The organism is Streptomyces sp. NPDC097640, assembly GCF_040302705.1.
Classification (GTDB): domain Bacteria; phylum Actinomycetota; class Actinomycetes; order Streptomycetales; family Streptomycetaceae; genus Streptomyces.
In genome coordinates this window covers 476,636-705,635 of record NZ_JBEOSB010000001.1, presented here as the reverse complement: position 1 = coordinate 705,635, position 229,000 = coordinate 476,636, and the positions used below count along the sequence as shown (strand labels likewise).

General features: G+C 71.3%; 166 protein-coding genes and 5 pseudogenes (1 of these 171 only partly in view). 77 read left to right on the top strand and 94 right to left on the bottom strand.

Features of this window, described 5'->3' with window-relative positions:
- Positions 1-524: pseudogene (locus ABTY62_RS02360) on the bottom strand (alpha/beta hydrolase); the annotation flags it as partial.
- A gap of 413 nt (positions 525-937) precedes the next feature.
- Between ABTY62_RS02360 and ABTY62_RS02355 the strand changes: the two are divergent.
- Genes ABTY62_RS02355 through fxsT form a run of 3 tightly spaced genes read left to right on the top strand, consistent with a single transcriptional unit; the run spans position 938 to position 8,134 of the window.
- Positions 938-2,473 carry a VMAP-C domain-containing protein gene (locus ABTY62_RS02355; RefSeq protein WP_352127463.1) on the top strand — a complete coding sequence of 512 codons (1,536 nt, stop codon included), beginning with the start codon at positions 938-940 and terminating at the stop codon, positions 2,471-2,473.
- Positions 2,470-3,615 carry an AAA family ATPase gene (locus tag ABTY62_RS02350; RefSeq protein ID WP_352127445.1) on the top strand — a complete coding sequence of 382 codons (1,146 nt, stop codon included), beginning with the start codon at positions 2,470-2,472 and terminating at the stop codon, positions 3,613-3,615. The genes ABTY62_RS02355 and ABTY62_RS02350 overlap by 4 nt, the downstream gene beginning before the upstream one ends.
- Entirely contained in the window at positions 3,608-8,134 is a 4,527-nt protein-coding gene (gene fxsT / locus ABTY62_RS02345; protein WP_352127444.1) for an FxSxx-COOH system tetratricopeptide repeat protein, read from the top strand. The genes ABTY62_RS02350 and fxsT overlap by 8 nt, the downstream gene beginning before the upstream one ends.
- A gap of 29 nt (positions 8,135-8,163) precedes the next feature.
- Here fxsT and ABTY62_RS02340 read toward each other — a convergent pair whose 3' ends face one another.
- The 6 genes from ABTY62_RS02340 to ABTY62_RS02315 form a co-directional block, all read right to left on the bottom strand.
- Positions 8,164-9,843, bottom strand: coding sequence for an HEXXH motif domain-containing protein (locus ABTY62_RS02340; protein ID WP_352127443.1), 1,680 nt, complete (start codon positions 9,841-9,843; stop codon positions 8,164-8,166).
- A gap of 578 nt (positions 9,844-10,421) precedes the next feature.
- Positions 10,422-10,796, bottom strand: coding sequence for an effector-associated domain 2-containing protein (locus ABTY62_RS02335; RefSeq protein ID WP_352127442.1), 375 nt, complete (start codon positions 10,794-10,796; stop codon positions 10,422-10,424).
- Positions 10,797-10,840: 44 nt separating this feature from the next.
- A complete protein-coding gene (locus ABTY62_RS02330; protein ID WP_352127441.1) occupies positions 10,841-12,427 on the bottom strand; it encodes a PH domain-containing protein in 1,587 nt (528 codons plus the stop codon).
- 122 nt (positions 12,428-12,549) lie between these two features.
- The gene (locus ABTY62_RS02325) at positions 12,550-13,680 is read right to left on the bottom strand and encodes an MFS transporter (RefSeq protein ID WP_352127462.1); all 1,131 of its coding nucleotides are present in this window, start codon (positions 13,678-13,680) and stop codon (positions 12,550-12,552) included.
- Positions 13,681-13,733: 53 nt separating this feature from the next.
- Positions 13,734-14,309 (bottom strand): Chromate resistance protein ChrB, encoded by a 576-nt coding sequence (locus tag ABTY62_RS02320; protein ID WP_352127440.1) that lies wholly within the window; start codon positions 14,307-14,309, stop codon positions 13,734-13,736.
- 63 nt (positions 14,310-14,372) lie between these two features.
- A complete protein-coding gene (locus tag ABTY62_RS02315; protein WP_352127439.1) occupies positions 14,373-15,953 on the bottom strand; it encodes an amidase in 1,581 nt (526 codons plus the stop codon).
- Positions 15,954-16,114: 161 nt separating this feature from the next.
- Between ABTY62_RS02315 and ABTY62_RS02310 the strand changes: the two genes are divergently transcribed.
- Entirely contained in the window at positions 16,115-17,833 is a 1,719-nt protein-coding gene (locus ABTY62_RS02310) for a cellulase family glycosylhydrolase (protein ID WP_352127438.1), read from the top strand.
- Between the two features lie 30 nt (positions 17,834-17,863).
- Here the strand turns inward: ABTY62_RS02310 and ABTY62_RS02305 are convergent, their stop codons facing one another.
- The 8 genes from ABTY62_RS02305 to ABTY62_RS02270 all read right to left on the bottom strand — a co-directional run bounded on the left by ABTY62_RS02305 (position 17,864) and on the right by ABTY62_RS02270 (position 28,279).
- A complete protein-coding gene (locus ABTY62_RS02305; protein ID WP_352127437.1) occupies positions 17,864-20,086 on the bottom strand; it encodes a peptidylprolyl isomerase in 2,223 nt (740 codons plus the stop codon).
- The gene (locus tag ABTY62_RS02300) at positions 20,083-21,183 is read right to left on the bottom strand and encodes a nucleotidyltransferase family protein (protein ID WP_352127436.1); all 1,101 of its coding nucleotides are present in this window, start codon (positions 21,181-21,183) and stop codon (positions 20,083-20,085) included. Before ABTY62_RS02300 ends, ABTY62_RS02305 begins: the two co-directional genes overlap by 4 nt.
- Positions 21,184-21,217: 34 nt before the next feature.
- A complete protein-coding gene (locus ABTY62_RS02295) occupies positions 21,218-23,134 on the bottom strand; it encodes a RiPP maturation radical SAM C-methyltransferase (RefSeq protein WP_352127435.1) in 1,917 nt (638 codons plus the stop codon).
- A 29-nt stretch (positions 23,135-23,163) separates the two neighbouring features.
- Positions 23,164-23,988: an ABC transporter permease gene (locus tag ABTY62_RS02290; protein WP_352127434.1), complete on the bottom strand. Its 825-nt coding sequence runs from the start codon at positions 23,986-23,988 to the stop codon at positions 23,164-23,166.
- The gene (locus ABTY62_RS02285) at positions 23,975-24,742 is read right to left on the bottom strand and encodes an ABC transporter permease (protein WP_352127433.1); all 768 of its coding nucleotides are present in this window, start codon (positions 24,740-24,742) and stop codon (positions 23,975-23,977) included. The genes ABTY62_RS02290 and ABTY62_RS02285 overlap by 14 nt, the downstream gene beginning before the upstream one ends.
- A complete protein-coding gene (locus ABTY62_RS02280; protein ID WP_352127432.1) occupies positions 24,739-25,719 on the bottom strand; it encodes an ABC transporter ATP-binding protein in 981 nt (326 codons plus the stop codon). The genes ABTY62_RS02285 and ABTY62_RS02280 overlap by 4 nt, the downstream gene beginning before the upstream one ends.
- Positions 25,716-27,836 (bottom strand): putative PEP-binding protein, encoded by a 2,121-nt coding sequence (locus ABTY62_RS02275; protein ID WP_352127431.1) that lies wholly within the window; start codon positions 27,834-27,836, stop codon positions 25,716-25,718. The genes ABTY62_RS02280 and ABTY62_RS02275 overlap by 4 nt, the downstream gene beginning before the upstream one ends.
- A gap of 302 nt (positions 27,837-28,138) precedes the next feature.
- Entirely contained in the window at positions 28,139-28,279 is a 141-nt protein-coding gene (locus ABTY62_RS02270) for a hypothetical protein (RefSeq protein WP_311722214.1), read from the bottom strand.
- A gap of 117 nt (positions 28,280-28,396) precedes the next feature.
- Here ABTY62_RS02270 and ABTY62_RS02265 point away from each other — a divergent pair, with 117 nt between their 5' ends.
- Together ABTY62_RS02265 and ABTY62_RS02260 are read left to right on the top strand one after the other, a co-directional pair.
- Positions 28,397-29,017, top strand: coding sequence for an MBL fold metallo-hydrolase (locus ABTY62_RS02265; RefSeq protein ID WP_352127430.1), 621 nt, complete (start codon positions 28,397-28,399; stop codon positions 29,015-29,017).
- A 146-nt stretch (positions 29,018-29,163) separates the two neighbouring features.
- The gene (locus tag ABTY62_RS02260) at positions 29,164-30,360 is read left to right on the top strand and encodes a cytochrome P450 (RefSeq protein WP_352127429.1); all 1,197 of its coding nucleotides are present in this window, start codon (positions 29,164-29,166) and stop codon (positions 30,358-30,360) included.
- A 39-nt stretch (positions 30,361-30,399) separates the two neighbouring features.
- Here the strand turns inward: ABTY62_RS02260 and ABTY62_RS02255 are convergent, their stop codons facing one another.
- Together ABTY62_RS02255 and ABTY62_RS02250 are read right to left on the bottom strand one after the other, a co-directional pair.
- Positions 30,400-36,249, bottom strand: a complete 5,850-nt coding sequence (locus ABTY62_RS02255) for a type I polyketide synthase (protein WP_352127427.1) — start codon at positions 36,247-36,249, stop codon at positions 30,400-30,402.
- Complete coding sequence (locus ABTY62_RS02250; RefSeq protein ID WP_352127426.1) at positions 36,242-43,123, bottom strand: type I polyketide synthase; 6,882 nt, start codon at positions 43,121-43,123, stop codon at positions 36,242-36,244. Before ABTY62_RS02250 ends, ABTY62_RS02255 begins: the two co-directional genes overlap by 8 nt.
- A gap of 341 nt (positions 43,124-43,464) precedes the next feature.
- Between ABTY62_RS02250 and ABTY62_RS02245 the strand changes: the two genes are divergently transcribed.
- From ABTY62_RS02245 to ABTY62_RS02220, 6 genes and pseudogenes are all read left to right on the top strand, one after another.
- Positions 43,465-45,165: an AMP-binding protein gene (locus ABTY62_RS02245; RefSeq protein WP_352127425.1), complete on the top strand. Its 1,701-nt coding sequence runs from the start codon at positions 43,465-43,467 to the stop codon at positions 45,163-45,165.
- A complete protein-coding gene (locus tag ABTY62_RS02240) occupies positions 45,162-46,028 on the top strand; it encodes a ferritin-like domain-containing protein (protein ID WP_352127424.1) in 867 nt (288 codons plus the stop codon). The genes ABTY62_RS02245 and ABTY62_RS02240 overlap by 4 nt, the downstream gene beginning before the upstream one ends.
- Complete coding sequence (locus ABTY62_RS02235) at positions 46,025-46,555, top strand: PaaI family thioesterase (protein ID WP_311722205.1); 531 nt, start codon at positions 46,025-46,027, stop codon at positions 46,553-46,555. The genes ABTY62_RS02240 and ABTY62_RS02235 overlap by 4 nt, the downstream gene beginning before the upstream one ends.
- Entirely contained in the window at positions 46,552-46,827 is a 276-nt protein-coding gene (locus ABTY62_RS02230) for an acyl carrier protein (RefSeq protein WP_311722204.1), read from the top strand. Before ABTY62_RS02235 ends, ABTY62_RS02230 begins: the two co-directional genes overlap by 4 nt.
- A complete protein-coding gene (locus ABTY62_RS02225; protein ID WP_352127423.1) occupies positions 46,824-47,705 on the top strand; it encodes an SAM-dependent methyltransferase in 882 nt (293 codons plus the stop codon). The genes ABTY62_RS02230 and ABTY62_RS02225 overlap by 4 nt, the downstream gene beginning before the upstream one ends.
- Positions 47,702-48,334, top strand: a pseudogene (locus ABTY62_RS02220) (acyl-ACP desaturase); the annotation flags it as partial. The gene ABTY62_RS02225 and the pseudogene ABTY62_RS02220, both read left to right, overlap by 4 nt.
- A 71-nt stretch (positions 48,335-48,405) precedes the next feature.
- On the opposite strand, the gene ABTY62_RS02215 reads toward ABTY62_RS02220, so the two are convergent.
- Positions 48,406-49,530, bottom strand: a complete 1,125-nt coding sequence (locus ABTY62_RS02215; RefSeq protein ID WP_352127422.1) for a Bug family tripartite tricarboxylate transporter substrate binding protein — start codon at positions 49,528-49,530, stop codon at positions 48,406-48,408.
- Positions 49,531-49,628: 98 nt separating this feature from the next.
- On the opposite strand from ABTY62_RS02215, the gene ABTY62_RS02210 reads away from it, so the two are divergent.
- Positions 49,629-51,290 carry a sensor histidine kinase gene (locus ABTY62_RS02210; protein WP_352127421.1) on the top strand — a complete coding sequence of 554 codons (1,662 nt, stop codon included), beginning with the start codon at positions 49,629-49,631 and terminating at the stop codon, positions 51,288-51,290.
- The gene (locus ABTY62_RS02205; protein ID WP_352127420.1) at positions 51,287-51,979 is read left to right on the top strand and encodes a response regulator; all 693 of its coding nucleotides are present in this window, start codon (positions 51,287-51,289) and stop codon (positions 51,977-51,979) included. Before ABTY62_RS02210 ends, ABTY62_RS02205 begins: the two co-directional genes overlap by 4 nt.
- A gap of 150 nt (positions 51,980-52,129) precedes the next feature.
- Here the strand turns inward: ABTY62_RS02205 and ABTY62_RS02200 are convergent, their stop codons facing one another.
- The 6 genes from ABTY62_RS02200 to ABTY62_RS02175 form a co-directional block, all read right to left on the bottom strand.
- Positions 52,130-52,918: a sugar phosphate isomerase/epimerase family protein gene (locus tag ABTY62_RS02200; protein WP_352127419.1), complete on the bottom strand. Its 789-nt coding sequence runs from the start codon at positions 52,916-52,918 to the stop codon at positions 52,130-52,132.
- A gap of 3 nt (positions 52,919-52,921) precedes the next feature.
- Positions 52,922-53,782, bottom strand: coding sequence for a carbohydrate ABC transporter permease (locus ABTY62_RS02195; protein ID WP_311722198.1), 861 nt, complete (start codon positions 53,780-53,782; stop codon positions 52,922-52,924).
- Positions 53,772-54,707 carry a carbohydrate ABC transporter permease gene (locus tag ABTY62_RS02190; RefSeq protein ID WP_352127418.1) on the bottom strand — a complete coding sequence of 312 codons (936 nt, stop codon included), beginning with the start codon at positions 54,705-54,707 and terminating at the stop codon, positions 53,772-53,774. The genes ABTY62_RS02195 and ABTY62_RS02190 overlap by 11 nt, the downstream gene beginning before the upstream one ends.
- Before the next feature lie 8 nt (positions 54,708-54,715).
- Positions 54,716-56,038, bottom strand: coding sequence for an ABC transporter substrate-binding protein (locus ABTY62_RS02185; protein ID WP_352127417.1), 1,323 nt, complete (start codon positions 56,036-56,038; stop codon positions 54,716-54,718).
- 65 nt (positions 56,039-56,103) lie between these two features.
- Positions 56,104-57,234 carry a mandelate racemase/muconate lactonizing enzyme family protein gene (locus ABTY62_RS02180; protein ID WP_352127416.1) on the bottom strand — a complete coding sequence of 377 codons (1,131 nt, stop codon included), beginning with the start codon at positions 57,232-57,234 and terminating at the stop codon, positions 56,104-56,106.
- Positions 57,235-57,285: 51 nt separating this feature from the next.
- Complete coding sequence (locus ABTY62_RS02175; protein WP_352127415.1) at positions 57,286-58,272, bottom strand: hydroxyacid dehydrogenase; 987 nt, start codon at positions 58,270-58,272, stop codon at positions 57,286-57,288.
- A gap of 105 nt (positions 58,273-58,377) precedes the next feature.
- Here ABTY62_RS02175 and ABTY62_RS02170 point away from each other — a divergent pair, with 105 nt between their 5' ends.
- On the top strand, positions 58,378-59,271 hold the full coding sequence (locus ABTY62_RS02170; RefSeq protein WP_352127414.1) for a LysR family transcriptional regulator: 894 nt from the start codon (positions 58,378-58,380) through the stop codon (positions 59,269-59,271).
- A gap of 2 nt (positions 59,272-59,273) precedes the next feature.
- Here ABTY62_RS02170 and ABTY62_RS02165 read toward each other — a convergent pair whose 3' ends face one another.
- The 6 genes from ABTY62_RS02165 to ABTY62_RS02140 all read right to left on the bottom strand — a co-directional run bounded on the left by ABTY62_RS02165 (position 59,274) and on the right by ABTY62_RS02140 (position 67,345).
- Complete coding sequence (locus ABTY62_RS02165) at positions 59,274-59,873, bottom strand: hypothetical protein (RefSeq protein WP_352127413.1); 600 nt, start codon at positions 59,871-59,873, stop codon at positions 59,274-59,276.
- Positions 59,874-59,915: 42 nt separating this feature from the next.
- Entirely contained in the window at positions 59,916-62,081 is a 2,166-nt protein-coding gene (locus ABTY62_RS02160; RefSeq protein ID WP_352127412.1) for a glycoside hydrolase family 127 protein, read from the bottom strand.
- A gap of 70 nt (positions 62,082-62,151) precedes the next feature.
- The gene (locus tag ABTY62_RS02155; RefSeq protein WP_352127411.1) at positions 62,152-64,143 is read right to left on the bottom strand and encodes a glycoside hydrolase family 127 protein; all 1,992 of its coding nucleotides are present in this window, start codon (positions 64,141-64,143) and stop codon (positions 62,152-62,154) included.
- A gap of 33 nt (positions 64,144-64,176) precedes the next feature.
- The gene (locus tag ABTY62_RS02150; protein WP_352127461.1) at positions 64,177-64,998 is read right to left on the bottom strand and encodes a carbohydrate ABC transporter permease; all 822 of its coding nucleotides are present in this window, start codon (positions 64,996-64,998) and stop codon (positions 64,177-64,179) included.
- A gap of 28 nt (positions 64,999-65,026) precedes the next feature.
- Positions 65,027-66,001 (bottom strand): carbohydrate ABC transporter permease, encoded by a 975-nt coding sequence (locus ABTY62_RS02145; RefSeq protein ID WP_352127410.1) that lies wholly within the window; start codon positions 65,999-66,001, stop codon positions 65,027-65,029.
- Positions 66,002-66,031: 30 nt separating this feature from the next.
- Positions 66,032-67,345 (bottom strand): ABC transporter substrate-binding protein, encoded by a 1,314-nt coding sequence (locus ABTY62_RS02140; RefSeq protein ID WP_352127409.1) that lies wholly within the window; start codon positions 67,343-67,345, stop codon positions 66,032-66,034.
- Between the two features lie 289 nt (positions 67,346-67,634).
- Between ABTY62_RS02140 and ABTY62_RS02135 the strand changes: the two genes are divergently transcribed.
- The 3 genes from ABTY62_RS02135 (at position 67,635) to ABTY62_RS02125 (ending at position 72,884) form a co-directional block, all read left to right on the top strand.
- Entirely contained in the window at positions 67,635-68,663 is a 1,029-nt protein-coding gene (locus tag ABTY62_RS02135; protein WP_352127408.1) for a LacI family DNA-binding transcriptional regulator, read from the top strand.
- A gap of 274 nt (positions 68,664-68,937) precedes the next feature.
- Positions 68,938-71,787, top strand: coding sequence for a discoidin domain-containing protein (locus ABTY62_RS02130; protein ID WP_352127407.1), 2,850 nt, complete (start codon positions 68,938-68,940; stop codon positions 71,785-71,787).
- Positions 71,784-72,884 (top strand): glycoside hydrolase family 43 protein, encoded by a 1,101-nt coding sequence (locus ABTY62_RS02125; protein ID WP_352127406.1) that lies wholly within the window; start codon positions 71,784-71,786, stop codon positions 72,882-72,884. The genes ABTY62_RS02130 and ABTY62_RS02125 overlap by 4 nt, the downstream gene beginning before the upstream one ends.
- Before the next feature lie 66 nt (positions 72,885-72,950).
- Here ABTY62_RS02125 and ABTY62_RS02120 read toward each other — a convergent pair whose 3' ends face one another.
- Positions 72,951-74,177 carry a cytochrome P450 family protein gene (locus ABTY62_RS02120; RefSeq protein ID WP_352127405.1) on the bottom strand — a complete coding sequence of 409 codons (1,227 nt, stop codon included), beginning with the start codon at positions 74,175-74,177 and terminating at the stop codon, positions 72,951-72,953.
- A gap of 284 nt (positions 74,178-74,461) precedes the next feature.
- On the opposite strand from ABTY62_RS02120, the gene ABTY62_RS02115 reads away from it, so the two are divergent.
- The 7 genes from ABTY62_RS02115 to ABTY62_RS02085 all read left to right on the top strand — a co-directional run bounded on the left by ABTY62_RS02115 (position 74,462) and on the right by ABTY62_RS02085 (position 82,243).
- Entirely contained in the window at positions 74,462-75,643 is a 1,182-nt protein-coding gene (locus ABTY62_RS02115) for an ROK family transcriptional regulator (RefSeq protein WP_352127404.1), read from the top strand.
- Positions 75,644-75,754: 111 nt separating this feature from the next.
- Positions 75,755-77,311, top strand: a complete 1,557-nt coding sequence (locus ABTY62_RS02110) for a sugar ABC transporter ATP-binding protein (protein ID WP_352127403.1) — start codon at positions 75,755-75,757, stop codon at positions 77,309-77,311.
- Positions 77,308-78,327, top strand: a complete 1,020-nt coding sequence (locus ABTY62_RS02105; RefSeq protein WP_352127402.1) for an ABC transporter permease — start codon at positions 77,308-77,310, stop codon at positions 78,325-78,327. The genes ABTY62_RS02110 and ABTY62_RS02105 overlap by 4 nt, the downstream gene beginning before the upstream one ends.
- A gap of 17 nt (positions 78,328-78,344) precedes the next feature.
- On the top strand, positions 78,345-79,394 hold the full coding sequence (locus ABTY62_RS02100; protein ID WP_352127401.1) for a substrate-binding domain-containing protein: 1,050 nt from the start codon (positions 78,345-78,347) through the stop codon (positions 79,392-79,394).
- A 98-nt stretch (positions 79,395-79,492) separates the two neighbouring features.
- Positions 79,493-80,695 carry a Gfo/Idh/MocA family protein gene (locus tag ABTY62_RS02095; protein ID WP_352127400.1) on the top strand — a complete coding sequence of 401 codons (1,203 nt, stop codon included), beginning with the start codon at positions 79,493-79,495 and terminating at the stop codon, positions 80,693-80,695.
- 12 nt (positions 80,696-80,707) lie between these two features.
- Positions 80,708-81,706, top strand: a complete 999-nt coding sequence (locus tag ABTY62_RS02090) for a sugar phosphate isomerase/epimerase family protein (RefSeq protein WP_352127399.1) — start codon at positions 80,708-80,710, stop codon at positions 81,704-81,706.
- A 129-nt stretch (positions 81,707-81,835) separates the two neighbouring features.
- A complete protein-coding gene (locus ABTY62_RS02085; RefSeq protein WP_352127398.1) occupies positions 81,836-82,243 on the top strand; it encodes a RidA family protein in 408 nt (135 codons plus the stop codon).
- A 17-nt stretch (positions 82,244-82,260) separates the two neighbouring features.
- On the opposite strand, the gene ABTY62_RS02080 is transcribed toward ABTY62_RS02085, so the two are convergent.
- The gene (locus tag ABTY62_RS02080; protein ID WP_352127397.1) at positions 82,261-82,641 is read right to left on the bottom strand and encodes a winged helix-turn-helix transcriptional regulator; all 381 of its coding nucleotides are present in this window, start codon (positions 82,639-82,641) and stop codon (positions 82,261-82,263) included.
- Positions 82,642-82,852: 211 nt separating this feature from the next.
- On the opposite strand from ABTY62_RS02080, the gene ABTY62_RS02075 reads away from it, so the two are divergent.
- Positions 82,853-84,898 (top strand): alpha-glucuronidase, encoded by a 2,046-nt coding sequence (locus ABTY62_RS02075; protein WP_352127396.1) that lies wholly within the window; start codon positions 82,853-82,855, stop codon positions 84,896-84,898.
- On the opposite strand, the gene ABTY62_RS02070 is transcribed toward ABTY62_RS02075, so the two are convergent.
- The 9 genes from ABTY62_RS02070 to ABTY62_RS02030 form a co-directional block, all read right to left on the bottom strand.
- On the bottom strand, positions 84,895-85,926 hold the full coding sequence (locus tag ABTY62_RS02070) for a bile acid:sodium symporter family protein (protein WP_352127395.1): 1,032 nt from the start codon (positions 85,924-85,926) through the stop codon (positions 84,895-84,897). The two genes, ABTY62_RS02075 and ABTY62_RS02070, sit on opposite strands and share 4 nt — an antisense overlap.
- Before the next feature lies 1 nt (position 85,927).
- Positions 85,928-86,356: a hypothetical protein gene (locus ABTY62_RS02065; protein WP_352127394.1), complete on the bottom strand. Its 429-nt coding sequence runs from the start codon at positions 86,354-86,356 to the stop codon at positions 85,928-85,930.
- A gap of 16 nt (positions 86,357-86,372) precedes the next feature.
- Positions 86,373-87,236 carry an isocitrate lyase/PEP mutase family protein gene (locus ABTY62_RS02060; RefSeq protein WP_352127393.1) on the bottom strand — a complete coding sequence of 288 codons (864 nt, stop codon included), beginning with the start codon at positions 87,234-87,236 and terminating at the stop codon, positions 86,373-86,375.
- 376 nt (positions 87,237-87,612) lie between these two features.
- Positions 87,613-91,407, bottom strand: coding sequence for a CHAT domain-containing protein (locus ABTY62_RS02055; protein ID WP_352127392.1), 3,795 nt, complete (start codon positions 91,405-91,407; stop codon positions 87,613-87,615).
- A 38-nt stretch (positions 91,408-91,445) separates the two neighbouring features.
- Entirely contained in the window at positions 91,446-92,198 is a 753-nt protein-coding gene (locus ABTY62_RS02050; RefSeq protein ID WP_352127460.1) for an amino acid ABC transporter ATP-binding protein, read from the bottom strand.
- Positions 92,199-92,212: 14 nt separating this feature from the next.
- Positions 92,213-93,217 (bottom strand): amino acid ABC transporter permease, encoded by a 1,005-nt coding sequence (locus ABTY62_RS02045; RefSeq protein ID WP_352127391.1) that lies wholly within the window; start codon positions 93,215-93,217, stop codon positions 92,213-92,215.
- Between the two features lie 39 nt (positions 93,218-93,256).
- Positions 93,257-94,195 (bottom strand): ABC transporter substrate-binding protein, encoded by a 939-nt coding sequence (locus tag ABTY62_RS02040; protein ID WP_352127390.1) that lies wholly within the window; start codon positions 94,193-94,195, stop codon positions 93,257-93,259.
- Between the two features lies 1 nt (position 94,196).
- On the bottom strand, positions 94,197-95,015 hold the full coding sequence (locus ABTY62_RS02035) for a nitrilase-related carbon-nitrogen hydrolase (RefSeq protein ID WP_352127389.1): 819 nt from the start codon (positions 95,013-95,015) through the stop codon (positions 94,197-94,199).
- Between the two features lie 62 nt (positions 95,016-95,077).
- Complete coding sequence (locus tag ABTY62_RS02030) at positions 95,078-96,052, bottom strand: substrate-binding domain-containing protein (RefSeq protein ID WP_352127388.1); 975 nt, start codon at positions 96,050-96,052, stop codon at positions 95,078-95,080.
- A gap of 187 nt (positions 96,053-96,239) precedes the next feature.
- Here ABTY62_RS02030 and ABTY62_RS02025 point away from each other — a divergent pair, with 187 nt between their 5' ends.
- Positions 96,240-97,649, top strand: a complete 1,410-nt coding sequence (locus tag ABTY62_RS02025) for an aminotransferase class I/II-fold pyridoxal phosphate-dependent enzyme (RefSeq protein ID WP_352127387.1) — start codon at positions 96,240-96,242, stop codon at positions 97,647-97,649.
- 29 nt (positions 97,650-97,678) lie between these two features.
- Here ABTY62_RS02025 and ABTY62_RS02020 read toward each other — a convergent pair whose 3' ends face one another.
- Positions 97,679-98,419, bottom strand: a complete 741-nt coding sequence (locus ABTY62_RS02020) for a polysaccharide deacetylase family protein (protein WP_352127386.1) — start codon at positions 98,417-98,419, stop codon at positions 97,679-97,681.
- Between the two features lie 511 nt (positions 98,420-98,930).
- Here ABTY62_RS02020 and ABTY62_RS02015 point away from each other — a divergent pair.
- From ABTY62_RS02015 to ABTY62_RS02005, 3 genes are all read left to right on the top strand, one after another.
- Positions 98,931-99,572 (top strand): DJ-1/PfpI family protein, encoded by a 642-nt coding sequence (locus ABTY62_RS02015; protein ID WP_502997388.1) that lies wholly within the window; start codon positions 98,931-98,933, stop codon positions 99,570-99,572.
- 160 nt (positions 99,573-99,732) lie between these two features.
- The gene (locus ABTY62_RS02010) at positions 99,733-100,914 is read left to right on the top strand and encodes an ATP-grasp domain-containing protein (protein WP_352127384.1); all 1,182 of its coding nucleotides are present in this window, start codon (positions 99,733-99,735) and stop codon (positions 100,912-100,914) included.
- A 46-nt stretch (positions 100,915-100,960) separates the two neighbouring features.
- Positions 100,961-102,742: a carbamoyltransferase family protein gene (locus tag ABTY62_RS02005; protein ID WP_352127383.1), complete on the top strand. Its 1,782-nt coding sequence runs from the start codon at positions 100,961-100,963 to the stop codon at positions 102,740-102,742.
- Between the two features lie 59 nt (positions 102,743-102,801).
- On the opposite strand, the gene ABTY62_RS02000 is transcribed toward ABTY62_RS02005, so the two are convergent.
- The 5 genes from ABTY62_RS02000 to ABTY62_RS01980 form a co-directional block, all read right to left on the bottom strand.
- Positions 102,802-103,242: a cupin domain-containing protein gene (locus ABTY62_RS02000; protein ID WP_352127382.1), complete on the bottom strand. Its 441-nt coding sequence runs from the start codon at positions 103,240-103,242 to the stop codon at positions 102,802-102,804.
- A 16-nt stretch (positions 103,243-103,258) separates the two neighbouring features.
- Positions 103,259-105,223, bottom strand: coding sequence for an aminotransferase class I/II-fold pyridoxal phosphate-dependent enzyme (locus ABTY62_RS01995; protein WP_352127381.1), 1,965 nt, complete (start codon positions 105,221-105,223; stop codon positions 103,259-103,261).
- Positions 105,224-105,245: 22 nt separating this feature from the next.
- Positions 105,246-106,202: an NAD-dependent epimerase/dehydratase family protein gene (locus ABTY62_RS01990; protein WP_352127380.1), complete on the bottom strand. Its 957-nt coding sequence runs from the start codon at positions 106,200-106,202 to the stop codon at positions 105,246-105,248.
- A 44-nt stretch (positions 106,203-106,246) separates the two neighbouring features.
- Positions 106,247-108,997 (bottom strand): alpha/beta fold hydrolase, encoded by a 2,751-nt coding sequence (locus ABTY62_RS01985; RefSeq protein ID WP_352127379.1) that lies wholly within the window; start codon positions 108,995-108,997, stop codon positions 106,247-106,249.
- Between the two features lie 699 nt (positions 108,998-109,696).
- Positions 109,697-111,547, bottom strand: a complete 1,851-nt coding sequence (locus tag ABTY62_RS01980) for a helix-turn-helix domain-containing protein (protein WP_352127378.1) — start codon at positions 111,545-111,547, stop codon at positions 109,697-109,699.
- A gap of 139 nt (positions 111,548-111,686) precedes the next feature.
- On the opposite strand from ABTY62_RS01980, the gene ABTY62_RS01975 reads away from it, so the two are divergent.
- On the top strand, positions 111,687-112,880 hold the full coding sequence (locus ABTY62_RS01975) for an FAD binding domain-containing protein (RefSeq protein WP_352127377.1): 1,194 nt from the start codon (positions 111,687-111,689) through the stop codon (positions 112,878-112,880).
- 14 nt (positions 112,881-112,894) lie between these two features.
- On the opposite strand, the gene ABTY62_RS01970 is transcribed toward ABTY62_RS01975, so the two are convergent.
- Both ABTY62_RS01970 and ABTY62_RS01965 read right to left on the bottom strand, forming a co-directional pair.
- On the bottom strand, positions 112,895-114,091 hold the full coding sequence (locus ABTY62_RS01970) for an FAD binding domain-containing protein (RefSeq protein WP_352127376.1): 1,197 nt from the start codon (positions 114,089-114,091) through the stop codon (positions 112,895-112,897).
- On the bottom strand, positions 114,079-114,756 hold the full coding sequence (locus tag ABTY62_RS01965; RefSeq protein WP_352127375.1) for a DsbA family oxidoreductase: 678 nt from the start codon (positions 114,754-114,756) through the stop codon (positions 114,079-114,081). The genes ABTY62_RS01970 and ABTY62_RS01965 overlap by 13 nt, the downstream gene beginning before the upstream one ends.
- 84 nt (positions 114,757-114,840) lie before the next feature.
- Here ABTY62_RS01965 and ABTY62_RS01960 point away from each other — a divergent pair, with 84 nt between their 5' ends.
- From ABTY62_RS01960 to ABTY62_RS01950, 3 genes are all read left to right on the top strand, one after another.
- On the top strand, positions 114,841-115,401 hold the full coding sequence (locus ABTY62_RS01960) for a TetR/AcrR family transcriptional regulator (protein ID WP_352127374.1): 561 nt from the start codon (positions 114,841-114,843) through the stop codon (positions 115,399-115,401).
- Between the two features lie 159 nt (positions 115,402-115,560).
- Positions 115,561-115,758: a Rossmann-fold NAD(P)-binding domain-containing protein gene (locus tag ABTY62_RS01955; RefSeq protein ID WP_352127373.1), complete on the top strand. Its 198-nt coding sequence runs from the start codon at positions 115,561-115,563 to the stop codon at positions 115,756-115,758.
- Positions 115,759-115,873: 115 nt separating this feature from the next.
- Complete coding sequence (locus ABTY62_RS01950; RefSeq protein ID WP_352127372.1) at positions 115,874-116,065, top strand: enolase C-terminal domain-like protein; 192 nt, start codon at positions 115,874-115,876, stop codon at positions 116,063-116,065.
- 422 nt (positions 116,066-116,487) lie between these two features.
- Here ABTY62_RS01950 and ABTY62_RS01945 read toward each other — a convergent pair whose 3' ends face one another.
- Positions 116,488-119,730, bottom strand: a complete 3,243-nt coding sequence (locus tag ABTY62_RS01945; protein WP_352127371.1) for an alpha-L-rhamnosidase — start codon at positions 119,728-119,730, stop codon at positions 116,488-116,490.
- 284 nt (positions 119,731-120,014) lie between these two features.
- Between ABTY62_RS01945 and ABTY62_RS01940 the strand changes: the two are divergent.
- Positions 120,015-120,518, top strand: a pseudogene (locus ABTY62_RS01940) (oxidoreductase); the annotation flags it as partial.
- 141 nt (positions 120,519-120,659) lie between these two features.
- Here ABTY62_RS01940 and ABTY62_RS01935 read toward each other — a convergent pair.
- The 5 genes from ABTY62_RS01935 to ABTY62_RS01915 all read right to left on the bottom strand — a co-directional run bounded on the left by ABTY62_RS01935 (position 120,660) and on the right by ABTY62_RS01915 (position 129,888).
- Entirely contained in the window at positions 120,660-122,318 is a 1,659-nt protein-coding gene (locus ABTY62_RS01935) for a virginiamycin B lyase family protein (RefSeq protein ID WP_352127370.1), read from the bottom strand.
- Positions 122,315-124,144 (bottom strand): flavin-containing monooxygenase, encoded by a 1,830-nt coding sequence (locus ABTY62_RS01930; RefSeq protein ID WP_352127369.1) that lies wholly within the window; start codon positions 124,142-124,144, stop codon positions 122,315-122,317. The genes ABTY62_RS01935 and ABTY62_RS01930 overlap by 4 nt, the downstream gene beginning before the upstream one ends.
- 73 nt (positions 124,145-124,217) lie before the next feature.
- Entirely contained in the window at positions 124,218-125,225 is a 1,008-nt protein-coding gene (locus ABTY62_RS01925; protein ID WP_352127368.1) for an aldo/keto reductase, read from the bottom strand.
- Entirely contained in the window at positions 125,222-126,784 is a 1,563-nt protein-coding gene (locus ABTY62_RS01920) for an alpha-L-fucosidase (RefSeq protein ID WP_352127367.1), read from the bottom strand. Before ABTY62_RS01920 ends, ABTY62_RS01925 begins: the two co-directional genes overlap by 4 nt.
- Positions 126,781-129,888: a glycoside hydrolase family 2 TIM barrel-domain containing protein gene (locus ABTY62_RS01915; RefSeq protein ID WP_352127365.1), complete on the bottom strand. Its 3,108-nt coding sequence runs from the start codon at positions 129,886-129,888 to the stop codon at positions 126,781-126,783. The genes ABTY62_RS01920 and ABTY62_RS01915 overlap by 4 nt, the downstream gene beginning before the upstream one ends.
- 287 nt (positions 129,889-130,175) lie before the next feature.
- Here ABTY62_RS01915 and ABTY62_RS01910 point away from each other — a divergent pair, with 287 nt between their 5' ends.
- The 4 genes from ABTY62_RS01910 to ABTY62_RS01895 are packed head-to-tail and all read left to right on the top strand — an operon-like array spanning position 130,176 to position 136,314.
- Entirely contained in the window at positions 130,176-131,897 is a 1,722-nt protein-coding gene (locus ABTY62_RS01910; protein ID WP_352127363.1) for a glycoside hydrolase family protein, read from the top strand.
- A complete protein-coding gene (locus ABTY62_RS01905) occupies positions 131,891-133,354 on the top strand; it encodes a glycoside hydrolase family 28 protein (protein WP_352127362.1) in 1,464 nt (487 codons plus the stop codon). The genes ABTY62_RS01910 and ABTY62_RS01905 overlap by 7 nt, the downstream gene beginning before the upstream one ends.
- Positions 133,347-134,651, top strand: a complete 1,305-nt coding sequence (locus tag ABTY62_RS01900; RefSeq protein ID WP_352127361.1) for a glycoside hydrolase family 28 protein — start codon at positions 133,347-133,349, stop codon at positions 134,649-134,651. The genes ABTY62_RS01905 and ABTY62_RS01900 overlap by 8 nt, the downstream gene beginning before the upstream one ends.
- Positions 134,638-136,314: an acyltransferase gene (locus tag ABTY62_RS01895; protein WP_352127360.1), complete on the top strand. Its 1,677-nt coding sequence runs from the start codon at positions 134,638-134,640 to the stop codon at positions 136,312-136,314. Before ABTY62_RS01900 ends, ABTY62_RS01895 begins: the two co-directional genes overlap by 14 nt.
- 31 nt (positions 136,315-136,345) lie before the next feature.
- On the opposite strand, the gene ABTY62_RS01890 is transcribed toward ABTY62_RS01895, so the two are convergent.
- Positions 136,346-138,439 carry a hypothetical protein gene (locus ABTY62_RS01890; RefSeq protein ID WP_352127359.1) on the bottom strand — a complete coding sequence of 698 codons (2,094 nt, stop codon included), beginning with the start codon at positions 138,437-138,439 and terminating at the stop codon, positions 136,346-136,348.
- Between the two features lie 98 nt (positions 138,440-138,537).
- Between ABTY62_RS01890 and ABTY62_RS01885 the strand changes: the two genes are divergently transcribed.
- Positions 138,538-140,022 (top strand): ABC transporter substrate-binding protein, encoded by a 1,485-nt coding sequence (locus tag ABTY62_RS01885; protein WP_352127358.1) that lies wholly within the window; start codon positions 138,538-138,540, stop codon positions 140,020-140,022.
- 10 nt (positions 140,023-140,032) lie between these two features.
- Here ABTY62_RS01885 and ABTY62_RS01880 read toward each other — a convergent pair whose 3' ends face one another.
- Genes ABTY62_RS01880 through ABTY62_RS01845 form a run of 8 tightly spaced genes read right to left on the bottom strand, consistent with a single transcriptional unit; the run spans position 140,033 to position 149,672 of the window.
- The gene (locus ABTY62_RS01880) at positions 140,033-140,992 is read right to left on the bottom strand and encodes a DUF5605 domain-containing protein (RefSeq protein WP_352127357.1); all 960 of its coding nucleotides are present in this window, start codon (positions 140,990-140,992) and stop codon (positions 140,033-140,035) included.
- The gene (locus ABTY62_RS01875; RefSeq protein WP_352127356.1) at positions 140,989-142,389 is read right to left on the bottom strand and encodes a DUF5060 domain-containing protein; all 1,401 of its coding nucleotides are present in this window, start codon (positions 142,387-142,389) and stop codon (positions 140,989-140,991) included. Before ABTY62_RS01875 ends, ABTY62_RS01880 begins: the two co-directional genes overlap by 4 nt.
- Complete coding sequence (locus tag ABTY62_RS01870) at positions 142,386-143,462, bottom strand: sialidase family protein (RefSeq protein ID WP_352127355.1); 1,077 nt, start codon at positions 143,460-143,462, stop codon at positions 142,386-142,388. Before ABTY62_RS01870 ends, ABTY62_RS01875 begins: the two co-directional genes overlap by 4 nt.
- On the bottom strand, positions 143,459-144,490 hold the full coding sequence (locus ABTY62_RS01865) for an ABC transporter ATP-binding protein (RefSeq protein ID WP_352127354.1): 1,032 nt from the start codon (positions 144,488-144,490) through the stop codon (positions 143,459-143,461). The genes ABTY62_RS01870 and ABTY62_RS01865 overlap by 4 nt, the downstream gene beginning before the upstream one ends.
- Complete coding sequence (locus ABTY62_RS01860; protein ID WP_352127353.1) at positions 144,487-145,494, bottom strand: ABC transporter ATP-binding protein; 1,008 nt, start codon at positions 145,492-145,494, stop codon at positions 144,487-144,489. The genes ABTY62_RS01865 and ABTY62_RS01860 overlap by 4 nt, the downstream gene beginning before the upstream one ends.
- A gap of 8 nt (positions 145,495-145,502) precedes the next feature.
- On the bottom strand, positions 145,503-146,636 hold the full coding sequence (locus tag ABTY62_RS01855; RefSeq protein ID WP_352127352.1) for an ABC transporter permease: 1,134 nt from the start codon (positions 146,634-146,636) through the stop codon (positions 145,503-145,505).
- A gap of 6 nt (positions 146,637-146,642) precedes the next feature.
- Positions 146,643-147,650: an ABC transporter permease gene (locus tag ABTY62_RS01850; protein WP_352127351.1), complete on the bottom strand. Its 1,008-nt coding sequence runs from the start codon at positions 147,648-147,650 to the stop codon at positions 146,643-146,645.
- A gap of 12 nt (positions 147,651-147,662) precedes the next feature.
- The gene (locus tag ABTY62_RS01845) at positions 147,663-149,672 is read right to left on the bottom strand and encodes an ABC transporter substrate-binding protein (RefSeq protein ID WP_352127350.1); all 2,010 of its coding nucleotides are present in this window, start codon (positions 149,670-149,672) and stop codon (positions 147,663-147,665) included.
- Between the two features lie 302 nt (positions 149,673-149,974).
- On the opposite strand from ABTY62_RS01845, the gene ABTY62_RS01840 reads away from it, so the two are divergent.
- The gene (locus ABTY62_RS01840) at positions 149,975-150,703 is read left to right on the top strand and encodes a GntR family transcriptional regulator (RefSeq protein ID WP_311722116.1); all 729 of its coding nucleotides are present in this window, start codon (positions 149,975-149,977) and stop codon (positions 150,701-150,703) included.
- A gap of 69 nt (positions 150,704-150,772) precedes the next feature.
- Positions 150,773-152,710, top strand: a complete 1,938-nt coding sequence (locus ABTY62_RS01835; protein WP_352127349.1) for a glycoside hydrolase family 127 protein — start codon at positions 150,773-150,775, stop codon at positions 152,708-152,710.
- A gap of 1 nt (position 152,711) precedes the next feature.
- Here the strand turns inward: ABTY62_RS01835 and ABTY62_RS01830 are convergent, their stop codons facing one another.
- The 8 genes from ABTY62_RS01830 to ABTY62_RS01795 form a co-directional block, all read right to left on the bottom strand.
- Positions 152,712-154,997 (bottom strand): Ig-like domain-containing protein, encoded by a 2,286-nt coding sequence (locus tag ABTY62_RS01830; protein ID WP_352127348.1) that lies wholly within the window; start codon positions 154,995-154,997, stop codon positions 152,712-152,714.
- The gene (locus ABTY62_RS01825) at positions 154,994-156,214 is read right to left on the bottom strand and encodes a carbohydrate ABC transporter substrate-binding protein (protein ID WP_352127347.1); all 1,221 of its coding nucleotides are present in this window, start codon (positions 156,212-156,214) and stop codon (positions 154,994-154,996) included. Before ABTY62_RS01825 ends, ABTY62_RS01830 begins: the two co-directional genes overlap by 4 nt.
- Positions 156,215-156,306: 92 nt before the next feature.
- Positions 156,307-158,181 (bottom strand): right-handed parallel beta-helix repeat-containing protein, encoded by a 1,875-nt coding sequence (locus ABTY62_RS01820; RefSeq protein ID WP_352127346.1) that lies wholly within the window; start codon positions 158,179-158,181, stop codon positions 156,307-156,309.
- Between the two features lie 27 nt (positions 158,182-158,208).
- A complete protein-coding gene (locus ABTY62_RS01815) occupies positions 158,209-158,973 on the bottom strand; it encodes an RraA family protein (RefSeq protein ID WP_352127345.1) in 765 nt (254 codons plus the stop codon).
- A 22-nt stretch (positions 158,974-158,995) separates the two neighbouring features.
- Positions 158,996-160,933, bottom strand: coding sequence for a DUF8034 domain-containing protein (locus tag ABTY62_RS01810; RefSeq protein WP_352127344.1), 1,938 nt, complete (start codon positions 160,931-160,933; stop codon positions 158,996-158,998).
- Positions 160,934-160,936: 3 nt separating this feature from the next.
- Complete coding sequence (locus ABTY62_RS01805) at positions 160,937-161,803, bottom strand: carbohydrate ABC transporter permease (RefSeq protein ID WP_352127343.1); 867 nt, start codon at positions 161,801-161,803, stop codon at positions 160,937-160,939.
- Complete coding sequence (locus tag ABTY62_RS01800) at positions 161,800-162,765, bottom strand: carbohydrate ABC transporter permease (RefSeq protein WP_352127342.1); 966 nt, start codon at positions 162,763-162,765, stop codon at positions 161,800-161,802. The genes ABTY62_RS01805 and ABTY62_RS01800 overlap by 4 nt, the downstream gene beginning before the upstream one ends.
- A gap of 90 nt (positions 162,766-162,855) precedes the next feature.
- Positions 162,856-164,127 carry an ABC transporter substrate-binding protein gene (locus tag ABTY62_RS01795; protein ID WP_352127341.1) on the bottom strand — a complete coding sequence of 424 codons (1,272 nt, stop codon included), beginning with the start codon at positions 164,125-164,127 and terminating at the stop codon, positions 162,856-162,858.
- 161 nt (positions 164,128-164,288) lie between these two features.
- Between ABTY62_RS01795 and ABTY62_RS01790 the strand changes: the two genes are divergently transcribed.
- Entirely contained in the window at positions 164,289-165,506 is a 1,218-nt protein-coding gene (locus ABTY62_RS01790) for a GntR family transcriptional regulator (protein WP_352127340.1), read from the top strand.
- 24 nt (positions 165,507-165,530) lie between these two features.
- On the opposite strand, the gene ABTY62_RS01785 is transcribed toward ABTY62_RS01790, so the two are convergent.
- From ABTY62_RS01785 to ABTY62_RS01765, 5 genes are all read right to left on the bottom strand, one after another.
- Positions 165,531-166,772 carry a hypothetical protein gene (locus tag ABTY62_RS01785; RefSeq protein ID WP_352127339.1) on the bottom strand — a complete coding sequence of 414 codons (1,242 nt, stop codon included), beginning with the start codon at positions 166,770-166,772 and terminating at the stop codon, positions 165,531-165,533.
- Positions 166,773-166,781: 9 nt separating this feature from the next.
- A complete protein-coding gene (locus ABTY62_RS01780) occupies positions 166,782-168,281 on the bottom strand; it encodes a pectinesterase family protein (RefSeq protein ID WP_352127338.1) in 1,500 nt (499 codons plus the stop codon).
- Positions 168,282-168,396: 115 nt separating this feature from the next.
- Positions 168,397-169,755, bottom strand: coding sequence for a Gfo/Idh/MocA family protein (locus tag ABTY62_RS01775; RefSeq protein WP_352127337.1), 1,359 nt, complete (start codon positions 169,753-169,755; stop codon positions 168,397-168,399).
- A complete protein-coding gene (locus ABTY62_RS01770; RefSeq protein ID WP_352127336.1) occupies positions 169,752-171,278 on the bottom strand; it encodes a glycoside hydrolase family 28 protein in 1,527 nt (508 codons plus the stop codon). The genes ABTY62_RS01775 and ABTY62_RS01770 overlap by 4 nt, the downstream gene beginning before the upstream one ends.
- A gap of 27 nt (positions 171,279-171,305) precedes the next feature.
- Complete coding sequence (locus ABTY62_RS01765) at positions 171,306-173,765, bottom strand: glycoside hydrolase family 95 protein (protein WP_352127335.1); 2,460 nt, start codon at positions 173,763-173,765, stop codon at positions 171,306-171,308.
- Positions 173,766-173,970: 205 nt separating this feature from the next.
- On the opposite strand from ABTY62_RS01765, the gene ABTY62_RS01760 reads away from it, so the two are divergent.
- Positions 173,971-174,654 carry a signal protein gene (locus ABTY62_RS01760; RefSeq protein ID WP_352127334.1) on the top strand — a complete coding sequence of 228 codons (684 nt, stop codon included), beginning with the start codon at positions 173,971-173,973 and terminating at the stop codon, positions 174,652-174,654.
- 1 nt (position 174,655) lies between these two features.
- Here ABTY62_RS01760 and ABTY62_RS01755 read toward each other — a convergent pair whose 3' ends face one another.
- Positions 174,656-175,249 (bottom strand): TetR/AcrR family transcriptional regulator, encoded by a 594-nt coding sequence (locus tag ABTY62_RS01755; protein ID WP_352127333.1) that lies wholly within the window; start codon positions 175,247-175,249, stop codon positions 174,656-174,658.
- Between the two features lie 182 nt (positions 175,250-175,431).
- Between ABTY62_RS01755 and ABTY62_RS01750 the strand changes: the two genes are divergently transcribed.
- Both ABTY62_RS01750 and ABTY62_RS01745 read left to right on the top strand, forming a co-directional pair.
- The gene (locus ABTY62_RS01750; protein WP_352127332.1) at positions 175,432-176,451 is read left to right on the top strand and encodes an aldo/keto reductase; all 1,020 of its coding nucleotides are present in this window, start codon (positions 175,432-175,434) and stop codon (positions 176,449-176,451) included.
- A gap of 29 nt (positions 176,452-176,480) precedes the next feature.
- Entirely contained in the window at positions 176,481-177,203 is a 723-nt protein-coding gene (locus ABTY62_RS01745; protein ID WP_352127330.1) for an LLM class flavin-dependent oxidoreductase, read from the top strand.
- 30 nt (positions 177,204-177,233) lie between these two features.
- Here the strand turns inward: ABTY62_RS01745 and ABTY62_RS01740 are convergent, their stop codons facing one another.
- Entirely contained in the window at positions 177,234-178,745 is a 1,512-nt protein-coding gene (locus ABTY62_RS01740) for a glycoside hydrolase family 3 protein (RefSeq protein ID WP_352127329.1), read from the bottom strand.
- 285 nt (positions 178,746-179,030) lie between these two features.
- On the opposite strand from ABTY62_RS01740, the gene ABTY62_RS01735 reads away from it, so the two are divergent.
- Genes ABTY62_RS01735 through ABTY62_RS01715 form a run of 5 tightly spaced genes read left to right on the top strand, consistent with a single transcriptional unit; the run spans position 179,031 to position 184,354 of the window.
- Complete coding sequence (locus ABTY62_RS01735; protein ID WP_352127328.1) at positions 179,031-180,095, top strand: phytanoyl-CoA dioxygenase family protein; 1,065 nt, start codon at positions 179,031-179,033, stop codon at positions 180,093-180,095.
- Positions 180,077-181,402, top strand: a complete 1,326-nt coding sequence (locus ABTY62_RS01730) for a DUF6271 family protein (protein ID WP_352127327.1) — start codon at positions 180,077-180,079, stop codon at positions 181,400-181,402. The genes ABTY62_RS01735 and ABTY62_RS01730 overlap by 19 nt, the downstream gene beginning before the upstream one ends.
- Positions 181,399-182,613 (top strand): type III PLP-dependent enzyme, encoded by a 1,215-nt coding sequence (locus ABTY62_RS01725; protein WP_352127325.1) that lies wholly within the window; start codon positions 181,399-181,401, stop codon positions 182,611-182,613. The genes ABTY62_RS01730 and ABTY62_RS01725 overlap by 4 nt, the downstream gene beginning before the upstream one ends.
- Complete coding sequence (locus ABTY62_RS01720) at positions 182,610-183,185, top strand: GNAT family N-acetyltransferase (protein ID WP_352127324.1); 576 nt, start codon at positions 182,610-182,612, stop codon at positions 183,183-183,185. Before ABTY62_RS01725 ends, ABTY62_RS01720 begins: the two co-directional genes overlap by 4 nt.
- 5 nt (positions 183,186-183,190) lie before the next feature.
- Positions 183,191-184,354 (top strand): MFS transporter, encoded by a 1,164-nt coding sequence (locus ABTY62_RS01715; protein ID WP_352127459.1) that lies wholly within the window; start codon positions 183,191-183,193, stop codon positions 184,352-184,354.
- A 27-nt stretch (positions 184,355-184,381) separates the two neighbouring features.
- On the opposite strand, the gene ABTY62_RS01710 is transcribed toward ABTY62_RS01715, so the two are convergent.
- Both ABTY62_RS01710 and ABTY62_RS01705 read right to left on the bottom strand, forming a co-directional pair.
- Positions 184,382-185,806 carry a glycoside hydrolase family 28 protein gene (locus ABTY62_RS01710; RefSeq protein WP_352127323.1) on the bottom strand — a complete coding sequence of 475 codons (1,425 nt, stop codon included), beginning with the start codon at positions 185,804-185,806 and terminating at the stop codon, positions 184,382-184,384.
- Positions 185,807-185,859: 53 nt separating this feature from the next.
- The gene (locus ABTY62_RS01705) at positions 185,860-188,841 is read right to left on the bottom strand and encodes an alpha-L-fucosidase (protein WP_352127322.1); all 2,982 of its coding nucleotides are present in this window, start codon (positions 188,839-188,841) and stop codon (positions 185,860-185,862) included.
- A 206-nt stretch (positions 188,842-189,047) separates the two neighbouring features.
- Between ABTY62_RS01705 and ABTY62_RS01700 the strand changes: the two genes are divergently transcribed.
- From ABTY62_RS01700 to dctA, 8 genes are all read left to right on the top strand, one after another.
- Complete coding sequence (locus ABTY62_RS01700; protein WP_352127321.1) at positions 189,048-190,052, top strand: LacI family DNA-binding transcriptional regulator; 1,005 nt, start codon at positions 189,048-189,050, stop codon at positions 190,050-190,052.
- A gap of 127 nt (positions 190,053-190,179) precedes the next feature.
- A complete protein-coding gene (locus ABTY62_RS01695) occupies positions 190,180-191,436 on the top strand; it encodes a cytochrome P450 (RefSeq protein WP_352127320.1) in 1,257 nt (418 codons plus the stop codon).
- A gap of 48 nt (positions 191,437-191,484) precedes the next feature.
- Complete coding sequence (locus tag ABTY62_RS01690; protein ID WP_352127319.1) at positions 191,485-192,210, top strand: GntR family transcriptional regulator; 726 nt, start codon at positions 191,485-191,487, stop codon at positions 192,208-192,210.
- Positions 192,211-192,374: 164 nt separating this feature from the next.
- Positions 192,375-193,445, top strand: coding sequence for an Ldh family oxidoreductase (locus tag ABTY62_RS01685; RefSeq protein WP_352127318.1), 1,071 nt, complete (start codon positions 192,375-192,377; stop codon positions 193,443-193,445).
- Positions 193,442-193,744, top strand: coding sequence for a putative quinol monooxygenase (locus ABTY62_RS01680; RefSeq protein WP_352127317.1), 303 nt, complete (start codon positions 193,442-193,444; stop codon positions 193,742-193,744). The genes ABTY62_RS01685 and ABTY62_RS01680 overlap by 4 nt, the downstream gene beginning before the upstream one ends.
- A gap of 14 nt (positions 193,745-193,758) precedes the next feature.
- The gene (locus ABTY62_RS01675; protein ID WP_352127316.1) at positions 193,759-194,196 is read left to right on the top strand and encodes a cupin domain-containing protein; all 438 of its coding nucleotides are present in this window, start codon (positions 193,759-193,761) and stop codon (positions 194,194-194,196) included.
- On the top strand, positions 194,193-195,578 hold the full coding sequence (locus ABTY62_RS01670; protein WP_352127315.1) for an aldehyde dehydrogenase family protein: 1,386 nt from the start codon (positions 194,193-194,195) through the stop codon (positions 195,576-195,578). Before ABTY62_RS01675 ends, ABTY62_RS01670 begins: the two co-directional genes overlap by 4 nt.
- A gap of 192 nt (positions 195,579-195,770) precedes the next feature.
- The gene (gene dctA / locus ABTY62_RS01665) at positions 195,771-197,096 is read left to right on the top strand and encodes a C4-dicarboxylate transporter DctA (RefSeq protein WP_352127314.1); all 1,326 of its coding nucleotides are present in this window, start codon (positions 195,771-195,773) and stop codon (positions 197,094-197,096) included.
- Positions 197,097-197,232: 136 nt separating this feature from the next.
- Here the strand turns inward: dctA and ABTY62_RS01660 are convergent, their stop codons facing one another.
- Positions 197,233-197,760, bottom strand: coding sequence for a hypothetical protein (locus ABTY62_RS01660; RefSeq protein WP_352127313.1), 528 nt, complete (start codon positions 197,758-197,760; stop codon positions 197,233-197,235).
- Between the two features lie 298 nt (positions 197,761-198,058).
- Here ABTY62_RS01660 and ABTY62_RS01655 point away from each other — a divergent pair, with 298 nt between their 5' ends.
- From ABTY62_RS01655 to ABTY62_RS01645, 3 genes are read left to right on the top strand one after another with little or no spacing between them, the layout of a single operon-like run.
- The gene (locus tag ABTY62_RS01655) at positions 198,059-199,435 is read left to right on the top strand and encodes a C45 family autoproteolytic acyltransferase/hydrolase (RefSeq protein ID WP_352127312.1); all 1,377 of its coding nucleotides are present in this window, start codon (positions 198,059-198,061) and stop codon (positions 199,433-199,435) included.
- Positions 199,436-199,474: 39 nt separating this feature from the next.
- Positions 199,475-200,464, top strand: coding sequence for a histidine decarboxylase, pyruvoyl type (locus ABTY62_RS01650; protein ID WP_352127311.1), 990 nt, complete (start codon positions 199,475-199,477; stop codon positions 200,462-200,464).
- The gene (locus tag ABTY62_RS01645) at positions 200,461-202,101 is read left to right on the top strand and encodes a hypothetical protein (protein ID WP_352127310.1); all 1,641 of its coding nucleotides are present in this window, start codon (positions 200,461-200,463) and stop codon (positions 202,099-202,101) included. The genes ABTY62_RS01650 and ABTY62_RS01645 overlap by 4 nt, the downstream gene beginning before the upstream one ends.
- Here ABTY62_RS01645 and ABTY62_RS01640 read toward each other — a convergent pair whose 3' ends face one another.
- Positions 202,102-202,695, bottom strand: coding sequence for a TetR/AcrR family transcriptional regulator (locus ABTY62_RS01640; protein WP_352127309.1), 594 nt, complete (start codon positions 202,693-202,695; stop codon positions 202,102-202,104).
- 104 nt (positions 202,696-202,799) lie between these two features.
- Here ABTY62_RS01640 and ABTY62_RS01635 point away from each other — a divergent pair, with 104 nt between their 5' ends.
- Complete coding sequence (locus tag ABTY62_RS01635; RefSeq protein ID WP_352127308.1) at positions 202,800-203,240, top strand: tautomerase family protein; 441 nt, start codon at positions 202,800-202,802, stop codon at positions 203,238-203,240.
- On the top strand, positions 203,233-204,243 hold the full coding sequence (locus ABTY62_RS01630; RefSeq protein WP_352127307.1) for a zinc-dependent alcohol dehydrogenase: 1,011 nt from the start codon (positions 203,233-203,235) through the stop codon (positions 204,241-204,243). The genes ABTY62_RS01635 and ABTY62_RS01630 overlap by 8 nt, the downstream gene beginning before the upstream one ends.
- 96 nt (positions 204,244-204,339) lie before the next feature.
- Here ABTY62_RS01630 and ABTY62_RS01625 read toward each other — a convergent pair whose 3' ends face one another.
- Positions 204,340-205,041 (bottom strand): hypothetical protein, encoded by a 702-nt coding sequence (locus ABTY62_RS01625; protein WP_352127306.1) that lies wholly within the window; start codon positions 205,039-205,041, stop codon positions 204,340-204,342.
- A 115-nt stretch (positions 205,042-205,156) separates the two neighbouring features.
- Positions 205,157-205,666, bottom strand: coding sequence for a ribonuclease E activity regulator RraA (gene rraA, locus ABTY62_RS01620; RefSeq protein WP_352127305.1), 510 nt, complete (start codon positions 205,664-205,666; stop codon positions 205,157-205,159).
- A 153-nt stretch (positions 205,667-205,819) separates the two neighbouring features.
- On the opposite strand from rraA, the gene ABTY62_RS01615 reads away from it, so the two are divergent.
- Positions 205,820-206,710, top strand: a complete 891-nt coding sequence (locus ABTY62_RS01615) for a GntR family transcriptional regulator (RefSeq protein WP_352127304.1) — start codon at positions 205,820-205,822, stop codon at positions 206,708-206,710.
- Positions 206,711-206,818: 108 nt separating this feature from the next.
- Positions 206,819-209,464 (top strand): aconitate hydratase AcnA, encoded by a 2,646-nt coding sequence (gene acnA, locus ABTY62_RS01610; RefSeq protein ID WP_352127303.1) that lies wholly within the window; start codon positions 206,819-206,821, stop codon positions 209,462-209,464.
- Between the two features lie 32 nt (positions 209,465-209,496).
- Here the strand turns inward: acnA and ABTY62_RS01605 are convergent, their stop codons facing one another.
- On the bottom strand, positions 209,497-210,264 hold the full coding sequence (locus tag ABTY62_RS01605; protein ID WP_352127302.1) for a FadR/GntR family transcriptional regulator: 768 nt from the start codon (positions 210,262-210,264) through the stop codon (positions 209,497-209,499).
- A 260-nt stretch (positions 210,265-210,524) separates the two neighbouring features.
- Between ABTY62_RS01605 and ABTY62_RS01600 the strand changes: the two genes are divergently transcribed.
- From ABTY62_RS01600 to ABTY62_RS01590, 3 genes are all read left to right on the top strand, one after another.
- Positions 210,525-211,697, top strand: coding sequence for an ABC transporter substrate-binding protein (locus tag ABTY62_RS01600; RefSeq protein ID WP_352127301.1), 1,173 nt, complete (start codon positions 210,525-210,527; stop codon positions 211,695-211,697).
- A gap of 96 nt (positions 211,698-211,793) precedes the next feature.
- On the top strand, positions 211,794-213,569 hold the full coding sequence (locus tag ABTY62_RS01595) for an ABC transporter permease (protein ID WP_352127300.1): 1,776 nt from the start codon (positions 211,794-211,796) through the stop codon (positions 213,567-213,569).
- Positions 213,562-214,656, top strand: coding sequence for an ABC transporter ATP-binding protein (locus ABTY62_RS01590; protein WP_352127299.1), 1,095 nt, complete (start codon positions 213,562-213,564; stop codon positions 214,654-214,656). The genes ABTY62_RS01595 and ABTY62_RS01590 overlap by 8 nt, the downstream gene beginning before the upstream one ends.
- A gap of 76 nt (positions 214,657-214,732) precedes the next feature.
- On the opposite strand, the gene ABTY62_RS01585 is transcribed toward ABTY62_RS01590, so the two are convergent.
- Positions 214,733-215,077, bottom strand: coding sequence for a substrate-binding domain-containing protein (locus ABTY62_RS01585; protein ID WP_502997382.1), 345 nt, complete (start codon positions 215,075-215,077; stop codon positions 214,733-214,735).
- On the opposite strand from ABTY62_RS01585, the pseudogene ABTY62_RS01580 reads away from it, so the two are divergent.
- Together ABTY62_RS01580 and ABTY62_RS01575 are read left to right on the top strand one after the other, a co-directional pair.
- A pseudogene (locus tag ABTY62_RS01580) lies at positions 215,034-215,175 on the top strand (Gfo/Idh/MocA family oxidoreductase); the annotation flags it as partial. The gene ABTY62_RS01585 and the pseudogene ABTY62_RS01580 overlap by 44 nt on opposite strands.
- 97 nt (positions 215,176-215,272) lie before the next feature.
- A pseudogene (locus ABTY62_RS01575) lies at positions 215,273-215,632 on the top strand (TIM barrel protein); the annotation flags it as partial.
- 83 nt (positions 215,633-215,715) lie between these two features.
- On the opposite strand, the gene ABTY62_RS01570 reads toward ABTY62_RS01575, so the two are convergent.
- From ABTY62_RS01570 to ABTY62_RS01560, 3 genes are all read right to left on the bottom strand, one after another.
- A complete protein-coding gene (locus ABTY62_RS01570) occupies positions 215,716-217,074 on the bottom strand; it encodes an alkaline phosphatase (RefSeq protein WP_352127298.1) in 1,359 nt (452 codons plus the stop codon).
- Positions 217,075-217,226: 152 nt separating this feature from the next.
- Entirely contained in the window at positions 217,227-218,741 is a 1,515-nt protein-coding gene (locus ABTY62_RS01565) for a sodium:solute symporter family protein (protein ID WP_352127297.1), read from the bottom strand.
- A complete protein-coding gene (locus ABTY62_RS01560; RefSeq protein ID WP_352127296.1) occupies positions 218,738-218,938 on the bottom strand; it encodes a DUF3311 domain-containing protein in 201 nt (66 codons plus the stop codon). The genes ABTY62_RS01565 and ABTY62_RS01560 overlap by 4 nt, the downstream gene beginning before the upstream one ends.
- 238 nt (positions 218,939-219,176) lie before the next feature.
- Between ABTY62_RS01560 and ABTY62_RS01555 the strand changes: the two genes are divergently transcribed.
- From ABTY62_RS01555 to ABTY62_RS01545, 3 genes are all read left to right on the top strand, one after another.
- The gene (locus ABTY62_RS01555; protein ID WP_352127295.1) at positions 219,177-219,965 is read left to right on the top strand and encodes a TIM barrel protein; all 789 of its coding nucleotides are present in this window, start codon (positions 219,177-219,179) and stop codon (positions 219,963-219,965) included.
- Between the two features lie 42 nt (positions 219,966-220,007).
- On the top strand, positions 220,008-220,175 hold the full coding sequence (locus tag ABTY62_RS01550) for a hypothetical protein (protein ID WP_352127294.1): 168 nt from the start codon (positions 220,008-220,010) through the stop codon (positions 220,173-220,175).
- A gap of 164 nt (positions 220,176-220,339) precedes the next feature.
- Positions 220,340-222,505 carry a protein kinase domain-containing protein gene (locus tag ABTY62_RS01545; protein ID WP_352127293.1) on the top strand — a complete coding sequence of 722 codons (2,166 nt, stop codon included), beginning with the start codon at positions 220,340-220,342 and terminating at the stop codon, positions 222,503-222,505.
- Between the two features lie 11 nt (positions 222,506-222,516).
- On the opposite strand, the gene ABTY62_RS01540 is transcribed toward ABTY62_RS01545, so the two are convergent.
- The 3 genes from ABTY62_RS01540 to ABTY62_RS01530 all read right to left on the bottom strand — a co-directional run bounded on the left by ABTY62_RS01540 (position 222,517) and on the right by ABTY62_RS01530 (position 225,512).
- Complete coding sequence (locus ABTY62_RS01540) at positions 222,517-223,260, bottom strand: class I SAM-dependent DNA methyltransferase (RefSeq protein WP_352127292.1); 744 nt, start codon at positions 223,258-223,260, stop codon at positions 222,517-222,519.
- On the bottom strand, positions 223,232-224,110 hold the full coding sequence (locus ABTY62_RS01535; protein ID WP_352127291.1) for an MHYT domain-containing protein: 879 nt from the start codon (positions 224,108-224,110) through the stop codon (positions 223,232-223,234). The genes ABTY62_RS01540 and ABTY62_RS01535 overlap by 29 nt, the downstream gene beginning before the upstream one ends.
- Positions 224,111-224,306: 196 nt before the next feature.
- A complete protein-coding gene (locus ABTY62_RS01530) occupies positions 224,307-225,512 on the bottom strand; it encodes an erythromycin esterase family protein (protein WP_352127290.1) in 1,206 nt (401 codons plus the stop codon).
- Positions 225,513-225,582: 70 nt separating this feature from the next.
- On the opposite strand from ABTY62_RS01530, the gene ABTY62_RS01525 reads away from it, so the two are divergent.
- The 3 genes from ABTY62_RS01525 (at position 225,583) to ABTY62_RS01515 (ending at position 228,111) form a co-directional block, all read left to right on the top strand.
- Positions 225,583-226,317 (top strand): TioE family transcriptional regulator, encoded by a 735-nt coding sequence (locus ABTY62_RS01525; RefSeq protein ID WP_352127289.1) that lies wholly within the window; start codon positions 225,583-225,585, stop codon positions 226,315-226,317.
- Between the two features lie 160 nt (positions 226,318-226,477).
- Positions 226,478-227,431 carry a TIGR01777 family oxidoreductase gene (locus ABTY62_RS01520; protein WP_352127288.1) on the top strand — a complete coding sequence of 318 codons (954 nt, stop codon included), beginning with the start codon at positions 226,478-226,480 and terminating at the stop codon, positions 227,429-227,431.
- Positions 227,432-227,511: 80 nt separating this feature from the next.
- Complete coding sequence (locus ABTY62_RS01515) at positions 227,512-228,111, top strand: TOPRIM nucleotidyl transferase/hydrolase domain-containing protein (protein WP_352127287.1); 600 nt, start codon at positions 227,512-227,514, stop codon at positions 228,109-228,111.
- Between the two features lie 135 nt (positions 228,112-228,246).
- Here ABTY62_RS01515 and ABTY62_RS01510 read toward each other — a convergent pair whose 3' ends face one another.
- Positions 228,247-229,000: the final stretch of an MMPL family transporter gene (locus ABTY62_RS01510; protein ID WP_352127286.1), read on the bottom strand. The gene runs 1,601 nt beyond the window's last position; 754 of the gene's 2,355 nt are visible here — the last part of the coding sequence; the start codon falls outside the window, past its right edge; the stop codon is at positions 228,247-228,249.

Below are 229,000 nucleotides of genomic sequence, written 5' to 3'. Positions count from 1 at the left end.
TCCGCCACCGTGATCAGCTTGCCCAGCGCCTTCGCGTACTTGCCGTCCGCCTCGGTCGCGTCCTTCAGCGCGTCACCGATCCGGTCGGCGAACGCCCTGACCTGGTTCGCCGGCGTCGTGAGGCGGTACGGCGTCACGCCCTCCCTGATCTGGTGGTACTCCTGGCCCGGCAGCAGCACCACCGGGGGCGTGTAGTCCACCGTCCCGTCCGCCGTGACGGTCATCCCCGCGTCCCGGGCGTCCTGCACGGCGTTGTCCAGCTTCTTCTTCGCCGCCCGCAACTCCGCCGCCAGCCCGTTCAGGGCCGTGAGCACCAGCGCGCACTCCACCTGCATGTAGTGGAAGTTCTCGCTCAGCCGCTCCAGCCGGCCCAGCGCCGTACCGACCCCCTGGCCCTTCAGAGCCCCGCGAAGCTTCGCATTGATCTCATTGTCCAGCCGGTCCTTGGACGCGCTCGCATTGCTGCTGACCTTGTGCCAGCCGTCCGCCGCCTCCTCGAACTGAGCCGGGTCAAGCGCCCTCAACTGCGCGAAAGTAACCATGACGCCCGTCACCAACTCCCCGTTGAGCCGCCCCGCGAGGAAAGCGGCTTCATACGCCAGGCCGACCCTGAGTCCCCACCCGCTGCGCCATGTTCTGCACGGCTGATCAAGGAAGGAAGGTAACAGAGCGAGGTGTCGAACCGCCGTGGCCCACTTCGAGCGCTTGACCGACGCACCGCGCACATGAACGAGGCCCGCCGGTTCCGGACGCCGTGTGATTCCTGTGTGAATCGCCTCCGACAAGCGGATCGTGCCTCTACGCTAATCGTTCGCGACGATGGGTATGCCGAATAGGCGCGATACCAGGGGGCCGCGCTTGTCGGGTGCGAGGGGGGACGCACGTGTCGGAGCGATTTCCGGAAAGCCGGGCCCGGCGCCGGGTACTGGGGGAGATGGTGAATGTCTTGGGAGCCTCAGCGGCGCTGGCCGACGCCCGGGGGCGGCACCAATGGCGGCGAGAGCTGTCCGAGGCGTTCGACGGACTGGAGCTGGAGCCGTATCCAACCCCCCATCAGGAGTTCTTCGAGGCGGTGCGCGCCTGCGGCGACCTTCCGGGAGGCCTGGAGGCGCTCTTGGAGACCACCGGATTTGTGGCCCCGGCGCTCACCCACCGGCTGCGGCCCCTGCTCGACGAGTGGAACGCGGCCGATCTGTACCGGGGGCGCGACTGGTCGGCGCTGCGGCAGGCGCTCGACGTCGGCATCCCCGAGCTGCACACGATCGTCGCCGAGGTATGCGGGGACCGGTTTCGTCTCCCCGCCCACTGCACCACCGCCTGGCACACCTTCCTCCATCTGGCCTGCCGCAACACCCGGCCCGGAGGCCTGCCGCCCAGTATGGAGCTGCTGGAGCGGCTCGCCCTCTGCGCCGACCTGGCCTCCTCGGTGGGCGAGTTGTACGCCTGGAATGATCACTTCGCCCATGAATGGGGCGTCACGGACGGCGACGACGGGCTGATCGCGACGCGCGCGGGCCTGGCCGGCGGCCGAACCGGCGATGTCCTGCCCCGGATCGGCCGAAGCGCGGTCGACGGGCCCGATGCCGAGCCGGAGCGCCCGGTGATCAAGCTGTTCGTCAAGGTGGCGCCTGATCTGACCCCGGTGGACGCCAAGGGTAGAAGACAGGGGCGCAGAGAGGCGCGTTACCGGCTGGCGGCCCGGGTGCGCTACGCCGAGTCCTCCTGGCTGCACCAGGAGCCGGAGGGCGATCCCCGCGAGCTGGTGACGCGCAGCAGGGTCCCCGTCGCCGTCGCAGAGCTGCTGACCCGGATGGCGGAGCTGTGGCAGTCGCGCTCCGAGGAAGTGGTGTTGGAGTTCTTTCTACCCACCGAGCTGCTGAACGAGCCCGTGGAGTGGTGGAATCGGAACCCACAACTAGGCTATGCGAACCCGATCTTGAGCAAGTACCACGAGATATTCATCCACAGTTTGGAGCGAGTGCAGCGACGCGAGCTCCATCATGCCTGGCGCATGCGCTGGGCCCGGTGGAAGAGCCGGCCCGGCCAGGCGGACGTCCACTGGTGCGACGCCGAGGGGCGCTCGTCCGACGAACACCTGGCTCTGCTGGACGCGCAGATCGGGCGACGGGACGAGGTGGTGGCGATGGTGCTCAGCGAGCCGCCGAGGCCCAGGAGCGGTGTGGGGCTGCGCGAGCTGCGGCTGGGGCTCGACCTCGGCGTTCCCGTGCTGATCCACCACCGTGAGGACAGCGCGTCGGAGACCTTCCGCAGCGTCGTCCGTGAAGGACTGGCCGAGGACGGTCTGTCAAAGCTTCCCGAGCGTACGAGACAGTGGAAGAGCGACTGCGCCGCAGGCGGAATCGGTTCGCGGGAAGACCCGGTCAGGGATCTCAGCGTGATCTGGGACAACCCCGAACTGCTCCTCGACGGTGGGCCGTGTGCTCCCGCCACCTTCGTAGGGGGGATCGATTGAACACGCCCGAGAGCAGCAGCGGAGGGGCGGAGGTTCCGGCCGCGACGAGCGCACTCCCGTACCAGGGGACGGGCGCGGTGCCGCCCGATGTCCCGTACGAGGAACGCCAGTGGCCGGAGGGGCCGCGCTGGCGGACCTTCGCCGGCGGCCCCTGTCTGCCGCAGCCGCCCGAAGACGACGAGGCCGACCGGCGACTGGGCCCGGACGGCGGGGTGCGCAGCCCCTCGGCGGAGGAGGTCCGCCTGGTCAACGCCTCGATCCTGCTGCGGCGTCCGCTGCTCGTCACCGGCCGGCCCGGTGTCGGCAAGTCCACCCTGGCCTATCGCATCGCCCGTGAGCTGAGGCTGGGCCGGGTGCTCCAGTGGCCGGTCACCTCCCGGACGACCCTGGCCTCGGGGCTGTTCGAATACGATGTGATCGGGCGCGCCCAGGCCGGCCAGGCCTGGTACGCGGCACGGCAGCACAGCCGTCCGGCGGACGGCTCCGACGAGGGCTCCACGGCCTCATGCGGCGAGGACCGGGTGGACATCGGCGAGTTCATCCAGCTCGGCCCGCTCGGCACCGCGCTGCTCCCCCATCGATTACCGCGGGTCCTGCTCATCGACGAGCTCGACAAGGGCGACGCCGACCTCCCGAACGACCTGCTCACGCTCTTCGAGGACGGCTGGTACACCGTGCCACCACTCGTGCGGGTGAAGCGCCAGTCCCCCGAAGTGACCGTCCACACCGCGGATCCGGGCAGAACCGCACCCATCGTGGACGGTATTGTCACAGCGCGGTCATTCCCCATCGTCATCATGACCTCCAACGGGGAGCGCGAGTTCCCGGAGGCGTTTATGCGCCGCTGTCTCCGATTCGATATACCGGACCCTGGCCCGGAGGCACTGGGCGAGCTGGTCGCCGCTCACTTCGCCGACCAGTTGGGGGAGATGCACGACAGGCTGGTCCGGGACTTCATGACGCGCAGCGAGCAGGTGCACGGCCTGGCGGCCGACCAGTTGCTGAACGCCGCCCATCTGGCGACCTCCGGCGCGTATACGCCAGCCGAGGGTGACGATGCCGAGTGGCAGGCCCTCCTCGGCGCGATCTGGCATCCCCTGAGTACGGACGTACGCGCCGACGGGGCGGAACCGAGTGCCTGAACGTCCGTCGGTTCCCGAGGGATCCGGGGCGGATGGCACGGCCGAGGGCCCTGCCACCTCCCCGGACCACGGACGTCTGCACGTCGGCGGGTTGCGGTGGTGGGAGGTGGCGGACGCGCTGTGGCTGGCCCGCCACCACCCGGAGCTGGCCGGGCCGCGGCAACCCGATGTCTCCCCGGAATCCGCCGAGTCACCGCCCGGGGCGTCACTGTCCGAGGAGCCGCTGTCCGGGGAGTCACCGACCGGCGGGTTACCCGCCCCCGGGGAGCCACGGCCCGCCGCGCCGCAACCGCAGCCCGAGGTCCCGGAGCCTGACGCCGCGCCGTCGGCCCCGGCGGGTACGGCGTCGCCGACGGCCGACGGCGGCGAAGCACAGGAACACCCGTTACCGGACCGCCTCCCACCTCCCGGGCCTCCGCGAACCCCCGCGGTCCGGACCCATGACCACGCCGCCCCGCGTCGGCCCTCGCCCCGGGCCAGGGCGGCGGACGACCTCCACACGGCCCGGGTGGGAGACGCGTTACGCCCCCTCCGCGGGCGGATCCGTTCGACGCGCCACCAGGAGCTGGACGAGGAGGCGACCGCCGAGCGGCTGGCCGAGGCCCCCGGACTGCCCCCGGCGATGGGCCCGGGCAGCGAGCGCCGCTGGGACGCGGTGCTGGTGGTGGACGCGGGCCCGCATATGACGCTCTGGGCCGCACTGGCCCGGCGCTTCATGGCGGCGCTCCGCCATCACGGCGGCTTCCGCGATCTGCGGCTGCGCTTCCTGGACACCCACTCCGACCACCCCGGCGGGGTCTCTCTGCGGGGCCCGAACCGCCGGTCGAGACCCCAGCCGCCGAGAAGTCTGGCCGATCCCACCGGGCGCCGGATCGTGCTCGTCCTCACCGACGGCCTCGGCCCCGCCTGGCGCGCGGGTGCCGTGCAGGAGGCGCTGGCCGTATGGGGCCGGCATCAGCCCGTGGCCGTACTCCAGACGCTGCCGCAGCGGTTGTGGCACCGCACGGCCCTCGACCCGCGGCGGGTCCGGCTGCGCGCCTCCGGCCCCTGGGCCGGGAGCGCCCGGGTGGACTGGGAGTTCACCGAGCCCTCCATCGCGGGATCCGCCGCGGAGGCGAGCGGCCGTCGGCGCCCGGTCCCCGTGCCCGTCCTGGAGGTCGCCGACGAGTGGATCGCCCCCTGGGCCCGCTTCATCGCCGGTGACGGGCCGCGCTGGACCGAGGTGGCGGCCCTCCTCGTGCCCCCGTGCCGGCCCGATCCCCCCGCCCCATGGCCGGAGCGCCCCAGGACCGCCGGTGGCGCCGCGGAGCGCGTCGCGCGCTTCCGGGTGTGGGCCTCGCCGGAGGCGTTCTCCCTCGCCACCCGGCTGGCCGCGGTCCCGCTCGACCTTCCCGTCATGTACGCCGTTCAGCGCCGCACCCTGCCCCGAACGGGCCCGGCCCATCTGGCTGAATTCTTTATGAGCGATCTCGTCGAGCCCATGCCGGCGAGCGGCGGGAACTCCTTTCTCTTCGGCCGTGGAGTGCGCGAGGAACTGCTCGCCTCCAGCACCCGGCAGGCGACGGAAATGGCGTCCAGGATCGCCGCGGAGGTCCTGGCGCCGCACAGCGGCGCGGCCCGTGAGCTGCTCATCCACCTCAGCGGCGGAGAGGTTCCGAGAGAGCCCGAGGTCACCGGGGAGAACCTGCGCTTCCGGGAAATCGAGCACACCGTCCTGGAGGCCCTGTCCGGGCCCCATTTGCGCCGCGCCCGGCGCATTCAGCGAGTCATCCGCACCGGCCGCGCGTCATCGGATCAGAAGATTGACCCAACGGCGCGCGAAGAGAGCAACCCCGCCGCACACAACGAAAGCCCTGCCACAGTGAATATTCCAGGAATGCCCGAGACGCCCGTCCCCTCGCAGCAGGGAGGTGTGGGCGGCGAAGGCGCACTTCGAGGAGGTACGATTTTGACCGCGGTTTCCCAGGGGGCGACGACGCCGGAATCGGGCGCGCCGCTCGATCGAGGCTCTTCCGGGCCGTCGACGCGGCCCGCCATTTGGGGAAACATGCCGCCGCGGAACCTTGTCTTCACCGGGCGCGAGGAATTGCTCGAGCGCTTGGAACGTGATCTCGGTGATGGCCCGACCGCGGTGCTTCCGCACGCGCTGCACGGCATGGGCGGTGTCGGCAAGTCCCAACTGGCCCTGGAATATGTATATCGACACGCCTCACGGTACGACGTCGTCTGGTGGATTCCGGCCGAGCGGCCCACCCAGATCGCCCAGGCACTGGTGGAACTCGCCCAGCGGCTGCGCCTGCCGGTGACCAGCGAGGCCATCACCGCGGTGCCCGCGGTCCTTGAGGCGCTGCGTACCGGAAACCCCTATGGCAACTGGCTGCTGGTGTTCGACAACGCGGAAAGTCCCGAATCAGTGCAGGAATTCTTCCCGAGCAGCCCGGAGGGCGGCCCCTCCGGATCCATTCTGGTCACCTCCCGCAATCCGCAGTGGAACACGCTGGCCCATCCACTGGAGGTGGATGTGTTCGAACGCTCCGAGAGCATTCAGCTCCTCCAGCGCCGCAACCCCGACCTCCCCCAGGAGGAGGCGGACCAGCTCGCGGAGGTGCTCGGCGATCTGCCGCTGGCGGTCGAGCAGGCGTCGGCCTGGCGGGCCGAGACCGGTATGCCGGCGGCTGAGTATCTGCGGCTGTTCGAGGAGAAGCGGGCCGAGCTGATGTCGGTGTCGCCACCGACCCAGTACGAGCAGACAGTGGCCACCGCCTGGAACGTCTCGCTGGACCATCTGGCGAGCAAGAACCCGGCTGCTCTTCAACTTCTCCAGATCTGCGCCTACTTCGCCTCCGAGCCGGTGGCCCGGTCGCTGTTCTCCGGCGCCGCCGTCGAGCCCATCGCGCCGGACCTGGACCGGGCGCTGACCGACCCGCTGCGGCTGGGCCGCGCCATCCGGGAGATCAACCGCTACTCCCTGGCCAAGATCGACCACCGCAACAACTCCATCCAGATGCACCGTCTGGTGCAGGCCGTGCTGATCGCCCGGATGACCGAGGAGCAGCGCGAGCGCATGCGGCAGGGCGCGCATATGCTGCTGGCCGCCAACGCCCCCCGCGATCCCCGCGACCCCGAGCACTGGGGGCGGTTCGCCGACCTCTATCCGCATGTGGTGGTCTCGAAGGCCGTCGAGTCGGACTCCCGCAACGCGCGGCAGATGATCATCAATCTCGCGCAGTACCTCTACTTCTGGGGCGACCACGAGGCCGCGCGCGACTTCGGCCAGCAGGCGTACGACGTCTGGAAGGACAAGTACGGGGAGGGCGACCAGCACACCCTGCTGCTCTGCCGGGATCTGTGGTTCGTGCTGTGGCGGATGGGCCGCTACCAGGAGGCCGCGGCACTGAGCGAGCGCATGCGGTCAGAGGTGCGGGGTCTCGGTCCCGACTCGGAGGAGGAACTGCTCTCCATCCTCGGTCAGGTGGCCGCCGACCGCCGAGCCCGGGGCGACTTCCGGGGATCGTTGGAGATCGCCGAGGAGGTGTACGAGCGGGCTGTGCGGGCGTACGGCGACGAGGACCCGCTGACGCTGATCCACTCCCACAACCTGGCCGTCGCCCTGCGGACTTCCGGCCAATTCCTACGCGCCCGGGAGGTCGACCAGGAGACCTATCGGCGCACCATGCTGCTCTACGGGGAGGAGGCCTACGACAGCCTGCTCTCGGAGATGGGGCTGGCGCTCGACCGTCGGGAGGCGGGCGAATACGCCCTGTCGGCACGGATGTTCGAGGAACTGGTCGACAAGTTCCGCAGGGTCTTCGGCGAGATGAACCCGAACACCCTGCGCACCGTGGGGCGACTGGCGGTGTCCCGGCGCAAGGCGGGAGACCACCCCGGAGCACTCGAGCTCAGCAGGCCCGTTCGCAAGGCCCTCACCGAACGATACGGCGTGCGGAGTCCGGATTCCCTGATCGCCTCCCTCAACCTCTCCGTCGATCTGCGACAGGCCGGTGTCCTCGACGAGGCCATGCGGCTGGGGCAGTCGACCAGGGAACGGTACGAAGAGGTCTTCGGAGAGGACCACCCGGACACCGCGGCGGCCGATGTGGACCTGGCCATCACGCTGCGGCTGCTCAATGAGGTCGATACCGCTCGTGCCCTCAACGAATCGGCGCTCAGGCGGGCCCGCGAGGCCCTTGGCGACACCCACCCCTATGTGTTGATCGCCTCCGCCAACCTTGCCAGTGACGTGTTCGCGCAGGGCGACGCCGTCGCTGCCGCCGAACTCGACCGCGCCAACCTCGAAGTGATCAAGAGCACCCTGGGCGCGACGCACCCGACGGCGCTGGTCGTGATGGGCAACCTGGCCTGTGACCTCAGAGCGCTGCGCCAGACCGACGAGGCCGAGACCCTACATGCCACGGCGGTCAAGGAGCTCCAGGCCAAACTCGGCGAAGGCCACCCCGCCTGTGTCGACGCGGCGGCTTGGCGGCGTGCCAACTGCGATGCCGACCCCATGCCGCTCTGATCGCGCGGGCGGCAAGCCGGGCGTCGGTCTCAGGCCGGCGCCCCAGCCGTACGCCCGACCCATGCGGCGACCGCGACGGGATCCGCGGGCTCTCCTGTAGCCTCCCCGATCGCCCGGTGCACCGCTCGGACCAGTTCCGGACACCGGAGCAGCGCCCGGCCGGCCGCCCGGTGCTCACCGGACACCCCTAGGGCGAGGCGAAGGCCCGCCCAGGCGCCGGCGGTGGAGGGGAAGACCGCCCCACCGCCGGGCGCCGGGCCCGGTCCGGCGGTGATCTCCTGTGCGTACAGCTCCCACGCCGCCGTGACCTGACCGGAGACGAGGAGAAGGTCGGCGGGCCTGGCGCCCTCGACCGTCGAGGCGAGGCGTTCGGGAGTTGCTCGGAGCTTCGCCAGCGCCGGTTTCATCAGCCGCATCCGCGCGAGGACGGCCCGGGCGTCCAGGTTTCTGGCAGTGGGGTCCGGCACCAGGCGGGGTGCCGGGCAGCCGTGCCGCGAAAGCGGACGGCCGGTGCGTCCGGCCGTGATCCAGTCGTGGGCCATCTCCGCCACCAGCGAGGGATCCGGTGCGAGATGGTGCAACCGCCAGCTCACGGCGTGGTCGTCGGCCGCCCGCTCAGCCGCAGTGAGAAGCGACGTGGGGACGGAGGCATCGGTCCAGTCCGATGCGGTTTCGGTCAGCTGCCCCAGCAGTCGGCGGCCGAGCCGGGTCAGCTCCGGGTCCTCACCCAGTGGGGGCAACACCCGCAGCAGCTGGTTCCTGCGCAGGGCGAACTCGAAATGGGCCAGCGTCGCTTCGTCCGGCGGCGCAGCACCACTGAGCACATACCCGCGCCAGAACCGGGCCACGGCGGTGAACGCGTAGACCCCGTGCAGCATCCCGCTCAGTGGCCGCGGATCGTCCCGCCAGGGCGCGTACAGCCGCGCCTGGTTCTCCTGTGTGTGCAGGGAGTACATGTGCATCAGGGCGCTGAGTTTGCTGTGCTGGACCTCATGGGTGAGGATCGCCGCGAATTGAGGCACGGCGGCGGGCTCCGATCCCGTCGGTGCGGAGGCGGCCAGACCGCCCATGCCGTCCCGCATGGTGGCGCTGTGCCAGCGGAAGGGCGTCGACGGGGGCAGCGGTTCGATGGAGCGGAGGCAGGCGGCGACATCCTCGGCCGCCTGCGGATCGGCGCGCCGCAACAGCGGCCAGGCGCGTCCGAGCAGTTCGGCCCAGCGGTCGGCCTGCTCGCCCGAGGATGGTGGGAGCCGACCGGCGGGGGCCGCGGACAGGATGCGATACGGACCGAGGTCGTTGAGCTGGAGGTCCTTCGGTCCTTCGGGAAGTTCGAGTACGAGCCTGGTCGGTGGCTGCCATCCGGGGGTGTCCGCCCGGCTGGGAAGCGGCACATGGAGCGTTTCGCCGCCGTGGCCGAGGGTGAGCGCGTCACCGTCGAACTCCGCCCGCACAGCCCCCGGGCCTGCCGTGCCGGGCAGGGTGGCAAGTCCCAGCGAGGGCAGCCAGACGGTCCCCGCGCGCGAGGGGAGGCGGAGGGAGAAGGGCAGGCCGGTCCGAATGCCGCAGGCCGCGGCGATGAGGTGCAGCTGCCCGGTGTCCAGCCACAGAGGCGGATCGGCGTCCGGCGGGGCCGGGGCCTCATGTAATCGGCGCAGCGTGTGCTGAAGCCAGACGCCGGTTTCCGGCAGCAGCAGGAGGTCGTCGGTCACCGCGCGGCTCTGTCGCTCTGACGCGCTGAGCAGTTCCCATGCCTGTTCGAGGGGTGCGAGGGGACCGACGGCATCGGGACGATCGGCCGCCCTGGTCATGAGCAATCCCAGGAGAAGGAGCCGATGGCTGCGTTCCGCGTCCCAGAGATGGGCGATGACCGCCGCCCCGCCGCCGCCGGCGGCCAGGGCGTCGAAGTGGCGCGGGGGAAGCCCGTGCCGTGGAGCGCGCGCCGAGCCCGGAGGGCGGTGCCGCCCGAAGGGACGTTCGCCGCCGCTGCCGACAGGCGTCACATGGTCCAACTGGTTTTGGTGTCTGCGGCGAGACTGGCCGGGCCACCGGAGAGCTGCCGTGCCATCCGCTGTTCGATCCGGTCCCACTCAAGGCCGCATCTCGTGCGCAAGTTCTCAAGACTGACGCCTGTCAGATCGAGCAGTTCCGACTCGATAACCGTCCCAGGCCGATCCATCCCGCGATGACCTCCCCGATTCCGGGCCCTGACCTCTCCCGTTCACCCATCATGTCCCAGCGCCGGACCGACGGGTAGCCCGTGTCTCGGACACCTTTCGGCCGGTCGCCTTCAACCGGTCGCCGCTCCCCCACCGCCGAACCCGGGCATCTCGGCCAGCGCCGCGGCCAGCTCTCGCAGCGCGTACGACCCGGAGTCCACCATCTCGACGGCCTGCCACAGCAGGGTGAGACCGCCGGGAAAGGCCAGGCAGGTCTCCACCACGCCCACCAAGTCCACCCGGGTGATCGGCGATCGGGGCAGACTGCCGTGGATCTCGGGCGGAAGCAGTGCCAGGACCTGGCCGCGTGCGGCCGGATCGGCCATCACGGGGACCGCCTCCAGCGCCAGGACCAGCCGTCTGCGCCGGTCGAGGCCGGGCCGGGCGCCGGGCCTCGTGGGCGGCTGCGGGTCCTGCCCCTGGCCGTGTTCTCGCTCCTCCGGCACCCGTTCGCCTCCTCCGATGCCCGGGAGCGGACTCTACCGCGCCCTCACCGCGGGGCGGGCGCGGCGTGCGCGGGACTCAGCTCGCGGAGGATGCGGGACAGGTCGGCCGGGGCGGCCGCGAGGCGGACCGGCCGGCCGGCGTCGTCGAGTTCGGCGATGTGCCAGCTTCGGGGGACGGTGTCGCCGTCGCTGCCCCGGGCGCGCCGTACGTCCTTGACGGTGAGCCGCTCGACGGGTATCGGTCGCGCCGCGAACCGGCCCGGACCGGGGTGGGGGGTCACCGCGGGCGCACCGCCTCCGATGACGATGTGGGTGCCGAAGCGGTGCGGGTTGTAGTCGGTGTGGTCCAGGAAGCGGGCGGCCAGGAACACCTCACCGTCTGTTTCGGCGGACGCCTCGGGGACACCCGCCGCCCCGGATGCCCTGGCCGCTCCGGCCGTCCCGGGCGTACGGATCCGGGTGGCGCGCCAGGCCCAGGTGAGCAGGGCCAGTGTGACCAGCGAGCCCACGGCCGCCCAGGTGATCGCCGAGGGTGAGGCGAGCGGGGTCGTCGGGTGGAGGTAGCAGAGCGGCAGCAGCCACAGGGCGGTGCCGACGAGCGCGCACACGAACGGCAGGGCGGACGGGAGGACCTCGTCGTCGGGCAGCCGTCGTCCGCGCAGGCGCAGCAGTATCCGGGCTCCCGGCCAGCCCGCGGCGAGGGCGAGCACGGCCGCCACGACGGCCAGGGACCCGGGGCCGGGTACGTGCTCGCGCCACACATGGCCCGCCCCGGCGACCTCCCTCACCTGGTGGCGCCAGATGGTCAGTTCGACGCTGTCGCCGGGCTGGAACTCCCCGGCGGCCTCGCGGGAGACCTCGAGCCGCTCCAGCGGCCGGCCGTCCGCGAAGTACAGCCGGCTGGGGCCCTTGCCCTCGTCGACCTCGGTCCGCGCGATCACCGCCGACCGGGTGGCCAGGCACTCTCCCCCGCGCTCCGCGGCGGGCGTCTCGGCGGTGCACGGGGTGGCCGACTTCCACGCCCGCTCGTCCGACGCGGCGTTCGGCACGAACCACGCGGCCACCCCCGCACCCGCGAGCAGCAGCGCGCACAGGGCCAGCGATCCGGCCCAGCCGCGCCCCGCGGTGCGGTACGAGACGACGGGGAGGTGGCTCGACTCCGGGGCGCCGTAGCGGCGGTGCAGCGCGCGGAGCGTCTCCAGTTCCGCGTCGAAGGCCGGGTCGTGGGAGGACCAGCTGTGCGGCAGGGGCAGGAGCCGCTTGTGCCCGTTCCGCAGCACCAGGATGATCCGTCGGCTGTCCTGGGCCCGGGGAGTGTTCGCGTACTTCAGGCGTACGCGCAGGTCGGCGATGTCGGGCCAGGCCACGCTCCGGCGGCGCAGCAGCGTCCGGGAGTGCACGCCCCGCGCGTCGGCGCTCACCTCGGCGGTGACCGTGCGAAGCGACACGATGCCCACCAGCGTCAGCAGCAGGCCGAGGCCCGCCCACACGTCCAGGAGCCCGTCCAGGAGCCCGCCCCGGTACGCCACGCGCGCCACGGCCAGGCTCGCCCCGGCCGCCCCGAGCCCGACGAAGAACCACAGGGGGCGCTTCCAGAGGGGACGGCAGGTCACTTCCCACACATCGGTCATAACCGGAATCCTGACATCTACCGGGCCGTAAGCGCTTGTTCATGGTTCGGCAGCTTCCCGGTCGGCAACGCTGCCGACTTCCAGAAAGGGTGAAGCCGGGTTCGCCCCGGTGCCCGGCGGGGTCACCCGGGCGGTCGGCGGACGGCCAGGAGGAGCGAGACGAGGGCGACCACCAGCGCGAGCGCCGCATAGCCCCAGCCGAGTGCGGCGGCGGAGGCGACGCCGGCGACCAGCAAGGGGCCTCCCGCGTCGCCGAGTTCGCGGCCGAGTTCGGCCGCGCCCATCGTCTGCCCCATCCGCTCCTGTGGCGTCACGGCGGCGAGGGCGGCGAAGCCGAGTGGGGTGATCAGGCCGGTGCCGGCGCCGATGAGGACGGCGGCCGTCAGCATCCCCGCCACACCGGGCAGCAGGGCGGCGGTCAGGCCGCACGCGGTCAGGGCGAGCCCGGCGGCCATCCCGGCGCGGGCGGTCAGCCGTCCGTCGTCCAGCGCCCGCCCGGCCCAGGGCTGGACGAGGGCCGCGCACGCCGCCAGGGCCGAGACGGCGGCGCCGGTGGCGGGCAGGGGCAGGCCGTCGGCGGCGCCCGACAGGGGCAGGAATCCGACGCCGACGGACAGTGCGGCGGTGGCCGCCGCCAGCGCGGCGACGGGGCGCAGGAAGGTGCCGTCGGACAGGCGGCGGGCCAGGCCCAGAAGGGTCTGGCGGCTCTTGGGCAGGGGCGGCACGGCGGGCACCGTGAGCGCGGACCACACCGCGACCGCGGCGGCCAGCACCATCAGGACGGCGAACAGCAGGGTCAGGCCGCCCGCCCAGACCAGGGTGCCGCCGAGCAGGGGGCCGGCGGTGTAGCCGATGCTCTTGAAGAAGCCGTACGAGCCGAACGCGCGGCCGTGCCCGGCCCGGGGGTTCAGCCGGGCGACCAGCGCGGAGGCGGCCGGGGAGAACGCGGAGGCCGCGGCCCCCTGGCCCAGCCGGGCGGCCCACAGCCACCCGGGGTCCCGTACCGCGACGAACACGGCGGAGGAGGCGGCGAACGCGATCAGGCCGCCGAGGAGGACCGGGCGGGCGCCGACGCGGTCGGCGACGGTGCCGAACACCGGCTTGAGGACGACCTCCGCTCCGTCGTACAGGGCGAGCAGCAGCCCCAGGTAGAGCACCGACCGCTCCAGGCCCTTGTCACCGGCGCCGAGGTTGGCGGCGATGCCGTGGGCGCCGAAGGCCGTGGTGAACCCCGCCGCGTACAACGGCCACATCCGCCGCTGGTCCGCCGCGGGTATCGCGGCGGGTTCGGCGGCCCGCCGCCCGCTCACGGCACCTCCTCGTCGCCGCCGGTGGAGAAGGCGTACAGGTGGGCGAAGACGCGTTCGCTGTAGTCCTCGAACCGGCGGGCGCACTCGGCGAGCTGCCGTTCGGCCTCTCCGGCGCCCGGGGCGCCGAACACGTCACGGGCCTTCAGGTCACAGTGCCAGCGGCGCAGCCGCTCCAGCGAGTGCTCCTCCTCTTCCAGCTCGGCGAGGGTGAACTTGGCCTTGCCGATCTCCTTGTCCAGCTCCGCGGTGTACTTGCCGCAGTCGGCGGTGAACTCGGCCCAGTCCTCCTCGCGGGCCGCGGTGAACATCGCCTCGAACCGCTGGGCGTCCCTCGGTTCGCGCCCGGCGGCGCGCAGCGTCACGGTCTCGCCCTGGGCGCGCTGGGCCAGCTCCACCGCCCGGCGCACGCCGTCGGCGAACACCGGCACGTCCGGCACCGCCCAGACGCCCTGGCCCAGCGACAGCGCGCCGACCTTGCGCAGCTCCCGCCACACCGCCACCCGGTGCCGCGAGGGCTGCGCCGGCAGCCGCACGATCAGCACCGTCCACTGCATTGCCGCTTCGTCACTCACCTCACGAAAGTAACACGCGTTACACTTGCCGCGGTCACCTCCGGCTCCACCGGCGCGATGTCCTCAGGCGTCGGGCCCCACCGAGGGCAGATAGCGCGGTGGCCGCCAGGCGTGAAGTCGCCGCTCCACCGCGGCCCCCAGCGACAGGAGCGCCGCGTCCTCGTGGTCACCGGCCATCAGGAGCAGACCCACGGGCAGCTGGTCCACGGATCCGGCGGGCACCGACAGCGACGGGTATCCGGCCACGGCCGCGGGGGTCGAGGACGGGATGACGTCGTTGTCGCCGCGCGCGCAGTCGGTCGTCCAGGCGGGCGGGTTCGTCGGCGAGGCGATGGCGTCCAGCCGGTGGGCGGCCATGGTCTCGTCGATGGAACGCCGGGAGAGGTCCCGCAGCTCGGCACGGGTGGCCCGGTATTCCGGGTCGGTGACGGGAGGTGCGGCGAGGGCCTGCTCGAACAGCTCCTGGCCGGCGAAGCAGGTCCGCTCGGCCGGGTGGGCGCGGTTGAACTCGATCAGCTCGGCGAGGTCGCGCGGCCCGTCGCGGGTGGCGAGGTAGGCGTCGATGTCCCGGTGGAACTCGGTCAGCAGCGCCGGGAACTCGAGTTCGGCGAGCCGCTGCTGGTAGGGCGGCGTCACCTCGACGACCTCGGCCCCCGCGGCCCGCAGTCGCTCCGCGGTCCGGGTCATCACGGCGTCCACCTCCGGCCCGAGCGAGGGCAGCCGCCACAGGCCGATCCGTTTGCCGCGCAGACCCGAAAGACCCACAGCATCGCCCGGGGGCGAGGTGTCGCCGCCGCTGAGCACCGCAAGGGTGAGCGCGGCGTCGGTCACATTGCGCGCCATGGGCCCCGCGGTGTCCTGCTCGGCGGAGATCGGGACCACTCCGGCTCGGCTGACCAGGCCGAGGCTGGGCTTGTGGCCGACCACCCCGTTCATTCCGGCCGGGCACACGATGGAGCCGTCCGTCTCGGTGCCGATCGCCACCTGCGCCAGCGACGCGGCGAGCGCGGCGGCCGAGCCGGAGGAGGAGCCGCACGGATTCCGGTCCAGTACATAGGGGTTGTTGGTCTGCCCGCCGACCCCCGACCACCCCGATGTCGGCTTGGCCGCACGGAAGTTCGCCCACTCGGACAGGTTGGTCTTGCCGAGGATCACCGCCCCCGCGGCCCGCAACCGGGTCACCAGGGCGGCGTCGGTGCCCGGCGGGCCGCCGGCCAGCGCCAGGGACCCGGCCGTCGTGGGCATGTCGCGGGTGTTCACGTTGTCCTTGAGTAGGACGGGGATGCCGTCGAGCGGGCCGCGGGTGTCGCCGTCCCGATGCCGTGCGTCGCTGGCGGCCGCCTGGCGCAGGGCCGTCGGGTCGGTGCGCAGCACCGCGTTGATCTTGGGGTCGATGGTCTCGATGCGCCGCAGGTAGGCGGTGGTGAGCGCCGACGAGGTCAGCGAACCGCCCGCCATGCGCGCCTGGAGTTCCGGGATCGTCACCGTGTCGAGGTCGACTCCCGGCGCCCCCTGCGACGAGGCCGCCGACGGCCGGATCCCGACGCCGGATTCGGCGGCTTCCGCACGCGGACCCGGCGCACCCGCGCTCAGGGAGCCCACGACCAGGGCGGCGAGCAGGGTGGCAGTGCTCCGCTTCCTCATGCTCCTCATGACGATCAGCCGACTACAGGCCGACCACCCGGCACAAGGGCCTTTCCCGCCGCCCCGGTCGCGTCCTTACGCGAACAACGTTCGATCGTTAGCATCGGCACCGTCGCCGCTACGGGAGCGCTCCCATCAGAGATGACCGAGAAGGGGCCACTGTGAAGAGCCGTGCACGGAGATTCCTGACCGCTCTGGCGCTCTTTCTCGGTCTGGCGGTCGTACCGCCTCCGGCCCTCGCGGCCGACACCGGCACGGCCGAGGCCGGGAAACCCGCCGGCCCGGCCTCCGCGCGGTCCGCGGTCGCGGCCATGCAGCCCGGCTGGAACCTGGGCAACACCCTCGACTCCACCGGCGCCGACGAGACGTCGTGGGGAAACCCGAGGGTCACCCGGGAGCTGCTGAGGAGCGTGCGGGCGCAGGGCTTCAAGAGCATCCGGATCCCGGTGACGTGGAGCCGGCACCAGGGAGCGGCTCCGTCGTACACGGTCGACCCGGCGTATCTGGCCCGGGTCAAGGAGGTCGTGGACTGGGCGCTGGACGAGGACCTCTACGTCCTGATCAACGTCCATCACGACTCATGGCAGTGGGTCATGAACCTGCCGACCCAGCACGACGCCGTACTGGCCCGCTACACCGCGACCTGGACCCAGATCGCCGAGACCTTCCGTGACGCGCCCGGCAAGCTGCTCTTCGAGAGCGTCAACGAGCCTTATTTCGAGGGCAGTTCGGGCGACGCACAGAACGCCGAGCTGATGCGTGAACTCAACAGCACCTTCCACAACCTCGTACGCGCCTCCGGCGGCCGCAACGCGACCCGGCTGCTGGTCCTGCCGACCCTGCGCTCATCGCCGGACCAGGCCAGGGTGGACGAGCTGGTCGACACCTTCACCGCCCTGGACGACCCCAACCTGGTGGCGACGATCCACTACTACGGCTTCTGGCCGTTCAGCGTGAACATCGCCGGCTACACCCGCTTCGACGCGACCACGCAGAAGGACCTCACCGATACCCTCGACCGCCTCTACAACACCTTCGTGGCCCATGGCATCCCCGTGATCATCGGCGAGTACGGGCTGCTGGGCTTCGACCGGAGCACCGGCACCATCGAGCAGGGCGAGAAGCTGAAGTTCTTCGAGTACCTCGGCAACTACGCGCGCCTGCGGCAGCTGACCACCATGCTGTGGGACAACGGGCAGCACTTCCACCGCTCCGAGCTGCGGTGGAACGACCCGGGCCTGTACCGGCAGCTCCGGTCGAGCTGGACCGTCTCCTCGGCCACCGCGGCCACCGACCAGGTCTTCGTCCGCAAGGGCCAGGCGCCCGCGGACGCGAGGGTCGCGCTGAACCTCAACGGCAACGGGCTCACCTCGATCGTCCACGGCTCCAAGGCCCTCGTCAGGGGCCGGGACTACTCCGTGGACGGCGATGAGCTCACGCTCCCGGCCGCCACGCTGGCCCGGCTCACCGCGTCCCAGGAGTACGGCGTCAACGCCGTACTGTCCCTCCGGTTCTCCCGAGGGGTGCCTTGGGACCTGAACGTCATCACCTACGAGGCTCCCACGCTGACGGGCGCCACCGGCACCACGGGTTCCCTGGTGATCCCGACCGCCTTCCGCGGTGATCAACTGGCCACCATGGAGGCGGTCTACGCCGACGGCACCAACGCGGGCCCGCAGGACTGGACGTCGTACAAGGAGTTCGGCTACACGTTCGCACCGGACTACACGGCGGGGAAGATCACCCTCCAGTCGGTCTTCTTCGACGCGGTCAGGGACGGCTCCACGGTGACGCTGACGTTCCACTTCTGGAGCGGCACCACGGTGAAGTACCGGCTGACCAGGTCCGGTACCGCCGTCACGGGAGAGCCGATCGCATGAGCACCGCCGTAAGGCCCGACCGCTGGCTCCTCAGTCGGCCGAGATCGTGACCCGGTCGAGCCTGACCGCCGTGCGCGACGAGGCGATGTCGCCGACCACGCTCCGGGACGGGACGTCCGCCACCTCGCCGAAGATCGTGTAGTGCCCGTTCAGATGCGGTGCCGGAGCGAGGGTGATGAAGAACTGCGAACCGGTGCTGTCCCGGCCGAGATTCGCCATGGCCAGCTGGAACGGCCGCTCGAATCCCCGATCCGGAAGGACTTCGTCGGGTATCCGGTATCCGGCGCTGCCATGGCCGGTGCCCAGCCGGTCGCCGCCCTGGATGACGAATCCGGGCACGCGGCGGTGGAAGACGGTGCCGTCATAGAAACCGCCGGTGCCCGCGGCTCCGGTCAAGGGGTCGGTCCAGGGGCGGCTGCCGGTGGCCAGGCCCACGAAGTTGTCCGCTGTGTACGGGGCTTCGTCGGGCCGCAGGTCGAGGTGGATGTCGCCGTGCCCGGTGTGCAGGACGGCGGTGATGGACCGGTAGATCTTCAGGGGGGACGAGAAGGGGCGGCGCGCCACCATGCGGCGGACCCGCACCGGGGAGTCGCGCAGCGGGTCCCGCAGCGGGTCGAACGCGTCCCGCTCGCCGCGGTCTCCGCATCCGACGGTGCCGGGGGCGCTCCCGGGCAGCCCGGTGCCGCCCCACCCCGATCTCCCCGATCGCTCCGTTCGGGCCCCGGGCGGCGGGGTCGGGCTCGGCCCGAGCCACATCGGATGGTGTTCCGCCGAGTCGCGGAGCCGTCCGTGCCACAGCTCGCGGACCTCCGCCGAGGCATGGGTGAGCAGCGTGCCGAGATCGGTCGCCGCCTGGGCGTCCAACAGCTCGCGCATGGTCGCCGTGTCCTGGTATTTGTCGAAGAGCGAGCCGTTGTTGTGTTCGAGGGTGAAGCACTGGTCGACGAAGACCCGGTCCGGCAGTTCGTGGAGGACGTACCGGCGCACCATGGCGGCGACGGGGGCCCAGGCCTCTCCGCCGAACTCGACGCCCGGACCGGCGAACGCCTCGGTGGCGAGCTGGAGCGCCCGTGCGTGGCCCAGCTCACGGCGCAGACGCTGCCAGGTGACACGGCTGTCCCCCTGGTTGATCTCCGCGATGAAGTCCGCCAGCTCGCGCGGGTAGTGCCCGGTCCTGGCCCGTTCGTAGTGTCCGAGCTCGTTGCCGATCACGTTGTCCAGGTGGCCCGCCAGCTCGGCGCACAGGTGGGGCAGCCACTGGAACAGCCGTGCCCGGGCCGTGCGGTCGCCCGCCGCCGTCAGCCATTCGAGCAGATAGAAGTCGGCGGCGAGGGAGGACGGGTCGACATGGTCGACGAACCAGCGCGGGCTGTGGGCGGAGAGGTCAGCGGCCATCCGGGTCAGGGCCGTGTCGCGGTCGATGTCGCCGTCGAGATACCGGGGCCAGTGCCGTTCGGCCACCGCGTACAGCCGCGGATAGCGCCACTTGGTGCCCAGGACGTCGGCGCAGGGACGGTGCCCGGAGTCCACCGCGCGCACCAGATGCCCGGCCGTCATCTCGACGAGGATCTTGGTGAGGACGACCCGCAGCCGGCGCCGGTACGGAGCGCCGCCGGGCAGGCGCCGTACGAGCTCGGTGGACAGATGGCCCTCGGGAATGGCCCCGGACTTCAGCTGGGCCCAGCCCAGCATGGTCAGGACGGCGTCCGCGAGCGTGGCGCCCCGGAACCGGCGGCAGTCGGCGTAGACGCCGGTGGCCCTGCCCTCGGCGATCAGAAAGCCCGTGGCGGGCGGGGCGGGGGCGAGCGGCACGAGGTGGAGGTCCAGCGTCCGCCCGGTGTCGACGGTGCCCAGCGCGGCGCGGAGCGGGGCGAGATAGCGCTCGGGTGCGAGGAGGTCGGTCACCTCCGCGACCCCCTGTTTGCGGACGTCCTCGAACAGCGGGAGCGCGTCGGCGAGCGTCGGCGCGGCGGCGGTCAGCGCGGTGGTGATGAGCTCGGCGCCGGGACGGAGGGCGTCGTCGTCGACGAGCGTGGGCAGATCCTGTGGCCTGCGTGCGGCGGCCAGGAACGCGGGCAGGCCGGAGCCGACCGTCCGCGCCCAGGACCGCAGCCCGTCGCGGAACAGATCGGTCTCGGGGGTGACCGGCCTGGGCAGGAAGTTGAGTTCCCAGGAGCCGGTGCGTCCGATCAGCTCGCGCTGGAGCGCCAGGGCGAGATCGAGGGTGGTGCTGCGCTGCTGACGGAACCTCACGCGCGACCCCGCTCTCCCCGTGGTCCGCCCGATTCGGTGAGCAGGCCCGCGTCCCGTAATTCGGTGATGATGCTCCGGCACCGCTGCTCGGTCAGCCCGGCGAACGCGGGCGACTCCTTCGACAGCTCCAGCACGGCCTCGGTGACGGCCCGCTCGGCACGCCCATGGCACAGGCCCCAGACCAGCGCCGTGTGGGGCGGCAGGCGGAAGTGCCGGCCGCCGGGCCGGACCAGCGTCACCATGTCGTCGTAGGCGCGCGGGAAGAACCCCGGGGCTCTGCGCAGCGGGCCGCTCCCCTCCAGCCAGGCCGGCCAGCGGGAGACGTCGACGTCCTGCCAGCCCAGGGTGGCGGTGGCGATCAGACAGGTCTGGGCGAACGACATCATCGCGGTCAGCCCGGCCTGTGGGTCGGCGGCCAGCGGGTCCTCCCGCAGCAGCCGTTGGAACTCGGCGAAGGGGAACCCCTCGGGGCCGCCGCGGGCGAGCTGCCGCCACACCCATTTCTCGCCGAAGTACAGCTCCCCGCACGCCGCGGCCAGCGCCTTGCCGGCACACACCAGTGCGCGCCGGCCGACGAGCGCGGCCGGGTCCAGGTCGACCGGGCTGTCCGACGCGCGCAGCCCCAGGCAGTCCTCGGCCGCGAAGAACGCGGCGAGGATCCAGTTGTTCATGACCCGGCGGGAGAGCCGGAGGGGCTGCTCGGCGAGCCGCTGCCGCAGCGCGGCCAGCGTGCCGGAGTCGGTCACGATGTCGCCTGTCCACAGCCGGACGGCCAGCGCGACCTCGCGCTCCGACAGCGTCTCTCCCGTGTGGTCCGAGCGCAGTCCCGTGCCGAGGACCCGGTCGACCAGCGACTCCAGGGTGTCCGGCGAGAGATGCTGTACGTCGACGCGGACGGTGTCGGCGAACATCTGCCGCCGTTCCTCGTGCGCCGAGGAGCTGACCAGATAGATGTCGATGTCGCTGGTGGCGCTGCCGAGCCCGACCACCGAACTGCCCGCGACGAACGCCGCGTCCGCGTTCACCGTGGCGGCCAGGCGGGCAGCGACGCTTCTGCCCAGACGGACCCGGTCCCGGGCCGATGCGGCCTGTGTCATGCGCTCACCCCTCCTTGACGCGTGGCCACGACGCCTACCAGCCGGGGTTTTCCGGCAGCGCGAGCCCGAGGTATCTGCCGTCGTCCGACACCATCACCCCGGCCCGGCAGCACTGTTCGAGGAAGGCCCTCACCTCGTCCTCGGACACGGGCACCTTCTTCGCCACCAGTTCCCGGGCGATGGCCGCCGCTCCGCGGGGCGCGTCGCCGCAGGACTCGTAGGCCTCGGCCTTCCAGCCCGCCAGGACGGCCCGCCTGGGCTGGTCGGTCCGGCGGTCGATCAGCGTCAGCTTCCCGGGCAGCCGCTGGTAGACGAGGCTGGGCTTCGCCTCGGAGAACCGCCTCTGCCATTGCGAGACGGCGGCGCCCAGCTCCGCCACGACTTCCTTGGAGCAGGTGCCGGACACCTCGTAGTCGAAGAAGTACGCGATCTTCTCATGGTCCAGGGAGGCCGGATAGACATGGCCGTAGCTGGCCCGGGGCCGGATGTCGGTCATGGGGAAGGACGGGTCCGTGAAGTAGGGGCTGAAGCGCTCCAGCCAGATCCTTCCGCAGCCCCCCGGTGGCTGGAGATGGTGCAGCAGCGGGAGCAGGCGCAGCTGCTCCGCGTAGTCCTCCCCGGTCTCCCCCGGGAATCCCGCCAGGATGTTCCAGGAGACGTCGATCCCGTAGTACATGGCCCATTTCAGCAGCCGGATATTGATCAGCTTGCTTGCGCCCTTGCGCATCAGGCGCAGCACATGGGTGCTCAGGCTCTCGATTCCGGGCTGGATGCGGAGGATCCCGGCATGTCTCAGGGTGGCGAGCTGCTCCCGGGTGAGATTGGCCTTCACCTCGAAGAAGAGGTTCACGTCCCAGTGCTCTTCCGCGAGTTGTGCGCAGAGCGTCGAGAAGTACCCCATGTCGAGGATGTTGTCCACGGTGTCGACGTGCACCACCGGGTAGTCCCGCAGCAGCGCGGCGAGTTCGGTGAACGCGCGGGAGCCGGACTTGGACCGGTACGCCATGCCGAGCGCGTTGAGGCCGCAGAAGGTGCAGTGGTGTTTCTGGCCCCACCAGCAGCCCCGGGAGAACTCCACCGGCAGCCGTACGGGGGCCCGGCCCAGCAGCCGGGCGCGGTCGAACCGCTCCAGCCAGGCGAAGTAGTCCCGGTAGTCCGGGACGGGAAGCTCGTCGAGTGCCTGTGGGCGCCGGGCGTCGGCGGTCGGGGGCCGGCCGGTGGCGCCGTGCCGCAGCACGCCGGGGAGCGGGGTGTCGACGCCGTCGGCGATGTTGTTCAGCAACGCGGGGAACGCGAGGTCGCCCTCGCCGGCCACGACGTAGTCGAGCCAGGGCAGCTTCCTCGCGTACTCGGCCCCCATCTCGCCGTCGAAGTTCGCACCCCCGTAGACCAGTGTCACGCCCGGGTGGCATTCCTTGATCTTCCTGCCCAGTGCGAGGGACGCCGTGTTCTGCATGAACGTGGAGGTGAAGCCGATGACGTCGTACTCCCCCCAGACCGGCCTGGCCGCGCACTCGGCGATCCAGTCGGGCAGCGTCTCACGGCGTGTCCGGGCGAGGTCCTCGAGGCCCTTTCCGGTCAGCTCGTCCCAGATGGACTTCACTTCCGGATACTCGCCGAAGTACGCGTCGTCGGCGGTGACCTCGCCGAAGGCGGCGTAGGAGAAGAGCCACTCGCCCATCAGGTGCAGCCGCTCGGAGGCGATGTTGGCGATCGCGTCGTAGGCCCCGGCCCCGAAGAGCGAGGCGAACTCGATGTTGAGGTAGTGGCTGTCGCACTCGTGCCCGGCGCTCCGGGTGATGGACTGGAGCAGTCCGCACTGGATGGAGGGCGCGTGGATGCGCGCCCAGGGCATGTTCACCAGGGCGACGCGCAGCCGTCTGGCGGGCGGTGTGCGGTCCTGTGGTTCCTGTGCCGTACGCACGGCCAGGGGCAGGTGGATGATGCTCATCGGTTTCCCCTCGGGTGTGGGCACATCGGTCACTCGAAGTCGTCGTGGCCGAGCCTGCTCGCGCGCCGGGCCTGGACGAGGATCGACAGCGCGGCGAGGGCGGTGAAACCGAGGCCGGCGGCGGCCTCGAGACCGAGGTCGCCGAGCCAGGGCCGCCCGGCCATCCCCGCGCGGACGGCGTCCAGGCCGTGCCGGCCGGGCAGCACTTGGCCGATCGCGTCCACCCAGGCCACCCGGCCGGTCGGGACGATCGCGCCGCTGCACAGCATGACCAGGTACGACAGGACGTTCGGCGCCACCACGTCGGCCCGTTTGCCGACCGTCATCGTCGCCCCGGCGAGCCCCAGCACGCTGAGGGTGAGCGCGATGAGCGCGTACACCCACGCCCAGGGCAGCAGCCGGAGGGCGAAGTCCGTCATCCCGAGGAGGGGGGCCGCGATCGCGGCCTGGACGAGGAGCAGGACCCAGCCCATGACGGGATAGGGAAGCGCCCGGGCGATCTGGGTGACCGTGGGGGACAGCGCGCCGGTCCGGACCCGGGCGAAGGTGGCGTACTGCTTGTCCAGGACGGGGACGGCGACGACACCGTTGACGTTGGTGCCGCTCAGCACCAGCACCAGCGAGCCGGCGAACGCGTACTCCCGGTGTCCGGGACCGGCGAGGACCTCCGCGAGCGTGGTGAAGAACAGGATCTGGAGGACCCCGCGCGGCAGGGTGGCGCCGAGCAGACCGGCGGGCGTCTCGAGCGCGCGGTACTCCAGCCAGCCCATGCGGGCCGCTTCGGCCGCCCGCCAGGCCAGGGGGGCGCGGGCCGGGGCGGCGCCATGCGCCCGGGCGGCGTCATGCGAGGTCAAGCGTGCCCCCCTTCCGGGACACCTCGACGGATCTGCGGTAGGCGAACCCCGCGGCGGAGAAGTAGCCGAGCGTCAGCAGCGTCGCGATGCCCAGCGGGGCGGCCGTGACATCGCCGGTGGCCGCGCCGACCATGCAGTCCTTGATCCAGTGCAGGCTGATCACCTCGGGCACCCAGCGCAGCCACTCCGGCAGCGCGTCCGCGGGGATGAGCAGCCCGCCGAGGACGAAGACCGGGTACATCAGCGCGTGGGACCACACCAGCCCGTTGCGGGTCACCAGGAAGAGACATGACACCAGCGCCCCGAGGGCGGTGCCGGAACACACCAGCACCACCAGCGACACCGCGATCCACCCGGGGTGCGCCACGCTCAGCGGCAGCCCCAGCGCCGCCGCGGTGACACCGGTGGAGACGAGAATCGCCGCGACGCTGGTGACGGTGGCGCCCAGGCTCTTTCCCAGCAGCACCAGATACGGGGACCACACTCCCGAGACACAGCGGGCGAGCGTGCCGTAGGTGCGCTCGCGGCGCAGGACGCCTCCGCTCATCCACACCGTGGAGCCCCACAGGGCGGTCAGCGCCACGGCCACCACGAGCTCCGTCGCCCCGTCCCGGTCCGGGCGGCCGGTCTCCACCGCGGTCACCAGGAACACGGCGGGAAGCATGCCGGAGTTGACCAGCAGCAGCGGATTGCGGCGCATGGCCCGCTGCTCCATGCGGGCCGCGGTCAGGAACATCCACAGGGCGCCGCTCACCGCACCCCACCGACCCGGCTGCCGTTCGCCAGGCGCGCGGCCACATGCGAGTAGACGTCCTCGAGCCGCACCGGATCGATGCGCACGTCCAGGACGCTGACATGGGCCAGGGCCTTCTCCAGGAGGCCGAACGAGCCGACGCTCCAGTCGCGGACGTGCAGCCGGAGGGTCCATGCCCCCTCGGTGACGTCGACGCCGCCGACGGCGATGTCGGGTGACGACAGGGCGCCGCCGTCGGGCGGGCTGCCGGTGCCCCGCACCGTCACCGTGGCGGTGTAACCCGCCTGCCGGGCGAACTCGTCGACCGGCAGGTCGGCCGCGAGGGTGCCGCCCGAGAGGATGATCACCCGGCTGGCGAGGCGCTCGATGTCGAGCAGATAGTGGCTGGTGAGCAGGACCGACACCCCGGTGTCGCGCAGCGCGGCGACGGTGCCGCGCAGCCGTTCGGCCTCCACGGGGTCGAGGCCCACGGTCGGCTCGTCGAGCAGCAGCACCCGCGGCTCGGCGATCATGCCGATGGCGATGTGGAGCCGCTGGCGCATGCCCTTGGAGTAGGTCTCCACCGCGCGGTCGGCCGCGTCGACCAGGCCGACCTGTTCCAGGGCGGCGTCCAGCTTCGCGCTCAGGCCGCGCCGGCCCACCCCGGCGAGCATGGCGAAGAACCGCAGGTTGTCGCGGCCGCCCAGCTTGGCGTACAGGCCGCGGTCGCCGCCCAGCACCACGCCCGTCATACGGCGCACCTCGCGCAGATCGCGGGTGACGTCATGGCCGAAGATCCGGGCGCTGCCGGTCGTGGGCAGCAGCAGGGTGGCCAGGATCTTGGTGAGGGTGGTCTTGCCCGCGCCGTTGCTGCCCAGCAGGCCCACGATCTCGCCGACCCCGACCTGGAAACCGACGTCCCGCAGCGCCACGATCTCGTGTCCGCGGTCGGTGAAGGTGCGGCCCAGGTGTTCCACGACGATCGCCGGTTCGCTCAACGGGCCGCCTCCCTCGTGTGGACGTCCGTGGCCCCTTCGGCCACGGCGGCCCGCGCGGCGGCGAGCCTGGCCAGGGGGATGCGTGGCGGTGCGCAGGAGACATGGTCGAAGCCCGCCTCGGCGAAGAAGCGCACGGCCGCCGCGTCGGCGGCCTGCTCGCCGCAGGCGCCGAGCGTGATGTCGGGGCGTACCGCGCGTGCCTCGTCCGCGACCCGCCGGGCCAGGGCCCCGACCACCTCGAGGTCCAGCCGGGCGAAGGGCGATTCGGCGAGGAGCCCGAGGTCCTGGTAGGCGGGCAGCAGATGCCGTTCGGCGTCGTCGCGGGAGAGCCCCCAGACCAGCGCGGTCAGATCGTTGGTGCCCAGGGACAGGGAGTCCGCGCGGCGGGCGATGGACCGGGCCAGCAGCGCGGCCCGCGGGGTTTCGATCATGGCGCCGAGCGAGATGCCCGCCTCCTTGCGCGAGGTGCCCAGACGGTGGCAGACGTCGTCGAGCAGGCCCCGGACGAAGTCCAGCTCCGCCGGTGTGCTCACCATGGGGACCAGGAGCTCGGGCCGGGGGTCGCCACCCGCCCGGCGCACCGCGAGGGCCGCCTCCGCCAGCGCCTGGATCTGTACGGTCGTCAGCATCGGGAGCAGGACGCCCAGCCGCACGCCGCGCACCCCCAGCATGGGGTTGTGCTCGTGCAGGCGGCGCGTGATGTCGAGCCGGTCCCGGTCGGCGGGGGCGCCGGTCGCCGCCGAGGTCAGGGCGAGTTCGGTCAGATCGGGGAGGAACTCGTGGCGCGGGGGGTCGAGCAGCCGGATGGTGACGGGAAGCCCGTCCATCGCGCCGAGCACATCCGTGATCTCCGCCCGCAGGAGGGCGCGCATCGCGGCGAGGTCCTCCGCCATCTCGGGGCCGGGCCGGGCCATCAGGACCCGCTGGAGCGTCTGATGGCGCTCGCCGAGGAACATGTGCTCCAGCCGGCACAGCCCCACCCCGGTCGCGCCGAGCGCCCGCCCGGCGGCAGCGTCCGCGCCCGAGTCGGCGTTCACCCGCACCGAGATGCCGGGCAGCCCGGACAGCGCCTCGTCCAGCCAGCCGGGCAGCGGCGTGTCGGCCTGCCGTCCGGCGGTCCCCTGCTTCCGGCCGCCGAGATGGATCGTCCCGGCACCGCCGTCCACCGTCACCAGGTCGCCGGCGCGGACGGCGTCGCCGCCCGTGGTGCGCAGGCTCGTGCCGTCCCCGTCCAGCACGCCGTCGACGAGGGCGGCGACGGCCGGCCGGCCGAGTCCGCGCGCCACGACCGCCGCGTGTGAGGTCTGTCCGCCCCGCTCGGTCACGATGGCCGTCGCGGCGAGCAGGCCCGGCAGGTCCTCCGGCCTGGACTCGGCGAGGACGAGCACCGGCCGCTCGCCGTTCGCCTGCGCGGCGACGGCCTCGGCCGCGCCGAAGACGACGGTGCCGGTGGCGATGCCGGGGGACACGCCGAGGCCGCGCGCGGCGACGGGCAGGCCGAGGGACCGGGCCGGTGCGGAGCGCGCCTGCTCGATGTCCGCGGGCTCCACCAGCGACACCGCCCGCGCGGGGGTCAGCCGGCCCTGTCGGTACCGCGTGGCCACGGCGCGCAGGCGAGCGGCGCCGTGCAGGGGGGCCGGGGTGATTCCGACGAGGTGCGCGTGGCCGTGTTCGACGGCGAATTCCACCCTGGCCGGCCAGTCGAGTTCGGCTTCGGCGGCGCGGACGGCCTCGCGTAACCGAGGGCCCCAGGGCTGTGTGTCGATCATTCCGGCGAGATCCGTGCCGCCCGCCGTCAGCAGCTGGGCCCCGGATCCGCCCGCGAGATAGGTGCCGGTCACGCCGGGGCGGCCGGTCGACGGATCGCAGGAATAGGCGAGTCCGCTGCCTCCGTCGGGGCCGCACCACAACAGCTGCCGCCCGAGCATGAACTGATCCGGTCCCGTCCCGTCCCTGGTCAGCGCGCGGACCAGGGTGGTCACCTGCTCGACGGGGTCGTCGGGAAGCGCGGCGCCGGGATCCACGGCGGCGAGGGCGGCGGTCAGTTCGGCCCGGCGGGCCGCGGCGAATTCATCACCGGCGAGCCCTGCCAGCCACCGTTGGCCGGCAGGGCCCATTCCGAGAAATGACAGGCGACTTCCCTTCGGGCAGGGAAGCCATGCTGTCAGGAAAACGGGGTCATCCGCGCTCCCGAGGCGGTGATCGGGATCGAGCGCGCCGATCGCCTCATGGATGGTGTCGTCAGCCGCATCGACCGGCAGCCGCAATGCTGAATCAGCGGGGAGGCAGCCCGGCAGATGATCATTGACCACGCGCTGTATCCCCATCTCCCAAGGGCGAGGTTCGGCACCGATGCCGGTGGTGAACCTTTATTGACAACATGCCCCGAATAGGCGAGGGGCGGGTTGACGAGTGGACGTTACCGCTTTACGAACTCGGGGCGGACGCCGAGCAGGTACACGCGGTCATCCAGGTCATCGGCCTCCTCCGGGGAGATCGGGGAGAACTCCAGCTCAGCCAGGTCGGCCAGCTCTTCGACGTTCGAGTTTGATATGTCCATGATCTGACGCTAGCAGGGCCCGCACCTTGCGACAAGGTGAACTGCCAACGTCCGCAGGGGAGTTGACAAGTGCGCCTTTCCGGTCATTCCTTCCGGAGGGAATTCAGGTTTCCGGTTATGCTCACGCGGGTGCGAATGACGCGGATCACCAAGTACACCCATTCCTGCGTCCGGTTGGAACACGACGGCGGCGGCACGCTGGTCATCGACCCCGGCATCTGGAGCGAGCCCGAGGCCCTCGTGGGCGCGGACGCGGTCCTGGTGACCCACGAACACGACGACCACATGGACCTGTTGCGGCTGAAAGGGCTGGGAATCCCGGTCTACGCGCCCAAGGCGGCACGGATCCCGGGCCTGGACTTCACCGGTGTCGTCGCCGGTGAGGAATTCACCGCGGCGGGTTTCCGGGTGACCGCCCACGGCGGGCGGCACGCGCGTATCTACGGCGAACTCCCGGACTGCGCCAATCTCGGCTACCTCGTCGAGGACAGCCTCTATCACCCCGGGGACTCGCTGCACCTTCCCGGCCGGCCGGTGGAGACACTGCTGGTCCCTCTTCAGGGGTCATGGCTGAAGACGGACGAGGCGATCGAGTTTGTCCGCCGGGTCGGGCCGGAGCGGGCGTACGGCATCCACGACGGGCAGATCAACGAGCGGGGGCTCGGCAGCCTCAACGGCTGGCTCACCGATCAGTGCGAGGGCCGCTACCGCTGGCTCCCGCCGGGCTCGTCCGCCTGACGGCCGAGCCGCCACCCCTATGGCACTTTCCCTAGTCCGGGTTCCGTCTCCTGGCCGCTCCTCTCCGCATCGTGTTATGTCTCATGGAGAATGCGGAAACTCCGCGGGGACGGGCAGTCGGCCACGGACACAGGGGTGGGACGGGAATGACGGCACTTTTCGATCCACGAGATCCTTCGGTGCGCACGGACCCGTATCCCCTCTATCGAAAGCTGCGTGAGTCGGATCCCGTCCATCAATCGGACTTCGGTTATTGGATCCTTTCGCGCTACGCCGATGTGGATGCCGTACTGCTGGCGCCGGGCGCTTCGAGCGAGTTCTACCGGGACCCGACCTGGGCCAACCGCCGCGGCGGTCCGGACAGCCCCCTCGTGCGGAGCGTGCGGAAGTGGATGCTCATGCTCGACGGGCCCGCCCATCGACGGATCCGCGGCGTGATCGGCAAGGTTTTCACCCGGGCCGCCGTGGAGCGGCTGCGGCCGCGCATAGCCGCCGAGACCGACCGGTTGCTCGACGCCGTGGGCGAAGGCGACACCGACCTCATCCAGAGCCTGGCCCTGCCCCTTCCGGTGACCGTGACCTGCGAGCTTCTCGGCCTGCCCACGAGCGATCGGGACCAGTGCCGCCGCTGGACGGAACAGATAAGCCGGGTGATCGACCCCTCGATAACCGCCGCGGACGCGGTCGATATGAACGCGGCGGAGGTGGAGTTCCGCGAATATGTCGCCGGCCATCTCGCAGCGCGCAGATCGACTCCGCGAGACGACATCCTGTCCCTCCTCCTGCACGCCGAGACCGACGGCGGCCGGCTGACGGAGGAGGAGATCATCGCCAATGTTCAGTTCTTGTTCGTCGCGGGCCATGAGACAACGGTCAATCTGATCGGAAACGGCCTTCTGGCGCTGCTCCGCCACCCCGACCAGTTGCGCATCGCGCGCGACAACCCGGAGAAAATCGCCGGCGCCATGGATGAGATCAGTCGATACGACCCTCCCGTGCAGATCGTCTCCCGGCTTCTCACCGAAAACCTCCCCCTCCAGGACATCACCCTCCCCGAGGGGGCCAAGGTGATGCTGCTCTTCGGGGCGGCCGGCCGGGACCCGGAACGCTATCCCGACCCCGACCGCCTCGACTTGAACCGCACCGGAGTGAAAACGCTGGCTTTCAGCGGTGGGCCGCATTACTGCGTCGGCGCCGCGCTGGGAAAGCTGGAGACCTCCATGGTGCTGACGGAACTGGTGCGGCGGTATTCCACGATCGAGCTCACCGGCGACGATCTGGTCTGGCGACCGAACGTCAGCTTCCGCGGCCTGGAGGAGCTGCCGCTCAGGCTGGTGCGCTGACGACGCGAACGGCCCGGGTGGCCGCCTCCGCCCCCGGCCTCAGCCGTACGTGGCCCGCAGCCAGTCGCGCATCAGAGCCGCCGTGTGCGGGGCGTGCTCCTCCAGCATGGTGAAGTGGTTGCCGCGGGTGGTGACGGTGGTATGGTCGAACGGCCAGACGGGGGCCCAGTCGTCGGGCCAGCCCTCCAGCGGCGCCCCCGCGCGCACGAACAGCACCGGGGCCGGAAGCTCGGTGAACGGCCAGTCGAATGTCTCGTAGTGCAGCATGGCGGTGACCCAGCTGTCGTCGCCGGGCATCGCGGATTCCGGGTCGTCCGCCCGCTGCTGGAGTTCCCCCCGCAGGCCGGGGGCCAGGACGGCGAGCCGTTCGTCCTCGCCCGGGGCGTAGCTGTCCAGCAGGACGACACCGGCGGGCGGGGCGCCCTGGTCGTACAGGTACCGGGCGAGCATATGGGCGATCAGGCCGCCGGAGGACAGGCCGGCGAGCACAAAGGGCCGCTCCCCCAGCTCCGCGCGCAGACCGGCGGCGTGTGTCCGCAGCAGCAGTTCCGAGGTCCGCGGGAGCGCCTCGCCACGGTGGAAACCCGGTTGCCGCAGTGCCCAGACGTCCCGCTCGCCCTGGAACGGCCTCGCCAGGCGCGCGTACTGCACGGGGTCCGAGGTGCCGATGGCCGAGGTGACACACACCAGGGCCGGTCCCTCCGGGCCGCTGGCCAGCCGGGTCGGTCGCGGGATCCGCGGCAGCTCGTCCAGCGAGGAGAAGTAGGTGCGCGTCGTCGCCCATTCGGTGGCCCTGGCCCGGGCGATCAGCTCGTCGACGGTCTCGCCGCGCTCCTCCGGGGCCGGTTGGTCGGCGGGCCGGGCCAGCACCTCCAGCAGATGCCGGACCAGCGCCGGCGGTGTCGGGTGGTCGAAGGTGACGGTCGCCCGCAGCCGTACGCCGAGCGCCTGGCCGAGGTGGTTGCGGATGCGGACGGCGGCCAGCGAGTCCACGCCCATCTCCAGGAACCCGGCCTGCGGGCTGAGCTCGTGCGTGCCGTCGTGCCCGAGGACCAGCGCGACCGTGTCCAGCACCAGGTCGAGCAGCGCCCGCTCGCGCTCCGGCCCGCTCAGCGGTTCGAGCCGTCGGCGCAGGCTTCCCCCCGGCGTCTCCGGCCGGTCCACCAGCTCCCGCAGCAGGGGCCCGGCCTGGGCTCGCGGATCGAGCCGGGCGGGCACCAGCACCGGGTCGGCGAGGGCGGCCGCGGCGTCGAACAGCGCCAACGCCTCCTCGGTGGACAGCGAGTCGGCCGCCGGGTCGAGATGGCGGGTCATGTCGCTGCGCTCCCGCCACAGGCCCCAGGCGAGCGAGACCGCGGGCAGCCCCCGCGCCCGCCGGTGGTGCGCCAGCGCGTCCAGCACGGCATTGGCGGCGGCGTAGTTCGACTGGCCCGCGCTGCCCGCGGTGGCGGCGGCCGACGAGAACAGCACGAACGACGTCAGGGGCAGATCCCGGGTCAGCTCGTGCAGGGCGAGCGCGGCCTCTGCCTTGGGCCGCAGCACGGCGTCGAGGCGTTCGCGTGTCATGGCCGTCACCACGCCGTCGTCCAGCACCCCGGCCGCGTGGACCACGACCGTCGGCCGGTGTGTGCCGAGCAGCTCGGCCAGCGCTGTGCGGTCCGTGACATCGCAGGCGGCCACGGTGGCGGTGGCGCCCAGGGCGGCGAGTTCGTCCCGCAGCCCTGACGCATGGCCACGGCGGCCGGTCAGGACCAGCCGCCGCACCCCGTGCGCGGCGGCCAGGTGACGGGCCAGCAGGCGGCCGAGCGTGCCGGTGCCACCGGTGATCAGGACGGTGTCCTCGGGCCCGGCGAACCGCCCCGGGCCACGGGGGGCGGCCCGCACCAGGCGGCGCGCCAGCACCCGTCCGCCCCGCAGGGCGACTTCCGGTTCCTCCGCGGCCAGGGCGGCGGTGACCGTGTGCGGGGTGATCTCGTCGGCGTCCAGCAGGACGAACCGGCCGGGCTCCTCGGTCTGCGCCGACCGGACCAGGCCGATGACGGCCGCGCCGGCCAGGTCGGGGACGTCGTCGCCGGCCCTGGCCGCCGCCGCGCCCGAGGTGAGGAACACCAGCCGGGAGGCGGCGAACTCCGGGCGCGCGCTCCACCACTGGACCAGGCTCAGCGCACGGTGCGCGGACTCCCGGACCGGGCCGCGGGAGCCCGCGACGAGCACCGCGCCCGGCGCCGGCAGCCCCGCGGCGACCGCCTCCGCCAGCGCCGGAAGATCGTCGAAGTTCGGGAAATGGTTGGTGTCCAGGCCGACGGCCGCGATGGACTCCGATGCCAGGCCGCTCGCCGGGCGCACCTCGACCCACCGGTTCCGGAACAGCGCGTCGCGCGGGGCGGCGCTCCGTACGGCCGCCGGGCGCAGCGCCAGCGAGTCCACCGACAGCACCGGCGCGCCCTCGCCGTCGGTCGCGGTCAGCCGCACCCCGTTCTCGGCGGACCCGGACAGCCGCACCCGCAGCGTCGAGGGCCGGGCCGTGTGCGCGGTCACCCCGGTCCACGCGAACGGGAGCAGCGGGCCGTCTGCGGCTCCGTCATTAGTAGAGGCGCCGAATCCGAGAGCGTGCAGGGCGGAGTCGAGCAGCGCCGGATGGACCACGAAGCCGCGGGTGTCCACCGGGCAGGCCACCTCGCAGTACACCGCGTCGCCGCGCCGCCACACGGTACGCAGCCCTTGGAACGCGGGGCCGTAGCGCAGCCCGTGGCCGGCCAGCGCGGGGTAGAGCCCAGTGTGCGGGACCTCCTCGGCGCCGGGGGGTGGCCACTTCTCCGGGCCCTCGGGCTCGGCGGGCGCCGGGCTCAGCACGCCGTCGCCGTGCCGCACCCAGCCCGCGCCGTCCACTTTGGCGTGGAGGCGCAGCGCGCGGCGCCCGGTGCCGTCCGGCGCGCCGACCCGCAGCTGCACGGTCGCGGCGCCCTCGTCCGGCAGGGCCAGGGGCACCTCCAGGGTGAGTTCCTCGACGGTGGCGCAGCCCGCCACGGCGCCCGCGTGCAGCGCGCATTCGAGCCAGGCGGTGCCGGGCAGGATCACCTCGTCCAGCACCCGGTGGTCGGCCAGCCATGGAGCCGACGCCACCGACAGGCGTCCGGTCAGCACCAGTTCGTCGCTGTCGGCCAGCTCGATCGCGGTGTCCAGGAAGGGGTGTTCACCGCTTCCGGACTCGCCCGGTGTCAGCCAGAACCGCTTGCGTTCGAAGGGGTAGGTGGGCAGTTCGGTGAACGCGGGTGTGTCCGGCCCCGCCCATGCCGTCCACTCCGGGCACAGCCCGCGGACGTGGAGTTCGGCGAGCGAGGCGAGCAGCGCCGCGCGGCCGCTCTCCCGGCGGCGCAGCGACCCGACGGCCACGGCCTTGTCGCCGACGGCCGCCGCGATCGCCGGGACCAGCACGGGGTGTGCGCCGACTTCCACGAAGAACGAGTGTTCCGGTGCCGCGAGTCCGGCGAGGGCCTCGTCGAACCGCACCGGAAGGCGCAGATTCCGGTACCAGTACCCGGCGTCGAGCTCCGTTCCGGCGAGCGCGGTGCCGGTCACCGAGGAGTGGAAGGGGATGTCCGTGGTTGTTGGCGATATCGGCGCCAGCTCGGTGAGGACGCGGTCGCGGACGAGCTCCACCTGGGGCGAATGGGACGCGTAGTCCACCGGTAGCTTCCGCACCCGTACGCCGGACTCGGCCAGGTCCGCCAGCAGCGCGTCGAGGGCGTCGGTGTCCCCGGCGACCACCGCCGATCCGGGCCCGTTGACCGTGGCGATGGACAGCCTCCCGTCCAGCCGGGGCCGCAGTTCGTCCGCCGACAGCTCCACCGCGGCCATGCCGCCGCGGCCGGACAGCCCCGTCAGCGCCTTCGCGCGCCGGGCCACCACCAGCGCGGCGTCCTGGAGGGACAGCGCGCCGGCCACATGGGCCGCGGCGATCTCCCCCTGGCTGTGCCCCACCACGGCGTCGGGCTCGATGCCGCAGGAGCGCCAGAGGGCGGCGAGTGCGACCATGACCGCGAACAGCGCCGGCTGCACCACGTCCACGCGCTCCAGGGAGGGCGCGTGCGGCCGCTGCCGCAACACGTCCGTCAGGTCCCAGTCCACGTGCGGCGCCAGCGCCCGGGCGCAGCGGTGGATGTGTTCCCGGAACACCGGCGACGTCTCCAGCAGGTCGCCGGCCATGCCCGCCCACTGACCGCCCTGGCCGGGAAAGACGAACACCACCTTGCCCGTCAGATCGGCGGTGCCGGTGACCAGGCCGGGCGCGGCGGCACCGCGGCCGAGCGCGGTCAGGGCGGCCCGGGGGTCCGTGTCGAGCACCACGGCGCGGCGCTCGAACGTGCTGCGGGAGGTGACCAGCGCGTGTGCGACGCCTGCCGGGTCCCTGCCGTCCAGGTGCGACAGCAGCTGTCCCGCCCTGGCGCGCAGCGCGGCATCGGTGCGGGCCGAGAGCACCCACGGCAGCGGCTCCGCCCCGGCGACGGCCGGGGTTTCGCCGGGCATGGGCGCTTCGGCGGGCGGCGCCTCCTCCAGGATCACATGGGCGTTGGTGCCGCTGATGCCGAACGCGGACACCCCCGCGCGCCGGGGGCGGCCCGGGCTCGACGGCCACCGGCGGCTCTCGGTGAGCAGCTCCACCGCGTCGGCGTCCCAGTCCACGTGGGACGACGGGCGGTCCACGTGCAGGGTCTTCGGGAGGGTCCGGTGGCGCAGCGCCAGTACGGTCTTCAGCACTCCGGCGATCCCGGCGGCGGCCTGGGTGTGCCCGATGTTCGTCTTCACCGATCCGAGTGCCAGCGGGGCTGCCCGGTCGCCGCCGTACGCCGCCTGCAACGCCGCCGCCTCGATGGGGTCGCCGAGCCGGGTCCCGGTGCCATGTGCCTCGACGGCGTCCACGTCCCGGCCGCACAGCCCGGCGTCGGCCAGCGCGTCGCGGATGACCCGCTGCTGGGCGCGCCCGTTCGGCGCGGTCAGCCCGTTGGAGGCGCCGTCGGAGTTGATCGCGGTGCCGCGGATCACGGCCAGCACCGGGTGGCCGTGGGCGAGGGCGTCGGTCAGCCGCTCCACGAGCACGACCCCGGCGCCCTCGCCCCAGCCCACGCCGTCGGCCGCCTCGGCGAACGCCTTGCAGCGGCCGTCCGCGGCGAGCGCGCCCTGGCGCTGGAAGGCGGTGAACAGTCCGGGGGTGGACAGCACGACGACGCCCCCGGCCAGCGCCAGATCGCACTCCCCCGAGCGCAGCGACCGGACGGCCAGATGCAACGCCACCAGCGAGGACGAGCAGGCGGTGTCGATCGAGGCCGCCGGGCCCTCCAGCCCGAGCAGATAGGCGACGCGCCCGGACAGCACACTGGCCGCGGTGCCGGTCGCCAGGTGGTCGGTGTGCTCGTTGTGGTTGCTGATCCTCCCCAGCAGGCCGCGGTAGTCCTGGTCGCTGGTGCCGGTGAACACCCCGGTCCGGGAGGTGCGCAGGGACAGCGGGTCGATGCCGGCCCGTTCCACGGCCTCCCATGAGATTTCCAGCATCAGCCGCTGCTGCGGGTCCATCGACAGGGCCTCGCGGGGGCCGATGCCGAAGAAGCCCGCGTCGAACCAGCCGGGGTCGGACAGGAACGCCCCCGCGCCGGTGAACTCGTCCGCCCAGCCGCGGTCGGTGGGGAAGGGCGTGACGGCGTCCCGCCCCTGGTGGACCAGCCGCCACAGGCCTTCCGGGTCGCTCACTCCGCCGGGGAACCGGCAGCCCGCCCCCACGACGGCGATCGGCTCGCGGGCGCCGGCCTCGGCCACGCGCAGGCGTTCCCGGGTGTCCCGCAGCGCGGTGGTGAGGCGCTGCACGGTGTCGAGCAGCCTGCGGTCGTCAGCCATCGAGGCGGTCCTCCCCGGCCCGGGAGAGCTCCTCTTCGGCGCGGCTCAGGACGGCCTCGAGGTCCGCCGTCCCGGGCTCCGCCTCCGGTACGGGCTCAGGTGGCGCGGCCGGGGCGAGTTGCGCGGCGAGGTGGCCGGCCAGCGCCGAGGGGGTGGGGTGGTCGAACAGCGTGTTGGCGGGCATCCGCAGGCCGGTCCGGGCGCTGAGCTGGTTGCGCAGCTCGACGATGCCCAGTGAGCTGAGCCCTTGCTCATGGAAGGGCTTTCCGGGCTGGATCTGCGCGGCCGACTCGTGCCCGAGTACCTGCGCGGTGTCCTGGCACACCAGGTCGCGCAGCACCCGGACCCGCTCGGCCCGCGACATCCCGGCGAGCCGGCCGACGAGCGAGGAGACCTCCGTCGGCGGATCGACGGCCTCGCTCCGCCGGGCCTCGGGCAGATCCGCGAGGAGGGCGCTGTCGCGGGTGGTGGCGAACGTCGTGAGGAACCGCGCCCAGTCGATGTCCGCGATCACCAGTCCGGACTCGTCGTCCGCGAAGGCCCGGGCCAGTACGGCGACGGCCAGGTCCGGGTCGAGCACCGTCATGCCGTTGCGGCGCAGCCGGGTGCCCACGATCCGCGCGTCCGCCCCGTCCACCGCCATGCCTCCGGCCCCCCATGGCCCCCAGGCCACCGAGGTGGCCACGAGTCCGTCGGCGCGGCGTTGTTCGGCGAGCGCGTCGAGGTAGGTGTTGGCCGCCGCGTAGTTGGCCTGGCCGGCGTTGCCGACCGCGCCGGTGGCGGAGGAGAACAGCACGAACGCCCTCAGCTCCCCCGCGAGTTCGTGGAGGTTGCGGGCGCCCGCGGCCTTGGCGTGCAGGACGCGTGCGAGCCGCCGCGGATCGAGGGCGTCGATGACGCCGTCGTCGAGCACCCCGGCCGCGTGAACGACCGCGGTCAGCGGGCGGTCCCCGGGGATCCCCGCGAGCAGGGCCGCCACCGCCTCCCGGTCGCCCACGTCGCAGGCGGCGGTGTCGACCTCGGCGCCGAGCGCGGTCAGTTCGGCGACCAGCTCGGGGTCGTCGGCGTGCCGGCCGGTCAGGAGCAGCCGTTGGACGCCCTCGGCGGCCAGCCATCTGGCGACGTGTCCGCCGAGCGCCCCGAACGCCCCGGTGACGAGGGTGGTTCCGCGCAGCGGCCAGCCGCGCCGGGGCCCGGTGCGCAGCGGCGCGCGCAGCAGGCGCCGTACGAACACTCCGGAGGCGCGGACGGCGGCCTGGTCGTCCGTGGCGGAGAGGACCCCGGCCAGCCGTTCGGCCGCCGGTGCGTCCACGGTGGGGGGCAGATCGACCAGCCCGCCCCACCGCCCGGGGTGCTCCAGGGCCGCGACCCGGCCGAGTCCCCACACCATGGCCTGCGCCGGGCTGCCGAGCCGGTCGCCGTGGCCGGTGGACACCGCTCCCCGGGTCGCACACCACAAGGGCACGTCGAGGGCGGTGTCCCCCATGGCCTGGATGAGCGCCGTGGTCAGCGCGAGCCCCGCGGGTACTCCGGCCGTTTCCGGATGAGTCCGCTCGTCCAGGGCCAGCAGGGACAGCACCCCGTCGGGCGGTGCGCCGCCCGTCACGGACGCCAGGCGCTCGGCGAGTTCCGCGCGGTCCGCGCCGATGGCGACGGGGAGTGTCCGGGTGCCGAGCGCGTCACGGAGCGGTTCCGGTACGGGGAGGGCCTCGGAATGGACGATCAGCCAGTCGCGCCGGGTGGCGGCCCGGTCCGCGGTGGGCCGCCAGCCGATCCGGTACCGCAGCCGGTCCATCGCGGCTTCCCGGTCGTGGTCGCGGCGCCAGCGCGCCATCGCGGGCAGCAGTTCGCCGAGTTTCCGGTCGGTGCCGGTGCCCAGCAGCTCGCTCAGCGCCCGGGTGTCCTCGCTCTCCACGGCCCGCCAGAACGCCGAGTCCGTCCGCTGGGAGCGGTCTTCCGCCGCCTCCGGCAGCAGCCAGTACCGCTTGCGCTGGAAGGCGTACGTGGGCAGGTCCACGCGGCGTGCCCCGCTTCCGGCGTACCACGCCGACCAGTCGGGCCCGTGGCCGCGGACCTGAAGCGCCGCGACGGCGCCGAGCACATCGTCGTGGCGCAGCGCGGGGATCACCGCCGCCTCGGTGGTTTCGCCGAGGCAGTCGGCGGCCATCTCGGTGAGTGTCGTGTCCGGTCCCAGCTCCAGGAAGGTGGTGGCGCCCTCGTCCCGCAGGGTCCGCATCCCGTCCCGGAACCGGACCGTGCCACGCACATGGCGGACCCAGTACTCGGGGGAACACAGGTCACCGGGCTCGGCGAGCCGCCCGGTCAGATCGGACACGACGGGGATCTCGGGCGGGTGGTACGTCAGCCCCTCGGCGACGGTGCGGAACGCGTCGAGCATGGGATCCATCAGGGCCGAGTGAAACGCGTGGCCGACCCTCAGGCGCGTGGTCCTGCGCCCCTGGGCGCGGAACCGCTCCGCCACCGCGACGACCGCCTCCTCGACACCGGAGACCACCACCGACCGGTGCCCGTTCACCGCCGCCAGCGATACGCCCGGGGGCAGCTCGGCGACCTCGTCCGGCGCGGCCGCCACCGCGTACATCGCGCCTTCCTCGGGCAGCGCCTGCATGAGCGCGCCGCGCGCCGCGACCAGCGTGCACGCGTCCTGGAGGGACAGCACCCCGGCCAGATGGGCGGCGGTCAGCCCGCCGAGGGAGTGGCCCAGCAGCAGGTCCGGCCGGATGCCCCAGCTCTCGAACAGCCGGAACAGCGCCACTTCGAAGGCGAACAGCCCGGGCTGCGCGAACTCGGTGCGATCGAGGGGGCCTTGGTCGGTCCCGAACAGCGTCTCCTTCACGGGCGGCTCCAGCGCGGCGCACACCTCGTCGAAGGCCTCGGCGAAGGCCGGGTGGGCGAAGTACGGCCCGCGTCCCATGCCCACGCGCTGGCTGCCCTGACCGGTCAGCAGGAACGCCAGGCCGCCCTCGGCCATCGCGCCGACCGTGAGGCCAGGGTCGGGTCTTCCGGCCGCCAGGGCGGTCAGCGAGCGCCGCAGCCCGTCCCGGTCACCGCCGGTGAGCACGGCCCGGTGGGTCAGCGCCGAGCGCGTCCGGGTCAGCGAGAAGCCGATGTCGAGTTCGTCGAGGTCGGGACGGGCGTCCCAGTGCGCGGCGAGCTGTCCGGCCTGGGCGCGCAGTGCGGCCGGTGAGCCGCCGGAGACGGTCCACAGCGGCCGGACGGTCCGCGCGGGCTCCGCCGGGGCCGGTGGCTCGGCGGGCGGCTGCTGGAGGATGACATGGGCGTTGGTCCCGCCGATACCGAACGACGACACGCCCGCCCGCCGGAGCGGGCCCTGGTCGGGCCATGGCGTGTCCTCGGTCACCAGCCGCAGCCCCGCGGCCCAGTCCACGTGCGGGCTGGGCCGGTCGACGTTGAGGGTCGCCGGGACCAGCCCGTGGCGCATGGCCAGCACCATCTTCATCACCCCCGCGGCACCGGCCGCGGCCTGGGTGTGGCCCAGGTTGGACTTCGACGAGCCCACCAGCAGCGGGCGGTCCGGCGGCCGGTGCGCCCCGTACGCCTCCAGGAGGGCTCCGGCCTCGATGGGGTCGCCGAGCATCGTCCCGGTGCCGTGTGCCTCCACGACGTCCACGTCGGACGGTCTCAGCCGGGCATCGGCGAGAGCGGAGACCAACAGCCGGTGCTGGGCCGCGCCGTTGGGTGCGGTGAACCCGTTGCTGGCGCCGTCGGAGTTGACCGCCGACCCCACGACCAGGGCCAGCACCGGATGGCCGTTGCGGCGGGCGTCGGAGTACCGCTCCAGGACGAACATCCCGCCGCCCTCGGACCATGCGGTGCCGTCGGCACCCTCGGCGAACGGCTTGGCCCGGGCGTCCGGCGCGAGCCCGCCCCGGCGGCTGAACTCGACGAACACCATGGGCGACGAGAGCACGGTGACCGCGCCCGTCAGCGCCAGCGAGCACTCGCCGCGGCGCAGCGCGGCGGCGGCGAGGTGCAGCCCCACCAGCGACGAGGAACACGCCGTGTCGATCGCGAGATTGGGCCCGCCCAGGCCGAGGGTGAACGAGATCCGGCCGGAGGCCGTGCTGGCGCCGGTGCCGATCGCCAGATGCGGTCGCATATGGAGGTCCGGGTGCCCGGCGCCGGTGCCGTACTGGCCGTGGGACAGCCCGGCGTAGACCCCGGTGTCGCTGCCGCGGAGGGCGACCGGGTCGATGCCGGCCCGTTCGATCGCCTCCCAGGACAGTTCGAGCAGCAACCGCTGCTGCGGGTCCATCTCGAGAGCCTCGTGTCCGCCGATGCCGAAGAACGCGGGGTCGAACTCGGCGGCGTCGTGGAGGAATCCGCCCTCGCGCACATAGCTGGTGCCCGGGCGGTTCCGCTCCGGGTCGTACAGCGCGGCCAGGTCCCAGCCGCGGTCCTCGGGCATCGGCGACATGACGTTCCGGCCGGAGACGAGCAACCGCCACAGGTCCTCCGGCGATCGGACCCCCGCGGGAAAGCGGCAGCTCATCCCGACGATGGCGATCGGCTCGTCCGGGCCGGTCCGGCGGGGGCGGGCGGCCACCGGGCGGGGCACGCGGTGCTCCAGGTGTGCGGCCAGCCGGTTCGGGGTGGGGTGGTCGAACAGCGCGGCTGTGGCGATCTTGAGCCCGGTCCGCTTCCGCAGCCGGTTCACCAGCTCCACGGCGGCCAGGGAGTCCAGCCCGAGCTCGAAGAACGACCGGTCCGGACCGTAGCCGCCCCCGGTCATCGCCTCGGTCTCGATCCGGATCGACCGCCGCAGATCCGTGGACCGGGGCACGGCGCGGGCGGGCTGTGCCACCTCGGTCGGCAGATGGGTGCGGCGGCCGCCCCAGCCGCCGAAGACGGCGGGCCAGTCCACCGGGACGCCGTGGGCGTGCAACCCGCCCAGCGTGCCGAGCACGGCACGGAGATCGGACCCGCCGCCGTGCAGGGCCGCGGTGATGTGCGCGTGTCCGGCGGCGGGCTCGGGCAGGGTCTCCTCGACCAGCGCGGCCAGCACGCCGTTCGCGCTCATGTCCACATAGGTGTTCACTCCGGCCGCGTCGAGGCCGGTCACGCACTGGAGGAAATGCCCGGTGCCGCGCACCTGCGCACCCCAGTATTCGGGCAGGCAGACGACCGTGGGGTCGGTTCCGAGCGCGTGGTGCACCGGGACGATCGGAATGCGCGGCGGCCGTGTGACGAGGCCGCGGGCGAATTGCTCGAAGTCTCCTGCCATCGCGGCCATATGCGGTGAGTGGAATGCCCGGTCGACCGGCAGCTGTTTCACCTTGCGCCCCCGCTCCGACCACAGCGCGGCGATCCGCAGCACGGTTTCGCGGTCCCCGGAGATGACGACGGAGTTCGGGGCGTTCACCGCGGAGATGCCGGCCAGGTGTTCGTGTCCGGCCAGCGATTCCAGGGCCTCGGCCTCGGTGACGCGCATCGCGACCATCGCGCCGCCGACGGGTGTCCTCTCCCGGAACAGCCGGATCCGCTCGGCGAGCAGCGCGCACACGTCGGGCAGGGAGAACACCCCGGCCGCCGTCGCGGCGGCCAGCTCCCCGACCGAGTGCCCGGCCACGAAGTCGGGGCGTACGCCCCAGTGCTCGAACTGCCGGAACAGCGCGACCTGAAGGGCGAACAGCGCGTCCTGGGTGTACAGCGCCTCGTCGGCCGGAGCGACCTCGGTGGCCCTGCCCGTGTCGAGCAGCAGATCGCGGACCGACCAGGTGGCGACCGCGTCCAGGTGTGCGCAGACCTGGTCGAGCGCGTCCGCGAACACGTCGAACAGCGGGTACAGCTCGCGCCCCATGCCAGGGCGCTGGCCGCCCTCGCCGGGGAAGAGGAAGGCCACCTTGCGACCGGCGTCGGCCCGCACCGCGCCGCCCCGGCCCGCGGCCAGCTCGCCGAGCCCGTCGGCGAGTTCCGCGCGGTCGGCGGCGAGGAGCACCGCGCGATACGGCAGATGCGGGCGGCCCACCGCCAGGGTGTGCGCGGTGTCGAGCAGGTCCGGGCCCCCGGGCTCGGCCAGATGGGCGCGCAGGCTCTCCGCCTTGCCGTACAGCGTCTCCTCGCTGTCCGCCGACAGCAGCACGGGCAACGCCGGGACGGCCGCCTCCACCGGCGGCGCCGGGCGCGCGGGCGGTGCGGAGAGCACCAACGCGCAGGCCGTTCCCGCGCCGTCCGAGGAGCTGAGGACCGCGGTCAGCCGACCGTCGAGGTCCGGGGCGCCGGGGACCGGCACCTGTCCCCGGCCCAGCAGCACGGGCAGCTCCAGCAGCGCCGCCACCGCGTCCCCGGCCTCGCCACCCGGGCCGCCGTCGTCGAACAGGCCGTCCGGTGCGGACTCGGCCGCGTGGTAGCCGCCCCGCCACCAGAAGTGGATTCCATCGCCCGCCACCTCGGCGCGCGCACAGGCCTGCCGTACGACGTCACCGCGGCCCAGCGCGCTGCCGTCGATCACACAGTGGACGGGGTCGCCTTCGGCCACCGCGGCCGGAGCCGGCTTCAGCACCAGGAATCCGCTGCTTCCCTCGGGCGACACGACGCCGGCGAGCGCCAGCGCGGACTCGCCCGTGCGGATGCTCTGGCAGGCCAGGTGGACCACCCCGGCGGGCAGGGTGTCCAGCGTCAGCGCGGGCCCGGTCACGCCCAGTTCGGCGGCGATCGGGTCGGCCTGCGCCATGGCGAACACACCGGCCGCCGCCTTGCGGAGCCGCTCCGGGACGAGGCCCGCGTTGTCCAGCGCCCGCAGCGCCGCTTCGGTCGGCGGCACCCCTGAGGGGCAGTTGGACAAGCCGATCACCGCGACCGGCGCCGGGCGAGCGGTACTGCCGGGCTGCATGGGACCACCTGTCCTGTTCACCGTCTCGTCGTCGGGCGGAATCGTGCCGAACACGGGCCGTTGACGTATCGCTTGAGGGAATGCCACCGAATACGCGGGTAATCCCGGGAAGAGGCGACGGGATCGGCAGCGTAACTATTCCCGGCAAGCGATTCCAGGCTCCGCCTCCGGGTGGAGCGGGTGTTTAGCAGATCTCCTAGTCCTCCCCGGCGCCGGCGCAAGTCCCCGCACATCCATGCCATGCTGAGAATCTCCAGAACTGTAATTGCCAGGCCCGGCCCGTCGGGAATGCAGAAATCTGGTCTTCGACCCGCGATAGGGGAATCAGCTTGCAGCGATCCATGCGACCTGCCTTGCTGGACGGACAGACGCTGGGAGAGAGCCTGGCGCTGTTGGCGAAGGCAGCACCGGACTCCCGCGCGAGATTTCCCACCGCGGGCGACGACATCACCGCGGCGGACCTCCAGATCGCCTCCGCCGCGGCCGCGCACGCGTTTCTGCGCGCCGGGGTGCGGCCCGGTGACATCGTGGGCGTGCTGGTGCCCACCGCCGCCCGGTTCTTCACCACGGTCTTCGGGCTCTGGCGGGCCGGGGCGGCGATCAGTGTGCTGCCGGTCCAGGCCGGATTCGGTGATCCGCGGGACACCGCGCGGCGCATCGCGCGCATCGCGGGTGTGGCGGGCCTGCGCCACCTCGTCCTCGACCCCGACCACTACGATCTCGGGCGCGAACTCGCCACGACGGCCCCCGAGGTGGCCCTGGTGCCCCCGCCGTCGCCCGGCGGTACCGGCGACCCGCTCGCCCTGCCCACCGTCGACCCCGAGGCGCTGGCCATCGTCCAGTTCACCTCCGGGAGCACCAGTCTGCCCAAGGGCGTGATGCTGCCCCACCGCACGACCATGGCCGGCCTGCGCGCCTGTGTGGTCTCCGGCGGCTTCAGCCCGGACGACGTGTTCGTCCAGTGGGTGCCGACCTTCCACGACATGGGGCTCATCGGCCTCCAGGCCCACTGGCTGAACGGCGCCGACGTCCACGCGTTCTCGCCGACCACGTTTCTCCGGCGGCCGGGCACGGTGCTCGAACACTTCGCCGCACACCGCGGAACGGTGATCACCGGCCCCAACTTCTCCTACGACTATCTGCTCGACCATGTGCCGGCGGAGCGGCTCGCCGCGCTCGACCTGTCCAGCTGGCGGCTGGCGTTCAACGGCGCGGAGCCCGTCAGCCCGGCCACCGTGCGGCGGTTCACCGAGGCGCTGGCGCCCAGCGGTGTCGGCCCGTCGGTGATGTACCCGGTGTACGGCATGGCCGAGGCCACCCTGTCGATCAGCTATCCGGCCCCCGGGGACACCGCCCGGATCCGTGCGGTGGACCGCGACGAGCTGGCCAGGACCGGTGCCGTGCGCCCCGTCGCCGAGGCCGCGCCCGGGGCCAAACCGGTCGTCTCGGTGGGCCGCGCGGTACACGGCGTCGAGTTGCGGATCGCCGGCGACGACGGGGCGGTGGCGGCCGACGGCACGCTCGGCGAGATCCAGATCGCCGGGGAGCCGGTGACCACCGGCTACTTCCGTGACCCCGAGGCGACCCGCGCGGTGTTCGCGGACGGCTGGCTGCGCACCGGCGACCTGGGCTTCCTGCTCGACGGCGAGCTGTACGTCACCGGGCGGCGCAAGGAGATGGTCGTGGTGCACGGGCAGAACTTCTTCCCCGACGACGTCGAGAACGTCGCCCGCACCGTGCCCGGCGTCTACCGCCGCCGCTGTGTCGCCTTCGCCGACACCGATGCCGAGGGCGGCGAGCGGATCGGGGTCATCGTGGAGACCGGTGACGACCCCGCGCCGGTGATCAAGGAGGTCCGCAGCCGGGTGGCGGCCGAGCTGGACCTGTCCCAGGTGCGGGTCTACGCGGTCAAACCCCGCTGGATCCCCCGCACCACCAGCGGAAAGTGGCAGCGCGTGCTGGCCGCGCGGCGCGTGATCGCGGGCGACGGCGAAGGGGTGTTCCCCGCCACCGGAAGTCCAGACCGAGGAGAACGGGTGTGAACAGCAGAACACAATCGCCGGCCGGGGTCCCCCTGCTCGCGGACGACCGGATGCACAGCGCCCGGGTGTTCGCCGCGTATCAACACGCCACCTGGGAGCTGCACCACATCCCGTGGGAGGAGTTCCGGGCCGATCTGGTGCTGCCCGAGCACATCGTGTTCGCCAAGGGCGCCATCGTGGGCGAGTCGAACGTCATCGCAGCGACCCACGGGCTGCTGAACGAGTTCGCCATGGACTACGACTTCTCGCAGTTCGCCTGTGTCTGGGGCTACCAGGAGATCCAGCACCACCTGGCCTTCCAGACCTGGCTCCAGCTGGCGGGCCACAGCATCGACCACCACACCATCGCCTCGATGCGCGAGGCGTACCCGCCGGGGGTGACCCGGGCGGCCACCCTGGCCACCAATGTCATCTGCGAGGTCCTCGCCACCCACGCCTACAAATGTGTCGCCCGCCGCATGGAGGAACCGGTGCTCGCGGCCATCCTGAAGAAGGCCAGCGGCGACGAGGCGCGGCACGCGCGCGAGTTCGTCCACTACACCGCGCAGCAGCTCGCCGCGCGGCCGGAGGAATGCGCGTCGGTCGTGGAAACCCTGTACATCTACATGGGCACCACCCGCGACCTGTACCGCCATCCGGTCAGCCGGTTCAAGGGCAACCTTCCCGAGCTGGAGAACCACGAGACCATCGACGAGATGTTCTCCTACTTCGCGGAGATGGACGAGGACGGCAGCGAATGGGCGAAGTGCTGTGAGCAGCTGTTCAAGTACTTCTCCGCGCTCACCGGCCACCGGCTGACGAAGATGTCCGACGTGCGCCGGGCGATCGCCGAGGAGTCGCCGAAGAGCAAGGTCGCCGCATGAGTACCGCGCAGGACACCACCGGCGAGGCGATCGAACTCCCCTGGCACGCGGAGCCCTCCTTCAACTGCTTCGGCTGCTCGCCACGCAACCCGATCGGGCTCAAGCTGCGGCTGAAACGGCTGCCGAACGGGGACCACGCCGCCGAGACGGCCTTCTCGGAGAACTACGCCTCCTACCCGGGGATCGTGCACGGCGGCATCGTGAACGTGCTGCTGGACGAGGTGATGGGCGACACCCTCGCGCTGGTGCACGGCCTGCTCGCGTTCTCCGTGACCCTGCGCAGCAAGATGTTGCTGCCGCTCGCGGTGGGCGAGCCGTATCTGACCGCCGCGCGGATCAGCGGCCAGGGCAACGGAGTGCTGCACACCCAGGCCGAGATCACCGGGCCCGGGGGCGAGCTGCACGTCATGGCCACCGGCACCTACCAGCCGATCCGCTCCCAGCAGGCCAGAGAGTTCATGCGGCTCGACGATGCCGCCTTCGGCCGCGTACGCCACTACTTCGACCACGGTACGGGAGAGTCATGACCGCCGAGCCCACCAGCCGCGAGCGGATCGCCGCGATCACCACCGAGTTCCTCGCCACCGAACTGGAGATCTCCCCCGACGGGATCGGCCCCGCCGACACCCTCAAGGCGCTGCCCGGGGCCGACTCGATGAAACTGCTGCGGGTAGTCTCCAAACTGGAGCGCCGGTGGGACATCGAATTCGACGACCAGGCCGTCTTCTCCGCCGAGACCGTCGATGAACTGGTCACCCTGGTGCACACCTACGTCGGCAAGGAACTGACGACGCCGTGACCACCCTGACCCCCCAAGAGGCGTTCCAGGCCACCAACCAGCACTACGAGCTGCCCGCCGAGCTGTTCGCCGCCTACCTCGACCGGCGGCTCAAGTACAGCTCCGGGCTCTACACCAACCAGGACACCACCCAGGACACCGACCTCGACCAGGCGCAGACGGACAAGCTGCGCTTCGTCGCGGGGCGGCTCGGTCTCACCGGCGGTGAGCGGCTGCTCGACATCGGCTGCGGCTGGGGCAGCCTGACCCTGTTCATGGCCCAGGAGTACGGCTGCCAGGTCACCGGTGTCACCCCATCGCACCCGCAGATCGAGTACATCCGGGCCCAGGCGGAGCAGGCGGGCGTGGCGGAGCTGATCACGCTGACGCACGGCGCCTTCACCGATGTCGAGGTGGCCGGGGTGTACGACGCGGTCACCATGCTCGGGTCGATCGTGCACATGCCCGACCGGAGCGCGGTCCTGCGCAAGGTCCACGAACTGCTGCGCCGCGGCGGGTCGCTGTATCTGTCGGAGAGCTGTTTCCGGAACCACGCCGCCTACGAGGAGTTCTCGCGCCGGCCGGGCACCAGGCATGTCACCGAGAACATCTTCGGGTTCGCCGACATGGTGCCGCTCTCCACGCTCGTGGAAGCGGTGGAGTCGGCCGGGTTCAGCCTCACCGCGCTCTCCGACCTCACCGCGCACTACCACCGCACCATCCAGGACTGGGAGGAGCGGGCCCACGCCGCGCGCGACCGTATCGAACGGGCGGCACCCGGCATGAGCGAGCCGCTCATCCGCTATCTCCGGACGGCCAACGCCGGCTGGGGCTACACCACCAAGCACTACGCGCTGAGCGCGCTGAAGTCCCGGATGGGCCCGGCTGAGGCGCCATGATCGACCCCGCGGAGGCCGGGAGACTGACCCGGCGGGCCGTGAGCCGCGCCGACCGGCAGCACTGGTCCATCGACGAGCTGCCCTGGGCAACGCTGCGGCCGGAGGAACTCACCGAGACCGACCGGTCGGTGGTGCGGTTCATCACCTTCATCGAGGACCACATCCCCGGGTATCTCACCTACTTCCTGGACTCCTTCCCGGTGTCCGGTGAGGACCTGGCCATCGAGGAGTTCTGCTTCAACCGCGAGTACTTCCGGTTCCTGATCTCCTGGGCGAACGAGGAGGAACGGCATGCCTCGGTGCTCACCCGGTATCAGATCGAGGCCGGGATCAGCGACCCCGACACCCTGATCCGGGAGCTGGCCGAGGAGGGCAGAAAGAAGTTCGCGCTGCCGTACGAGAGCCCCGTCCAGGCGTTCACCTACACACTGGTCCAGGAGAAGGCCACGCAACTCTTCTACCAGCGGTTCAAGGCGGTTGCCACGGAGCCGGTACTGCGCGAGCTGCTCCATCGGCTGGCCAGGGACGAGGCCCGGCACTTCGCCTTCTACACCGAGCTCCTCACCGCCTACATCGGGCGGCATGGACTCGCGGCGACGGTGCCGGACCTCAAGGACGTGCTCGCCACCTTCCGCATGCCCCTGGCGGACACGCTGGGCGGCTACTGGCGGTGGTCGCTGAGCATCGCGGACGCCGTGTCCTACGACCACACCGAGGCGTACGAGGCCCTGATCCGGCTCGTCGACAACTTCGCCACGTCACGGGGCGACGCGTCAGCGGCCGACCTGGCCGAGTTCGTCGACCGCGTCCGCTCCGTCTGACCGCCGCGGCCAGGACGAGGGTCGAGTCCGAGGCGCGCGACCAGGCCGGCCACCACGGCGTCCTGCCGGGTCAGATAGGCGGCGAAGGAGTCGCCCGTGATGAAGGCGTCGGTCCAGCCGTGCCGGGTGAGCTCGGCCTTCCACTGCCGTGAGGTGTGCAGCGCGGTCAGCGCCCGGATCCACCGCTCGCGGTCCGCCGGGCTGATGCCGGGTGGGGCGACGATCCCCCGCCAGTTGTGGAACACCAGGTCGATGCCGGACGCCTGGAGCGTCGGCACACCGGGCAGCACGGCCATCGGCCGGTCGCCGGAGACCGCGAGCACCCGCAGCTGGCCCGCCTGGATCTGGCCCAGGAACTCACCGATGCCGCTGGTGGCGAAGTCGACCCTGCCGTCCAGCAGCGCGGGGAGCAGATCGCCGCCACCGCCGTCGTAGGCGACGTATCTCACCCGCCGGGGAGCGATGCCGACGGTCCCGGCCAGCTCCATGGGGAACAGATGGTCCGGGCCGCCCAGGGAGGAGCCGCCGCCGACCGTGACGCGCCGCGGGCTCTCCTTCCACGCGGCGACCAGGTCCCCGACCGTGCGGTACGGCGAGTCCTCGCGGACCACCACCGCCTCGGGCTCCTCGATCAGCCGCGCGATCGGGGTGGTCTGCCGTACGGTCACCCGCGTGCGCAGCACATGCGACGCGCCGAGGACCCCGAGGCCCATCTGGAGGGCGAGCCGGCCGTTGCCGCGCTCGTTGACGGTGCGCTGGAGGCCCACCGTTCCGCCGGCGCCGGGCAGGTTGAACACCTGCACGTCCGGGGCGGTGCCGGTTTCCTCCAGCACCTGGGCCACGGTCCGGGCCGTGGTGTCGTATCCGCCCCCGGCCGTGTTGGGCACCAGGACCCGCAGATCGCCGTCGGAGCCCCCGGCGCCCGGCCAGACGCCGCAGCCACCGGCCACCAGCGAGACCAGGAGCGCGAGGGTGCCGGACAGGGCTCGGGTGCGTCCTCTCATGGCACCTCCCTTTCGCTTCGCGCACGGCGGACGTCATGATTGTGCGGCCTGGCGGGAGGGTCGCCCAGGTTGTGCCGGCAGGAGAGATTGAATTCATTGTGGTCGCCGTGTTCCGTCGCCATACGCTCGCAGGCGAGATGCTGGTGCTCCAGCTCGCCATCGTCGTGGTGGTGCTGCTGGCGGTCGCCGCGGTCTCGCTCGCGCAGTCGGAGGCCACCTTCAACCGGGTCGAGGGGCGCCGGGTGAGCGCGCTGGCCGAGCAGCTGGCCGCCCACCCCCTGGTGCACAGCCGGCTGGTGAGGCCCGCGCCCGCGGAGGCGCTGGCCCCCCTGGTGCTCTCCACGCGGGTGCAGTCCGATGTCACCTCGGTGACGGTGGCCGACCGCGACGGCCGCGTCGTCAGCTCGACGAACCCCACGGTGGTCGGCGACCGGCTGCCGCTCGGCGAGGGGGTCGGCGCGGGCCGCGGCTGGTCGGGCTCACTGGACTGGGACGGCAACCGGGAGCTGGTGGCCCAGGTGCCGGTGCTCGGCACGACGGGGGACGACGCGGGCCGGAGGCTGGGCACGGTCATGGTCGGCGAGGCGTCCCCGACGGTGTGGCAGCGGCTCGGCGGCGCGTCCTCGTATCTGCTGATCTACCTCGGCGTGGCCAGCGCGCTGGGCGTCGTCGGCTCCTGGCTGCTCGCCCGCCGCGTCAAACGGCAGACGCTCGGACTGGAACCACGCGAGATCACCGGGCTGGCCGAACACCGCGAGGCCATGCTGTACGGCATCGCCGAGGGTGTCGTCGCCCTGGACCCGCAGCACCGCCTCACCCTCGTCAACGACATGGGCCGACGGCTGCTGGACCTGCCCGAGGACTGCGTGGGCCGGACCGTGGCCGAGCTCGGCATCGACGGACGGCTGCTCGATGTGCTGACCGGGGCGCAGGAAACCACCGCGAACGCGCATGACGAGGTCGTCGTCCGCCACGGCCGCGTCCTGGTCATGAACCGGATGACGGTCACGAAGGACGGACGGCTGCTCGGCTCCGTCGCCACCCTGCGCGACCGCACCGAACTGGCCCACCTGGAGCGGGAGATCGGCTCCTTCCGCAGCACCTCGGAGCTGCTGCGGGCGCAGGCGCACGAGTTCGCCAACCAGTTGCACACCATCTCCGGGCTGATCCAGATCGGCGAGCAGGAGGAGGTGGTGTGCTACATCCGCGCGTTGAACCAGCGCCGCCACTCCCTCGACATGACCGTCGGCCGCCGGGTCCGCGACACCGCCGTCGCCGCGCTGCTGATGGCGAAGTCCGCCCAGGCCGCCGAGCGGAAGGTCGCCCTGCGCATCTCCGACCGCACGGCGCTGGGCCGGCTCGCCCCGGAGGACGCCGCGGATGTGGCGACCGTGGTCGGCAACCTGGTCGACAACGCCATCGACGCGGCCACCGCGGCCGAGCCCGACGGCGGCGTCCCGCACGACGAGGCATGGGTGGAGATCGAGCTGCGGCAGGACGCCGCCAGCGTGGAGATCGTGGTCCGCGACTCGGGGCCCGGCATCGCCCCCGAGCTGGCCCAGGAGGTCTTCGCCCACGGCTTCACCACCAAGGCCGCCCAGGAGGGCGAGCGCGGCATCGGGCTCGCCCTGACCCGTCTCGTCTGCGAGCGCCGCGGCGGAGAGATCGCGGTGACCAATACGGCCGAGGGCGCCATGTTCACCGCGCGCCTGTCCGTCGGCCGGCCCACCGACGCGGTGGCGGAAGGAGCTACCCCATGACCGAGCCGACCGACACCATCGACGTCCTGGTCGTCGACGACGACTTCATGGTCGCCCGGGTCCACCGCACCTTCGTCGAACGGGTCCCCTCGTTCCGGGTCGTCGGCACCGCGCACACGGGCGAGCAGGCGATCAAGGCGGTGGACGAGCTGCGCCCCGACCTGGTCCTGCTCGACCTGTATCTGCCGGACGTCTTCGGGCTGGACGTCATCCCCCGGCTGCGCACCGCCGGACACGAGTGCGACGTCCTGGTCATCAGCGCGGCCCGCGAGGCCGACGCGGTGCGCGACGCCGTACGCCACGGCGTCGTCGACTACCTCCTCAAGCCCTTCGACTACGAGGACCTCCAGCCCCGCCTCGAACGGTACGCGACCCGGCGCGGGCGGCTGCTCTCCACCGTCGTCCGCGGCCAGGCGGACGTGGACCGCGTCCTGGCCGGGGCGTTCACACCCCCCGCGGGCAGCGCCCTGCCGAAGGGCATGAGCGTGGAGACCGCCGACCTGATCGAGCGCGCGCTCCGCGACGCGGACGGCACGCTCTCCGCCACCGAGGCGGCGGCCGCCACCGGCGTCTCCCGGGGGAGCGCCCGCCGCTACCTGGAGTACTTCCACGACACCGGCCACGCCGACGTGACCCTGCGCTACGGCTCGACCGGCCGCCCGGAGCGCCGGTACGGCTGGCGCGCGTAGCGACCGGCCCTCCGACCCGGGGTCCAGGAGCCCGGATCCTGCGGACCTCCGGGTCGGGGTGCGCGACGGCGATAGCGATCCTCCGGAACACCCCCTGGGGAAGGGGAACTCCAGGGGACACGGCCCCGCCCACACCCCGCTCCGGCGCTGTCAGGCGCTCGCCGCGCGTGCCGCCGCCAGGTCCGTCACCAGGCGCTCCTCGACCGGGACGCTCGGGTCGGAGTACTGGCCGGAGAGGCAGACGGGGCCCGCCCAGCCCAGGTCGGCCAGCCGGCCCAGGACCGCGGACCAGTTGGACAGCCCCTCGGCGCCGGGGACGAACCACGGTTTCCAGTGACCGCCGACCGACGTCCCGGCGGGCTCGACGGGGACATGGATGACGTTCTTGAGGTTGACGATCCCGAGCCGGCGGACGACCAGCGGCAGCGTCACCCCGGGGTCGTCGCCCGCCAGCGCGTCGTGGGCGGCGTCCCACACCACCCGGAAACCCGCCGCCGGAAGCCCGTCGAGGAGGTCCATCACGCCCAGCGTGGAGGAGACGAAGCGCCCGTGGTGCGGCTGCACCCCGACCTGCACTCCGTACCGCTTCACCAGGGGCGCGGCGGCCTCCAGGCGCTTCCGGAAGCGGCGGACGGAGGCGGTGTAGCCGTCGGGGCCGAGCTCGGCCATGACGCGGATCATCGGTACGTCCGCCGCCCGGCAGGCCGCGAAGACGGGTTCGTCCAGGCCGCTCGCGACGCTGATGACCTCGACGCCCTCGGCCCTGAGCTGGGCGGCGAAGGCCGGCAGCAGCCGCTCCGCCTCGGCCGGGGTGACATAGGCGCTGTCCCGTACCGGGACCTCGGCGCCGGAGAATCCGAGCCCGGAGACCAGCTTGCCCAGCTCGTCACCGGGCAGGGCGGACCAGGGCTTGGTGAAGACGGACCACAGATATGTCATGGGTCAGCGGCCTCCGAGTCCGCTCATGGTGATGCCTTTGACGAACCAGCGCTGGGTGAGGAAGAAGATCAGGATCAGCGGGACGGTGGTGATGGTGGCCGCCATCAGCAGCAGGTTCCACTGGGTTCCGTTGGTGGACTGGAACACCTGGAGGCCGACCGAGGCGGTCCTGGTGGCATCGCTGTTGGAGATCACCAGCGGCCAGAGCAGGTTGTTCCACTGGCTGATGAACTTGAACACCGCAAGGGTGGCGATGGCCGGCACGGCCAGCGGGATGATCACCCGGGTGAAGGTCTGCCAGCGGTTCGCCCCGTCGAGGCGGGCCGCCTCCTCGTAGTCCCGGGGGATGCCGAGGAAGAACTGGCGGAGCAGGAACACCCCGAGCGCGGTGAACGCGTGCGGCAGGATCATCCCCGCCCAGGTGTCGACCCCGTGCAACTTGGCCACCAGGATGAACTGCGGGACCAGGGTGACCTGCGTGGGGATCATCAGCGTGGCCAGATACACGCCGAACAGCACCTCGCGGCCGCGGAAGTTCAGCCGGGCGAAGGCGTACGCGGCCAGCGCCGCGGTGATCGTCTCCAGGATGGTGGTGCCACCGGCGAAGATGACGGTGTTCAGCAGATAGTCGCCGAGCGGGACCAGGTCGAAGGCGCGGCCGAGGTTCTCCCAGTGCCAGCTGCTCGGCCAGAAGGAGGGCTTGGCCGCCATCGACTCGGTGTCGGACTGGAAGCCGACCAGCACCATCATCACGATCGGGGTCAGGGTGACCGCCGTGGCCAGGAAGCAGGTGAACACCAGCAGTTTCCGTCTGGCGACGGGCGAGCGGCGCGGCGGCGTGAGGACGGGGAGGTCAGTTGTCATAGTGCACCAGCCTCCGCTGGAGGAGGAACTGCATCGCGGTGATCACCGCGATGAAGGCGAACAGCACGATCGACTGCGCGGCCGCATAGCCCTGTTCGTAGTTCTGGAATCCCGTTTGGTAGATGTACATGACGAGGGTGGTGGTACGTGATCCCGGACCGCCGTCCGTCATCACCAGCGCCTGGTCGAAGACCTGGAACGAGTTGATGATCGAGGTGACGACGACGAAGAACATCGCCGGTGAGAGCAGTGGCAGCGTCACGCTGCGGAAGGTCCGCCACGGTGTGGCGCCGTCGACCCTGGCGGCCTCGTACAGCTGCTGCGGGATGGCCTGGAGCCCGGCGAGGAAGATCACCATGCCGAACCCGAAGCTCTTCCAGACGCTCATCGCGATCAGCGCCGGCATCGCCCAGTCGTCCGAGATCAGCCATGCCGGACCGTCGATTCCGAAGACCCCGAGCACGGCGTTGACCAGTCCGTCGGTCGGGATGTAGAGCCAGATCCAGACGAAGGCCACCGCGACGGTGATGGTGGCGTAGGGCAGCAGGAGCAGCGACCGGAAGACCGCGATGCGCCGGAGCCCCTGGTTGAGCAGCAGGGCGAGCGCCAGGCTGACCAGCAGGGTCAACGGCACGCTCGCAAAGGTGAAGTACAGGGTGTTGCCGAATGCCGACCAGAACGTCGGGTCCGGGCCCAGCCGGGTGAAGTTGTCGAGCCCCGCGAAGCTGGGCGGGCTGAACAGGTTCCAGTCGAGCAGCGAGATCACCCCCGCGGCGATGACCGGGCCGGCGGTGAAGACGAGGAACCCGATCAGACTGGGCAGCAGGAACAGCCAGGCGGTGAACGCCTCCGAGCGGCGCCATCGGGGGCGCGGGGGCCGTGGAGTCGGGGTCCGGGATGCGGCGGTGCTGGTCTCGACAGCCATGGTCATCCTCACTCACCGCGCCGGTCGGCCTGGCGGACGGCGTCCCGGTGCTGACGCATCAGGACGTTCAGCCGCGGGTTGATGTTGTCGATGGTCTCGGCGACCGTCAGATCGCCGAGAAAGGCCCGCGGCAGCTCCTGGCCCATCAGCAGCCGCACCCGGTTCCAGTTGGTGGTGACGTCGAAGGGGTGGCCGCCGCCGACCTCGCCCTTGAGGATCTTCTGGACGACGCCGAGGTTGGCGGGCGGGGGCTTGAAGGCGCTGCCCGCCGAGCGCCTGGCCGGGTTGTTGCGCCCGGCCGTGGCGTAGATGTCCAGCGCGCCGGTGCTGGTCAGGGTCTTCAGCAGCCGCCAGGCCAGATCCAGGTCGGAGCCCTTGACGCCGGAGGGGATGCCGAAGCTGGAGCCCGACACACGCGGCTTGCTGCCCGCGGGCCCCGCGGGGAAGGGGACGATGTCCCATTCGAAGGGCGCCTTGCGGACGTTGAGCACCTGCCAGGGCCCGTTCTGCATGAACGCGACATTGCCCTGGAGAAAGTTGGCCAGGGCGTTGCCGCTGGCTTTCGCGCTGACCAGATTGGTGATCGGCGGGGTCGCGCGGTCCTTGACGAACAGATCGATGACGAATTCGATGGCGTGCCGGGCCTCGGGGTCGTCCAGGGCGCTGCCGTCGCCCTTCTCGTTGATGACGTTGCCGCCGGCGGAGTAGATCCACGACACCAGGTCGTCGATGGCCGGGCCGCAGGTGAACCCGTAGCTGTCCTTGGGCCCGCTCAGCTCCATCGCGAGGTCCCGGAGGGTGTCCCAGGTCATGGGCTCGGTGGGGGACGGCGGGTCGATGCCGTGCTTGTCGAGCAGCGTCTTGTTGTAGTAGAGCACGGTGGGCGCCACGTCGAAGCCGATGCCGTAGGTCTTGCCGGCGAAGGAGGAGATCGACCGGATCGCGGGGTAGAAGTCGTCGAGGTCGAAGTCCGGGTCCCCGGCGATGAGGTCGTCCAGCGGCCGGTACGCGCCGCGCGCCGCGTAGGTGGGCACCATCCAGCCGTTGATGCCGGTGACCAGGCTGGCTGTTCCGCTGACCAGTTGGAGGTCGAGTTTGGTGGCGTAGCTGTCCGACGGGGTGAGCGTCGAGACCGAATCGACGTGCATCCGCTGCTCGACGTACTTGCCGAAGGCGGCCCAGACCTTGGCCTCCTCCGGGCCGTTGGACCACATCGACCAGGTGGCGGTGGACGGTGGCGGGCCGGACGAGCAGCCGCTCAGGCCCGCGGCGGCGAGCCCTCCGGCGGCGGTTCTCCTGAGCAGGGTGCGGCGGGACAGGCTGGAAGACATCGTCGTCTCCTCGCTGTTCAAGGACGTGCTGTGGTGAGGGCGTGCCAGGGTGAGGACGTTCCGGGTCAGGCGAAGGCCAGGTCCATGGACTCGGCGCGGATGCGCTCCTCGTCGACCTCGATGCCGAGGCCGGGGGCGGTGGGGACGGTCGCGACGGCCGAGTCGATGTGCAGCTTGTCGACATACAGATCGGCCAGCAGCTCGGGGCCGTTCAACTCGGCCGGAAGGGCCAGCTCCAGCTGGCTGAACAGGTGCAGGGCCGCCGCGAAGCCGATGCCGCAGTCGGTCAGCCCGCTGGCGAGCACCTCCAGGCCGCCGGCCAGCGCGACCTGGGCGGTCTTCAGGGCGTTGCGGATGCCGCCCGCCTTGCAGAGCTTGACGACCACCAGGTCGGCGGCGTCGAGTCGGATGGTGCGGGCCAGGTCCTGGGCGGTGAAGCTGCCCTCGTCGATCGCCACCGGGAGGTCGATCATGCTCCGCAGCCGCTGGAGCCCGAGGGTGTCGGTGCTCGGCACCGGCTGTTCCACACAGTGGATGCCCGGCACGTCGTGCAGCGCGCGCAGCAACTGCTTGAGCGCGCTCGGCCGGTAGGACTGATTGGCGTCCAGCCAGATGGGCTTGGCCGCGGCGACCTCGGCGACCGCCGTGACGGCGGCGGCGTCGGCGTCGACATCCCCGCCGATCTTCACCTTGTACGCCGGGTAGTGGCCGGAAGCCCGCGCGTGCTCGCGGACGGCGGACGGCTCGCCCACGCCGATGGCCGAGCAGAGCGGAACGGTGTCCCGTACCTTGCCTCCCAGCAGGGCGTGGACCGGCAGCCCGGCCAGCTTGCCCGCCGCGTCGTGCATGGCGATGTCGACGGCGGCCCGGGCGAACGGAAAGCCGTTGGACACCGACGGACTCAGTCGGCGGTTCGCTCGCGCGTGGAACAGCTCCACGTCGAACGGGGTGAGTTCGAGCAGGACGGGGGTGAGGTGGCGCTTGATGACGACGGCGATCGTCTCGGCGGTCTCATAGCTCCAGCTCGGCAGGGCCCGCTGCTCGCCCCAGCCGACGACCCCGTCCTCCGTCGTCAGCCTGACGAAGATCACCGAACCCGCCTGGTCCGGGGTGCCGACGGTGCCGCTGCCGAGGACGAACCGGCGGGCGAACGGCACGGCCACGGGGAACACATCGACCGCCGTGATGCGCGACATGGGGAGGTGGTTCCTTTCACGGGAGACCTGAGGGGGGTGGGGCACGCGCGGTCAGGCGGTGGTCGGCCATGCGGCGGGATCGACGAAGCTCGGGCCGCGGACGCCCTTGCCGAGCCAGTCCACGACATCGGCCAGCACATACCCGGCCAGCGCCAGGTGTCCCTGGGTGGTGTCCCCCGCGATATGCGGGGTGAGCAGGAGGTTCGGGCAGCTCAGCACGGACTCGTCGAGGCTCGGGGGTTCGGGGTCGTACACGTCCAGCGCGGCCAGGATCCGGCCGGACTGGACGTGGTCGAGAAGCGCCGCCTGGTCGACGGCGGGGCCGCGCGAGGAGTTGACCACGATCGTGCCGTCGGGCATCGCCTCGATGAGCCGCCGGGTCACCATCCCCCGGGTCGCCGGGAGATCGGGTACGTGGAGGGAGACGAACGCGCAGCCGAGCGTCTCCTCCAGCGTGGCGGTGCGGACCCCGAGCGCGACGGCCCCCGCCTCGTCCAGGTACGGGTCGTACACCACCACGTCGCAGCGGAACGGCCTCAGCAGGGTGATCAGGGCGCGTGCGGTGGAGCTGGCACCGACGATGCCCACGGAGCGGCCGGCGAGCTCGCCGCCCCTGAAGTCCTTCTGCTTCCAGCCGCCGCCGCGCACCGCGGCGTCGAACCGCGGCAGGCGGCGGGCGAGGGTGAGCATGGCGGCCAGGCAGTACTCCCCCACGGACCAGGCGATCCGCCCCGCGGCGGAGAAGACGGTCACGCCCTGGTCGAGCACCTCGCGGTCGATGAGCTTCTTCACCGTGCCGGCCGCGTGGGCGACCACCTTGGGGCCGCCGCCGCCGGCCCAGATCGAGGTGTCCAGGTTTGGGGTGCCCCAACTCGTCAGCAGCACCTCGGCGCCGGCGGCCAGCCGGGCCACCTCGTCCCCGTCGAGCTCTCCTTCGGCCCAGGTCACCTCGAAGTGTTCCGCGATCAGCCGCCGGGCGTCGGTGCCGCAGACATCGGCGGCTCGCTCGGGGGTCATGACGACGGCGAGTTTGGACACCTTTGCTCCTCGGGCCGGGTCGGTGTGCGATGACTGACACGACCGTAGGGACCCGCTGTTATGCCCGTCCAAGCCCTATTTGGCATTGCGCGATACCTTGACGGCATGGACCTTTCTCTGCAACAGCTCCGTGGTTTCGTCGCCGTGGCGGAGGAACAGCACTTCGGCCGCGCCGCCGCGCGGCTCAACATGACCCAGCCGCCGCTGACCCGCCAGATCCAGGCACTGGAGCGGAATCTGGGCGTCGTCCTGTTCGAGCGCACCGGCCGTGGCGCGCGGATCACGGCGGCGGGCCAGGCGCTCCTCGACCACTGTCGCCGGATCCTCGCCCTGCTCGACGCGGCGCCGGTCGCCGCCCGCCACGCCGCCGAGGGCCGGACGGGGACGCTGCGGCTGGCGTTCACCGCGATCGGGGCGTACGCGATACTCGCGGACGTCCTGGACCTGGTGAACCGACACCTCCCTGACGTGTCCGTGGAGCTGACGGAACTCGTCAGCCCGGACCAGTTCGCCGCGCTGGCCGATCTGGAGGTCGACATGGGCCTCGTCCGGCCGCCGATCCCCGAGCGGTACCGATCGGTCCTGGTGCACTCCGAGGACCTGGTGCTCGCCGTCCCCGCCGGCCACGCGCTGGCCCGCGCCACCGAACCCGTGCCCCTCGCGGACGTCGCCGACGACTACATCGGGTACAGCCCCGAGGGCTCCCGGTATCTGCACGACATCTGTGCCGCCATGATCGGCGTGGACCGCTACGCGGTCAGCCAGCTGACCTCACAGGTGCCGACGATGCTGGCGCTGGTGCGGGCGGGGCTCGGGTGCGCGCTGGTGCCGCGCTCCATCATGACGATGGGCGTGCACGGCGTCCGGTACCGCGAACTGGCCCCGGCCGACGCCCACTCCGTGACCCTGCACGCCTGCTGGAGCCCGGACAGCCCGAACCCCGCCCTGCACCGACTGGCTACGGTGCTCACCCGCGAGCCACGGCTCGGGGTGTCCTGAACCTACAGTCCGTCACGCACCATGGCGGCGACGATCCGGACATGGCGATCCGCCGCCGTGTTCGAGAACTCGTTGTCGTAGTTCAGGCCGTAGGGCCAGAAGTGGCCACCACCGGTGGACAGCGTGGCGCCCGAACCGTCGTACTGCTTGACGAGCGCCGTGGCCTGCGCACCGCGCCAGCCGCCGCCGCTGGACAGGGAGTTCCAGCCCGAGCTGGTGCCCACGCCGATGGTGTGGGCGATCTCGTGCAGGGCGGTCCGCTCGGTCATATAGGCGCGGTTGCCGAAGCGGATGGTTCCGTTGATGTTGCCGTCGGCGGTGGGCACACCGGGGTCGTAGCGGACGGTGATGTACTTGCCCAGATCGCTGAGGTTGTTGTACCGGGCCACCGCGGCGTTCATGGCCGCCGTGATCAGGTTGTAGGCCGTCTGCTGGTCCTGGGTGGGGTTGCTCGCCCGTTCGAGCGTCCAGGTGATGGTGGCCGCCGACACCTGCTTCTGGGCGGCTGCCGAGGCCGCCGGTGCGGCCTGCGCGACACCGGGCCCGGCCACCGCGGCGGCCACCAGCGCGGCGACGACCGCCTTGTTGCGCCAGGTACTCATGAGGTTCCTCCTGTGGGGGGATGGTGGGGGGTGTGGTGTACGTCAGTGCCTGAGGTTCGCCCCGACCGCGGCGGCCACGACGCTGTCCCGTTCGGTGCGGCTGAACAGCCCCTCGGACAGCCATGTGTCGGCGAGGGTGCGTACCGCCTGGGCGAAGAGGCCTGAGGTCGTGAAGGGGGCCTGCGCCCAGAGCACGTCCAGGAACGTGAGGCCGTTGCCACGGGCGCGGTTCGGTACGCCCGAGTTCTTCGTGCCGAACACGACGACCGGTTCCGAGCGCTTGAAGTAGGCGTGGTAGCGCGTCTCGTCCCCGACATGGAACGGGGCGAGGGTCAGGCCGTGCGTGGTGAAGTACATCGGCCGGCCGCCGGATTTGATCGCGTCGGCGAGATCGCCCCGGAGCGTGAAGTCCTTGTAGAAGGAGAACACGCGGAATGCCGACTCCTGGCTCTGGGCGGTCAGCAGCACCGGACCGTAGAACACCGACTGGACGGTGGGATCGTCCAGGGCCCTTTCGACGCGCAGACGGTAGGGGGCGGAGACGGCGACCCGGTCGCCGCGCTGCCAGCTCCTGCTCAGGCTCAGATAGCTGCCGGGCACGGCCTTGACCGACTGCCGGACCCCGTTGACCGTGACAGTGAAGCCCGCCGTGGCCCAGAGCGGAACGCGGAGTCTCAGGTCGAGCTGCCCGCCGCCCTCGCGGAACGTCAGGGTGCGCACCCCCTCGGCCGGGTAGTCGCTCGTCTGCTCGATGACGAAGCCCCGCTCCGGCCACCGCAGTGTCGAGGCGAGGTAGAGGTTGACGTACAGCGCGCCGCCGTCGGCGGAGCGGAAGTACACCGAGTCCTGGTACTTGGTGTGGTTCTCCATGCCGGTGCCGCCGCAGCAGGTGCCGGTGTTGTCGTACTCGCGCCGCACCCCCGGGCCCATCCCGACGAAATAGGTGACCTCCGGGCTGTCCGTGGCGGGGGCGTCCCGGCGGGAGGCGAGGATGTGATTGGTCAGGCCCCGCTCGTAGTAGTCCATATAGGCGGGGTCCGGCTGGTGGAAGAACAGTTGCCGGCTCAGTTTGAGCATGTTGTACGTGGCGCAGGTCTCGGCGTTCTTGTCGTCGAGGGTGGCCGCGATGGCGTCACGGGCGCGGAACATCTCGCCCTGCCCCGTGCCGCCCTGGCTGTACATGCGGGAGCCGGTGACCATGCCCCAGAAGTTGCGGGCCGCGGCGGCGTACTCCTCCTTCGCCGTGTGGTCGAACAGCCGCAGATAGCCGGTGAACTGCGGGATGTGCTGGTTGGCGTGTTTGCCCTCCAGGATGTCGCGGTCCTCGGCGCAGGCCTTCAGCAGTGTGGTGTTGTCGAAACAGCGGGCGGCGGCGAGGTGTTCCGCCCGGCCGGTGAGGGCGTACAGGTCCGCCATCACCTCGTTCATCCCGCCGTACTCACCGGCGATGTAGATGGACCACATCCGCTCCAGCTGGGCCGCCGGCAGGTGGCCGAGCCGGCTGTGCACCCAGTCGCCCATCCCCGAGACGATCTCCAGGGCCTGAGCGTTCCCGGCCAGGGTGTACGCGTCGAGCAGACCGCGCATGATCTTGTGGCAGGTGTAGTACGGCGCCCAGATGGTGGGGTACGTGGTGTAGCTCTCCAGCAGGATGAACTGGGTCTCCGGGTACGCCGCCAGGTAGCCGGGGTGGCTGGGCTTCGGCGAGCCGTGGTCCGCCAGGGCCTTCTGGCACTCGCCGAGCGCGCCGACCAGGTAGTCGAGCTTGGTCTTGAGCGCGGCCTCCTTGGTGTCGGCGTACGCCTGGGCGATGAGGGTGAGGAAGTGGCCGCCGTAGTGGCCGCGCAGATTGCCGTCGGCGGTCTCCCAGCCGCCGGGCGGCCGGGCGCCGCGGGTGTCGAGCCCGGCGTTGGCCCGGAAGACGGCCAGGATGCGGTCGGCCGGGTAGGACCTGGCGTAGCCGAGCATCAGATCGCGCTTGCGGCGGAAGACACCGTCGCCGAGGGTCACCCCGTCCAGCGGGAAGGGGCGTATCGACCAGGTGTCAGGGACGGGCAACGGCCCGTGTGCGGCCTGGGAGGACACCGCGGAGGGGGTGGCTCCGGCCGGGGCGGCCTGTGCCGTCGGGACGGCGTACGCGAGCGGGGCGGCGGCCGCGGCCCCGGCGGCGAGTCTCAGCGCGTGGCGGCGGGACGGGGGGTGAGACATGCTCTTGACTCCGATCGTCGGTGGTCGGTGGTCGGTGGGCATGGGCAGGGGGACGCGGAGCGCGCGCGGGTTACGAGGGGGCGGTGGTGTCCGGTTCCGCCGTCGGCAGCCACACCCGCATCGTGGCGGGCCCGCGGTTGGCCCAGGAGCGGTAGGGCACCAGGACGATGTCCGCGCGCTCGGCGGCGGGCTCGGTGGCGGGGCGGTCGAGCGGTCCGTACGGCCATGAAGTGTCGCCCTGTCCGGCGTGTCCGGCCAGCTCCCCGGCCACGACGACGGTGTCGTCCGCGCCGGGCCCGTCCTTCGGCTCGACCGACGGATCCACCCGTACGGCGTCGGCCTCGTGTCCGTCCGGCAGATCCACCGACTCGGCGCAGTACACCAGCGGCCCCCGCTGGACGGCCACCGTCCCGCGCACCGCGTCGACGCGCGGATCGGCCCCGATCCAGCGGGGCGCCATGGGCAGTTCGAGCCGTATCTCGTCGCCGGGCCGGAAGAGCCGGTTGACGGTGGCGGTGCCCGGGGGGACGGAACGGCGTGTCCCGTCCGGCTCGGCCAGCCATGCGGCGGCGCCCTCCGTCCACCCGGGGACGCGCAGCGACAGGGTCCACGGGTGGTCGGGGGACCGGTCGATCCGCACGGTCACGGCCCCGCCGGACGGGTAGTCGGTGCGGATCCGCAGCGCCACGCCGTGGCCTCCGGCGAGGGATGTGGCGATCTCCGCGTCGGCGTACTGGTGCAGCTGCACGCCGTGGTCGTCGGCCGTCGCCAGATAGGCGGGCAGTTGAGCCAGGGTCCGCGCCACGTTGGTCGGGCAGCAGGACACCGCGAACCAGGGCGCGCGCAGGCTCGACTCGGCGCGCGGGCTCTCCGCGTCGGCGGGGGGCACGGTGCCCCGGTCGCGCCGGTGCAGGGTGTTGGCGTAGAAGAAGGCGCGGCCGTCCTCGGCCGGGGACGCCGCGACCACGTTGAACAGGGTCCGCTCCGCCAGGTCGGCGAAGCGCGGCTCGCCGGTGGCCAGCAGCAGCCGCCAGCTGAGCATGACGGAGGCGACACCGGCGCAGGTCTCCGAGTAGGCGCGGTCGGGGGGCAGGACGAAGTCGTCGCCGAAGGACTCGTCCCGGTGGTGCGAGCCCATGCCGCCCGTCAGATAGGTCCGCCGGGCGACCGTACGCTCCCACTGCCGCACGACCGCGGCCAGCAGGGCGTCGTCCCCGGTCTCCACGGCCACGTCGACGGCGCCGGACGCCAGGTAGAGGGCGCGGACGGCGTGGCCGCGGAACACGGTGGCCTGGCGGACGGGCAGGTCGTCCTGGTAGTAGGCGCGGCCGAACTCGGGGTCCGCGAGGGTGCGGTGGCCGCGGCGGTCGACGAAGAGCGCGGCCTGGTCGAGATAGCGCTGCTCCCCCGTCAGCCTGGCCAGCTCCACCAGCGCCGGCTCGATCTCCGGATGGCCGCAGACGCGCTCGATGCCGCCCCTGCCGAAGGTGGCGCAGACATGGTCGGCGGCCCGCCGGGCGATCTTCGCCAGCTCTCCCTCGCCCCGGGCCCGGGCCTGGGCCACCCCCGCCTGGATCAAGTGCCCGTAGCAGTACAGCTCGTGGCCCCATTCGAGGTCACTGTACCGGGGCTGCTGGCCGGGGCGTCCGAAGGCGGTGTTCAGATAGCCGTCCGGTTCCTGGGCTGGCGCGATGGCCTCGGTGAGCGCGGCGATCTCCGCGTCGAGCGAGGTGTCGGGCCCCTGCTGCCCGGCGGCCGCCCAGGCCATGGCTTCGAGCAGTTTGTAGACGTCGGAGTCGGCGAACTCGCGGCCACGCCGGTCCCGGTGGATCCGGCCCTCGACGGCGGCCCGGAAGTTGCCGATCCAGCCGACGCGTTCCATCCAGTCGCGGCAGTGGTCGAGTGTGGCGGTCGCGTTGATCTGGCGGCGCCGGGCCCAGAAGCCCCCGGTGATCGTGACCTCGTCGAGCCCGAGCGGCCGCAGCCGGCCCCGGGTCGGCGCCACCGGCAGGACGAGTGACCGCGCCGTGTTCTCCCTCACCAGTTCATGCCTTCGGTTCATCCCTTCGGTTGTCCGTCTCCGTGGTCCGGCGCGTCAGCCCTTCAGCGCGCCCGACATGAAGCCCCGTACGTAGTGCCGTTGCAGCAGCAGGAAGAGGAGGAGGCAGGGCACGGCGAGGACCACCACCCCCGCCTCGGTGGCGCCGTAGTCGACGGCGCCCATGCTCTGCTGCCGCAGATTCGCGACGGCCAGCGGCAGTGGCGCCTTCTCGCTGTCCGAGATGAGGATCAGTGGCGCGATGAAGTCGTTCCAGGCCGCGAGGAAGGCGAAGAGCCCCACGGTGATCAGCCCCGGCCGCACCGCCGGGAGCAGGACGCGGCGCAGCGCGCCCGCCGTGCCGCACCCGTCGACGAGCGCCGACTCCTCCAGTTCGCGCGGCACCGCCTCGAAGGAGATCCGCATCATGAAGGTGGCGAACGGCAGCTGGAACATGGCCAGCACCAGGCTCAGCCCGAGCAGCGAGTTCTGTAGCCCGAGCCTGCCGAGCAGCACATAGAGCGGGATGAGGAGCGTGGCGTACGGGACCATGAGGATGGCCAGCACCACCAGGAACAGCAGGTTCTTGCCCGGGAAGTCGAAGCGGGCGAAGGCGTAGCCGCCGAGCAGCGAGACCCCGAGGGTCAGGGCGACGGTGAGTGCCGAGACGACGGTGCTGTTGAGGAGGTAACGCCACAGGCCCGCGTCGTACTCGAGCAGCGTGCGGTAGTTGCCGAGGCCGTAGCCGGACTCCTGCGCGGTGCCCGGCTGTCCGCTGACCGACGCCCAGGCGTTCCACAGCAGGGGGAAGAGGAAGATGACGGCCAGTCCTCCGGCGAGGACGTAGTGGGGCGTCCGGCCGAGGGCGCGGGTGAGCACCGTGGTGTCCCTTCTCATGAGGTGGATGTCATGACTCGTCGGCGCGGCGCAGACCGATGAACTGCGCGACGTTGAGCACGAGCAGCGCGGCCAGCACGAGGATCGAGAGGGCCGCCGCGGTGCCGAGGTTCATCCGCTGGAAGGCCTCGCGGTAGATCAGCTGGACGATGGTGACGGTGCTGTTGTCCGGTCCGCCCTTGGTGAGGATGAAGAACTGGTCGAACGCGAGCAGCGATCCGGTGACGCACAGCAGCAGGGAGAGGGCGAGGGACGGCCGCAGCAGGGGCAGGGTGATGCTGCGGAAGATCTGGCCGCGGCTGGCGCCGTCCATCCGCGCCGCCTCGTACACCTCGTGGGGAATGCGCTGGATGCCGACGAGGAGGATCAGCATGTAGAAGCCGGCGAACTTCCAGACGATGAGGAAGACCGTCGACAGCAGGGCGGAGGTCGGCGAGCCGAGGAAGGACACCGGCTCGTCGGTGAGGCCGAGCCTTTCCAGGATCCGGCTGAGCGGTCCGGTGGTGGGGCTGTACAGGCCCCAGAACAGCAAGGAGGCGGAGGCCAGCCCCAGGGCGCCGGGCAGGAAGTAGACCGTGCGGAAGAAGCCCGCGCCGGGGCGGGACTCCTGCACCAGCAGGGCGAGGAGCAGGGCGAGCCCGAGGAGGACGACCGTGACGACCACGGTGTAGAGGAGCGTGAAGCGGACCGCGGGCCAGAACAGGGTGGAGTCGGTGACGTCGGTGTAGTTCTCGGGGGCGTTGCCGCCCCGGTCCCCCGCGAGCAGCGGCCAGTCGCTGAGCGACATCTGCCCGACGAGCAGCAGGGGCAGTACGAAGAAGACCGCGACGAACACGGCCGTGGGGGCCGCGTAGCCGAGCCCCTGGAGTTTCCGGGACCGCCACCACCGGGGTCCGGGGGTACGAGGCCGGCGGGCCGGGCGGGCCGGCCGCGCCGACCGGGCCCGGTGTTCGGCGGCCGCTCGGCCGGGCGCCTTCACCTGCATGGCTCTCCTCTGCCGGGTAAGCGGGGGCGCTCAGTCGGCCAGCGAGGCGTTGACCGCCTTGTTGTCCTTCTCCACGGACCCTCCGTCGCCGAAGACGGCGTGGCGCATCAGGGACAGCCACGGCCCGTTGGGGTCGTTGAAGGTCTGGCCGAACTTCAGCGCGTACGGGGTGTGGCCCTCCGCCACGAGCCGGTTGATGGTCACCAGCCGCGGGTCCGCGTCGGAGTACTTGTTGGAGGCGAGGTCGGTGCGGGCCACCACGTCCTTGTGCGCGGCGACCACGTCGACCTGGGCCTTGTCGCCGAGCGACCAGGCGAGGAAGTTCCATGCCTGGTTGGCCGACTTGCTGGTGGCGGAGATGCCGATGGCGTCACCGCCGACGAAGGTGGACTTGCCGCCGTCGGGTCCGGGGATGGGCGCGACCCCGAGGTCGAGGTCCTTCGGCATCAGGCCCAGGGTGGTCGACGGCATGGGCATCACGCCGACCTTGCCCTTCGGGAAGACCCCGGTCCAGGTGGTGCCCGTCTCCTCGCGCGCGCCGGGGGCCACGATGTCGTCCTTCACCCATCCGCGGTAGGTCTGGTAGACCTTCTTCGCGGTGTCGGAGGACAGCTGTGCCTCGGTTCCGTCCTTGTTGAGCACGTCCTCGCCCGCGGCCCAGAGGGACGGCCACCAGGTGAAGACGCCGCAGCCGCCGCAGTTGCCGCCGAAGAAGGTGCCGTTGACGTCTCCGCCCAGCGCGTCCACGGCCCGCGCCTGCTGGTCCCACTCGCGCAGGGTGGTGGGCGGCTTCGCGGGGTCGAGCTTGGCCCGCCGGTAGAGCTCCTTGTTGTAGAAGAGCACCGACAGGTCGAGGGTGTGCGGCACCACGTACTTCTTGCCCTCGTAGGTACCGGCCTTGATGTGCGACTGGGCCAGGTTCTTGGCGAAGGGCAGCGCGTCGACGCGTTCGGTGAGGTCGGCGAAGAGCCCGCTGGAGGTGTAGTTGGGCACGAACACCACGTCCGAGGCGAACAGGTCGGGGAGGTCGCGGGCGCCGGCGGCCGCGCCGACCTTGGCCTGGTAGTCGTCGGTGGGGATGACGGTGAGCTCGATCCGGTTCTTGTGGCTCGCGTTGTACGCCTTGACCAGGGCCTCGCTCTGCGGGCGGGTCGCCGCGCGGGTCCACATCGTCAACTTGGTGCCGTCGTCGACTCCGTTCACACCCCCCGCCGAGCCCCCTCCGCCGCCAGAGCCGCCGTCCCCCGATCCGCAGGCCGTGACCATGCTCGCGGCGGCGATCAGCGCGAGGGCGCCGGTGGCGAGTCGGCGTATGCGTCCCTGTGGTCCGGCCGTGCTCCCCATGACGATCTCCCTTGTGTGGCGGCGGGCCGTGGGCAGGCCGAACCGGACGGGACGATGGCTGTGGTGGCACTGAACTCTGCGACGGAAACTGACCGAAAAGGCTTTCAGCGAACGTAGAACCCCGCTCATCACCCGTCAATCCCCTTGCTGAGAATGCCTGTACGCGAGCCGTCGAAACCTCGAAGGCGCCTTGAACGTCCCCGGACCGAAACAACTCGCGTACCCTTTTTTATGCGCGATGTGCCAGTCTCAACGGCCCGGCACGCGACGCGAGACAGGAGAACTACCCATGACACAGGCCACCGGCCCCTCTCGTTCGCATCCCGTCACCCTCAGCGACGTCGCCCGGCTGGCCGGCGTGTCCATCGCCACCGCGTCCAAGGCCCTCAACGGCCGCAGCCAGGTGCGTGCGGAGACGAGGCAGCGGGTGATCGAAGCGGCCGAGCGACTGTCGTTCCGGCCCAACCAGCTGGCCCGCGGCCTGCTCGCCGGGCGCACGGGCACCGTCGGGCTGCTCACCAGCGACCTGGAGGGCCGGTTCTCCATCCCGATCCTCATGGGCGCCGAGGACGCCTTCGGGGCCGGCGAGGTCGCGGTGTTCCTGTGCGACGCCCGCGGCGACGCGATCCGCGAGCAGCACCATGTCCGCGCGCTGCTCGGCCGCCGGGTCGACGGCCTCATCGTGGTGGGCAGCCGGACCGACCCCCGTCCGTCCCTGGGCCGCGAACTGCCCGTCCCCGTGGTCTACGCGTACGCCCCGTCGGACGACCCGGAGGATCTGTCCATCGTTCCCGACAGCATCGGCGCCGGCCGGATCGCCGTCGACCATCTGCTCGCCTGCGGCCGTACCCGGATCGCGCACATCACCGGCGATCCCGGCTATCTGGCGGCGCAGGAGCGGGCCGAGGGGGCCCGGGCCGCGCTGGCCGAGGCCGGGCTCGCCCTGGTCGGTGAGGTGCGGTTCGGGGCGTGGTCGGAGGGGTGGGGGCGGGCGGCCACCGCGATGCTGCTCGACCGGCACCCGGACGTGGACGCCGTCCTGTGCGGCAGCGATCAGATCGCCCGCGGGGTCATGGATGTGCTGCGCGAGCGCGGCCACCGGGTGCCGGAGGATGTGGCGGTCATGGGCTTCGACAACTGGCAGGTCCTGACCTCCGCCTCCCGCCCGCCGCTGACCAGCGTCGACATGAATCTGGAGCAGGTCGGGCGCGCTGCCGCGCACACCTTGTTCGGCGCGATCTCCGGTGCTCGGCGCTCGGGGGTCGAGACCCTGCCCTGCCGCGTGGTGATCAGGGGGTCCACGGCCCCGCTCTCCTGAGGCGTGGTGCTACTTCTGTTGACAGTGCCGTGACACGCGCCTACCTTGCGAAAACCTTTTAGGTCTGTTTCACGCACGACCCCGGTACGCCTGATCGCACCCCGTCCGCCGGGGCTCCCGGGAGTCCTCGTCGGAGAACGTCAGCACCATCGTGAGCAACCGCCTGCTGTCAACCGGACAGGGAGCGCCCGATGAGAAGACGCACGATGACGGCTCCCCACGGGGCCGCCACCATGGACCACACGCAACACCACCGCACCGCACGGGCCCTGCCATGAAGCGCCTCTTCCTCGCCCTGGCGCTGATCATCTGCACGGTCTGTTCCGCGGCGACCCCGGCCGCCGCCGACCAGACCATCGGGTTCCCGACTTTCAGCGGACCCGCGATCCCGGCCGCGCCCGTCGCCTACACGCCCGGCGACATGATGCGGTCCATCTACGACTCCGAGAGTTCTGGCACCGACTTCTGGATGGACCGCCTGCTGGCCCGCTCCGGCAACGACCCGGCCGGGCCCTGGCTGATGAGCCGTGGGCGCGCGGTCTTCATGAAGACCCATGACCCCGCGGTGCTCGGGTTCGGCGGCCATGTCGCCTACTGGGAGAGCATCAGCGACAAGAACGCCTACTCCGTCGCGATCAGTCCGGGCACCTTCACCGAACAGGTCGCACAGCGCCGGCAGACGCCCAGCAACTGGAAGAGCGTGCACACCAGCGGCTCGATCACGGTGAACCAGACCAAGTTCATCACCGACAACAACGTCGCCGTGACCAACCTGTCGATCAAGAACAACGGCAGCAGCTCCACCACGCTCCAGTTACGGGCGACCTCCCCGTACGCCACTTCGGGCTCCGGCAGCGAGCTGACCGGACAGGTCAACGCCTACAACAACCTCACCAGCATCCAGACGCGGCTCACCGGCGACGGCTTCGCCGCCAACAGCGGCGGGCTGAACCGGTCGGTGACGATCGCGGCCGGGGCCACGGTGACCGCCAAGGTGGTGATGGGCTTCATCACCGGCGAGATCCCGGAGTCCCTCACCGACTACAACGCCTACGCGGGCTACTCGGACGCGACCGCGTTCGCCACCCACGTCAAGGCGTACAACCTGTGGTGGGCGCAGAACGTGCCGTACATCGATGTGCCCGAGCCCGCGATCAAGAAGAGCATCTACTACCGCTGGTGGCTGATGCGCTTCAACAGCCTCGACGCCAACATCCCCGGTCAGACCTATCAGTTCCCGACCTCGACCGAAGGCGTCCTCGGCTACAACAACGCGATCGCGCTCACCCAGCCCATGCACATCGACGACCTCAAGTATCTGCGCAACCCGATGTACGCCTACGGGAACTGGCTCAACGTCGGCCAGATCTCCAAGGGTGGCCGCTTCCTCGACAACCCGGGTGACCCGGAGAACTGGTCCAACAGCTACACCCAGTACATCGCCGAGGCGGCGTGGAAGAGCTATCAGCTCCACGGGGGACAGCCGGCCATCGCGGGCAACCTCGCCCACTACGCGGAGGGCGACGTCAAGGGCCAGCTCGCCTACTACGACCACGACAACAACAAGCTGATCGAATACGACTGGGGCGCCCTGACCGGCAACGACGCCGACGCGGTCTCCTTCCACTGGAAGCCCGGCAACATGGACCGCGCCGAGTCCGCGTACCAGTACAGCGGCGCGCTGGCCGCGGCCCAGGCCTACGACGCGGTCGGCAACACGGCCAAGGCCGCCGAGATGCGTACGCTGGCGAACCAGATCAAGGACGCCATCGTCAACGTGTTGTGGAACCCCAACCGGCAGCTGTTCGAGCACCGGCTGAAGTCGACCAACGAATGGGTGCCCTGGAAGGAGATCAACAACTACTACCCGTTCTCGGTCGGAGCCGTCCCCAACACCTCGACCTACAAGCAGGCCCTGCGGCTGTTCAACGATCCGGCCCAGTACCCCGTCTTCCCCTTCTACACGGCCAACCAGGTCGACAAGAAGGCGGCGGCCGATGCCGGGAACCCGGGCTCCAACAACTTCTCCACCATCAACTCCACCGTGCAGTTCCGGCTCTACTCCTCGGTGCTGCGCAACTATCCCAACTCCTGGATGACCGCCACCGACTACAAGAAGCTGCTCTACTGGAACGCCTGGGCGCAGTACGTCGGCGGCAACACCCAGTTTCCCGACGCCAACGAGTTCTGGGCCGACTGGAACGGCAGCGGGATCGACTACCGCTCCTGGATCCACCACAACATCCTGGGCAGCAGCAACTGGACCGTGATCGAGGACGTGGCCGGCCTGCGCACCCGCAACGACGCCAAGGTCGAGCTGTCCCCGATCGACATCGGCTGGACCCACTTCACCGTCAACAACCTCCGCTACCGCAACGCCGATCTGTCCATCGTCTGGGACGACCCGGCCGACGGAGTGGTGCGCTACCCGGGTGTCCCGGAGGGCTACTCGATCTTCATCAACGGCAACCGGGTCGCCACCGTCGACAAGCTGGTGCCCTTCACCTGGGACCCGGCCACCGGCGATGTGACGACGAACGGCACGGTCACGTACCACACGGCCGTCCCCGGGCTCCAGGCCCCCAACCAGGTCGTGCAGAACAGCCCTCGCATGGTCGACATGTTCGCCAAGGCCGGCGTCGACCTGACCGGCGACCCCGCCAACCTCGCCTCCGGGGCGACCGTGTCCGCCTCCTACACCGGGTCCGGCAGCAATGTCTCCGGCGCGGTGGACGGCTACCCCACCAACGAGCCGTTCTGGGGCGCGGGTGGCTCCCCCAACAGCCAGGACTGGTACGAGCTGAACTTCGGCACCGCCCGGACGCTCAACGAGGTGCGCCTGCACTTCAAGGACAGCCGCCCGGCCTCCGCCACCTACCGGGCCCCGTCCGCGTACACCGTCCAGTACTACAACGGCAGTTCGTGGGTGGACGCACCCAGTCAGGCCAAGACCCCGGCCGCGCCACAGGCCAACTACAACGTGGTGCGGTTCCCGTCGATCAGCGCCCAGCGCATACGGGTCCTGGCCACCAACGCCTCCGGAGCCAAGACCGGCCTCACCGAGGTCAAGGTCTACAACCGGGGTGGCTCCGGAGCCCTCCCCACGAAGAAGGAGCACCAGTGACTCGAGCCAGATTTCTGTCCGCGCTCACCGGCGTGCTCACCATGGTGATCGCCTTACTGGTGGCGCCGTCCGCGGCCGGTGCCACCACCCCCACTGCCACTGCCACTGCCACCGCCGGGTATCAGAACACCAGTGGAAGCCAGAGCGCGGGCACCTTCACCAACCCGCTCTCCCAGCACGGCCCCGACCCCTGGCTCACCTACTACAACGGGTACTACTACCTCGCCACCACCACCTGGAACTCGACCATCACCATGCGCAAGGCCAGCACCCTCGCGGGCCTCGCCACGGCCAACGACCAGGTGATCTTCAACCTGTCCCGGCCCAACGGGGCCGGCACGATGTGGGCCCCGGAGTTCCATCTGCTGGACGGCCCGAACGGGAAGCGGTGGTACTTCTACTACACCGCCGGACGGGAGCCGTACGACCTGGGCACCCAGCGGATCCATGTGCTCGAGAGCGCCGGCCAGGACCCGATGGGGCCGTACACCTTCAAGGCCGACCTGCTCGACCCGAACCAGGACAACACCTGGGAGCTGGACCCGAGCATCCTTCAGCTGAACGGCAAGCTCTACCTCCTCGGCACGTACTACAACGGCTCGCAGCCGATGTTCATCCGGCCGCTGTCGAACCCGTGGACCGCCAGTGGCACCCGTAGGCTGCTGTCCACTCCCACCTACAGCTGGGAGACGGTGGGCGGCGCGGTCAACGAGGGCGCCGAGGTGCTCCAGCGCAACGGCAGGACGTTCATCGTCTACTCCGCCAGCCACTGCTCCACGCCCGACTACAAGATGGGGATGCTCACCTACAACGGGGGCGACCCGCTCGCCTCCTCCTCCTGGGTCAAGTCGCCCAACCCGGTGTTCCAGCGGTCCAACGCCAACGGCGTGTACGGCCCCGGCCACAACGGCTTCTTCAAGTCGCCCGACGGAACCGAGGACTGGATGGTCTACCACGCGAACAACTCCGCCGGCGGTGGCTGTGACATGAACCGCAGCACCCGAGCGCAGAAGTTCACCTGGAACGCGGACGGCACCCCGAACTTCGGTACCCCGGTGGCCCTCGGTGTCCCGCTGACCGCACCGTCAGGGGAGTAACCGAGCCACACCGCGAGCAGACCGCCGCGATCGGCGGGCCATCGCATCGATGGCCCGCTGACCGGCTTACGCGGAGGGGCCCGGGGTGAAGGTGACGGGCAGCCGCTCGGGGCCGCGCAGCCCGCCGGGCCGCCACCGCAGCTCCTCGGGCGGCACGCCCAGCGCCAGATCGGGAAGGCGGCGCAGGGCGGTTCCGATGGCGACCTGCCCCTCCATCCGGGCCAGCTGCGCCCCGAGGCAGTAGTGGATGCCGTGGCCGAACGCGAGGTGGGCGCTGTCCCCGCGGGTGATGTCCAGGCGATCAGGGTCGGGGAACTGGGCCGGATCGCGGTCGGCGATGGCCGAGGCGACCAGCACGGTCGCGCCGCGCGGGATGTCCACGCCCGCGATGGAGACGTCCTCGCGCGCGAAGCGGGCGATGCCGGGGTTGAGCGTCCCGTCATAGCGCAGGAGCTCCTCGATCGCGGCCGGCAGCAGCGCCGGGTCCTCCCGCAGCATCCGGAGCTGATCGGGGTGGGCCAGCAGCGCGGCGATGCCGCCGCCGATCAGGTTGACCGTGGTGATGTATCCGGCCGCCAGCAGCAGGAACGCCATGGAGATGAGCTCGTCCTCGATCAGCCGATGCTCCTCGTCCCGGGCGGTGATCAGCGCGCTCAGCAGGTCCTCCCCCGGCCTGGCCCGCTTGGCCGCCAGCAGCCCGGTCAGATACGTGCGCATCCGCCGCCATCCGCGGTCGAGCACGGCCGGGTCCGGCGGTTCCGGCCCGCGCAGGATCAGGTCGTCCACCCATCGCTGGAAGTCCTGCCGGTCGGACGTGGGCACGCCGAGCAGCTCGCTGATCACGGTGACCGGAACCGGCAGCGCGAAGTCCCCGATCAGTTCGGCCCGGCCGGTCGGCACGACCGCGTCCAGCAGCCGGTCGGCGATCTCCTGGACGTGGGGCCGCAGCTCGGCGACCCTGCGCGCGGTGAACGCCCGGGAGACCAGCCGGCGCAGCCGGGTGTGGTCGGGCGGGTCGGCGCGCAGCATGTTGCTCACCATGGACTCCCGCTCCGCCACCGGCAGCTGCCGTCTGAGCCCGGGGTCCGACGCCTGGCATACGTCGCTGCTCAGCCGCGGGTCGGACAGGGCCGCGAGGCACTCCTCGTAGGGCATGACCAGCCAGGCGTCCAGGCCCCCGGCGATGGTCGCGCGCCGCACCGGGCCGTCCTCGCGCAGCCGCCGGTAGAAGGCGAAGGGGTTCGCCACGAAGGCCGGGTCGGTATAGGGCAGAACAACCGGCTGCTGGCTCATTGCGACCTCCCGAAGCACACCATATGCAGGCGAAGCGCACTTATCGCCCTCTCAGGATATCTCCAGGAGCAAACACCCTCACGCGAGCCCTCCACCCGCTTCGGCTCTGGGGCCGAGGCGGAACTTTGTCCTCCTGCGGGAAAAAGTTAAGAAGATTCCGGTACAACTTCTTCCTAGGCCGTTCTGATGCTGCTACGTTCCTGGCGAAAGGGAGCGCGGCAGGCCCATGGTGGCCGGAGCCGACGGACAGGGCCGGCAGAGGCGGTGAGGGGCACGTGAGACATATGACGGCGCGACCGGCCAACGCCCATCAGTCCCAGTTGCTCCGACTGCTGCGCGACGGCGGCCCCAGCTCCCGCGCCCAACTGAGCGAACAGGTGCGCCTCTCGCGGTCCAAGCTCGCGGTCGAGGTGGACCGGCTGCTGGAGGCGGGTCTGGTCGTGGCCGACGGGCTGGCCGCCTCCCGGGGCGGCCGCCGCTCCCACAGCCTCCGGCTCTCCCCCGAACTCCGCTTTCTCGGCGTGGACATCGGCGCCACCTCGGTCGACGTCGCCGTCACCAACGGCGAACTGGAAGTCCTGGGCCACATCACCCAGCCCATGGACGTGCGCGAGGGCCCGGTCGCCGTCTTCGAGAAAGCCCTGTCCATGGCGGCCGAGTTGCGGGCCTCCGGGCTCGCCGAGGGCTTCCACGGCGCCGGGATCGGCATCCCCGGACCGGTCCGCTTCCCCGAGGGCGTCCCCGTCGCCCCGCCGATCATGCCGGGCTGGGACGGCTTCCCGGTCAGGGAAGTGCTCAGCCAGGAACTCGGCTGCCCGGTCATGGTCGACAACGATGTGAACCTGATGGCGATCGGGGAGCAGCACGCGGGCGTCGCCCGTTCCGCGGGCGACTTCCTCTGCGTCAAGATCGGCACCGGTATCGGCTGCGGCATCGTCGTCGACGGCAGGGTCCACCGGGGCACGACCGGCAGCGCGGGCGACATCGGCCATATCCAGGCCGTGCCCGACGGCCGCCCGTGCGCCTGTGGCAACCACGGCTGTCTGGAGGCCCACTTCAGCGGTGCGGCCCTCGCCCGCGACGCCACCGAGGCCGCCCGGCAGGGCCGCTCGGCCGACCTCGCGGCCCGGCTGGCCGCGAACGGCGCCCTCAGCGCCGCCGATGTCGCCGCCGCGGCCACGGCGGGCGACACCATCGCGCTCGACCTGATCCGCGAGGGCGGCACCCACACCGGCCAGGTCCTCGCCACGCTGGTGTCCTTCTTCAACCCCGGCCTGGTGGTGGTCGGCGGCGGGGTCGCGGGCCTCGGCCACACCCTGCTCGCCGCGATCCGCGCCCAGGTCTACCGCCAGTCACTGCCGCTGGCCACCGGCAACCTCCCCATCGTCCTCGGGGAACTGGGGCCCGCCGCAGGCGTCATCGGCGGGGCCCGGCTCATCAGCGACCACTTGTTACTGCCCGCGTAGCCCCACGACCCGTCCCACCGCACACCCGCACGGCGCACCAGCACAGCGCCCTGCTCCGCCCTGCCCTGCCCTGCGTGAAAACGGCCCGCACGCCCGCCGAGGGGAACCCACATGGCACCAACGCCACTGCTCAGCATGTCCGGCATCACCAAGTCGTTCCCCGGAGTCCGGGCCCTGGACGGCGTGGACCTCGAGGTCCAGGCCGGCGAGGTGCACTGTCTGCTCGGCCAGAACGGCGCCGGGAAGTCCACGCTCATCAAGACCCTGGCCGGCGCCCACCAGCCGGACGGCGGCACCATCCGCTGGCAGGGCGAAACCGTCACCCTGCGCTCGCCGATCGCCGCCATGCGCCTGGGCATCGCCACCATCTACCAGGAACTCGACCTGGTGGAGCACCTGTCGGTGGCCGAGAACGTCCACCTCGGCCATGAACCCACCACCGCCGGCTTCATCGTCCGCGCGAGGACCGCCAAGGCGTCGACCGCCCAACTGCTGAGGCGCCTCGGGCACCCGGAGATCGACCCGGCCCGGCCGGTGGCCGAACTGTCGGCGGCCCAGCGGCAGATCGTGTCGATGGCCCGGGCCCTCTCGCACGACGTACGGCTCATCGTCATGGACGAGCCGTCCGCCGCCCTCGACCCGGACGAGGTGAACAACCTCTTCCGCATCGTCGACGGCCTGACCGCCGACGGCGTCGCCGTCATCTACATCTCGCACCGCCTGGAGGAGATCCGGCGGATCGGCGACCGCGTGACCGTGCTGAAGGACGGGCGCTCGGTGGCCGGCGGGCTGCCCGCGAAGTCCACGCCGACCCATGAGGTCGTGGCGCTGATGACGGGCCGGAAGGTGGAGCAGGTGTTCCCGGACCGCCCGGAGTCCGGGCCCGACGGCGCACCGGTCCTGGAGGTCCGCGGGCTGGCCCGGGACGGCGAGTTCGCGCCGCTCGACCTTCAGGTGCGCCCCGGAGAGATCGTCGGCCTGGCCGGCCTCGTCGGCTCCGGCCGCTCCGAGATCCTGGAGACCATCTACGGCGCCCGCAAACCCAGCGCCGGTCAGGTGCTCGTGGACGGCCGCAGGCTGCGGCCCGGCAGTGTCCGCGCCGCCGTACGGGCCGGGCTCGGCCTCGCCCCCGAGGAGCGCAAGGCGCAGGCCCTGCTGATGCTGGAGTCCGTCACCAGCAATGTCTCCGTCTCCACCCTCTCCCGCTTCTCGCACGGCGGCTGGGTCGACCGGGGCGCCGAGCGCGAGGCCGCCCACGCGGCCACCCGGGAGCTGTCGCTGCGGCCCGACAACCCCTCCGTACCGGTCCGCACGCTCTCCGGCGGCAACCAGCAGAAGGCCGTCCTGGCCCGCTGGCTGCTGCGCGGCTGCCGCGTGCTGTTGCTCGACGAACCCACCCGGGGCGTCGACGTCGGTGCCCGCGCCGAGCTGTACGCGGTGATCCGCCGCCTCGCCGAGGAGGGCCTGGCAGTGCTCCTGGTCTCCAGCGAGGTGCCCGAGGTGCTGGGACTCGCCGACCGTGTCCTGGTGCTGCGCGAGGGCCGCGTCGTACACACCGCGCCCGCCCGCGAACTCGACGAACACCGCGTCCTCGACCTCGTCATGGAAGGAAGCCCGGGGGCCGGACAAGGCAGCCCCGAGGCCACTGAAGGGAGCCTCGCGTCATGACGCAGTCCATATCCCCGCCCCGGGGTGACACCGGCAAGGCGGCCCCCGACGCCGCGCCCCCCGCCTGGCGCGCCCTCGTGCCCCGTGCCGATGTCCGTATCCTCTCGCTGCTCGGCGTCCTGGCCGCCCTCGTCGTCATCGGCGGCATCACCAAGCCCGACCAGTTCCTCGACACCCGCAACCTCCAGCTGGTGCTCACCCAGGCGTCCGTCATCGGCGTCGTCACCGTCGGCATGACCTTCGTCATCACCTCCGGGGGCATCGACCTGTCGGTCGGCGCGATCGTCGCGCTCGCCTCGGTGTGGGCGACCACGGTCGCCACCCAGGAGTACGGGTTCGCCGGCGTCCTCTTCACCGCCGTGATCGTCGGTGTGGGGTGCGGCCTGATCAACGGGCTGCTCGTCGCGTACGGCGGGATGGTGCCGTTCATCGCGACCCTGGCCATGCTGGCCTCCGCGCGCGGCCTCGCCCTCCAGATCACCGACGGGCAGACCCAGATCGTCACCATCGACTCCATCCTGGAGCTCGGCAACCGCGACTCCTATGTGCTCGGCATCCCGCCGCTCGTGCTGGTCTTCGCCGTCGTCACGGTCATCGGCTGGCTGGTGCTCAACCGGACCACCTTCGGCCGGCGCACGGTCGCGGTGGGCGGCAACGCGGAGGCGGCCCGGCTCGCGGGCATCGACGTCCGGCGCCAGCGGCTCTACCTCTATCTGCTGTCGGGCCTGTGCTGCGGCATCGCCGCCTTCCTGCTGATCGTGCTGTCCGGCTCCGGCCAGAACACCAACGGCAACCTGTACGAACTCGACGCCATCGCCGCCGCGATCATCGGCGGCACCCTGCTCACCGGCGGCCGGTCCACCATCACCGGCTCGGTCCTCGGCGTCCTGATCTTCACCACCATCACCAACATCTTCGCCCTCAACAACCTCCAGAGCGACGTCCAGCAGATCGCCAAGGGCGCGATCATCGTCGCCGCCGTGCTGGTCCAGCGCCGCACCACGAGCACCACCTGAGGAAAGGGTTCACCGACATGCCAGAGCAGAGGTCTTTCACGAGCCGCAGAGGGTTGCTCTTCGGGACGGCCGCCGTCTCCGCCGGGGCCCTCCTCACCGCCTGCACCAGCAACGAGAGCAACGAGGCCGCGGCCGCCGAGAACAACCGGCCCGCCGCCGACGACAAGCCCGGCAAGCACGTCACCATCGGCTTCGCCGGACCCCAGGCCGACCACGGCTGGCTCAACGCCATCAACCAGAACGCCAAGAGCCGGGCCAAGAACTTCTCCGACGTCACCCTGGAGACCACCGAGGGCTCCAACGACACCGCGCAGCAGATCGGCCAGATCGAGACCCTCATCAACAAGAAGGTCGACGTCCTGGTCATCCTGCCCGCCGACGGCAAGGCACTCACCCAGGTCGGCCTGCGCGCGATGCGGGCCGGTATCCCGGTGGTCAACCTGGACCGGATCTTCAACTCCCCGCAGGCGTACCGCTGCTGGATCGGCGGCGACAACTACGGCATGGGCCTCAACGCGGGCACGTACATCGGCGAGAAGCTCAAGGGCAAGAAGAACGCCAAGGTCGTGGAGTTGGCCGGGCTCGACAACCTGGAGCTGACCCGGCAGCGCACCAAGGGCTTCGACGACGCGCTGAAGAACTACCCCAACATCGAGAAGGTCGCCCGGCAGGCCGCCGACTTCACCGTCGAGTCGGGCCAGGCGAAAATGGCCCAGCTCCTCCAGGCCCAGTCGAAGATCGACGCGGTGTGGAACCACGACGACGACCAGGGCGTGGGCGCGCTGCGCGCCATCGAACAGGCCGGCCGCGACGAGTTCCTGATGGTGGGCGGCGCGGGCGCGCTCTCCGCCCTCCAGGCCATCAAGCAGGACAAGGGCGTGCTGAAGGCCACCGTCCTGTATCCGCCGTCCATGGCCGCGTCCGCCGTCGACCTGGCCCGTGCGCTCGGCCAGAGCAAGGGCATCGGCGGGCTCTCCCAGTACGAGATCCCGGCCTCGCTCACCGTCTACTCGGCCGTCGTCGACAAGGACAACGTCGACCAGTACATGTCCACCGGCTTCAAGTGACGGTTCCCGCCCGGCCGGTTTCCGCCCCGCCGGTTTCCGCCCCGGCCCCCACGGCGCCCGCCACGGCGTCGCCCGACGAGGAGGAGAAGGACCCCCGCATGGCACAGCCGCAGCAGGATGACGCAACGACACCCGGGAAACCGCCACTGCGCGTCGGCATGGTCGGCTACTCCTTCATGGGCGCCGCCCACTCCCAGGGCTGGAACACCGCGGGACGCGTCTTCGACCTGCCCCGCCGCCCGGTCCTCGCCGCTCTCTGCGGCCGGGACGAGGCCGCCGTACGGGCCGCCGCCGACCGGCACGGCTGGGCCTCGGTCGAGACCGACTGGCGGGCCCTGATCGCCCGGGACGACATCGACCTCGTCGACATCTGCACCCCCGGGAACAGCCACGCCGAGATCGCCCTCGCCGCCCTCGCCGCCGGCAAGCACGTGCTGTGCGAGAAGCCGCTCGCCAACACGGTCGCCGAGGCCGAGGCCATGGCGGAGGCGGCCGAGGCGGCGCACGGGCGGGGCCAGGTGGCCATGGTCGGCTTCAACTACCGCCGGGTGCCCGCCATCGCCCTGGCCCGGCGGATGGTCGCCGAGGGGCGGCTGGGCGCCCTTCGGCACCTCCGGGTGACCTACCTCCAGGACTGGCTGGTCGACCCCGGGTTTCCGCTCACCTGGCGGCTGCGCAAGGACATGGCGGGGTCCGGGGCGCTCGGCGACCTGGGCGCCCATATCGTCGATGTCGCGCAGTACCTCGCGGGCGCACCGCTCGTCGGGGTCTCCGGGCTCACCCAGACGTTCGTACGCGAGCGGCCGCTGCCCGGCGCCGCGGCGGACGGCCCGGCGGCGGGCCCCGGGGGCCTCGGCACCGTCACCGTGGACGACGCCGCCCTGTTCACCGGCCGCTTCGCCGCCGGCGCCGTCGCCTCATTCGAGGCGTCCCGCTTCGCCACCGGCCGCAAGAACGCCCTGCGCTTCGAGCTCAACGGCGAACACGGCTCGCTCGCCTTCGACCTGGAGCGGCTCAACGAACTCGCCTACCACGACCACACCGAACCGGCCGCCCACGCCGGTTTCCGCCGCATCCTCGTCACCGAACCCGACCACCCCTACCTCGACGCCTGGTGGCCCCCCGGCCACGGCCTCGGCTACGAGCACACCTTCGTCCACCAGGCCCGCGATCTGATCCACGCCGTCGCCGAGGGCCGCCGCCCCGAGCCGTCCTTCGCCGACGGGCTCCAGGTCCAGCGCGTCCTCGCGGCGGTCGAGGAGAGCGCCGGGAAGAACTCCGTCTACACCCCCGTCAGCTGAGAGGCCCCGAGCATGCCGCATCGCTTCACCCTCTTCACCGGCCAGTGGGCCGACCTGCCCCTCGAAGAGGTCTGCCGCCGCGCCGCCGACTTCGGCTACGACGGCCTCGAACTCGCCTGCTGGGGCGACCACTTCGAGGTCGACAAGGCGCTCGCCGACCCCTCGTACCTCGAGTCGCGCCACCGGCTCCTCGACAAGTACGGCCTCAAGTGCTGGGCGATCTCCAACCACCTGGTCGGCCAGGCCGTCTGCGACGCCATCATCGACGAGCGCCACCAGGCCATCCTGCCGTCCCGGGTCTGGGGCGACGGCGAACCCGAGGGCGTGCGGCAGCGCGCCGCCGCCGAGATCAAGGACACGGCACGCGCGGCGGCGGCCTTCGGCGTCGACACCGTCGTGGGCTTCACCGGCTCCGCCATCTGGCATCTGGTGGCCATGTTCCCGCCCGTCCCGGAAGCCATGATCGAGCGCGGCTACGAGGACTTCGCCGCCCGCTGGAACCCGATCCTCGACGTCTTCGACTCCGAGGGGGTGCGCTTCGCCCACGAGGTCCACCCGAGCGAGATCGCCTACGACTACTGGACCACCCACCGCGCCCTGGAGGCCATCGACCACCGCCCCGCCTTCGGCCTCAACTTCGACCCGTCGCACTTCGTGTGGCAGGACATCGACCCGGTCGGCTTCCTGTGGGACTTCCGCGACCGGATCTACCACGTCGACTGCAAGGAGGCCCGCAAGCGGCTCGACGGCCGCAGCGGCCGCCTCGGCTCGCACCTGCCGTGGGGCGACCCGCGCCGCGGCTGGGACTTCGTCTCGGCAGGTCACGGCCATGTCCCCTGGGAGGACGTGTTCCGGATGCTGCGCTCCATCCGCTACGACGGTCCGGTCTCGGTCGAGTGGGAGGACGCCGGGATGGACCGGCTCCAGGGCGCCCCCGAGGCACTGGCCCGCCTGAAGGCGTACGACTACGAGCCGCCGGCGGCCTCCTTCGACGCCGCCTTCGGAAACTGACGCCCGGCTGAACTGCTGGGTCACCGAAAGGTTCCCCAGTCACCGAAAAGTGCGTTCTTGCACGTCAGTGTCCGCTCTCCTATGGTTCCCGAGTAACCACAAGAGAGTGACACAAGGAGAACGCGCAACATGGCCATCACCCTGGTGAACCCCAGCGGACTGCCGGAGATCGACGTGTACCGGCAGGTGTCGATCGCGACCGGGTCGAAGCTCGTCCACATCGCCGGCCAGGTCGCCTGGGACGCCGATGGCGTCACCGTCGGCGAAGGCGACCTCGCCGCCCAGGTCGAACAGTGCTACCTCAACATCGGTACGGCCCTGGCCGGAGTCGGCGGGTCCTTCGACGACGTGGCGAAGCTGAACGTCCACGTCGTCGACTGGACCCCCGACAAGATGCCCCTGCTCTTGGACGGGATCGCCCGCGCGGCCGCGAAGCTGGGGGTCACCCCGACCCCGCCGGTCACCCTGCTGGGCGTCGCGGCGCTGGACGTACCCGAGCATCTGGTCGAGATCGAGGCCGCCGCGGTCCTCGACTGAACCGGCGCTCCCGCGCGTCAGCCGTCGAAGCGGCGGCGGGATTCGTCGATATGACCGATGTACTGGTGGGTCCAGGCGCACATGCCGTCGATCGTCCCCCGCAGGGCCTGGCCCGCCTCGGTCAGGGTGTACTCGACCCGCGGCGGCACGGTGGGGTGCACGGTCCGCTCCACCAGGCCGTTGCGCTCCAGCATGCGCAGGTTCTGGGTGAGCATCTTGTGGCTGATGCCCTCGACCTCGTTGCGCAGCTCGCTGAAGCGCAGGGTGCGTTCACCGAGGAACTCGATGATCAGCAGCGCCCACTTGTTGGCGACGTCCGAGAAGATCTCCCGCGCCAAGGAGTCCGCGCGCGCCAGGTCCGCGTCCTCGGGCGAGCCGCTGTACCGCTTGCCCCCCATCGGGTTCCCCCTGTCATCGAAACGTACGTTCTCCCATGTCAGCAGCCACTCTCCTACAGTTTCCGAGTAACCACAAGAGAGTGACCGCGAAGTCCCCGGATCGGCCCCTCCCGGCCCCGGCCGGCACACGGCATACTTGGGCCGCCCGCCCGCGCCCAGGCGGTCAGGCGCGCTCGATACGCACTGGGATACGCACTGACCAGGGGTTTCCGTGACAGCATCCGCATCCGTACCCGTATCCGTTCCCGCGCTGCCCGACGGCGTGGACCCGGCCTGGCTGCCGCCCGAGGCGTTCCGTCCGCTCGGTTCCCGGCGCACGCTGATCTCGGGCACGGGCCCGCTGGTGGACACGGTGCACGGAGAAGTGGCGGACGCCTGCGCACGGTTCGGCGGCGAGGTCGCCACGGCCGCGCGGGCGCAGGGCGCGTCGTACGACCTCGAACTCGAACTCGAGGAGGACGGCGACCCGGACGGGCTCGGGGACGAGGGGTTCGCGCTGGTCCGGGCGGACGGCGTCACACGGGTGACGGCCGCCCGTCAGGCCGGGCTGCTGTACGGGCTGTTCCACCTGGTGCGGCTCGGCGAGGCGGCCTTCCGGGGCGAGCCGGCGCCCGAGACGCACCGTCCGGCGCTGGCCCTGCGGATGCTGAACCACTGGGACAACGTGGCGGTGCACCCGGTGATGGGCCAGGTGGAGCGGGGGTACTCGGGCGGCTCCCTGTTCTGGCGGGACGGCCTGGCCCGGGGCTCGCGCGACGAGCTGGAGCGGGTGCGCTGTTACGGCAGGCTGCTCGCCGCGTCCGGCATCAACGCGATCACCGTGAACAACGTGAATGTGCACGAAGCGGAGGCGCATCTGCTGACCGATCGCGTCGGCGAGGTGGCCGCGATCGCGGACGCGCTGCGCCCGTACGGGATCCGGACGCATCTGTGCGTCTCCTTCGCCTCGCCCGTCGTGCTCGGCGGCCTGCCCACCGCCGATCCGCTGGACGACGCGGTGGCCGGCTGGTGGGCGGAGACGACCCGCCAGGTGTACGCGGCGATACCCGACTTCGGCGGGTATGTGGTCAAGGCCGACTCCGAGGGACAGCCCGGCCCGTTCACCTACGGCCGCAGCCACGCGGACGGCGCCAACATGCTCGCCGCGGCGCTCGCCCCGTACGGCGCCACGGTGCACTGGCGGGCGTTTGTCTACAACCATCGGCAGGACTGGCGCGACCGGTCGGTGGACCGGGCATGCGCCGCCTACGACCACTTCGCCCCGCAGGACGGCGAGTTCGCGCCGAACGCGGTGCTCCAGGTGAAGCACGGGCCGATGGACTTCCAGCCGCGCGAGCCCGTCTCCCCCGTGATCGGCGCGATGCCGAACACCCGGCTGGCGGTGGAGATCCAGGCCACCCAGGAGTACACGGGACAGCAGCGGCACGCGTGCTGGCTCGGGCCGATGTGGAGCGACGCGCTTCGGTTCCGGCCCGAGGGGGACGAGGGGCCCGGCGTCGGGGACCTGGCGCGCGGCGGCGGCCTGGTGGCGGTCTCCAACGCCGGTGACGACCCGTTCTGGACCGGGCATCCGCTGGCGCAGGCGAATCTCTACGCGGTCGGCCGCCTGGCCTGGCAGCCCGACGCGGACCCGCGCGCGGTCCTGCGGGAGTGGATCGAGCTGTCCTTCACCCCCGACCGGACCGCCGATCCGGCGCGGCTGCGCGACGGGCTGTCGGCGGTGCTGGACGGCTCCTGGCGCACGTACGAGAAGTACACGGCGCCGCTCGGCGTCGGCTTCATGGTGCAGCCCGGGCACCACTACGGGCCGAGCGTGGACGGCTACGAGTACAGCCCGTGGGGGACGTACCACTTCGCCGACCGGGACGGCGTCGGCGTCGACCGCAGCCGGGCGACCGGCACCGGGTTCGCGGGGCAGTACGCCAAGCCGTGGGCGGAGTTGTACGAGTCGCCCGCGACCTGCCCGGACGAGCTGCTGCTGTTCTTCCACCACGTGCCGTACGGGCATGTGCTGCACAGCGGCGAGACGGTGATCCAGCACATCTACGACACGCACTTCGAGGGCGTGGCGGAGGCGGAGGAGGCCGGCCGGGTGTGGGCCGGGCTCGCGGACCTGATGAACCCGGCACGCCACGCGCGGGCGGCGGAGCGGTACGAGGAGCAGCTCCGCAGCGCCCGCGAGTGGCGCGACCACATCAACACCTACTTCTTCCGGAAGTCCGGCATCCCGGACACCCGGGGCCGCCGCATCTACTAGACCTGTACGGGGGCGCCGGGTGGGCCGGGGACGGCTGAGGGCTCCGGCGCGCGGCGGGACCACCGGCCCGCGATGACCGCGCACACCATCAACTGGAGCTGGTGGAAGAGCATCAGCGGCAGGATCACCGGCCCGGCCGCGTCGCCGAACAGCACCGCGGCCATGGGGAGCCCGGTGGCCAGCGACTTGTTGGAGCCGCAGAAGACGATGGTGACGCGGTCCTCCCGGCGGAAGCCGAGCCGCCGTGCGGTGTACGAGGTCGCGGTGAGGGCCAGCGCCAGCACCACCGCGGCCACGCTCACCAGCGCGCCCAGCCGCGCCGGGGTGACCTGGTTCCACACGCCTTCCGTCATCCCCCGGCTGAACGCCGTGTAGACGACGAGCAGGATGGAGCCCCGGTCCAGCAGGGCGAGCACCCGCTTGTGGCGGCCGATGAAGGGCGCGGTCCAGCGGCGCAGCGCCTGTCCGGCGAGGAAGGGGAGCAGCAGCTGGGTGGCGATGGCCAGCAGCCCGTGGGCGGAGAAGCGGACGTCGGAGCCGATCAGCCAGGCCGCGAGCAGCGGGGTGGCGATCATGCCGAGCAGACTGGAGTACGTCCCGGCGCAGATGGCGGCCGGGACATTGCCCCGGGCGGTGGAGGTGAGGGCGACGGAGGACTGGACGGTGGAGGGCACGACGCAGAGGAAGAGCAGACCGGTGTAGAGCCGGTCGCTGAGAAGGGCGGGGGCAAGGGCCCCCGCGGCCAGCCCCAGCAGTGGAAAGAGCACGAAGGTGCTCGCGCCCACCACCAGGTGGAGCCGCCACTGCCGCAGTCCGTCCAGCGCCTCGCGGGTGGAGAGCCGCGAGCCGTAGAGGAAGAACAGCAGCCCGATGGCGAGGTCCGCGGCGTCGCCGACGGCCGTGGCCGCCGCGCCGCTCGCGGGCAGCAGCGCCGCCAGCGCGACCGTCCCGAGGAGGGCGGCGACATAGGGGTCCACCGCCCTCCCGAGCCGGCCCGGCCACGACTGCGGCCAAGCCTTGCGCTTCATGTCAATCCCCGCTTTCGCCCTGCCACGGCGGGTGGCCGATCTCCGGCACCGGGTCCGGACCGGTGATGTCGCCGGTCCGGACCTCGACGGCACCGCCGCCCCCGTCGTGGTCGCTGCCCGCGGTGCCGTGGCTCATCAGCAGCGTGTTGAGGGTGCGGTCGACCTCCAGCCAGGAGTCGGCGGAGGAGTTGTCGATGACCACCAGGCCGGTGTGCGGCCCGGAGACCGGGGCCGGCGCTTCCGGCTCGTCGTCGTCCTGGGAGGCGCGCACGGGCGGGGGCGTCGCCGTCGCGCGGACCGTGTGGCCCCCGGACAGGACGACCGCGGTGGTCGCGAGGACGAGCCCGGCCGCGGACGGACGGGTCGGGCGGATGTGCTTCGCGGACTTCCGGCGCCGACCGGTGCCGGGCCGGAAAATCGTGGAGGGCATAGGGGCGGCTCCCGCGTCAGACCGTGACCGGACGGCGATTTCCGTGGTGCCTGCTGATGTTTTTCTCCAGCAATTCCGTGGAGCCCCTGACCCCGACGGCGCCGGCTTCCACGGTGTCGGGCAGCCGCCCGTCCGCCCTTTTCAGTTCCCGCAGCGCACCGTCGATCGCGCCATGGGCGGCGAAGAGACAGGGGGTGCTGTAAATCGCGACGTCCACGCCCATTTCGGTGAGCTCGGACAGGGAGAGCCGGGGCGATTTCCCGCCCGCGATCTGGTTGAACAGCAGGGGTTTGTCGCCGATGACCGCGCGCACCTTGCGGATCCACTCCACGCTCCGCACCCCGTCGACCAGCACCACATCCACGTCGGTCTCCGCCAGCGCGGCCGCCCGCCGCAGGATCTCGGACTCCTCGGTGGCGTCGGTGCGCGCCACCACCACCAGGTCCTTCCTGCTGTTCAGCACCAGGTGGAGCTTCTGGAGGTACTCCTCGAGCGGCAGGATCAGCTTGCCGTCCGCGTGGCCGCAGCGGCGCGGTCGCTTCTGGTCCTCGAGGATCACCCCGGAGGCCCCGGTGCGTTCCAGCCGCTGCACCACATGGCAGGCGACCTCGGGGTCCACATAGCCGTCGTCGATGTCCACGAGCAGATGGTGTTCGGGGAAGGCCAGCCGCAGCCGCTCCACGAAGGCCACCATGTCGGGCCAGGCGATGAAGCCGATATCGGGAAGTCCGTAATGCGAGGCGGCGAAGCCGAAACCGGAGACGAAGAAGCCGTTGTAGTGCCGGGCGGCGATCGACGCCGAGTACATGTCGTAGATACCGATGAGGGGTGTGGTGCGAGGCGAGTGGATTTCCTCGCGCAGGGCATTTCCGCAGAGCATGATATCCCCTTGAGTTCGGAACCTCTCGCTGTTGCGCAAGGATTGTGCAACAGCATGCTCAGGTTTACAGGAGACCAAGAAACAGTAAAGCAACACGCCGGACATTGCCCGAAGATGCCCGGATCGGCTCGCGCCCCGGTCGAACGGCCCTTGAGCCCGGAAGGCCCGGGTCCAGGTGGGCAACGACGCCTCTGACATGCCGAGTCCGCTGGCCAGGCCCGTGGCACACAGGTTCAGAATCCTTAATAGGACTTTCCCTCAAAGGTGCCGTTCGAGGGAATCGATACGTTCGGGAGCGAGTCCTGGACTTGGTAAAGACAGGGTCGGTCCGAGGACTTTTGGAACCGGAAAACGCGGGCCGCCGGCGCGCCCGGACTCAACGGGCCGACGGGTTGCCCTGGTGGGTGAAGGCGGCCCAGAGCTGGATCCGGTCGAGGTCGGTACGGGCGGCTTCGCCGCGGAGGTCGCCATGGAGGGTGGGCGGGGGCTCGCGGTCCGGGTTGAGCATCCACATCTGGGCGGCGCGCAGTGCGTCCGCCGGGGCGAGGCCGTGCGTGGTGACGAAGTCGTGGAAGACGGCCATCATCACAGCCGTCGAGGCATCGCGGACGGCCCAGCGCGAGCCGATGACGTCGGCCGCCCCACGGGCGATCAGGGCGGTGGACAAGGTCAGGGCCTCGTCGTGGTTGCGGGTGCTCAGGTCCGTCTCGCAGGCGCTGAGCACCACCAACGGGCCCGCGGCGTCCGGCTGCCCGGTGGCGGTGCCGTCCAGGATGCGGGCCACGGTCAGGCGTCCGGCGTCATGGGGACCGTCCGGCGGGGTGGCGAGCCAGAGCGCCGAGCGCGTGGGATGCGGTCCGACCAGGGCATGGCAGGAGATGTGCAGTACGGCGGCCGGGGAGCCGCCGCCGGGCAGGACGGCGAGGATGTCCTCCGGGGTGCCCGGCGCGTCGCTGACGCCGGGCGTGGGGAACTCGCCGTAGCGAAGGCCGTCCGGGTAGCAGGCCGCGCGCAGCGCCTCGGTCTCGATCCCGGCCCACAGGAGGGAGAGTTCGGGGTCGGCGACCAGGACCTGCCCGGCGTCGGTGGGCAGCCGGTCCCGGGCCGCGGCCCGCAGGAACTCGGCACCGGAGGGGGCGTAGCTGAGCACCGCTTCCTCGCAGGCGTACCGGTACCGGCGCCCGTCGCGCCCGTACGGGGTGCGGGCCGCGTGCCAGGCGACCGCGCCGAGCGCCCCGCAGGGCACCAGCACGATCCTCGGCGGCCGGCTGAGTGGCCCGACGGCCGCCAGGACGGGGCCCACCGCGGCGGGCCAGGCCCAGTCGCACAACTCGTCCAGCGCCGCTTGCCAATGCCGGTCCGACGCCGCCTGCCCGCTCGCGTCGGCCGTGGCGTCGGCGGCGGCCCGGGAGCGTCGGGCCGTGGCGTCGAGATAGCGCTCCAGCGGCGGGCTGCCGGGGGTCAGCAGCGGCAGCTTCAGGACAGCGGGCGGCGCGTCACCGGTGTCGGGGCGGAGGATCAGCGCGAAGCCGGGCTGGCCGGAGTGGAGCCCCAGGATGAGATAGACGAGCGCGTCGGCGCCGGCGGCGGTGAGGCCGGCCTTCAGCCCTGCCAGGTCCGGGGGGTCGAGCAGGCTCCGGACGCCCGCGTCGCTGCCCGCGCCCAGCGCGTCAAGTGCCCTGCGGCGCAGGGTGCCGGGGATCTGCCGCTCCGTGGGCCCGCCCAGGAGCGGGGCGTCGGTACCGGGCGCGAGCCTGTGCGCCGCGACTTCGGCGCGCCACTGGCGGGCCAGGTCGGGGTGGCCGCGGGCTTCGAGGAGTTCGGGAATGCCGCGAGACGCTGCGGCGGCGCGCAGCACCAGGGCCCGGCCCATCTCCAGCGCGTCCACCGCATCGGCGGGGCGGAAGCATACGGTGTTCCAGAAGGCCAGCCACAGTGCCTGCGCCGACCCGGTGCGGGCCACGGCCAGGCCGTGTTCGGAGCCGAGTTGGAGGAGGACGTCCGCGGCCAGCCTGGCCAGCGCCTCCCCTCGGGTCACCAGGCTGGCGTTCACGTCGTCGTTCGCGGTCGGACCGTGACGGTCGCGGCGCAGCCAGTAGGCCTCGGACAGTTGGGCCAGCGCGTCGGCGGTGTGCGGCGGGCCGTGCCCTTGGGCCATCAGCTCGCGGACCCGGGCCAGCTCGGTGATGCACTGGTCGAGCAGGTCCGGGTCATCGAGGTGGCGGGCGGTGTGCAGCAGGGCCCGGCCGAGGTGGGACCGCAGCCGGACTTCCTGGTGGGCGGTGGGCTGCGGTCCCTCGAGGATCCGATGGACCTCCGCGACGGCCTGGTCGGCGGCGTCCCGGCCGGGATCGATGATGACCAGTTGGATCATCGCCGAGGCCCGTACGGCCGGGAAGTACGGTGTGAGCAAGGCGGTGATCTGCCGCTGGTCGGTCTCCGCCACGTCCCGGAGGTACCGGGCCGCAGCGCGGAGTTCGGCCGGGTTCGGGTTGCGGGCGGACTGTTCCTGATGGGCATCGGCCAGGATGACGGCGATGGCGAAGCGGTTCTCCTGGTCGGGCGGCAGGGTGGCGTACAGGTCGGTCAGCTCCTCGATGAGGCGCGGCAGCACGGTGGGGTCGTCGCTGCGGCGGGCCAGGGCCAGCTCTTGGTAGGACGCGAACACCATCGCGCTGACCAGGTCCCTGGACGGTGGTGAGCCGTCGCGGCGGTAGGCGGCGCGCAGTTCCCTGGCCATCGTCAGGGCGGCGTCGGCGGCCTGGTAGCTGCCCCCGAGCATCGCCGCCGCGTTGACGCGCCCGGCCAGGGCGCTGGCCACGGCCTGCCGGGCGGGCATGGCCTTCTCGCCCTCCCGGGACAGCCCGTCGATCATCTCCCGGAGCCGGGCGGTACCCCGCTCCAGGTGTGCCAGATCGCCGGTCTGCTGCACCCGTACCGCATTGATCAGGCTGGTCAGCCACTGTTCCAAAGTGACCTGGCCCGGCCCGCCGAAACGGCCGGCGGGCTCGGGGTCGGGCTCCGACACGGCCTCGTCCACCTCGTCGAAGTCCATCGTGCCGGGCACCAGAAAGTTGGCCTGGACCAGCAGAGCGGCGTGCAGCTTGGCCATGCGGCCCCGTTCGGGTGCGTCCGCCGGCAACTCCCGCAGGGCGCGCCGGGCGACGTCCGCGCAGCGGCGGGTGTCCTCGGCCAGCGCCTGGGGGTCGTCCTCTCCGGACCTGAGCCCGATCAGCAGCTCGCTCAGCGGTGCGAAGACCGGTTGGTCCAGGCCCAGGGCCGCCACTTCCTCGTCGGCCTTCTCGGCGGAGACCCTGAGCTCGTACACCGCGTGGCACAGCCACACCAGGAGACCCGTGAACCGCGGGATGTCCTCGGAGGCCCAGGCGAGTACGCCCTGGACGGCGTCGGCCAACGCGTCCTCCCCGAGGGGGGCCGTGCCCGTCTGCTCCGTCGTGTTCTCCTCGAGCGAGCCGGACAGGGCGGACATTGTCAGCCTGATCTCCGACACCACAAACCCGAGGAGTCGGAGCAGCTGCGGATCTTCCGGGACCTGGGCGAGGCGGCTGAGCACCCCTGTGGCCTCCGCCAGGTCGTCCGCCACGGATCCGGTCAGTGGCTGCGGACCCGTGGCACGAAGCGGCGGCTCCTGGCGCGGGCCTTGGCGCAAGGCTCGCATGGCTCGCGCGTAGTGTGCCGGGACGAGCAGCCAGAGCAGCGCTCTGCGGGCATGCACCGCGAGCGGGTCGGTGAGCGGCCCGGTGCGGTCGGCCCAGCGCAGGTGGTGCAGGGCGAACTGCCGTGCCCGCCCGCCCGCGTCGCGCCGTTGGTCCGGTCCGCCGCTGTCGAGCCAGACGCACATCAGGATGCCGAGCGAAGGGACGACGCCGTCCCGGAGCGGATCGTCCGCGGGCAACAGTTTTTCGATGGCGGCGAGATGCTGCATGGACTGCCACAGCGCGGCGGTCCGCCCCGGGTCGTTCGCCGGCCGGCGCAGCACCTCGTTGGCCTGGCGGGTGGCGAGGTCGGCCCAGGCGCGCAGCACCGGCCCGCGGTCCCCGCTGTCGTTGTGGTGCCGCTTGTCGTCCACCCCGTGCTCTCCCCCGTGTCCGACGGCCGCCGGGGCCCGGCCGACCACGGCCCGGGCCCGGCTCGGCCGCTGCCAGGTCACTTACCCTGGCGAGCGGCCGCGGCAACGTACCGTCCGGCTCACAGGAAACGGCTGAGGAACGCCCGGGTGCGCGGGTTGGCCGGGTTGTCCAGGACCTCCTCGGGGCGGCCGCTCTCGACGATCCGGCCGCCGTCCATGAAGACCACGCGGTCGGCGACCTCCCGGGCGAAGCCGATCTCGTGGGTGACCACCAGCATGGTGAGGCCACCGCGCGCCAGGTCCCGCATGGTGGCGAGGACCTCGCCGACCAGTTCGGGGTCGAGGGCGCTGGTCGGCTCGTCGAAGAGCATCAGCTTCGGCCGCATGGCCAGGGCGCGGGCGATGGCCACCCGCTGCTGCTGCCCGCCGGACAGCTGGCGCGGGTAGGCGTCCGCCTTCTCGGCGAGCCCCACCTGCGTCAGCAGCCGCAGCGCCGTCTCCCGCGCCTCGGCCTTGGGCACGCCCAGGACGCCGACCGGGGCCTCCATGACATTGCCGAGGGCGGTCTGGTGCGGGAACAGGTTGAAGTGCTGGAACACCATCCCGATGTCGCGCCGCTGCCGGGTCGCCTCGCGGGGCCGCAGATGGTGGACGCGGGAGCCGGCCCGGCGGAACCCGATCAGCTCGCCCTCGACGTGGACGGAGCCGGAGTCGATCGGCTCCAGGTGGTTGACGCACCTCAGGAAGGTCGACTTGCCCGAGCCGGACGGGCCGAGGAGCACCACGACCTCGCCCGGGTGGACCTCCAGGTCGATGCCCTTGAGCACCTCCACATGTCCGAACCGCTTGTGCACCTGGTGCGCCCGTACCATCGGGCGGGTGGTCGTCATGAGGAGGTCTCCGTTACGGGGGCCGTCCGCGCCGCGCGGCGGCGGAAGAGCGCGAAGTCCCAGAAGCTCTGCGGGGCGTTGCGGCTGCTGCCGCGGGCGTAGTAGCGCTCGATGAACGACTGCCCGACGTAGAGCACGGAGGTCATGACCAGGTACCAGAGGCAGGCCACGATGAGCAGCGGGATGGTCTCGAAGGTGCGGTTGTAGATCGACTGCGCGGTGTAGAGCAGATCGGCGAGGGCGATCACGCTGACCAGCGAGGTCGCCTTGAGCATGTTGATGACCTGGCTGCCGGTGGGCGGCACGATGAAGCGCATCGCCTGTGGCAGCACGATCCGGCGCAGGATGCGGGCCCGGCCCATGCCGAGCGCGGAGGCGGCCTCGGTCTGGCCGTGGTCGACGCCGAGCAGGCCGCCGCGCACGATTTCGGCCATGTACGCGGCCTCGTTGAGGCCGAGGCCGAGGATGGCGGCGAGCCAGGGGCTGATCAGGGTGTTGGTCTCCGCGCTGATGAACTCGGGGCCGAACGGGATGCCGAAGGAGATCCGGGGCAGCAGCGCGGAGAGGTTGTACCAGAAGATCAGCTGCACCAGGACCGGTATGCCGCGGAAGAACCAGACGTAGGTGCCGCAGACCGCGCTGAGCACCCGGTTCTCCGACATGCGGCCCACCGCGACGAAGACGCCGCCGACGATGCCGATCGCCATGGCCACCACGGTGAGTTCGATGGTGGTGACGATGCCCTGGCCGAAGACCTGCGCGCCGAAGTACTCGCCGACCGTGCCCCACTCGAAGTTGGGGTTGGTGATCAGGAAGTGTCCGAGCTGGGCGGCGAGGACCGCCAGGACCGCCACGGACAGCCAGCGGAGCGGATGCCGTACGGGTACGGCGTCGGCCACGTCCACGGGCTGGTCGGGGGCGTGCGGGTGGGTCGCCCGCTCCTTGACGGCGACATCCGCCGGGGTGTGGTCCCGGGATTCCGGGGAGGGTTCGGTGGCCATGGCGGCTCACCTCCTTTCGTGAGTCATCCGGAGCCGGGCCTAGGACGTGGCGAGGTTGACGCCGGCCTTCTTCAGCTCGTTGTCCTTGAGCCCCCACTTCGCCATGACCTGGTCGTAGGTGCCGTTGTCGATCAGCTTCTGAATCGCCTTGAGCAGCACGTCGCGCAGCGGTCCGTCCTTGGGTACGACGGCTCCCTGGTAGAGGTCGTCGAACCCGTTGGACTGCCCGGTGCCCGCCAGCTCCAGCTCGCCCTTGGACTGCTGCACGAAGTACGTCAGCGGGGCCTGCGAGGAGAAGAAGGCCTCGGCGCGGCCGGACTTGACGGCGAGGACGGAGGACGGCTGGTCCTTGTACGACTGGACCTGGACGGCGGACTTGCCCTTCTTCACGCAGTTCTCGGACTGCTTCTTGATGACGCCCTCGGCGGAGCCGCCGGCCATGACCGCGATCTTCCGGCCGCAGGCGGTGTCGAGGGAGGCGATGCCCTTCGGGTTGCCCTTCGGCACGGCGAAGACGACGAACTCGCGCACCCAGTCGACGAAGTCGTTGGCGCTCTGCCGCTCCTTGAAGTCGCCGACCGGGCCGATGGCGAAGTCGTAGCGGCCGGCCTTGATGCCGGTCAGTTCGCTGGGCAGCCCGTCCGTCGTCACATGCTCGATGGTGACGCCGAGGACCTTGCCGAGCGCGGCCGAGAGGTCAGCGGAGGCCCCGGTGAGGTTGTGGCCGTCGGACCCGGCGATCTCGTACGGCGGGAAGGAGCCGTTGTTGACCGATACCAGCTTCCCGGACCGGCGTGCCTTCTCGGGCAGTTGGTCGTGCAGTTCCTTGTCCTCGGTCAGCTGGGACCCCGCCGCGGCGGCCGTGCCCTTGCCGCCCGCGGCGCCGTCGGCCTGGGGCGGGTTGGAGCCGCAGGCGGCGAGCAGGGCGGTACAGGACAGAGCGGCCGCGGCGGCGAGGGCGAGTCGTCTGGGGGACATATCAGGCTCCGAGGGGAAGGGTGCCGAGGGGACGGACGGTCGGGTCGACGGCGAACCGCCGGTTGGCGAGGACGGGCAGGGTGCTGCGGGCGGCGGCGGTGACGCCCGGGTCGGCCTCGGCCCAGGCCAGGCCCTGGCCGGTGGCGAGCCGGGCGCGCACGGTGCCGAGCGGGTCGACGATCAGGCTGTTGCCGATGTTGCGGGGGCCGGACTCGCCGCTGGCGGCGACCCAGCAGGTGTTCTCCAGGGCCCGCGCGGCGATCATCACCTCCCAGTGGCGTTCCTTGGCCGGGCCGCGCACCCAGGCGGCCGGGAGCGCCAGCACCTCGGCGCCCGCGTCGGTCAGCAGCCGGGCCAGCTCGGGGAAGCGGACGTCGTAGCAGGTCATCAGGCCCACCTTGGTGCCGGCCACCTCGACGACGACGGGGGGTTCGTCGGCGGGGCGGACGTTGGCGGACTCCTGGTCGCCGAAGGCGTCATAGAGGTGGATCTTGCGGTAGCGGGCGATCAGCTCGCCCGCGCGGAGCACCACCAGGGTGTTGAAGACCCGGCCGTCGTCGGAGGGCTCGTGGATGCCCACCACGACGGTGGTGGAGCTGTGCGCGGTGGCGGCGGCGAGTTCGGTGACGAACGGGCCGTCCAGCGGCTGGGCGACCTCGCGGATGCGGTGGCGGTCCTCGGTGAAGCGGGCCAGGACGCCCTCGGGGAGGACGAGCAGGTCCGCGCCGCCCCGGTCCGCCTCGGCGGCGAGGTCGAGGCACGCGCCCAGGTTCTCCTTCCAGTCGGGGCTCGCGGCGAACTGTCCTACGGCGATGCGCATGGTGCGGTGCTCCAAGAAGTCTCGATCGGTGAAGTGGGCAGGTCCGACGGGGGACGGCGGCGTCACGCGGCGGGGACGGCGGCGGCCGACGGGAGCGGGAAGACGACGGCGGGGTCGATGGGCTCGGGCGCTATGCCCTGGGCGTGCAGCTCCTCGCAGAAGGCCCGGGTCATGGCGGCGTTGGGCTCGGTGCCGTACGGCATCCAGTCCGCGCCGAAGACCTCGGCCGACTCGGTGAGGGCGTGCAGCAGCCAGGGCGTGGTGTCGGCGAGCAGCCGCCGCCGCTCCAGCCAGTGCCGCTTGGACGCCTCGAGGCCCGTGAGAAGGGCGGCGGGCAGCTCCGGGTGGGCCTCGACGACCTCCTTCTTCAGCGTCACCAGGTGGATGCCGGGCACGAATCCGGTCGCCGCCCAGTAGGCGCGCTCCGCGGCCGGGTGGTCGTCGAGCAGATGCCGGAAGCGGCTGTCCGGGGTGAAGAACTCGGTCGGCATGAACGGGGTGAGGACCGCGTCAAGCCGTCCCGCGGCCAGCTCCCCCACCAGCGACTCGCCCTCGGCCATGGCCGAGACGTGCCGCGGCAGCGGACGGTCCCCCAGCCGGTCCTTGCCGACCTCCCCGGCGGCCAGCGGCCCCACCCGCCATTGGATGCCGGACAGATCCACGCCCGCGGCCCGGATCAGCGCCCGGGTCCAGGTGTTGCCGGAGTCGGGCCAGCCGGTGAGTCCGATCCGGGCGCCGGCGAGCTGCTCGAGCGAGCGCAGCGGGCTGTCGGCGCGCACCAGCACACAGCGGTGGCGGAAGCCGCGCATCACGAACGCGGGCAGGCCGACCAGCCGGTCGTCGCCCGCCGCGCGGGCCCGTACATAGCGGCTGAAGGAGGTCTCCCCGCCGTCGAGACCGGGCTCGGCGAGCACGTCGGGAGTGACGTCCCGCGCGTCGATCTCGACCTGGAAGCCCGGGACCTGCACCCGCCCGGACATCAGCGGCACCAGGTGGTCCCAGTCGCGGAGTCCCAGACGGATCGTGGGCGAAGACACAGCACGCACTCCTAGCGGTTGGTACATGACACACAAAGCTCGTTCATGGCGCACATGGCTTGTTTTCATCCATGCGATGACCGGAAGGCTATTGTTCGGAAGAGAAGGCAAACAAGATCTGCTTTGTTACTGAACATAGTTTTTCCATGTCGTAACCTGAGTGCGCACAGGCGGCTATGGAGCGCGGATGTGGGGGAATGAGCCGGTGGGCAGCGGAGACGGCAAGGTCGGGGGACCGGACGGCGCATGGCCGACCAGCAGACTCGCGGGGCACATCAAGGACGCGAGCGCCCACGGCATCGCGGCCGCCATGACCGATCTGATCCGGTCAGGTGAGCTGGCCCCCAGAAGCGCGCTCCCCACCGTGCGGGCCCTGGCCGGTGAGCTGAACGTCAGCCCCAGCACCGTGGCCGAGGCCTGGGCCGTGCTGCGCCGGCACCGGATGATCACCACGCTCGGCCGGCGCGGAAGCGTGGTCAGCGGCCCCCCGTCGGTGCCGCACCCGGTCCGCTACGAACGCGTCGGCGACTTCGGCGCCCATCTCACCCTCGATCTCGCCGTGGCGGCACCGGACCCCGCCCTGCTGCCCCCGCCGGCCGAGGCCCTGCTCGCCGGGGCGCGCACCCCGCTGCTCAACGACTACTCCCGCACCGCCATCACGGACGGGCTCCTCGACGCCGTGCGCGACACCTGGCCGTTCGCGCCCGAGGCGTGGATGGCCATCGACGGCGGCTACTCAGGCGTACAACTGCTGTGCCAGGCGCTGATCGTCCCCGGCGACCGGGTCATGGTGGAGGACCCGACGGCGGCCCGCCTGCTGGACATCCTCGAAGCCCTGGACGCCCAGGTCGTGCCCGTCGCCTGCGACGCCGAAGGCCCGCGGCCCGACGCGCTGGCCCGCGCCCTGGACCAGCGGCCCGCGCTGTTCCTGCATCAGTCCCGGGCCCAGGCGCCCTGCGGCTGGACGCTCAGTGAGGAGCGGGCCGCGGCCCTGGCCGCCCTGCTGGAGGACGCCCCGAACGTCACCGTCCTCGAGGACGACGGCATCGGCCCGCTCGCCACGCGCCCGGCCGCCAGCATCGGAACGCACCTCCCGCGGCGCACCGCCCTGGTGCGCTCGTACTCCAAGGCGTACGGGCCCGATCTGCGCCTGGGCGTGGTCGGCGGCCCGGGGGAACTGATCGAACGCGCCCGCGTCCTGCGGACCTTCGGCTCCGGCTGGACCAGCCGCATCCTCCAGGACGCGCTCGCCCACCTGCTCACCGACGCGGCCACCACCCGCCGGGTCCAGGAGGCCGCCGAGCGGTACGCGCTGCGCCGCGGCGCGCTCGCCGAGCGGCTCGCCGGGCTCGGTGTGCCCACCCTCAACCGGGACGGCCTCATGCTCTGGGTGCCGGTCGCCGACGAGACCTCCGCGCTGGTCACCCTGGCCGCCCGGGGTGTCACCGTCTCCCCGGGCAGCCGCTTCTGTGTCTCCTACTCCGAGCCCCATGTGCGGGTCGCCACCAGCAGGCTCTCCGAAGACCCGGCCGCCCTGGACGACACGGCGGCTCTGCTCGCCCTGGCCGCGGCGGCCACGGCCGATCACCTCCGCTGAGCCGGGCCGCCGCGGTGGAGCCGACGGGCTCAGGGGGCGGTGACGACCGCGGTGCCGCCGGCTCCCGCGGTGATCCGGCCGGGGCACAGCCCCCGTGCGGCGAGCCCGCTGAGGATCTGCGGCACGGCGCCGACGGTGCTCTGGTAACCGCCGTCGTGCATGAGGATGATGCCGCCGGCCCGCAGGGTGGCGGCGGCCTGGACGATCTGCTGGGTGCCGGCGCCGTTCCAGTCCTGGGAATCCACGTTCCACAGGACCTCGGTCAGCCCGAGGCGGGCCGCGTCCGACTTGACCTGCGCGTTGGTCTCCCCGTAGGGCGGCCGGAAGAGGGTGGGCGCCTGTCCGGTGATGCGCTGGATGGTGCTCTGGGCGGTGGCGATCTCGTTGTACGCGGCCGGTTCGCCGATCTGGGTGAGGTGGGCGTGGGTGGCGGTGTGGTTGGCGATCCACATGCCCGCCGCCTGCTCGGCCCTGAGCAGGTCCGGGTACTGTTCGGCGTGCTGCCCCCAGACGAAGAAGGTGGCCTTGGCCCCGCCGGCCCGCAGAGCGGTGAGCAGCGCCTGCGTCGATGAGGGGTTCGGCCCGTCGTCGTACGTCAGACCCACGTAGCCGTTGGGGCAGTTGGCCCAGGCCGCATCGCCGCGTGCCTCCCCGGGCGTGGCTGCCAGGGAGGCAGTCGCCGGGGAGGCAGCCACCGAGAGCGCCGCCATGGCGGCCGTGGCCGCGGCGATGAGCCCGATCCGTATGCGGTTGCGCGCGCTTCCGAGCATTGTTCCTCCTTGACGGGCGTGGTGGAGGTGCACCTGTTCGCAGCGCCGCCGGAGCCCGCCGCGGATGGCGATCGATGCGGAGTATGCTGCGGGACTGACACAGCGTCAACGCTCTCTTCCGGAACAGTTCCGGAAGGAACTTCCCGTCACGCTTGTGCTGGTGACCTTTTGAACTGCGCCTTCTCGGCACCGAGCGACAGATCTCGATCGCCATGGGGATCTTGAGGTCACCGGGCCCGAAAAATTTCCGGAAACGGGATGGCGCGTGGCCGCCGGAACTCACCCGCGCCCCGGAGCGACTACCTGGTTCGCCGGCACCCCGCCGGCTCTTGCGCGAATCAGGGAGTCACGCATGGCAGAGGTGGACCGCAATCGCCGCAGGCTGCTCCAGGCGGCCGCGGCGAGCGGGATGGGCGCGGGACTGACGACGATGGGCGCCGCGTCGTCGGCACGGGCCGAGGAGGTCGGAACACGCGGCGACGCGGGGGCGGGCGACCCCGGGGAGCCCAAGGTGCGGGTGGCGGTGCTGCTGTACGACGGGGTCACCGCGCTGGACGCGGTCGGCCCGTACGAGGTGCTGTGCCGGGTGCCGGGGGTGACGGTGACCATCGTGGCCGAGAAGGCCGGGCGGGTCCGTACCGACACCGGCGAGTTGGGGCTGGTCGCGATGCGTTCGCTGGACAGCGTGGCGCGGGCCGAGGTGCTGCTGGTGCCCGGCGGAGGCCAGCGCGGCACCACGGCGACCATGGCCAACACCGCGGTCCTGGACTGGATACGGCGCATCCACCGCGGGTCCACGTGGACGACCTCGGTGTGCACCGGCTCGCTGATCCTGGGCGCCGCCGGGCTGCTGCGCGGCCTGCCCGCCACCACCTACTGGGCATCCCGCCCCTATCTGGCGGACGCCGGCGCCGTCTACACCCCGGGCCGGTTCGTCGAAGCCGGGAAGATCATCACCGCGGCCGGGGTCTCCGCCGGAATCGACATGGGCCTGCACCTCGCCGCCCGCCTGTCCGACGAACGGACGGCGCAGGCCATGCAGCTCGCCGTGGAGTACGACCCCGCCCCGCCCTATGACACCGGCAGCCCGGAAAAGGCGGGCCCGGAACTTCAGCAGCTCGCGCTGAAGTTGCTCGCGGACGCCGCGCGATAAGTCGGCGGGGCGGTGACGGCTGTGCAGGAATGGGGTGAGCGATTCCATTCCTGCACATTATTCAACTCGCAACTCCGCCTTGTGACTTGCATCACAGCCCATCGGCAATGGATCACAAATCTGCTCCCCTGTGAAAAGATGCCACCTCGGGGAGGCAAGAATGCCGACAATGATTGTTATCGGATACCGGGAAGATCTCGATCAGGCAATACGCCGCCGCGGCCTGGACCCCTACTATCTCGTACAGCCACCGGCGATCCCGCCGAAGGACCGCGACTTCACACGCGTCGACGACATCGAGAACGCCCAGGAAATACTGCGAGCAGTGCTGTCCGCGCGCATCGACGATGTGGCCGGGGTGCTCAGCGTCCATGAGATGGGAGTATTCGGGGCAGCCTATCTCCGTCAACAGCTGAACCTTCCCGGCAACACGGACTCGAAGAGAGTCCTGTACTTCCGGGACAAGTACCTCCAGAAGAGCGCACTGCCCCGCGACATCAAGCGAGCGCGCTGCCGATACGCGTCACGCGACACGTCGTTCACCGATCTCGCGGACGATCTGGGAAATCCCTTCGTCATCAAGCCGGCGACCGGAGCCGGCGCCCTCCGTACGAGCATCGTCCGTTCCCCGGAAGAGTACTCGCAGGCCCTGGAGCCATTCCCGGGCCAGTCGGAAGTCGCGATCGTCGCCGAGTCCTTCGTAGACGCCCCGGAAGTTTATATCGATGGCGTCTGGGAGAACGGCGATCTTCGATGGTCGTCCATGAGCAGCTACCACGTCTCACCGCTCAGCGCCGCACGGGGCGACATCCTGGCCGCGTACACGCTGGACAGAAGGCAACATTCGACACTTTTCCATCAGGCGGAGACGCTCGCCGGGCACGTACTGACAAGCCTGAACGCACCTGATTGCGTATTCCATCTGGAAGCGTTCACCGAAGAAACAGGGCTGACTTTCGGCGAGTGCGCCATCCGTCTCCCGGGGGCACTGTCCCCTCAGGTCAACAAGTTGACGTACGGCGTCGACCTCTTCGACGTCGAAATCAGTCTCGCGCTCGGCGAAGGGGCGTCTCAGGCACTGGCGAACAACAGCGCACCGGAGCGCTTTCACGGATACATCCTGCTGCGTTCCGCTCCCGCCGGCAATCTGACTCAACAGGATTTCGAACGCAACTTCCGTTTCGATGAGCTCCATTACTCTTCATCCCCCGATGCGCCGGTAGGACCGTACGGCCGCGTCGGGCAGGCGATCGTGTCCGACCCGGACGAGCTGAAACTGCGACAGACGATCGAGGAGATCGCGCGATTCAACGAGGCCGGACCCGGCCTGCGGGCCGAGTAACCGGCCCGCCATGTTGCTTATTTCGTGCTTGGGAGGCTGAGAACCAGTGATCGTGCTCGGTTACAACGGATTCAGCAGAGGTGCGGAACTTTTTGGGCGTCTTTACGGGGCGACCGGCGTCGGCCGTAATCTCCTGGTGGGTCATGACGCCGCGGCGGCTCTGGTCATCGACGGCGAGATGGTCGCGGCGGTCGAGGAGGAGCGGCTGAGCCGGGTCAAGAAGACCTCCGACTTTCCGGCCAACGCAATCGAATGGTGTCTGAGCTCCGCCGGTGTCGAACTCGACCAGGTGGATGTCTTCGCTTTCCCCTGGCGCTTTTCGCCGGCCGTGGCCGAGGAGATGATTTCGCAGATATGCGACTCCGACATACCGGTCACGGCCAAGTTCGACGCCCTGCGCAGCACGGGCGAGCTCTACTCCGGCATGCTCAGCCGCGAGGCGGTGTACGACGACTTCGTCCAGCGCACCGGCTATGAACTGGACCCCAACAAGCTCAGCCTGGTGCCCCATCATCTGGCCCATCTCATGTGCGGCGCCTATCTGGCCGGCGGGGGCGACGCGGCCTTCCTGGTGAGCGACGGCCGGGCGGAGACCCTGTCCTCCGTCATGGGGGAACTGCGGAACGGCGTGGTCCGGCTCTTCGACGAGAGCACCGTCCCCATGACCAGCTCGCTGGGTGTGGCCTTCGGGAGGATCACCCGCTATCTGGGGTTCGTTCCCAACAACGACGAGTACAAGGTGATGGGCCTGGCCGCGTACGGCCCGCCGCCGCGCCACAACCCCCTGCTCGAACGCGTGGTGCGGCTGCACGAGGACGGCTCGTACACCATCTCCATCCCCCGGGACATCGGGGCCTACTACGCACTGTTCGACAGTCTGTTCGACGGCGACAGCGAGAAGCGCGAGCAGTTCGACTTCCGCGTCAAGGTCGCCGGACTGGCGCAGCACATGGTCGAGGCCATCACCGCTCATCAGGTGCGCTCACTGACCGCGGCCTCCAGCCTGGACACCCTGCTCTTCGAGGGCGGGCTGGCGCTCAACTGCGTGGCCAACACCAAGATGCTGGAGAGGTCGCCCTTCACCGGCATGGAGGTCAGCTTCGGGGCCAGCGACCCGGGTGTGGCCATCGGCGCGGCCGTGTACGCCGCCGGTCTGCGGAACCGGCCCGCCGACGCGGTCACCACCCCGTACCTGGGGCCCTCGTACGACGAGAGCCAGGTCCTGGACGCGCTGGCGGAGTTCACGGACAGTGTCGAGTGGCAGGAGGAGCCCGACGCCGCCGCGGTCGCCGACAGAACGGCGGAGCTGCTGGCCGGCAAGAACGTCGTCGGCTGGTTCCAGGGCCGCGCCGAGTTCGGACCGCGCGCCCTGGGCAACCGCAGCATCCTCGCCAATCCGGCCTTCCCCGATATCAAGGACATCATCAACCTCCGGGTGAAACACCGGGAGCCCTTCCGCCCCTTCGCGCCGGTCATCCTCGAGTCCGAGGCGCCACGCGTCTTCGAGATGGGCAAGAAGGCCTCGTCCCCCTATATGACGTTCGTCTTCCCGGTGCGGAAGGAGTACCAGGAGCGGATTCCCGGCGCCTGTCATGTGGACGGCACCTCCCGCGTCCAGACGGTGAACGAGCGGCAGAACCCCGCGCTCGCGGAGCTGTTGCGCGCCTTCACGGCGCGGACGGATGTGCCCTGCCTCCTGAACACCTCCTTCAATGTGGCCGGTGAGCCCATCGTCTGCTCACCGCGGGACGCGCTGGAGTGCTTCCTCGCCACCGAGATCGACTATCTGGTCATCGACCGGTTCGTGGTCACCAAGAAGGGCAGCTGAGCCGTCGGCCCGCAGGTCACGCTCGACCTGCGGGCCGGCGTCCGGCCCTCGCCGGGGCGCTACCCGAGCCGGAGGGGCTCGTTCGGCCCACTCTTCGTCTCAATGGTCAGGAACGACAGAACGTCATCGCCGATGTTCTTCAGATCATGAAGGTGGTACCGCCCCGTCGCGAGGTCGAAGTACCGGGTCTGGCCACGGACATAGGAGATCTCCCGCGTGCTGCCGTCGCCGTTGTGCTGGCGGGCCCGGCCGTCGGTGAGGGCTGTCCAGTGGTAGGCCAGCACATGTCGATGGACGGGAATCCGCTCTCCCGGGTGCAGACGGGTCTCCCAGATACGCAGCTCATCGGTCTCCTTCAGCAGCGACTGGCCGACGCAGCCGTGGTGGGCGTTGCTGTCGAACTCGGCCTTCAGCGGCGGACTCCAGCGGGCGAATCCTTCGGCGACGACGGTGGAGGCCAGGGGGACATCGGGGCGAGGACCATTACCCACGAACCGCATCCTTTCGGTCTTGGGGTCACAGGGCGGAGGAGAGTGCTTCGAGCAGCGTGTCGTTGGCGCGCCGGTCACCGATGGTGATGCGGCAGGTATCGGGCACGACGCGCCCGATGGCGGCGACGAGGATCCCCGCGGCGTCCAGTCGGTCCACGACGCGCTCGTACTTGTGGAACCGGACCAGCAGGAAGTTGGTCTCCGAGGGGAACACCCGATCCACGGCGGGGTGATCGGCCAGTGCCTCGGCCAGGCGATCACGCTCGGCTCGGATGCGTCGAATGCTGTCGAGCACCGGCCGGGAGTTGGTCAGCCGGTCCCGTACGGCGCGCTGCGAGGCGTTGGTGAACCCGAAGGGCACCTGCACCCGCCGCAGCGCTTCGATGATGCCGGGCTGGGCGAGGACGATCCCGCAGCGGGCGCCGGCGAGCCCCCACGCCTTGGAGAGTGTCCTGAGCACGATGAGGTTCTCGTGCTGGGCGACCAGCCCCGCGTAGGAGGATTTCTCGCTGAACTCGACATAGGCTTCGTCGATCACCACCAGCCCCCGGCCGCGCGCCAGCAGGGTGTGTATCTGCGCCGGATCGAGCCTGGTCCCGGCGGGGTTGTTCGGATCGCACAGGATGGTCACCCGTGGATCGGCCGCCAGGATGCGCTCGGTGTCCAGCCGGGACAGGTCCTCCCCGCACAGCGGCACCTCGGTGACGGGCAGGCGCAGGACGCGTGCGAAGTGGTCGTAGAGCGGAAAGGTGGGGGGCGTGACGCAGACGCCCTCGCCCGGCGAGGCCAGCGCGGACAGGAGCAGCAGGACGCCGTCCACCGCCCCGCTGCTGAACAGCAGATGGTCCGCGCTCAGCGCGTCGAGACCGTCATGGCCGGGCAGCTTCGCGACGGTGGACAGATACGTCCGGGCGAGCTCCGCCGTGTCGAGCTCGGGATAGTTGCCGTCGGCGCCCAGGAACGGGTTGGTGTTGCTCGACAGGTCGATCTGGTCGAACCGTGGCACATGGCGGAAGCGGGCCGGGCCCGGGACCGGCACCGTCGTGACGGGGGGCGCCGCGAAGTCCGACAGTGCCTGCTCCCCTTTCTCCTCCGGGATCGCGAGGCCGGGGGCGCGCAGCCAGTGGTCGAGGGGGATGAACAGGTCGGCTCCGAGGCGCCGCATGCGGTCGGCGTCCTCCCGGCCGAGGTGGACCCAGTCCAGGCCGGAGTCCCGGGCATGGAGGTACAGCCGGTACACGGACGCGTCGTGGAGGCCGCGCCGGGCGACGGGGGCGTCGTGGTCGATGGCCTGCGTGAGGCAGTAGATTCCCCTGCCGTTGTGGGACGTGGTCATGAGCCCGGCCTGGACGACGGTGTTCTCTCCGCGGCGCACGAACATCTCGGTGCGCTCCGCCAACTCCCCCCGCGCCAGGGCGTCGAGGGCGTCGGCGTTGTACAGATTGCCGTGGCCTCCGTCGCGCTCGGCCTGGCGCCGGTGGAGCTCCACGAAGGCGTCCCGCGCCCAGGGCTTCCCGTCGAGCTCACTCAGCGGGATGCGCTCCCAGGTGACTTCATGGGCGACCTCCTCGTGGTGGCGACGCAGGTCGCCGAGTCGCTCGGCGCCGACGCGCTGCCGCAGGACGTCGTCCACCTCCCCGGTCAGCCGGACGACACACTCGCTCCCGGCGGCGACGGGAGCGAAACCCGCCGCCCGCAGCGCGCCGGTGTCGTCGCTGCGGCGCACGCCGGGCACGAGGATCTGGGGCACGCCCAGCTCCTCCGCCCGGCCGACCAGCTCATCGACGGCGTGCGGGGCGGGGGCTGGACTGGTCGGGTTGTACGGGGATCCCCCGCCGACCAGGGTGGGGCGTTCGAGCACCGCGGGGTCCAGGACGGCGAACGCACCGGCGTCCTTGCCTATTCGGGCCAGGGAGCATACAGGCGCACGGGACCCGAGGGCGGCGCACAGCACCTGCTGGAGCGCGTCGATATCAGCGGACCTGCGCATGCTCGTTCTCCACTCCTCTGTGTCACTTGGATATCTCGGCTCCGTGCGCCTCGACGTGGGCGTCGATGCGGTCGCGGTATTCCTCGAACAGGTCGGCGAGGGTGCGGGCGATTCCGGTCTTCCAGCCGACGGAGCAGTCGCCGATCAGGCCACGACGGAGGTCATGGTCGAAGATCGCTGTTTCCCGGCTGTAGTCACCGCGGTCCAGCCGCACCGGCACTCCGGTGAGCGCGGACATGTATTCCAGCAGGTCAGTGATGCCGACCTCCTCGTCACCGCCCCAGTTGACCACGCGCGCGGGCGCCTGGGCCGCGTCCCACAGCAGCGGCACCTGGCGGACGACGTCATCGGTGTGCAGCAGGTTGCAGTAGTTCTGCCCGTCGCGGGGTACCGCGCACGGCTGCTCCTTGCGCATCTCCCGGAACAAGATCATGGGCACGCCACCGTGGCCGTACGGGCCGTAGGCGATGTTGAGGCGAGCGATCACCGTCGGCAGCGCGAGTGCCTCGGCCAGGCCGCGCACCACCCCCTCCGCGGTGATCTTGGCGACGGGGTAGGTGGGCAGCCACGGCGCCGCCCCGCCCAGAGGATCGCTCTCCCGGTACCGATGGGTCCGGTCGGCCCGGTTGTAGACCACCCCGGACGAGACGTACAGGAACGCCTCGGCCGCGGAGCAGTGTGTCATCAACCGCGCCGTGCCGACGGCGTTGATGCGCGCGGTCTCCTCGAAGTCCTTGCCGTCGCCCCGGTGCACGGCCGAGTGCAGCACATGGGTGAAGTCGCGCGGCAGGCCCTCCAGGTCATCGGTCGCCATGTCCCAGGTGACGGTGCGGGCGCCCAGCTCCTCGAGGGCCCTGCGCGCCTGCCGGTCGCCGAACCGGCCCAGGCACCACACCTCGTTGCCGGAGGCGAACGATTCGGCGACGGGCCTGGCGACCTGCCCGGTCCCGCCGGTGACGAGAATCTTCTTGCCCTGCATGATCGGCTGCTCCTGCTCGTGTCAGCGGTTGCCCCGGCCCGTCCTCAGCCGAGCGACCGGGCCAGTTCCTGCCGCAAGGTCGCCTGGAAGGTGTGCACGTGCTGCGGGCTCATCAAGGTGTAGTGCTCCCCGTCGACCTCGATATAGGTGTTGGGGTGACGGGTGAACTCGTCCCAGTCGCGCAGTTGGTTGTCCAGCCACTCCTGCTTGGTGCCGCGCAGCGGGGTGCAGTAGAAGACCTTGACCTGCCCGACCGTCCCCGAGGGTTCGTAGGCGCGCCCCAGGTGCACCATGCTCTGGGCCAGCTGAACCCAGTCGGCGAACCGCTTGAGTGTGAGGTCCAGTTCGGTCAGGCGCCGCTTCGGGGCGTGATCGATCAGATGGGCCAGCTGGTCGGCCTCGGGCAGCGGGCGGAGGGTGGCGGTCAGCCCCTCGATGTCGGCGGGTTTGATCAGCTCGAGGAACAGGGCCAGGTTGATCGCGCCGTCGGTGAAGGTGATCTCGTTCATGCGGCCGGAGATCCGCGGCGGCAGATTGAAGACGCCCACGAAGTCGACCTCGTCGCCGTCGGCCTCCAGCCGCTTGGCGATCTCGAACGCCACCGCCGCGCCGTAGGAGTACCCCGCGACGGCGTACGGTCCGCTGGGCTGCGCCCGCCGGATCGCCTCCACATAGGTGGAGACCATGTCGGCGAACGACCCGAAGTGGGTCTCCCCCTGCCCGAACCCCCGGGCCCGCAGCGCGTAGAACGGCCGCTCTCCGGTGAAGTACTTGGCGAGGTTGACGAACACCAGCACCTCCCCCAGGCCGGGATGGACGCAGAACAGCGGCGTCCCGTCCCCGGTGACCTGGAGCGGCACCAGCGGATCGTAGGCGGAGTCCCCGTCGGCGCCCTCCCCGGCGGTCAGCCGGGCGGCCAGCGCCCGTACGGTGGGGGCCTGGAGGACCGTCGACATCGGCACATCCTCGATGCCGAACTCGTTCTGAATCTCCAGCTTGAGCCGCAGCACGTCCAGCGAGGTTCCGCCGAGATCGAAGAAGCTGGCGGTCGCGGAAACCTTCTCGGTGTTCAGTACGCGCGCGTAGACGCCGGCCAGCGTGGTCTCGACGTCCCCCTCCGGCGCCACATGGCCGCCGAGGAACCGGGTGCTCACCTCGTCCGCCCGGCGGGCCGCCTCGTCCAGGCTCCCCTCCTCGACGGCCGCGCGCAGCCGCGACCGCTGGACCTTGCCGAGGTTGCCGCGAGGGATCTCGGCCTCGGTGACGGGGAGGATCAGCTGGGGGCGGAACCCCCAGTGCAGCACCGTGGAGCTGCGGATCGCCACGATGGCCCGGTACAGGGCCGACTCGTCGGCGGGATCGCCGGCCGGGACGAACGCGACGGCGAGCTGTTCGGAATCGGCCCCGTCGGGTCTGATCGGGAAGGCCGCGACCTGCCCGCGCTTCACCCCGTCCAGCTCGTCCAGGACCGCTTCCAGGTCGTGGCTGTAGTAGTTGACGCCGCTGACGATGATGGAGTCCTTGGTGCGGCCGACCAGCATCAACCGCCCCTCGGGGTCGAGGTGGCCCAGGTCGCCGGTGCGGAACCAGCCGTCGGGGGTGAACGCCTGCGCGGTGGCCTGGTCATTGCCGAAGTACCCGTCGGAGACCATCGTGCCGCGCAGCTGCACCTCGCCCGGCTCCGGCGTGCCGGGCCCCGTTCCGGGCCGGTCGGTGGTGGCCAGCACCGTGCCGTCGCCGCCGGCGATACGGATCCGCAGACCCCGCACCGGGCGGCCCAGCGGGGGGAACTCGGTGTCCAGGTCACGGGCGGCGAAGTCCCGGTTGAATACGCTGCCCGCGCAGGTCTCGGTCATCCCGAACGCGGGCACGATCACGTCCTCGCGCAGCCCGTAGCGGGCGAGTGTGCGCAGAAATGCCCGCACGGTGGCGGTCACGGTGGCCTCGCCGCCGGAGATGATGTGCCGCACCTGCGACAGATCCAACTCCTCGGGCGCGGGCGGACGTTGCGCGAGCGCCTGGTTGAGCTGCCCGAACAGGAAGTTGGGGGTGAACGTCACCCGCACCCGATGGGCCGCGACCAGCCGGAGGAACTCCACGGGGTCCGCCAACACGGTGGCGGGAGTCGTCATGACCTGGCGGGCGCCGTTCAACATCGGCAGCAGGTGTGCCTCGATCGCGGCGATGTGGTCGACCGAGATCCAGTTCAACGAGGTGTCGTCGGGGCCGAGTTCCAGCGCGCCGGCCTTACCGGCCTGGGCCGCCAGCAGGTTGGCGTGGGTGAGCCGGACCGCCTTGCTCGCTCCGGTGGACCCGGAGGTGAGCATCAGCAGGGCGAGATCGTCCGGCGCGGGCGTATGGAGCCGATCGTGCTCGGCCGAGGCGTGGCCGAGCTCCTCGACCGTCACGGACCGCAGCCCGACATCGGGCAGGTCCCCGTGCGCCGCCTTGGAGACCACCACCAGCGGGTCGCCCAGGAGCGTACGCAGATGCTCCAGCTGCGCACGCCATCGGGAGGGGTCGGCCGGCGGTGCGATCGGGCACGGCACGGCACCGGTGAGCAGGCAGCCCCAGAAGGCGCGGAAGAAACTCTCCGGATCGTTGGCCGCTATCAGCACTCGGTCGCCCGGGGCGGTGCCCTGGCCGCGCAAACCCTCGGAGATCCGGCAGGCGCAGTCGCGCAACTCGGCGTAGGACAGGAACGGACCGCCGATGAAGGTGATGCCTTGAGTTGTCTCGGAAGCCGCACGCTCGAGCAGCTGCGGGAGCGTCGAAACATGACGTTGATCCGGCATGGGAAAAGCCCTCCGATCGGAAGGGACGGAAAACTTTAGCGAGCAGAATCCTGGGCAGGGCGTGTCGGACCCTCGGCGAAGACATGCGGAAGGCAGGACGGACGTCGCCCATGAGCCGATCCCGTGAGAGCCACGGAATGGTGAAAGTTCTCCCGCAAATTCTGGCTCCCCCGGCTACCGCTGGGAGGTGCCCTCTAGGGTCCGGTTCAACACCGGCGTATGCCGGCTAGCCGCTGCCGACCTCATTGAATCGCGGATACGATATTGAATCGCGGATACGATCGCCTGCCCGACGGGGCCATAGGGCCCGGCGGGCGCATCAAGTGATTACTGGGTCTCATCGAAGAGAAAATTGCGCTCGAAAATCCTGCAGAGTCAGATTTCCACCCCTGGAGCGACGCAGAAGTATGCACCCCTGACAACCATTGCCGGAATCCTGTCTCCCCCGGTTACGGCTGACCAAAACCTTGAAGAAGTGATTTGCCATCCTGCCGACACAGGCCAACACGCGGTTATCATTTCACAGGGATAGAGATATGTAGCGTGTGACATAAGTCACAAGCCAATCCCGCTCCCCAAATAGTTACGGCCCGTACGGGTACTGCGAATTCAACTGTTGCAGGCAAAAAAGGCATATAACGCGGTTCGAGGGCGCCGGTCCGGCGGGCGCCGAAGCGATCGGCTAATTCCGCCCCGAGGTCACGGCGTGCGGGTGATGTCGTCGATCGCGAGAGCCGTGCGCAGCGTGGTCAGGTCGCCGACGCTGGTGAGGGAGACGCCGAGCAGGCTCTCGATGCGTTTGACGCGCAGGCCGACGGTGTTGGGGTGGATGAAGAGGGCCTCGGCGGTGGCGTTGGTGTTGAGGTCGTGGTCGAGATAGGTGCGCAGGGTGGTGACGAGGTCGGTGCCGCGGCGCTGGTCGTACGTCCGCAGGGGGCCGATCCAGCGTTCGGCGAGGACGCCCATGCGCTGGGGGTCGACATCCGCGAGGAGCATGCCGATCACGCCTGCCGAGGCCACCGTGAGGACGTCCTCGCCCGGGGCGTACGGAATAAGCCGGAGCAGGCCGAGGACCTGGCGGAAGGCCCCGGACAGCTGGTCCGGCACCGGGCACCTCTCGCTGACGGCGACGCGCACGCCTCCCTCCATGGCCTGGGCGGCGACGGCCCGGATGTGCCGGGCCAGCTCCTCGGCCCCCTCCGGGTCCGGCGCCGGCGCGACGATCACGATCACGCCGTCGCGCAGCGCCAGCAGGGGCTTGGGGCGCGGCCGGGACAGCACGAGCGACTGGACCAGGCGCAGCAGTTGCGCGGTGACCGCCTCGCCGGCCTGTTCGTGACGGACCGCCAGGACGCGCTGTGGCAGCCGCAGGTCGCTGCCGAGCCGGTCGCCGCGCGCGATCAGCGCCTCCGGGTCGGAGAGCGCCCCGCTCGCCAACTCCGAGACGAGGTCGCCCCGCAGCTGCCACTGCGCGTCGACGACGGCGCGGCGGCGCAGCAGCTCCAGCCCGAGAACGACGGCGGCCTGCTCGATGGCGCGCAGCCGGAGGTCGTCGTCCTCGGCGTCCCCGGCCAGCCACAGCACGCCCAGCGTCTCCTCGCCCACCCGCACCGGCCCCGCGAGCAGGCCGGGGAACGCCTCGGAGGACATCACCGGGGAGGCGGGCGCGACCAGGTCGAGCAGCGAGCGCACGCCGCCCCCGCCGCCGCCGCCACCGTCGGCGTCGGCGTACGGCGGCCAGGACAGCCAGTCCGGCGGCCGGACGGACACCCCGGCGCGCGCCACGCTGGCCAGGGTCTGCCCGGAGACGTCCTGGACGACCACGGCGCGGTCCGCGGTCTCGGCCAGGGCGGCGGCGATGTCGGCGATGCCACCGCCGCGCCGCGCGACGCCGATGAACCGGTCGTGGATGGCGGCGTGCTGCTGAAGCAGCTCCGTGCGGTGGCGCAGCGTCTCGTTGAGGGAGCTCAGCTCCCGCACGCGACGCCGGTCCCGCTCGAGGTGCGCGCTGGTCTCCAGGGCGATCCCGGCGTGGCTGGCGAGGACCTGGAGCAGCTCCAGACCGCCCGGGCCCAGCCGGCGCGGGTCGCTCCCGTAGACGTTCATGGTGCCCACGGTCTCGCCCTGGTTGCGCAGCGGGACCGATGCCATGGAGTGGTGCCCGTGTTCCTCGGCGGCCTTGGCCCAGGGCCCGTACGAGGGGTCGCGGGAGATGTCCTCGACGATCACCGGGGCGCACTCGACGTAGGCCCGCCGGGACGGGCTGCCGGCCAAGGTGCCCTCGGGGGCCAGCAGCAGCGGGGACTCCTCGTTCACCAGCCGGAGGTAGCTCTCGCTCAGCCCCCAGGAGCCCTCGATCCGCAGGACCGCGCGGTCCTCGTCGACCAGCAGCACGGCCGCGCTCTCGTAACCGAGCAGGTCGCAGGCCGTTCGGGCGATCTGCTGGAGCAGGGCGGGCAGATCGCGCTGCTGGTTGACGGCGATGGCGAGTTCGTCGATGGCGCTCATCCAGCGCAGCAGGTCCGGCGGTGCGGAGGACGCGGCGCCCATCGTTGCCTCCCGTATGGCGATCCAGATGCTGTGCTCGCCCCCATGTTAACGACGAATCGCTAGGGGGTCGCACATGCGATGTCGGAGGCGTCCGGGGCCACGATGGCGTCCACCACCCCCTGGTCGAGAGGAATCCACGGTGGACACCTATCAGGGCCTGCGCGCCGCGGTCGTCGGCGGCTCCATCGGCGGGCTGACCGGCGCACTGCTGCTGCGCGAGTTGGGCTTCACCGTCGACGTCTACGAACGCACGCCGACGCTTCTGGAGAACCGCGGCGGCGGCATCGTGCTCCAGCCCACCACCATGAAGTGGTTCGGCGAGCGCAGCGCGCGCCGCATCGAGGAGCTCAGCACGGTGACCCGCCATGTGCGCCACCTGGGCGGGCACAACGAGGTGGTGCACGACGACGCGGTCGAGTGGCGCTATTCGTCCTGGTCGACGATCTACCGCGCCCTGCTCGACGACTTCGGCACGGACCACTACCACCTCGGCGAGTTCTGCGCGGGGTTCGACCAGGACGCCGACGGCGTGACGCTGCGGTTCGTCTCCGGCCGGACCGAGACCGCCGACCTGGTGGTCTTCGCCGACGGCATCACCTCCACCGCCCGCCGGCGGCTGTTCCCCGACCTCGTACGCCACTACTCCGGATACGTCGGCTGGCGCGGCACCGTCCCGGAGGGCGAGGTGAGCGAGGAGACCCGGCGTCTGCTGGGCGAGGCGCTGACCTACAGTGTGGCCCCGGGCACGCATATCGTCCTCTACCCGATCCCCGGCCCGGACGGGGAGATAGAGGAGGGGCGGCGCCTGCTCAACTACGTCTGGTACCGCAATGTCCCGGACGGCCCGCGGCTCCACGAACTGACCACCGACCTGCGCGGCTTCGAGTGCCCGGTCTCCGTCCACCCCGGTCAGGTGCAGCAGCGCTTCGTCGACGAGATGCGGTCCGCGGCGGCCGCCCAACTGGCCCCGGCGGCGGCCGAGACGGTCATCCGGACCCGGCAGCCCTATATGCAGGTGGTGTTCGACACGCGCATCCCGGCGATGGCCGACGGGCGCGTGGCGGTCATCGGCGACGCCGCCTTCGCCGCGCGCCCCCACGCCGCCGCCGGCACGGCCAAGGCCGCCGACGACGCCTGGACGCTGTACGAGCACCTGCGCGCGTCCGGCGGCGACATCCCCACCGCTCTCAAGCACTGGGAACCCGCCCAGCTGCGGCTGGGCAACCAACTGATCGACCGCGTCGCGCGCATGGGACACCGCTCCCAGGTCGAGGGCACCTGGACGCCGGGCGACCCGGACCTGCGGTTCGGCCTGTACGGGCCCGGCGTCTGACGCCCGGCGGCTCCTTACGATCCGCCCCGTGCCGCGTTGCCCGGCGCGCGCCGGTGCGGCGGATCGGCCTCGGAACCGCCCAGGCCCAGCCGCTGTCCGAGCCGGACTCCGTGCTGGTAGAGGGCGGCGCCCTCGGCGAGCCGGTCCTTCTCCCACGCCTGGAGGGCGGCGTCCACCGACGGGACCTGCTGGAGGGCGGTGAAGAGGGCGATGGCGTCGGCCGCCGCCTTCTCCGCGCTGGCCGCGGTGTGCGGCCGGACCACGAACGCCGCGTCCCCGGTGAGCAGCGTCCGGCCCCGGCGCATCCGGGAGGCATGCCCGTCGAGAATCGCCTGCGCGAACGGCTCGCGGGTGTGCTCCACCAGCCGGCGCAACGGCTCGGGCAGCGACGTCCGGGCGCGGTCCAGGAGCTCACCGCGCACCCGCGCGGCCATCAGCCCCGGGGGCAGGGACAGTCCGTGGGCGGTCCCTGCCCGGTCGGTGGTGATGCGGTCCAGGCCGGCCGCGTCGGCGCGTACGTACCACACCCAGTTCATCCGGCGGCTGCCCGGCGTGGTGCTGCCGAAGTCGCCGGGGATGAAGTAGCACAGGAACTGGGTGCGGTCGCCGTCGTAGAAGCTGAACCGGTCACGGAAGACCTCGCTCAGCTCCTCGGGGAGTTCGGCTTCGTCGATCACGCCGCGGTACGCGACGTATCCGGCGTAGCGGGGAGCGCCGTCGGGGGCGACGAGTCCGCGGTGGCGGGACGCGGAGCCGTCGGCGATGATCGCGAGGTCGACGGGGTGGACGGCGTCACCGAGGTGGACGTCGACGCCGTCGGGCCGGGGCGTGAGGGCCGTCACCCGCTGCCCGTCGTGGTACCGCTCGCTGTCGAGGCGGTCCCGCAGGGAGGTGTAGATCGCTCCCCAGGAGATCATCCGCTGCCGCATCAGCGTGTGATGGCTCCGCCCGTCCCGGCCGAAGAACTGCCGGTGTGTGACGGGGACGCTGATCCGGTCCGGGTCGACACCGCAGAACACGCTGAGGAACCAGGCGACGCTCGGCTGTAGCACGATCCCCGCGCCGCGGTCGTCGGGGCGGCCCGCGGACCGCTCCCAGACCGTGACGTCCAGCCCGAGTTCGGCGAGCGCGACCGCCTGGAACAGACCGCCGAGCGAACCGCCGACGACGCCCACAGTTCTGACGTCCGACACCGCGGTCACAGCGAGCACACCCCATCCTCGCACCCGGACCCGGTGGGCGGCCGGGTGGCGTGGCGCTCCAGGACCTCGACGAGCGCCTCGGTCTCCACCGCTCCGGTGATGGCCTGGCCGCCGACGACCAGCAGCGGCACCCCACGCAGGCCCAGGTACTCGGCGAGCCGCTCGTCCTCCCGCACGGCCGCCTCGAGCGCCGGGTCCGCCAGCCGTGCGGCGACATCGTCGCCGAGCCCCGCCTCCTGGCCGAGCCTGGCCAGCACGGCCGCGTCGCCGATGTCCCGGCCCTCGGAGAAGTAGGCCGCGAGCAGGCGGTCGGCCATCGCCATCCCCCGCCCCGCCTCCCGTTCGGCCAGGGCGATCAGCCGATGCCCGGCCCGGGTGTTCGGTGTCCTGGCGATCGCCTCGTAGTCAAAGACGATGCCCTCGCGCCCGCCGGCCAGAACCGTGCCCGCGTCGAGCTGCCGGGAACGCTCCCAGCTGCCGAACTTCTCGCTCCGGTAGGTGCGCCGGTCCATCCCGGCGAGCGGCATCGCCGGGTTCAGCTCGAAGGCGTGGTGGCGGATGCGGTACGTCCGGCCGGTGCGCTCCCGCGCGATGCCGGCGGCCCGCTCCAGCCGCCGCCCGCCGATGTAGCACCAGGGGCAGATCAGATCGCTGAACACATCGATGTCGACCATGGGAACCTCCTTATCGAACCGACTAGTCTGTTCGATAGGAACAGCAGCCCACTCGTCCCCATTCCCGCCCCACCGGAGGCCCCGATGACCAGCCCCGATGCCACCCGCGCCAAGATCGTCACGGCCGCGGCCGACCTGTTCACCCGCCGCGGCGTGCGCGCCGTGGGCATCAATGAGCTCTGGCGCGCCGCCGAGGTGGCCAAATCGACCCTCTACCAGCACTTCCGCTCCAAGGACGAGCTCGTCGCGGCCGTCCTGCGCCGCCGCAACGACGAGTGGTGCGCGCGTCTGCGCACACTCGCCGCCGCGGCGAGCACACCCGAGGAGCAGCTCCTCGCGATCTTCGACCTGCTGGGTCAGGAGTTCGCCGACCCCTCCTACCGCGGCAGCGACCTGGTGAACGTCGCCGCCGAATACCCCGACCCCGACCACCCTGTCCGCGTCGCCATCCGCGACCACAAGCGCGAAATCCTCCGCTACCTGGCAGAACTCGCCACGGCGGCGGAGGAGGCCCACCCGGAGAAGGTCGCGGCCATCCTGCTCACGCTCGCCGACGGAGCGGCCTGCGTCCGGGTCAGCGTCGGCGACCAAGGCGCCGCCGCTCTCGCGCGGGAGGCGGCATCGCGGCTGCTGGCACACCGCTGACCCGGGCCGGCCACCGCTGACCCGGCCGGCTCAGGCGCCGCTGCCGAACACCGCCGACTCCGTGGCCCACGCGGCGGCCTGCTCGAGGGAGAGGCCGAGTCCGCCGCGGTTCGGGATGACCATGCGGCCGTCCTTCAGGTCAACAACGCCTACGCGCGGGTGGACGCGCGCGCCTTCGGTCCCTTCCTGCGGCTCACCGGGGAGGTGTGGGAAGAGTTCCACCGGGTCAACCTGGGGCTGCTGTTCCACCCCACCCACCGCATGGCCCGCGCCCTCGCCGACGCCGGAAGGCCCGGCACCGTGGTGAACATCAGCTCCCACGCCGCCGCCCGCGCCCACCGCAACCACATCCCGTAGACACGGTCAAGGGCGGTGTGGACGCCTTCACCCGGGCCGTCGCAGTCGACCTCGCCCCCTGGAACATCCGAGTCAACGCGGTGCGCCCCGGCTCCGCGACCTCGACCCGTACTGGGTGGAGGACCCGCTGCCGCCCGAGGACAGCGCCGGCTGGCGCGAACTGCGCGACGTACACCTGCCGCTCTCCGGCGGCGAGGCCCTCTACACCCGCTACGGCTTCCGGGACCTCATCGCCGAGCACCGCTTCGACATCCCCAGCGCCGCGGCGAGATTCTGCGTGGAGCAGGTGCGGGCCACGGCCAGGTGATCGAGTATGGCCAGCCCGCGATCCAGAGCGCCGGAACCCGGCCCGAGAACAGCGGGGGTGGTGGCGGGCGAGGCCATACAGCCTCCGTGAGTGAAACGCGGTGTCAATGAATGAGGCCACCTCGCGGAGGGAAACCAGTGCAGCTCACCTGCGCGAGGGCGCGGACGCCCTCGCGCAGTCGGGACCGCGCCTTAGGTGAAGAACCCTATGTAAGACGAGGCGAGGCTGGAAACCAGCCAGTACGCCCCGTAGGCAATACCGATGATGATCAGTACAGCCAGCGCGCTGTCTATCTTGTCCACCAGTGTGGTCGGAGATCGAGGCTCCAGGTCACGTGAGCTCACCCGTGAAACATACGACAAGACGTAGGTGAGTGTGGCCGCTTGTTGAGGTTTTCGCAGCCGCCGGTTCACCTGGTCCGCTCACGGGGCGGTGAAGCGGTAGGAGCCGGAGCCCACGGCGTAGACGGCGCAGCCTTCGTCGAGGCGCAGAAAAGTCGCCCCGTCGTGGGTGATCCGGGACGCGGCGCGGGAGGTGGCGGCGGGCAGCCACACTTCGGCGGTCGTGTTGACCGGCACCGACACATCCAGCGTGAGCGCCCCGTCGTCCTTGCGCGTCCACCGTGTGGTGATCGGCCCGTAGAGGGAGTCGTAGCGCCCGTTCGCCTCGTGCACATCGCCGCCGGGGCGGGGCCGGATGACGATGCTCCGGAAGCCGGGGGCGCCGACGCCGATGCCGGTGATGTTCTCGTACATCCACTGGCCGACGGAGCCGTAGGCGTAGTGGTTGAACGAGTTCATGCCGGGATCCTGGAAGCTCCCGTCGGGTCTGATGGAGTCCCAGCGCTCCCACATCGTGGTCGCGCCCCGCTCGATCTGGTACCCCCAGGACGGGAACGTCCGCTGTTCCAGCAGCCGGTAGGCGACATCGGTGTGTCCGACGGCGGTGAGGGTGGGCAGCAGGCGCGGTGTGCCGAGGAAGCCGGTGGACAGATGTCCGTCCTTGTTCCGGATCAGCTCGACCAGCCGGTCGGCGGCCCGGGTTCGCGCGCTGTCCGGCAGCAGGTCCATGGACAGCGCCAGGACGTAGGCGGTCTGGGTGTCGCCCTTGACGGTGCCGTCGGCGGACACATAGGCCCGGTTGAAGGCGTCGCGGACCTTCGCGGCCAGCTCGTCGTACGGCGCGGGGTCGTGGCCCAGCGCCCTGGCCGCCTCGGCGACCAGCCGCGCGCTGTGCGCGAAGTACGCGGTGGCCACGACGTCCTTGGGGGTCTCGTCGGCCACGTTGAGCCAGTCGCCGTATCCTTCCGCGGGCCGCAGATAACCGCTGCTGTGCTTCTCCAGATACGCGATCCAGGCCCGCATCGCGGGGAAGTTGTCCGCCAGCACCTGCCGGTCCCCGTAGGCCTGGTAGAGGTTCCACGGCACCGTGACCCCGGCGTCGCCCCAGCCGGCCGTGCCCTCGCCGAGGTTCCCGAGACGGGGCGCGACGTCGGGGAACGCTCCGGCGTCGGACTGCCCGTCGCGCAGATCCTGGAGCCACTTGGCGAGGAAGCGGGCGGATTCCATCGTGTAGGCGGCGGTGGCGGAGAAGACGTTGATGTCCCCCGTCCACCCGAGCCGTTCGTCGCGGGCCGGGGTGTCGGTGGGGACGGACAGGAAGTTGCCCCGCTGGCCCCAGGTGATGTTGCGGTGCAGTTGGTTGAGCATCGGCACATCGGTCTTGAACGACATGGTGAACGGGGCCGCGGTGTGCATGACGCGCCCGGTGACCGCGCTCGTGTCCGGGGTGCCGGGATAGCCGGTGACCTCGACGTAGCGGAAGCCGTGGAAGGTGAAGCGCGGCTCGTACGTCTCCGTCCCCGAGCCCTTCAGGGTGTACGAGTCGGTCGCCTGGGCGGTGCGCAGATTGGTGGTGTAGATCATGCCGTCCTGGTCGAGCACCTCGGCGTGGCGCAGCCGTACGGTCCGCCCGGCCTCGCCGCGGACCCGCAGCCGCACCGAGCCCACCATGTTCTGGCCCAGGTCGAAGACGTGCACGCCCGGCTTCGGCTCGGTGACGCGGACGGCGGCCAGCTCCCGCTCCACCCGGATCGGGGCGTCCGCCTGGGCCACCACGGACACGGCGGACGTGGTGTCGGCCGGCACGACGTCGGCGGAGTGCCAGAGGCCGTCGTCGAACGCGGGCAAGGACCACCCGGCCGCTTCCAGCCGGGCGTCGTACTGCTCGCCGGCCATCAGGTCGGCCGTCAGGATCGGGCCCGTGGCGCCGCGCCACCGCGCGTCGGTGGTGACGCGGTCGGTGCTGCCGTCGGCGTAGGTGACCTCCAGCTCCGCCCGCAGGGCGGGCCGCTCGCCGTACAGCTCCTGCCCGAACCAGGCGACGTTGCCGGAGTACCAGCCGGACGCGAGGATCACGCCGATGGCGTTGGCGCCGCGCCGCAGCAGACCGGTGACGTCGTACGTCTGGTACTGCACGCGCTTGCGGTAGTCGGTCCAGCCGGGGGCGAGCCGGTCCTTGCCGACGCGCTCGCCGTTGACCTCGGCCTCGTACAGCCCGAGCGCCGTGGAGTACAGCCGCGCCCGCGCGACGGGCTTCGCGGCGAGCCGGAATTCGCGGCGCAGCAGGGCGGGCCGCTGCGCCGCCCGCACCCTGCCCCACGGCCCGCCGCCCCACGGGGCGAGCACCTTGGCGGCGGGCCAGGCGCCGTCGTCGTATCCGGGCGTGTGCCAGTCACCGGACGGCTCGGCGTCGGTGGCCTTCCAGTCGGCGGAGGTGGTGAGGGAGCGGACGCCGTCCGCTTCGGTCAGCTCCACGATGCCCAGCAGTCCGGCAGGGCTCTGCGAGGCGTTGACCGCCGCGACGGAGATGGTGTTGGCCCCGTCGTGGAGCAGGGCGGTGATGTCGACGACCACCGGATGGCGCCAGTTCTCCTGGACGGGAGGGCGCCCGCCGATCTCGGTGCCGTTGACCCACGCGGTGAACCCGTCGTCGGCGACCATCGCCAGACGGGCCAGCCGCACGGGTCCCGACACGGTGACGGCACCCCGGAAATACCGGGTCCCGGCGGGCGCGCCGGAGGCCGGGTCGCCCTCGGGGTACCAGACCCAGTCGGCCTTGGCCAGATCGGGGCCGCGGGTCACCGTGTCCGGCGCGGCGATCCACTTCGCCGTCCCCTGGTCCTCGGTGCCCAGCCCCGTCTCCCACCAGGTGAGCTCGCTCCAGGGCGACGGCCGGCCCTGGCCGTCCCAGACCCGGACGGCCCAGTGGTAGCGGGTCCGGGGCCGCAGCCGGGGACCGTCGTACGGGACCAGAACGGACTGGCGGGAGCTCACCTTGCCGCTGTCCCAGACGTCCGGGGCGCCGATCCGGCCCGGGGAGGTCGCGACCCGCACCTGGTACGCGCTCTGCGCCTGGTCGCGCCGGTCCGAGCCGAGCTGCCAGCTGAGGCGCGGGTGTGCGGCGTCCAGGCCGAGCGGGCGGTCGGCGTACTCCACCGTGGTCTTCTCGACCCGGAGTCCGCCGTGGCCGGACTCGGCCGCCTCGGCCGCCTCGGCCGCCGCGGCCGCCTCGGCTTCCGGCGCGGCTGCGGCGAGAGCGGTCAGGCCCGCCAGGGCGGGGGCCGCCGCGGTGGCGGTGCCGAGGAGATTCCTTCTACTGATCACATGCGTCTCCGGGGTGAGGAGGGCTTGACACAGAGCAGGGCTGAGCCGGGCGGAGCTGGGTCCTCCGGGTCGGACCTCCGTTAATGAATCGTTTCAAAACCTGGGCGTACTTCTGCCGACACACACGCACGATTACCGCGTGACACCGGTGGAGGCTCGCTGCCCGGAAGCGGCGTCGTTCACTGTCGCCGCAGAGTCGAATCGCGTCAATGCCGCGCGCGGCGACTGGCCGGAAGTGATCCGTGATCTCTCAGGGAACGGCGTTCCGGGACGCGGTGTGCCGGGCTGCCGCTGCCAGTCGTCCATCGCCCGCGGGCTTCCAGGTCGCCGAGGTGCACGGCGCGCACGGCTATCTGATCAACTCCCTCCTCTCCCTCGCCGCCAACCACCGCACCGACGCCTACGGCGGCGGCTTCGAGAACCGGGTCCGCTTCGCCCTCGAGGTCGTCGACGCCGTACGCGCGGTGTGGCCCGACAACCTGCCGGTCTTCTTCCGCACCTCCGCGACCGACTGGCTGACCGAGAGCCCCGAGGACGGCCGCGAGGGCTGGACCGACGAGGACACCGTCCGCCTCGCCAAGGAACTCCAGGCCCACGGCGTGGATCTGCTCGACGTGTCCACCGGCGGCATGGTCCGCGACGCGAAGATCCCCACCGGCCCGGACTACCAGGTGCCGTTCGCCGACCGGGCGCGCGCGGGGGCGGACATCCCCGCCGCGGCCGTCGGCCTGATCACCGAGCCGCGGCAGGCGCAGGAGATCGTCGCCGGTGGCCGCGCCGACGCCGTCTTTCGAGCCGAGCCGGCCGGACCAGTACGCGTATGTCGTCCGGCGCCGCGAGCGCGGCTGACCGTCACCACCGGGCGGGGAGAACTGCCGGTCGCCGACGTCACCGTCAACGACCGGAGCATCTCCCCCACCCGCCCCGGATCAGGCGCCGGCCGGGGACGGCGTCAGCCGCAACACCGTGCCCTCGCCGTCGGCCGCGAGCAGGAGCGAACCGTCCGGGGCGGCGGCGAGGCCGGCGAAGCGGCGCGGGGAGCCGGGCAGGCCGCCCGCGAACAGGGCGGGGTCTGCGCGGGGAGCGACGCCCGGGGGCGGGCCCACCGGCAGTTCCTCCGCGTCGATCCGGCTCTCCCCCGTGGTGAGCGAGATCGCCCGGAGTCTGCGGTGCGCGGTCTCCACCGTGAAGAGTTCGTCGCCCAGGACCGCCAGCCCCTGGGGCGCCCCGAGCCCGTCCGCGACGGTCACCGGTGTCCCGTCGTCGATCCGGAGCACCGCGCCGAGCCGGTCGTCGGTCGCATAGCAGCGGCCCTCCGCGTCGAAGGCCACATCCACGGGGTGGTCGAGCCCTTCGGCGAGCACGGTGAGGGTGTCGTCGCCGTCGATGGCCACGATCCGGCCGGCGCCCGCCTCGGCGACGACGAGCGAGCCGTCCGGGCTCACCGCGATGCCCAGGGGCTGGTCCAGGCCGGCCGCCCGCTCCCGGGTGATGCCGCGCGCGGGGTGGTGGGTCCGGACGTTCCCGTACTGCGAGGTGAGGTGCAGCAGCTCGCCGTCGGCGGTGATCCCGTGGGCGAAGGGCATCAGGGCGTGGGTCGTCACGCCGCACGTCTCGTCGCCGTCCAGCCCGGAGTTCGGCTCGCCCTCGTGGGTGGCCGCGGGGCCCGCCAACCGGTAGTGGTCGGCCGCGTAGACCCGACCGCCCAGGTCGATCGTCACCCCGTAGGGGCCGTCGAGCCCGCGGGGTACGACCTCCCGGATCCGCCCGTCGGGGTGCATCTCCGCGATGCCGCCGCTGGCGTAGCTGGAGATGAACATCCGGTTCTCGGTGTCGAACGCCGCGTTGTCCAGCCCCGCCACACCGCTGGTGACCAGCGTGCGGGAGCCGGTGCCGTGCAGATCGACGCGGGTCACGATGCCCTCCACGCCCCGCGACAGGACGTGGAGGACACCGCCCCGGTCGAAGCGGACCGCGACCGGCTCGTGTACGCCCTCGGCGACCGGCTCGGGCACCCCGCCGTCCGGGGGGATCCGCCAGACCTGGTCGCTCATCATGTGCGGGTAGTACAGGTGGCCGTCGGGGCCGAGCTGCATCGCGTTGCCGAGGGCCAGTCCCGCCGTGAGCACCACCGGGTCGCCGCCGTCCGGGAACAGTTCCATCAGGCGGCCGTCGGGTTTCATCTCGTTGATGAAGAGCCGGTCGCCGATGCAGGTGATGCCGTTGGGGTTCGTCACCTCGTCGGACACGAGGGTGTACTCGCCCTCGGGGGTGCGGCGCCACACCCGGCCGGGGACCAGGTCGGTGATGTACATCGAGCCGTCCGCGCCGAACGCGAGGTCGTCCGGCGACTGGACGGGGCCGTCGATCGGCACGACCACCTCGATGTCCCCGGTGGCCGGGTCGACGGCGCTGATCTGTCCGGCGAGGAACTGGGCGACGTACAGCCGCCCGTCGGGGCCGAACGCGACGCCGTTCGAACCCCACAGCCGGCTGGGCGGGTTGAGCCGCCCGGCCTTCCAGCGGGCGCTGCTGGTCCGGTGGCCGCCCGTGTCGTCGAAGCGGCTGGGGATCGGTGTCGCGCTCACTCGGACACCACCAGGACGCCGTCCGCGCCGCCGTCCGCGCGCCAGCGCCGGAGCAGTTCGTGGAACGCGACCGGTCCGTCGCCGTACGACTGGCTCCGCGTCCGGGGTGTGCCCTCGTTGTTGTAGTAGCCGGGGGTGCACTCGGCGTGGAACTTGTACAGGTCCGCCGCCTTCTCCCGGATCGTGGCCGCCCAGGCGTCCTGTGCCTCGGGGCTCGGCTCGACGTACCGGGCCTGGCGCTTGCGCGCCTGCGAGATGACCTCGGCGACATGGCCGGCCTGTTCGTCGAGGATATGGACGTAGTTGACGGCACTCGCGTTCTGGAGCGGGCCGAGCTGGTAGAAGTTGGGGAAGCCGTGGCTGTAGAAGCCGTGGAGGGTCTTCGGGCCGTCCTTCCATGCCTCCAGCAGGGGGACGCCTCCCCTGCCGTACACGGGCAGCTTTCCGGACATGACGCCCGAGACGCCCACCTCGAAACCGGTGGCGAAGATGACGCACTCCACCTCGTACTCGGTGTCGCCGACCACGACGGCGTTCTCGGTGATCCGCTCGACGCCGTGGGTGTCGGCGGTGTCGACCAGGGTGACATCGGGCCGGTTGAACGTCTGGAGGTAGGTGTCGCTGAACGTGGGCCGCTTGCACATGTAGCGGTACCAGGGCTTGAGGGTCTCCGCCGTCGCCGGGTCCTCGACGACGGTGTCCACCCGGGCGCGCAGCTCGTTCATCTTCTGGAAGTCGGCGATCTCGTAGGCGCGTTCGCGCTCCTCGGCCGGGATGTGCGCATAGCTGTTGACCGGGATCATCTTCTCCTGGAGCCGCGCGCTGCTGGTCCAGGCGTCGTTCACCAGGTCCTCGTCGGCACGGACACCCGTGACGACCTTGAGGAAGTTCTCCATGCGGCGCCGCTGCCAGCCGGGCCGGAGCGAATCGGCCCACGCGGGGTCGGTGGGCCGGTTGCCGCGTACGTCGACCGAGGACGGCGTGCGCTGGAACACATACAGCTGCCGTGCGTGTTCGGCGAGGTGCGGCACGACCTGGATGGCGGTCGCGCCGGTGCCGATGAGCGCCACGCGCTTGTCCGCGAGCCCGTCCAGGCCGCCGTTCGCGTCGCCTCCGGTGTACGCGTAGTCCCAGCGGCTGGTGTGGAACGTGTGCCCCCGGAAGGTCTCGATACCGGTGATGCCGGGGAGCTTGACCTGGCTGAGTGTCCCGCCGGCGACCACCACATGGCGCGCCCGCATACGGTCGCCGCGGTCGGTGGTGACGGCCCACTCCGATTCGGAGTCGTCCCACCGCAGTTCGGTCACCTGTGTCTGGAAGCAGGCGTCGTCGTAGAGGTCGAAGCGGCGGGCGATCGCCCGCGCGTGCTGCCGGATCTCCTCCCCCGGCGCGTACTTCCACTCCGGGATGTAGCCGACCTCCTCGAGCAGCGGCAGGTAGATATACGACTCGATGTCGCAGTGGATGCCGGGGTAGCGGTTCCAGTACCAGGTGCCGCCGAAGTCCGCGCCCTTCTCGATCACCCGGATCGAGTCCACGCCCTGCTGCCGCAGCCGGGCCCCGGCGAGCAGACCGCCGAACCCGCCGCCGACGATCAGCACCTCGACCCGGTCGCGCAGGAGCTCCCGGGTGTGCCCGGGGTCGGCGTAGGGGTCCCCGTCGAAGTGGCCGAACTCGCCGGTGGGGCGCTGGTACTGGGCGCTGCCGTCGGGGCGGATCCGGCGTTCGCGCTCGGCGCGGTAGCGGGCTCGCAGTTCGTCGGGGTCGAAGCCGAGCTCCTCGGGGTCGACGGGGACAGGGCCGGATGACGCGTGGGGGGTGGACATGGCGTCAGTCAACCGAGCAGCACCACGTAAGTCAATCAACTGCATTAAATTTACGCCATGCGCGCCCCGCCCGTCATGACCGCCGTGGCCCAGGGGTGGGCACATCCTCGGGCAGCAGCCCCTCCGCGCGCAGCTCCCGCCAGAGGTCGGCGGGCACGGAAGCCCTGAACTGCACAGCAGCGTCGGCGACTTCACCGGGCGAGCGCGCGCCGACCAGCACACTCGCCACCGGCTCCGGCGCCGCCGAGAAGGCCAGGGCCGCAGCGCGCAGCGTGGTGCCGTGCCGCTCGGCGACCGCCCGCATGCGGCGGGCGCGGTCCAGCAGGTCCGGGGGCACGGCCGCGTAGTCGTACGTGGCCCCCGGGCGGGGATCGGCCAGCACCCCGGAGTTGTAGACCCCGCCGATGACCACGGAGGTGCCGCGCTCCCGTGCCGCCGGCAGCAGGGCGAGGGCGGCGCGCTGGTCGAGGAGGGTGTAGCGGCCCGCGCACAGCACCGCGTCGACGTCGGTGTCCCGGACGAAACGGGTCAGCATCCCGGCCTGGTTCATCCCCGCGCCGATCGCCCCGACCACGCCCTCCCCGCGCAGCCGCTCCAGCTCCGGATAGCCCTCGCGGAAGGCCTGTTCGGCGTGGTCGTCGGGGTCGTGGAGATAGACGATGTCGACCCGGTCGAGACCGAGACGCGCCAGGCTCTCCTCGATCGAGCGGCGGACACCGGCCGCGCTGAAGTCCCAGACGCGGCGGTGGGCGGGGCGGCCGTCCCGCCCCGGCTCCGCGGGTTCGAGGAGGCGGCCGGCCTTGGTGGAGATCACATAGCTGTCGCGGGCACGGGTGCGCAGGGCGCGGCCCAGGCGGCGCTCGGCCAGGCCCGCGCCGTAGTGGGGCGCGGTGTCGAAGTAGCGGATGCCCGCGTCCCACGCGGCGTCCACGGTGGCGCACGCCTGCTCGTCGGTGACCGGGGTGAACAGGTGGCCGATGGCCGCGGACCCGAAGGACAGCGCGGTGACGGGGACGCCGCTGCGGCCGAGTACGCGGGTGGGCAGGGCCGCCGCCTCCCCGCCGGGCACACGGTGCGTCATGCCGCCGTCCGGCCGGCCTCGTCGGCGCCCGGCTCCCCGATGTCGATCCGCAGGACCTGGACGTACGGCGTCGGGGGGCGGTCGGGGAGGGTCACCTCCAGGGCGTCGGCGCGCACCGTCCACCGCGCGGGCGCGGACGCCCCGAGCAGGGTGACCCGCCGGGGCGGAGCGTGCAGCAGCCCCGCGGCCCGTCCCAGGCTGCGGATGCGCACGGTCCGGTCGTGGCCGTCCGGCCACGCCATGAGGAAGGCGTAGAGCGCGTCCCGGGCGCGGGTGAAGCGGATGTCGCGCGAGGTGTAGGCGAGGGCCGACTCCCTCGCGCGCTCGCCGGTGACCCGGGTCGGCCCCTCGCCGTACCGCACCCAGGGGCGGGTGCCGAAGACGGCTTCGCCGCAGCGCTCGACCCACCCGCCGAGGGAGTCGAGGACGGCCCCGGTGGCGTCGTCCAGCGTCCCGTCGGGCAGCTGGGGCACGTTCAGCAGGAGGCAGCCGTTCTTGCTGACGGTGTCGACGAGCAGCCGGACAATCTCGTCCGGCGTCTTGTAGCGATAGCCGTCGCAGTAGAACCAGTCGCCGATGCTGGTGTCGTACTGCCAGGGCTCGGGGTCGGTGTCGCCCAGCTGCTGGCGTTCGACGTCCAGGAGCACGGCCCCGCGGTCGCGTCCCGGCACCGTCTTGATACTCACCACGCCCTCGGGCACCCGGTTGTAGTAGTCGGCGAGGAACTCCAGACCACGCCCGCTGGGCGGGGCGGCGGGGCAGACGCTGCCGTCGTCGAAGGGCAGCCGTGAGTCGTCCAGATAGACCAGTTCGGGCCGGTGGCGGGTGGTGACATCGCGCAGCCGGGCGTAGAAGTCGTCGATGAACTCCGGGTCCGGCGGCTCGCCCGGACGGCGCGGCCGGCCGTAGAGGGCCCGCGGGTCGAGCCCTTCCCACCACAGGCCCCGGCCGTCCTCGGCGGTGAGATGCCCGTCGTACGGAACGCCCGCCGCGGGCCCCTCGGCGTCCGCGGCGAAGGCTGCGTCCAGCCAGCGCCAGGTCCAGGAACCGGCGTGCATGCTGACCCCGAAGCGGAGCCCGGCGCCGCGCGCCGCGGCTTCCCAGCGGGCCACGATGTCACTGCGCGGCCCCACGTTGACGGCATTCCAGGGCTGGTGGGCGGAATCCCACAGGTCGAAGTTGTCGCAGTGCGCCGCCATGGAGACGAAGTAGCGCGCGCCGGTGCGCCGGAATCGGTCCATCAGCGCTTCCGGGTCGAACTTCTCGGCGCGCCACAGACCGCACAGGTCCTTGTGGCCGAACCGGGAGGGGTGCCCGTACCGCTCCCGGTGCGCGGCGGTCTGCCGGCCCGCCCGTTCCCGTTCGAACTCCTCGGTGCCGTCGTACGGCCCGTACAGATGCCGGGCGTACCAGTCGCCGGAGCGGGCGGCGGACTGCGGGCCCCAGTGCGACCAGATGCCGAGCTTGGCGTCCCGGAACCAGTCCGGGACGCGGTGGCCGCGCAGCGACCCCCAGTCGGGGCGGTAGTTTTCCCCGTCGCTCATGGGTCCGGCGCTCATGAGTCTCCCTTTCCGCTGGGCGCTGCTCGGAACACGAAGGCGAAGGCGCACTCCGCGGGGGACAGCCGGTGCTCCGGGAGGGGGCCGGGTCCGCAGGAGGCGCTGCCCAGGCCGTACTGGGCGTGGTCGAGGTGAAGGTGGGTACGGCCGTCCGGGGCGAGGTCCGTGGGGTGGTCGGCCGCTTCGAGGGCCTCGGTGCTCCAGGGGCGGACCGTGAGCCCGAAGTGCGGTGTGTCCCCCGCGCCCTCGACGCGCAGTCCGGCGCCGGACGCCGGATCGGTGATCTCGGCCCAGCGGACGGCGGCGCGGCGGCCGTTCTCCTGGGGGACGACGTACGGGGTCTGGAGTTCGGGGACCGTGGCGGTGAACAGGCCGACGCGCGCCGCGTCCGCGCTGTCCGGGTAGGCCTCGCCCGGCCCCTTGCCGTACCACCGGACCCGGTCGAGGCAGGCGGGCAGCGCGAGGCGCACGCCGAGGCGTGGCAGCGTCAGCCCGTCCCAGGGGCCTTCGGGGGTGAGGTGGACGGTGAGCCGCAGGCCGGGGCCGTCCGCCGACCCGTCCGCCGTCCAGACGTACCGGACGCGCAGGGCGTGCGGGAGGCCGGCCGGGGCGGCGCGGGTCTCCACCAGGAGCCGGTCGGGGCGCTCCTCGACGCGTATGGTGCGCGCGACCAGGCGGTCGAGGCCGGCGGCCCGCCAGGCGCGCAGGACGGAGTTGTCCCCCATCCCGCGGTCGTTGTCGGTGGGCGCGCGCCAGATGTCCAGCCACGGCCCGTCGAGGCGGAGGGCGCCGATGGCCCGGAGCGCTCCGGTCCGCCGGTCGAGGTCGAGGTCCGCGAGGTTGAGACCGCTCGGGCTGGGGGGTGTCTGTTCCCCTACCCGCCCCTTCCCGGCCCCTGTCGATGTGCGGCTCCGCCGCGTGGGCGGCTCCGCCCCAGACCCCGGGGTCCAGGGGCGGAGCCCATGCCACGCGGCGGAGCCGCACATAGACCCTGAGGGAAGGGGCGGGGCGGGGAGCCCGCCGCAGGCGTCGCGATCCGCCGGACGCCCCAGGGGCGGGGCGGGGTGCGGGACCGGGGCCTGGGTCCAGGCTACTTCGTGTCCGGGCGGTGCCCATGGCTCGCCGGCCGCGAGCACAGCGCGTACGGTCAGCCACAGTTCGCCGCGCGGTGTCCCGGGCACGGGCAGCTCCGGCAGCGGAATCCCGGTGGTCCGCCGGGCGCCCAGCGGGGGGACGTCGAGCTCACCGCCCGCGACGGCCCTTCCCTCGTCCTCCAGGGTCCAGATGAACCGCAGATGCGAGGTGTCGCGCAGGTCGTAACGGCTGCGGACGGCGATCCGGCCGCCGCCGGGATCCGCCGTGATCACGACGGGTTCGATGGCCTTCTTGTACGCGAGGAGCCCCGGTGAGGGCGTGCGGTCGGGGAAGACCAGGCCGTCGACGCAGAAGGTGCCGCCGTGCGGGGTGTCGCCGAAGTCCCCGCCGTAGGCAAAGTACTGACGTCCGTCGGCGGTGCGGCGCCGCAGGCCGTGGTCGATCCACTCCCATACGAAGCCGCCCGCGCAGCGCGGATGCGCCTCCAGTGCGCGCTGGTAGGCGGTGAGGGAGCCGGGGCCGTTGCCCATGGCGTGCGCGTACTCGCACAGCAGGAAGGGCAGGGCGCGGCGGCGGTGTTCCAGGGCCGGCTCGGCGGCGGTCTCGGGCGGCGGCTCCTCCTCGTGGCGTCCGATACGGGCGACCTCGTCCACCGGGGCGTACATGAGGCTGTAGAAGTCCGAGTGGCGGTAGGTACGGTCGCGCTCGTAGTGGAGGGGGCGCGCGGGGTCGCGGGCGCGGGTCCAGTCGGCGAGGGCGGCAAAGTTGCGGCCGTGGTGGCTCTCGTTGCCGAGCGACCAGATGACGACGCTGGGGTGGTTCTTGTCGCGCTCGACCATGCGCCGCATGCGGTCCAGCAGCATCGGCCGCCAGCGCGGGTCGTCGGCCGGGTTGCCGTGCCAGTCGGCGTGGATGAAGCCGTGGGTCTCGATGTCGCACTCCTCGACGACCCACAGCCCGAGCTCGTCGCACAGGTCGAGGAAGGCGGGGTGCGGGGGGTAGTGCGCGGTGCGCACCGCGTTGATGTTGTGCCGCTTCATCAGCAGCAGATCCTCACGCATGGTGGCGAGGGACAGGGCGCGGCCGTGGTCGGGGTCGTGTTCGTGGCGGTTCACGCCACGAAGCAGCACGGGCGCGCCGTTGACGGTGAAGCGTCCGTCGCGGATGGCGACCGTACGGAACCCGATGCGCAGCCGGACGCGCTCGGTGCCGGTGGCGAGCCACCCCTCGTACAGCCGGGGCGTCTCGGCGCTCCACGGCTCGGCGCCGGGCACGGTGAGCGGGAGCCCCGTCGGGTGTCCGGCGATGCCGAGTTCGGGGACGGTGAGCAGCGCGGGGGCGTCGGTGTCGACGCGCAGCAGGCCGCGCCCGGTCTCGTGGTCGTAGCCGGCGTGGAGGAAGAAGTCGTCGATGCCGCCCTCCGGCCGCTCCAGCAGGGTCACCTCGCGGAAGATCCCGGGCAGCCACCACATGTCCTGGTCCTCCAGGTAGCTGCCGGAGGACCAGCGGTGGACGCGCACGGCCAGGACGTTGCGGCCGGGCCGGAGCGCTTCCCCCGCGTCGAACTCGGCGGGCAGCCGGCTGCCCTTGGAGGTGCCGAGGGCGCGGCCGTTGAGCCACACGCGGAAGCAGGAGTCGACACCGTCGAAGCGCAGCACACTGCCGGGCGTCCGCCACCCCTCGGGCAGCTCGAAGACGTACCGGTGGTCGCCGGTCGGGTTGTCGTCGGGCACGTGCGGCGGGTCGATGGGAAACGGGTAGGCGGTGTTGGTGTAGCGGGGAAGGCCGTGGCCGTGCAGCACCCAGTGCGAGGGCACGGGCAGCCGTGACCAATCGTCGCCCGGGGGCGGTTCGGGGCCGAGGAAGTCCAGGGGCGCCGCGTCCACGGTGGGCGACATGCGCAGGAGCCAGCGGCCGTTCAGGCTGAGCCGTGCGGCGTCGGAGGTGAAGTGGGCCCGGGGGGCACGGCGGCCGGTGCCGGGCGAGAAGTCTTCGTGGTAGGCGAGCATGCGTGCTCCCGAAGGCCTGGGGCGCTGAACTCCCTGCTGCCGATCGCTCCGGTCCTCCGCAGCGCGGTCATCGACATCGAACCCCGCACTGGTATGCCACCTCGGACCATGCTTTCGCATCGACGGTAAGGCGGATCCGCAGAGGGCGTCAACAGCGCGGCGACACCGGAATATTGGCCTCTTCCAGCGGATTCCGCACCCTTGACGGCCCTGTGACGCATGCCTAGCGTTGCCGTCGTTCCCCCTCCCCCCGTGTTCGCTCCGACCTCAGGACGGCGAGACGGAACATGACTGGCATTCCAGCGACCCTGCTTCTGGAAGAGCGCGCCGAGCTGGCCATGAACGCCGTGGTCAACCTGGCCGATCCCGATCTCGGCGGCATCCCCTTCTTCAGCGCCGACCTGCGATGCGACCCCGCGGTGCTGCTGCACGGCGACTGGGACTACGGCTCCAGCCACGGGCGGCTGACCGACGCCTGCGTCCTCGCCCGCCGGATGACCGGCGCGTCCTGGTGGTCCGATACGGAGAGCCGCTACCGGGCCACCCTGCTGAACCTGCTCGCCGAGGACGGGCTGACGTACCGGCGCCGCCACCCGCGCGGCCGCTGGGAGCCGCACGCGAGCCTCATCGACCAGCGGGCCACGCTGCTCGCGCTCACCAGCTGGTACCGGGACAGCGGCGACGAGACCGTGCGGCGGGCCGCCGACCGGCAGGTCGCGGCGCTGCACCGGATCGCCGTCAAGGAGCGCGACGTCTGGTACTACCCGGCCTCCGAGTACACCCGGGAAGGCTGGCCCTCGCTCCACGCCGTCCAGCTGCATCTGGCCCCGGACCCCGCCTCCTTCTGCGGGCGGCTGATCATGCCGCTGCTGGTCTGGCACCGGGCGACGGGCAATGAGCAGGCGCTGGAGCTGTGCGGCTGGTTCACCCGGCTGATCACCGAGCACAGCGGGGTCTTCCTGCCCGACGGCTCGTTCAACGCGGCGCTCGCGTATCGCAGCGGACACTTCCACACGCGTCTTGGCACCCTGGACGGCATCGCCCAGTACGCGGTGTTCACCGGGGACCACGCCCTGACCGCGTTCGTCCGCCGGTCCTTCGACTGGGCGCTGTCCCAGTGCACCGCCTACGGATGGACCCCCGGCGACCTCGCCGGACAGCGCTTCGAGCACGAGACGTGTTCCCTGGTGGACCTCATCGGCATCGGCACCACCCTCGCCCAGGCGGGGCACACCGGGTACTGGACGGTCGTGGAGCGCTTTCTGCGCAACCACCTCACCGCCTCGCAGCTCACCGACGTCGACTGGGTGCGCTCGGCCCCCGACCGCTCCCGCGACATCCCCGGCTGGCTCACCCACCACCGCGTCGACGAGCGGGTCCGCGGCGCGTTCGCCGGGTACGGCGCCCCCAACGATTATGTGTCGGACGCGGTCCTCGGCCGGGGGCACACCGCCGACGTGCAGGCGTGCTGTGTGGGGTCGGGGGTGCGCGGCCTGTTCACCGGCTGGCGCGCCGCCGTCACGGGCGATGAGCGCCTGGTGCGCGTCAATCTGCTGCTCAACCGCGGCAGCCGCCTGGTGGATGTGCTCAGCCATCTGCCCTACGAGGGCCGGATCGACCTGAACGTCCACCACGACTGCCGCGAACTGCGCCTGCGTGTCCCGGAGTGGGCCGGCTACGCCCGGCTCGCCGTCACACGGCGGCCCGCGTCCGGGCCCGCCACCCAGGCCCGCGGGCCGGAGCCGGGCCTGTGGGCGCCCGACGGGTGTCTGAGCCTCGACCGCCCCCGGGCGGGCGAGCGCATCACCGTGACCTTCCCGCTCGTCGAGTCGACGACCGAGGAGAGCGCGGCCGGGCACACCTACCGCACCCACTGGCGCGGCGACGACGTGGTGGGCATCCAGCCGGAGGGCGGGTGCCGGCCCATGTACGGCACCCGGCGGCCGGCGCCGAAGGCCCCTGAGCGCGAACACACCCTGCACATCCCCGCGAAGGAGTGGACGTGGTGAACGGTCCGGGCCGCAGGGCCCTGTTGCTGACGGCGGGCTCCACCGCCGCGCTCGCCCTGGCCGCGCGTACGGCACAGGCCGCCGGCCGGGAGGACGCCGGAGCCGCCGCCTCCGGTGTCCCGGCCGCCCCGGCGGATCCGCGCGCGGCCGCGGACCGGCAGGCGGCCCGTATCCTCGCCGGTATCCGCACCCCCCGGTTCCCCCGCCGCCGGGTGCTGGTCACCGACCACGGGGCCGTCGGCGACGGCTCGACGGACTGCACGGCCGCGTTCCGCCGCGCCATCGAGCACTGCGCCGCGGCCGGCGGCGGCCATGTGGTCGTACCGCCCGGCGACTACCTCACGGGCGCGATACGGCTGCGCGACCGCATCGACCTGCATCTGCGAGAAGGCGCCACCCTGCGCTTCAGCCAGGACCCGGCCGCCTATCTCCCCGTGGTGTACACCCGGTACGAGGGCACCGAATGCCTCAACTACTCGCCGCCGCTGTACGCGCACGGCTGCCGCACGATCGCGGTGACCGGCCGTGGCGTCATCGACGGGCAGGCCGACGCCGACCACTGGTGGAACTGGACGAAGGGCGCGGGCGGCGGGACCTCCCCCGAGGGGGTGGACAAGAGGAAGCTGCTGGAGTGGGCCGAGGCGGGGGTGCCGGTCGCGGAGCGGGTCTTCGGCGCCGGATACCATCTGCGGCCCAATCTGATCCAGTTCTACGACTGCCGCGATGTCCTGATCGAGGGCGTCACGGTGAAGAACTCGCCGATGTGGAACATCCACCCGGTGCTGTGCCGCAATGTCACCGTGCGCGGTGTGACCGTGGACAGCCCCGTCGGCCCCAACAACGACGGCTGCAACCCGGAGTCCTGCGCCCATGTCCTCATCCAGGACTGCGTGTTCGACACCGGCGACGACTGTGTGGCGTTCAAGGCCGGCAAGAACGCGGATGGGCGGCGCGTGAACGTCCCCTGCGAGCACGCCCTGGTGGAGCGGTGCGAGATGCGGGCCGGACACGGTGGCGTCACCATCGGCAGCGAGACGACCGGCGGTGTCCGCGACATCCTCGCCCGGGACTGCCGCATGGACAGCCCCCAGCTCGACCGGGCGATCCGCATCAAGTCCAACCCGGTGCGCGGCGGCTATGTACGCGACATCACCTGCCACGACATCACGGTCGGCCAGGTCGGGGACGCCGTCATCGAGATCGCGCTCGACTACGAGCGCGTCGAGACCGGCGACTACTACCCGGACGTACGGGACATCGCCGTGCACCGGCTCACCGCGCGGACCGGCCGCAGGCCCTGGAACCTGATCGGCAACGACGCGAACCCCGTCCGCGACGTCCTGTTCAGCGACTGCGTGTTCACGGAGATGGCGGGCCCGGGTGAGGTGCGGAACGTGACGGGGCTGGTGCTGCGCCGCGTCGTGGTGGACGGGCAGGAGGCCGCGTCCGATGGGTGACTGGAGCCGGGCGGACGCCATCGTGGCCCGGGTCGCCCGGCCGCGCTTCCCCGACCGCGAGTTCCCCGTCACCGCGTTCGGGGCGCGCGGCGACGGCCGCACGGACTGCACGGCGGCGCTGCGCCGGGCCGTCGCGGCCTGCGCCGCGGCGGGCGGCGGCCATGTGACGGTGCCCTCCGGGACGTACGCCACCGGCCCCGTCCACCTGCTCAGCCATGTCGATCTGCATCTGGAGGAGGGCGCCCGGCTGCTCTTCGACCGGGACCCGGCCGCCTGCCTCCCGCCGGTCCTCACCCGTTTCCAGGGCGTGGAGATGTACGGCTACTCGCCCTTCGTCTACGCCCGGGGGCAGCGCAACATCGCGGTCACCGGCCGGGGCGTGCTCGACGGACACGCCGACGACGAGCACTGGTGGCCCTGGTCCGGGCAGGCGGAGTTCGGCTGGCGGCCCGGGGTCCGGCAACAGGAGGACGACTGGCCGGGGCTGTGGCGGCAGGCCGAGGCGGGCGTCCCGGTCGAGCGGCGGATCCACGCGGACGGCTGCCGCTTCCGGCCCAACTTCCTGGAGTTCCAGGACTGCCACGGGGTACTGGTGGAAGGCGTGACGATCGTGCGCTCCCCCATGTGGGAGATCCATCCCGTGCTGTGCACGGGTGTGCTCATCCAGGATGTGACGATCGACAGCCCCGGCCCCAACAACGACGGGATCGACCCGGAGTCCTGCCGGGACGTGGTGATCCGCCGCTGCGACATCGCCGCGGGCGACGACTGCATCGCGATCAAGTCGGGGCGGGAGGCCGACGGCCGGCGGGTGAACGTCCCGAGCGAGAACATCGTGATCGAGGACTGTGTGCTCCGGCACCGCTACGGCGCCATCACCCTGGGCAGCGACATGACCGGCGGCATCCGCGATGTGTACGTACGCCGCTGCCGCATCGGCGGCCCCGGGCTCTACTTCGGCCTCTACATCAAGACCAACTCCGTACGCGGCGGCTACGCCGAGAACATCCAGCTCGCCGACCTCACCGTCACCCATCTCCGCAAGGAGTTCCTCAGCTGTGACTTCCACCGCGGGGAGGGCGACACGGGGTCGTATCCGCCGAGGGTGCGGGACATCGGCATCCGGGACGTCACGGTGGACCACGCCCGGCGCGCCGTGCTCGCCCGCGGCTACGCCCACGCGCCGATCGACGGGCTGCACATGTCAGACTGCCACTTCGGCTCACTGGCGGAGTCCGACCGGATCGAACACGTCGACGGCCTGGTGCGAGAGAGGGTGACCGGTGCGCGGGAATGAACCCGGACGGCCCGAACGGCCCCGAAGATACGACTACTGTCCCTGGGAGTTCTGGAGCGCGGCGACCGAGGAGGAGCGCGCGGAGCAGCTGGACCACCAGCGGCGCCTGACCGAGCGGCTGGCCTCGGGCGACGGCGAGGCCGAGCTCGCCGAGCGGGTCTTCGTCTCGCCGTGGGCGGGCGTGTTCACCGACCGGCTGCGGATGGGCGAGCGCTCGTACATCGGCGCGCACGCGGTGGTCACCGGCGAGGTGTCCCTGGGCCGCGACTGCACCCTCAACCCCTTCTCGACGGCGCGCGGCCGGCTGCGGCTCGGCGACGGGGTGCGGGTGGGCGCGCACACCTCGCTGCTGGGCTTCAACCACTCCTTCGCGCCCGACCGTCCGGTGCACCGCCAGCCGCTCACCTCGGCCGGGATCGTGATCGGCGACGATGTGTGGATCGGCTCGCATGTGGTGGTCGTCGACGGGGTCACCATCGGCGACCACTGTGTCATCGGGGCGGGCGCGGTGGTCACCAAGGACCTCCCGCCCTGGTCGGTCGCCGCGGGAAACCCGGCGCGGCGGCTGCGCGACCGGCGGGACACGCCGGCCGCCCCCGCTCCGCGTTCGCCGGGCGCCCTGGATGTGCGGCTGGAGCGGTTCGCCGACCGCGCCCGCGAGCAGGCGCCGGACGTCCTCGCCCGCTGCCGGGACGGCGACGGCTGGACCGACCGTCCGGGCGCGGCCCGTACGGTGCGCGCGGTGTGCGACGCCGTGGAGGTCTCGGATCTGCTGCTGGGCGCTCCCCCACCGGGGTCGGACGGCGCGGAACTCGCCGAGCGGCTGCGCTCCCTTCAGGACCCGGACACCGGCCTCGTCCCGGAGTACGGCGCCGGTCCGCCATCGCTGGCCGACGACACGGCGATGTACCACATCCTGTCCGTCGGCTACGCGCTTGACCTGCTGGGCTCCGGCTTCGCCCACCCCGTGCGCGCCGTGCAGGACCTCGCGCCCGCCGAGCTGGTGGACCACCTGGACGGGCTGCCGTGGCGGACCGAGGCCTGGCGCTCGGGCCACTGGGTGGACGGGGTCGGCACCGCGATCCTGCGCGACCTCGACGGCTTCGAGCTGCGCGCTCCCGCGGCCGAGGCACTGTTCGGCTGGCTGCTCACCCGCGCCGACCCCGGACACGGGCTGTGGGGCGCGCCGGGCGGGACCGACCGGTGGCGGCAGCCGGTCAACGGCTTCTACCGGGTCACCCGCGGTACGTTCGCACAGTTCGGGCTGCCCTTGCCGTATCCGGAGCGGACCGTGGACACGGTGCTCGCGCACAGCCGGGACCCCGCGTTCTTCGGCCCGGACCGCGGCGACGCCTGCGACGTGCTGGATGTGATCCATCCGCTGTGGCTGTGCGCGCGGCAGACCGGGCACCGGATCGCCGAGGGCCGCGACTGGGCGCGCGGGCAGTTGGAACGACTGCTCGGGCGGTGGCAGGACGGCGCCGGGTTCTCGTTCGCGCTGGAGCCCGGCGGCCGTGCGCCGCATGTGCCCGGCCTTCAGGGGACGGAGATGTGGCTGGCCGTCGCCTGGCTGCTCGCCGACCACCTCGGCGTCGCCCAGGCGCTCGGCTACCGGCCCCGGGGGGTGCACCGGCCGGAACCGGCGCGCCACGGTCTGGGCTGACCCGCCGAAACGCTGACCTGTTGGGCCGGGCTCACGGCTGCCACGGTCCGTCGTCCCATGGCCCGTCGCCCCCGGTGCGCGCCGCGCGCATCCGCAGCGCCTGCGACAGCACCTGCGCGGTCACCCAGGAGGGGTTCCAGGTGTTGCTGGTGCCGCGCGCCTGCCAGTTGGTGGGGAAGAACCCCTCGGCCTGCTCGCCGAGCCCTTCGAAGCCCCACTCCCCCGCCTTCGTGCAGATGCCCTGTCCGAAGGCGTGCAGGATCAGCTCGCCCAGCCGGCGATACACCTCGCGGCCTGTCAGCTCGCCGAGCCTGGCGAGCTCGTAGGCCGGGAAGAACACGTCCACGTGGTGGTTCTGCACGCTGACCCCGGGCCACCCGGCCGTCCGGAAGCCGGATTCGAACGGCGGGTCCCACTGATAGACCCAGGTGAGCAGCCAGTCGGCGGCCTCCTCGGCCCAGGCGCGCCGGCGCTCGCCACCGGCGAGCAGCAGCAGCTCGTACACGCACAGGAAGTACGCGATGCCGCCCTCCTTGTCCTCGCAGACGGCGTCGAGGGTGGCGCGGGCGAAGGGCCTGGCCCAGTCGTCGGCGTGCCGGTGGCGGTAGTGCGCGACGAGCTGTTCGGCGCGCCGCAGCATGTGGGCCTCGCCCGTGATCCGGTGGGCCTTGAGCAGGGCCAGCAGGCACGCCAGCCCGGCCGCCCCCGGTTCCTGGGGCAGCGGGCTGCCGTCCAGCCGCCAGCCGAGCGGCGGCACGGTGGCGCTCGCGGTGGTGGCGCACGCGGTGTCCACGCCCTCGGCCAGCGCCCGGATCCAGCGCCGTGGCACGGCGTGGCCGTGGGCCCCCAGCAGCTCGATGACGTCGGCGAGGTCGCACAGGGCGTCGCCGTACGCCCGGGAGGAGATGAAAGTCTCGCCGTCCCGCTCGAAGGCCGACCAGGCGCGGTCCTCGGTGGAGTAAAAGCTCATGCGCAGGCCCGGCGGGGCTCCGGCGGCGCTGCCGTCGAGGTAGAAGTCGACGGCCCGGCGGCAGCGGTCGACGCGCCAGGGCTGGTCGCGCTCCAGGCCGACGCGGGCGTCGCACCAGGCGAGTTTCAGGCTCTGGCCGGTCCAGCCGTACAGGAAGCCGGGGGTGTGGCCGGGCCCGGTGAACTTGAGGAATCCGGCGGCCCCTCCGGCCTCGTGCCAGCGGCGGTCCATGGCCGCCGTCTTGTAGTGGACGACCCGGTCCAGGGTGAGGGGGCGGGCGCCTTCGGGGGCGTACAGTCCGAGGCCCTGGTGCACCAGGGGCCGGAAGCCGTGGCCCGGGTGGGCCGCGACCCCCCAGTCCAGGGCGTAGCGCGCGCGGTGGACCGCGCCCGGCGGAAGATCGAGGTAGCCGCCGTCGTAGGAGGCGGTCCTCCCCTTGTGGACGTACGCCGTGTCCGGCACGCCGTTGAACATCAGCGCGCCGCTCATCGCGAGCAGCGAGACGTGTCCACGCTGGACCGCCCCGAGGGAGCCCTCGCCGGGCTCCGCCGCGTAGAGGGTGGCATACCAGGTGGGCACGCGGCCGCGGGAGCGCCACTCCGCGTGCGCGCACGGGACGGGCAGCCGGTGTTCCTCCACCACCAGGGCGCGGTGCGGGCCGACGCCGAGCCGGGGCACGGTGCGGTCCGGGTCGGCCGACGGGTTGCCCCGGTAGAGCACCTGCGGCAGGGTGACGGCCGAGGCCCTCCGGCACGGCAGCGGCAGCGCCACGCCGAGCACCACGTCCTCGTACCCGAGCTCGCCGGTGTTGCGCCAGGTCACGTCCAGGCGCAGCAGCCCCCGGACGAACGCGAAGGCGATCTCGGCCGCGAGCCCGCCCACCGCGCAGCGCACCGCGAGCCCCTGTGGCGTGCGGCGGACCTCGGGCTCGCGCGCGCCGGGCAGGGCGATGCGCCAGGGGCGGCCGGTGGACACGGCCAGCATGCGGCTCAGGGGGGCGTCGAAGCACAGGTCTCCGCCGTCCCGCTCGGCCCGGCCCGCCGCCCCGTGCCGGAAGGCGACCCTTGCCCCGCCCCGCTCCACGGTGATCTCCAGGCTGTTGTCACCGCTCGCGATCCGGAACACCGGCGACTCCCCCTCACCGACAACTGTCATTGCGCGCACGGGTGTTGACCCCGTCCGCGCCCGGCGTGACCATTATGGCATTCAGATGGCATACCAGTGGAGTACCGCATTCGAAGAGGAGTGTGCGTATGCGTCAGGCACCCAGGGACGAGGAGGGCGGCTCCCGTTCGCGCCTCAGCCGCAGAAAGTTCGTCGCGGCCGGAGCAGCGGCCGGCACCGCGGCCCTGACCGGCACCGCCGCGGCCACGTCGGCTCAGGCGCGTATGCGCCCCGCGGCCCGGTCCGCGTCGTCGGGCGCGTCCGCCTGCGTCCAGATCCCGAACCGCTACAACAAGCCGTTCGAAGTGTGCGACGACGAACTGCTCGTCTTCATGGCCAACTACAAGCCCTTCGAGAACCCGGGCTTCTTCGACGCGGTCATCGGCGACAAGCTCAGGGCCGCGTTCCCCGGTCTGAAGATCAAGGCGGTCACCTGGGACTTCCCCATCCGCTACGAAGACCTGGACAAGGCCGGCGTGGTGCCCGACATCATCCTGGAGGACCCGCGCAGACGCATCGACCGCGACCTGGAGCCCAGGGGCTGGGTCCGGGACCTCACCGACGACCTCACGTCCGAGGGAATCGACCTCGGCTCGCTGAACCCGGCGGCGGTCGAGCTGGTCAAGTCCCGCTCGGACGGCGGGGTGTACGGCGTGCCGCTGTTCGTCGACGAGTACGTCCTGTTCCACAACAAGAAGATCTTCGACCTGCGCGGGGTCAGGGCCCCGGCGAACGGCATGACGTACGACCAGGCGTACCGCCTCGCCAAGAAGCTGACGTTCGAGCAGGACCTGGTGGCGTACAAGGGCTATCTCCAGCATCCTGATCTGTATCTGGAGTTCAACCAGCTCGGGCTCTATCCCTTCCTGCCCACCGGCAGCGAGAATCCGGCGCCCGAGGACATCAGGGTGAACATCACCTCGGCCGGCTGGAACCGGCTCGGCGACAACCTGGAGCGCTTCCTGCTGCTGCCGCACAACATCTTCACCACCGTCGACGACTTCCTGCTGACCGGGCATGTGGCCATGGCCGTGGACAGCCTCTGGAAGCTCAGCGCCTACGCCCTGAGCCCGCTCTACCTCCCCGAGGACGACGCCGAGGAGTGGCGCGAGCTGGCGAAGAACATCGACCTCGGCGTCACCTCCCTCCCCGTGCTGGGCGGGGACGCGCGGTCGGTGTACCAGCCGAACACCATCGCCGCGTTCGTGCCGCCCCAGGCGGGCAAGCGCAAGCAGGCCCTCGAGGTCGTGAAGTGGCTGGTGTCGCAGGAGGCCCAGACCGAGCTCGCCCGGAACGGCATGAAGCCGGCGCTCACGTCCGACGCCGCCCGGGCCGCGTTCGGCGAGGCGATCCCGGGGCTGGCCGGGGTGGACACCTCGGGCGTCTTCTGGGGGGACAACGCCGTCGTCAAGGGCTACAAGGAGACCGAGTACTGGGACCTCCCGCTGTACATGGTGTTCCGCCAGCATGTACTCAAGGACGGCCTCGCGGTGCGCTCCGCGCTGAAGGTGGCCGAGGCCAAGGACATCCCGGCCTACATCAAGGCGCAGGCGGCGTCCGGCAAGGACTGGTGACACCGGCCGGTCAGGCCCGGCGGATCCGTATCGCGAAGTACGGTTCCGCCGGGAGTTCCACCTCGAAGCTCCCCGTGGGTGTGGAGTCGAGGGTGCGCACGGTCATGTTCCAGGTGTCGACGACATCCACCCGCCAGGGGCCGCCGGGCAGGTCGAAGGGGCGGCGCGGATAGCGGTGCGGGCCGAGGTACTGGAGCCAGTACTCCCCCGGCGCCTCCAGGGTCGAGGCGTCGTAGGTCTCAGGGGTGTGCGCGAGGCCCGGCGGAGCCTCGTCGAGGATCGAGCGCAGAAAGGCGACGCGGGGCGCGCTCGAACCGCGCAGCCGTCCGCCGTGGGCCCTCCAGGGTCGTGGCCTGTGGGCCTCGCCGTGGGCGACGTAGCCGCCCCGGCACACCCCCTCCCAGACGCGGAACACCAACTCCTCGGCCGACAGGGCGGCATCGGGGTCCGGGTCGTCCCCCTCCGCGCCGCAGTCGTCGACGAGCACCGGCTTGCACAGGTCCCGGGTGAGCCGTGAGACGGCCCGCACCTGCTGGTGGCGGAGGGAGGCGTGGGTGATCCAGGGGGCGCCGAAGTCCGTGTGGAGATCGCCGTGCACGGTGAGCGGGTGGTGGCCGTGGTCGTACTCCTGGACATCGGTCTGCGCCTCGGGGTCCTCCGGGGCGCACCACCATACGTTGGGGTGGTGGGCGAGGCGTTCCACCGTCTCCGGGATGTCGCGGCCGTGCAGCATCACCTCGGCCTGCACACCGATGGCGCCCAGCGCGCCGATCTGCTGGTCGAGCCGGTCGAGGGAGAGGGCGGCCGAGGCGGTGAGCCGGACCCGGTTGAACGGGGAGGCCGCCAGGGCGCGGAGGGTGTCGGGGTCGGCCTCGGGGACGGCGGTGGTCCAGGGGTGGAAGGGGGTGCCGTCCGCGTGCCGGAAACGCGTTCCGTGGACGCGGACGGGGCCACGCTCAGGGCCCGTCATATCGCCCTCCGCAGGCGCAGTGCCAGGTCGGGGCGGCGGTCCAGCGGGACGCGGACCCGTCCGCGGTGGGCCCCGGGCAGCGGGGTCACGGTCATCTCCCAGGTGTCGATGAGGTCGAGGCGCCAGGGCGCGCCGGTGTCGGGGAGGTCGATGTCGCGGTGGGCGTGGCGCCGGTCGCCGAAGTAGACGTAGGTGTCCTCGGGCCCTTCCTCCCTCAGCCGGCGCAGGAAGGCGATCCTCGGCGGGCTGTCGCCGTGCAGCCGGCCGCCGCGCGAGATCCAGGCCGCGTGGTCGGGGTCCTGCTCGGGGTAGCACTCGCCGTGACCGACGTATCCGCCCGCGCTCACGCCGTGCCAGAACTGGCGCACCAGCGCCCGCCCGGTGAGGTTGCCCCAGCGGCGGCCCAGCTTCCCCTCGTAGCCGATCTCGTCGAGGACCACGGGCTTGGGACAGCCGGCCAGCCACCGTGGTGTCCAGGCGGCGTCCCAGTGCTGGATGGACTGGTGGGTGGTCCAGGGCTTGGTGAAGTCGTAGATCCGCTCGTACTCGTACATGCGGGTGCCGTTGTGGATCGAACGCGGGTGCTGATAGGGGTCGTGGCGCTGCACGAACCGGCCGATGTGGTCCCAGTCCTCGACGGTCTTGGCGGTGTTGAAGTCGTACTCGTTGGCGATGGACCACCACACGTTGCGGTACGCGGCGAGGCGGGCGAGGGTGTGGCGGACGAGGGAGAGGTCCTCCTCGCGGGTCATGTTGTCCACGCCCCAGTGGCCCTCGTCGTAGGGGTGGAAGAGGACGATGTCCGCCTCGATGCCCAGGTCGCGCAGGTCGCGTACGCGCCGCTCGAAGTGGGCGAAGAAGGCGGGGTCGAAGCGGGCCGTGTCCAGCGCGCCGGGGATGCGGCCGGGGAAGGGCAGGCGGGGCGGGTTCATCGCCCGGGTCGGCAGCAGGCACATGCGGACCTTGTTGAACGGCGAGGCGGCGAGGGTGCGCAGGGTCCGCTCCTCCAGCTCCTCGTCCTCGTCGTGGGTCCAGTGGTAGCAGGTGGTGCCGAAGGGCTGGTACGGGGTGCCGTCGGCGTACCGGAAGCGGCGGGGGCCCGCGACGCGGACGGGTCCGTGGTTGCCCGGGCCCGCCGCCACACAGATGAACTCACCGCCATGACCGTCGAGTTCGGGGGCGTCGGAGCGCGTGGTGTACGTCCACGGCCCGGGCCGGTCGGGCATGAAGCGGACCCGGTACACACCCTGGCCGTCGTAGAAGCCGTCGATGGGGACCACGCGGTGGCGGTGGCGGAAGTCGGCGCCGAACACGACATCCCGGTACGGGTTTCCGGCCGACGGCCCGGTCAGCCGCAGTTCGTACACGTCCCAGCGCTCGACGCGCCGCGCCGTCACGGGCGGCCGTCCCGGACCCAGTCCTCCGCCACCGTCAGGTGTTTGATCGTCTTGCGCAGATAGGAGTAGGCGATGTGCAGCAGCCCGTCCCGGGTCTGGACGACGCTGGGGTAGGAGTAGCCGTACTCGTTGTCCCAGTACTCCTCGTCGGCGGTCTGGAGATCGCGCCGGTGGGGCCAGGTGCGGCCGCCGTCGTCGGACAGGGCGAGCGTGAGCGGGGTGCGCAGGGCCTTCTTCCGCCGTCCGGCGCCCTCCCCCACCCAGCGGTACTCCCCGCGCTCCAGGCTCGCGTGGTTGTAGACCAGCGCCAGGGCCCCGCCGCGCAGCCGGGTGAGCTGGACGGCGGAGTTGTTGTTGGGCAGCGCGGTCCTGGCCGGCGGCGCCCAGGTGCGGCCGCCGTCGGTCGACTCGGAGGCGTGGATACGGTCCGCCGCGCGGCTGCGGAACATCGCGAACAGCGACCCGTCGTCCCGCGGGACGGCGGTCAGCTGCACCAGGTGTTCGGCTCCGGGCAGTTCGTGCTCCTGCCAGCTCTCGCCCCCGTCCTCGCTGAGCAGCACGGTGCTGTGCTCGCCCGAGCGCCGGCACCGGTAGGCGGGCAGCAGCCAGGTGCCGTCGTCGAGGGTCAGCGGCGGATTGCGGACGAAGACGCCGGGCCCCTCCAGCAGGACGCGCGGCGGGCTCCAGGTGCGGCCCCGGTCGGCGGAGGTGCGGGCGATCAGGCGGGCGGTGGTCTGGTCATGGGGCTCGTTGGACGGGTGGAACAGCCAGACGGTGCCGTCGGGCCGCTGGGCGAGCACCGGGTTCTGCTCGGCGCGGCCTGGGTCGGCGGACAGCGGCGCCGGGGTGGTCCAGCGGTCGGCTCCGCGGGGCAGCCGCGACAGGACGACGTTGGTGTCCCGGTCGCCCTCCTGCGGGCCGTTGAACCAGGTGCACAGCAGGTCGCCGTCGTCGAGTTCCAGGAGATTGGCGGCGTGGCTGTCGCCGGGGTGGCGCACGGGCAACAGCGCCTCGCGCACCCTCCCGTCGGGTGCCGAGGGCCGTACGACACCGTCGAAGCGCGGGTCGCTCATGTGCCGTGCACTCCTTTCAGGTCAAGTTCTGTGGCGAAGTGGCAGGCCACCGCCCGGCCCGGCGCCGCCTGGCGCAGGGCGGGCACCTCGGTGCGGCAGCGGTCCTGGGCGTAGCGGCAGCGCGGGTGGAACGGGCAGCCGGGCGGCACCCGCGACGGGTCGGCCACCTCTCCGTGCAGCACGATGCGCTCCCGGCGGCGCGCGCCGGGGTCCGGGTCGGGGACGGCCGACAGCAGCGCCTCGGTGTAGGGGTGCAGGGGCCGCTCGTACAGGTCGTCGGTGGCGCCGGTCTCGACCACCTTGCCCACGTACATCACGGCCACCTCGTCGGCCATGTACTCCACCACGCCCAGGTCGTGCGAGATGAAGAGATAGGTGAGGTCGGACTCCTCCTGGAGGTCCTTGAGCAGGTTGAGGATCTGGGCGCGCACGGACACGTCCAGCGCGCTCACCGCCTCGTCGGCGACCACCAGCCGGGGCCCGGGCGCCAGCGCCCGCGCGATGCCGACGCGCTGCCGCTGGCCTCCGCTGAAGGCGTTGGGGTAGCGGCGCAGATACTCGGGGGGCAGGCCGACGCGGCGCAGCAGTTCGGCCACCCGCTCCTCGATCTCGGCGGCCCGCAGGCCGAGGTTGGCCCGGAGGGGTTCGCCGACGATCTGAAGCAGGGTCATCCGGGGGTTGAGCGAGGCGTACGGGTCCTGGAAGACGAGCCGGATCTCGTTGCGGTACGGCTTGAGGGCCCGCTCGCCGAGGGCCGCCAGGTCGACGGGGTCGGCGCCGTCACGCGGGTGGTAGCGGATCTGTCCGGAGGTGGGCTCGTGGACCCTGAGCAGACAGCGGCCCAGGGTGCTCTTGCCGCAGCCGGACTCCCCGACCAGCGCGACGGTGCGGCCCGCCGGTATCCGCAGGTCGACGCCGTCGACGGCGCGTACGTGGCCGACGGTGCGGCCGAGCAGCCCGCGGCGGATGGGGAAGTGTTTGGTCAGGCCGTGGACCCCCAGGAGGGTAGGGCCCGGGTGTGTGGTCATGCGCGGGTCTCCTCGTACAGCAGGCACCTCACGGCGCGCCCGGCCTCGGGCCCGGTGACCGGCGCCGGCACCGTCACATCGCAGCGCCCGGCCATGAACTCCTCGCAGCGCGGGTGGAACGGGCAGCCGTCCGGGCGCCGGTAGGGGGGCGGCACCATGCCGCGTACGGGCCGGAGGCGCTCCCGGGGCCGGGCGCCGAGCCGGGGCACGGACCGCAGCAGGGCCTTGGTGTACGGGTGGCGGGGCCGGCGGAACACGTCCGCGAGGTCGCCGTGTTCGACCACCGCGCCCAGGTACATCACGGCGACGCGGTCGGCGAGCTGCGCCGCGACCCCGAGGTCATGGGTGATGAGCATGAGCGCCATGCCGGTGTCCCGCTGGAGGGAGCGCAGCAGATCCAGGATCTGGGCCTGTGTGGTGACGTCGAGGGCGGTGGTCGGTTCGTCGGCGATGAGCAGTTCCGGGCCGCAGGAGAGGGCCATCGCGATCATGGCGCGCTGGAGCATGCCGCCGCTCATCTGGAAGGGGTATTCGCCGGCGCGCCGCTCGGGGGCGGGGATGCCGACCCGGCCGAGGAGTTCGACGGTGCGCGCACGGGCCTCGGCCTTGGTGACCGGCTCGTGCAGCAGGATGGCCTCGGCGATCTGGTCGCCGAGGGTGTGCATCGGGCTCATGGACGTCATGGGCTCCTGGAAGACCATGGCGACGCGCGCGCCGCGGATGGACCGCACGGTGCGGCCGTCGGCGGTCAGCACATCGGCCCACCCGGTGTCCGTGCGGACCCGGACCTCACCGCCGACGATGCGGCCGGGCCGGTCGACCAGCCGCAGCACGGAGCGGGCCATGACGCTCTTGCCGCAGCCGGACTCGCCGACGACCGCGACCACCTCGCCGCGCCGGATGTCCAGGTCCACGCCGTCGACGGCACGCACCACCCCGTCCTCGAGCTCGAAGTGGGTGCGCAGGTCCCTGATCTCGAGGATCGTCTCGGCGGGTGCCACCACGCGCGCTCCTAACTCTTGTACGGGTCGGCGGCGTCCCGCAGCCCGTCGCCGACGAAGTTCATGGCGAGGACGGTGATGACGACCGCCACCCCCGGAAGCAGCAGCCACGGCGCGGTCTCCACCGTGCGGATGTTCTGGGCCTCCTGGAGCAGCACGCCCCAGCTCACGGCCGGGGACTGGAGGCCGAGGCCGAGGAAACTCATGGCGGTCTCGCCGAGGATCATCGCCGGGACGGCCATGGTGAGCGAGGCGATGACATGGCTGGACATGGACGGCACCATGTGGCGGAAGATGATGCGGCCGCGCCCGCAGCCGTCCAGGCGGGCGGCGATCACGAAGTCCTCCTCGCGCAGCGAGAGGAACCGGCCGCGCACCACCCGCGCGAGCCCCGTCCAGCCGATCACCGACAGGATGGTGGTGATCGCGAAGTACCGCATCAGCGGCCCCCAGTCGGGGGGTACGGCGGCGGAGAGTGCGAGCCACAGCGGCAGGGTGGGGATGGCCATCAGGAATTCGATGAGGCGCTGGATGACGGTGTCGGCCGCGCCCCCGAAGTAGCCGGAGATCCCGCCGAAGAGCAGCCCCAGCACGAAGCTGACGGCGACGCCGATGAGGCCGATGGACAGCGAGACCCGCGAGCCGTGGACGATACGGGACAGCAGATCGCGGCCGGCCCGGTCGGTGCCCAGGAGATACACCTTCTGGCCGGGGTCCGTGGGGCCGATGAGATGCCGGTCCCACGGGATGATCCCCCACAGGCGGTAGTCGTCTCCGCGTGCGAAGAGCCGCAGTGGGATGCGCTTGTCGCGGTCGATGGTGTGGATCTGCTCGAAGGTCTCCGGGTCGCGCTCGGTGCGGAAGCCGTTGACGTACAGCTGGAGGCCGTCGTCCCAGCTGAAGTCCACCTTGACCAGCTGCGGCGGGGCGTAGGTGTGCCGCTCGTCGGCGGCGCTCGGGGATCCGGGGGCCAGGAATTCGGCGAAGGCGACGACGAGATAGGCGCACAGCACCACGACCGCCCCGGCCACCGCCAGCTTGTGCCGGCGGAACTTCCGCCACACCAGGCGCCATGGGGAGGCGCGGCCGGGTTCCGGAGCCCGGCCGCCGGCGCCCGGTGTGGCGTGCTTGGCTCGTATCGGCATCCGCGATCACCCGCCCCCGCTCTCGTAGCGATGCCGGATCCTGGGGTCCCACCAGGCGAGCACGAGGTCGCTGATCAGGGTCCCGATGACGGTGAGGGTGGAGAGGATCAGCACGAAGCTGCCGACCAGGTACATGTCCTGGTTCTCCACTCCGCTCAGCAGCAGCGGCCCGGTGGTGGGCAGGCTCATCACGATGGAGATGATGGTCTCGCCGCTGATCAGGCCGGGCAGCAGCCATCCGACGGTGCTGAAGAACGGCGAGAGCGACATCCGGACCGGGTACTTGAGCAGGAGTTTCCACTCCGGCATGCCCTTGGCCCGGGCCGCCACCACATACGGCTTGTAGAGCTCGTCCAGCAGATTGGCGCGGGTGGTGCGGATCAGTCCGGCCGTCCCGGACATGCCGATGATGAGGATCGGCAGCCACAGATGGCCCATCAGATCCAGCAGCTTGCCCAGGTTCCAGGCCGCGTCCTGGTACTCGGGTGAGAACAGCCCTCCGGGGCTCTGGCCGAAGTAGCGCATCCCGACCCACATGAGGACCAGCGCCAGCAGGAATTCGGGGACGGCCATCCCGATGAAGCCGAGGAAGGTGGCGAGATAGTCACCCGCCGAGTACTGGCGCACCGCGGAGTAGATGCCGATCGGGAAGGCGACCGCCCACACCAGCAGCAGGGTGGACAGGGAGAGGAAGAAGGACAGGCCGACCCGGTCCCAGATCAGATCCGAGACCGGGCGGCTGTTCCAGGCGAAGGCCTGCCCGAAGTCGCCATGGAAGAGGATGTTCGAGATCCACTTCCAGTACTGGGCCAGGAATGGCTGGTCGAGTCCGTACCGCTGGCGCAGCGCGACCAGTTCCGCGTCGCTCATGAGCTCGCCGCGGCTCTCCGCCTCGGCCTGGAGGGTCGAGACATAGTCCCCGGGCGGCAGGCTGATGATGAAGAACGACGCGAGCGAGACGGCCCAGAGGGTGAGGGCCATCAGCAGCAGTCGGCGGGTGAGGAAGGACAGCATGGCGGCGGTCCGTCACGCCTTGCCCGAGATGAAGTACGTCGAGGGATTGCTGGGCCCCGGCGCCTGGTGCATCACGGCCCCGCTGAACTTCTTGGGCACGTTGTGGACGTTCTTCTTCACGATGCCGTACTCGGAGGGCGGGGTGGAGATGCCGAGGTAGTAGAACTGGTCCTTGGTGATGGCCAGGATCCGCCGGGCGAGGGCGAGCGCCCGATCGGAATCGAAAGTGAACCGCATCCGGTCGAAGAGCTCCAGCTGCTTTTCGATCTCGGCGGGCGGCCTTTCGCCGTCCTTCCCGTCGCGCGTGTACCACCTGGCCCAGGCGCCGCCGTAGCGGGAGGAGCCGCGGGGGTTGGTGGGCAGGTAGTAGTGGTCTCCGCCCGGGCCGGTGCGGAGATCGAAGGGGCCTCCGGCCCAGGTGGCGGCCTCCGACGCGCCGGCCTCGACGCGCTCCCAGTACAGCGTCTCCGCGAGCCGCTGGATATTGGCGTCGACGCCGACCTTCTTCCAGTCGGCGCGGATCAGTTCGAGCGCGTCCACGTGGTCGGGCATATCGGAGACGACCAGCACATTGAACGCGACGGGGGCGCCGTCCGCGGTGCGTCTGATGCCGTCGCCGCCGCGCCGGGTCAGCCCGGCCCGGTCCAGGGCGTCGTTGGCTTTGTCGATGTCGTACTCGGTGTACTGGCTGCCCAGTTCCTCGTCGAAGAGTTCGCTGCCGGGGAGCGGCGCGCACTGCCAGGGGCGGCCCTGGCCACCGTAGAAGGTGTCGATGATCTTCTGCCGGTTGATGGCGTACGACAGGCCGATCCGGAAGTCCTTGGTGGCGAACAGGGCGCGCCTGGCCTTGTCGGGGTGGGTCTGGTTGAAGCCGATGATCATGGTGTTCACCAGGTCCGGGGCGACCTCGATCAGCTCGTAGCCGCCCTTGCCCCGATTGCGGGCGACCACCGGCTTGTTGCGGACCGTGCCGAAGTTGTAGAGCTGCATGCCGAGGTCGCCGTTGGACACCTTCAACACCTCGACCTCGACGTCCTGCACCACATCGACGATGACCTTGTCGAGGTACGGCAGCTGGCTGCCGCCCGGGTCCACCTGCCAGTAGTAGGGGTTGCGCTCGGCGATCACGCTGCTGCCCTTGCCAACCGCGTTTCTGGCCACCCACGGGTTGAGTGAGGGCAGGTCCGGGTTGGCCCAGGGGTCCGCCTGGATGACCATGTAGTCGATCCAGCGGTTCAGGCCCGCCTTCTTGGCCAGGGCCTGGGCGCCGTCGTTGTGCCCCGCGTGGAACTTCTTCAGATAGTGGGCGGGCAGCAGCATCGTCACCCCGGAGGTGCCGGCGATCTCCTCCAGGAAGCCGGGCTTGGGCTCCTCGTACACATAGCGCACGGTGAGGTCGTCGACCTTCTCGAAGCGGGCGGGCCGGCCCGACCTGGACAGCCACAGCTCATAGACGCCCGTGGTGTGCATGTCGATGTCGGCGTTGAAGTCGTGGAAGGCGAACGCGAAGTCGTCGGTGGTGACGGGCTTCCCGTCGGACCACTTCAGGCCCTTGCGCAGATGGAAGACGAACTCCTTGCCGCCACCGCGGACTTCGTACTTCTCGCAGACGTTGGGCAGGATCTCGGTACGGGCCACTCCCCGCCACTCGGGCGCCCAGCGCACCAGCGGCTCGTATCCCATGCTGTAGCGCAGCCAGTTCATGTCCTCCTGGGTGAGCATCACCGAATGCCAGGTGCCGCCGTAGACCCCGGCCTTCTCCAGCGGGGTGACCTCACGTGGCTTGTCGGGCAGGCGCTCGGCCAGCGGGGGCAGTTCACCGGCGTCCACCCGCTTCTTGAGCGAGGGCGCCTCCTTGCCCTTCTTCCCCTCGGACTCGCCGTCGTCCGGGTCCGTCTCGAAGAATCCGCAGCCGGGCAGCCCGGCCACCGCGAGCATTCCGGCGCCGGCGCGCAGCACAGCACGCCGATTCGGTGTGCCGGCGTGGTGCCGGGTGGCCCCGGGGGTGTGTTCGGGAGTCATGTCCACGCTCCAGATGGTCCAGATGGCATTCCAGTGCGGACCGATCCACCGCGCCTCACGCCGCCGTGAAACGGGACGGCTGAGCCGATGTTCCCGTGCTTCCCTAGCGGCAGCTGTCTGGACGGATGGGCCCAGGGGGGCATGTCGGTGGTATGCCATGAGTCTGTTGGCCACCCCTTCGGAGCGTCAACCCCCGCGCAGAAGTATTTCCTTGCTGCCTCCCGAACCGCAGACGCGCGGTTTACCAGCGGCATACCATGGGGCCGGCACATCGATCAGACGTGGCAACAGTGGGAGGCGGCATGATCCGACCGCGAGCGGCGGCGGCCCGCGAGGCGGAGTCACCGGCTCCGGAGCCGGGACCCGCCGAGAGCCTGGAGACCCGGGCCCGTACGGCGATCGTGGAGTGGTTGACCAAGGAGAACCCCGCGCCCGGCCAGGCCGTTCCGGTGCGGGAGTTCGCCCGCCGCCTCGGCATGAGCCGCACCCCGGTGCGCAGCGCGGTCGGCCGGCTCTATGAGCGCGGCCTGCTGGCGTACGACGCGTCGGTCGGCTTCACCGTGGCCATCCCCTCCCTGTCCAGCCTGTACGAACTCTTCGAGCTGCGGCTGATGCTGGAGTCGCACAGCCTGCGGCTGTTCGCCGAGCGCACGGACCGCCAGGTCCCGGCCCGGCTGCGGGAGCTCGTGGACGAGGCGGCCGAGCTGGCCCGGCTCTCGCTGGAGGATCCGGGCCGCTACCAGGAGTTCCGGGAGAACGACGCCCGGTTCCACCGCGAGCTCGTCCGGCTTGGCAGCCTCCCCATGCTGCTGGAGCTCCACGACGATCTGCACCTGAGCCTGCATGTGACCCGGGCCGGGATGGAGGCGCCGATCACCGCCTCCCGCCTGGACATGGCCGTCGCGGAGCACCGCGCCGTGGTCGACGCGCTGGAGAGCGGGGACCGGACGCGGGCCAGGGATCTGCTGGAGGCGCACATCCTGCGGGTCCGCGACCAGATGATCGCCTTCCTCGCCCGGCCCCGCATGTAGCGCTCCGCACCCGCACGCCGCACCCTTCCGGCAAGCCCTCACGTCAAGCCCTCACGCCAGGAGGCATCCGTGGACGGCCCCGTACTCCCCTCCCCCGGCGCGCGCACGGCACACCGGCCGCCGCGCGGCGGCCGGATTCGCGTGACGGACGGCCTGTGGCGGCTGTGGCAGCGGGTCAACCGCGCCACCAGCGTGCCGCTGGCCCTGCACTGGCTGGAGGAGTCCGGCGCCCTGGCCAATCTGCGCATCGCCGCGGGCGAGGAGCAGGGCGCGTACCGCGGTCCCGTGTACGCGGACTCCGATGTGCACAAGATGCTGGAGACGGCGGCCTGGGAGCTCCAGGCGGGCCCGGAGGACACCTCGGCTGTGCTGGCCGGGTTTGTCTCCCGCACCACCGGGCTGCTGGAGCGGGCCCAGCGGGACGACGGCTACCTCGACTCGTACTACCAGGTGGCCGAGGTGGGCGGCCGCTACGGCCGGCTGGTCGACAGCCACGAGCTGTACTGCGCCGGCCATCTCCTCCAGGCCGCCGTGGCCGCCCACCGCGCCACCGGGGAGACCCGGCTGCTCGCGGTGGCGCGGCGCTGCGCCGACCATCTGTGCGCGGTGTTCCTCGACGGCCCCGGGCCCGGCCTGGACGGCCACCCGGAGGTGGAGACGGCGCTGGTGGAGCTGTTCCGGACCACCGCCGACGCGCGGTATCTGACCCTGGCGGCGCGGCTGGTGGAGCGGCGCGGACACGGCCTGGTGGGGCGCCACAAGCACGGGGCGCGGCACCGCCTCGACCACCTCCCGGTCCGCGTGGCACCGGCGGTGACCGGACATGTCGTCCGGGCGCTGTATCTGGAGGCCGGGGCCGTGGACGTGGCCGTGGAGACGGGCGACGACGAGCTGCTCCGGGCGTCGGCCACCCGCTGGGCGGACATGGCGGCGACCCGGACGTCGCTCACCGGCGGTCTCGGCTCACGCCAGGTCGGGGAGGTCTTCGGCGAGCGCTACGAGCTGCCGCCCGACCTGTCGTACAACGAGACCTGCGCGTCCGCGGCGAGCATCCAGTGGAGCCGGCGGCTGCTGCTGGCCACCGGCGAGGGCCGCTACGCCGATCTGATCGAGCGCACCCTGTACAACGCCTTCGCGGCGGCCCGCTCGGTGGACGGGCGGAGGTACTACAAGGGCAATCCGCTTCAGCGGCGCCCCGACCACGCGGAGGCGGTGGGCGATCCGCGCAGCCGGGACGAGTGGTTCTACTCCGCCTGCTGCCCGCCGTCGGTCACCCGGCTGGTGGCCTCGCTCCCGCACTACGCCGCGACCACCGCGGGGGACACGCTCTTTCTGCATCTGTACGCGTCGATGGCCCTGTCCTGCGCCCACGCGGGCGGCACGGTGGCGCTGCGGATCGACACCGACTACCCGTGGGACGGAACGGTCACCGTCACCGTGGAGCGCGCGCCGGCCGGCGCATGGGCGCTGGGGCTGAGGGTGCCACCGTGGAGCACGCGGACGTGGCTGACCGAGCCGGGCGGCGCGCGACAGCCGGTGGCGGGCGACGCGCAGGGGCGGGTGGTGGTCAGGCGGCGCTGGCGGGCCGGGGACAGCGTCGTACTGGAGCTGGACATGGCGCCGCGGCTCACCGTGCCGCACCCGAGGATCGACGCGGTGCGCGGCTGTGCGGCGATCGAGCGGGGGCCGCTGGTGTACTGCTTCGAACAGCTGGACCAGCCCGCGGACACTCCGGTCGACGAGCTGGCGCTGCGCGCGGACACCGCGCTGCGGGTGCGGGACCCGGCGGACCTGCCGGGTCTCGGCCGTACGGTGACGATCGAGGCGGAGGCGCTCGCCGTCACCGGCCCGCACCAGGCGGGGCTGCCGTACCGCACCCACGGCGCCGTGGACACGCGGCGGCCCGCCACCGCCACCGCGGTGCCGTACTTCCAGTGGGACAACCGCGGTGACGGCGCGATGCGGGTGTGGGTGCCGCTGGAGGAGAGCGGCGCGGTCGACTGCTGACTCAGTTGTTGATGCGTACCTTGCTGAACTTCGCCGTCGTGTAGTGCGCGACGGCGTTCGCCTCCTTGTTGCCCTCCACCACCAGCCCGGCGTAGACCCGTGGCCCCATGGGGACGCGCTCGTAGCCGACGCGTGTCCACTGGAGGGAGTCCGGTGAGACCTCGGCCGTGAACTCGTCCCCGCGCAGGGTGATGCGCAGCCAGTACGGCTTGTTGCCCAGCATCTCGTCCTCCTCCCACGGGTAGTTGCCCACGTTCATCTCGGTGCCGTGGGAGTGCATGCGCTTCGCGGTGGCCTTGATCCCGCCGTTCGCGACATAGATGCCCATGAGGCAGAACGGGGAGTCGGGGGTGAGGTTCTCGCGGATCATGATTCCGGCGAGGACGTCCTGGTACACCGCGCTGATCGAGTCCAGGCGTGCGACGACCTCGACGACCTCGTCGTCGGGGGCGTCGATGGCCCGGTACACGAAGTGGCAGGAGTCCTCACGGCCCTTGATCTTCCCGGAGCCGCGCAGGGTGAACACCGCGCCGTCCAGGGCGGCGGCCCCCGCGATGGGCACCGCGCCGATGTCGGCCGCGGTCCAGGTGCCCAGCGAGGTGGAGCGGTTGACGTGGACGGGCACCATGCTCGACGTGGTGGCGGTGCCGGTGGTGTCGGTGGCGCGGGCGGTGAGGTGGTGGGTGCCCGCGGGCGCGCCCCGCCACACGATCTCGTGCGGGGCGGCGGTGGTTTCGCCGAGCTTCTTGTCGTCGGCGTAGAACACGACGGAGGCGATGCTCGCGCCGTCGGCCGCAGTGGCGGTGGCGCGGAGGGTGAGGTCGCCGGTGCCGCTGTCATCGGCGAAGATCTGGTCGATGGCCGGGGCGGTGAGGGCGACGGCCGGGTTCGGGGCGCCGGTGGGCCCGAGGGAGTTGAGATAGAGCTCCAGATTGCTGTAGCCGGTGTCCGGGTCGATGGCGCGGCCGTCCGCCGGGTCGTCGGGGTCGAGGCCGTGTGCGCGCTCCCAGTCGTCGGGGATGCCGTCGTGGTCGCTGTCCTTGGGAGGGTCGGCGGAGGCCAGCGGCACCGGGCCGCCCACCTCCTTCTGTGAGTTGATGCTGCGTCCTGTGCCCTTGCGCACATCGTTGACCAGCCGCGCGTCGATCGCGTCCCGGCGCGGCAGGGTGGCGCCGGCGCCCGCGAGGACCGCCTTGTACGCCTGTTTCGGGGTCTGCTCCTCGATGGGGCTGGGGAAGGCCACGGGCTCGTCCCGCAGGGTGGCGCCGCCGAGCGGGAAGCGGACGCCGAGCCGGTTGTCGGCGGTGACCTTGCGGTGTCCCTCGATGAGGTTGCCGTCGACGTGCCAGATGCCGCCGCGGTTGGGGGCGATGATGACGGGCGCGATCTCGGCCACGGTGTTCGGGCCCGGCTTGTAGTAGTTGCCGACGATGTTGATGCCGTCGGACCACTCGCCTCCGTACGCGGAGGTGTAGCCGTAGTTGTAGATCACGTTGTTGCGGTGGTCGGCCTTGAGGGCCATGTCCTCGACGAAGCTGAACCGCGGGTTGCGGCCGCCGTTGTGGACCAGCAGGTTGTGGTGGTAGGTGACGTTGTCGCCGCCCCACAGACCGCCGTAGCCGTGCCGGCCCTTCTCGTGCGCGGACATGGTGAGCCCCTCGGCGATGACGCACCACTGCATCGTCACATTCTCGTTGCCGTACGGCGAGCACACCTCGTCGACCGCCCAGCTGAAGGAGCAGTGGTCGATGATGACGTTCTCGCAGCGCTCCATGCCGAAGGTGTCGATCGGGGTGCCGAGGGCGTCCGTGCCCCGGAACCGCAGATGGCGCAGGATGATGTTGCGCTCGTCTTTGATCTTGGTTTCGTTGCCGACGACGCAGATGCCGTCGCCGGGCGCGGTCTGGCCGGCGATGGTGAGGTTGGACCCGGTGATGTCCAGGCCGCCCCCCAGCTCGATGGTGCCGGAGACCCGGAAGACGATGGTGCGGTCGCTGCCGGACACCGCCTCGCGCAGGGAGCCCGGTCCGGAGTCGGCGAGCGTGGTCACCTCGTAGACCTCGCCACCGCGGCCACCGCTGGCGTATCTGCCGCCGCCCTCGGCTCCGGGGAAGGCCAGCACGCCGTCCACGGCGTCGGCGGCAGCGGCGAGCTTGTCGTCCGCCCGCGCCGACGGTGTCCACAGAGCCGCGGCGCCCAGCAGCGCGCCGGTGCCGGCCACGAACGCCCGCCGGGCCAGCGGTCGCGCCCCGTCCCGTGGCGCCTCCCGTCTGTTTCCTTCGCTCATGTCCCGTTTCCCTTCGGTCGCAGCAAGTGGTCGGGGCGCCGTGTCCGGTGGCGGAAGCCCTCGTCGAGTTCGGCCAGCAGCCGGGCGGGCGGCCGCCCGTCGGCGAGCCCCTCGCGCAGCAGCCGGGAGGCGGACCGCTGGAAGTCCGGAAAGCCGGCGGCGCGCGGACGCACCCAGGCGTGTTCGACGGTGGCGAGGGTGGCGCGGTAGAAGCCGCCCCAGCGGCTGTTGATGCGGGGGTCGAGCCAGGCGGCCCGGTCGGACGGCTGGCCGCCCGTCACCGGAAAGAGCTCGCACTGCACCGGTTCGGCGAGCAGCCGCCGCAGGTGGTCCCGGATGGCCTCGCGGACCAGCGGGTCGTCGGTCCGGCGGTGCGAGACGGCGAGCCCGGCGCCGCCGAGCACACTGCCCGGCCGCCCTCCGGGGTGGCTGGCCGGGGCGTCGGCGAAGGTGAGCGGGTACGGTCCCGACTGCGTTGCGGGGGCGTAGCCGTACACCAGGGGACAGTAGGCGGGCCCCTCGGCGGAGGCCATCGCCGCCAGCAGCCCCGCCGGGCCGAGCCGCCACAGCCGTGGGTCGCCGCGCGCCAGCAGCCGGGCCATGGTCTCCAGGGCCGCCCCGCCCGTCTCCCGCGAGACGAACTCCGGGCCGCGGCCCGGCTCCTCCCCCAGCGCCACGCACAGCGCGCAGAAGGTGAGCAGGGCGTGCGGGCCGCCCATGCAGAGGGCCGGCGGGACGGGCAGCGCCAGCACCTCGTCCCAGGTCCGCGGCATCGGGTGGCCTGCCATCAGGTCGGGGCGGGCCGCGGCGACCTGGGCCGCGGCGTCCAGTGGCAGCGCCCAGACCCGGCCGTCCAGCACATGGCTGTCGTAGCAGGCGCCGACGGTGCGCCGGCGCCAGTGTTCCAGCTGGGCCGCCGGGAACAGGTCGTCCATCGCCACCAGGCACCCGGCCTCCACCGCGGCGCCGAGGCCGATGTGCTCGACGACCAGGAGGTCGTAGTCGGAGGCGAGGCCGTCGATCGGCGCCGTCTCGAAGGCGGCCGGTGGCTGCCGGTCCCAGCGCAGCGGCAGACCGACGGTCTCGCAGCCGGGCGGGACGGCGGCGTCCAGCCGGGCCAGTTCCTCCAGCGGCGCGTAGCCGCGCGGGTGGTCCCAGGTGAGTCCGCGCAGCTCGTCCGTCACGGCGGGCGGCGAGCTGGTCGGAATGATGTCCATGTCATCTCCTGACGGGCATGGGCCGGGGCTCGCCGGGCCGCTCGCATGGGAGTGGCGGCCCGGCGAGGACCCACGCGGGTGCGCCTGTGCGCTCAGCCGTCCGCGCCGGGCAGCGGATAGGGGAAGGAGGGTTTGACGCCGATCTTGTCGTACTCCATGCGGGAGGGGTCGAAGCCGTCCTGCCAGTTGGCGTTCTCCACGGTGTTGCACCGGTAGCTCTGGTACTTGTCGTCGGTGACCTTGCCGACCTCGATGTCGGTGAAGGAGAAGCCGCAGCCGCCCGCGTCCATGTGCACCCCTCGGGTGCCGCTGTCGGGCATGGAGTCGTCCGGTATGACATCGCCGATGACGACCTGCGAGACGCTGTTGTTGCTGGTGTGCGGCTCGGTGTTGTCCACGCCGTAGGTGTAGAAGGCGCCCATGTCACCGCTGTCCAGACCGGCCTTCTCGATGCGCAGGTACTTGAAGGTGTTGTTGCGCGCGTACGAGTCGCCCGGCCCCACCTCGGGCATCACCTCCAGGGTGACGCCGTAGCGGGCGCTGTGCTCGAAGTAGCTGTAACTCACCTCGTTCGAGCCTGTGTTGAGGAGTTCGACACCGGCCGCGTCGCCGGGCACCAGCTCTCCGTAGTGCGTGATGTAGTTGTCGGTGAACAGGTGGTGGCCGGAGATGTCGCCCTCACCCGGATACCCGCCTTCGACCTTGATGCCGTCGCCGCCGAGGTTCTCCAGCAGGCTGTCGCGCACGGTGAGGCGGTCGTTGGCGAACAGCGCGTAGACGGCGGTGAATCCGGTGTCGGAGATCCGCATCCGCTGGAGGGTGATGCCGCTGCTGTTGGTCACGGTGACGGCGCCGAAGCGGTTGCGGTTCATCTCGATCTGGCGGTCGTACACGGGATACTTGTGGACGTCGCCGGAGTCGCCGTCGCTGATCCAGCCGTAGCGGTACCAGTCGACGAAGTCGGTGTACTGGAGGGCGAGGCCGTCCAGGGAGATGTCCGCCACCCGCCGGTCGGGGGCCGCTCCCGCGATCTTGAACAGCGTCTTGACCGTGGGGCGCATGACGGTCACGTCGTCGATGTCGCCGCGGGGCTTGTAGTAGAGCTGCCCCTTGCCGTAGTCGAGGTAGTACTCCCCGGCCTGGTCGAGGAAGTCCAGGGAGTTCTGGAGGAAGTAGCGGGAGCCGCTGCGGGAGTTCATCAGCGCGTAGCGGGTCCAGTGGGACAGCGTCATCTGGTTCTTGGCGGGGTTCCAGTCCCGGATGGGCACGGTGTCGGTGAACCAGCTCCAGCTGCCGCCGGACCAGACGACCGCCTGCGCGTTGCTGAGGTCCCAGGAGGCGTCCCATTCACCGGGCTTGGAGTAGAGCCACTGGTGCACGGCCTCCTTCTCCGGCTCCTTGAGCACGGAGAACATGTACGGGGCCCAGGTGTCGTCGGACCCGCGGTTGGGGTAGCGGGCGGTGGTGGCCCGCTTCCCGTCCTCGAACAGGGTGTAGAAGCGCCGGTCGGTGCCGACGTCGGCGCGGTAGATGCCGTCCTTGTACTCGGTCCAGCCCGTGACGGGCTCGGCGCCCAGCACACGCGCCTTCCCGGGCCCGTCGTACGAGCGGTAGACGACGCGGTGGCCGCCGCTCCCCGAGTCGCGGTCGTCGAACTCGACGGTGCGGCTGACCGGGTAGTCGCCCGCGCGCAGATTGACCACGATGTCGCAGCGCATCTTCCCCGGCCGGTTGAGGCCCTTGGCGCGGATGTGGTCGCGGGCCTGCTCGATGGTCCGCCACGGGGCGTCCTCGCTGCCCTTGGCGGCATCCCGGCCGTCCGGTGCGACGAAGAGCTGCGTGGGCCGGCAGCCGGCGGCGGCCGCGTCCGCGCTGTGGCCGGGCAGCGCCGCGCCGCCGATCAGCAGCAGCGCGCCCGCCACCGCCAGGGTGAGCCTGAGCTGTGGTCTTCGGATGGTGCGCAACACGGTCCTCCTTGTGGGGGCGGGGGTGCTTCAGGCCTTCTGGTCGCGCCATTGCTCGTACTCGGCGCGGGTGGCGGCCGTCAGCGGGTAGTAGTCGGTGAGGGCTCCTCCCTCCTCGATGCGGGCGCGGCTGAAGCGCTCCCACTGCTCGTGCTCCCGCGCGGCGGCGATCACGGCGGGTGCGGTGCGCCGGGGCACCACCACGGGGCCGTCGTCGTCGGCCACCAGCAGGTCCCCGGGCAGCGCGAGCACTCCGCCGCAGGCCACCGGGACGTCGTACGCCCAGGGGAAGAGCTCGGCCTGGGAGGCGTAGTGGGGGGTGACGCCGGTGGCCCAGACGGGCACACCGGTCTCGCGCACCCGGGGCGCGTCACGGATACGGCCGTCGACGACGATCCCGGCGCCGCCCTTCTGCCGGAAGTAGCGCACCAGCATGTCGCCGAAGCAGCCGGTGTACGGGGAGCCGTAGGCCTGGACGACGAGGACGTCCCCGGGTTCGATGGTCTCCAGGACGGCCCACAGGGCGGTGTGCCGCTCCACGTACTCCTGGCCGAGACCGGAGGCGATGTCCTCGCGCTGCGGCATGAACTGAAGGGTGCGGATCCGGCCGGCGATCTTCAGACCGGGGGCGAGCGGCCGCGGCCCGCACACGAAGGTGCGGCGGATGCCCTGCGCGTGCAGTTTGGCGCAGGCGGTGGCGGCGGACACCTCGGCGAGCCGGGTCAGGATCTGGGGGTCCGCGGGGCCGGGGGCGTCCCCGCGCACCGGCAGGTCCCACACGGGTTCGTCGTCCACGAACGGTCTCCTCACTGTCGGATCACTGTCGAGTCGCTGTCGGACCGGTCTGGTGGGCGGGCGGGTAGGCCCGGGGGGTGAGCCGCAGATCGAGCCGGACCCGGTGTCCCGGGGGCAGCTCCACCTCGAGGCGGGGCCCGCCGACCGGCAGGTCGACGCTGCTGGTGGCGGGGTCGGGGGTGGTGTACGAGCGGGGGTCGCCGGGGTAGCCGGGCGCCGCCGCGTCGACCAGCGCGCGGTCGATGCGGTGCTCGCCGAAGCCACCGGCCTGGACGACCAGCGTGCGGGCACCGGACAGGCCGGTGTGGACGAGTTCGACGCGGACCCGGTCGGCGGTGACGGTGTCCACGAGGGCCGCCACGTCGGGAGGCAGCCCGGGGCGGCCGCGCTCCAGGTCGTGATAGGCGAGGCGGGTGGGCAGCAGTCCGCCGTTGTAGAGCACCTGCGGGGTGCCGGTGGTCAGCTGGAGCAGGGCCTCGGTGAGGACCGGGTTGAGGCGCTGCCAGTGGTGGATGTGCAGCTCGGCCGGGTCGGTGGTGTCCGCGTCGATCAGCGCGATGCGGCGGGCGGCCTGGCCGAGGGCGGTGCGCAGGATCGCCGCCGGGTATCCGGGGTTGTCGCCGCTCAGGTAGGCCAGCCAGGGGGCTTCGTGACCGCCCTCCTCCTTGTTGCGGAACGCCCGGACGGTGCGCCAGTCGTAGCCGGAGACCGCGCGGAGGCGCCGGAGGCGGTCGAGGTCCTCGTCGGCGAGCGAGGCGTGCCATAACCACAGGGGCAGGGCGATCTGGGGCGGCTGGTGGTCGAACCAGCCGCCGTCGTCGTACCGGTTGGGGACCAGGAGGGTGGGACGGTCGGCGTCCTCGCCGAGTTCGGCGAGCCAGCGGTCGGAGGTGCTCATCTCGGTGCCCGTGACCGTGCCCTCGATCCCGTGGCCGAGGACCTCGTCGAGCGGGCCGCGGCCGAGGGGAAGCAGATCGGTGGCGCCGGTGAGGAGGACGGAGTTGACGGCGGCGATCACGGCGGCGTTGCCGACGCTGTAGAGGCCGTGCGGCCACGTCCAGCCGTACAGGCCGCCGTACCACCGGCCGCCGTGGTCCTCGCCCACCTCCCCCGAGGGGCCGACGTTGTCGGGCAGGAAACCGCCGTGCGCCTGTGCCCGGTGCTGCCAGGCGGTGAGGTAGTCGAGGGCCCAGTCACGGTGGCGGTCGTCGTGGTCGTACAGCCAGGCGTTGACCGCGAGGCTGGTGGCGGCGAGGTTGACCGCGGTGTCGCCGCGCCCGAGGCGGGCGTTCATGGCCTGGCCCATGCGGCGGGCGCGGTCCGGGTCGGCCAGGTCCTCCCAGGTGTTGATGGAGTCCAGGTCGCGCAGTGGCAGGCCGTAGGGGCGCATCACGGCCAGGTCCGCGCCGTAGGACGCCCACTCCTTCTGCAACCCGTAGCGGGGGCCCGCCGCGCCGTTGTGCGGGGCCCGGATGGTGTGCGTCGCCGGGTCGTAGTTGCCCGCCGGGGAGCCGGGGAGGTACAGGTCGGCGAAGCGGTGGGCGCGGGCGCGGAACTCCTGGTCGGCCGGGTCGGCGGCGCAGATGCCGTAGAACAGCAGCATCGACTCGCCCAGGTGGAACCAGTCGTATCCGCGTTCGAACTCGTCCACGACCAGGTCGAGTTCGGTGAGCTGGGCGGTGACTCCGGCCCAGTGGTGTTTACAGGCGTCCAGCAGGTCGTCGGCGCCGCCCAGTTGGTACAGGACGGGCCAGTTGAAGAACGCCTCGTAGAAGTCGTCGCCGCCGTCGCGGTCGGCCACCGGTCCGCGGTAGCGCAGCCGGCCGTCGGGCTCGCAGTAGCGGTGGGCGAAGGCCCGCCACGCCTCGTCGAGCACATCGAACAGCCTGCGCTCCAGCACGGCCCACTCCGGCGGGGCGCCGAGCGGGACGGTGGCGGTCACCCGGATGGTGTGCGTCATGGGTCAGCCCCTTGTCGCCCCGGCCGTGAGGCCGCTGATGATGTGCCGCTGCATGAACACGAAGAAGACCAGCAGGGGTGCGATGGCCAGCAGGAGGGTGGGGAAGACGACGGTGTAGTCGGTCTGGTACTGGCTGACCGCCGCGTACACGCCGGTGGTGACCGTGTAGAGGCCGCTGCCCGGGCCGAGGATGATCTGCGGGTTCACGAAGTCGTTCCACACCGAGAAGGTGTTGAGGATGACCATGGTGGCGACCACGGGCCGCATCAGCGGGAAGACGATCCGCCAGAAGGTGCGGATGCGCCCGGCACCGTCGACGGCGGCCGCCTGGTCGAGTTCGCGGGGGATGGTGGCGATGTACCCGGCGTACAGGAACACCGAGAACGGCAGCGTCAGGACCGTCTCGAAGAGGACGAAGCCGCGGACGGTGCCCATCAGGCCGAGGGTCTTGAGAACGTAGACGACGGGGATCACCAGCACCTGTCCGGGGATGAACGTCCCGGCCAGGAAGAACAGCATCAGCGCCCGGTAGCGGCGGCGCGGGCTGCGGGCGATGACATAGGCGGCCGGCCCGGCCAGCACGAGGGACAGGACGTTGACGCAGGCGACGAACAGCAGGGTCACCGCGTAGCCCCGCACCATGTCGAACCGCTCGCTGTCCAGGGCCCGCCCGAGGTACCGGAGGGAGCCGCCGCCGTCCGGCAGGCCGAACGGATCGGTCAGGATCTGCTGCTGGGACTTGAAGGCGTTGACGACCAGGACGTACAGCGGCACCAGCATCAGCAGGCTGACGGCGCCGAGGAACACCAGCCTGGGCGCGCCGCTCGGTCTCCACCGTCGGGCGGGGGTCGTTTCACGACGTGGGCTCATGAGTACACCGCCATCTCCGACCGCCGCCGCAGCCGGGTCACGAGGAGGGCGAGCGTGGCCGTGACGGCCATGAGGACCACGGACTGCGCGGAGCCGAGTCCGAGGCGGCCGTCGTGGAAGGAGTTCCAGAGGATGAGGTAGGCGATCGTGCGGGTCTCCCCGGCCGGTCCGCCCGCGGTCAGCGACACCACCAGGTCGTAGGTCTTGAGCAGGGTCACCAGGGACAGGACGATGTTCACGGTCACCGACGGCCCGAGCGCGGGCAGCGTGACATGCCGGAACACCTGCCATTTCGTCGCGCCGTCGATGCGGGCCGCCTCGGTGAGGGAGCGGGGCACGGCCTGGAGCCCGGCGAGGTACAGGACCACGTTCACGCCGAACGCCGACCACACCACCAGGCACACCAGGGTGGCCAGCGCCCAGTCGGGGTCGGCGAGGAACGGCAGCACCTCGCCTCCGCGCGAGGTGATCAGGGAGTTGACGGCTCCCGTGGTGCCGAGGATGGCGCTCCACAGAAACCCGATGACCAGCGCGCTGAGGACATGGGGGTAGAAGAGGACCATCCGGAAGAAGGCGTTGACACGCGAGGAGCCGTTCAGCAGCAGCGCGAAGCCGAGGCCGAGCACATTCAGGCCCACGGTGCCGAGCCCGGCCAGCAGCAGGGTGACGGTGATCGAGTGGCGCAGGTCCGGATCGTCCAGCAGGGCGGTGTAGTTGGCGGTGCCGACGACCGAGGGGTTGGCGCTGAAGCCGTCCCAGTCGGTGAGGCTGAGATAGCCGGCCAGCGCCACCGGTACGGCGAGCAGTCCGGTGTAGAGCACGGTGGCGGGGAGGACCATGATCGCGGTGGCCAGCCCGCCCCCTCGTACACCGGGCCGCCGGCCACGGCCCGGGGGGCGGGCGTGCCGGCCCGGGGTGGCGGTGCGCCGGCGCGGCCCGCCGGTCTCCCGATCGAAGCGCATGGTGTCCCTTCCTGTGCGCTCGCGGCGATGGTGTGGCTCAGGAGGAGGGGTGCCCGGCCCCTGGCGGGCCGAGCCTGAAGACGGGGGCGTTCAGGACCGGTCGCGGACCCAGCGGTCGACGGCCTTCGCCGCGTCGTCGGGCGAGCGCCCGGTGTACAGGCCCTGCACGGCGGTGTTCCAGGCGGCGTTGAAGCCCCGGGGCAGGGTGTCCTCGCCGTATCCCTCGCCCTGTGCGACGCTCGCGGGGGCCTCGTCGAGGATCTTCTGCACCTCGCGCTCCAGCGGGCTGAAGGTCCGCTCGGAGCCACGGCGGAAGTTGCCGTCCTGTCGCAGCTGGGTGTCGACGGCCTTCTTGTCGGTGACCAGCCACTTGACGAGTTCGAGGGCGAGTTTCCGCTGCCCGCTGTCCTTGAGGATCATGTACGGCATGGACATCGTGGTCCCCTGCGGGCCAGGGTGGCGCTGCCCCTTCTCCACCGGGGCGGGGAACACGCCCACCTCGAAGTCCTTGTCGGCCCCGGCCTCCGCCGCGGTGAACCAGCTGCCCATGACGTACATCGCGGACCTGCCGGCGAGGAAGTCCGTCTCCGCGTCGGCGTACTTGAGCCCCAGCGCGTTCTTGTCGAGGTACCCGCGGTCCAGCCAGGTCTTGTAGAGCCGCAGATACGGGAGCATGACCTCCCCCACCGTCAGCTTCTCGTCGCGCACCTGTCCGTACCAGCCGGGGCGGCTCTGGGCGAGGGAGGGGTTGGAGAGCTGGAGCAGCTGGAGCCCGGTGACGAAGTCGCCCGCGGTCCGCAGCGGCAGGCGGCCCGCCTTCTTCAGCTTGCCCATGGCCGCGGTCAGCTCGTCGAGTGTGCTGGGCGGCCGGGTGATCCCGGCCTCGGCGAAGGCTTCCGTGTTGTAGAAGACGAGCGACTGCGCCTGCTCGCCCACGCCGACGGTGTAGGCCTTCCCGTCCAGCATGGCCTCCTTGGCCAGCGGGGTGTCCGCGACCCAGGCCTGGTCGGTGAGGTCCAGCATCTTGGGCGCCAGCGTCTCGTCGGCGACCAGTGTTTCCACGATGTCGGGGGCGTCACCGGCGGCCAGCTGCTGCTGGAGGGTGTCCGCCACTCCGGTGCCGGTCGGTGCCTCGATCTTGACGTTCACCCCGTCGTGAGCCTTCTCGAAGGGCTCGACGAGGTCGTTCCAGAACTCCTGGGTGAGGTTGGGCGTGATGTTGACCAGGACCCGGAGCATCTTGTCCGGTCCGCCGCCACCGGAGCCGCCGTCGGAGAAACCACCACCTCCGCAGGCCGTGAGCCCCAGGGCCAGCAACACCATCGCGGCGCCCGTCTTCCGTCGTGTCCGTCGTCGGCGCATCGGTCCTCCAGGAGGGCTCAGGTTCAGCGGCTCTTCAGGGCTCCAGGCTTTTATTGGGTCAGTTATCGAGCAACGATTACTTCATAAGTGCGTTGTGACAGGATGGTCAAGTCGGTACGCACAGCCAAAAGTTGATGGCCTAGATGTTGCAGGTACATGTCATGACCCATAAGTCCCTGCCGCGCGAGAAGGGAGGACGGCTCATGGTCGCGCCTGAGGAGTCCAAGGCGCCGCAAGCGCCCCGGCTGAGCGCGGCAGACCGTGACACCCTGCTCCAGTGGTCGGCGCGGGGCTCCGGCGCGATGCGCCTCCGCAGCCGCATCGTGCTCGCCTGCGCCGAGGGACACTCCACCCGTCAGGTCGCGCAGCGGCTGGGCGTCAGCCCGGCCACGGTGGCCAAGTGGCGGCAGCGTTTCCTGGAGCGGGGCCCGGCAGGGCTGTCCGACGCCCGCCGCTCCGGGCGCCCGCGCAACCCGGGGCGCCAGGACGCGGAGCGCCGCGTCGCGGCCGTGCTGGACCTGGCGCGCGAGGGCGAACCCGTGCCGTCGACCCGGGCCCTGTCCGAGGAACTCGGACTGTCCCAGTCAACGGTCGCCCGCATCCGGCAGGAGCAGACCCGCCGGCATCCGGAGCCACCACGTACCGACCCACCACGTACCGAGGCGCCACATGCGGAGGCGGGGCAGCCCGCGCGCACGGCCCGCGTCGCGCGGCCGGCCCCCGACGCCCCGCTTCCCCGCCAGCTGCTGTCCGACCACGTCTACGCGCGGCTGCGCGACTGGATCGTCTCCGGCGAGCTCGTACCGGGCCAGCGCCTGGTGGAGTCGGAGATCGCCCGCCGGATGGGCACCAGCCAGGCTCCGGCCCGCGAGGCCATCAAACGGCTGGCCCACGAAGGGCTGGTGAACTCCCAGCCGCGCCAGGGCACCTATGTGACCCAGGTGTCCGACCGGCAGGCGCGGGATGTGCGCGAGATCCGCGTCATGTTCGAGATGTACGCGGCCCGGAGGGCGACCGGCCGCCTCGACGCCGAGTGTCTGCGGCGCCTGTCCGAGGACATCGACGCCATGCGCCGCGCGGCCGACGACGGGGACATCGGTGACTTCCGGGACGCCGACATGTCGTTTCACCGCACGGTGTGCGCGGCGGGTGGCAACGCGGCTCTGGTGCGGCTGTGGCGGATCATCGAGCCGAGCATGTGGGGGCTGCATGTGCTGGGCAACCCCCGCTACCGGGGCGACTGGCGGGCGATGGCCGAGCTCCACGCGGAGCTGCTCGCCGCGCTGCGCGACGGCGACCCGGACGAGACCGCGGCCCTGTTCGCCGCCCACGCGGCGGGCGAGGCCTCCCGCTACCGCCGCGGCCACCTCCCCTCGTGAGCGGCCCGGGCTCCCCGCGACCGGTCAGGGCTCCCGGGCGCAGTTGACGTCGAGGTCCCAGAGAATGACGGAGAGAGCGAAGGGGCTGATGGTGTGGTCGCCGTGGGTGGCGTCCTCCAGCAGCTCCCAGTGTCCGCCGCCGATGACCTGGACGCGCTGGCGCACCACGGGTTCGTACGCGCGGTGTCCGACACCATTGAAGCAGCATGAGTCGAACCGGTTGAGGATCTGCATCTGGCGGCGGTGCTCACCGATCGACGCCAGGGCGTACAGGTCCGGGAAGTCACAGATCCCGTAGAAGGTGGGATGACGGTCCCGCCGCTGCTCCCAGTCGCCCGTGGTCGGTCTCGGGCTGGGCGGCGCCGAGCGCAGGAAGAACGGCAGGGACCCGGCCGTCGGATAGCTCCGGGTGATCCGTGGGTCGAGCGCCGGGTACACGGTGGTCGCCCAGCCTCCTCCGGAAAACCCGATCATCTGGAGCGACGGCGGCTCGTACACCCGCCGCACATGGTTCACGGCCACCGCGAGCGGCTCCAGGAAGAAGCGCAGGGTGGAGAAGTCCCCGCTCTCCCAGGGCCCCAGATCGTTGTGGGACTCCACGACGACCGGTGTGCCGGGGTCGGCGGGATCCCGCAGCTCCCTGGGGTTCCAGTGGTAGAGGGGCATGGCGAACAGCAGAACACCGTACCCGGCGTCCAGCAGCGCCTGGGCGGTGCGCCGCATTGTGTCGGGCAACTCGCCGTGGCCGTTGTGGTAGAGCGCGAAGCGGCCGTGTGCCGTATGGCGCGGCAGCAGCAGGAACACGACGGAGGACAGTCCGTACGGCAGACGTACGGTGAGCCGGTCGATCCGGCGGACGCCGGTGAATTCCGGCAGCTCCGGGGCCGTGACCTGGCGCTCCACCTCGGGCAGCGCGTCGGGCAGCCGCCCGTCGGCGGACTTCCACACCTCGGCGACGAGGGCGGTCCGCAGCCGCGCGATGTCCTCCCGCGTGTGCACCGTCATCAGCGCCTCGGTGTCGACGCCGACGGCGTCCTGCGGCAGCGACTTGTACGCCAGGCTGTGGGCGGCCGCCACCTCCTGGTTGACGGGCGCCACCGGGCGCGGCCGGTCCCGGCCTCCGCGTGGCGTGTCCCCCGCGTCCCCTGCGTCCGCCGCGTCCCCCGCCTCGGCCGCGAACGCCGCACCCGGGGTGCCGAACGCGGCCAGCGAGCCGGCCGCCCCCAGGACACCTCCCAGGACATTCCTCCGGCGTATGGGCAACATGCCGGTCCCTCACCTTCCCTCTCGTCGATCGCTCGCGCCACGCGGGTCCCAGCCGTCCAGCAGCGCAGCGGGATCCCGCCACCGTTCGGCCTCCGCCGCGGTGAGCTGACGGGAGCAGGCCAGCCGCCCGGCGGTGTCGACGGGCCGGCCCGCCAGGTCCGCGCTGCCGTACTCCTGGAACCGCAACTTCTGGCCCGACGAGCAGTCGAACCCGGTCAGCCCCCAGCCCACGGGCGCCACATGGGAGTCCATCCGGGTGTCGATGAACACCGCCTGGCTGGCGGGAAAGCGGCTGTCGATGCGGCTCAGCAGCACGCTCCCGTCGGGCACCCCGGCGGCGCGGGTCAGCCGGGCGTTCACGAACACGTTGCCGGGGCCGTCCTCGCCGTTGCGGACCTGGCTCAGGTAACCCAGGTCCAGCGCCTTGAGCTCGGAGTCCTGGATGAAGACCCCTCCGGTCCCCCAGACGAAGTCGACATCGCCCTCGACATAGCTGTCGGTCACGAAGGCCCGCCCCTGGAGGCGCAGACTGTCCTGGTAACTGAGGACACGAACGCGGTCGAGCACGATCCGGTCGCCGTTGCCCCGGAACGCCTCGGCCTGGGAGCCGCCCTCCGGGGTGAGATTGTGGACGGTGGCGTCCTGGAGCCGGAAGTCGTCCGCGTCCACTCCGAAGGCCGCGCGCCAGCAGTTGTGGCGGTCGGGGTACGGAAGCACCCGGCGCGGGCAGTAGCTCTGCTCGGGCGGCACATCGGCCATCGCCGCGTCGCCGTTGAGGACGCTGTTGTTCGGGTAGCCGATGACGGTGCGGCGGGCCCCCGCCCCGCGCACGGTCAGATGTGGCCGGGACTGGGCGACGTACACGATCTCCCGGTAGAACCCCGGGGCCACATCGATCCGCACCGGGCGGGTGTTGCCCTCCGGGACGGAGTCGACCGCGCCCTGCACCGTGCAGAAGTCCCCGCCGCCCCGCCCGTTCACGGTCAGCCGGGAGGTGCCGGGCGCCGGGTCGCGCCGGGTGCGGAAGCGCCAGGCGCCGGGGGACTCGATGCCCGGGTGGCCCTCGAAGAAGCCGGGATCCACCGTGACGTAGTACTCCTGGCCGGGGGCCAGTCGCCGGTGCGGGTGGACGGTGGCGGTACGGCCGTCCACCACCACCGGTTCATAGGTCCAGCGGTGCACCTCGCCGTAGTCGGACCGCGCGCCGCCGATGGAGCGCTGGTACGTCGCCGGATCGGCGAGATCGACGACATCGGCGAGGACACCGTCCGCCCGGTACACGCTCAGCCGCCCTTCGGTGCCCAGCCGTACGGCGGTCCCGAAGGTGAACCGGAGCGAGGTGTCCGCGCACACGGCTCGGCCCAGCCCCCGCGGTTCCAGCGCGACCGCGGGGCGCCCGTCCGCCGGGGCACGCGCACCGGCGGACGGGACGGCGACGGACGGGGCGGCGGCCAGCGACAGCAGCAGGGCCACGAGCGCCGCAAGGCGTTTCCGACGGAACGCTCTCATGGACCCTGCCTCCTCCGGCATACCTGTGGCATACCAGGCATGGAAGCACATCGCCCCCGCGCTGAATACCCCAGGAGCTGAAGGAAGTTGTCCGCTGTGTCCGAACGTCGGCCCGTCAGCCGACGCGGCCGACCCCGACGCTCGGCCCGGCCTCGATGCCCAGCCGCAGCTCCGCGATGTCCACCGCCCGCCGCTCCGCGAGCGAGACATTGCCCGCGATGCCCACCGCGACGGACCGCAGCCCGTCGGCGTACCCCGCCTGATGACGGAGCGGATCCGCACCGTCCGGGCCGACGAAGATCTCCCGGAGCATCCGGATGTCACCGCCGCCATGGGCCCCCTCGCCCCGTGGGATCGTCACCTCCCGGGCGTCCTCCCAGTGGCGCTGCACCACCAGCCGCTCACCGGGCGGGCGCACCGCGACGGCGCCCCCGTCCCGCTCGTCGACCGCGCTGGGGTCCACCGCGCCCGACACCGGGCGGACCGCGCCCCGCTCGACGACGGACAGCTCGGCCCTGCCCTCCGTGCCGTTGACGCAGACGCGGTAGCCCTCCCACGGCGCGTGGGCGTTGAGGGAGTAGGAGAGGGTGGGGCCGCCCGCGTAGTCGACGACGGCGCACAGGTTGTCCTCGATGGAGATGCCCTGGTCGAAGACGTCGCGGTCGCGCAGATAGCCGTCGCGGTGCTCCTGGTCGAGATACAGCGACTTCAGCGCCGGGTCGCCGCGCAGGTCCAGGCACCAGGGATCGCCCGCGGCCACCTCGGCGCTGCCGCGCGCGGGCCGGGGGCCGAGGCCCCGGTCACGGGCGTTGTCCGCGCCGTAGAAGAACAGCCCGCCGCTGGCGTACACCCGGACCGGGGTGTCGCCGAGCCACCAGTTGACGAGGTCGAAGTGGTGGGATGCCTTGTGTACCAGCAGCCCTCCGGAGCGGTCCTTCTCGCGGTGCCAGCGCCGGAAGTAGTCGGCGCCGTGCCGGGTGTCGAGCACCCACTCGAAGTGGGCCGAGGTGGGCGTGCCGATGGCGCCCGAGTGCACCAGCCGCTTGAGCGCGCTGTTGCGGGGCGAGTAGCGGTAGTTGTGGGTCACGGTCACGCGGCGGCCGGTGCGCTCGGCAGCGCCCGCGATGGCCCGGGCCCCGTCCGCGTCGATGGCCAGCGGCTTTTCGACGATCACGTCGGCGCCCGCCTCCAGAGCGCCGACCACGATGTCGGCGTGGGTGTGATCGGGCGAGGTGACCACGATGCGCTCCACCCCCTCCTCGCCGACCAGCCGGGCCAGGTCGTCGGGGTGGTACCGGGCCGGGTCGCCGCCCCCGGCGGCGGCGACGCGGTCCCCGTAGTGCCGCATCCGCCCTTCGTTGGTGTCGCAGAGCGCGACCAGCTCGGCGACGTCCCGGTGCGGGCCGGTGATGGCGTCGGTGTAGAGGCGGGCCCGCATCCCCGTGCCGACCAGGCCGTATCGTCGCTTCTTCATCCTGCCTCCCTCAGTTGCCCTGCCTGTGTGGTCCGTGCTGTGTCCGTGGGGTACGGGCTGCCCCCGATCAGTACGTCGCGTACGGTGACACCGGTCGCGTTCTCCATCACCGGATCCTTCGCGGCCCGCGCGAAGGACAGGTTCTCCAGACGCACCGTCTCCACCGGGGCCGCGGGGACGGCGCGGATCCGGAAGGGGATGTCGCAGGGGCCGCCGACGGACCAGTTACGCGCCGTCAGCCGCGACACCTCCGGGTAACGGTCACCGCCGGTTCCCCCCATGTACTGGAAGGTGACCTCGAAGGGCACATAGGTCCACGCCGGGCAGGCCACGTCGGCGATGTGCACGTCTCTGACGTAGCCGCCGCGCGTCGAGGTCGATTTGACGGAGAGGATCCAGGCGACGCTTGCCTCGTCGAGCGAGCTGTCGTACGGGATCCGCAGCCGGCGGGCGACCACGTTCTCCACTCCCCCGCTCATCTCGCTGCCGACGGCCACCGCACCACCGCCGCCGAGATAGCGGCAGTCCTCGATCAGGACGTTCCTGGACGGAACGCCGACGCGCCAACCGTCCTGGTCCCGCCCGGATTTGATGGCCACGCAGTCGTCGTGGGTGGCGAAGGTGACCCGCCTGATGACCACGTTCTCGCAGGAGTCGGGGTCACAGCCGTCGCCGTTGGGCCCCATGCTCTCCACGACGACGTCCCGCACGGTCACACCGCGGCACAGCACGGGGTGGATGTTCCACATCGGCGAGCGGCGCAGCGTGACGCCTTCGATGAGGACGTTCCGGCAGGAGCGTGGCTGGATGAAGCTGGGCCGGAGGTAGTGGCCGGCGCCGAAGACCCGCTCCTCGACCGGCACTCCTTCCACGCCCATGCGCTCCAGGGCCGCCCAGTCCGCCCGCTGGTTGGGCATCCCCGGCTGCCATCCGTACTGCCCGGAGCCCACCCAGAACCACCAGTGCCCGTTGTCGCCCTGCGCGTCGAGGACGCCCCGGCCCGTCACCGCGATGTCGTGCTGCCCGTCGGCGTGGATCAGGGGCGAGTAGTTGAAGAGTTCGACGCCCTGCCATCGGGTGCGGACCACGGGCAGATAGGCGGCCGGGTCGGTGCTGAAGAGCAGGGTCGCGCCCCGGGCGACATGCAGGTCGACGCCGCTGAGCAGATGGATGGCCCCGGTGGCCCACCGCCCCTCGGGCACCAGGACATGGCCGCCGCCGGCCGCGTGGCAGTCCTTGATCGCCCGGTCGATGGCCCCGGTGCAGTCGGTCACCCCGTCGCCGACGGCTCCGTGTGCGGTGATCGGAAACCATGCGTCGGGGAAGGTCGGTACGGTGACGCTCTCGCTGATCCTCCTCGCGCGCTCGGCCGCCTCCCGGTCGCCCGGGGCGGGGTGCCGGTCGGGCGCGCCCTGTCCCTCCGTACGGTCGGCGGCCTGGCTCGGTGTGCTGCCCAGCAGTGGTATCCCGCAGGTCAGCAGGGCTCCGAGCCCGAGCAGTCGACGTCTGGCCAGGTCTTCCATGGTGACCTCCCAGGTTTTCGGCAACGCTCAGGTGGTGGCGGGCCGGATGTCGTAGGTGGCGCCGCGGCGGGTGGCGAAGACGATGACGCCCTGTTCGGGACGGTCGGCGCGCACCGCCCTTCCCGCTGAGGTGACGGTCACGGACGAGGGTGCGCGCAGCCGGAGTTCATGGCCGCCGGTGGACCGGATTTCGGCTTGGTGCAGGGCGTGATCGCGCCATGCGAGGTCGACCGTGAACCCGCCGCGGGCCAGCAGCCCCCGCACCTCGCCGTCGGGCCAGGCCGCGGGAAGGGCCGGCAGCAGCGCGACCTCTCCGGAGTGGCTCTGGAGCAGCATCTCGGTGATGCCCGAGGTCCCGCCGAAGTTGCCGTCGATCTGGAACGGCGGGTGCAGATCGAACATGTTGGGCGCGGTACGGGCCGGGACCAGCAGGTTGGTCAGCCGCTTGTACGCCTCGGGGGCATCGAGCAGCCGCGCCCAGAAGTTGATCTTCCAGGCAAGGGACCAGCCCGCACCGGCCTCACCGCGCAGTTCGAGCGTGCGCCGGGCCGCCGCGGCGAGCTGCGGACTGGTCCGCGGATTGATCTCCTCACCGGGGAAGAGACCCCACAGATGCGAGATGTGCCGGCTGCGCGAGAGGGCGGCGTCCCCCTCGTAGTCGTCCAGCCACTCCTGGATCTGGCCGAGGTAGCCGACCTGGGTCGGGGCGAGCCGTCCGCGGGCGGCGACGGCGGCGCGGCGCGTCTTCGGGTCTTCGCCCAGCACCTGGGACGCGCCCTCGAACGCGGTGAAGAGCTGCCGCAGGATCTGCATGTCCATGGTCGGCCCGGCGCACATGCTGACGTTCTCGCCGTCGACCTCGTGGTGGCCCACCTCGGGCGAGTGCGAGGGGTTGGTCACCAGATATCCGGTCCCGGGGTCTTCCTGGAGCGTGTCGAGGAAGAACTCGACGGCGCCCCTCATCAGCGGGTAGTGCCGTCGCAGCGCGTGTCTGTCGCCGGTGTAGAGGTAGCGCTCCCAGATGATGCCCGCCAGCCAGGCGCCACCCGTGGGCCACACCCCGTAGAAGGCGAAGTCGACCGGCGCGGTGCCGCGCCAGCCGTCGGTGTTGTGGTGCGCCACCCACCCTCCGGCGCCGTACATCTCGCGCGCCGTGCGCGCCCCGGTCTCGGACAGGTCCTGGATCAGGTCGAAGAGCGGATCCCAGCACTCCACGAGGTTGGCCGGCCCGGCGGGCCAGTAGTTCATCTCGCAGTTGATGTTGAGCGTGTACTTGGACTCCCAGGCCGGGGTGAGGCCGTCGTTCCAGATGCCCTGGAGATTCGCGGCGTGCCCCGGGGTGCGCGAGCTGGAGATCAGCAGATAGCGGCCGTACTGGAAGTACAGGGCGGCCAGCTGCGGATCGGTGTCCAGCTGCCGCCGGGCGATGCGTTCGCCGGTCGGCAGCGACGCGGCCTCGGATGTGCCGAGGTCGAGGTCGACCCGGCGGAAGAGCGCCCCGTAGTCCTTGGTGTGTGCCTCGCGCAGCACGCGGTACGGCCGGGCCGAGGCGTGCTGGAGATGGCGCCCGGCAGCGGTGCCGGGGTCGCCGTCCACGTCGTGGTAGCGGCGGTAACTCGTGCCCATGGAGATCAGGAGGGTGACGGCGTCGGCGCTGTCGACGATCAGCCGGCCCCCGTCGGTACGCACCGTTCCGCCGTCGGCCTCGGCCCGGGCCAGCGCCTGGAAGCGTACCTCGCCGGGACGTCCCTGCCAGGCGGTGCTGATGCCGTCGAGCCGGATCGTGGCGCCGCCCGCGGATCCCGTGGTGCTGTCCTGCGGGCTGGAGAACTCCGCATCGAACGAGACCGAGCCGCGCCGGTCGGCGCTCAGCCGCACCACGATGACCTGGTCGGGCAGGCTGGCGAACACCTCACGGGTGTGCCGCACCCCGTCGCTGACATAGGTCACCGAGGTGATCGCAGTGGTGAGGTCCAGCTCCCGGCGGTAGTCCGTGTACTCCCCGGCGCCCGGAAACTCCAGCCGCAGGTCGCCCACCGGCTGATAGGGCGCCTGCTCGCTCGGGACGCCCATGAACGAGGAGTCGGCCAGCCGCTGCGCCGCGCCCCACTCGTCGGCGAAGACCAGCCGTCTGATCTCCGGCAGGGCCTCCAGCGCGCCCGACGGGTCGTAGCCGTGCGGGCCGCCGCCCCACACGCTGTCCTCGTTCAGCTGGAGGCGCTCGACGGCGACACCGCCGAACACCATGGCGCCCAGCCGGCCGCAGCCCACCGGCAGCGCCTCCAGCCACTCCTGGGCCGGTCCGCGATACCACAGCCGCCATGGCTCCGGCCGCGCCCGGTCCCGCCGCTCGGCGGCGGCCGCCTCGGCGGGGGCCACCGCCCCGGCGGCCACCGCGCCGACGGCGACACCGGCGCCGGTCCGCAGAACACCGCGGCGGGTGTAGTCATTTGTCTGTGGTGTGTTCGTCTGTCGTGCGAAGGACATGAGTTGCACTCCCTGGGGATGGAAGGACACCGGGGGTACAGCGCCCGGGAGCGGCGCAGTCGGTTACCGTTCACCTGGGCACCTGACGCTTCAGACGATCCATCAGACGATCGCACGGATGGCCCGCTCTGGACAGACACCGATGCCACTCCATGCGCCGCCACGCCGGGATATATCGTGTCCGGTACCTGAGAGGAGCGAGGGAATGAGCAGCCGGACGGGATGGATAGGGATCGCCGCCGCGGCGGTGGTCGCGGTCGCCGGATGCGGCGGAGAGGGCGACGGCGGATCGCGGGCCGCGGCGTCGGACCGGCCATCGGAACCGCCGCCCTCGACTTCCTCGCCCTCGGCTTCCTCGCCCTCGGCACCGGCCGCCACCCGGCTCTCCCCCGCGGACCTTCAGGGACGGTGGTGGACATGGGCGGCGTCGGAAGAAACGTCGACGAACCCGGTCGCCGACGAGGACGGGCGGTCGTGCGACCGTAACCAGCCGGACGACGTGTGGTTTCTGGCCGGGACCTTCGGCGGGCAGGTCGAACGGGCCTGCACCGTGCCAAGTGGCCGCCCCGTCGCCTTTCCCCTCATCAACCTCGTGGGCGGCGCAGCGGACTGCGCCGACTTCATGAAAACGGCCTCGGGTACGGCGAGCCTGGACGGCCGGGACATCAGCCCGGATCGCCACCTCGGGACGACGATCACGGTGACGGCCGCGCCCGGGAACCCCGTGACCGATTCGAGCGGCCGCTTCAGCGGGACGGGATGCGGGCTGTGGGTTCAGTTGCCCCCGCTCGAGGCCGGGAAGCACACGCTGAAAATCCGCGGCAGGTCGGCGGACTTCACGGTCACGGTGGACTACGCGTTGACGGTGGCGGCGCCCGGCACCGTCTGAGTCACCCAGGCGGCAGGCGTAGTCCCGCGATGAGGAGTTCGACCAGTCGTCGTGCGTCGTAGTCGGGATTGTGCTCGGCGCCGATGCAGAGGTTTCCGACGCCGCGCATGAGCTGGATGGCCGCCACGTCGGATCGGATCTCGCCGGCATCGACGGCGGCGTCGAGCAGCTGGGTGCACACGGGCACGAGGCGGTCGAGGAAGTAGGCGTGCAGCGTCTCGAAGCCGGCGTTGTCGGACTGCAGCACGGCGGCGAGTCCGTGCTTGGTGACCAGGAAATCGACGAAGAGGTTGATCCACTGCCCCAGTGCGGCGTGCGGGGTCGCGCTGCTCGCCAGCAGGACCGGACCGGCCTCGGCGCAGGCCTCGACCTGGTGCCGGTAGACGGCGATGATCAGATCCGCTCGCGTCGGGAAGTGGCGGTAGATCGTGCCCACCCCGACGCCGGCCTTCGCCGCGATGTCACGTACCGGCGCTTCCACGCCTGACGCGACGAAGATCGAGGCGGCCGCGTCGAGCAGGGTCTCCTGGTTGCGCCGGGCGTCCGCCCGCTTGGACCGGGCCGCGCGTCCCGCGCCCTCGTCGCTGTCGTTCACCGCACCACTCCTTCCACCGCCCGGCCATCAACGCACTTGCCAAGCGGAACAGCGTTCCGTATCGTGTTTTCCGGAACGAGGTTCCGCTTGCTCATGATGCCAGAGCAGGGACCCGGCAGCCAAACCACGCATTGTCATCACGCGATGCCGCCACGCTTCATCCGCAGTGGAGGAACACAGTCATGCAGTACCGCACCTTGGGCCGCACCGGTGTGCAGGTCAGCTCTCTCGCGCTCGGCGCCATGAACTTCGGCAGGATCGGGCGCACCACCCAGGACGAGGCCACCGCCATCGTCGATGCCGCTCTCGAGGGCGGGATCAACCTCATCGACACCGCCGATATGTACAGCGCGGGCGAATCGGAAGAGATGGTCGGCAAGGCCATCGCCGGCCGCCGCGACGACATCGTGCTGGCCACGAAGGCGGGCATGCCGATGGGCGACGAGCGCAACCATCGGGGCAGTTCGCGCCGCTGGCTGGTCACCGAGCTGGACAACAGCCTGCGCCGGCTCGGTGTCGACCACGTCGATCTCTACCAGATCCACCGCTGGGACCCGAACACCAGCGACGAGGAGACGCTGTCGGCGCTGACCGACCTCCAGCGTGCCGGAAAGATCCGCCACTTCGGCTCCTCGACGTTTCCCGCATACCGCATCGTGCAGGCCCAGTGGGCCGCCCGCGAGCACCACCTGAGCCGCTATGCCACCGAGCAGCCCAGCTACTCGATCCTGCAGCGCGGTATCGAGAGCCATGTGCTGCCCGTGACCGAGCAGTACGGGCTCGGTGTGCTGGTGTGGAGCCCGCTGGCCTCGGGCTGGCTGTCGGGCGCGGTCCGCGAGGGCCGGGAGATCACCACCAGCCGCTCGACGTTCATGCCGGAACGCTTCGACACCACCATCCCCTCCAACCGGGCCAGGCTCGACGCCGTCGAGCGGCTGGCCGAAGTCGCCGACGAGGCCGGTCTGACCATGATCCAGCTCGCGCTCGGATTCGTGACCGCGCATCCCGCCGTGACCAGCGCGCTCATCGGCCCCCGCACCCTGGACCATCTGCACACGCAACTCGCCGCCGCCGACACCGTGCTCCCGGCCGATGTGCTCGACGCCATCGACGCGATCGTCGCGCCCGGTGTCGACCTGGCCGCGCACGAGAAGCACGACACTCCGCCCGCGCTGCTCGACCCGTCGCTGCGGCGCCGCTGACCGTACGTCCCCGGCCTCGTTTCGGCATCATGACCGCCCCCATGCGGGTCGACTACCACGACGTCCTGCGGGTCTGGCGCGAGGCGGACATCATTCCGGAGATCGAGCACGCCTGGTTGTTCGATCACCTCATGCCGATCGGCGGCGACCCGAACGGGCCGACGTACGAGGGCTGGACACTGCTCTCGGCCCTCGCCGCCCAGACCCGACGGCTACGGCTCGGCCTGCTGGTGACCAGCAACCGGTTCCGGCCGCCCGCGATGCCGGCCAAGATCGCCACGACCGTCGACATCGTCTCCGGCGGACGGCTCGACTTCGGCATCGGCGTCGGCTCACGCCCCAGCCCTCCCACGGCACACCGTGAGTACGCGTTCGGCAACCCCAAACCGGTCCAGCGCCCCCATCCGCCGATCCTCATCGGCGGACGCGCGACCTCGACACTGCGCGTGGTCGCCGAACACGCCGACATGTGGAACATCCCCGGCGGCGACATCGACGACGTCGTGCGCCGCAGTGCGCTGCTGGACCGCTACTGCGCCGAGGTCGGTCGCGACCCCGCCTCGATCACCCGCTCGATCCACCTGTCCGTCTCGTACGACCGGCCGGGCGCCACCCGGGACGCGATCGACGAGGCGATCGACGCCGGCTTCGGACATGTCGTCCTCGGACTGTCGACGCCCTACCCCGTCAACGTGGCGCGGTGGGTCGCCGACGAGCTCATCAACACATCGGCCCGGGGCGGGTCCTCGTAGCGCCCGCGTACGGGCCGTGGCGCGCGGGGCCTACCCCGTCCCCGCCAGGACCTCCGCCGCGGCCACCCCGGACGCGGCGGTCGCCCCGTGGGTGGAGATGTGCACCGCGCCGGGGGCGGTGGCGCCCGGGAGGCCCATCTCCACGACGATCGCGTCCGGGCGCGCCGTGACGAGGTCGGCCAGGGCGCCGCCCATCCACGAGTGGCGGGAGGCGTCCCTGACCACGACGACCAGGGGCCGTCCGGTGGCGGGGGTCAGCGCGGACGCCTCCAGGGTGGCGGCCGGCGTCCGCAGCTGCTGCGGGTGTATCCGGACGGAGGTGGTGCCGGGGAGCCGCTCGCTCAGCGGGGCGGCGACGCCCCACGGGGTCTCCTTGCCGATGGCCAGGTTGGTGGCGGGCACCAGTTCCACCACATGCGGGGGCGCGGCCAGGGGCAGCGAGTCCCGTACGGAGCCGGTCATGCGGATGGCCCGGCGGGCGGCGACGAAGCCGATGCCGCCGTCGGCCGTACCGGCCGGGGCGGTCCGGCCCAGCTCCGTCGACCACTCGGCGAACGCCCGGACACGGTGCGCCGCCTCCGCGAGCCGCTCCTCGGTGAGGTCTCCGGCGGCCACGGCCTCGACGAGGGCGCCGGCGAGCAGTTGGGCGGTGGCCTCCTCGGCGTTCTCCCCGCCGACGCAGATGGCGTCGGCCCCGGCGGCGACGGCGCGCACCGCGGCCCCGTCGATCCCGTAGCGGTCGGCGACGGCCCCCATTTCGATGGCGTCGGTGACGATCATTCCGTCGAAGCCGAGCTCCTGGCGCAGCAGGCCGTCGAGGATGCGGCGGCTGAGGGTGGCGGGCAGCCGGGGGTCGTACGCGGGCACCAGGAGGTGGCCGCTCATGACCGCGCGGACCCCCGCGTCCAGTGCGGCGCGGAACGGCGGCAGGGCCTGTGCGGCGATCCGGTCGAGGTCGGCGTCGTAACTGGGCAGCCCGTGGTGGGAGTCGACGGCGACGTCCCCGTGGCCGGGGAAGTGTTTGGCGCAGGCGGCGACGCCGGCCGACTGGAGTCCCTTGATCCACGCCGCGGCGTGCCGGGACACCGTTTTGGCGTCGGCCCCGAAGGACCTGACTCCGATGATGGGGTTGTCCGGGTTGGAGTTGACGTCCACGGTCGGCGCGTAGTTGAGGCTGATGCCCGCGGCGCGCAGCTGGCGGCCGAGGTCGGCGGCGACGGACTCGGTGAGCTCGGTGTCGTCCACCGCCCCGAGGGCGAGGTTGCCGGGGCGGGTGGAGCCGGTGGCGGACTCGATCCGGGTGACGTCCCCGGCCTCCTCGTCGATCGCGACGATCAGTGCCGGGTTCTCGGCGCGCAGTTGCCCGGTCAGCCGGGTGAGCTGGTCGGGGGACTCGATGTTGCGCGAGAAGAGCACGACGGAGGCCAGGCCCTCGCCGATCTCCCGCAGGATCCACTCCGGCGCCTCGGTGCCCACGAACCCCGGCTGAAGGACGGAGAGCGCGAGCCTTCGCAGGTCCCTGCCGGGCTTGCTGGAGGACATCGACCACGCCTTTCGGATAGCTCGGGTAGCGCCGACACACCGATGACATCGGCGATCTCTGGTCCAGACCAACGGATACTCGCCCAGTCGAATCGGCAGTGTCAAGGAGGGGGGCCACCGGAGCTTCGGCCAACAGGACTAGGGAAATCCGATGTTGACAACGTATTTGGTCTAGTCCATTTTTGTGGAGCCGTCAGTACGCCACGGAGCGGAGCCGACACTACGCTCCGGCGCCTGACGGCAGGGCCCGGGAGCTACCGGGAGTTTTCAGTTTTGGAGCACTGCATGCCAAAGCCCGATCATTACCTGCACCGGTCCCCGTCGGACGTCCCGTACTTCAGCTCGGACGGCGAGACGTACCTGGCACAGACCCAGCTGCGGAACCTCACCAAGACCCGGCGCTTAAGAGTGTTGTCCGAGGAGGACTTCGCCTTCTGGCAGAACTACGGCTACGTCGTGGTGAAGCAGGCCATCCCGGCCTCGGCGGCGCGCGAACTGCTCGACTTCACCTGGGACTTCCAGGCGCTCGACCCCGGCCGCCCGGACACCTGGTACCAGGACCGCGAGTACCGGTCCGACCTGGACCGGGAGCTGCACATCTACGGGTTCGTCGAGGCGTACCACCACCAGCTCATCTGGGACAGCCGCCAGACGCAGCGGGTCTACGACGCGTTCGTGGACGTGTGGGACTGCGAGGAGCTGTGGGTCACCCTGGACCGGCTCAACCTGAACCCGCCCAACGTCGGGAACCGCGACCGGGCCCTGATCGCCCCCACGGAGAAGGGGTTCGACATCGAACTCCACTGGGACGTCGACACGACGCTCAGTGTGCTGCCGCAGCGGGTCCAGGGCATCATCGCCCTTCATGACACCGAGCCGGAGCTGGGTGGCTTCCAGTGCTGCCCCGAGCTGTTCCACCGGTTCGACCAGTGGCGGGTGCTCCAGCCGGACGACCGCGATCCGGTCCGGCCGAGGATCGACCGGGGGGAACTGCCCGTCGTACGACCGGAACTCGAGGCCGGGGACCTGCTCATCTGGAACGGCCTGCTGGCCCACGGAGTGGCGCCCAACACCTCAGAGAATGGTGTACGGGCGGTCCAGTACCTCTCCATGATGCCCGCCCTCGAATCGCACCACGAGCTGCGGCGTTCCCGGATCGACTCCTGGCGCCACCTCACCACGCCGACCTGGAACGCCACCCTTCTCGGCGACGCCGACAAGCCCGAGGCCCTCAGATACGGCACCGCCACGCTCAACGACCTGGGCGCCAGGCTGCTCGGCAGCACTTCGTGGGACGGGACGGAATTCGACCGGAGCGGCGGGGACGCGGCGTGCGACGCATCTGCCTGACACTTCCCACCAATCGGACGTGCCCCGCGATGGTCACCGCCATCGGCGAGGAGGCCGCCTACGCCGCCGGGCACTTCGACGTCGAGGTGCACCTGCTGATCCTGGACTCCTCCGACGCGTTCGCGGAACACGCGCGGGCCCTGGGCGCCGCGCGCGAGGTGCCGCGCGTGGTCGTGCACCACCTCGGCGAGGCGGAGCAGCGCGACTTCCTGCGCCGGGTGATCCACCGGACCGACCCCACCAAGCCCGAGCTGCTGCTCGACCTGATGCTTCCGGCCGGGCTCTCCTACGGCGCCTGCACCAACCGCGCGTTTCTGATCGCCGTGGCGCTCGGGTGCGAGTCCGTCCACCGCAGGGACTCCGACAGCCGCTACCAGGTGCTGCGCGGCGAGACCGCCTTCCCCGTCCACCATGAGCTGATGTCGCTCGGCAGGCGTGCGGCCGACGCGGCGCATGGCGTCGGTGAGACGGCGCTCGCTCCGAAGGACACCCACAAGCGGGTGGCGATGGTGGGCGCCTCCTTCGTGGGCGAGCCGTCCGTGGACATCGACGAGATCCGCCGGCTCGACCCGGACGTCTACTACGACGTGGTCAGCCTGTGGGCGCCCGGCGACTGGTCGGAGGAGCAGAAGCGGGCACTGGTCGACGAGTCCTTCCAAGGGCCCGGGACCGGCGCGTTCACCGGCGACCGGACCACCCTGACCGTCGTCGACCCCATGCGGGTGGACATGTGCAACATCAGCTTCCACCAGGTGCACGAACAGGTGCCGCTGCCGCCCGCCACCGACACCATCGGCAGCGACTACTTCCTCATCCACCTGGTCGAGGCCGCCGCACTGCCCGGTGTCCTGCACAACCGCCACATCGAGAACTTCCACACCGGGGAGCGCCGCACCGACCCGGGGTTCATGGCCTACCAGTTACGGTTCACCAAGTTCTTCCTGTCGATGCTCTACTTCAACTTCCTCTACGCCGAGATGGCCGAGGCCGGTGACTCGCTCCTCGACGCCCGGGGTCAGGTGCGGGCGTCCATGATCGCCGAGCTGGCCGGGAGGAGCACCCTGCTCGACCGGGCGGAGAACGTCCGGCGCCTCGACACCATCGAGGCCGCCTACCGGAAACTCGGCGGCCGATACGCGACGTTCGCCGCCCTCCTGGCGTCACGCCGCGAGCACCTCCTCGACGAGGCGCAGAGCGACATCGCCGACTTCGCCCTGCTGGTCGAGGCATGGGGCCCGCTGGTCCGGGCGGCCCACGACACCGCCCTGGCACCGACGCCGGAAAGCCCGGGTCGACGGCCACGATGACGCACCAGGACATACCCCTGTCCGCCGCACTCGCGGCCACCCCCGAGGACAGGCTCTTCTTCGACCTCGCGGGGATCGAGGAGCGCTACGCCTCCCTGCTCCGGGAGCTGCCCGGAGTCACCGTCCGCTTCGCCATGAAGGCGTGCCCGGTCGACGAGGTGCTGGCCCGTCTGGCCGAGGCGGGCGCCGGGGTCGACGCGGCGAGCGTCCCGGAGATGGAACAGGCGGTGCGCGCGGGTGTGCCGATCGGCGGAATCCACTACGGCAACACGGTGAAGTCCGACCGGGACATCGCCGACGCCCACCGCCTCGGCATCAGGGACTTCGCGACCGACAGCCTGGAGGATGTGGCGGCGATCGCCGAACACGCCCCCGGCGCCCGGGTGTTCTGCCGACTGGCCATCGACACGCGGGGAGCGCTCTGGGGGCTGAGCGACAAGTACGGTTGCTCGACGGCCGACGCGGTGACCATCCTGGAAACGGCGCGGGAGCTGGGCCTGACCCCCTCGGGCCTCTCCGTGCACGTCGGCTCTCAGCAGATGACGGTCGAGGCCTGGCACGGCGCCTTCGAACGCCTCGCGGAGGTCCTGACCGCCCTCGACGGCCACGGGATCGCCCTGGACCACGTCAACCTCGGCGGTGGCCTGCCCGTCCCGGGGTGTCTCGACCGACACGGCAGACCGCTCGATCCCCCGATCCACAAGCTGTTCGCCGCGATCCGGGACGGGATGGCGTACCTCGGCGGCATCGGCGGACACCGCCTCGGCTTCGTCGTGGAGCCGGGCCGCTACCTCGTCGCCGGCCAAGGCGCCATCCGGGCCCATGTGTCCCGGCTCTCCGCGCGCCGGGGCCGCGACGGCCGGCGCCAGTACTGGCTGTATCTGAGCTGCGGAAAGTTCAACGGCCTGTACGAGATGGACGAGTTGCAGTACCCGCTCGTCTTCCCCACCCACGGCGGGCCCGGTGTCCGGCGTGTGCCCGCCGTCGTGGCCGGGCCCACCTGCGACAGCGACGACGCCTACTCCCCCGAGCACGGCCTGGTCCAGGTGCCGGAGGCGCTCGCTTCGGGCGACCCGGTCTGGGTGCTGTCCTGTGGCGCGTACGCCACCAGCTATATGACCCAGGGCTTCAACGGCTTCGGCCCGCTGCCGTACACCTGCGTCGACGGTGGCGGCGGCGCGGGCGGGGCCGGGAAGGCGCGTGGCGGATGAACGACGAGGTGCGCATCCGCCGCATCTGCGAGCGCGACTGGGACGGGATCGCGGCGCTGGAGTCCCGCGCCTACACCGGCCTCGGCCTGTCCGAGGGACGGGTGGCGCTCCAGTCCCGGGCGCGCGTGTCGCCGGGCACCTGCCGCGCGTTGGAGGTGGGCCCCCTGCTCGTGGGCTATGTGCTGGCGCTGCCCTATCCGATGTACCGGTACCCGGACCTGGCGCGGCCTGAGCAGGTCGCGTTCTCGTCCAGCAATCTGCATCTGCACGACCTGGTCATCGCGGAGAGCTTCCGGCGCAGGGGGCTGGGGCGGCGCCTCCTGCGCCACCTCACCACGTCGGCCAGGGCACGCGGGTACGAGCGGATCTCGCTGGTCGCCGTCGGGGGCAGCGCGACGTACTGGTCGGCGCGCGGCTTCACCGCCCACCAGGAGGTCGTACGCCCGGACGGCTATGGCCCGGACGTCGTCTACATGTCGAGAGCGGTGCCGTCCCGCGGGGCGGGAACACCGGAGCCGGAGCCGGCCGGGATGTCGCCGCGCGGCTCGTCATCGCGGGAGGAACTGGGTTGAAGCACATGCCGCGGATACGGGATCCCTTCCAGCGGAGCCAACTGGCGATCGCCGCGCTGTTCTGCTCCCTCGGTTTCCAGTACGCCACCTGGGCCTCGCGCATCCCCGCCATCAAGGCCGATCTCGGCCTGACGGCGGCGGAGGTGGGCTTCCTCCTGATGGCCGCGGGGATCGGCGCGAGCGTGTCGTTCCCGCTGGTGTCGGTGTTGATGAGACGCCTCGGCTCACAGCGCCTCGCACTGCTGTCCGCCCTGGGACTGACCCTGCTGCTCATCGCCCTGGCCGCGGCACCGGACTACCCCGTCGCGCTGGCGGTCGTGTGCTGCGACGGAGTGCTCGTGGGGTGTCTGAACGTCGCCATGAACGCGCAGGGAGCCGCGCTCGAACTCCGGCACGAGCGCAACGCCATGGCCAAACTGCACGCGACGTTCAGCGGCGGCTCGCTCCTCGCCGCCCTCCTCGCCTCCTGCGTGAACACGGTGACCTCGTCGGTCGCCGTGCACTTCGGCATGGCCGCCGTCGTCCTGCTCCTCCTGCTCGCCTGCGCGCGCACCGGGCTCCTGGGAGAGGACGAGGCCGCCGAGGAGAAGCGGAGCGAGAAGAAGAGCGGTGGCGGATGGTCCCTGCCGACGCGCATGACGCTGTGGATGTGCTGCGCCATGGTGTTCGGCACCGTCACCGAGGGCGCCATCAACGACTGGTCCGCCCTCTATATGACGGACGTCGTCAAGGCCTCGGCGGAGCTGGCGCCCCTGGGGATCGCCGTCGTCTCGGGCATGATGGTGCTGGCCCGGCTCTTCGCCGACGGGTGGCGCGGCCGCTGGGGCGACGGGCGCGTCGTCATCGTCGGAAGCGCCGTGGCCGGGGCTGGGCTGGCCCTGGCCCTGCTGAGCGGCGGTGTGGTGCCTGCCCTGATCGGGTTCTCCTGCGTGGGCCTCGGGATCGCGGCCGTGACCCCTTGCGTCTATGTGGCCGCGGCGAAGCAGGGTCCGGAGGCGCTGGCCCTGGTCGCCGCCATGGGAACGACGGGCCTGCTGACCGGTCCCCCCGTCATCGGCTTCGTGGCGAACTCCAGCGGTCTGGTGTGGGGCCTGGGCATCGTGGCCGCGTCGGCGGTCGTGGTGTCCCTGTGCGCCACGCGGATCCGGTGGACGCCCGCCAACGCCTGACCCGTGGGCGGACATGCGGTCGAGCGATCAGCGGTACGGCATCTCCTGGCCGTTGACGAAGACCCGCCGGAAGGCCAGTTCGTCGGTGCAGACGACGCTGTCGGGGTTGCGGACGCCGGTGAACGTGGAGCGTGAGAGGTGGACGCCACGCAGGTGGTCGGTCTCCAGGCCGACCAGTTGCAGCACGGCGCGGGCGCCGTCGATCTCCATCCGGTCCATGTGGATGTTCCGGACGGACACCGGCAGTGTCCCGCCCTCGCCACCGTTGTAGTTCATGGTCACGAACGCGATGTCGCGCTCCACGTCCCGCCCGGTGAAATTCCGGATGTGCACACCGTCGATACAGCCGCCGCGTTTCTTGCTCGCCTTGACGTACAGGGCGTGCTTGACGGGGTAGCGGCCGGGGAAGTCCGGCGGGTTGATCTCGCAGTTCTCGGCGAAGACGTCACGCACCCCGCCGGACATCTCGCTGCCGACCGTCATCCCGCCCCAGCGGCCGGAGAACAGGCAGTCGCGCACCACGATGTTTCTGCTCGGCACGGCGACGCGGTGGCCGTCCTCGTCCCGGCCGGACTTGACGGCCACGCAGTCGTCGTTGGTGTTGAACCGGCAGCCGGTGATGAGCACGTCGGAGCAGCACTCCGGGTCGCAACCGTCCGTGTTGTAGAGCGTGCTGTCCACGGTGACGTCGCGCACGGTGACGTTGGCCGACAGCACCGGGTGCACGGTCCACATCGGCGGGTCGACGATGGTCAGGCCGCTGACCAGGACGTTGCGGCAGCGGTAGAACTGCACCAGCTGCGGCCGCAGGTGGTGTCCGTCGCCGAAGACCCGCTCGGCCACCGGCACCCCGGTCGAGCCCATCCTGCGCAGCAGGCTCTGGTCGGGCCCCTGCGGTCCGCTGTCGCGGTACCAGCTCTCCCAGGGCCCGAGCCGCGCCTGCCCGTCGAGCGTGCCGGGGCCAGTGACCGCGACGTCCCGCTCGCCGTACGCGTAGATGAAGGGCGAGTAGTTGTAGCACTCGGTGCCCTCCCAGCGGGTGAACACCACCGGCAGGAAGTCGCGCGGGTCGGGGCTGAAGGCGATGGTGGCGCCCGCGGTGACATGCAGGTCCACGGCGCCGCGCAGATGGATCGCGCCGGTGAGGTAGCGGCCTTCGGGGACGACCACATGGCCGCCGCCCGCACGGTGACAGGCGGCGATGGCGGCCCGGAACGCCTCGGTGTTCATGGTCCGTCCGTCGCCGACCGCGCCGTAGTCGGTGATCGTGAAGGTCCGGCGGGGGAAGTCGGGCGGCCTGATCCGGGCCAGGATCTTCGGCACCGGGCGCCACGCCCCGGTGTACGGGGCGGCCGCGTACGCGGGCCCCGCGGGCAGTTGGGGGAGCAGCGCGCCTGCGGTCAGCAGACCGCCGGTGCGCAGCGCGGAGCGGCGGGAAGGTCTCGGGTGCATGGCCTGAACACTCCTCGGCGTCGTCGAGGGCGGGTCGGGGGTCGGCACACGGGCTAGCCGAGGGAGATCCGGTCGAGGTCCGGGGCGGGCTCGGTGTCGTTGGAGATTTCGATGGTGTTGGCGCCGGGTTTCAGGGTGACGGGGACGGAGGTGGTGCGCGGGGTGGTGTTTCCGATGTCGGTCACCGTCACCACGGTCGGCGGGCCGCCGTTGACGCTCACATGGAACGAGCGGGTGCCGTTGACCGTGTAGTCGAGGTAGAGGGTGCGCTCCCCGCCGTCGGGGACGACGACGTCGGGGAAGAGCACCGCCGCCTGCTCGCTGCCGCCGATGTTGCGCACCTTCTCGGCTCCCGAGCAGGGCCCGCAGCCGGTGATGCCCGTGCTGCCGGGCCGGTTGGCCGAGTCCTCCGCCTCGCGCGCCCACATCCGGTCGGCGGGCAGCTGCCGCACCCTCACGGGGTCCGAGACGGACTTCTGCCGGCCGAGGAGCTTGAAGTCCGCAGTGACGGGGATATCCGCGGGGCCGGCGTCCTGGCCGGGTGGCGAGGTGAGGGTCCAGCTGGCCTTCAGCGTCTGGCCGAGCCGCAGTGAGCGGGCCGTGGCCGGGCCGCCGTCCGCGGTCCAGCCGGCCGGCAGCCGTGGGGCGAGGCCGACGTCGTCGAGTTGCTCGTCGTCGTCGAGCCGGAGCGTCGCCGTGACGGTGATCGACCGCCGGCCGGGGCCGACCCACTGGAGGCCGTGGGGCCGGACGGTGAGCGTGGTCTTGGGCGTGTACGAGGGCGGGGGCGGCGGGGCCACCGCGACCCGGTCCAGGCCGGGTCCGCGGGCTGCCGTGGAGAAGACCCGTACGGTGTTGGCGCCCGCCTTCAGCGGCACGGACACCGCCGTGCTCTCCGGCACCCCGGGGTTGCCCGCGACGGCCGGGACCTTGACCGGTGCCGCGCCGTTGACGCTCACGGACAGGGAGGAGGGGGCGGCCGCCGTGTGGTCGAGCTGGAGCCGGTAGTCGCCGTCCTCGGGGGCGCGGATGTCGCGGTACGTCACGGAGTTGCGCGGGCCCCCGCCGAGACCGCCCACCCGTCGGCCGCCTGAGCAGGCGCCGCACTCGACGGAACGGGCCGCGCCCGACAGCCTGTTCTCCCGTGCCTCGGCCTCCAGCGGCAGCGGGGCGCGGGTGGGCTTCGGACGGCCGTACGCCACCTGGATCTCGTCGATGCGCAGCTGGTTGAAGAACTCAGGCGCCTGCGGGCCGCCCCACAGGCTGCGCACCTCCAGCTTCAGATAGCGGGCTTCCTGGTCGCCGATGTCGATGGTCTGCACGCCTCGCGCACTGCGCAGGGCGCCCGCGCGCACCTGCGTCCAGCGCTTGCCGTCGCCACTGGCGTAGACGCGGTAGTCCTTGATGCGCGCGGAGTCCTCGGGGCGGCCGAAGGTCGACCGCGCGTGTGTCGGGGACCACTCGCGCTGGTTCACCGCCAGCGCCGTGGCGCGTTTGCGCGCGCCGAGGTCCAGGGTGACGGAGACGGGCAGCTCGGCGTCGCTGTCCCAGTAGGTCTCGTGGTTTCCGTCGGCGAGGGCGGCCGCCGGGTGTCCGGCCCGTGCGGACGAGGCGGTGGCGTCTACGCCGGACTGCTCGTAATAGGGCTGATGGCCGTCGGTCTCGACCTTGAACACGGTGTCGTACGGGTCCCAGTCGCTGATGCCGAGGATCGACAGGTGGCCGCCGGACTGGCTGAAGCGCATCGCCTCGCCGGTGCGCAGGTTGGTGACGCGGCGCACGGTGTAGCCGTTGTCGCGCAGCCGCACCAGGTCGGTCCGCGGCCGGGTGACCACGTGCACATACTGGGTGCGGTCGCCGTCCTCGCCGCGGCCCACGGTGACCACGCCGTGGGCGCCGTCGTTCCAGAAGCCGGGCTGCATGCCGCCGTACATGTAGCCGCCGCCCTCGACGCCGTACACCGACTCCCGGACGGGCTCGACCCACCGGCCCATGAAGTCGTTGAACTCCTCCTGCTGCGGCGGAAGTTTGCCGTTCACCATGGGTGTCTCGGCCATGAGCGATTTGATGGAGGAGCCGGCGTTGGTGATGTAGCGGCCGGTGCTGAGCCGGGCGTCGACCGGGTGGTCGCCGCCGTCGTACCACCAGTCGCCGGTGGTCGGCAGCTTGTAGTCGGCCTCGGTCAGCCGGGGCATGGGCACGGTCACGGCGGCGGGGTAGTCGTACGTGGGGGTCATGCCGGTCTTCTGCTCGTTGCTGACCGTGTCCATGATCGGCGTGTCCTCGTTGTTGTTGCTCAGCAGCCAGGACGGCCGTCGCTCGCGGATCTGCTCGTAGAGACCGCGCTCCTCCCAGTACTCGTTGTCGTTGTCGATCCAGAAGCCCGACAGGTCCGGGTAGTTCTCCATGACCTCGAAGAACAGGTCGTAGCTGAACATGCCGAAGCCCCGGCGCGTGGTCAGGTCGACGTCCCGGCCCTTGTACGCCGAGTAGGCGGCCGAATCCAGCGTCTCGGTGCCCTGCTCGTTGTGCCACTGCGGGTCGTCGGTCATGTAGAGGACGATGCGCACACCCTTGGCCTTGCCCGCGGCGACCAGTTCACCGAGCAGGTCGCGCTCGGTGGCACAGCTCCCGGGGATCTTCGAGGGCCAGGGGCGGGCGTAGCCCAGCCTGCTGTGGAAGGTGGCCAGCACGATGTACGAGGCGCCGAGCTTGCGTGCCTCGTCCACCCAGTAGTCGGCGCTCCAGCCGCCCTCGGTGACATCGCGTTCCCAGTCGGCGCAGTCGAGGTGGCGGGGGTGGGTGAACATGCCCCAGTGCAGAAAGAGTCCGGCGGTGGACTGGCGCAGCCACTCCTGTCGCGGGTGCTGGACCTCGGCCTCGGCCGCCGGGGCGGCGAGGAGGCCGACGGTCAGGGCGAGTGCGAGGGCCGCGCACAGAGCGCGCCACCGGGAGCGGGCGGCGCGGGTGGCTCGGATGGCTCGAATGGCAAGGGGGGCGCGGGCGGGGCGGAGCGGGATCCTCAACGTGGGCATGTCCTGTCCTCCGTGAACGTTCCCGTGAGCGTTCACGGAGCACTGTCCGGCCCACCCGACCGCCGTGTCAATACGTGTGAAACGGCGGGATGTTACGCGGATCCGATCCATTGACGCCCGTCGCCGTCGCGGTGATGATCGAGGCGTGAGCGGTCACGTGAGCGCTCACGCCGGCCGCGTCCGCAGGTGGGAGAGGGGTGGGGCCCGTGTCCGCGAACGCCGGGTCTCGCCGTGTCACCATCGACGACGTGGCGCGCTCGGCCGGCGTGTCCCGGCAGACCGTCTCCCGCGCGGTCAACGACAAACCGGAGATCGACCCGGCCACACGGCAGCGGGTGCTGCGGGTGGCCGAGGCCATGGGCTACCGTCCCAGCCGGTTCGCCCGGGGCATGGTGGGCCCGCGGATCACCACGCTGGGCCTGGTCATCGCGGATGTGCTCAACCCCTTCTTCCCCGAGGTGGTCTCGGGCGTGCTGGCGGCGGCCGACGAGCGCGGCTGGCAGGTCGCCGTCTACAGCACCGGGTCCGCCCTGGAACGCGAGGCCGCGGTGGCCCGGACCGTGGTGGACCATGTGGACGCGTGTGTCGCCTTTCTGCTCGACCCCGGCGCCATCGAGCTGATCCACCGCTCCGGCATGCCTTTTGTGCTGCTCGACAACGAACACCGGCCGCCGGCGGTGAGCGGGGGGCGGATCGACTTCGCCACCGGCATGCGGCAGGCGGTCGGCCACCTCGTCGAGCGCGGCCACCGTCGCATCGCGATGCTGGACGACCGCGGGCGCCCGGACGCGGGCGAACGCGGCACCCGGCACTCGTTGTTCCTCCGGGCCGCCGCGGAACTCGGGCTGCCCGCCGACGCGGGTTGGGTGTTCCCCGCGGTCAACTCCCTCGACGGCGGGGCGGCGGCCATGGACGATGTGCTGGACACCGGCTTCGGGGCGACGGCCGTGCTCGCGTACAACGACCTGATCGCCATCGGCGCCATGCGCCGCGCCCGCGACCGCGGCGTGCGCGTCCCGGGGGACTGCGCGTTCGTGGGCTGCGACGGGCTGACCCTCAGTCGGCTGGTGGATCCGCCCCTGACGACCCTGCTGGTCGACAAGGAACTCCTCGGCCGGTCCGCGGTGCAGCAGATCGCCGCGCAGATGACCGGAGTCGCGGCGCGCGAGACGGTGATCGTGCCGCGCCTTGTGGTGCGCGCGTCTTCCTGACCTCTCCCAGCCGTGGCGCCGCGGATGCGTACGGATTCGTGATCGTTCCGGAGTTGGCCTGAACGGATCAGTTCGTTAGCCTCCCGGCATCCCCGCAGAAACGCCCCGCTCCGAGGAAGTCGACGCAGTGACGAACCCCCAGGACGCCCAAACGCCTCCCCCGGGCTGCCCCGCCCACGCCCCACAGCTGTACGGGCCGGATTTCCGGCGGCAGCCGACCGAGACCTACCAGCGGATACGGCGCGACCACGGACAGGTCGCCCCCGTGCTGCTCGAAGGCGACATCACCGCCTGGTTCGTCCTCGGCTACCGCGAGATACGCCAAGTGCTGTCCGACGTCGAGACCTTCGGCCGGGACCCGCGCCGCTGGAACGGCTGGGACAGCGTGCCGCCGGACTGGCCCCTCATGCCGTGGGTGGCGTACAGCCCGATGATGTCCTTCACCGAGGGCGAGGAGCACCACCGGCGCGCGACGGCCGTCAGCGATGTCCTTGCCACGATCGACCCCTTCATGCTGCGCGGGAGCTGTGAGAGGTTCGCCGACCAGCTGATCGACAAGTTCGCCACGATCGGCAAGGCGGACCTGGTGTTCGACTACATCCACTCGGTGCCCGCCCTCGCCATGGCCGAGGTGTTCGGCCTCTCCGACGACGAGGCCGGGCTGGCGGCCCTGGCGGAGGGGCTGACCAGCTCGTTCGTCTCCGGCGAGGACGCCATCGCCGGCCAGCAGCGGGCCGCCGCCCATGTGGCGGAGCTGGTGAGGGCCAAGCGCGAGGCGCCGGGCCCCGACTTCACCTCGCGGTTCATCCTGAGCACCCCGGACCTCACCGAGGAGCAGCATGTCGCGGACATGATGTTGCTGATGGCGGCGGCGCTGCCGACCACCGCGTACTGGATCGGCAACACCCTCCGGCTGATGCTCACCGACGCCCGCTTCGCCGCGTCTCTGACGGGCAACCGCCGCAGCACCGGCGAGGCCATGAACGAGGTGCTGTGGGCGGACTCCCCGGTCCAGAACCTCATCGGGCGGTACGCCACCCGCGACACCGCCCTCGGTGGCCGGCTCATCCGCACCGGCGACCTCGTCGTCCTCGGCCTGGCCGCGGCCAACGCCGACCCGCTGCTGTGGCCCGCCGCCCCCGTCGGCTACGGCGGGAACCACTCCCATGTCGCCTTCAGCGTCGGCGAGTACGGCTGCCCGGTGGGCGGCCCCGAGACGGCCAGGATCATCGCGGAGACGGCGATCGAGGTGCTGTTGGACCGCGTGCCGGACCTGACGCTGGCGGTCGCCCCCGACGAGCTGAGGTGGGCGGACCCCTTCTGGTACCGCTCCCTGGAGTCGCTGCCCGTCACCTTCACCCCCACCGCCACCACCGGGGGCTAGTGGCACACTAGTCTGTATACAGACTGGTTGGTATCGACGAGGAGTTCCATGACCCGGGCGACTGGCAAGAGCGAAGCGGTCTATGAGCGGCTGAAGAGCGACATCGAGTCGCTGCGGCTGCGGCCCGGGACCAAGCTCGGCGAGGTCCAGCTGGGTGAGGAACTGGGGGCCTCGCGGACGCCCGTGCGGGAGGCCATCCGACGGCTGGCCCGGGAGGGGCTGGTGGACTTCGTGCCGGGCGAGGTGGCCCGGGTCGCCCCGATCTCGCTGGGCGGCGTCCGCGCCCTGTTCGAGTTCCGGATGCTGCTGGAGCCCCGGGCCGCCTTGTCGGTCGCGACGGCGGGCGCGGCCGACGAGCGCGCGCTGCTCCCGTTCCGTGAGCTGCTGGAGCGACTGGAGGAGTTCGACGAGTCCTTCCGCGCGCGGGACGCGGCCGCGCAGGCGCGCTCGTACCAGGAGTTCTACGAGATCACCGAGGACTTCGACCAGTCGGTCATCGCGGCCTGCCGCAACCAGTACCTGGCCCGCACGATCCGCGACCTGCGCAGCGAGACCGTGCGCCTGCGCCATCTCTCGCACAGCGGCCCGCGCCGCATGCTGACCTCGCTGGACGAGCACCGCGCGATGCTGAAGGCGATCACGCGGGGGGACGCCCAGGCGGCGGAGGCGGCGTGCCGGCACCACCTCGCGCAGACCCTCCAGGCGCTCATCGACAGCCTCACCGGCCAGGACCTGGCGCTCGGCACGGACGTTCAGCTGGACGTGGTGGGCTGACCCCACGCCCCCGGCCCCACGCCCGGGCCCCACGCCCCGGGCCCTACCCCCCGGGCCCACTCGCCCGGGCCCGCGCTCTCCGGCCCTGTGGTTTCCTTGAGCCAAGTGATGTATACAGGAGTGGATACATGCTCGGCTCTACGATCTACGCGAGGGGCTGTCCAATGCCGCATACCGTCGGCGCCGCCGACCTGCTGGGGTTCGCCGCCGCCACCACCGAAGCCCATGGCGTCCCGCCCGCGGACGCCCGTCTGCTCGCGGACACCCTGGTGACCGCGGAGCTGTGGGGACACCCGTCGCACGGGATGCTGCGCCTGCCCTGGTACCTCAGGCGTATCGAGAGCGGGGCGACGGCCGCCGTGACCGCCCCCGAGATCGTGAGCGACAACGGCGCCGTCCTCGTCGTCGACGGCCACGACGGCCTCGGGCAGGTGATCACCGACCGTGCGGTGGGCTGGGGCGTCGAGCGGGCCCGCCGACATGGCATCAGCGCGGTAGCGGTCCGCGACTCCGGCCACTTCGGCACCGCCGCGTACTACACCCGCAAGGCCGCCGAGCGTGGCTGCGTGGCACTGCTGGTCACCAACGCCAGCCCGGCGATGGCGCCCTGGGGCGGCCGGGAGAAGCGGGTCGGCACCAACCCGTGGTCGATCGCGGCCCCCGGCGGCCGCCACGGCACGGTCGTGATGGACATCGCCAACACCGCGGCCGCGCGCGGCAAGATCTACTACGCCAGGGAGCGCGGCGTGCCGATCCCGGAGGGCTGGGCGGCCGACGCGGACGGCGTGCCGACCACCGACCCGCGCCGCGCCGTCGAGGGCCTGATCCTGCCCATGGCCGGCCACAAGGGCTACGCCATCTCCTTCATGTTCGATGTGCTGGCGGGTGTGCTGACCGGCAGCGCCTTCGGCTCTGCGGTCGTCGGCCCGTACCACCCCTCCGGCCGCAGCGGCGTCGGCCACCTGCTGATCTGCGTGGACGTCCGCTCGATGGCCGACCCGGCCCTGTTCGAGGCGCGGGTGGAGGCCCTGATCGAGGAGACCAAGTCCACCCCCACCGCCCCGGGCACGGCCGAGATCCTGGTCCCCGGCGAGCCGGAGGTCCGCACCGCCGCGCGTCTGCGCACCGAGGGCATCACGCTCGTCGACGACACCTGGGCCTCACTCGCGCACATCGCCAAGGCCACCGCCGTACCCCTGCCCCTTCCCATCACCCGCCAGGAGCTCCCCGCATGATCGCGCTGACCGTCTCCCTCCAGGTCGCCCCGGGCTGCCGTGACGCATTCCTCAAGGCCATCGAGGAGAACGCCGAGCGCTCCTTCACCGATGAGCCCGGCTGCCACTACTTCGACGTCGTCTGCGACCTGGCCGACGACCACCACTTCGTCTTCCACGAGATCTACGAGGACGAGGCGGCCGTCGAGGCCCATCGCGCCGCGCCGCACTACAAGGTCTGGCGCGAGGCGGCGGCAAAGTACGTCGTCCCCGGCAGCCAGGTCAACACGCTCTCCCGCCGTCTGTTCCACCACTCCTGAACGGAGCCGCCGCCATGTGCGCCAACCGCCCCGCGGAACCGAATCTGCTCATCCACCCCGACGAGGTCGAACGCTTCGACCGCGGCGGCGGGGTGGCCACCGTCCCGTACGTCGGCAAGTGGAACTCGGAGGCGGCCGTCATCACCACCGGCCAGACCGTCTTCCAGCCGGGCACCGGCCTGCCCCTGCACAGCCACAACGTCGAGGAGTCCGTCCTGATCCTCGAAGGCGAGGCGACCGCGGAGATCGACGGCGACCTCTTCGACCTGGAGGTCGGCCAGGCCACCTGGGTCCCGGCCGGCGTCCCGCACCGGTTCTTCAACCGCGGCGCGGGCGTCATGCGGATCTACTGGGTCTACGGCGGCCGGGACGTCACCCGCACCATCACCGCCACCGGCGAGACCTTCGAGCATCTCTCCGCGAGCGACAAGGGCGGTGCCCCCACCTCATGAGCGCCGCCATACGGACGGTCAACCCCGCCACCGGACAGCCGCTGGCCTCGTACGACACCTGGGACACCGCACGGATCGAGGCCGCCGTGGAGCGTGCCCATGCCGCCTCGCGCGCCTGGGCCCTGGTCCCGGTCGCCGAGCGGGCCGCACGCGTCGCCCACCTGGCCCGTACCCTGCGCGAACACAAGGACCGGCTCGCCCACCTGACTGTCACGGAGATGGGCAAGCCCGTCGGGGAGGCGGAGGCCGAGGTCGAGAAGTCCGCCCTGACCGCCGAGTACTACGCCGAGCGGGGGCCCGGCATCCTCGCCGACGAACACGTGGCCGTCGACGGTGCCGAGGCCTGGGTGGCGTACGAACCCGCCGGCCTGGTCCTGGCGGTCATGCCGTGGAACTTCCCCGTCTGGCAGGTGATGCGCTTCGCCATCCCGTCCCTGGTGGCGGGCAACGGAGTGCTGCTCAAACACGCCTCCAACGTCACCGGCGGCGCGCTCGCCCTACAGGACCTCATCGTCGAAGCCGGCTTCCCCGAACACCTGGTGACCACCCTGGTCATCGCGGACGCCGACGTCCCCGACACCACCTCACGGCTCATCGAGGACGACCGCATCGCCGCGGTCACCCTCACCGGCAGCAACCGGGCCGGGGCCGCGGTCGGCGCGGCGGCCGGGCGGGCGGCGAAGAAGTCCGTGCTGGAGCTGGGCGGTTCGGACGCCTTCGTGGTCCTCGACGACGCCGACGTCGAGGCGGCCGCGGCGGCCGCGGTGCGGGCGCGCTTCGCCAACTCCGGCCAGAGCTGTGTGTGCGCCAAGCGGTTCATCGTGGCCGAGGCGGTCATGGACGCCTTCACCACGGCGTTCGTCGCAGGTGTCGAGCGGTTGCGGATCGGCGACCCACACGACCGCTCCACGCAGGTCGGCCCACTCGCCCGCGGCGATCTGCGCGAGGCGATCGCCCGCCAGGTCGAGGAATCGGTGGCAGCGGGCGCGCGTCTCCTCACTGGCGGAAAGCCTCTGCCCGGCGAGGGCTGTTTCTTCCAGCCCACCGTCCTGACGGACACCGGCCCGGGCATGGCGGCCTTCGACGAGGAGACCTTCGGCCCGCTGGCCGCCCTGGCCGTCGCCCGTGATGACGACGACGCCGCACGGCTGGCCGATGCCACCTCCTTCGGCCTGGGCCTGAGCGTCTGGACGGCCGACACCGGGCGCGGCGTCGCACTGGCCCGCCGCGTCACGAGCGGGGCGGCGTTCGTCAACGCCGTGGTCGCCTCCGACCCGCGGCTGCCCTTCGGCGGTACGAAGCGCAGCGGTTATGGACGCGAACTGGCGGGCGCCGGCATCCGCGAGTTCACCAACACCCGCGCCTACTGGGTCGCCTCCTGACCCCTCCCTGACCTGGGCACCACCCCGAGGCCCCGCCTGCCCGTATGCGGCAGGCGGGACCTTCGCATGCCCGAATCCGCACGCTCCGATCGAGGTGCGGATGTTTCCAAGAGATGTCCACAGAGGGCTATACAGAGTCGAATACAGCTCTGTATACAGAGATGGATTTCCAGCCTCCGAAGGAGATGAAAGATGACGTACTGGTTGCGCCAGTTGTGGGTCCAGGTTCTCATCGGCATGGCGGCAGGCATCGTCGTCGGCGCGGTGTGGCCGGGCACCGCCGAACAGATGCAGCCGTTCAGTGACGGCTTCGTCGCCCTGATGAAGATGATCGTGGCGCCGGTGCTCTTCTGCACCGTCGTCCTGGGCGTGGGCAAGGTCGACAGCATCGGCCGGGTCGGCCGGGTCGGCGCCAAGTCACTGGTCTACTTCATCGCCCTGACCGGTCTGTGCATGGTGGTCGGTCTGGTCATCGGCAATGTCTTCCAGCCGGGCGCCGGCATGCACATCGACGCCTCGTCGCTGAGCACCGAGGACCTGCCCGAGGGCGCTGCCACCGCCCATCTGAACCTGCCGGACTTCATCCTGTCGATCATCCCGGCCACGATGTTCTCCGCCTTCACCGAGGGCGAGATCCTCCCGGTCATGCTGGTCTCGGTGCTGTTCGGCATCGGCGTCAAGGCCGTCGGCGAGCCCGCCGCGGGCCTGTTGCGCGGTGTGGAGAACCTCTCCAAGGTCGTCTTCAAGGTCGTCGGCTGGGTCATGCGCACGGCCCCGCTCGGCGCCTTCGGCGGCCTGGCGCTGACGGTGGGCAAGTACGGCATCGGCACCCTGCACCAGCTGCTGATCCTGATCGCGATCTTCTCCGTGACCTGCCTGCTCTTCATCCTGGTCGTCTTCGGCGGTCTGCTGCGCTACACCGGCCTCAACCTCTTCAAGCTCTGTCGCTACCTCAAGGAAGAGCTCATGATCATCCTGGCGACCTGCTCCAGCGAGGCCGTACTGCCGCGCATGGTCGACAAGATGACGAACCTGGGCGCCGCCCGCCCGGTCGTCGGCCTCACCCTCCCGGCCGGCTACTCCTTCAACCTCGACGGCACCGCCATCTATCTGACGATGAGCTCGCTCTTCCTGGCCCAGGCCCTCGACATCCACATGTCCCTCGGCGAGCAGCTGGCGATGCTCGGCATCATGATGATCACCAGCAAGGGAGCGGCCGGCGTCCCGGGCGGCGCCTTCGTGGTCCTCGCCGGCAGCGTCAGCATCATCGGCCACGTCCCGATGGCGGCCCTCGCCCTGATCGTCGGCATCGACCGCTTCCTCAACGAGGGTCGCATCCTCACCACCGTCCTCGGCAACGCCGTCGCCACCATCTTCATCGCCAAGTGGGAAGGAGCCTTCGACCTGGAGCGCGCCAAGGCCGTCCTCGACGGCAAAGACGTCCCGCCCCTGGCCCCCGACGAGCACGAGCGGTCGGCCGCCCACCTCCCCGCCACCGCACCGGCGGCAGCCGGCTGACCACCCCTCTGGCCGAGGCGACCGCGCGGCACCGCACCATCCAACTGCCCCGGTCGCCCCGCCACGCTGAGTGAGCTGCTGCCGCCGCGCGGGTTCGCCTTTCGCCGATGCCCACGCCGCCGGGCCGGGAGCTGCCTCAGCCGGCCGTCTCCACCTTGGTCGCCTTGGCCACCTCGCAGGTCTGCGGCATCGCGGCGGAGCCGCCCTTCCAGGCGGCGGACGCGAGTGCGCTCTTCATGGCTCCGGCCTGGACGGGCTGGTTGGCGAGGGTGGCGTAGACCGCCTTGTCGGGGTGCGCGGAGTTCAGAAAGCGGACCTTGACGGTGTAGGCGTAGTCCGCCGCGCCCTTCACGTTGTCGAGCTGGACGATCGCGTACAGCTTGGACGCGTCGCGCAGCTGACACGACTTGATGCTCACCTCGACCTTGGACGTGACGGTCTGGCCGGCACCGGTTCCGCCGGCCGAGCCGTCCGCCGCGGCGGACGGCGACGACGACGTGGCCTTCGCGCTCGGAGAACCACTGCTGCTCGCGCTCTTCTCCCCGCTCTTCCCCTCGGTGGAGGACGACGCGTCGCCCGACCCGCCGCTGGAGCAGGCCGAGAGGGCGAGGAGGGCGGAGGCGGCGAGCGCGCCGAACGCGGCGGCGCGAGAGAGGTGGCGCATGGTGGAAGGTCCCCCGTCAGGACACGACTTCGCCGGACGGACCGGCCGACTCCGGTTCACGCTACACCTGCTGTAACCGCCTCCCGCCACGCGGGGCAAGCGATGAGTGAGGACGGCGACTCCCCCACCACGACACCGTCGGCGTCGGCCGCGGCCGGGCAGCCGGCCCGCGCCGCGCGATGGCTCGCGAGTTGCCCTATGGTGATATGCGGGGGTTTGGCCACCGGTGGGGGCGCGGGCGGGGAGGCGGCCGACCCGGGGGCGACACACACAATGTCTCGTGAATGGGCGATATCCCATGGACGACAAGGTTGTGCCGCCGGGCGAGCCGGTGCCGGAAGAGGGCTGGATCTACCTTCGTCTCGAAGGAGACGCGAGACACCGCGGCGAACAGCACGGAAAAGCACTCGCCAAGGAACTGCGAGACGCTCTCGACGTCGGCGATTTCATGGCCGAGTGGGACACCGGTGAGAACCTGAAGTACTTCGCCGGTCTGGTCGGGGAGGCGTTCGGCCCCCTCGACGAGGAATACCTGGACGAGATCAGGGGCATCGTCAAGGGCGCCACCGGTGGAAAGGCCGCGTTCACCCCCAGGCGAAAGGTCCCCATCACCGAAGAGGTGCTGATCGCCTGGAACGCGTACAACGAACTGGTCGGGACATGGTGGCCGCTGGATCCACCGCAGGACACGGCCGTCGGCACGCGCGTCAGAAGCTCCCCGGGGCGGTGCAGCGCCTTCGCCACCACGGGCGCGGCCAGCGACGGCGGGAAGATCGTGATGGCGCACAACACCTGGGACCGTTACGCCATCGCCGAGTGTTACAACATCATCCTCGACATCGTCCCCCCGGCGGGCAAGGGACATCGCGTGCTGATGCAAGCGGCCCCCGGCTACATCACCAGCGGCGCGGACTGGGTGGTGACCGACGCGGGGCTGATGATCTGCGAAGCGACCATCGGAAGCTTCACCGGACACTTCCTCAAGGGCAAAACCCCCGAGTTCCAGCGTTCCCGAAAGGCCGCCCAGTACGGCGACAGCATCGAAACGTGGCAACAGCGGATGCTCGACGGCAACAACGGGGGCTACGCGAACACATGGCTCGTCGGAGAGGCCAGGAGCGCGAAGAAGAGGATCGCGCGCATCGATGTGGGCTCGGCCTGTCACGGCTCCGAGGAACGCACCGACGGATACTTCGCCTGCTACAACGTCGCCTCGAACCTCAGGGTGCGCAATCAGGAGACCTCCGACCCCGGCGCCTACTCCGACCTCCGCGGCAACGGGGCCCGGCGCGTGCGCTTCGACCAGCTGCTCGGCAACTCCGTGCGGATGACCGCCGAGCAGGCGCAGAAGGTGATCGCGGATCACCACGACGTCTACTGCGACAACGCCATCCGCCCCGGTTCACGGTCGATCTGCGGACATCTCGACCTCGATGACGGCCATGCCGGCAACCACGGCCGGGAGCCCTTCTATCCCCACGGGGCCAACGACGGGAAGGTCATGGACAGCGACATGGCGGCGAACATGACGTTCCAGGCCCGCTGGGGCAACTCCTGCGGCCTCCCCTTCGACGCCAAGGACTTCCTGACGACACACCCGCAGTACGAGTGGTTGACGGGCTGGTTGCACGACCGGCCCACCCGGCAGTGGGCCACCTTCCCCCCGAAGCGGTGAACGACAGCGTCGAGAACCCGAGCTGGAAAGGGAAACGACATGCCGAACAACCCGACTCCCGGCGACATCAAGTCCGTGGTGCGGAACGCCATAGGTCCCATGGAGGAGTACGCCATGGGCTACCTCAACCCCGTGGGCACCAACCCGGCACCCACACCCTCCTCACAGGGCACCGGATACATCGCGACGATGAAGCTCTCCGTGGGCACGGTGAAGATCGACGAGGCCGACATCCTGGACGAGGGCACCGAGAACATCGTGTCCTACGACCGATGCGAGGCGACCGACGCCAACATCAGCCAGATCAACATGGGCACCGCCTCCTCGTTCTGCGGGCTGAACGGCGCCCTCTGGGGATACCACCTCGCGGAGGCGGAACTCCCCAAGACTCCGGTCTTCACCGTTCCCGCCAATGGGGGCGGCAGCAAATCCCTGGACGTCTACGACGCCACGCCCCTGCTCGACGCGACCTATCGGCTCTTCGGCACCGTTGACGTCCCACGGCACCCGCCCCTCCCCGGAGCCCATGTCATCTGCGCCAACAAGAGCATCACCGTACGCGGACCCTCCTACGCCTGGGCCTTCATCGCGATCGCCATCGCGGACGACCCCACGGAGAGCAACCTGTTCATCGAGGACTGCGGCGAATTCCCCGCGCGTCCGTACGAGACGAACGGAACGAAGACGGTGTTCCCCACGGGCGACCAGGTCAGGGACCTGCTGCTGAAGCACGAGTGGGCTGTGGCGAAAAGCGTCCAAATGTGCGGAGCGGACTACCGCAAGAAGGCCTACTCGAAGATGTTCGCCGTCAGCCGAGCCGTGTACGCCGCGCCCGGCGAGGTGGGCTCCGCGCTCGCCTGCGCCCCGTACGTACTGCTCGCCCAGAACGATCTCCCGACGAAGTGGACGACCGACAAGCTGGTCGACAGCACCCTCGCCACGTGGCAGTCGGCACGGTGGAGCGACAAGCTCCCCAACTACCCCTACCCGGACCGCTCTGTCGTCGGCGCACCGAAGGAGCAACCGTGAAAGCCACCAAGCTCGAGAGCGACATCACGGACCAGTGGGCGCAGCTCTTCCCGGTCGCCGGGTACACCTCCGGATGGCCACAGAACAAGGACATCGCCCACCTGTTCATCCCCACCACGGATGCGGTGCACGACGCCAATGACAAGATCGGCGCCCTCCGCAAGCGCCTGCCGGAGATCTCCGACGCCGACCTGCGCACGACCGCCGACCGGCAGCTGACCCTGCTCGCCACGCAGCTCGCCTGGCCACAGCCCGGCGTGGCGGTCCAGGACTGTGGCGACGGGGCCTTCTACATCGATCTCCTCACCGGAAAGGCGTTCGGTCGCCCCGACCCCAGGAAGTGGCTTCCCGGCTTCCTCGACAGCGCCGCCAAGAAGATCGACTTCGAGACGGAGCGGCTGACCAAGATCCCGCTCGACGTCACTCACCGTAGGCAGTGCCTCACCGCGGCCGCCTACTGCGAAGCCACGATGCGGATCCTCAAAAAAAACCACTCGGCGAAGATCGACACCGTCCTGAAGAAACTGGACCACTTCAAGCAGACGGTGGACGGCTCGATCAAGGGGCTCGACGCGGACGATGTCCCGACCGTGATCCACGCTCTGCGGGAGCACACCGGCGCGCCCACGTACACCGAGGGATACCCTCAGCTCGTCGCCGACCTGTACGACTTCGTCCCCAGCGCCGCGGACCTGGACACGACCGCGACCACCTGGCTCGAGCAGGACCTGACCATCGTGAAGGCCCTGGCCGCCGAGCTCGCGTCCCTGCTGAAGCTGCCGCGCGGCTCCTCCGTCGGCGACGTGTGGGCCGAAGTCGGCCGCAAGTGGCCGCTGGGCACGATCCGCGTCAAGGACGCCGCGAAGATCTGCGCGAACTTCGCCGACGCGTATCTCGTCGAGGTCCCCGCAGGACTCAAGCTGAGCCCGACGCCGCACTACCTGGAGCCGATGATCACGGGCGGGCAGGACATCGCGGTCGACTTCCTGACGGACAAACCGCAGTCGTGTCTCTACTACACCGAGGACAAGACCAGCGCGCTGCTCACGATGCTCAACGTCGTGGTCCACGAGTACTCGCACGGCATCAACTTCGTGCTCTCGGCCCAGCGCGCCGGCTCGCCCCTGCTCAACCTCGCCGGGCCGATGCAGGTGCCCCTCACGGAGGGGCAGGCGTTCTGGCGCGAGTGGGACTTCTCGCACGCGGCGGCCGACATCGTCGGACACTCCGGCCTCACCGGCAGACAGCGCGACTACCTGAATCTGTACGGGCAGACCACCGCCGAACAGTCCCAGGCGATCCGCGCCGCCCAGTTCGAGACCTACATCTGGCGTGTGGTGCGCCACCTGCGGGCGATGTGCGACGTCGAGGTCAACATGGGGTGGCGCACCTTCGTGGACTTCCTCGACCAGGCCGGCGAACAGACCGGCCTGACCGAGGAGTTCCTGTTCGGCGAGTGCTTCACCTTCCTCGCCCAGCCCGGCTACGCCCCTGCCTACGCCATCGACGGAATCCGCTACGGGCAGCTCCAACAGCAGGCCGTCGCGAGGGCCGGCACGGTGAAGGACTTCAACACCAAGGCGTCCGCCATGGGCTTCTACCCCTGGACCATCTGCGATCGGAAACTGCGCGCATAGTCAGGCCGGGTGGTCGAGGGCGCTGACGATCAGCGCTTCGAGTTGCTGCGCCACGCGGTCCAGGGGCTGCATGCTCCGCTTGGCGCGGCACATGGCGATGGCGCCCTCGACGGAGGCCACGATGAGGGCCGCGAGGCCCGGAGCCTGGTCGGGGGCGGCGCCGTGCTTCCGCAGGGCTTCGGCGAGCAGCTGCTCCCAGGACTCGAACGCCTCGGCCGCGGCGACGAGGGACGGGGGGATCTCACCGTCCGCCGCCGGCTCCTCGACGGAGACGGCGAGCACCGGACAGCCGGCGCGGAAGTCGCTCTCCACGACGATGCCACGCCACAGGGCCAGGAAGGCGCGCAGTCCGGCGGCCGGGCCGGCGTCCAGTTCCTTGCGCACGATGCGGGCGACCGCCTCGCCCGCGTACCGCACCGCCTCGGTGGCCAGTTGCTGCTTGCCCTCGGGGAAGTAGTGGTAGGTCGAGCCAAGCGGCGCCTTGGCGTGTTTGGCCAGCTCCCGGATGCTGGTGGCGCTCAGACCGCGCCTGCTGATCATGTCCGCCGCACCGGCCACGATGCGCTCGCGCGACGGCGCGCTGGATTTGGCCAAGGCCGAGCTCCCCTCTGGATATAACGCTTGTCATAGTCTAGCGTGGCCCCCGCCTATAACGACTGTCATAGAACTTGCGTACGGCACGATAGGGAGACTTCGCCATGCCGATGATCCGGCTCACCGCCCCGCCCGGTTCCCTGACCGAGGAGGGCCGCGGGACCGTTCAGCGCGACCTGGCCACCGTCCTGCTGCGCTGGGAGGGGGCGCCCGACACCGCGTTCTTCCGCGCCCAGGCGTGGAGCTACCTCGTCGAGCTGCCCGAGGGGGCGCAGACCACCGCCGAGGACGACGCGCCCCGGTTCCTCGTGGAGGTGACGGTTCCGCAGGGGGCGCTGTCCGAGCGGCGCAAGGCCGGCCTGGTCGAGGACGCCACCAGGACCGTGCTCGCGGCCGCCGGGCTCTCCCCGGCCGACCCGGGCGACGCCCTGCGCGTGTGGGTGCTGGTGCACGAGCAGCCCGACGGCACCTGGGGCGCGGGCGGCTCCGTCATCCGCTACGCCGACCTGGTGGCGCTCGCGAAGGAGCAGCGGGCCGATGCGTGAACTGACCTACGTCGCCCGGCACACCGTCGAATGGCGCGAGGCGCCCGACCCCGAGCTGCGATCCGACCAGGAGGCGATCGTCGCCCCGGTGGCCGCCACCAGCTGCGATGTCGACTCAGCCATTCTGGCCGGACACGGCTTCGTGGACCCGCCCTTCGCCCTCGGCCACGAATGCGTGGCCCGGGTCGTCGAGACCGGCGACGCCGTCACCACCGTGGCGCCCGGCGACCTGGTGGTCGTCCCCTGGTCCCTCAACTGCGGCACCTGCGACCACTGCCGCGCCGGGCTGACCGCGCACTGCACGGCCGTACCGCACATGGCCATGTACGGCGCGCCGATCGGCGGCAGCTGGGGTGGCCTCTTCTCCGACCTGGTCCGTGTGCCATGGGCGGACTCCATGCTCGTCCCCCTGCCCGCCGACCTCGACCCGGTCGCCATGGCCTCGGCCGGCGACAACTGGTCCCTGTCGTGGCGCCTGGTCGCCCCCCACCTCAAGGACAGGCCGGGGGCGCGCGTCCTGGTCGTCGCCCGCGGCAGCATCGGCCTGTACGTGTGCGACATCGCCCGAGCGCTCGGCGCCTCCGAGGTCCTGTACGTCGACCCCGACCCCGGGCACCGCGAGATCGCCCGCGGCTACGGCGCCGCCACCGCCGAGACCCTCGAGCCCGTCCGGCACGGATTCGACATCGCGGTCGAGGCCACGGGCCGCGTCGACCAGCTCGCCCTGGCCGTCAAGTCCCTCGCCCCGGAGGGCATCTGCGAGTCGGCGGGCAACCACTTCCGCCCCGGCGAGCTTCCCCTGCTGGACATGTACCTCACCGGCGTCACGATGCGCATCGCCCGGGACAACGTCCGCAACCACATCCCCGACGCCCTCGAACTCGCCCGCTCCGGCACGGTCGACCCCGCACGGGTCGTCTCCCACGTCCTCGACTGGGAACAGCTCCCCGACGCGCTGCCGGAGAAACACCTCAAGCCGGTTTTCGTCCGCGCCGACGGCTGACCATGCCCCAGCGCCCGATCCTGCCCGGCGCGCCGGTGTGCCGCGGATCGGCGGGCACGACCTGCGGCACACCACGGCCACCGTGCGGGCGAGGGCTCAGGACAGGAAGCTGCCGTACGGGCCGTTCAGGATCCCGTTCTTCTGGGCCTGGCTGAAGTGACAGTTCGGGTAGTCGTAGAACGAAGCGGACATCGGTGTGCCATCGGTGGACGTGGAGTCGGGCAGACCGAAGGCATGGCCCAGCTCGTGCACCATGCCGCCGTACCACCGGTTCATATTGCCGTTGGTCCCGGCGGCACCGTCGGCGTCGTGGCCGCTGAGGATCACCCAGCCGCCGCCACCGCCGCCACCGGAGACGCCCTGGGCCTCGGCGCTGATCTCGCCGACGCACAGCCAGCGCGAGTCCGGGGCCTGGAGGGACAACTTGCGCAGCAGCTCCTGGTGCATGTTGAACACGACCCACCAGTACGGGTCGTCGCCGTTCGGCGTGTTCTTGTACCAGGCCCGGTTGTGGTCGCCGTTGACCACCTCCACGGCCGGGGTGTTCAGCTTGAACGTCTTGCCGAGTTCCTGCCGGTAGTAGCGTTGCGACTCCTGCATCACACGGGTGATGCCATCGGGATACCGCTGGTCGAACGCCACATCCGAAGGCTTGAGCCAGAACACTCGCACGGTCCCGGTCGGCGGGGCGGCGGCCGCTTTCGTCGCGCCCGTCGCGGCCTCGGCTGTCCCCGCGAACACCCCGGAACCTAACGCTGCCATCCCAGCCGTCGCGGTCAGCACCGCGCGGCGTGTCATCCTGCCACTTTCCACCGGACGTCCCTCCTCGGTGTACCAGTACATGACAATACGAAGCTAGCACCAACTTGCGGTATTGCGAACCATGTTCGAAATACCGACCGACGCCTTCCCCCTAGCTCGCCGGCGCGGCCGCGGGGAGCAGCACCACCCCGTCCTCATCGGCGTGCAGGATGTCGCCGGTGGCGAAGGTGACACCACCGAAGGACACCGGGACATCGACCTCGCCCTGCCCGGCCTTGCCGCTCTTGCGCGGGTTGGTGCCGAGGGCCTGCACACCGACGGACATGCCTGCCAGGGCGGCGACATCCCGGACCGCCCCGAGGATCACGAGGCCCGCCCAGCCGTTGTCGAGGGCGCGCTTGGCCATGCGGTCGCCGAGCAGGGCGTTGCGCAGGGAGGCGCGGCCGTCGACGACCACGACATGACCGTCGCCGGGCTCCCGCAGCAGGGCGTGCAGCAGGGCGTTGTCCTCGTGGCAGGAGACGGTCCGGATCGGCCCCGAGAAGGAGCGGACGGCCCCGTACGAGGTGAACTGAACGTCGCACACGCGGAGTTGAGTGCCGTACTGGTCGGCGAGGTCGGCGGTGGGGATCGGGGTGGCGGGTATGGAAGTGGCGGGCATCGGGTCCTCCTGGGGTGGGAGTGGAGAGTGAGCGCCGTAGTGGCCGCACACCCTTTTGTATCAAACATCGCTTCGATACAATCACCCCCATCAGATCGGCGGGATTCATAGGATGAGGTTTCGCAGACCCACCACGTGAAGAGCGCAGGAGCGATGTCGCGGCCCAACCTGACCACCCCGATGGCCACCCGACTGGTGGACCTGATGCGTCGCAGCGGCCTCGAAGAGGGCGCCCATGTCACCGAGCAGTGGGCGGCGGACGAGCTGGACGTCTCCCGTACGCCGGTGCGCAAGGCGATGCTCTTCCTGGCCGAGGTCGGCATCCTCGACCGGATCCCCAACCGCGGCTTCTTCCTCACGCGTGACGCGCGCGCCCTCGCCCGGCCGGACCTCGGCGAGGGCGAGGACGTGGAGCAGTCGGCCTACTTCGAGATCGCGGACGACTACGTCGGCGGCCGCTTCACCGGCTCCTTCACCGCGGCCGACATCGGCCGCCGCTATCGGCTCACCCCCCGCCAGGCCGACCGGGTGCTGTCCCGGATGGAGGGCGAGGACCTGGTGCGGCGCAGGGCGGGCGGCCGGGGCTGGGAGTTCCAGCACGTCATGGCCACCGTCGAAGCGCACGACCAGAGCTATCGCTTCCGGATGATCATTGAGCCGGCCGCGCTGCTGGAGCCGGGTTTCACCGTGGACGCCGAGGCCTTCGCGCGCCACCGGCAACAGCAGGAGGCCCTGCTGCGCGGGGACATCCTGCTGCTGCCGCGGGCCGAGCTGTTCCAGGTCAACGCCTCGTTCCACGAGATGCTGGTGGGCTGCTCCGGCAACCAGTTCCTGCTCGATGCCGTACGGCGCCAGAACCGGCTGCGCCGGCTGATCGAGTACCGCCACCAGATCGACCGCTCCCGGCTCACCAACCAGGCCCGGGAACACCTGAGACTTCTGGACCTGGTGGAGAGCGGGGACCTGAAGGCGGCGTCCGCCTATCTGAGCAGGCACCTGGACACGGTGCGGTCGATCAAGACGGGGATCGACGGAGAGCGCTGAGGCTCCAGCAGGGGTGCCGGGCGGCCGAAGCGTCCGAGCAGTTGTATCAATCAGCACCTTGAGACAATATGGCCGGGCACATCGCCACGTCTACGCCAGCAGGGGATCATGAACGCCGACCGCACTGCCGTGCTCAATGTCGAGGGCCGCTCCTATCGCTATCGGCCCCTGGACCGGATCCTGCCGCCCGGCGAGCTGGACACGCTGCCGTACGCGGTGCGGGTGCTGCTGGAGAACGTCGCGCGACGGTCGCCCCAGGCGCTGCCGGACGTGGTGGCGCGGGCCCGCGCCGCGGGCGGAGGCGGCGAGGTGCCGGTGCATCCGAACCGGATCATGCTGCACGACACCACCTGTCTGCCGGCCCTGGCCGACTTCGCGGCCATGCGCGACAGCGTCGCCGAACTCGGCGGGGATCCCGAACGGCTCCAGCCGTCGATCCCCGTGGACCTGACCGTGGACCACTCCGTGATCGTCGAGGAGTACGGCCGGGCCGACGCCGTCGAGCGCAATCTGCTGATCGACTTCCGGCGCAACGGCGAGCGGTACGAGATGGTGAAGTGGGCCGAGCGCAGTGTGCGCAACTTCCGCGTGGTCCCGCCCGGGACCGGGATCATCCACCAGATCAACATGGAGGCGCTGGCCCGGGTGGTGTGGGTGACGGACCCGGAGGACGGCGGCGCGCCCTGGCTGCACCCCGATGTGCTCGTCGCCACCGACAGCCACACCCCGATGATCAATGCCCTGGGTGTCGTCGGCTGGGGAGTCGGCGGCCTCGAAGGGCAGGCCGCCATGCTCGGCGAGCCGGTCACCATCCCCTACCCGGACGTGGTCGGTGTCCGCCTGACCGGCCGGCTTCGGCCCGGCGTCGGCGCCACCGACCTCGCCCTGACCCTCACCGAACTGCTGCGCGCCACGGGCGTGGTGAACAAGTTCGTCGAGTTCTGCGGCGACGGCGTCACCACGCTGGGCTGGGCCGAACGTGCCGCGGTCTCCAACATGGCCCCTGAGTACGGCGCGACCTGCGTCTTCTTCCCCTACGACGACGAGACCGCCGCCTATCTGCGGCTGAGCGGCCGGGAGGAGGAACACGTCCGTCTCGTCGACGCCTACCTCACCGCCCAGGGACTCAAGCGCACCGACGACCGCCCCGTCCCCCGCTACGACCAGGTGCTCGACCTCGACCTCGGCACGGTCGAGCCCAGCGTGGCCGGACCGAACCTGCCGCACCAGCGGCTGCCGCTGTCCCGGGTCCCGGCCTCGTTCCGGCAGGCGGCGGGCCGTACGACCACCGAGGCGGATACCTTCGGCGAACCCCTGCCCGACGGCCCGGTGGCCATCGCCGCCATCACCAGCTGCACCAACACCGCCAACCCGGCCCTCGTCGTGCAGGCGGGCCTGCTCGCCGAGCGGGCGGTCCGGGCGGGGCTGACCGCCAAGCCCTGGGTCAAGACCTCGCTCTCCCCCGGCTCACGCGTCGTCGAGGAGTATCTGCGCGAGGCCGGGCTGCTGCCGGCCCTGGAGAAGACCGGCTTCCATATCGTCGGCTTCGGCTGCATGACCTGCATCGGCAACTCCGGCCCACTGCATCCGGCGATGGAGCGCCTCGCCGAGGACGGTGCGGTCGAGCCGGTGGCCGTCCTGTCCGGCAACCGCAACTTCGCGGGCCGGGTCAACCCGCGCGTCTCCCTGTCGTACCTCGCCTCCCCGCCGCTGGTCGTCGCCTACGCGCTGGCCGGATCGGTCCTGCACGACTTCGACCACGAGCCGCTGGGGACGGACCGGGAGGGCCGCCCCGTCCATCTCAAGGACCTGTGGCCCTCCGACGAGGAGGTCGCCGCGTGTGTCGCGCGGTTCGTCCGGCCGGAGATGTTCCGCGCCAACGCCGCGCGCATCCGGCAGGGCACCCGGGCCTGGCAGGAGATCGAGGCACCCGGGGGCACCCGCTTCCCCTGGGACCCGGGGTCGACCTACATCCGCCGCCCACCCCATCTCACCCACCTGTCCGCGAACCCACCGGCCCGGCTGAAGATCGACCGGGCCAGGGTCCTCCTCCGGCTCGGCGACAACGTCACGACCGACCACATCTCCCCCGCGGGCGCCATCCCCGCCCGCAGCGCGGCCGGAGAGTGGCTCACCGGGCGCGGGGTCGCCCGCCGCGACCTCAACCAGTACTCCACGCGCCGCAGCAACCACAAGGTCATGCTGCGTGGCGCCTTCACCAACGCCGCCGTCACCAACCTGCTGCTGGACACCCCCGGCGGGCCGCCGGGGCCCGGCGGCCACGCGTACACGGCCGACGGCGCCCGTGTCCTGCCCGTCCACCTGGCCGCGCCGACGTACCGGGAGGCGGGCCACGACCTGGTCGTCGTCGCCGGCCGCAACTACGGGGCCGGGTCCAGCCGGGACTGGGCGGCCAAGGCCCAGGCGCTGCTGGGGGTGCGCGCGGTCGTCGCCGAGTCGTACGAGCGTATCCACCGCAGCAACCTGATCGGCATGGGCGTGCTGCCGCTGGAGTTCGCCGAGGGCGACGACGCTTCGTCCCGCCCCTTCGCCTTCGGGCAGGAGCTCTCCTTCGACGGGCTCGACACCCTGGCCGTCGGCACCAACCGCGTCACCCTGCGTCTGCGGGGAGCCGGGGGAGGCCACGCCACCGTGGAACTACGGCTGCGGATCTTCTCCCGCCAGGAGCTGGCCTACCTCCGGCACGGAGGCATCCTGCCGTACGTGGTCCGCCGCGCCCTTGCCTCACCATGAGGGCCAGACATCAACCGGTTAACCGGTTGGAGTCACCGCCCTCCGCCGAGCCGAGCGCGCAGACGGCGGGTCGCCGAGTCCATGTGGGCGTGCATGGCCGTCCGCGCGGCACGGGGGTTCTTGGCCCGCACGGCCTCCAGTACGGCCTCGTGCTCGCCGAGCCGCCCCTCCCCCGGCTTGCGGATGTTCTGCCGGATCCACACGGCCACCAGCGTCTCCAGACGGGCCTGAAGGCCGGCCAGGGCGCTGTTGTGCGAGGCCTGGGCCAGCGCCCGGTGGAAGGCCAGGTCGGCCTCCAGATAGCGCTCGGGGTCGTCGTGTTCGGCCGCCATCCGGGCCAGATGGGCCTCCAGGGCGGTGACGTCGTTGTCCGTCCTGCGCAGGGCGGCCAGTTCCGCGAGGTCGACCTCCACACAGGCGCGCGCCTCCAGGAGTTCGTCCATCGTGTGGTCGCCCAGCATCAGCCCCCACTCCAGGACCTGCGGCAACAGGTCCGAAGTGGCGCCCCGCACATAGGTGCCGTCGCCCTGCCGGATCTCCAGGAGCCCGAGCAGCGACAGGGACTTGAGCGCCTCGCGGACCGCCGAGCGGCCCACCCCGAAGGTCTCCGCGAGCTCCCGCTCCGGCGGCAGCCGGTCACCGGCCCTGAGCTGCCCCGAGGTCAGCAGGTGGTCCAGCAGGCGGCGCGCCACCTCCACCGCGGGAGCCTGCGGCTCCTCCCGTTCGATCCGTGCCAGCCCGGCCATGCCCGCAGCCTCCCCTGTCTGGTGGTTCACCGGCGCGGCAGGAATGCCGCGCACGATCGACACCGTAACCCTCCGCGACACGGACGCCGTAGGTCCGAGTTCGCGCGTCCACCGCCCGGGAATCAGATCACAATCTCCGGACGGCACCGAACCAACCTCGCCTGAATGGTTGACAGGTTGACCGGTTGAAGTCATCGTCATCGAAACCAACGGGAGCAGCACCGGAACCGTCGCACCGGCCGCATCAGCCGCCGGGGTCCCGGTGCTCTCGACGCAGCTGACAGCGCCGTCGCGCCCACACGAGAAGAGCCCCCATGTTTCCCACCCGTTTCGGCCGAGCCGCCGCAGCGGAAGCCGATCGCAGGCCGTCCCGCCGCAGCGTTCTGCGCGGCGCCGCCGCCGTCGGAGCCCTCACCGCCACCGGCGGCACGCTCGGCGGCTGTAGCACCACGGACGCGAACGCCGCCGCGCAGCCGAACCCCGGCTACTACCCCGCCTCGTACAAGAAGATCGTCGACGCCTCGCGCCGCGAGAAGAAGCTCCTGATCTACTCGAACACCTCGCAGACCGCCTGGCAGCCGATCTTCGACGCCTTCACGGACCACTACCCGTGGCTGGCGGACATCCGGGCCACCAACCTGGGCAGCTCCGCCGTCTACGAGCGGTACTACAGCGAGGCCGCCACCGGCGGCTCCCCGGCCGACCTGCTGGTGTCCAACGGCGGCCCCCTCTGGGGCGACTACGCCAAACGCAAGGTCACCGCCGACTACACCTCGCCGGAGAAGGGACACCTGCCGGACTGGGGCGAGATGATGCCCGGCGTCTGGGTGTTCTCCACCGACCCCGTCGTCGTCCTGTACAACCGCAAGACCCTCGACGCGTCCCAGTACCCCAAGGGTCTCGTCTCCCTGGCGGAGATCGCCGAGGCCGAGCCGTCCCGCTTCCGCGGCAAATTCGGCGTATACGACCCCAGCAACGCCTACGGCTACTCCACCAACCAGGGCTACACCAGCACGGTCGCGGACGGCTGGGACACCTTCGCCCGCATCCTGCCCTTCGCCCGGGCGGACCACTCGTCGGGCACGCTCGTGGAGAAGGTCGTCTCGGGCGAGTACGACGCCTCGTTCAACCTCAGCGGCGGTGTGGCCGTGCCGGCCGCCGAGGGCAGCGGTGGCCTGCTCGGCTGGTCGTACTGCACCGAAGGGACCGTCGTCGTCCCCCGCGCGGCGTCGATCGTCAGGACGGCGCCGCACGCCAACGCCGCCCGCCTCTTCGTCGACTTCCTGCTCTCCGCGGAGGGCCAGGCCGCGGTGGCCAAGGGGGGCCTGACGCCGTACCGGGAGGGTGTGGAGCAGGACGACACCGACAGCCTGCAGGACATCCGGCGCAAGGTCGGCGCCGACCGCGTGCACCTCTACCGCTACACCGAGGTGCCGGAGGAGACCCAGGACACGTACCTCGCGCGCTGGGAGAAGGCCATGGGCTGACCCGCCCGCCGCTCACCCACCGCCCTCCTCCCTCCTCTCTCCTCCTCGTCGTCCCCGTCGTCCCCGTCGTCCTCGTCACCCTCGTCCGGAGTCGCCATGGCCACCCAGACAACCCCGGCGCCCGCCCCGCACCGCACCCTGCGGGCGGGCGAGCTGGGCACACCTCACTACCGGCGCCTGTTCGGCGCCGGCCGCGAAGTCACCATCCACTGGCTGACGTTCCTCGTCACCGCCGCGCTCGTCCTCGCCCCGGTCGTCCCGATCCTCTACCAGTCGGTCCGCAACCAGCCGCTGTACGCCGCGGGCGGCGCCTTCACCCTGTCGAACTACGCCCGTCTGTTCACCGAGGCGGAGTTCGGCACGATCATTCTCAACACGCTGCTCTTCGCCGTCCTGACCACGGTGTTCGCCCTCGCGATAGCCATCCCCATGGCGATCCTGCTGGAGCGGACGAAATTCCCCGCCGCCCGGCTGATCGGACAGGTGCTGCGCTGGCCGATCTACATCTCCCCGCTCGTCCTGGCCTTCGGCTGGATCGTCGTCTACGGCCCGGCCGGCTTTCTGACGACCGCGCTGCGCCAGGGCATGGGCTGGGTGCCGTGGAACCTCTACACGCTGCCCGGCATGGCCTTCGTCGAGGCCGTCGCCCAGGTCCCCGTCGCCTATCTCTTCTGCGCCAACGCCCTGGCCGCGTCGGACACCTCGCTGGAGAACGCGGCCCGCACCGTGGGCGCGGGACCGATGCGCATCCTGCGGTCCATCGTCATCCCCATGCTGCGGCCGCCGGTGCTCTACGCCGGGCTGCTGATCTTCGGCACGGCGGTCGAGACCCTGTCCATCCCGCTGATCCTCGGTGAGCCCTCGGAGATCACCCTCTTCTCCAGCTTCCTCTACGAGCAGGGCATCGACGCCCTCAGCCCGGACTACGGCCTTCTCGGCGCGGCGTCCACCTTCATGCTGGTGACCACCGTGGGCCTGGTCGTCTTCCAAGCGCGGCTGCTGAAGCAGGCCCAGCGGTTCGTCTCGGTGCGCGGCAAGGCGACCCGCTCGAACCTCCTCGACCTCGGCGGCTGGAAGTGGGCGGGCTTCGCCTTCGTGGGCGTGTACATCGTCTTCGGCGCCCTGCTGCCGATGGTCGCGCTGATCCTGCGCGCGTTCACCTCGCTGCTCACCCCGCTGGTGAACCCGCTGGACCTGCTGACCCTCGACAACTTCCGGCTGATCTTCTCCTACGCGCCCTACACCGAGTCGATCACCAACAGCATCACCGTGGCCTTCATCGGCGCGGTCGCCGTGACCGTGTTCGGCACGCTCGTGGTCCTGGTGGCCCGCCGCTCGGACTTCCGCCTGGCCCGGCTGCTGGAGACCACCGCGCAGTCCCCGCACGCGGTGCCCGGCCTGATCATCGGCATCGGCTTCTTCTGGGCCTTCGCCTGGCTGCCCGGCGGGGACGCGGTCCGCGGCACGCTCCTCGCGCTGGTCATCGCCTTCGGTGTCCGGGCGCTGCCGTCGGCGTACGGGGCCATCTCGCCGGCGACCATGCAGCTGGGCGGCGAGCTCGACAACGCCGCCCGGGTCGCCGGAGCCGACTGGTGGCGCACCGTCTCCCGGATCCTGCTGCGCCTCCTGGTGCCCGCGATGCTCGCCTCCTTCCTGCTCATCTGGACCCAGATGATCCGCGAGTACGCGCCCGCCATGTTCCTCGCGGGAGCCGAGTCCCAGGTCATCGGCACCACCGCCATCGACCTGTGGACCCAGGGCGAGACCGGCTCGGTCGCCGCCCTCGCCACCCTCCAGATAGCCGTCACCGCCGTCGTCGCCGGCCTCGCCGGACTCCTGCTCAAGGGCAGGAAGGAGAAGAACAATGCCTGAGCTGGTCGTTGAGAACCTCACCAAGTCCTTCGGCGGCAACGCCGTCCTGGAGGACATCAACTTCACCGTCGCCGACGGCGAGTTCTTCACCCTGCTGGGCCCGTCGGGCTGTGGCAAGTCCACCACGCTCGCCTGTGTGGCCGGCCTGGAGCACCCCGAGTCGGGCACCATACGCGTCGGCGACCGCGTCTTCTTCGACGGCGATCCGCGCTCCGCGGTGCCGCCGGAGGGGCGCAACCTGGGGCTGGTCTTCCAGTCGTACGCGCTGTGGCCGCACATGACCATCGCCGAGAACCTGGCCCTGCCGCTGAAGCTGCGCAAGGTCTCCAAGGCCGAGCGGAAGCGCCTGATCGACGACGCACTCGACAAGGTCGACATGCTGCATCTGCGCGACCGCTACCCGCACCAGCTCTCCGGCGGCCAGCAGCAGCGCGTCGCCCTCGCGCGCGGCATCGTCTACGCCCCGGGGGTGCTCCTGCTCGACGAGCCACTGTCCAACCTCGACGCCAAGATGCGCGACCAGGCCCGGATGTGGCTGAAGGCGCTCCAGCGCGAGGTCGGCATCACCACGGTCTATGTCACCCACGACCAGATCGAGGCCATGTCACTGTCGGACCGGATCGCCGTGTTCATGCACGGCCGCCTCCAGCAGGTGGGCACCCCGACCGAGATCTACGAGACCCCGGCCACCCCGGAGGTCGCGGGCTTCATCGGACGGTGCAATCTGCTGGACGGCCGGGTCGACGAGGCTCCGGCGGAGGGCCGGACCGTACGGGTCGAACTGGGCACGACGGGGAGGCACTTGAAGGTCGTACGGACGCGGGACGTCAGGGCGGGCCAGAGCGCGACGGTCGGTCTGCGCTCCGAACGCATCACGCTCGCCGAGCGCGCGGACGTGGCCGACGACGGCGTCAATGTGCTTCCGGCGAGGATCAAGCAGTGTTCCTACACGGGCGCCCGCTTCGAGTACCAACTGGCCGTCGGCGACCTCGACATCCACGCCGAGAGCCCCGTCCGCCACGAGGGCCAGGAGATCAATCTGCTGATCCGGCCCGAGGACTGCCTCCTCTACCCGGTGGCGGGCTGATCCGCGGCCGCTCACGCTTCGCCCTCGGGGGGCCGGACCTGGTGTCCGGTCCCCCGCCGGGCTGTGCGGGGCGTGTTCAGTCCGCCCGCGGCGGCGGTGGCGCGCTGGTGCCGCGCACCACGAGCTTCGGGTCCAGCACCGCCTCCCGCGGCTCCAGTTCCGGGTTCTCCAGCCGTTCCACGGCGAATCGCACCGCGTGCTCGGCCATCAGCACCGCGTCCTGGCGGACGGTGGTCAGGCCGATCGGCATGAGATGGGAGAGGTGGCTGTCGTCGTAGCCGACGACCGACATGTCCCGTGGGACGTCGACACCGCCGCGGGCCAGGGCCATCCACACGCCCATGGCGCAGCGGTCGTTGCCCGCGAGGACCGCCGTCCCCGCCCACGCCGAGCATGTGCTGAACGCGATCGCGGCCGGCACGCCGGTGTTCTGCGAGAAACCCCCTCGCCACCACCGCCGGGGACTGTCTGCGCATCGTCGACGCCGAGCGCGCCCACGGCCGCCGCCTCGTCCGGCTGCCCGACCCGGCCGCCGTCGGGGTCCGTACCGCCGGAGCGCACGGCACGGCGGTCCCGCAGGACTGGAAGGGCCGGTTCGCGGACGCCTTCGCCGTACATGTTCCGCGCCCGGCCGCTCGACGACATGGTGCGCACGGTGGCCGGGCTCGGCTGTGAGTACATCGAGCTGTCGCCGCGCGACGACTTCATGCCGTTCTTCCTGCGCCCGCGCGCGGACGACGAGCGGATCGCCGAGCTGAAGAGGTTGCCGCTCGGTGTCCGCTACTGGAAGCGCCTGATCGAGATCACCGCGGACCTGGAATGTCTGCTGATGAACTCGGAGTTCAACGGCCGTCCGGAGCGAGGCGCGGAGAACGCGGCGGCCTTCTGGCGCTCCTTGGACGAACTGCTGCCGCTGTTCGAGCGGGAGGGCATCGCCCTGAACCTGGAGGCGCATCCGGACGACTTCTGCGAGGAACTCGCCGCGCAGGCGACCTGGCCCACGAGGAACTCACGACGAAGGGGAGGCCGTGATCGGCCTCCCCTTCCAGGTGTGTGCGGTCAGCGCAGGCGCAGCGCCTCGCGGAGGGTGCCGAACAGGTCGGTCTGGTTGGTCACGCCGAGCACCCGGTAGGCCAGCGGGCCCTGGGCGGCGATGCGGACCTGGGTGCCGGTGTGCTCCTGGGACTGGCCCGGCGTGTTGGTCGAGTAGTTGACCTTGAGCTGCTGGCCCTCGTCGGTGACCAGGGTGGAGGACAGGCCGGGCGGGGTGGCCTCCAGCGGGACGATCTGGCTGGTGTGGCCGTGGTCGGCGGTGGTGACGACGAGGGTGTCGGGGTGCTTGGCCGCGTAGTCGCGGGCCACCTTCACCGCACGGTCGAAGGCGGCGGTCTCGCCGATCTGGCCGCACGGGTCGGCCGCGTGGTCCTGCTTGTCGATGGAGGCGCCCTCGATCTGGAGGAAGAAGCCCTTCCCCGAGCCCTTCTGCTTGGCCTCCAGCAGGTCGATCGCCTTGGTGGCGGAGTCGGCCAGGCTCGGCGTGGTCGACGGGCGGTTGGGGTTGGAGGTCAAACACCGCTGCGGGTCCGTGCCACCGACGGCGGCCGCCTTGCCGGTCCATTCGGTGGGCACGTTGCCGGAGGAGAGCAGGCCCAGCACCGGCTTGCCCGCCTTCGCGCTCTTCAGGCCGGCGGAGTCGGTGACCACCTGGTAGCCCAGCTTCTGTGCCTGCTCGGTGACGGTCTGGCCCTTGTAGGCACCGTCGGTGATCTTCTGGTCGAACCGCTGCTTGCCACCGCCGATGAGGACGTCGACCTTGTGGCTGACGGACTGCTCGGCGATCGAGCCGGGGCCGCCCTTCGCGATGGTGTCGGTGGGGCACTTGGCCATGTCGGCCGGGCCCTGACAGGAGCGGTCGGTGACATGGGAGGCGAGCACGGCCGGGGTGGCGTCGGTGAGCTCGGAGGTGGTGACGCTGCCGGTGGCGTAGCCGTTCTTCTGCGCCTGCTCCAGGATGGTGGGGACGGCCTTGTCGGTGTCCGGCGTCTTGGAGATGCGGCCGTTGACCGTCTTCACGCCGGTCGCCCAGCCGGTGCCGCTGGCGGCGGAGTCGGTGACGTAGTCCGGGGTGCCGTCCGCGTGCACCGCGTACGTGGTGTAGGCGCCGGTGAGCGGGAACTTGTCCATGTTCAGGCGGCCGTTCGCGCCCACCGTGTAGTCACGGGCGAGCGTGATCTCCGAGTCGCCCATGCCGTCACCGATCAGCAGGATGACGTTCTTCGCCTTTCCGCCCTTGATCGCGTTCTCGGCCTGCGTCTTGCTGTCGGAGGCACCGGCGGCGGCGGTGACGGCCACGGCGGCCGCGGTCGCGGTGACCACGGCGGTGCCGATCGTGAGATGACGACGCGAAGGTCTGTGCATGGAAGCAGCTCCTTGGGACGCCCGAGGGGGGCGGGTGTAGATGCCAACGAATCCGACGACATCAGCCATGGGTGAACCGATGGGAAATTCGTGGCCCTGCCCGTATTTCCATGACATGGCGCGTTGGCCGCCGCCGCTGGGCCGTCAGCCGATCAGCGATCGCCCTTGTACGGTGCCGCGGCGCCTGTCCGCTCGAAGCGGCCCCGGGATGACGGGAGTTCCGCACCGTCCGGGACGCGGGTGGCGGCGGAGACGGCCACCATCACCACGGCGTTGAGGGCGAGGGCGATGACGCCCACGTTGAGGTCCTTCACCGCCTGGGGAAGCCCCGGTAGCAGGCTGCCCACCGTGACGCCGGAGAGGGTGACGACGGCGACCGTGGCGACCCCGACGACGATGCCCGCGGCCGCTCCCTGTTTGGTGACGATCCGCCGTGGCGCGAGGCTCGCCAGCAGCGCGGGGAAGAGCTGGGTGACCAGGGCGTAGCCCATGAGCAGCAGCGAGACGATCGAGCTGCCGCCGTTGAAGGTGAAGTAGAGGGAGATCAGGGCGAGGGCCGGCACGAGCAGTTGCGCGAGGCGGCCGATGTGCTGCTCGCTGGTGTGGGGCCGGGCGAGGCGGTAGACGTTCTTCGCCAGGCAGGTCGCGGAGCTCATGAGCAGCAGCGAGCCTGGGACCAGCGCGGTGAGCAGTCCGGCGCCGCCGACGATGCCGACGAACCACGAGGGGAAGGTGGCGGTGGTGATGCGCAGCAGGGACAGATCCGCGTCGGCGCCCTTGAGGCCGGGCACGACCAGGATGGCGGTGAAGCCGACGAAGAAGACGAAGAGCAGGATGAGCTGATAGAGCGGCATGAAGATGGCGTTGCGGCGGAAGACTCGTTCGTTCTGGGCGCTGTAGGAGGCGCTGAAGGTGTGCGGCCACATGTAGAAGCCGACCGCCGAGAGCAGCACGGTGGACGCGAACCACGAGGTGCTCATGCCGCTGGAGGGCAGGGTGAGGAGCTGGGGATGGGCCTCGTCCACCGCTCGGAACATCTCCCCGACGCCGCCGTAGTAGTGCCACGGCAGATAGATGCCCAGGATGAGGACGACCGCGAGGATGGCGACGTCCTTGAGCACCGAGGTCCAGGCCGAGCCGTGGATGCCCGAGACCGTCACATAGAGGGTCAGCGCGACCGTGCCGATCACGATGGCCCAATGGGAGGAGATACGGCCGTCGGAGGAGACGGACACGATGATCCCCAGCCCCTTCAGCTGGAGGACGAGGTAGGGCACCATCGCGACGACCCCGACGAGGGCCACCAGCGCGCCGAGCAGCGGGCTGTCGTACTTGGCGACGAAGAAGTCGGACTGCGAGATCAGCCGGTGCTGCTTGGCGTAGCGCCACACGGCCGGCAGCAGCCAGTACGACAGGACGTAGGCGAGCGAGGCGTAACAGAGGATGTAGTAGGCGGGTGCGCCCTTGCCGTAGGCCCATCCCGAGGCGCCGAGGAAGGTGAAGGTCGTGTAGATCTCGCCGGCCAGCAGCAGGAAGACGAAGACCGTCCCGAAGCCGCGGCCGCCCACCGACCACTGTTCGAGATCCATGTCCCGGCCGCGGCGGGCGCGCAGCCCCAGGCCCAGGGCCGCGAGGAGGAAGGCGAAGATGACGGCGAGGGCGATCATGAGTTCCGCTCCTCCCGGTTCGCCGGGTCCAGCCGGTAGATGACGGCCATGGTCACCGAGATCAGAACGACCCACATGACCAGCCAGAAGAGGATGAACGGCATACCGAGGACGTAGGGCGTCACCCGGTTCGCGAAGAAGATTCCCCCGAGGATCCCGAGGAACGGGATCGCGCCGAGCAGATGGATGGGTTTCACGTCGAGAACCTCCTGAGCCGGGCCGTACACCGCTGCACCAGGGCCTCGCCAACTGACCAGACGGGGCCCATCTTTCGCCATGCGGAATCAAGTTTTCGATTGGCAGATGTATAGATCCACCCCGAAGGCCTGTCAAGGCTTTGCGTGTTCGGACAAACGAGGGGTTGTTATTCCGCGATGCAGAAAATACTATCCGCATCTCAGAAGTTGCATGGGTGACCCTCAGCCGGGAGAACTGATGAAGCACCGACTTCCCTGCACCGTCAATCTGTCGATCCTGTTCACCGAGCTGCCGCTGCTGGAGCGTCCGGGCGCCGCCAGGGCCGCGGGGTTCGACGCGGTCGAGTACTGGTGGCCCTACGCGACGGCCGTGCCGACGGACGCGGAGGCCGACGCCTTCGTCCGGGCGGTGCGTGACGCCGGTGTGCGGCTGACGGGGCTGAACTTCTTCGCCGGGGACATGCCCGCGGGCGACCGTGGCCTGGTGTCCTGGCCGGCCCGGGCGGCGGAGTTCCGCGACAACATCAATGCCACCGTGGCGATCGGCGAGCAGTTGGGGTGCCGGTCGTTCAACGCCCCGTACGGCAACCGGATCGACGGCATCCCTCCGGCGGAACAGGACGACCTGGCGGTGGAGCACCTGGCGCTGGCAGCCAGGGCCGCGGAGCGCGTCGGCGGCACGGTCCTGCTGGAGCCGTTGGACTACTGCGTCCAGCTGTCCTTCGACAACATCAACGCCCCCGAGGTCGGCGGCTACGGCGTCGACCACGTCAAGGTCGCCGAAGGGCTGGGCTGCAAGGCCATCCGCGTCTTCGAACCCGACCGCATCGCGCCCGCTCTGGCCGAGGCCAAGAAGCTGATGGCCGAGCACCGGGTGCCGGTGGTCGTCGAGGTCATCCTCGAGCGCGTCACCAACGTCTCGATGGGCACCGAACTCGACGACATCACCGAGTTCGAGGAACTGGCCACCCGTCCCGGCCACGCTCCGGCGGCGCTCCGCACGGCCCTCGGACTGGAACTGTCATAGAAAGCGCAGGGGACGGGCGTCGGCCGCCTTCTGATCGAGCACATGATCGGCCAGGCCGGGGAAGCCGGTCTGCCGAGCGTGCGCGGGGTTGCCCATCCCCCGGCCGACGGGTTCTACCGGCGCTTGGGCGCCACGCGGGTCGGGACGGTCGCTCCGTCGCTGCCGAGGGTGGCCTGGGAGCGCCCGGAGTCGCGGTTCACCATCCCCTGACGAGGCGCGGCCGGATCCCACTCGAAACGTACTGTTGGCGATGACTGCCTCTACCCTGGCACAAGTTTGATCACGGAATCGGACGAGCACTCAGGCGTACGAGTCGCATCCGGACAACAGCACAGACGGGGGACGCACATGGGAAGTGACATCGCATGGGCGGAATGAAGCTCTATTCGCTCGAATCCAACGATCCGCGGCGGCTCGGGCCCTACCGCCTGTTGCGGCGGATCGCCACCGGTGGCATGGGCCGTATCTACCTCGCCCGGCAGGAGGCCCCCGGGACCCCCGCGAGCCCGGCCGGGCCCACCGGAACCGTGGTGGACCACGGGCTCGTCGCGGTCAAGACGCTCCTCGCCGAAGGGATGGTGAGCCGGCCGGACCGCGAGCGGTTCGCCCGCGAGGTGGAGCTGGCCGGGCGGGTCGACAGCGCGTACACCGCCACCGTGCTCGACGCCAACGCGAAGGCGGAACGCCCGTGGCTCGCCATCGAGTTCATTCCGGCGCCCAGCCTGGCCGAACTCGTCGTCAGCGCCGGGACACTGCCCGCCGGCGCGGTGCGCTGGGTCGCGGCCGGGGCCGCGCGGGCGCTGGTCGAGCTGCACGGTCTGGGCGTCGTCCACCGGGACATCAAACCCCTGAACATACTGCTCCCCCAGGACCGCCCCCGCCTCATCGACTTCGGCATCTCGCACGCCCACGACCACACCAGCTCGACGACGACCATCGGCACCTTCGCGTTCACATCGCCGGAACAGGCGTGCGGCAAGAAGTCCACCGCCGCGTCCGACATGTACTCCCTGGGCGCCACGCTCTTCTTCCTCGCGGTCGGCCGCCCGCCGTACGAGCAGACCGACCACTACTTCGGGGTCCTCGCCCTCGTCCAGCGCGCCGAGCTCGACACCAGCGGGCTGCCGGCGGAGCTGGAACCGCTGATCCTCCCCCTGCTGGAGCTCGCCCCCGAGCGGCGCCCCGCTCCGTCCGACGTGCTGCGGGACGTCCTCGCCGGCCTCGACCAGTCCGCTGCGGACCAGGGCGCCGAGCGGTGGCTGCCGCAGGCGTGGACCGCGCTGATCGAGGAGTACGCGGAGCAGGGGCGTCAACTGCGTGACCGAGCCCTGGACTTCGAGGCGGCCGAAGCGCCGACTCAGGTGAAGTCCGAGGGCGCTCCGGGCGGGGCGCACGAGGCGGTCAGCGAGATGCGCGAGCAGCTGGAGGCCCTGCGCAAGCAGCGGGACGCCTTGGTGCAGGCGCAGGCCGAGGAGCGGGCGGAGGCGGAGGCGCGGGAGCTCGCGCGCCAGGAAGAGGAGGAGCACAGGCGCAGGGAACAGGCGCGGAAGGAAGACGCGGAACGCAGGGAGCGGGAGCGCAAGGAACAGGAGCGGAAGAAGAAGGAGCAGAGGGAGCAGAAGGAACGCGAGCGGAAGGAGAGCCAGCGCAAGGAACGCGAGCGCATAGCGCGCGAGAAGACCGAGACCGCCGCCAAGCAACCCGCCAAGAATTCGGGTTCCTCCGAAGGCTGGGGCGGTCTGCTCGTGGTCGCGCTCATCATCGGAGCCCTGATCTGGCAGCCCTGGGACAAGAAGGACGACGACACCCCGGCGAGCAGCCCCACCCCGCGTTTCACCCTCTCCAGCAGCGGGGGCGGCACCAGCGGCCTCGGCACCGACGACACCGAGACCGACAGTTCCTCAAGCTCCTCCAGTTCATCGAGCTCGTCGAGCTCGTCAAGCTCGTCAAGCTCGTCAAGCTCGTCAAGCGGCGGCTCCGATGACACCGAGCCCGAACCCGAACCGGAGACCACCTCCCCCGAGCCAGAGCCCGACCCCACCGAAGAGGCCTTCAAGGCCGTCTCGTCCGGGGACTGCCTGGACGTGGTCGACACCGGCTACGGCGGACTGACCAAGTACGACTGGAGCGAGGAGAAGCCGAACACGACGTCCTGCGGCTACGGAACGCGGGTGAAGGTCACCGGCACCGCCGACGACTGCCCGTCCGGCGTGGCCAAGGCCACCTGGTCGTACTACTCCACCAGCAGCGGCGAGCGGACCGCGCTGTGCCTCACCGGCCAGTACCGCCAGGGTGACTGCCTGCTCGCCAAGCACGAGGGCAACAACATCAGCAGCATCGCGATGCTGTCGTCCCCGAACTGCACGGACCGGAGGGTCCCCGTCGCGTACAACGAGATCCTGGTCGTCACGGACATCTACCGGGCGAACGCGAGCACCGGCACCGAGGTCTGCCGCCATGGGCAGTACGACATGAACACGTACTGGTCCACGAAGGTGGACGACGGCGCGACGCTGCTGTGTCTGAAGGCGTACGACTGACGCGGCGGGCGTCAGTGTGCCGACGGGATTCGGTAGACGGAGACATGAGAACGCGACTCGGCGGTGAATTCGGCGCCGTCCCAGTCCGCGTGCCTGGCCTCCAGCTCGAATCCGGCCAGCTGAGCCATGAGGTCGAGCTCGGCCGGCCAGATGTAGCGGTGGGGGCTGCGGGACAGCTCTGCCTGCCTGGTCTCGTCGATTCGGAAGTGGTGCGATACGACCTGCTGGTTCAGCACGTCGTAGGTGTCCAGACCGATGTACCCGGGGTCGGAGTGCCAGACGGTGGCCGTCTGGCCCGGTGGGAGCTTGCGCAGCTCGGGTACCCAGAGCTCGATCACGAACCGGCCGCCGGGCGCGAGGTGGCGGGCGGCGTTGCGGAAACACTCGACCTGCTCGGCCTGGGTGAGCAGGTTGGAGATGGTGTTGTAGACGAGGTAGACCAGGGTGTACTCGCCCGGGGCGGCGGTGGTCGCCATGTCCCCCATGATCACGGGGAGCGTCGCCTCGTCCACCTTGGTACGCAGTCGCTCCACCATCGGCCGCGACAGCTCGATGCCGGTGACGGGGACTCCGCGCTCGGCGAGCGGGATGGCCACCCGGCCGGTGCCGATGGCGAACTCGAGCGCCTCGCCCTCCCCTGCGAGCCGGGCGAGGCGGTCCACGGTCGGTCCCAGGATCTCGGGGGCGAACATGCCGGATCCGGGCGTGTCATAGCGCTGGGCGGTCTCAGCGTCCCAGATGTTCTCCTGCTGCATTCCGCCAAGGCTCGCTTGTCGCGTGAGTGCTGTCCATCGAATATGTGCCCCGCCCGGAGCCGACGGGGCCGGAGCCGGCCGGGCCGGACCGGGAGGCCTGGCTGTTCCATTCGCCGTCACCGAGGATCAGGACCGGGTCGAACATGACGACGGCGCCGGCCAGGATCAGGAAGATGACCGGGCCCAGCAGCATGGGCAGCAGCAGAGAGACTCCGGACGGGCCAGTGGCCGCCTGTGTCGTATCGGAGTGGAGGTGGACACTCACGGCGGCCATGCCGGTGTAGTGCATGCCGGAGACGGCGAGGCCCATCACCAGGCTGGCGCCGAGGGAGCGCAGGAAGCCGCGGACGGACACCGCGGCCCACAGCGCCGCCGTCGCGGCGACGAGGGCGATGACCACCGAGAGGGCCACGGCGACCGCGTCGTAGCGGATGACGCCGTTGAGCCGCATCGCGGACATCCCGAGGTAGTGCATGGCCGCGACGCCCAGCCCGGTGATGGTTCCGGCCACGGTGAGAGTGGCCGGGGCGGCACCGCGGTAGCCGACGATGAACACGCCCGCGGAGACCACCACGATCGCGACCATCAGACTGAGCACGGTCAGCGGCACGTCGTAGGTGACGGGCGTCTGGCGCACGGAGAATCCGGTCATGGCGATGAAGTGCATCGTCCAGATGCCACAGCCCAGAGACGCGGCTCCCAGAGCAAGCCACCCCGGTCTCCATCCGGGACTACGGTGCACCGTGCGCACGACGCAGCGCAGGCCCAGTGCCGACCCCAGGCAGGCCATCACATAGGCGGCCACCGGTGTCACCAGTCCGTAGCTGAAACCGTCGATCGTGCCGTTCATCCACGCCCTCCCCAATTTCCATGGACACGGCAGATATTGAGGCTGTTTTCGGCCAGGAGCAGCAAGCCCTTACCGGTAGTAGCGGTTGAGTCTTACGAGATCGTTATTCGCGTCATATGACCCCTGAATGTGTCGGCGCCCCGCCACCCTGACTGCGGCTCAAGAAACCGAGCGCGCGGGAGCGTTGATGGTGGCGCTAGCTCTGCGGAACGTCCTTGATGAACACGAGCCCGTCGATTCCCGCCAGGTGGGCCGGGTCGAGCGGGGCGTAGCCGAACCAGGGCGACACGCGGGGCGCGGGTTGCGGGTCGCCGAGGGCGGTGGCCAGCCGGGAGGGGTCGATGACGCAGCGGTCCTCCGGGAGCGCGTACAGGAGTCCTTCGACGGTGTCCGGCGGCGGGGTGTCCACTCCCCGGTGCCGGATCGTGCCGAGAGCCGTGGCCAGAAAGGCATAGGCGTCGCCCAGGTGGGAGCTCACGAGCGCGCCCGCGCTCCACCACTCCAGCGGCGGCTGGTCCCACATGCGCATCGAGCTCTTGTCCCGCTGGAGGTGGCTGTTGTGGGCGAAGACCAGCACCGGGCCCCGCCGGGTGAGGGCGAGGAGGTTCTCGGCCATCATCGAGTCCCGCAGGCCCAGCAGCCGCGTCATCCGGCCAGGTGAGGTGTCGGCCATCCAGTAGTGGTAGCGCAGCAGGCCGGTGGCGGTGCGCCCGTACAGCCGCGCCCGGTCCCAGTCGTCCCGCGAGGTCGCCGCGAGCAGATGGGGTGTCTGCTCGTCGAACAGCGCCACCAGGTCGTCGGCGAACAGCCGCAGCTCCGTGGCCTCGGCGGACCGCCCCACGGACTGGGCCGGGTCCATCATCGCGTCGGGATTGGTCCACCGGTCGTCGGCGCCGAGCAGACGGTCGAGCGTTTCCGCGGTGCAGGGGAGCAGGTCCGCGTCCACCCGGGCCGAGAGGTGGCCGTGGAGTGCGATGAGGGCCTGCCGGGGGCTCGCGGCGCCGGTGATCTCCAGCGGGCCGTCGATCCCGGCGAAGCGGAGTTGCTCGGACGCGGGCCGGCCGTCGTTGTACGCCCTGATCCAGCGCACGAGTTCGCGGTTGGCCGCGGACTCCCCGAACCCATGGCTGAATCCGCGCTCCATGGCCTCGTCGAGGGTGCCCTGGCCCGAGGTGACGTAGTCGTCCACGACCAGGCCCATCAGGCAGTCGCTCTCGATCGCGATCGTCCGGTACCCCTCCTGTTCGACGAGTTGCCGGAAGAGGTCGTTGCGCACGTCGAGCAGAGTGTCCTCGCCGTGGGTGGGCTCGCCCAGGGCGAGCAACCGCGGTCGGGCCGGGAGCAGGCCCATGACGGCGGCGGCCGCGACGGCATGGGTGGTGTCCTTGATGTCAGTAGCCATGCCTTCCACGGTATCGTTGAACCACCGGTTGAAACTTTTGCGCGATGCCGCCGCGATATCGTTCGCCCCCATGGGACGAAACCTTCAAAACGGCGAACGGCTCAGGCCCGTTGATCTGGCGCGCGGGCACGGTCTGTCCACGCAGGCGATCAGGAACTACGAGGAGGCCGGCATCCTTCCGGCCGCCGATCGCACACCCCACGGCTACCGCACCTATACCTCGTTGCACGCGGGGGCCCTGGGTGCGTTTCTCGCCCTGGTGCCCGGCCACGGCCACCAGACGGCGACGGCGATCATGCGCGCCGTGAACGAGGGCGCGGTCGATGAGGCGTTCCACCTCATCGACGAGAGCCATGCCCAGCTGCTCGACGACCGGCGGACACTCCAGGCCGTGGAGAGCGCCCTCCGCGACCTGGAGCCCACCGCGGCGCCCGAACCCGACACGGCGGTGTCCGAGGCCGGCGGCACGTTCATCGGACCGCTGGCGGGCAAGCTCGGCATCCGGCCCGCGACGCTGCGCAAATGGGAGCGCGCCGGGCTGGTGCGCCCGCGCCGCGACCCGCTGACCGGGTACCGCGTCTATGACGCCGCCGACGTACGGGACGCCCGGCTGGCCCATCAGCTCAGGCGGGGCGGCTATCTGCTGGAGCAGATCGCCCCGCTGATCGCCCAGGTGCGGACGGCCGGCGGCCTGGAGCCGCTGGAGGCCGCGCTGCACGAGTGGCACGGCCGGCTGTCCGCCCGCGGGCGGGCGATGCTGGCCGGGGCCGCCGAGCTGGAGGCGTACCTCCGCGAGCGCGGATGAGAGCCCGGTGCGCGCGGCGAGAAGCCCGGCGTTGTGGCGCCCCCGACTGGGCCACAGGGACGCCGCCGGCCGCGGACGGCACGGCGTGGCGCGGCCCCGGCACCGACCTGCCTCGTGGCAGCAACGTACGCTCGGTGCGGCGCAGGAGGGGGGAAACACCGTGAAGATCGTGTTGCCCGGAGGAACCGGGCAGGTGGGCGGCATACTGAACCGGGCGCTGACCGCCGCGGGCCATGAGGTCGTGGCGCTCACCCGACGGCCGACGCGCGACGGTGAACTCCGGTGGGACGGCAGAAGTCTCGGCCCCTGGGCGGAGACGATCGACGGCAGCGATGTCGTGATCAATCTGGCCGGCCGCAGCGTCAGCTGCCGGTACACCGAGGAGAACCTCCGGGCCATGATGGACTCGCGTGTGGACTCCGCGCGTGTCGTGGGCGAGGCGATCGCGGCTGCCCGACGGCCTCCCCGGGTCTGGCTCCAGATGAGCACCGCCACCATCTATGCCCACCGCTTCGACGCACCCAACGACGAGGCAACCGGAACGACCGGCGGCGGCGAACCCGATGTCCCCCGCTACTGGGACTTCAGCGTCGAGATCGCAAAGAACTGGGAGCGGGAACAGCAACGGGCCCGGACGCCGCACACCCGCAAGGTGGCCCTGCGCTCAGCGATGGTGATGAGCCCCGATCGCGGTGGCGTGTTCGACTACCTGCTGTGGCTGGCCCGCCTCGGCCTGGGCGGGCCGGTCGCGGGCGGAGCCCAGTACGTGTCCTGGATACACGACCATGATTTCGTCCGCGCGGCCACATTCCTGATCGACCGGGACGACATCACCGGACCGGTCAATCTCGCCGCCCCCGCACCCTTGCCGCAAAGGGCGTTCATGAGCGCGCTGCGCACCGCGTGGGGCGTCCCGGTGGGCCTGCCGGCCACCAAGTGGATGGCCGAGATCGGCGCGTTCGCACTGCGTTCCGACACCGAACTCCTGCTCAAGAGCCGCCGGGTCGTTCCGGGGCGGCTGCTCGAAGCCGGGTTCGTGTTCGACCACGCCGAGTGGCCGCAGGCCGCGGGTGAGCTTGTGCGGCGGGTACGTCAGGAGCGGGGCCGCGCTTGACGGGTGGGGGGTTCACCCGGCCCGACTACCCGGTGGAAATTCCCTGGCGTGGTGGCCGGAAAGGGGCGGAGACTCGTCTCATGGCTGACATGGGGTCGTTCCGGGATGCGGTCATCGCGTGGGCGGCCGGTGGCCCCGACGACCCCGCGCGCGAGCTGGCCGCGCGGCTGCCCATCCGGGCGGTCGTCCTGCTCGAAGGGCCGAGCGACGCCGCGGCGGTCGGCGCGCTGGCCGCGCGCCGCGGCCGGAACCTGGCGGCCGACGGGGTCTGTGTTCTGCCGATGGGCGGAGCGATGAGCGTCGGACGCTTCGCCCGTCTCCTCGGGCCTCCCGGCTTGGACCTCCGCCTCACGGGACTGTGCGACGAGGCGGAGCGTCCCTACTACGCCCGCGGCTTGCAGCAGGGGTTTTTCGTCTGCTCGGCGGATCTGGAGGACGAGCTCATCCGCGCCCTGGGCGTGACTCGGGTGGAGGAACTCGTCCGCGGGGAGGGCGACCTGCGCGCCCTGAAGACCTTCCTGCGCCAGCCCGCGCAGCGGGGCCGCACCTCGCAGCAGCAGTTGCGGCGCTTCCTCGGCACGAAGAAGGGGCGCAAGATCCACTACGGCCGCGTCCTCGTCGAGGCCCTCGACCCCGATCGCGTACCCGCCCCGCTGGACGGCCTGCTCGCCGGCCTCTGACCGCTGGGCCAGGTCCCGGCGCCGTCGCTCACCGCGGCGGAGTACGCCGACAAGCGGTGCCCGGCCGAACTGCGCAACGCGCTCGGCCGGGCCGGGGGCAGCCTCAGGCGGCCTGACGCCCCACCACACCGGGCATCAGCCGGTGGCTTCGGCCTTCAGCGTTGTGTCGTGCCGCCGGGAGGCGTCGGGAAGGGGGAGCGGGATCCGCTGGGTGAGCTTGTCGCCTTCGACATCGAGATCGGGCAGGACGCGGTCCAGCCACGCGGGGATCCACCAGGCTCTTTCGCGCGCGAGCGCCATGGTGGCCGGAATGAACGTCATACGGATGACGAACGCGTCGATGACGATGCCCACGGCCAGCGCGAACCCGGCCTGCTTGATCATGGGTTGGGCGTTGAAGATGAACCCGGCGAAGACCGAGACCATGATCGTCGCCGCGGCGACGACAACGGCACTCGCGTGGGCGAAACCGGAGACGGTCGCGTCGAGCGGGTCGGCCCCGTGCATGCGGGCCTCGCGCATCGAGGTGACCAGGAACATCTGGTAGTCCATGGCCAGTCCGTAGAGCACACCGGTGACGATGATGGGCAGCAGGCTCACCACGGGCGCGGTCGCGTCCAGCCCGAACAGGGCCTGGAGCCAGCCCCACTGGAAGACGGCCGTGGTCACCCCGAAGGTGGCGGCGATGCTGAGCACGAAACCGAGGGTGGCCATCACCGGAACGACGACGGAGCGGAAGACCAGGAGCAGCACGACCAGCGAGAGCCCGAGCACCGTGGCGACGTAGAGGGGCAGGACGTCGGCGAGCCGGTCCGACACGTCGATCGCGAGGGCCGTGAAGCCGGTGACTCCGACGGCGACGCCGTGCTCCCGGCTCATCTGCCCGCTC

What these genes read in the sequence shown, in the direction of transcription:
- ABTY62_RS02330 (WP_352127441.1), bottom strand. Translation starts at nt 12,427, where the DNA reads ATGACCGATGTGTGGGAAGTGACCTGCCGTCCCCTCTGGAAGCGCCCC.
- ABTY62_RS02325 (WP_352127462.1), bottom strand. Translation starts at nt 13,680, where the DNA reads ATGTGGCCGTTGTACGCGGCGGGGTTCACCACGGCCTTCGGCGCCCAC.
- ABTY62_RS02315 (WP_352127439.1), bottom strand. Translation starts at nt 15,953, where the DNA reads ATGAGGAAGCGGAGCACTGCCACCCTGCTCGCCGCCCTGGTCGTGGGC.
- ABTY62_RS02300 (WP_352127436.1), bottom strand. Translation starts at nt 21,183, where the DNA reads ATGACACAGGCCGCATCGGCCCGGGACCGGGTCCGTCTGGGCAGAAGC.
- ABTY62_RS02295 (WP_352127435.1), bottom strand. Translation starts at nt 23,134, where the DNA reads ATGAGCATCATCCACCTGCCCCTGGCCGTGCGTACGGCACAGGAACCA.
- ABTY62_RS02275 (WP_352127431.1), bottom strand. Translation starts at nt 27,836, where the DNA reads ATGGGCCCTGCCGGCCAACGGTGGCTGGCAGGGCTCGCCGGTGATGAA.
- ABTY62_RS02270 (WP_311722214.1), bottom strand. Translation starts at nt 28,279, where the DNA reads ATGGACATATCAAACTCGAACGTCGAAGAGCTGGCCGACCTGGCTGAG.
- ABTY62_RS02265 (WP_352127430.1), top strand. Translation starts at nt 28,397, where the DNA reads ATGCTCACGCGGGTGCGAATGACGCGGATCACCAAGTACACCCATTCC.
- ABTY62_RS02260 (WP_352127429.1), top strand. Translation starts at nt 29,164, where the DNA reads ATGACGGCACTTTTCGATCCACGAGATCCTTCGGTGCGCACGGACCCG.
- ABTY62_RS02255 (WP_352127427.1), bottom strand. Translation starts at nt 36,249, where the DNA reads ATGGCTGACGACCGCAGGCTGCTCGACACCGTGCAGCGCCTCACCACC.
- ABTY62_RS02250 (WP_352127426.1), bottom strand. Translation starts at nt 43,123, where the DNA reads ATGCAGCCCGGCAGTACCGCTCGCCCGGCGCCGGTCGCGGTGATCGGC.
- ABTY62_RS02245 (WP_352127425.1), top strand. Translation starts at nt 43,465, where the DNA reads ATGCGACCTGCCTTGCTGGACGGACAGACGCTGGGAGAGAGCCTGGCG.
- ABTY62_RS02235 (WP_311722205.1), top strand. Translation starts at nt 46,025, where the DNA reads ATGAGTACCGCGCAGGACACCACCGGCGAGGCGATCGAACTCCCCTGG.
- ABTY62_RS02230 (WP_311722204.1), top strand. Translation starts at nt 46,552, where the DNA reads ATGACCGCCGAGCCCACCAGCCGCGAGCGGATCGCCGCGATCACCACC.
- ABTY62_RS02215 (WP_352127422.1), bottom strand. Translation starts at nt 49,530, where the DNA reads ATGAGAGGACGCACCCGAGCCCTGTCCGGCACCCTCGCGCTCCTGGTC.
- ABTY62_RS02205 (WP_352127420.1), top strand. Translation starts at nt 51,287, where the DNA reads ATGACCGAGCCGACCGACACCATCGACGTCCTGGTCGTCGACGACGAC.
- ABTY62_RS02200 (WP_352127419.1), bottom strand. Translation starts at nt 52,918, where the DNA reads ATGACATATCTGTGGTCCGTCTTCACCAAGCCCTGGTCCGCCCTGCCC.
- ABTY62_RS02195 (WP_311722198.1), bottom strand. Translation starts at nt 53,782, where the DNA reads ATGACAACTGACCTCCCCGTCCTCACGCCGCCGCGCCGCTCGCCCGTC.
- ABTY62_RS02190 (WP_352127418.1), bottom strand. Translation starts at nt 54,707, where the DNA reads ATGGCTGTCGAGACCAGCACCGCCGCATCCCGGACCCCGACTCCACGG.
- ABTY62_RS02185 (WP_352127417.1), bottom strand. Translation starts at nt 56,038, where the DNA reads ATGTCTTCCAGCCTGTCCCGCCGCACCCTGCTCAGGAGAACCGCCGCC.
- ABTY62_RS02180 (WP_352127416.1), bottom strand. Translation starts at nt 57,234, where the DNA reads ATGTCGCGCATCACGGCGGTCGATGTGTTCCCCGTGGCCGTGCCGTTC.
- ABTY62_RS02170 (WP_352127414.1), top strand. Translation starts at nt 58,378, where the DNA reads ATGGACCTTTCTCTGCAACAGCTCCGTGGTTTCGTCGCCGTGGCGGAG.
- ABTY62_RS02165 (WP_352127413.1), bottom strand. Translation starts at nt 59,873, where the DNA reads ATGAGTACCTGGCGCAACAAGGCGGTCGTCGCCGCGCTGGTGGCCGCC.
- ABTY62_RS02160 (WP_352127412.1), bottom strand. Translation starts at nt 62,081, where the DNA reads ATGTCTCACCCCCCGTCCCGCCGCCACGCGCTGAGACTCGCCGCCGGG.
- ABTY62_RS02155 (WP_352127411.1), bottom strand. Translation starts at nt 64,143, where the DNA reads ATGAACCGAAGGCATGAACTGGTGAGGGAGAACACGGCGCGGTCACTC.
- ABTY62_RS02145 (WP_352127410.1), bottom strand. Translation starts at nt 66,001, where the DNA reads ATGCAGGTGAAGGCGCCCGGCCGAGCGGCCGCCGAACACCGGGCCCGG.
- ABTY62_RS02140 (WP_352127409.1), bottom strand. Translation starts at nt 67,345, where the DNA reads ATGGGGAGCACGGCCGGACCACAGGGACGCATACGCCGACTCGCCACC.
- ABTY62_RS02135 (WP_352127408.1), top strand. Translation starts at nt 67,635, where the DNA reads ATGACACAGGCCACCGGCCCCTCTCGTTCGCATCCCGTCACCCTCAGC.
- ABTY62_RS02130 (WP_352127407.1), top strand. Translation starts at nt 68,938, where the DNA reads ATGAAGCGCCTCTTCCTCGCCCTGGCGCTGATCATCTGCACGGTCTGT.
- ABTY62_RS02120 (WP_352127405.1), bottom strand. Translation starts at nt 74,177, where the DNA reads ATGAGCCAGCAGCCGGTTGTTCTGCCCTATACCGACCCGGCCTTCGTG.
- ABTY62_RS02115 (WP_352127404.1), top strand. Translation starts at nt 74,462, where the DNA reads ATGACGGCGCGACCGGCCAACGCCCATCAGTCCCAGTTGCTCCGACTG.
- ABTY62_RS02110 (WP_352127403.1), top strand. Translation starts at nt 75,755, where the DNA reads ATGGCACCAACGCCACTGCTCAGCATGTCCGGCATCACCAAGTCGTTC.
- ABTY62_RS02105 (WP_352127402.1), top strand. Translation starts at nt 77,308, where the DNA reads ATGACGCAGTCCATATCCCCGCCCCGGGGTGACACCGGCAAGGCGGCC.
- ABTY62_RS02100 (WP_352127401.1), top strand. Translation starts at nt 78,345, where the DNA reads ATGCCAGAGCAGAGGTCTTTCACGAGCCGCAGAGGGTTGCTCTTCGGG.
- ABTY62_RS02095 (WP_352127400.1), top strand. Translation starts at nt 79,493, where the DNA reads ATGGCACAGCCGCAGCAGGATGACGCAACGACACCCGGGAAACCGCCA.
- ABTY62_RS02090 (WP_352127399.1), top strand. Translation starts at nt 80,708, where the DNA reads ATGCCGCATCGCTTCACCCTCTTCACCGGCCAGTGGGCCGACCTGCCC.
- ABTY62_RS02085 (WP_352127398.1), top strand. Translation starts at nt 81,836, where the DNA reads ATGGCCATCACCCTGGTGAACCCCAGCGGACTGCCGGAGATCGACGTG.
- ABTY62_RS02080 (WP_352127397.1), bottom strand. Translation starts at nt 82,641, where the DNA reads ATGGGGGGCAAGCGGTACAGCGGCTCGCCCGAGGACGCGGACCTGGCG.
- ABTY62_RS02070 (WP_352127395.1), bottom strand. Translation starts at nt 85,926, where the DNA reads ATGAAGCGCAAGGCTTGGCCGCAGTCGTGGCCGGGCCGGCTCGGGAGG.
- ABTY62_RS02065 (WP_352127394.1), bottom strand. Translation starts at nt 86,356, where the DNA reads ATGCCCTCCACGATTTTCCGGCCCGGCACCGGTCGGCGCCGGAAGTCC.
- ABTY62_RS02060 (WP_352127393.1), bottom strand. Translation starts at nt 87,236, where the DNA reads ATGCTCTGCGGAAATGCCCTGCGCGAGGAAATCCACTCGCCTCGCACC.
- ABTY62_RS02050 (WP_352127460.1), bottom strand. Translation starts at nt 92,198, where the DNA reads ATGGTACGGGCGCACCAGGTGCACAAGCGGTTCGGACATGTGGAGGTG.
- ABTY62_RS02045 (WP_352127391.1), bottom strand. Translation starts at nt 93,217, where the DNA reads ATGGCCACCGAACCCTCCCCGGAATCCCGGGACCACACCCCGGCGGAT.
- ABTY62_RS02040 (WP_352127390.1), bottom strand. Translation starts at nt 94,195, where the DNA reads ATGTCCCCCAGACGACTCGCCCTCGCCGCCGCGGCCGCTCTGTCCTGT.
- ABTY62_RS02035 (WP_352127389.1), bottom strand. Translation starts at nt 95,015, where the DNA reads ATGCGCATCGCCGTAGGACAGTTCGCCGCGAGCCCCGACTGGAAGGAG.
- ABTY62_RS02025 (WP_352127387.1), top strand. Translation starts at nt 96,240, where the DNA reads ATGTGGGGGAATGAGCCGGTGGGCAGCGGAGACGGCAAGGTCGGGGGA.
- ABTY62_RS02020 (WP_352127386.1), bottom strand. Translation starts at nt 98,419, where the DNA reads ATGCTCGGAAGCGCGCGCAACCGCATACGGATCGGGCTCATCGCCGCG.
- ABTY62_RS02010 (WP_352127384.1), top strand. Translation starts at nt 99,733, where the DNA reads ATGCCGACAATGATTGTTATCGGATACCGGGAAGATCTCGATCAGGCA.
- ABTY62_RS02000 (WP_352127382.1), bottom strand. Translation starts at nt 103,242, where the DNA reads ATGCGGTTCGTGGGTAATGGTCCTCGCCCCGATGTCCCCCTGGCCTCC.
- ABTY62_RS01995 (WP_352127381.1), bottom strand. Translation starts at nt 105,223, where the DNA reads ATGCGCAGGTCCGCTGATATCGACGCGCTCCAGCAGGTGCTGTGCGCC.
- ABTY62_RS01990 (WP_352127380.1), bottom strand. Translation starts at nt 106,202, where the DNA reads ATGCAGGGCAAGAAGATTCTCGTCACCGGCGGGACCGGGCAGGTCGCC.
- ABTY62_RS01985 (WP_352127379.1), bottom strand. Translation starts at nt 108,997, where the DNA reads ATGCCGGATCAACGTCATGTTTCGACGCTCCCGCAGCTGCTCGAGCGT.
- ABTY62_RS01980 (WP_352127378.1), bottom strand. Translation starts at nt 111,547, where the DNA reads ATGGGCGCCGCGTCCTCCGCACCGCCGGACCTGCTGCGCTGGATGAGC.
- ABTY62_RS01965 (WP_352127375.1), bottom strand. Translation starts at nt 114,756, where the DNA reads ATGGTCGACATCGATGTGTTCAGCGATCTGATCTGCCCCTGGTGCTAC.
- ABTY62_RS01960 (WP_352127374.1), top strand. Translation starts at nt 114,841, where the DNA reads ATGACCAGCCCCGATGCCACCCGCGCCAAGATCGTCACGGCCGCGGCC.
- ABTY62_RS01930 (WP_352127369.1), bottom strand. Translation starts at nt 124,144, where the DNA reads ATGTCCACCCCCCACGCGTCATCCGGCCCTGTCCCCGTCGACCCCGAG.
- ABTY62_RS01925 (WP_352127368.1), bottom strand. Translation starts at nt 125,225, where the DNA reads ATGACGCACCGTGTGCCCGGCGGGGAGGCGGCGGCCCTGCCCACCCGC.
- ABTY62_RS01920 (WP_352127367.1), bottom strand. Translation starts at nt 126,784, where the DNA reads ATGAGCGCCGGACCCATGAGCGACGGGGAAAACTACCGCCCCGACTGG.
- ABTY62_RS01915 (WP_352127365.1), bottom strand. Translation starts at nt 129,888, where the DNA reads ATGCTCGCCTACCACGAAGACTTCTCGCCCGGCACCGGCCGCCGTGCC.
- ABTY62_RS01910 (WP_352127363.1), top strand. Translation starts at nt 130,176, where the DNA reads ATGACTGGCATTCCAGCGACCCTGCTTCTGGAAGAGCGCGCCGAGCTG.
- ABTY62_RS01900 (WP_352127361.1), top strand. Translation starts at nt 133,347, where the DNA reads ATGGGTGACTGGAGCCGGGCGGACGCCATCGTGGCCCGGGTCGCCCGG.
- ABTY62_RS01890 (WP_352127359.1), bottom strand. Translation starts at nt 138,439, where the DNA reads ATGACAGTTGTCGGTGAGGGGGAGTCGCCGGTGTTCCGGATCGCGAGC.
- ABTY62_RS01885 (WP_352127358.1), top strand. Translation starts at nt 138,538, where the DNA reads ATGCGTCAGGCACCCAGGGACGAGGAGGGCGGCTCCCGTTCGCGCCTC.
- ABTY62_RS01880 (WP_352127357.1), bottom strand. Translation starts at nt 140,992, where the DNA reads ATGACGGGCCCTGAGCGTGGCCCCGTCCGCGTCCACGGAACGCGTTTC.
- ABTY62_RS01870 (WP_352127355.1), bottom strand. Translation starts at nt 143,462, where the DNA reads ATGAGCGACCCGCGCTTCGACGGTGTCGTACGGCCCTCGGCACCCGAC.
- ABTY62_RS01865 (WP_352127354.1), bottom strand. Translation starts at nt 144,490, where the DNA reads ATGACCACACACCCGGGCCCTACCCTCCTGGGGGTCCACGGCCTGACC.
- ABTY62_RS01855 (WP_352127352.1), bottom strand. Translation starts at nt 146,636, where the DNA reads ATGCCGATACGAGCCAAGCACGCCACACCGGGCGCCGGCGGCCGGGCT.
- ABTY62_RS01850 (WP_352127351.1), bottom strand. Translation starts at nt 147,650, where the DNA reads ATGCTGTCCTTCCTCACCCGCCGACTGCTGCTGATGGCCCTCACCCTC.
- ABTY62_RS01845 (WP_352127350.1), bottom strand. Translation starts at nt 149,672, where the DNA reads ATGACTCCCGAACACACCCCCGGGGCCACCCGGCACCACGCCGGCACA.
- ABTY62_RS01840 (WP_311722116.1), top strand. Translation starts at nt 149,975, where the DNA reads ATGATCCGACCGCGAGCGGCGGCGGCCCGCGAGGCGGAGTCACCGGCT.
- ABTY62_RS01830 (WP_352127348.1), bottom strand. Translation starts at nt 154,997, where the DNA reads ATGAGCGAAGGAAACAGACGGGAGGCGCCACGGGACGGGGCGCGACCG.
- ABTY62_RS01825 (WP_352127347.1), bottom strand. Translation starts at nt 156,214, where the DNA reads ATGGACATCATTCCGACCAGCTCGCCGCCCGCCGTGACGGACGAGCTG.
- ABTY62_RS01810 (WP_352127344.1), bottom strand. Translation starts at nt 160,933, where the DNA reads ATGACGCACACCATCCGGGTGACCGCCACCGTCCCGCTCGGCGCCCCG.
- ABTY62_RS01805 (WP_352127343.1), bottom strand. Translation starts at nt 161,803, where the DNA reads ATGAGCCCACGTCGTGAAACGACCCCCGCCCGACGGTGGAGACCGAGC.
- ABTY62_RS01800 (WP_352127342.1), bottom strand. Translation starts at nt 162,765, where the DNA reads ATGCGCTTCGATCGGGAGACCGGCGGGCCGCGCCGGCGCACCGCCACC.
- ABTY62_RS01795 (WP_352127341.1), bottom strand. Translation starts at nt 164,127, where the DNA reads ATGCGCCGACGACGGACACGACGGAAGACGGGCGCCGCGATGGTGTTG.
- ABTY62_RS01790 (WP_352127340.1), top strand. Translation starts at nt 164,289, where the DNA reads ATGACCCATAAGTCCCTGCCGCGCGAGAAGGGAGGACGGCTCATGGTC.
- ABTY62_RS01785 (WP_352127339.1), bottom strand. Translation starts at nt 166,772, where the DNA reads ATGTTGCCCATACGCCGGAGGAATGTCCTGGGAGGTGTCCTGGGGGCG.
- ABTY62_RS01780 (WP_352127338.1), bottom strand. Translation starts at nt 168,281, where the DNA reads ATGAGAGCGTTCCGTCGGAAACGCCTTGCGGCGCTCGTGGCCCTGCTG.
- ABTY62_RS01775 (WP_352127337.1), bottom strand. Translation starts at nt 169,755, where the DNA reads ATGAAGAAGCGACGATACGGCCTGGTCGGCACGGGGATGCGGGCCCGC.
- ABTY62_RS01770 (WP_352127336.1), bottom strand. Translation starts at nt 171,278, where the DNA reads ATGGAAGACCTGGCCAGACGTCGACTGCTCGGGCTCGGAGCCCTGCTG.
- ABTY62_RS01765 (WP_352127335.1), bottom strand. Translation starts at nt 173,765, where the DNA reads ATGTCCTTCGCACGACAGACGAACACACCACAGACAAATGACTACACC.
- ABTY62_RS01760 (WP_352127334.1), top strand. Translation starts at nt 173,971, where the DNA reads ATGAGCAGCCGGACGGGATGGATAGGGATCGCCGCCGCGGCGGTGGTC.
- ABTY62_RS01750 (WP_352127332.1), top strand. Translation starts at nt 175,432, where the DNA reads ATGCAGTACCGCACCTTGGGCCGCACCGGTGTGCAGGTCAGCTCTCTC.
- ABTY62_RS01745 (WP_352127330.1), top strand. Translation starts at nt 176,481, where the DNA reads ATGACCGCCCCCATGCGGGTCGACTACCACGACGTCCTGCGGGTCTGG.
- ABTY62_RS01740 (WP_352127329.1), bottom strand. Translation starts at nt 178,745, where the DNA reads ATGTCCTCCAGCAAGCCCGGCAGGGACCTGCGAAGGCTCGCGCTCTCC.
- ABTY62_RS01735 (WP_352127328.1), top strand. Translation starts at nt 179,031, where the DNA reads ATGCCAAAGCCCGATCATTACCTGCACCGGTCCCCGTCGGACGTCCCG.
- ABTY62_RS01725 (WP_352127325.1), top strand. Translation starts at nt 181,399, where the DNA reads ATGACGCACCAGGACATACCCCTGTCCGCCGCACTCGCGGCCACCCCC.
- ABTY62_RS01720 (WP_352127324.1), top strand. Translation starts at nt 182,610, where the DNA reads ATGAACGACGAGGTGCGCATCCGCCGCATCTGCGAGCGCGACTGGGAC.
- ABTY62_RS01715 (WP_352127459.1), top strand. Translation starts at nt 183,191, where the DNA reads ATGCCGCGGATACGGGATCCCTTCCAGCGGAGCCAACTGGCGATCGCC.
- ABTY62_RS01710 (WP_352127323.1), bottom strand. Translation starts at nt 185,806, where the DNA reads ATGCACCCGAGACCTTCCCGCCGCTCCGCGCTGCGCACCGGCGGTCTG.
- ABTY62_RS01705 (WP_352127322.1), bottom strand. Translation starts at nt 188,841, where the DNA reads ATGCCCACGTTGAGGATCCCGCTCCGCCCCGCCCGCGCCCCCCTTGCC.
- ABTY62_RS01690 (WP_352127319.1), top strand. Translation starts at nt 191,485, where the DNA reads ATGACCCGGGCGACTGGCAAGAGCGAAGCGGTCTATGAGCGGCTGAAG.
- ABTY62_RS01685 (WP_352127318.1), top strand. Translation starts at nt 192,375, where the DNA reads ATGCCGCATACCGTCGGCGCCGCCGACCTGCTGGGGTTCGCCGCCGCC.
- ABTY62_RS01680 (WP_352127317.1), top strand. Translation starts at nt 193,442, where the DNA reads ATGATCGCGCTGACCGTCTCCCTCCAGGTCGCCCCGGGCTGCCGTGAC.
- ABTY62_RS01675 (WP_352127316.1), top strand. Translation starts at nt 193,759, where the DNA reads ATGTGCGCCAACCGCCCCGCGGAACCGAATCTGCTCATCCACCCCGAC.
- ABTY62_RS01670 (WP_352127315.1), top strand. Translation starts at nt 194,193, where the DNA reads ATGAGCGCCGCCATACGGACGGTCAACCCCGCCACCGGACAGCCGCTG.
- dctA (WP_352127314.1), top strand. Translation starts at nt 195,771, where the DNA reads ATGACGTACTGGTTGCGCCAGTTGTGGGTCCAGGTTCTCATCGGCATG.
- ABTY62_RS01660 (WP_352127313.1), bottom strand. Translation starts at nt 197,760, where the DNA reads ATGCGCCACCTCTCTCGCGCCGCCGCGTTCGGCGCGCTCGCCGCCTCC.
- ABTY62_RS01655 (WP_352127312.1), top strand. Translation starts at nt 198,059, where the DNA reads ATGGACGACAAGGTTGTGCCGCCGGGCGAGCCGGTGCCGGAAGAGGGC.
- ABTY62_RS01650 (WP_352127311.1), top strand. Translation starts at nt 199,475, where the DNA reads ATGCCGAACAACCCGACTCCCGGCGACATCAAGTCCGTGGTGCGGAAC.
- ABTY62_RS01635 (WP_352127308.1), top strand. Translation starts at nt 202,800, where the DNA reads ATGCCGATGATCCGGCTCACCGCCCCGCCCGGTTCCCTGACCGAGGAG.
- ABTY62_RS01630 (WP_352127307.1), top strand. Translation starts at nt 203,233, where the DNA reads ATGCGTGAACTGACCTACGTCGCCCGGCACACCGTCGAATGGCGCGAG.
- ABTY62_RS01625 (WP_352127306.1), bottom strand. Translation starts at nt 205,041, where the DNA reads ATGACACGCCGCGCGGTGCTGACCGCGACGGCTGGGATGGCAGCGTTA.
- rraA (WP_352127305.1), bottom strand. Translation starts at nt 205,666, where the DNA reads ATGCCCGCCACTTCCATACCCGCCACCCCGATCCCCACCGCCGACCTC.
- ABTY62_RS01615 (WP_352127304.1), top strand. Translation starts at nt 205,820, where the DNA reads ATGTCGCGGCCCAACCTGACCACCCCGATGGCCACCCGACTGGTGGAC.
- acnA (WP_352127303.1), top strand. Translation starts at nt 206,819, where the DNA reads ATGAACGCCGACCGCACTGCCGTGCTCAATGTCGAGGGCCGCTCCTAT.
- ABTY62_RS01600 (WP_352127301.1), top strand. Translation starts at nt 210,525, where the DNA reads ATGTTTCCCACCCGTTTCGGCCGAGCCGCCGCAGCGGAAGCCGATCGC.
- ABTY62_RS01595 (WP_352127300.1), top strand. Translation starts at nt 211,794, where the DNA reads ATGGCCACCCAGACAACCCCGGCGCCCGCCCCGCACCGCACCCTGCGG.
- ABTY62_RS01590 (WP_352127299.1), top strand. Translation starts at nt 213,562, where the DNA reads ATGCCTGAGCTGGTCGTTGAGAACCTCACCAAGTCCTTCGGCGGCAAC.
- ABTY62_RS01570 (WP_352127298.1), bottom strand. Translation starts at nt 217,074, where the DNA reads ATGCACAGACCTTCGCGTCGTCATCTCACGATCGGCACCGCCGTGGTC.
- ABTY62_RS01565 (WP_352127297.1), bottom strand. Translation starts at nt 218,741, where the DNA reads ATGATCGCCCTCGCCGTCATCTTCGCCTTCCTCCTCGCGGCCCTGGGC.
- ABTY62_RS01555 (WP_352127295.1), top strand. Translation starts at nt 219,177, where the DNA reads ATGAAGCACCGACTTCCCTGCACCGTCAATCTGTCGATCCTGTTCACC.
- ABTY62_RS01550 (WP_352127294.1), top strand. Translation starts at nt 220,008, where the DNA reads ATGATCGGCCAGGCCGGGGAAGCCGGTCTGCCGAGCGTGCGCGGGGTT.
- ABTY62_RS01545 (WP_352127293.1), top strand. Translation starts at nt 220,340, where the DNA reads ATGAAGCTCTATTCGCTCGAATCCAACGATCCGCGGCGGCTCGGGCCC.
- ABTY62_RS01540 (WP_352127292.1), bottom strand. Translation starts at nt 223,260, where the DNA reads ATGCAGCAGGAGAACATCTGGGACGCTGAGACCGCCCAGCGCTATGAC.
- ABTY62_RS01535 (WP_352127291.1), bottom strand. Translation starts at nt 224,110, where the DNA reads ATGAACGGCACGATCGACGGTTTCAGCTACGGACTGGTGACACCGGTG.
- ABTY62_RS01530 (WP_352127290.1), bottom strand. Translation starts at nt 225,512, where the DNA reads ATGGCTACTGACATCAAGGACACCACCCATGCCGTCGCGGCCGCCGCC.
- ABTY62_RS01525 (WP_352127289.1), top strand. Translation starts at nt 225,583, where the DNA reads ATGGGACGAAACCTTCAAAACGGCGAACGGCTCAGGCCCGTTGATCTG.
- ABTY62_RS01515 (WP_352127287.1), top strand. Translation starts at nt 227,512, where the DNA reads ATGGCTGACATGGGGTCGTTCCGGGATGCGGTCATCGCGTGGGCGGCC.